This is a genomic window from Microbacterium terrae, assembly GCF_017831975.1.
Lineage (GTDB): Bacteria > Actinomycetota > Actinomycetes > Actinomycetales > Microbacteriaceae > Microbacterium > Microbacterium terrae.
On record NZ_JAFDSS010000001.1, the window covers coordinates 2,619,790 to 2,850,475 of the forward strand.

Consider the following 230,686-nt stretch of genomic DNA (forward strand, 5'->3'; position numbering starts at 1 on the left):
GGCACGAGGGCGAGTCCGCCCGCTCCGGGCTCGGCGGCGAGCGCGAGCCGCGACAGCTCGGCGTGGTCGACGCCGAGGAGGCGGCCGATCGCGTCGAGCACGCGTGCGGCGTTGAGGGTGGCCACCAGAGGCAGGAACCGCCCGGTGCAGTCGGCGAAGCCCGCCACCGTGCCCGTGGGGTCGATCGTGCGCTCCTCGCTCACCGCGAAGACCGTGCCGCTGGTGCCGATCGAGACGACCACGTCGCCCGGCCCGGCGCCGAGGCCGAGCGCCGCGCCCGCGTTGTCGCCGGCTCCTCCGCCGACGCGCCGGCCGTCGGCATCCGTTACCCATTCCTGAGGGCCGAGCACGCGCGGCAGCACCGCGTCGTGGCCGAGGGCTGCGGCGAGCAGCTCGCGGTCGTAACCGGCGGCGTCAGCGGCAGCCTCGGTGCCCATGGTCGCGTCAGGCCGCCAGTAGCCGGTTCCCGAGGCGTCTGAGCGGTCGGTGACGAGCTCGTCGAGCACCGGGCCGAGGGCGGATTCGCCCGCCGGCCCGTAGCCGCGCAGCCGCCAGGTCAGCCAGTCATGCGGAAGGGCGACGGCGGCGACGCGCGCCGCGTTGTCAGGCTCCGCATCGCGCAGCCACCGGAGCTTCGTGACTGTGAAGGATGCCACGGGCACGAGCCCGGTGCGCCGGGCGAGCTCGTCTGCCCCGAACTCGGCGATGAGGTCCGCGGCCGCGCCGGCAGAGCGGGTGTCGTTCCACAGCAGCGCGTCGCGGACGACGCGACCGTCGGCGTCGAGCGCGACCATGCCGTGCTGCTGACCGCCGATGGCCCACGCCTGCACGTCGCCGAGGCCACCGGCATCCGCGATCGCCTCCTGCAGGGCCGACCACCAGGCCGCGGGATCGACCGATGTGCCGTCGGGATGCGGTGCACGCCTCTGGCGGACGACCTCACCCGTCGCGGCATCCGTCACGACGACCTTGCACGACTGCGTCGACGAGTCGACTCCCATCACCAGCGTCACGGGAACTCCTTCTGTGTGGCCCATGCCCCCAGTTCATCTCCGTGGAATCGACGGCGCCACGGCGTGGAGCAGCAGTTCCACGGAGATGAACCGCGGAAGGCGAGGGAGGGTGGGGCGGATGCCGGTCAGCGGGCGCCGAGCAGGTGCTCGGTCGCGAGCTGCTGCAGGCGCACGAAGCCGAAGCCCTTGCCGCCGAGGTACGCGTTCGCGTCGAAGTCCTCGTAGGCCGAGCGGTCGGCGAGGAAGTCGTCGTACGTCTCGCCCGGGTTCAGCGTCGGTTCGGCGAGCTCGAACACCTTGGCCGCCTCGAGGGCCTCCTGCACCTCGGGGTCGGCGCGGAAGGCCGCGGCGCGCTCCTTGAGCAGCAGGTAGGTGCGCATGTTGGCCGATGCCGAGTCCCAGACGCCCGTCTCGTCTTCGGTGCGGCTCGGCTTGTAGTCGAAGTGACGCGGCCCGTCGTACGCCGGCACCCCGCCCGGGCCGCCGTTCTCGAGCAGGTCGACGAGCGCGAACGCGTTGTGCAGGTCGCCGTGGCCGAACACCAGGTCCTGGTCGTACTTGATGCCGCGCTGACCGTTGAGGTCGATGTGGAAGAGCTTGCCGTGGTACAGCGCCTGGGCGATGCCGGCGGCGAAGTTCAGGCCCGCCATCTGCTCGTGGCCGACCTCGGGGTTGAGGCCGACGAGCTCGGGGCGCTCGAGCGAGTCGATGAACGCGATCGCGTGGCCGAGCGTGGGGAGCAGGATGTCGCCACGGGGCTCGTTGGGCTTCGGCTCGATCGCGAAGCGGATGTCGTAGCCCTTGTCGGTGACGTAGTCGCCGAGCAGGTTCACGGCCTCGCGGTAGCGCTCGAGCGCCTGACGGATGTCCTTGGCCGAGTCGTACTCGGCGCCCTCGCGGCCGCCCCACATGACGAACGTCTTCGCGCCGAGCTCGGCGCCGAGGTCGAGCTGGCGGAACACCTTGCGCAGCGCGAAGCGGCGCACGTCACGGTCGTTCGACGTGAAGCCGCCGTCCTTGAACACCGGGGCCGAGAACAGGTTGGTGGTGACCATCGGCACGATGAGGCCGGTGTCGGCCAGGGCGCCCTTCAGGCGGTCGATCTGGGTCTGGCGCTCGGCGTCGGTCGAGCCGAACGCGAACAGGTCGTCGTCGTGGAAGGTGAGCCCGTAGGCGCCGAGTTCGGCGAGCTTCTCGACGGCGTGCACGACGTCGAGGTGGTTGCGGGTCGGCCCGCCGAAGGGGTCGGTGCCGTTGTAGCCGATGGTCCAAAGGCCGAACGAGAACTTGTCGGCGCGGGTGGGGGTGGGCATGACGCTCCTTTGCGGGGCCGGGCTGACACGCGGGGCCGGTCGGTAATTGTTGCTGACGACAACCTATACCAGAACGGATGCCTCGTCCAGTCGGGCTCCGGTCGCTCCGCACCGCGGAATCCAGCCTCGAAGATCGAGCGAAACGCGTCCGATAGTTTCGGGCTACCATCGCTCCATGTCGGATGCACCGCGTGTCACCCTGGCGGAGATCGCCGCCGAGGCCGGCGTCTCGCTCGCCACGATGTCGAAGGTGCTGAACGGGCGCCACGACGTCGCGCCCGCGACGCGCGCCCGGCTCGAGGAGCACCTCGCCCGCCACGGCTACACCCGCCGCACCGATCGCCAGCGCAGCGACGTGGTCGAGCTCGTGTTCCACGAACTCGAGGCGAGCTGGTCGATGGAGGTCATCGAGGGCGTCGAGGATGTCGCGCACGCTGCCGGGCTGTCGGTCGTCCTCACCGTGAGCGGCGACCGCCACGCCCCGTCCGCGGATTGGATCGACGGCGTCCTGCGCAGGCGCCCGGTCGGTGTGGTGCTCGTGTTCTCCGACATCGCCGAGCACGTCCGCGACAAGCTGCGCTCACGCGGCATCCCGTTCGTGATCGTCGACCCGGCGGGCGACCCCTCCCCGGACGTGCCCTCGGTCGGTTCGGCGAACTGGTCGGGCGGGCTCATGGCCACCCGGCATCTCATCGAGCTCGGTCACCGCCGCATCGCGGCGATCACCGGCCCCGAAGACATGATGTGCTCGCTCGCGCGGGTCGACGGCTACCGCTCGGCGATGAACGCCGCGGGGCTGCCGATCGATCCCGAGCTCATCCGGTTCGGCGACTTCCACCCGGGCGGCGGCGAGCACCACGCGCGGGAGCTGCTGGCACTCGCAGACCCGCCGACCGCGATCTTCGCGGGGAGCGACCTGCAGGCGCTCGGCGCCATCGCCGCAGGATCAGCAGCCGGGCTGCGTGTTCCCGACGACCTGTCGGTCGTGGGGTACGACGACATCGCGCTGGCCCGGTGGATGAGCCCCCAGCTCACGACGGTGCACCAGCCGCTGCGGCGCATGGGCGAGGAGGCCACCCGGCTCGCCCTCCGGCTCGCCGACGGCAAGACGCCCGAGACCCTCCGCATGGATCTCGCGACGCATCTCGTCGTCCGCGGCAGCACCGCCCCGCCCGCCTGAGCAGGCTAGACGTCGGGCGTGACGGTGACCGTCGCGTGAAGCCCCCTGGTGTGATCGACGACACGCGGCTCGCCCGTGAGCCGCACGGACTGCGCCGCGACGATCTCGGCCGACGACCGCCCGAATCCGAGCACGATCTCACCCGGCTCGACGATGCGCCGCCCGTCGACGCCGGTGAACGAGGCGAGGTCGGCAGGTACGTCGAACGACACGCGCGCCCGCTCCCCTGCGCCGAGCGGAACCCGCGCGTAGGCGATCAGCCGCTGCACCGGCCGCACCGTCGACGCCACCGGATCGTGCAGGTACAGCTGCACCACCTCGACGCCGTCGCGGTCTCCCGCGTTGCCGACGTGGATCGACACCGTCACCGCGCCGTCGACGGCGATCGCGTCGGCCGATGCCGCGGCATCCGACCACACCGCGGGCGCATAGCCGAGCCCGTGACCGAACGCGTAGGCCGCCGTCAGATCGATGTTCGACACCCCGTTGCTGCGGGCGAGGGGTGCTGCGAGATACGTCGAGGGCTGCGCCCCCGAGTCGCGCGGGATGCTCACCGGCAGACGCCCGCTCGGATTGACGCGACCGCTCAGCACCCCGGCGATCGCACCCGTGCCCTCCTCGCCCGCGAAGAAGGCCTGAACGATGGCTGCGGCGCGATCCGGCGCCGAGCCCAGTGCGTAGGGACGACCGGCCAGCAGGGTCGCCACCACCGGCACGCCGGTGTCGAGCACGGCGTCCAGCAGCGCCTGCTGGGCACCGGGCAGCGACAGATCCGCCGCGTCGCAGCCCTCGCCGCTCGTACCGCGGCCGAACAGGCCCGCACGGTCGCCCAGGGCGACGATGACGACGTCTGCCGAGGATGCCGCGGCCACGGCCTCGGCGAACCCGTCGGTCTCGCCCCCGTCGATGCTCGTGCCGGCTGCGACGACGATCTCGGCGCCGGGGAACTCGGCCGCCAGCGCGTCGCGGAGCGTGGGCAGCTCGATGCCGATCGGCACCTCGGGGTGGCGCACGCCCACGTGCGAAGGGAACGAGTAGCACCCGAGCACCGCGTAGGGATCGGTCGCGGTCGGGCCCACCAGCGCGATGCGCGGCGGCGATGCGAGCGGCAGCGTGCCGTCGTTGCTCACCAGCACCACGGCACGCTCGGCGATGCGGCGCGCGAGGTCGCGGTTGCCCGGACTGTCGAGGTCGACCGCGCCCCGCACCGACGCAGCAGCGAGGTCGACTCCGGCGAGCGCGGAAGGCACGGGCGACCAGCCCGGATCGAGCATCCCGAGGTCGACCTTCTGACGCAGCACCCGGCGCAGCGCACGGTCGATGAGCTCTTCGTCGATCTCGCCCGCCTCGACCGCGTGCACGAGGTCGCGCCCGAAGGTCTTCACGGTGGGCAGCTCGACGTCGATGCCGGCCGCGAGCGCGTCGCGGGCGGCATCCGTCCACGTCTCGCTCACGCCGTGCAGCTGCTTGAGGAACGCGACGGAGAAGTAGTCGGCGACCACCGTTCCGTCGAAGCCCCACTCGTCGCGCAACAGTCCGGTCAGGAGCCGCCCGTCGGCGGCGGTCGGCACCCCGTCGAGATCGGTGTACGAGTTCATCACCGACCGCACGCCGCTCTCGCGGACCGCCATCTCGAACGGCGGGAGCAGCACGTCGGCGAGCTCGCGCGGGCCGACCGAGACCGGTGCGAGGTTGCGGCCGCCCTTCGAGGCGGAGTACCCCACGAAGTGCTTCAGCGTCGCGACCACGCCCGCCGACTCGACTCCCTGGATGTACGCGGTCGCGACCGTGCCGACGAGGTAGGGATCCTCGCCGATCGTCTCCTCGACCCGACCCCACCGCGCGTCGCGCACGACGTCGAGCACGGGGGCGAGGCCCTGGTGCACGCCGACCGAGCGCATGTCGTCGCCGATCCGGCGCCCCATCTCGCGCACGATGTCGGGATCGAAGGATGCACCCCAGCTGAGCGGGACCGGGTACGCGGTCGCACCCCAGGTCGCGAAGCCCGCGAGGCACTCCTCATGGGCGAGTGCGGGAATGCCGAACCGGTTCGCATCCGCGATCCGCTGCTGCGAGCGCATCAGCGAGAGCGCACCGACCGCGGGATCGACCGGGGCTGTGCCGAACGGGCGCGTGAGCTGCCCGAGGCCGTCCGGCAGCAGGTCGTCGAGGTCGACGTGGTCGTCCATGTCGTGCTGGTGAGGGGCGACATCCTCGCCGTCATCGGATGCTCCGACCCACACGCCGTACAGCTGGGCGACCTTCTCGGCCACCGTCATCTCCGAGACGAGGGCTTCGACGCGCTCGTCGACCGGGCGTGCGACGTCGCGCCAGGGCGCGGCATCCGTCATCGTGTCGTGGTCCATGGTCATCCCTTCACCGCTCCGGTGAGGCCGCCCACGATGCGCTTCTCGGCAAGGAGGAAGAACACCAGGGCGGGGATCATCGCGAGCGACGTGTAGGCGAGCACCGCGCCGGTGTCCTGCGAGTACTGGGTGGAGAACTGGGTGACGCCGAGCGGCAGCGGCCACAGCTCCTGCGGCAGCGATCCCGTCGAGATCACGAGGAGAGGCAGCAGATAGCCGTTCCAGCTGGCCACGAACGCGAGGATGCCGACAGTGATGAGACCGGGCTTCGCGAGCGGGAGCAGGATGCGCCAGAAGAAGCCGATGCGTGTTGCGCCGTCGATCATCGCCGCCTCTTCGAGTTCGTCGGGGATCGCGCGCAGGAACGGCACGAGGATGATGATCGTCGTCGGCAGCGCGAAGGCGATGCCGGGGATGATCACCCCGAGGTACGTGCCGTGGAGGCCCAGGGTGCGCAGCAGCAGCGTCAGCGGGAGCGCTGCGACGGTGAGCGGGAACATCAGCCCGGCCGCGAACAGCGAGTACAGACCCTGCCGGCCGCGGAAGTCGTAGCGCGCCAGCACGAACGCGGCCATGATGCCGGCGATCACGACACCGACGGTCGTGGCGGTCGCGAGCACAACGCTCGCGAACACGTTGCCCCAGAACCGCGGCGAGGTGAGCACGGTGACGTAGTTCTGCAGCACCCAGGGATCGGGCATCCCGGCGGGGTTCGCGTTCAGATCCGCGGTCGTGCGGAAGCCGCCCGCGATGACGTAGAGCACCGGGCCGACCGCGACCGCCGCGACGACGAGCGCCACGAGGTAGACGAACGGCTGGCCCCAGTCGAACCGGCGGCCGGCGGGAGCGGACTCGACGGGCGCTCCGCCCGTGACGATGGTGGTGGTGGCGGACACGTCAGCGCACCCCTCTGGTGACGGCGCCGGCGAGATCGCGGCGCAGGGCGAAGCGCTGGTAGACCAGGGCGATGACGAGCGAGATGACGAAGAGGATGACGGCGATGGCGCTGCCGTAGCCGGGCTGGCCGGCGAACTGACCCTGCTGCACCATGTACGTCGCCATGGTCTCGGTGGCGATCCGGCGCACGGCCGGGGTCACCGTGATCCACACCATGTCGAACACCTGGAGGGATCCGATGATCGACAGGAAGGCCCAGATCCGCAGGGTGGGGCCGAGCAGCGGCAGGGTGATGTGGCGCTGCACCTGCCACCAGGTCGCGCCGTCGATCTGGGCCGCCTCGGCGAGTTCGTCGGGGATGCCCTGGAGCCCGGCGAGGAAGAGCAGGATCGCGAAGCCGATGTACTTCCACGTCAGGATGAAGAAGATCGTCCACAGCGCGATCGCCGGGTCGGCCAGCCAGTTGCGGGCGAGGTCGCCGAGGCCGATCGCCTCGAGCGTCGCGTTGACAGCGCCGGTCGGCTGCAGGATGAGGCGCCAGGCGAGACCGGCGATGACCTCGGCGAGCACGTAGGGCACGAAGATCAGCAGGCGGAACACCGCGCGGCCGCGCAGGCGCCTGTTCAGCAGCAGCGCCACGCCGATCGCGATGGGTCCCTGCACGAGCAGCGACATGATCAGGATGAAGAAGGTGTTGGCAATCGCCTTCTGGAACTCGGGGGTCGTGAGCGCGCGCACGTAGTTGTCGAACCCGACGAAGCGCTCGGGCTCGGCCAGATCGTCCCACTGGAACGCAGCCGGCAGGTTGTAGAAGCTGTAGACGGCCGCCAGGATCACGGGCACGATGACGAACCCGATGAAGAGGATCAGGGCGGGGGCGACGAAGACCGCGATCTCGACGCGCTTGCGCGTCTGACCGCGTCTGACGCGCGGGGCGGGGGCAGGGCCCGGGCCCGCGGAGACCGCGGGCCCGGGCGTGGTGAGAGTGGCCATCCGGATTACAGCGTCGCCGCCGCGTCCTGCATCTTGGTGACGATGTCCGCGGGCGAGCCGGTGCCGGCGAAGAGGTTCACGATGCCCTCGTTCATGGCGTTTCCGACTGTGGTTCCGAAGGCGGTGTCGAGCCAGAGCTGCACGAACGAGGCCTGCGAGAGGCCCTCGGCGACCATCAGCAGGTTCGGGTCCTCGAGCGATGCCTGCGCAGCGGGCACCGTCGGGATGCCCGAGCCCGAGGCGGCGAACCTGGCCTGCACGTCGTCGCTCATGATGTAGGCGAGCAGGTCCGCGCACTCCGGCGGAGCGTCGGCGGAGCATCCGAATCCGTCGCCGCCGCCGAGGGCTGCGGTCGGGTCGCCGGCCGCGCCGTCGATTCCCGGCACCGGGAACCAGCCGAGGAACGGCGGAACCTGCTGATCGGCGGTGAGGCCACCGATGACACCGGCGTTCCAGTGGCCCATGAGCTCCATCGCCGCCTCGCCGTTCGCGACGAGTCCGGCCGAGCTGCCCGCGCCCTGCTGGGCGGGGGTGCCGAGGAAGCCGTCCTGGAACGGCTCGATGCCGAGGAAGTCCTGCAGCTGCTCGCCGGCCTCCACGAAGCACTCGTCGCTGAAGTCGAAGTCGGTCTCGGCCGCCGCCAGCGCGTCGGGCGAGCAGGACTTCAGTGCGAACTGGTACCACCAGTGGGCGGCGGGCCAGCCGTCGCCCGCGCCGACGGCGATCGGCGTGATCCCCGCCTCGCGCAGGGCTCCGACGACCTCGATGAGCTCGTCGAACGTGGTGGGCACCTCGACGCCGGCCTGGTCGAACAGGTCGGTGTTGTACCAGAACCCCTCGACGCCGAACGTGAACGGCACCGCGTAGGTCTCACCGCCGACCTGCCACGGGTTCACCGTCGCGCCGACGCTCGAGACGGTGTCGGGGATGACGTCGTCGAGCGCCATGAGGTAGCCGTTCTCGACCTGGTCGCGCAGCTCGCCGCCCGGCCAGACCTGGAAGAGGTCCGGCGGGTCTCCTGCCGCGAGGGCGTTGGGGATGAGCGTGCGCTGCAGCTCTTCGTTCTGGTAGCCGGTCTGCTCGACGGTGACGCCGGGGTTCGCCTCCTCGAACTCGGCGGCGACCTCCTCCCAGACGGCGGGGAGAGGACCCGACGTGGCGTTGTGCCACCACGTGAGGGTGACGTCGCCGCCGTCGCTGTCGCCGCCGTCGTCGGTGCCGCCCGCGGAGCACGCGGCGAGCGCACCGACGGCGAGACCTGTCGCGGCGAAAGCCGCGGCGAGCCGCATCGTGCTGCGTGTGTTCATCTTCGAACCTCTCGAAAGTTTCGACTTCAACGTCGAAAGTGGTGTGGACGCGACCTAGGGTACGACGGAACGAGATTTGCGGTCAAGAGCAACAAATACCGATTCGGCAACGCGTCTGCCCGTACAGTGAATCGGGTGAGCGATCCGTCCCCCGCCGAAGGCGTGCGTCAGCGCAACCTCGCGCGATTGCTGCGGCTCGTGCACGTCGACGGGCCCCTCTCGCGCGCCGCGCTCACCGAGGCGACGGGGCTCAACCGCTCGACGATCGCCGACCTCGTCGGCCGCCTCGTCGACGAGGGCCTGGTCGAGGAGCGCGCACCCGACCCGGCGCGCCGCGTCGGACGCCCGTCGCCCGTGGTCGTCGCCGACCCCCGGGTCGTCGCGGTGACGGCCAACCCCGAGGTCGACGCGCTCACCCTCGCCGCCGTCGGCCTCGACAGGACGATCCGGCTGCGCGAGCGCATCGAGGTCGACCACCTCCTCTCCCCCGACGAGACCGCGACCCTCATCGCCGACCGCATCACCGCCTGGCGTGCCGGCGATCTCGCCGACGCCCGCATCATCGGCGTGGGCCTCGCCGTTCCGGGCCTGGTCCGCGCGGCCGACGGGCTCGTGCGCAACGCCCCGCACCTGGGCTGGATCGACACGCCCGTGCGCGACCTGGTGGCGCACGCCACCGGGCTGCCGGTCGCGGTCGACAACGACGCGAGCCTCGGCGCCCTCGCGGAGCACCTGTTCGGAGCGGCGCGCGGAGTCGACGATGTGGTGTATCTCAACGGCGGCGCGAGCGGCATCGGCGGCGGCCTGATCGTGCACGGGATGCCCGTGGCCGGCGCCGCAGGATACGCGGGGGAGTTCGGCCAGAACCGCCCCGGCATCGCCGCGTCCGCCGATCGTCGCGCCGAGGGCGGTGTGCTCGAAGACGAGGTGAGCCGTGCTCACCTGCTCGAGGCCGTGGGGCTGCGCGCAGCCGACGAGCCCACCCTCGCCGCCGCGCTGGCAGCCGCCGGGGCCGACCCGGGTGTCGCCGCCGAACTCGAGCGGCAGCGCCGCATCCTCGCCACCGCGCTCGCGAACGCGGTGAACGTGCTCAACCCGTCGGTCGTCGTCCTGGGCGGGTTCCTCGCGACGATCGCCGCGCACGACCCCGAAGGGCTCCGCGCCGCGGTCGCCGCCCAGGCGATGGACTCGACCGCCGACGACCTCGACATCCGCGTCGCATCGCTCGCCGAGGACCGCCTGCTCATCGGGGCCGCGGAGTCCGCGTTCGCCGACCTGCTGCGCGATCCCACCGCCTGACGCGGAGGCTGGGCGCGGAGGCCCCTTTGCCCTACCCCCGCCCTACGCCGTCCGCCATGCTCCGGCCGCGGTGAGCGGCACGAGCGACGGGCGGTCGCGGGTGGTCGTGAGCGGCTCGCGCACGCCCGACTCGGCGGAGCGCTGCAGCAGCGTCATGATCTCGAGCGCGTGCAGCGCCATCGCACCGTCGGCACGGCCGTGGCCGGCGACGAGGTCGATGAGGCCGACGCCGCGCCCCGCGTCGACGTAGCCGGCCGACGGGCCGAGGCGCCGCCAGTCGCCGCCGCGCGGGTGCAGCAGCACGTCGCCGGCAAAGGTGTTGGGGTCGGGCACCACGAGTGCCCCGTCGACGCCCTGCACCTCGATGGGGTGCGCCGTCGACGCGTCGCCGTCGAAGCTCATGGTCACCGTCGAGATGGCGCCGGAGGCGTGATGAAGGATGCCGGCGAGGTGCGTGTCGACCTCGACGGCGACGCGTTCCCCGGCCCGCGGACCCGATCCGATCTCGCGCTCGGAGCGAGAGCGCGACGCGGCGCCCGACACTGCGACGACCGGTCCGAGCAGCTGCACGAGGGAGGTGATGTAGTACGGCCCCATGTCGAGGAGCGGCCCGCCGCCCGTGCGGTAGTAGAAGTCGGGGTGCGGATGCCACGACTCGTGGCCGCCCGAGATCCAGGTGGCCGCAGCCGACACCGGCGTGCCGATGAGACCCCGGTCGATCGCGGCGCGCGCGGTCTGGACGCCCGTGCCGAGCACCGTGTCGGGCGCGCTTCCGAGTCGCACTCCCGCTGCGGCCGCGGCATCCGTCATCCGCCTGGCGTCGTCGAACGTCGCCGCCAGCGGCTTCTCGCCGTATACGTGCTTGCCGTGCGCGATGGCGGCGAGCGCCACCTCCGCGTGCGCGGCGGGGATGGTGAGGTTGAGCACCGTGGCGACGTCGTCGTCGGCGACGAGCTCGTCGGTGGTGAGCACGCGGCACCCGTCGATGCGCTCGGCCACGCTCGCGGCGCGCGAGCGGTCGAGGTCGGCGACGGCGGTGATGCGCACCGCCGACGAGCCGACGAGGGTGTCGAGGTACTGACCCGAGATGACCCCGAGCCCGACGATGCCTACCGCGTGCGGGCTGCCCACAGCATGCCCCTTTCGATGATGGTGCGCACGTTCGGGTCGACGAGCACCTCGACACGGTGCCCGGGTGTGGCGACGAACACGCGCCCGGCGCCCCATTCGCGCGTCCACACCGCCGGCGAGGTGACCGGTCGATGCCACGGGTGGTAGGGCTGCACCGGATGCGTGGTGGTGGCGAGCACGTCGTTGAGGTCGTCGTGGAGCACCCAGTACTGCTCGGTGGTCAGTGCGAAGTCGTCGAGGCCGCGCATGATCTCGTGCGCCCGTCCCGCGTCGGTGAGCTGAACGGTGTGGTCGAGGTAGTTGTCGGATGCGTCGCCGCACACCTCATCGGGATGCCTCGACGGATGCGTGGCGAACTGTCCGCCGATGAGCTGCAGGTAGTCCGACGACGCGCGATACGAGTCGGCGATGCCGCCGTGCCACCCCGCGAGCCCGGTGCCGGCCGCGACGGCCGAGCGGAGCCCGGTCAGGGCCTCGCCCGAGATCTGCGACATCGTGACGCACTGCACGATGAGATCGGTCGCAGCCATGCGCTCCGGGTCGGCGTAGACCTCGGGCGACTCCTCGATGGTCACGTCGAATCCGCTGCCCTGCAGGTGCGGTACGAACAGGTCGGTCGCCTCGACAGGCTGGTGACCGTCCCACCCGCCGCGGACGATCAGCGCGGTGCGGGTCGATGTCGTCGTCGTCATCCGTGATGCCTTTCCTCGACCGAGGATGCCATCGCCGGTAGCGGCGCACGACGACCTTGCGCAAAACTGTCCGGATGCCACCGCCACCGGATGCCTCGCGTGTGACGCTCACCGATGTCGCCGCTGCGGCCGGTGTCAGCATCGCGACAGCCTCGCGTGCCCTCGCCGGGCGCGGCGATCTGGCGGCGGTCACGCGCCGGCGCGTGCTGGCTGCCGCGCGCGACCTCCGGTACGCCCGCGACCCCGCCGCCGGCGGTCGACCGGCCGGTTCGGCGCGCCTCCTCGACCTGGTGCTCGGGTGGTTCCACAACGCGTACTCCGACGAGGTGACCGCGGGTGCCCGCAGCGCGGCCGCCGCGGCGGGCTACGACCTGGTGCTCACCGAGGAGCGCGACATCCCCTCCGACGACTGGCCGATGCGCATCCGGCGCAGAGGCTCGGCCGGCGTCGTGCTCGGACTCGTCTCGCCCACCAGAGCACAGATCGAGACCCTCACCGAGGCAGGCATCCCCCTGGTGCTGCTCGATCCGCAGGCCGAGCGCACCTCCTCCCTCACCTCGGTGCGCACAACCGACCGCGACGGCGGCGCGGTAGCCGCCGCACACCTCATAGATCGCGGTGCCACCCGGTTCGCGGTCGTCACCGGCACGCCGGCGTACCGCTACGGCCGCGCCCGAGTGGCCGGGTTCACCGCCGAACTCACGCGGCTGGGCCCCGCGGCGACGCCGACGGTCATCGCCGGCGACTGGGGCGGTCCCGCCGCACGCGACGGCGCGCTCCCGCTGCTGAAGGCGCTGCCCGCCGGGGAGCGGCTCGGCGTGTTCGCCTGCACCGACGAGATGGCCGCAGGCGTCTACGCGGCCGCGGCGGCCGTGGGGCGCAGCATCCCCGACGATGTGCTCGTCGTGGGGTTCGACGATCTGCGTGCGGCGCGGTGGCTGACCCCGGCCCTGACCACCGTGCGCCAGCCGATCCGCGAGATGGCGGCCGCCGCGGTCGAGGCCCTGGCTGCGACGGCCGCGGGGGCTGATCTCGCGACGACGCCGATCGTGCTGCCGACCCGTCTCGTCGTGCGCGACTCGACCTGAGCCGATGCTCAACCGTCCGGACGGTCCGCCGGGATGGGCGCGTGAACCGGACGAAGCGTCCCATGGTCGGCCCGGGATCGCGCCGGTATCGTCGGGAGGGACGCGACAGGAGACCCGTATGTCCATCACGACCGCTCGTCCCGCCCGCACCGAAGCCGAACTGCAGCAGATGGCCAAGGACCACCTCTGGATGCATTTCGCCCGGCAGTCCGTGATGACCGAGGGCCCGGGGGTGCCGATCATCACCAAGGGCGAGGGCCACCACATCTGGGACTCGCAGGGCAGGAAGTACATCGACGGCCTCGCCGGCCTGTTCGTCGTGGCGGCCGGCCACGGCCGCAAGCGCCTCGCTCAGGCCGCGGCGAAGCAGGCTGAAGAGCTGGCGTTCTTCCCGATCTGGTCGTACGCGCACCCCGCCGCGATCGAGCTGGCGGACCGCATCGCCGACCACGCCCCCGGCGACCTCAACAAGGTCTTCTTCTCCACCGGCGGCGGCGAAGCGGTCGAGACCGCGTTCAAACTCGCGAAGTACTACTGGAAGCTCCAGGGCAAGCCCACCAAGCACAAGGTGATCTCGCGCGCGGTGGCCTACCACGGCACCCCGCAGGGCGCGCTCGCGATCACCGGCATCCCGGCCATGAAGTCGATGTTCGAGCCGGTCACCCCCGGCGGGTTCCGGGTGCCGAACACCAACTTCTACCGCGCGTCCGACATGGGGGCGCCCACCGGCAGCCTCGAGGAGTTCGGTGTCTGGGCGGCCGACCGCATCGAGGAGATGATCCAGTTCGAGGGACCCGACACGGTCGCCGCGGTGTTCCTCGAGCCGGTTCAGAACTCGGGCGGATGCTTCCCTCCGCCGCCCGGCTACTTCCAGCGGGTACGCGAGATCTGCGACCGCTACGACGTGCTGCTCGTGTCGGACGAGGTCATCTGCGCGTTCGGGCGCATCGGCCACATGTTCGCGTGCGACGCGTACGGCTACCAGCCCGACATGATCACCTTCGCGAAGGCCGTCACGAGCGGGTACTCGCCGCTCGGCGGCACCATCGTCAGCGACCGCATCTACGAGCCCTTCGCCCACGGAGACACCGCGTTCTATCACGGGTACACCTTCGGCGGACACCCGGTGTCGGCGGCGGTCGCCCTCGAGAACCTCGACATCTTCGAGGAGGAGGGCCTGCTCGAGCGGGTGCGCGAGAACTCGCCGATCTTCCGTTCGACGCTCGAGAAGCTCACCGACCTGCCGATCGTCGGCGACGTGCGCGGCGACGGCTACTTCTTCGGCATAGAGCTGGTCAAGGACAAGTCGACCAAGGAGACGTTCGACGACGACGAGTCGGAGCGGCTGCTGCGCGGATTCCTCTCGAAGGCCCTGTTCGACGCCGGCCTCTACTGCCGCGCCGACGACCGCGGTGACCCCGTGATCCAGCTCGCCCCGCCGCTCACGATCGGACCGAGCGAGTTCGACGAGATCGAGCAGATCCTGCGGAGCGTGCTCACCGAGGCCTGGACCAGGCTCTGACGCCGATCCCGCCCCGCCGCTCTACCGGGCGGCGGGGCCGGTGCGCCGCACCGGCGGCACGATGATGGCGACGAGACCGAGCACCGAGCCGACGATCGTGTCGAGGATGCGCTCGAGCGCGACCGCACTCGACCCGATGTCGCCGGTCGCCGCCCCCGTCAGCAGCAGCACCATCGGGGTGATGAGCACCAGCGCCATCGCGTAGTGGCGCACCACCACGATCTCGATCGCGAACTGCAGCGCTCCGAGCAGCGCCGCCAGCCACAGACCCGCCCAGGGCACGAGGACGAGCAGGAAGTACAGTCCTGCTCCGCCCACCGTGCCGATCATGCGATGGATGCCGCGCGAGACGGCGACCCGGCGAGACGCCACCACTCCGACGACGGCGATGCCCGACGCGACGATCCAGTACGCGCGGTCGGGGTCGACGAGGATCCCCGCGACCGAGCCGATGACCGCGACGAGCACCGAGCGCTGGAAGAGGCTCCAGCTGTCGGCATCCCACGGCTGTCGTGCGAGGATCTCGTGCAGCCGACGCCGCGGCTCGCGCCACCGGCGCGGCCGCACCAGCGGCGCGAGGGCGACCAGATACGAGAACACGCAGCCGGCCGACACCGCGGCGAGGTAGGTGACCGGGTGGAAGCCCGGGGCGACCGCGGCGACGTGCGCCGCGATCCCGAAGGTGAGCACGAAGAACAGGGGCCCGGGAGGACCGAGCCGGCACCCGAACATGAACGCGCTCGCGCCGACCGTCACCACCGCCATGCCGACGAGCGTCAGGACCGTGGATGACCCGACGAGCACTCCGAGCGCCGCGCACGCGATGAGGCCGACCACCACGAGCGGCAGCACCGTCGCCCGCTCGCGCGCCCGCAGCTGCGACACGTGCAGCGCGGCGAACGCGCCGGTGGCCGCCTGGTAGCCGAGGTCGGGACGACCGAGCAGCGTCATCACGGCGATGGGTGCGGCGATCGCGAGCGCCGCCTGGAGCGCGAGCGGCCAGCGGGGCCCGGGCGAGGGGCGGATCGTGTACAGGCTCCGCACTGTCGAGATCGTGGCCGTGCGCGACCAGGGGATGCGTCGCCGCTCGTCGGGCGACGACACGTCCGCGCCCACCTCCGGTCGATCCGCTGTCACGACGCTAGTCCGAGGGGTTCCGGGTGTCGGCCGGGGGCTCGGGCGGCGCGAAGGCGGCCCGGAAGAGTGCGCGGGCTCGGGCGGCGGCGGCGGCCCGCGATGCGAGCGGCGTGCGTGAGAGCTCGCCGGCGAGCATCCCGGCGGCCATCGCGACGTCGGCGACCTCGACGTGCGTCCCGATGCGACGACTTTCGCGGTCGCGCTCGACCAGGCGCGCGACGACGCCGGTGAACCGCTCGCCGAGCAGGGCGACCCGCGGGTCCTCGAGGTCGGCGGTCACCAGTTCGATCAGCGCGGTCGAGACCATCGCCTGCGCGGCGACCTCCGCGAGAAGGTCGTCGACCGTGCGGCCGTCGTCGATGGTCTGCGACTCGAGGTCGGCGATGTTGTCTTCGAACACCGCCACGGCGAGCGCCGTGCGGTCGGGGAAGTGCCGGTAGAGGCTTCCCTGTCCGACGCCGGCGCGCTTGGCGACCGCGCTGAATGGTGCGCCGAGCCCCGACTCCGCGTATACCTCGCGAGCTGCCGCGATCAGCGCGCGACGGTTCTCCGGTCCGGCGGCAGGACCGCGGTTCGCGCGCGGGCGCTCGGTGGTCGACACGGGTGTAGCCTAGTACCGGACATAGTTGTCCGGTCGAAAGGAGACCCGAACATGGCAACCACCACCCTCACCGCCGACACCTCCATCGCCGGCTGGCTCGCAGACCCCACAGGCAACGCGATCCTCACCGACATGCTGGCCGACAGCGGTCAGACCCCCGCCGTCTTCAAGCCGGTGAGCCGCCTCGCGATCAAGCGCCTCGTGAAGCTCAGCCGCGGCGCGTTCACGCAGGAGATGCTCGACGACCTCGTGCGCCGGGCTGCCGCAGGCGACGTGCCCGCCGGCGCGCCCATCACCCCCGTGGTGGACGACGAGGTCGAGGCATCCGCCCCCGCCGTCCCGCTGCGCGAGTGGCTCGAGCGCATCGACCAGGGGCGCTTCACCGGACAGACCCTCATCGTCACCGGCGCGGGTTCGGGCATCGGACGCGCCACCGCGTCGCGGGTCGCCCGCGAAGGCGGTCGCGTGATCGCCGTCGACGTCAGCCAGGAGCGCCTCGACGAGTTCGTCGCCGAGCACCCGGGCGCCGACGTCGTCGCGCTCGTCGCCGACATCACCGACGACGCGGGGGTCGCCCGGATCGTCGAGGCTGCAGGCGACACGATCGACGGTCTCGCGAACATCGCCGGGATCATGGACGACATGACCCCGATCGGCGAGGTCACCGACGCCGTGTGGCAGCGCGTCTTCCGCGTGAACGTCGACGGCACGATGAAGCTGATCCGCGCGGTCGTGCCGACCATGCTCGCGCAGGGCGGCGGCTCGATCGTCAACACCGCCTCCGAGGCAGCCCTCCGCGGCTCGGCCGCCGGCGTCGCCTACACGGCGTCGAAGCACGCGGTCGTCGGCATCACCAAGTCGAGCGCGTTCATGTACGGCCCGAGCGGCATCCGCGTGAACGCGGTCGCCCCCGGCCCGACCATCACCAACATCGAGGCCACCTTCGCCTCGCCGCTGGGCGCCGAGCGCGTGCGCGGAGCCATGGCGATCCTGCCCGACGCGGTCGAGGCCGACGCCCTGGCGGCATCCATCACCTTCCTCCTGAGCAACGACGGCGTGAACGTCAACGGCGTGGTGCTCGCGAGCGACGGCGGCTGGTCGGTCGCCTGACCCTCGCAGGCCGGATCAGGCGTGCCCCGGCGGACCCGAACCGCCGGGGCACGCCTGCGTCTGCGGATGCACCGGTCGGCCCCGCCGCTCGCCTCAGAACGGCCAGATGACCGGCACCAGGAGCACCGCGACAGCGAGGAACAGCACCGCGAGCGGCAGCCCGAGCTTCCAGTAGTCGCCGAAGCGATAGCCGCCGGGCTGCATCACCATGAGGTTCGCCGGTGTCGCGATCGGCGTGAAGAACGCCGCCGCACCGGCGACCGTCAGCGCCATCATGAACGGCTGGATCGAGACCTCCATCGTGGTGGCCACCGCGAGCGCGATCGGCGCCACGATGAGCACCGTGGCGGTGTTGCTGATCAGCTGGCCGAGCACGAGGGTGATGAGGCACAGGGCGAGCAGGGCGAGATGCGGACTCGCCGTGCCGAGCAGCGACAGCATGCCGGCGGCGAGCAGATCGGCGGCGCCCGTCTCGGTGAACGCGGTCGACAGCGGGATCATGCCCGCGATGAGCACGATGGTCGTCCACGAGATCGACTGATACGCCTGCGTCCCGCTCACCGTGCGGGTGAGCACGAGCGCGCACGCCGCGAGGAGCGCCGCCGCGGCGGGCGGCACCAGTCCGGTGGCCAGCAGCACGATCATGGCGGCCAGAACGATCAGCGCCCGCTTCGCGCCGGTGCCGAGCGGCACCGAGCGGCGCAGCCGCGCCGGCGGATCGACGGCGAGCACGCCCGGGTCGGTCGAGCGCCGTTCGAGGTCGTCCCACGCCCCCTGGAGCAGCAGCGCGTCGCCCGCCTGCACGGTGAACTCGGCTCCTTTGAGCTCCTCGTCGCCCCGCCGCGCCGCGAGCACGACCACATCCCCCTCGGGCGTGGTCATCCCGGCGCACAGGCGCGCGCCGATCAGCGGCGAGCGGGGGGCGACGACGACCTCGGTGACGCCGTTGGACGGCCCGAGGAGGACCCCCGTGTCGAGGCTGACCGAGTACTCGTTCCGCAGCAGCCGCACGTGCCGAACGAGATCGACGGGCATGACAGCTCCCGCCCGGTCGGGCAGGAGCCTGCCGCCGAGCACCAGGATGATCACCGTGCCGATGACGAGCGGCACGCCCACGATGGCGAACTCGAAGTAGCCGAACGCCCGGCCGCCGTTGTCGGCGGCGAACTGCGACACCACGATGTTGACGGGGGTGCCGGTGAGCAGCAGCAGCGACCCGGCCGACGCCGCGAAGGCGAGCGGGATGAGGAATCGGGATGCCGGCATGCCGGCGCGCGCGGCGACGACCACCACCAGCGGAAGCAGGGCGGCCACGGCCCCGTTGATGCTGATGAGCGCCGACAGCACCGCGACGAGCATGCCGACCACGACGATGAGCCGGGTGCGTCCGGTGCCGGCGCGCCCGATCACCTGCTGCCCCGCCCAGGCGGTGACCCCGGTCGCATCGAGCGACTCGCTCACGACGAACAGGCCCGCGATGAAGAGCACCGTCGGATCGCCGAACCCGGCGAGCGCCTGGTCGAGCGTGAGGACGCCGGTGAAGAAGAGCGCGAGCGCGACCCCGATGGCGACCACGCCGATCGGCACCCGGTTGCTGACGAACGCGACGACCGCCAGCCCGAGGATCGCCAGTGTCGCCACGACGGGGTCCATGCGCTCAGCGTAGCGATGCCCGCCACCCCGCCCCGCCCCGCGCGGCACGCGTGACGCGTCTCTGCTCGTTCAGCTCCGTGGGGGGGGCAGGGCGGGGGCCGGAGCGGCGGCGAGGCGGACGTCCGGTCAGAGCCGCGCCAGGGCCTCCTCGAGGTCGGCGACGAGGTCCGCTGCGGTTTCGATGCCCACCGAGAGCCGCACGACCTCCGGCGGCACGGCGAGCTCCGTCCCCCGCACCGAAGCGTGCGTCATCTCGTCCGGGTGGTTCACGAGCGACTCGACGCCGCCGAGCGACTCCGCGAGCTGGAAGAGGCGCGTCGACTCCGCGAACCGTCGGGCCGATGCCGCGTCCCCGAGCGCGATGGACACGATGCCCCCGAATCCGCTCATCTGGCGCGCGGCGATCGCGTGGCCCGGGTGCGAGGCGAGACCGGGGTGGTACACGCGCTCCACGGCCGGATGCGCATCGAGGAAGGATGCCACGACCTGCGCGTTCTCGCTGTGTCGCTGCATCCGCACGCCGAGCGTCTTGATGCCGCGCGTGGTGAGCCAGGCATCGAGCGGACCCGACACCGCGCCCACTGCGAACTGCAGGAACTTGGCCTTCTCGAACAGCGCGTCGTCGTTGAGCACGAGCGCACCCCCGACGACGTCGGAATGGCCGCCGAGGTATTTGGTCGTGGAGTGGACGACGACGTCGGCCCCGAGCGCCAGCGGCTGCTGCAGGGCGGGCGACGCGAACGTGTTGTCGACCACGACGAGGGCTCCGGCCTCGTGCCCGAGGAGGGCGAGGCCCTGGATGTCGGTGATGCGCAGCAGCGGGTTGCTCGGCGTCTCCACCCACAGGACGCGGGCCGGGCGCTCTTCGAGTGCGGCACCGACGGCCGCGAGGTCGCTCATGTCGACGACGCGGACGCCGATGCCCCATCCTCCGAGGACGCGGGCGATGAGCCGATACGTCCCGCCGTACACGTCGTCACCGAGCAGCACCTCGTCGCCGGGGTGCAGTGCCGCACGCAGCAGAGCATCCTCGGCGGCGAGACCCGAGGCGAACGAGAGCGCGTGCGCCCCGCCTTCGAGCGCTGCGAGCTGCGTCTCCAGGGCGGAGCGGGTCGGGTTTCCGCTGCGGCCGTACTCGTATCCCTGGCGCAGCCCGCCGATGCCGTCCTGCGCGTACGTCGTCGAGAAGTGGACCGGGGGGATCACCGCCCCGGTGACCTGGTCGAACGTCTGCCCGGCGTGGATCGCGCGGGTCTCGAAGCCTCGGCTGTCGATGTCGGTCATGCGGTGTCTCCTTCGGATGTGGTGGCGGATGCCTCGAGCACGGTCACTGCGGGGGCGTCGGCGTCCGGATCGAATCCGTTCGCGCGCATCCAGTCGTCGTCGTAGAAGCGATCGAGATAGCCGCGGCCGTGGTCGGGAAGCAGCACCACCACGACCGCGTCGGCAGGGAGGCCCCGCGCGGTGCGCAGTGCCGCGACGACCGCCATGCCGCTGGATCCGCCGACGAGCAGCCCTTCCTCGCGAGCGAGGCGGCGGGCCATCGCGAATGACTCCGCGTCGGAGATGCGGTGGATGCGGTCAGGGACCGACGGGTCGAAGCTGGCCGGCCAGAAGTCCTCGCCGACGCCCTCCACGAGGTAGCCGTGGACCGGTCCGCCGGAGTAGATCGACCCCTCGGGGTCGGCGCCCACGACCTGCACCGCGCCGCCTGACACCTCGTGCAGGTAGCGGCCGGTGCCGGTGATTGTTCCCCCGGTTCCGATCGCGGCGACGACGTGCGTGACCCGCCCGCCCGTGTCGCGCCAGATCTCGGGGCCGGTCGTCTCGTAGTGGCTGCGAGGACCGTTCGGATTCGCGAACTGGTCGGGCTTGAACGCCCCCGGGATCTCGCGCACGAGCCGGTCCGCGACGCCGTAGTACGACCGCGGGTCGTCGGGGGCCACGGCCGTCTCCGTCACGACGACCTCCGCGCCGTACGCCTTCAGCACGGCGACCTTGGCGCCCGCGAATTTGTCGGGCACCACGAAGATCATGCGGTAGCCGCGGGCGAGGGCGACGAGGGCGAGCCCTACGCCGGTGTTCCCGCTCGTCGGCTCGACGATCGTGCCGCCGGGGCGGAGCAGGCCGTCGCGTTCGGCGGCGTCGATGATGCGGCGCGCGATGCGGTCCTTCGCAGAGCCGCCGGGGTTCAGGTACTCGACCTTCGCCAGCACCGTAGCGGCGATGCCGTCGGTCACGCGGTTCAGCTGGACGAGAGGGGTGTCGCCGACGAGGTCGGCGACGCTGCGGGCGTAGCGCACGGGTGGAGTGTCCTCGGTGTTGCCGCGCCGGGCGCGGAGGGTCGTCAGGGTCGCTGAGGGTGTGAAGCAGAGGGCTTCAGCAACAGGGGCGACAACGACAGGTCAACACGCGGGTCAGCCTAGGCGACCGTGCGCGAGCCGCGCCCACGGGTTCCGACACACGGCGTAATCGAGTGTGTTCCGCCGAAACACGACTACTCCGACCGCAACAGGACCCGTGCCGGCCGGCCGGCAGTCCTACCTTCGGGAATCACACATCGCCCGCCGGAAGCGGCAGTCCTCGAGCAGAAGAGAAGTCCATGTCCGATCTCCCCACCTCCATCGAGCGTGAGAGCCGCTCCCGCAAGAAGTGGCCCTGGCTGGTCGCCGCCGCGATCGTCGTGGTCGTCGCCGTCGTCGTCAGCTGGGTCCTCCTGGGCCGCGGTGCCGACAGTGCACCGGCGTCCGCCGCTGCCGCCGGAGACGGTGAACCCGTCTCGGGCGGGACTCTGCAGTTCGGCATGATCGACTACCAGCGCAGCCCCGACCCGCAGCTCGGCACGAATTACGCCGAGTCGATCATCGGCAACAACGTCACCGACAAGCTCACCTGGCAGGATCCCGACACCGGCGAGATCACGCCCTGGCTCGCCGAGTCGTGGGAGGTGAACGACGACCTCACCGAGTTCACGTTCCACCTGCGCGACGACGTGACCTTCAGCGACGGCACCCCGTTCGACGCCGAGGTGGTCAAGGCGAACTACGACCAGTACGTCCGCGGCGACGACGCGCTCGGCATCAAGCCGAACGGAGCGGTGCTGTTCACCGGCTACATCGAGACGGTCGTCGACGACGAGTTCACCGCGACCATCCGATTCGAGAACCCGATCGCGAGCTTCCTGCAGGCGACCTCGTTCACCGCCAACGCCCAGCCCGGCTTCCTGTCGCTCTCGACCCTCGCCAAGTCCGCCGAGGAGCGGACCGACGCGAAGAACGTGATCGGCACCGGCCCCTTCGTCTACGACGAGTGGGTCGAGCAGGTCCGAACGGTGCTCGTCAAGCGCGAGGGCTACGACTGGGCGCCGCCGGCGCTCGAGCACGACGGCGAGGCGTATCTCGACAAGATCGTGTTCAACGTCATCCCCGAGGCGAGCGTGCGCACCGGGTCGCTCCGCACCGGCGAGATCGACGCGACCCTCGACGTCGGCACGACCGACGAAGGACCGCTGACCGACGAGGGGTTCCAGATCATCTCGCGGCCGGTCTCGGGCACGGCGATCTTCTTCAACTTCAACGCCTCGCTCGCTCCGACGAACGACATCGCCGTGCGCCGTGCCATCCAGCTCGGCTGGAACCGGGATGCTGTCGAGAAGACGGTCCTCACCGACTCGTACACCGTCGCCACCTCGGTGCTCGCCGATTCGGTTCCCGGCTACCGCGACTACTCGGAGAGCCTGCTGCACTACGACCCCGACGAGGCTGAGGCGATCCTCGATGAAGCCGGGTGGGAGGTCGGCGACGACGGCATCCGCGTGAAGGACGGCCAGCGCCTCCAGATCACCCTGCTGGGGATCAGCAACCTCGTGGCCAACAAGCCCGCGTATGAGTCGATCCAGCAGGACCTCCAGTCGATCGGGATCGACCTGCAGCTCGCGGTCCTCCCCCTCGCCGACTACGCCGCCGCCGTCGCGAACGCCGCCACCGACTACAACGTGGTCGCTGCGAATCGCTCGCGCAACGACCCCGCCGTGCTGAACCTGCAGTACAGCCCGCTCATCGGCAACGGCAACTACCTCACCGAGGACTTCGACGGCTACGACGACCTCGTCACCACCCTGGGGAAGCTCGAGCTCACCCTCGACCCCGACGAGCGGGCCGAGTTCGCCGCCGACGCGCAGGATGCGCTCCTCGAGGAGTACGCCCTCGTCAACCCGGTCTACAACCCCTCCCAGGTGATCGCACACGCACCCACGGTGCACGGGATCATCTTCGACGCCCAGTCGCGCAACCACTTCGTGGACACCTGGCTGAGCGAGACCCCGTGACGCGGATGCCTGCCGGGGTTCGCCCCGGCAGGCATCCGCCGCCCGCACGACAAGGAAGCCCGTCATGACCGAGACCCGCCAGCTGCACATCAACGTCAACATCCTCAACGCCGGAGTGTTCGGGGGCTCGTGGCGCGTCCCCGAGAACGACCCCCTGTCGGCCTACACCCTCGAGCACTACGTCGGCATCGCCCGCGCGGCAGAGGCGGCCCGACTGGACGCGGTGTTCCTCGCCGACGGTCCGGGGCTCGACCCCGACCTCACCCACCGGCCGGGCAACAGCTTCGAGCCGAGCGTCCTACTCGCGCGGCTCGCGGCCGAGACACGGTCGATCGGCCTCATCGGCACCTTCTCCTCGAGCTACAACGACGCCGACGAACTGGCCGTGCGGCTGGCCGGGCTCGATGTCGCCTCGGGGGGACGCGTGGGGTGGAACGTGGTGACGACGGCGGGCTCGATCGTCCCGCGGAACTTCGGACGCCCGGGAGAGCCCGACCATGGCGCCCGGTACGAGCGCGCGAGCGCCGTGACCTCCCGCGTGATCGCGACCTGGGCGGGACAGGCCGGCGCCGCTCCGGCGCCGACATCCCCGCAGGGCCGCCCCGTACTCGTTCAGGCCGGGGCCTCGAAGGACGGCATCGCCCTCGCCGGCGAGCATGCCGAGGTCATCTTCACCGCGGCGCAGACGATCGAGGAGGCCCTCGCCAATCGTCGGGCTGTCGACGAGCAGGCCGCGCGATTCGGCCGCCGCCCGGAGCAGGTCGCCATCCTCCCCGGGCTGTCCACCGTCATCGGCAGCACCGAGTCGGAGGCGCTCGCCCGCCGGCAGCTCCTCGCCGAGCTCGTCCCCCTCCCCTACGCCCTCGGCCGCCTCGGCGCCCAGCTCGGCTTCGACCTGACGGCCGTCGATCTCGACTCCCCCGTCCCGCGCGACGCGCTTCCCGCGCCGGAGGACGCCGGGGGATCGCAGACCTTCTACCGCCTGGTGCTCGGGATCATCGACCGCGAGCAGCCGACGTACCGGCAGCTGCTCCGCAAGCTCGGCGGAGGCGCCGGCCACCGCATCGTCGTCGGCACGCCGGAGCAGATCGCCGACGACATCGAGACCTGGCATCGCGCCGGGGCGGCAGACGGGTTCAATGTCATGCCCGACGCGCTGCCGAGCGGATTCGACGACTTCGCCCAGCAGGTCATCCCCGAGCTGCAGCGTCGCGGCCTGTTCCGCACCGAGTACACCGGCTCGACGCTCCGCGAGCATCTCGGCCTCCCCGTTCAGCCTCCCCTTCTGGCCGCACCGCCCGTGCTCGCCGGCACCTGGTGATCGAAAGGACCACCGTGACCGTTCCCCGCCTTCTCATCATCGAGGCACCGTCGAGCGCGGTGTCCGATCCCGCGACCGCCGACGACGTCCTCGCCGCGCTCCGCGCGATCACCGACACGGCCGCGTCGTTCGACGGCGTCGTCGTCGGGCTCCCCGAGATCGCCGTCGACGCCGCAGCCGCGATCGATCCCGCCGTCGCCGCCGGCCTGCTCTCGGCCGGAGGCCCCCGCTCGTTCGTGGTGTCGGCCGACACCGGCCGCCATGCCCCGTTCAACCTGGCGCGGCGCGTGCAGACGCTCGCACGCATCACCGGCGGGCGCATCGGACTCCACGTGCGCTCGACCGGCATCGACCCGCTGACCCGCGCGTCGGGTACCGTGCCCGCCACCGCCGATCCGATCGAGGCCTTCGCCGAGTACCTCGCCGTCCTCTCGCGCCTGTGGCGGAGCTTTCCCGACGACGCGCTCGTCGGGGATCGCGACAGCGGCATCCTCGCGGATCCGTCGCAGCTCGCGCCCGCGGACTTCACGGGCCGGGTGTACGCGGTCGCGGGTGCGCTGAACGTGCCGTTGGATCCAGCACTTCGACCGGTCGTCATCGTGGACCGGGCGGATGCCGTCGCTCTCGCCAGGCGAGACGTCGAGAGCGAGGCGGCGCCGTTCGATGCGGTGCTGACCGACGTCGACGACGAACTCGCGGACGAATTCGGCGTCGCGGTGCTCAAGCGGCTGGTCTGGTCGCCGGCTTCCGCAACGGCGACCGACGCCGCTCAACTCATCGGCGCCGTGGATGCGGACGGGGTCGTGCTGCGCATCGACGCCCCCCTCGCCCAGGTTGCCGGTGCGCTCGAGGATCTCCTGGCGGCGACAGGCCGCGAACCGGCAGACGACGACGATGCGCCGCTGCGCGCACTGCGGGAGGTGGCGGTCCGATGACGACGGCATACACGACGGATCCCACCACCGAGAGCCGCCTCGGGGCCGCCGGACCCGCTGCCGCAGCAGCCGGGTTCGACGGGCTCGAGGACGGGTTCGAGAAGGCGCCGTACGAGTTCGGATTCAGCACTGAGCAGGTGCATGCGGGCAGCGTCGCCGACCGCGGCTACGGGGCGAAGATCACCCCGCTGTACCTCAGCGCGGGGTTCGTGTTCGACGACTTCGCGCACGCCCGGGCGCGGTTCGCAGGCACCGACGCCGGCTATGTGTACTCCCGGATCAACAACCCGACCAACGCCGCCGTCGAGCAGCTGATCGCCGAGATAGAGCACGGTGTGGGAGCGACCCTCGTCGGCAGCGGACAGGCGGCCGTGAGCGTCGGGCTCCTCGGGGTGCTCGCGGCGGGCGACCACTTCCTGACCGCGCCGAGCATCTACGAGGGGACCCGTGCACTGTTCCGCGGCAACTTCCGGCGCCTGGGCATCGAGGTCGAGTTCGTCGAGGACCCGAACGATCCCGAGGACTGGCAGCGCCGGGTCCGTCCCAACACGAAGCTGTTCTACGGCGAGGCCATCCCGAACCCGAAGAACGACCTCATCGACATCGCCGCGATCGCCGACACCGCCCACCGCAACGGCGTGCCGTTCGCGATCGACAGCACGGTGCCGACGCCCTACCTCCTGCGGCCGATCGACTTCGGTGCCGACATCGTGCTGCACTCCACCAGCAAGTTCCTCGCCGGTCATGGGAACTCGATCGGCGGAGTGATCGTCGACGGCGGCCGGTTCGACTGGTCGGCGCATCCGGAGCGATTCCCCCACCTGCACGAGTCGATCCACGGCGATGACGGCCCGAGCTGGGTCGACAAGTTCGGCGCCGCGAAGGCGAACTTCGCCTACACGCGCGCGGTCGTCGCCGGCAGACTGGGCACGAGCCTCTCGCCGTTCAACGCGTTCCTCGTGCAGCAGGGGATCGAGACGCTGTCGCTGCGTCTGGAGCGGCACTCGCGCAACGCCCTGGCGATCGCGACGTGGCTCGAACAGCAGCCCGAGGTGACCAGCGTCGACTACCCCGGCCTTCCCTCGAGCCCGTTCCACGACCTGGCGCTTCGCTACCTCCCCCGCGGGCAGGGCTCGGTCTTCGCGTTCACCCTCGCCGGCGGCGAGCGCGATGCGCAGGTGCTGTACGACGCGGTCGAGGTGTTCTCGCGCATGACCCACATCGGCGACGTGCGCTCGCTCATCCTGCACCCGCCGACCACCACGCACTCCAAGCTGAGCCAGGCCGAGCGGGATGCCGCGGGGATCCATCCGGGTCTCCTCCGTCTCTCGGTCGGGATCGAGAACGTCGAGGATCTCCTCGCCGACCTCGACCGGGCCTTCCGCGTGGTCCGCGGCGAGGATCCGCCGTCGCTGCGCGGCGATGGCGGCGCGCGGGAGCTCACCCCGGCGGACGGCCTATGAGCACGCCGCGGGTCGCCCTCACGGCGGCCGACATCCGCGCCGACATCGCACCCGTGCTCGACGACCTCCGGGCAGCCGCCGCACGACGCGACGCCGAGCGTCGGCATCCGTTCGCCGAGATCCGCCGGCTGGCCGACGCGGGGATCCTGCGATACCGGGTGCCGCGCGAGGACGGCGGCGGCGGGGCGAGCGTGCGCGAGCTCGCCGAGCTGCTGATCGACCTCGGCTCAGCCGACTCCAACGTCCCGCAGGCGCTGCGTTCGGGGTTCCTGGTCGCCGACGGGCTCGCGACCGGCTCGCTGTCGGGCCACAGGCGCGCCACCACGCTCCAGCGCGTGCTCGCCGGGGACCTCTTCGCCGGGTCGGCCAACGAAGTGGGCGGCGATCCGGGCGCCATCGCCACCCGGATCGTGCGCGATGCCACCGGGCTGCGGGTGGAGGGCGCGAAGTACTACAGCACCGGCGGTCTGCACGCCCAGTGGATCTCGGGCTCGGCCATCGACCCCGCCGGCGACGTCGTCACGTTCACCGTTCCCACCGACCGCGACGGGGTCGTGCGCCTGGACGACTTCGACGCCATCGGCCAACGGCTGACCGCGAGCGGCACGACCCGGTACGAAGGCGTGGCCGTCGACCCCGGAGAGCTGAGCGAGCCCGGCGCGCCACGTCGTCACCCGACCGGATCGCTCGCGCACCTGGTCCTGGCGGCCACGCTCGCCGGCATCGCCGAGGCCGCGCGCCGCGACGCGGTCCGCATCGCGCGCGAGGTCGCCCGGCCGATCAAGCACTCGACCGCTGCGCGCAGCGCCGATGATCCGTACGTGCGGCTCGTCGTGGGCCGCATCGCGAACGCCGCATTCACCGCCCGCGCCCAAGTCGTCGCGGCGGCCGAGTCGCTCGACGCGTACTGGGCCGCTCCGGACGAGGCCGCAGGGATAGACGCGGTGCTCGCGGTCGCCTCGGCATACGTCGGCGCAGGCGAGCAGGCGCTGGCCGCCGGCGAGCAGATCTTCGACATCGGCGGCGGCACGATCACCAGCCGCGAGCACAACCTCGACCGCCATTGGCGCAACGCCCGCACCGTGGCGAACCACAACCCGCGGGGGTGGAAGACGGCGGCGATCGGCGGCTTCCTCCTCGCCGACGAGATCCCGCCCGCCAACGGGCTCTTCTGAGCCGCCCCTCACGCGAGCACCGCCGGCTCGACAGTCCGACGGTGCTCGAGATCACGCAGAGACGAAGGAACCACATGACAGCGCCCACCGATGCCGCGACCACGATCCGCACGGGGCGGCTCGGCCGCAGCGGCGTGCCCGTGAGCCGGCTGACCCTCGGCACGATGAACTTCGGCGGACCGACCTCGCGCGAGGACTCGATCGCGATCGTGCACGCCGCGATCGACGCCGGCGTCACGCTGATCGACACGGCCGATGCGTACCTGCAGGGTCTCAGCGAGGAGATCCTCGGCCAGGCGATCGCCGGCCGCCGCGACGAACTCGTGATCGCGACCAAGTTCCACGGCCGGATCGGCGAGAACCCCCTCAACGCCGGCAATTCGCGGCGCTGGATCTCGCAGGCGGTCGAGGGGAGCCTCACGCGCCTCGGCGTCGACCACATCGACATTTATCAGGCCCACCGGCCAGACCCGCACACCGACCTCCTCGAGACGATCACCGCGCTCAGCGACCTCGTCCGCGCCGGCAAGATCCGCTACTACGGCACCAGCACGTTCAGTGCCGAGGATGTGGTCGCCGCGCAGCACCTCGCACGCGAGCACGGCCTCGTCGCCCCGCTGACGGAGCAGGTCCCGTACTCGGCGCTCGTCCGCCTGGCCGAGCGCACCACGCTGCCGATCGCCCGGCGATACGGGCTGGGTGTACTCGCGTACGGCCCCCTCGCCGCGGGATGGCTGAGCGGCGCGTACCGGCGAGGTGCACCGCAGCCGCAGTCCGCCCGAGCCGCCCAGGCGTGGGCGGGGCGCTTCGACGTAGACGACCCGGCGAACGCCGCCAAGCTCACCGCCGCCGAGCGGCTGGCGGTCCTCGCCGACGAAGCAGGACTGACCCTCCCCTCCTTGGCCCTCGCCTTCGCTCTCACCCATCCCGATGTGTCGTCGGTGATCGTCGGCCCGCGCACCCGCGCCCACCTCGACGCGTACGTCGCAGCCTCCGCGGTCGTCCTCGACGACGACCTCCTCGACGAGATCGACCGTGCGATCGCTCCAGGCACGACCTTCCTCGAACGCGACAACGGCCGCATCTCGGCGTCCCTCACTTCTGCCGCGCGCCGGCGCACCCACGACTGACCCCTCCCCTATCTCGAAAGGCACCACGTGACCTACCAGCCCTCCGAAGCCCGCCACGACGCGCTCGCCTGGCGGCGCGCCGGCAGCAGCGGACTGACCCTCCCCGAGTTCTCGTTCGGCCTGTGGCAGAAGTTCGGAGACCGCACACCGTACGAGACGCAGCGCGAGATCCTCCTCGGAGCCTTCGAAGCCGGGATCACCCATTTCGACAACGCCAACCGGTACGGCCCGCCGCACCGCGCCGCCGAGAAGAATCTGGGGCGACTCCTCCGCCAGGACCTGGGCGCCTGGCGCGAGGAGATCCTCATCTCGTCGAAAGCCGGAAACCCGATCGGGAAGAGCCCGTACCTGCGCGGCGGCTCGCGCAAGAGCCTGCTTCAGAGCCTCGACCACAGCCTGCGCGACCTCGGCACCGACTACGTCGACATCTTCTACTTCCACCACCCCGACCCGGCGACGCCCATCGAGGAGACCGTCGGCGCGCTCGTCACCGCCGTCCAGTCCGGCAAGGCTCTCTACGTCGGCATCTCGAACTTCTACTCACGTGCCGCCGCGCACGAGGCGGCGCTGCTCCTGCGGCAGGCAGGCGTGCCGCTGGTCGCACACCAGCCGCGCTACTCCATCTTCGATCGACGCATCGAGATCGAGGGCATCCTGGAACAGTCGGCCGAGGACGGCGTCGGACTGATCACCTACTCGCCGCTCGCCCAGGGCCTGCTCACCGACAAGTACCTCGACAGCGGCATCCCGGCGGAGGCGCGCGCGGCGAGCAGCGACTTCCTCTCGCCGTCCGACATCAGCGAGGATTACCGCGTTCGCGCACGGGCTCTCAACGATCTGGCGCTCGAGCGTGGCCAGTCCCTCGCCCAACTCGCCCTGCAGTGGGTGCTGCGCCGGCCCGAGGTGACCAGCGCCCTCATCGGCGCGAGCTCGGTCGAGCAGCTCCACCACAATCTCCGCGCGCCCGGCTTCACCGCTCTCACCGCTGAGGAGCTCGCCGTCATCGACACCCACGGGGTGCACGGCACGGGACTGCGCCTCTGATGTCGGCGTCGTCCTCGACCGCACCTGTCGCCGGCCCGGCCGGCGCCCCCGCGACCGCATCCGTCGCCCAGCCGGCCGGCGTCCTCGCCGGCCGGCGTCTCGGGTTCCTCCTCCACCTCGACGCCGACGTCGACCCCGCGACCAGCTACGCGCACGCGATCGAGCTCTTCGCGTGGGCGGAGGAGCTCGGATACGACTCCGGGTGGGTGATCCAGCGACACTTCCGCCAGGGCAACGAGCACGTGTCGTCTCCACTGGTGGTCCTCGCGGCGATCGCGCAGCGCACGAGCCGCATCCGGCTCGGCACGGGTGTGCTCGTCCTGCCGCTGGAGGATCCCGTCCGGGTCGCCGAAGACGCCGCGACCCTCGATGCCCTCAGCGGCGGCCGGCTCGAGCTCGGAATCGGCGCCGGCCCGTTCCCGGGAGCATGGGAGGCTTTCGGCCGCGACATCGAAGACCGCCACGAAGTCTGGCGCCGGAGCGTCGAGCGCTTGCACGAGGCTCTCGCGGGCGCCGCCCTCAACAGCGCGGGCGAGGTGCTCCACCCGCCGGGCACGGGCGTGCGCGGACGCCTCTGGCAGGCCACGACGAGCGCGCCCGACCACGCGGTCGCCGAGGCTGTGGCTGCGGCCCGGGCCGGCGACGGGCTGCAGCTCTCACGGGCGACCGACTGGAATCGTCGGCAGAGCGCCGAGAAGCAGGCAGAGCTCATCGCCGCCTACCAGTCGGCCCTCCCCGAGGCCGTATCGCCGCGGGTGCTCGTCTCGCGCGCGGTCTACCCCGATCGCGACCGGGTGTCCGCGCTCGCCAAGCTCGCGCCGGGCGCCCGGCGGTGGCAGAGCTGGTTCGCTGCGCTCGGGCGCGCCGAGGTCGCCGCCGCGACACCGGAGGAGTTCCTCGTGCGCGACCACACGCGCTTCGGGACGCCCGACGAGATCGCCGCCGGGCTCGCGACCGACCCGGCGGTGGCCGCCGCCACCGAGCTGCTCGTCAGCTTCCCTCCGGCCGTCCCCGATCTCGTCGAGCACCGCCGGCTGCTCGAGGCCACCGCCACCGATCTCGCGCCGGCGCTCGGCTGGCGCCCGCCCCTCGGAGTCCGACGATGACGACGTTCCACCTGAACATCTCGCTGCAGACCCCGGGGCACGTTCGAACGGCCTGGCGCCTTCCCGAGCGCGACCCGCGGGCGTGGATCGACGTCGGGCGACTCCGGGAACTCACCCGCGCCGCCGATCGGGCGAAGCTGCACGCCGTGTTCCTCGGAGACGCCCCGGGCCTCGGCACCGGCATCTCCGCGCATCCCGAAGCGGGACTCGACCCGACGATCCTGTTCGCGGACCTCCTCGCCGGCACCAGCGGAATCGGGGCGATCGCGACCTCGAGCAGCACCTACAACAGCCCGTACAACCTGGCACGCCGATACCTCGCGCTCGACCACGTGACCGGCGGGAGGGCTGCGCTCAACATCGTCACCACCTTCGCGCCCCACGCCGCGGCTGCCTACGGTTACTCGACGACGCCCGACAAGGTCGACCGCTATCGGCGGGCCGACGAGTTCCTGCAGGTCGTGCTCGGCCTCTGGGACGGGTGGGATGCCGATGCACTCGTCGCAGACCCCCGTTCCGGGCTGTTCGCCCAGGCGGACGGCATCCATCGCGTCGATCACGACGGCGAGTTCTTCCGGGTGCGCGGTGCGCTCTCCGTCCCGCCGTCTCCGCAGCACCGCCCGGTCCTCGTGCAGGCCGGCGGCTCGCCGGGCGGGCTGCAGCTGGCCGCACGGTGGGCGGAGGTGGTGTTCACCGCCGGTCAGGACATCGAGGAGGCCGCGGCGTTCCGCCGCGGCACGAAGAGCCGCGCGCACGCCGCGGGGCGCGACCCGCGCGGGATCGTCACCTCGCTCGGCGTCGTGGTCCTCGTCGCCGACACCGAGCGCGCGGTGCGCAGCCGCGTCGCCGCGCTCGTCGACACCATCGATCTCGACGCCGCCACGCGCGGCATCGCCGCACAGCTCGGCCTCGACGCGGATCGCGTGACGCCCGACACTGTGCTCACCGCCGATGTCCTGGACGGCGCACCCCTGCCTCCGGCATCGGCGGGCTTCCATCGCAGCACGCGCGCGCTCGTCGCGACGTCGCCGCTGACCGTCCGAGAGCTGGTGACCCGGTCCGCCACCGGGTCGGGTCACCGCCTGCTCGCCGGGACGCCCGAGCAGATCGCCGACGACCTCGAGCGCTGGTACCGCGCGGGCGCCGCAGACGGCTTCACGATCATGCCGGCCGACATCGCCGAGGACTTCCACGGCTTCACCGACGAGGTCGTGCCGATCCTGCAGGCCCGCGGGCTCTTCCAGCGCGACCACCGCGCACCGACCCTCCGCGAGAACCTGGGCCTGGATGCCCTGGCGCCGGGTGCCGATCGCGCGCGGATCGCGGGGGGCCTGCCCGCGACGGCATGACGAACGCCTCGCCGCACGGCCGGGTGACGCGAACATTTCGCCCCGTGACGATGCGTGACCGCATTCGATGCCGGGAGACCCTCGATGACCGTGCCGCCGCCGCCGGGACGCCCCGGCTTCTAGCGTCGGCGTTGTCACCGCTCATCGACCCGGGAAGGGAACCTGTGATCCGCTACATCGCCCTCAAGGTCGGCCGCGCCGCCTTCGTCGTCTGGGCCGCGTTCACCCTCACCTTCGTGCTGCTGTTCGTCCTGCCCGCGGATCCCGTCGACCTCCTCTTCGATCCCGCAGAGCTCAACTCCATCCCCCCGGAGGTGCGCGACCAGGTCGCGGCGAGCTACGGCTTCGACCAGCCGGTGCTCGTGCAGTACCTCGACCGGCTGGCGCACGCCCTCCGAGGCGATTTCGGCACGTCTGTCCAGTCGGGCCGCAACGTCGTCGACGCGATCCTCGAGGTTCTCCCCAGCACCCTGATCCTCGCGGTGGCCGCCCTCGCCGTCGCCGTCGCGATCGGCTTCACGATCGCGCTCGTCGCGACCGCGACCAAGCGGGACTGGCTGCGCAACGTCCTCGAGTCGCTGCCGTCGGCGTCCGTGTCGATCCCCGTGTTCATGTTCGGCATCCTGCTCCTGCAGGTGTTCTCGTTCTGGCTGGGTTGGTTCCCGTCCTTCGGCGATACGGGCTGGCAGAGCCTCGTCCTCCCGGTGATCACCCTGGCCATCCCGGTCTCGGGGCCGATCGCGCAGCTGCTCGTACGCAGCTTCGGCGACGAGTTCCACGCGGGCTACGTCACGACCAGCTGGGCGAAGGGCGCGACCCGCAGCCGCATCATCATCGGCGACGTCTTCCGCAATGCGAGCCTGCCGGCACTCACCATCGCGGGGATCACGTTCGGCAGCCTCATCGCCGGCGCCGTCATCACCGAGACCGTGTTCGCCCGCCCCGGCCTCGGGCGCCTGACGCAGTCCGCGATCAACACGCTCGACGTCCCGCTCGTCCAGGGGATCGTCGTGTTCGTCGCCCTCAGCTTCGCCCTCATCAACCTGATCGTCGACCTGGTGTACCCGCTCCTCGACCCGAGGCTGCGGGCCGCCCTGACCATCCGTCCGCTGCGCGCGGCCGACACCGCGGAGGCTCCGGCATGACCATCGAACTCGATTCCCCCGTCGTCGCCGCACCGACCCCACCGCCGGCGGCGACGCCCGCGGCGCGTCGCGTGCGCGCACCGGGGCTGCGTGCGGTGTTCCGGCAGCCGGTCCTCGTGCTGGCGTGGATCATCGTCATCGTCGTCATCGGCTGGGCGCTCGCGCCATCGCTGTTCACGCCGTACAGCCCGTACGAGGGCGATCCGGCGCTCAGCTTCGCGCCGCCCAGTCTGGAGCATCCCTTGGGCGCCGACCGCCTCGGCCGGGATCAGCTCGCCCGCACCATCTACGGTGCCGGCACGACGCTCACCGCGACGCTCATCGCCGTGGTCATCGCGTTCGGAATCGGCACGGTCGTGGGGCTGATCGCCGGGTTCGCGGGGCGGTTCACCGATACCGCGCTCATGCGCGTCATCGACGTGTTCCTGTCGATCCCGAGCCTGCTGCTCGCGATGGTCATCGTCTCGGTCCTCGGCTACTCCACCCAGAACATCGCGATCGCCGTCGGCATCGGGTCGATCGCGGCGTTCGCCCGCGTCATGCGGTCCGAGGTGATCGGCGTCGTGGGGAAGGACTACGTCCGCGCCGCGTACGGATCCGGAGTGACCCGCCTCGGCGTCGTGCTCCGCCACGTCGTGCCGAACTCCCTCGGATCCGTCATCGCCCTGGCCGCGCTCGAGGTCGGCACGGCGATCCTCGCCGTCGCCTCCCTCGGATTCCTCGGCTACGGAGCCCCGCCGCCCGAGCCGGAGTGGGGTCTCCTCGTAGCCGAGGGACGCGACTACCTCGCGGCCTACCCGTGGGTGTCGATCCTGCCGGGCATCGCCCTCGCGGCCGTGGTCATCGCCACGCACCGCATCAGCACCTCGTTCCGCGGGAAGGACCGTCGATGACCACCGCCGCACCCCCGATCGCCCCGCTCCTGCGCATCACCGATCTCGAGGTCGACTACCGCGGCGAGGGCCGCTCCTGGACGCCGGCGGTGCGCGGCGTCGGACTGCACGTCGAACCCGGCGAGTTCGTCACCCTGGTCGGCGAATCCGGCTCCGGCAAGACCACGGTGATCCACGGTGCGCTCGGGCTCCTCCCCGCCGCGGCCCGCGTCACGGCCGGATCCATCGAATACTCCGGCGTCGACGTCACCCGCTGGCCCGAGCAGCGCATGGCGCGCGTGCGCGGGGCGTACGTCGGCTTCATCCCGCAGGATCCCGGCACCTCGCTGAACCCCGTCAAGCGGATCGGCCAGCAGGTCATCGAGGCCGTGAAGCTGAACGAGCGCGAGCGCGGCGACCGAGCCGGGCACATCGAGCAGGCGCTGACGAGCCTGCGCACCGCCGGCCTCGGCGATGCCGAGCGCGTCTTCCACCAGTACCCGCACGAGCTGAGCGGCGGCATGAAGCAGCGCGCGCTCATCGCCATCGCGCTCGCGGGCAAACCCCGGATCATCGTCGCCGACGAGCCGACCAGCGCGCTCGACGTCACGGTCCAGCGGACCATCCTCGATCACCTCGAGCGTCTGCGCACCGAACTGGGCATCGGCATCCTGCTCGTCACCCATGATCTCGGCGTCGCCCTCGACCGCTCCGACCGCATCCTCGTCATGCAGGACGGGCGCCTCGTCGAGGAGGGCTCGGTGCATCAGCTGCTGGTCCGGCCGCAGAGCGACTACACGCGACGGCTCCTGGATGCTGCACCCGCACGGCACGCGGGCAGGCTGGCGGCGAGCCCGGGCCTCGGCCCGCGCACCGCGCACCTCGACGAGATCGTGGTCGAGGCACGCGGGCTGTCCAAGCACTACGCCCTGCGCCGTCGCGGCCCTGCGGTGCCGGCGCTCGACGGCGTCGACCTGGTGGTGCGCGCTGGAACGACGCACGCGATCGTCGGCGAATCCGGGGCCGGCAAGTCGACGCTGGCCGGTATCCTCGGCGGCTTCACGGCAGCGGATGCCGGGACCGTGCGGATCGCGGGGCGCGACGTCACCGGGGCACGACCCCGGGAGCTGCGGGAGGTGCGCCGCGAGCTGCAGTTCGTGTTCCAGAACCCCTACGCCTCACTCGACCCGCGCTTCACCGTCGAGGAGATCGTCGCGGAGCCGCTGCGCGCCTTCCGGGTGCACAGCGAGCGGCGAGACCTCGACGCCCGGGTGCGTGAGCTTCTCGATGCGGTGGCGCTGGATCCGGCGTTCGCCAAGCGGCGGCCCCGTCAGCTGTCGGGCGGTCAGCGTCAGCGCGTCGCGATCGCACGCGCACTCGCCCTCAACCCGCGCATCCTGGTGCTCGACGAGGCGGTGAGCGCGCTCGACGTGTCGGTGCAGGCGCAGATCCTGCAGCTGCTGGTCGATCTGCAGACCGAGCTCGGGCTGAGCTACGTCTTCGTCACGCACGACCTGGGCGTGGTCCGCCTCATCGCCGACGACGTCACCGTCATGCGAGCCGGCCGCGTGGTCGAATCAGGCAGCGCCGGTGACGTCCTCACCGACCCGCAGCACGAGTACACCCGGACGCTCCTCGAATCGATCCCCGGATCCGGGCTGTTCCCCGCCGAGGTGGGAGCGTGAGCGCCGCGCTGATCGCTCTGGAGGGCACGGTCCTCGCCGACGCCGTCGCGCAGGAGCCGCAGACGACGTCGCTGCTCCGCGAGGGAGTGCGCGACGGGCGCCTGGCCGCCGTGGTGCTCGGCGCCCCGTATGCGCCTCGCGACCACGACCCCGTCGCGGTCGCCACCGCCCTCACCGTCCACCTCCCCGGCATCGGCGTCATCGCCGCCGCCGACAGGGACGGCGACCACCCCTACAACGCCGCGCGGCGTCTGCTCTCGCTCGATCACCTGAGCGGCGGACGCGCGGGCGCGCTCTTCTCCGGGGGCGGGGCCGCCGACGAGGCTTCGCACACCGCCGAGCGGATCGAGGTCGTGCGCAAGCTCTGGAACAGCTGGCCGGTCGAGACGCTCCTGGTGGACCATGCGACGCGGCGCTATGCGCGCACCGACGGGATCCGGGCGATCGCGCACGCAGGCGACCGGTACGAGGTGCGAGGTGCCCTGAACACCCCGACGAGCAGGCAGGGCGAGCCGGTGTCGCTGTGGTGGGTCGACACCCCCGACGAGCTCGAGGCGTCGTTCGGCCTCGTCGACCTCGTCGTCACGGACAGCGAGCACGTCATGACCGCGTGGAGCATCGCGGCGAGCGCGGAGCGCCCGCGCCTCGTCTCGACGGTGCCCGGCGCCGCAGGGATCAGCCTCGTCCGGGTGCGCACGCGCGACGGGCTCGCCCGCGCACTCGACTCCGCCTCCCCCGCCGTGCCTGCTCGCACCCTCCGGAAGCGCCTCGGTCTGCCGGAGCGCCGCTACGACCTCTCCCACGCCCCTCTCGCCTTCGGAGCCGCACATGCCTGAGCGCACCGACCAGCTCACGCTCAACGTCAACCTGCAGTCCTTCGGCCAGCGGCCCGCCGCCTGGCAGTTCGGCCCCACGACGCCCGATACCCTGATCAGCCCGCAGCACTGGATCGAGAGCGCGCGGGCAGCCGAGCGCGGGCTCCTCGACGCGGTGTTCTTCGCCGATCAGCCGGCGCTCCACAATCCCGACCCGCGACCGGGCAATCCTCTCGAGCCCATCACCTTGGCCGCGCTCATCACGGCGGCCACCGAGCACGTCGGGGTGATCGCATCGGCATCCACCACGTACAACGATCCCGTCGAACTCGCCGAGCGCCTGCTCGGCACCGACGTCGTCAGCGGCGGCCGTCTCGGCTGGAACATCGTGACGACCTACAACCAGGCTGTCGCGGGAAACTTCGGACTCGATGCGGGGCCCGACCGCGTGACCCGGTATCGACGCGCCGCCGACTTCGTCGACGCCGTCACGGCCGTCTGGGACGGTGCCGCGTCGGGCGGCGACTACCGGCACTCCGGCGAGTTCTACGACATCGCGGGGACCACTGCTCTAGGCCCCTCGACCCAGGGGCATCCGGTGCTGTTCCAAGCCGGCGGCAGCAGCCAGGGACGGGACCTCGCCGCGCAGCACGCGGATGGCGTCTTCACGGTCGAGCTCACCCTGCCGCGCGCGATCGAGAACTACGCCGACCTCCGCCGTCGCGCCGCCGCGAGCGGGCGGCGCGACGTGCCCAAGATCACGCCGGGGCTCTCGCTCGTGATCGGGAGCACCGTGTCGGAGGCCCGCCGCCGCTTCGACGACTTCGAAGTGCGGGTGCCCGACGGGTACGCTCTGCGCTCGCTGTCGAACGTCCTCGCCCACGATGCGACGACACTCGACGTCGACAGCCCCATCCCGCCCGAGGTGCTCGACAAGCCGTGGGATCCCGATTCGCACCCCGCGTCCGCGGGGTACCGTCTCACGTTCCTCGATTGGATCCAGGAGCGCCGGCATCAGACGATCCGCGAGATCCTCCGAGACTTCGGCGGGTACGGCTCACGCATCATCGTGGGTACGCCGGAGCAGATCGCGGACGACATCGAGCTGTGGTTCCGAAGCGGCGCGGCCGACGGATTCAATCTGATGATCGACCAGTTCCCCCACGGCCTGACCGTGTTCGCCGACGAGGTCGTGCCGCTCCTGCAGGCCAAGGGGATCCACAAGCGCGAATACGACGCTCGGACGCTCCGCGGGGCGATCGGGCTGCCCGAGCGCATCGCCGTGCACTGACCCGCCGGCGAGCACATCGGCACTCGGCGGGTCCGGCTGGCCGGGCGCCTCGGTCGTTCAACCCGCGCCGGCGCGGGTTCAGCGTCCCTGCAGCCGCTCCAGCCACGCGGCGCGAACCGACTCGGTCTGCGCCTGAACGAGGAGGAAGTGCGCGCTGCGCACGCAGTACTGGGCGGAGTCCTCGCGCTCGAGTCCGCGACCGGCACGGACGATCAGCAGCGCCCGCGCGAGCGTGGTCAGCGCCTCTCCGGAGGCGATGCGCACCTCGAGCCGCTCGGCGAAGCGCGCCTCGGCGTCTTCGGCGTCGGCGAGCGCATAGGCGCGCGCGCGCAGGTCGCGCACGCGCGGCGTCCATGCCGCCACCACGTCGCGCGCGGCCTGCGCCGGCTCCTGCGCGAGCTCCGCCAGCACGTGGGCGGCGAAGCCGAACAGGTGCGGCTTCGCATCGACGGCGCTCTCGCGATCGGCGCGCCGCCACCGCTCCAGCGGCTGCACATCGAGCACCAGATCGGAAGGAACGACGACCTCCTCCAGTCGCACGCGTGCCGTACGGCTTCCGGCGACGGCCGTGAGGGCGATCGGCTGCGCCGTGAAGCGGTCGTCGATCGGCACGAGCGCCAGCACGACCCGCTCTCGCTCGGCGTCGACGCCGGCCACCAGCATGGCCTGGTTGAGCCCCCAGCCGCTCACCCACGACACCGTGCCGGTCAGCCGCCACCCCTCGCCGACTGATCGAGCCGCAACGTACCTCTGCGGATAGCGGCGCACGTCGCTCAGCCCGGCGCCCGCCAGGATCCGTCCGCGCAGGAGCGCATCGATGACGCCACCCGGCGGCGGCGGATCGACGAGCGCCGACTCGACGCGGCGGGCGAGCGGGGCGTGCTGAGCCCACACCAGCCACGTGTTGAGGCACGCGCTCGAGACGTGCTCATGGATGCGCCGGTCCTCAGCCCGCCCGAGGGCTGCGCCCCCGTAGCGCTCCCCGGCGAGGTGGTTGAGAAGTCCGAGATCGGCGAGGTCGTCGATCTGCTCGGCGGTGACGCCCACCGCATCCGTCGTCAGCGCCGCCGGACGCAGCCTCTCTGCCGCGTAGGCCGCCGCAGCGGCCACCAGCGGGTGCGCGTCAGCCGCGTCGGCGTCTGCCGCCGGCCCCGCGACCGCGGCACGCAGCGCAGTCGCGGGCACGGGATGCGCGAGCCTCGCCGCCGGCATGACTCAGCGGGCTCCGGAAGCGGACAGAACCGATTCCGCGCCCTCGGCGCCGGCATCGTCGTCGAGAAGGCTCGTGAGGAACCGGGCGACGCGACGCGCCGCCGGGTCAGCGGCCGACGCCTCGACGTCGGGACTGTAGTTGGTGTTCGTGTTGATGTCGTAGGTGACGGTGCGCCCGTCCTCGGTCTCGAGGAACTCGATGCCGGCGATCTCGATGCCGAGGTCGGCGAGCAGCGCCTCATACCGGCGGATGAGCGGATCGTCGGTCGCGATGTCTTCGCGCACGCGGAACAGCGGCTCCGGCTCGACACCCGCCACCGGGACGGCGCAGGCCTCCGCGGGGCAGAGTTCGAACGCGCCGGCCGTCGTGTCGACCCTGACCGCGTAGACGAACCGACCGCCGACGAACTCGGCGCGCGTGACGAACGGCTCGGCGGCGCGCAGGTACTCCTGCAGCAGCGTGATCCCGTCGGCCGGCGCCTCGAACTCGGGGCCGGCGACGTACGCGTCGAACTCCACGTGCGAGTCGAATCTGCGCACGCCGAGGCCCTTTCCGCCCTGGTTGTGCTTCGTGATGAACGGCACGGCGAGTTCGCGGGCGCGCATCGGAAGCTGCTCCCGGTCGAACACGGCGATCGTGCGGGGCACATCGAAGCCTGCTCGGCGCAGGTGGGCATGCTGCACGACCTTGCTCACCTCGATCGAGGCGACCGCCGAGCCGTTGACCACCCGGCTCCCCCACGACTCGAGCCAGGCGAGGACGGACCGCGCGGCATCCTTCGCCCCCTCGGCGCCTCGCGTGTGCGCAGAGGCGCTCAGACGTGACCAGAACACCCCCGGCGGCGGGCTCGCATCGAGGTCGAGCGATCCTTCGCCTAGACGCCATTCGCGCAACTCCACCCCCTCCGCGTCGAACGCGCGCGCGAACGCGGGGATCCACTCGGGGTTGTCGTGCAGCACGTGCACCACACGGTTCTGTGACATCGGTCGCCTCTCTTCGTCTGCCTCCACGCTCGCGGAGCGCCCGTCGACGGGCAACCGCGTGACCTGTCGTGTAGCCCGATGACGCCGCATGACGCGCTCTCTCCTCGTCATCTCCGACCACGCGGATGCCCCCTCTCGCGCGGCGGCGAGAAGGGGCATCCGGAACTGCCTGTCACCAGGTCGAGACGTACTCCGACGACCGCACGCGCTGCGCCTGCTCGACGATGGGGAGCGAGCGGTCGACCGCCTGCTCCACACGGCGCACGACGTCGGGCGACGTGAGCGCGTAGTCCGTGAAGTCGGTGTTCGAGGCGTACACCCCGATGGGGAGTGTCAGCGCCTGGAAGAAGCCGAACAGGGGACGCAGCTGATGCTCGAGGATCAGCGCGTGCCGCTCGCCTCCGCCCGTCGCGGCGACGAGCACCGGGGTGCCGACGAGGTCGTACTGCCCGACGAAGTCGAACAGGTGCTTGAACAGCCCCGTGAACGAGGCTCGGTAGACCGGCGAGCCGACGACGAGGAGGTCTGCCGTCTCGATCGCCTGCAGGGCCTCTTCCACCTCGGGACCGACCTGATCGCGGGTGAGCGCCCCGGCGAAGCCCGGTCCGAGGGCCGCGACCTCGATGAGCGTGGTCTCGGCGGGGGCTCGCTCGGCGATCTTGTCGAGGAGGAGCCGGACGAGCGCGGTCGTCCGGCTGGGCTCGTGGAGCGAACCCGACACCCCGACGACGCGGATGGCACGCGCGGACGCGCCCGATCCGGTCTCCGGCGGAGCCCCGGCGGTGGTCGCTGCCGCGGCGAGGGCGCTCATCGGTCCTCCTCCGGCGGTGCGACGGGCCGCCCGATCGACAGCATGAGCCGATTCGCCCAGTTGAAGAAGGCGGCACCGTGGATGACGTCGGCGATCTCGAGCTCGTCCAGCCCGGCCGCCTGCAAGCGCTCGACATGCGCGACGTCGAAGGTCAGCGGAGTCGCGGTGAGTGCAGCGGCAGCCGCCGTGATGGCGTTCCACCGCTCGCCGAGATCAGCCGAGATGCCCTCCGCGAGCAGGCGGTCGACGAGCTCGGGGGTCTTCGAGTGATGAGCCGCGAAGCGCGCGTGGACCGAGGCGCAGAACACGCATCCGTTGACCCGCGACGCGGCCGTCGCCGCGAGCTCGCGCTCGGCGCGCGGAAGCCCTTCGGAGGTGTTGTAGAAGATGTCCTTGTCCACGAGCGTGCGCGCCCGCAGGATCTCGGGGTCGCGCGCGAGCAGGCGGAAGTAGTCGCTCGACGCGCGCTGGCGGTCGACGAGCCCGTCGTAGTGACGCTCGGTCAGCGCCTCGACCGGGAGCGGCTCGAGCCACGGCACCCAGCCGACCTCGGCGCGGGTGAACGCGTGCGGATGCTCGACCTCATAGGTCAGGACGGTGGTGTCGGTGACGGGCGTGCTCATGCGGATACCTCCGAGGGCGTACGGGTGGACAGGACGCGCAGGCCGGCGGCCACACGCTGCTGGAACGCGAGGAACGACACGAGCTGCGACAGTGTGACGATGCCGTCGGCCGTCCAGCCCGCATCGAGCAGACGGGCCTGTGCCGCCCCGTCCGCCTCGCGCGGACGCGCGGTGAGCAGGTGCGCGTGGGTGATCGCTGCGGTCAGGTGCTCGCCCAGCGCATCCCGCGCGGCGATCCCCGGCTCGTAGCGTCGCCCGTCGGTGCTCTCGGGCTGCAGGCCCGCCTCGGCGTACGTTCCGAACGGACCGGCCGTCGCGGAAGCGGATGCCTCGGCGAGAACGGTCGCCGCACGCTCCGGGTCAGCCGCGGTTGCAGCATCCGCGTAGTACGCCGCGGTCTCATCGTCGGCCGTCGCGCGCGTCGCGAACGCGGCGACCAGCAGCCGCTCGGCGAGCGCGAAGTCGCTGTCGTCGATCGGAGCGAACAGCGCGTCGTGGCTCGCCTGGAGCTGCTCGCGCGTGACGGGGCGCCGACGGCGGAGCAGGTCGAGGGCATCGCCTTCGGAGACGCCGACGAGGACGTCGACGATGTCGGGTGTCGCGGTGGTCATGTGTTTTCCTTTCCGGCGGAGCCGAGGGTCTCGAGCGGCGCGCGGTCGCGCGTCGTCCAGCCGAGAGCGGGCGCGACCTCGGTCGCGAAGAGTTCGATCGAGCGCAGCACGAAATCGTGCGGCGCATCGACCGAGTGCACCTGGAACGCGACCTCGTCGGCCCGTGCCAGCGTCGTGTCGGCCGCGAGCGATGCAGCCACCTCGTCGGGTGTGCCGAGGTGGGTGTCGAGCGCGGCGATCAGTTCGTCGAGGTCGTCGCCGGGGATCGACTGGCCTTGGCGGCGGAACCCCTCGGCCGCGCGGCGGAGGCCGACCTCGGCGAAGCGCAGGGCTTCACGGCGGTCGTCGGCGACGAAGACGGTGCGCGATGCGGTGACGCGCGGACGCGCACCGGCGGGGAGCGCGTCGAGGTAGCGGTCGATGATCGGGTTCTGCAGGTCGGCGATCGTCGCGTGCGGCGCCTCGGCCGGTCGCGGCTGGGTGCGCGAGAGCAGCAGGCCGTGGCCGTGCACCCCGGCGCGCTGTCCGCCCGCGGGCGAGAAGGTGGCCTGCCAGATCCGGTCGCCGAGTCCGGCGGCTCCATCCGCCGACCCCGCCGCGTCCGGATAGAGCGTGTTCCCGCCGCCGATCTCGCGACCGGCGAGCGCGTCGAGCAGCACGGCGAGCTTCTCGTCGTAGACGCGCGCCTTCGCCGCGACATCCTGCCCGAACGGCACGAACGACGACGGCGTGCCGCCGCTGCCGAGACCGAGGTCGATGCGGCCGCCCGAGAGCAGGTCGGCGACGACGGCGTCTTCGGCCACCCGCACGGGGTCTTCGAGCGGCAGTGTCACGACTCCGGTGCCGAGACGGATCTCGCTCGTCGACGCGGCGACGTGCGCGAGGAACACGAGCGGCGCGGGGAGGCCGCCCTCGGCGGCGCGGAAGTGGTGCTGCGCGACCCAGGCGCGCTGGATCCCGAAGCGTTCGGCGTGGCGGATCTGGTCCGTCGCGAGCCGATAGCGCTCGGCAGGCGGCGCGTCGTCGAGCAGGCGCGTGAAGAATGCGAGGGTGGGTGCAGCGGTCATGCCGCGACCTCCGATCGTCCGGGTACGGCGGCGAGCAGTTCGCGCGTGTACTCATGGGTGGGGGTGAGGAAGAGATCCTCGGTGCTGCGCGTCTCGACGATGCGGCCGCGTCGCATGACCGACACCGTGTGGCTGATGCGTCGCACCACGGCGAGGTCGTGCGAGATGAACAGGTACGTCAGCCCGAGCTCCTGCTGCAGCGATTCGAGGAGCTCGAGGATGCGCGCCTGCACGGTGACGTCGAGCGCCGAGACGGCCTCGTCGAGCACCACGATGTCGGGATTGATCGCGAGCGCGCGGGCGATCGCCACGCGCTGCCGCTGACCGCCCGACAGCTCGCGGGGCGATCGCTCGAGCACGTCGGCGGGAAGTGCGACACGGTCGAGCAGCGCGGCGGCTCGCGCGCGACGCGACGCCCGGGTGCCCTCCGCGAAGTTGTGCAGCGGCTCGGCCACGATCTGCGCGATGCTCTGCCGCGGGTCGAGCGACGAGAACGGGTTCTGGTAGACGAGCTGGATGCGACGGCGCAGCTGCCGCAGGCCGTCGCGCTTGAGTCCTGCCACTTCGACGCCGTCCAGCTCGATGCGGCCGGCATCCGGATCGAGGAACCGGGTCACCAGCCGCGCGGTCGTGGTCTTGCCCGATCCGGACTCGCCGACGAGCGCGTGGGTCGTTCCCCGTCGCACCTGGAACGACACGTCGTCCACCGCACGGAAGGGCCCCTGACCCCGCCCCTGCACGGTGAACTCCTTGACCAGGCCCTCGGCGACGATCGCGAAGGGGTTCTCGGCTGCGGCTGCCGCGGCATCGCGCAGGAAGAGCGGCGGTGCCGGACGCCGGAAGTCGCCCGTCGCGAGCGCAGGGGCATCGGCGAGCAGCTGACGCGTGTAGGGATCGGACGGAGACGAGAGGATGCCGGCGGCCGAGCCCTGCTCGACCACCCGACCCTGGTTCAGCACGACGATCCGCTGTGCGCGGTCGGCCGCGACACCGAGATCGTGGGTGACGAGCAGCACCGCGGTGCCCTCCTCGCGGCGGAGGTCGTCGATGAGATCGAGGATGCGCCGCTGCACGGTGGCATCGAGTGCGCTCGTGGGCTCGTCGGCGATGATCAGTCGTGGGCGCAGTGCGATCGCCGTGGCGATGAGCACCCGCTGCCGCATGCCGCCCGACAGCTCGTGCGGGTACTGGCGCGCGCGGAGGCCGGGGTCGTCGAGCCCGACCCGCTCGAGCAGCTCGAGCACGCGCCCGCGCACCTCCGCCCGGTCGCGCACGCCGTGGAGGCGCAGGATCTCGCCGACCTGCACCCCGATCGGCCGCACCGGGTCGAGCGACGACACGGGGTCCTGCGGGATCAGCCCCACCTGTGCTCCGCGGATGCTGCGCAGACGCTTCGGGCCCCAGCCCGAGATGTCGACGCCGCCGAGCGAGATCGAGCCGCCCTCGACGCGTCCACCCTCGGGAAGCAGCCCGATCAGAGCGTGCGCCGTCGTCGACTTGCCCGATCCGGACTCGCCGACGAGCGCCACGACCTCGCCCTCGCCGATCGCGAGGTCCACACCGTGGACGACGTCACGCCGGCCCGACCGGGTCTCGTACGACACGCGCAGGCCCTGCACGTCCAAGACGCTCATCGCGTCCCCTTTCCGATCGACTGGCTGATGCGGTTGGCGCTCAGCACGACCACGAGCACCACGAGGCCGGGGAGGGTGGTGAGCCACCAGGCGGTGGCGACGTAGTTGCGTCCCTCGGCGATGAGGAGCCCCCACTCGGGCGTCGGCGGCGGAGCCCCGTACCCGAGGAATCCGAGGGTCGAGATGGCGAGGATCGCGGCGCCGAACTGCAGGGCCGCGAGGCCGACGACGGCGGTGAGCGAGTTCGGCAGCACGTGGCGACGCAGCACCGAGGCGAACGACCCGCCGCTGCCGAAGGCCGCTTCGACGTAGTCGCTCCGCCGCACCCGCACGACCTCGGAGCGGGAGAGCCGCGCGAACGACGCCACGCTGCCGATGCCGACCGCGATCGCGGCGTTCACCGTTCCGAAGCCCAGCAGGATGATGATCGACAGCGACAGCAGCAGCCCCGGGATCGACAGGAGCACGTCGACCACCCGCATCAGCACGTCGTCGAGGACGCCGCCGACCGATCCCGCCACGACCCCGATCAGTGTGCCGGCGGCGAGACCGACGGTCACCGCGATGAGCGCGCCCGACAGCGAGTGGATCGCGCCGTGGACGACACGGGCGTAGAGGTCGCGACCGATCGCATCGGTGCCGAACCAGTGCGCGGCGCTCGGCGGCAGCAGCTTGTCTGCGGGGACGCCGTCGATCGGGTCGTGCGAGGTGAACAGCCACGGTGCGACGGCCCAGAGCACCGCGATAGCGATGACCACGATCGCGAGCACCAGCGTCCAGGACGGGCGGCGTCCCGCGGCGAACAGCCGCGCGATCGACGAACGGCGGGCGGGCTGTCCCGGGGGTGCGCCGGCATCGCGCGCGAGCGGGTCGACCACGGTTCCGGATGCCTCGTCGCGCGCGATCGCGGCGGTGGAGGCATCCGTCACCGTCTCCTGCTCCCGGGCCCCGCTGTGTGCCTGAGCGTGTCGAAGGGAGGTCATGCGATCGCCTCCTGCGGCGTCGGGGCGGACTCGGCGCGGGCGCGCTGCGAACCGGGGCGGCGACGCAGACGCGGGTCGAGCACCGGGTAGAGAAGGTCGACGACGAGGTTCACGACCACGAAGGTGAGCGCGGCGAGCACGACGATCCCCTGCAGCACCGGGATGTCCTGGTTCGCGACGGCCTGCTCGGTGATCCGCCCGATCCCCGGTCGCCCGAAGACGGTCTCGGTGACGACGGCTCCGCCGATGAGCTCGCCGAACAGCACGCCGGCGATGGTGAGCGTGGGCAGGATCGCGTTGCGCGCCACCGAGCGCCACAGCACCCACGACGGCGACGCCCCCTTGGCGCGGACGACGGTCACGAACGGCTGCAGCTGCACCTCGTCGATGCTGCGGACGAGGATCTGGGCGAGCGGGGCCGAGATCGGCACCGCCAGCGTGATGACGGGCAGGATCAGCCCGGCGACCGGATCGGCGCCCACGATCGGCACCCAGCCGAGCCCGAACGAGAACACCTGGATGAGCAGGATGCCGAGCCAGAACACCGGGACTGCGACGAAGACGCCGGGCAGCGCCCGCAGTCCTTCCCGCAGCCACGCGAACGGGGCCAGCGTCGACAGGAAGGCTATCGAGAAGGCGATCAGCACGGCGAGCGCGAACCCGAGCGTCGCGAGTGCGGCGGTGGCCGGGAGAGCCTCGCCGATGAGCTGGAGCACGCTCGTGCCGTACTGCGTGGAGTACCCGAGGTCGCCCTGCGCGTACCCCGTGAGCGTCGCCCAGTACTGCTCCCACCACGACGAGTCGGCGCCGTACGCGATGCGGATCTGCTCGATCTGATCGGGGGTGAGGCCCAGCTCCGGGTTGTCGTACTTGATCAGGATCGCGTCGCCCGGCAGCAGCTGCAGGAGGATGAAGGTGGCCGAGAAGGCCGCGATCAGTACGATCGCGGCCTGCCCGGCGCGTCTCAGCGCGTAGCTCATCGGCTCGGCCCCGGAGTCCTAGTTCTCGTCCGCGAGCCACACGTCGTAGAACGTGGGGCGTGCGACCGACTCGAACTCGACGCCCTGCACGTAGGGCGCAGCGCCGTAGACCTGCGGCTCCTCGAACAGCGGGATCACGTACGCCTGCTCGGCGAGGTAGTCCTGAACGGCCTGCGATGCGGCGACCCGGGCGTCGGGGTCTGCCGTGGAGGCCACGGCGAGCAGCAGCTCGTCGAGCTTCGCGTCGTCCGACAGCAGGGTGTTGCGGTTCTGCGTGAAGTACTGGCTCTTGATCACGTCGAGGTCCGCGCGTCCGACCATCGAGTGGTAGAGCGGGGTCTTGAGCGGATCCTTGATGTCTTCTGCATAGGTGCCGGCATCCGCCGACTTCACCTCGAGCTCGACGCCGATCTTCTTCAGCTGCTGCGCGACCAGTTCGAGGGTCTGCTTCGACAGCGGCTGCGGCTTGGCCTCGTAGACCGTCAGCGACAGGCGCTCACCGTCCTTCTCGCGGATGCCGTCGGAACCCGGCTCCCACCCGGCCTCGTCGAGCAGCTCCTCGGCACGGTCGGGGTCGTAGGCGTAGTGCTCGGACTCGTCCTTGTACCCGGGCGCCGAGGCGCTGAGCGCGCTGGTGGCTGCGGGGTAGTTGCCGGTGAAGATGGTGTCGACGACCTCCTGGCTGTCGACGCCGGCGACGAGCGCCTGACGGACGCGGATGTCGCTCAGCAGCGGATTGGTGAAGCGCAGGCTCAGCGCGTTGTTGACCCCGCGGGTCTGCGGGGCGTACAGGTCGAACCCGGACGACTCGACCCGGGCCTCGTCGAACGCCTGGACGTAGCGGATGTAGTCGGCCTGGCCCGAGAGCAGCGACCCGATGCGCACGCTGTCTTCGGGGGTGACGATGAGGTGGATCGCATCGAGGTACGCGCGGCCCTGGTGCTCGAAGCTCGGCGGCGCCCAGTCGTAGTCCTCACGCGCCTCGAGGGTGAGCTCGGTGCCGAGCTCCTCCTCCGTGATGACGAACGGGCCGGAGCCGACGATGTCGGTCGCGTTGCCCGCCCCGAGCTCCTCGAGCGACTTGTCGAGCGTCTCGGGCGAGAGGAGGCCGGAGTTGATCGTCGACGTCGCCTGCAGGAAGCCGGGGGCCGGAGCTGAGAAGCGGAAGGTCACGGTGTCGGCGTCGACGACCTCGCTGGCGGCGTAGTTGTTGATCGCCTCCGAGATCGTGAGCCCCAGGTCGGCGTTCCCCAAGCCGTAGGTGTCGAAGTTCTTCGCGACGGCCGCAGCGTCGAGCGGCGTGCCGTCCGAGAACGTCACACCGTCTCGCAGGTCGAACGTGTACTCGGTTGCGTCGTCGTTCACCGTCCACTCGGTCGCGATCCAGGGCTCGATCTCGAGCGTCTCGGGGTTCTGCCAGGTGAGGCGGGCGGCGATGTTGTTGACGATGCCGCCGTTCGGGTAGAAGCCCGCCTGCGGGGGGTAGAGGTTCGTGTACGTCTGGTGCTCGAGGTAGGTGAGCGTGCCGCCGGTGACGGGATCGCCGGCCTGCGCGTTCGCGTCGGTGCTCGTCGCCTGCTGCGTCGCGCAGCCGGCGAGGGATGCCGCGACGGCGAGCGCGAGGGCTCCCGCGACGATCCGCGGTGCGGGAAGGGACATGAGTGCTCCTGGGGTTCGGGTGTGCAGTGAAGGTGAAGGCCACGCTAGGACCGGCGCGCCCGTGGTCGGAGTCGGGATGTCACCGCGGTTCACCGTGTGACCGCGGGGGTCACGGGGTGTCACGAGAGGTAATGAACAGCGCGCTCGGATGCCGCGCGTCGGCCGTCAGCCGGCGAGGGCGCGTGCGTGCACCGGCCGCGGCGCCCCGAGCGACAGCCGCTCGCGCAGCGTCGCCCCGGAGCGGCCGAGCAGCCCCCGCCGCCTCAGTTCGGGAGCCGCGAGCGTGGTGAAGGCCTCGAACTGGGCGGGCTGGAACGCGGAGAGCACGTTGAAGCCGTCGGCGGCTCCGGCGTCACGCCAGAGCTCGAAGTGATCGGCGATCGCACCCGATCCGCCCACGACGAAGTTCGCCGGCACCGCGGCCGCTGCCACCAGGTGCCGCCACGTGACGGGATGCTCGCCGCCGAGGCGGCGTCCGGTGCGGGCGATCACGAGGTCGAGCACCCGCCCGGCCGCCTCCCCGAACCGGCCGGCCGCACCGGCGGGCACGGCATCGTCGATGCCCGCGCGGCGGGAGGCGTCGTCGTCGGGCGCACCCGCGAGGTCGAGGAACGCGCCGAGCGACCGGTTCGCCGGAAAGCCGGCGCGAAGGGCGTGGCCGGAGACGCCGTCGTCGATCGGCACCAGCAGCAGCAGACGATCGACGATCGCGCGGGCCGCGGCATCCGTCTCCGCCACGACCGGCAGAACGGGCACGATCACCTTGAGGTCGTCGGGGTCGCGGCCCGCCGCCTCGGCGAGCGCGCGCAGCTCGGTGCGGGTCGCGGCGGCGGCAGCGGGGTCGCCCGCGGCGATGAGCGCGAGGTCGGCCTCGGCCGCGGCGAGTGCGCGCGAGCGCGGGGAGGTGCCGGCGTGCACGATCGGCGGATGCCCCTGGGGCGGCCGTGCCACGTTGAGCGGCCCCTCCACCCTCACCTCGGTGCCGGCGAAGGCCGCCGTCCGCAGGCGGTCGGGATCGATGAGCACTCCGGCCTCGCGGTCCGCTACCCACGCACCCTCGTCCCACGACTCCCAGAGCAGCCGCAGCGCCCGGACGAACTCGTCTGCGCGGTCGTAGCGCGACGCGTTGTCGGCGTGGACGTCGCGGCCGTGGTTCGCCGCTGCGCGCGGTTCGGCCCCGGTCACGAGGTTCACGCCGCCGCGACCGCCCGTGAGCACGTCGAGCGACGCCGTCGCGCGCGCGGTGGCGTAGGGGTCGGCGTACGTGGTGTTCACCGTCGCGATGAGGCCGATGCGCTCCGTGACGGCGGAGAGGTGAAGCACCGCGCTCAGCGGATCGACGCGTGCCAGCAGGTACGGATCGCGGAACTCCAGGTCGGGTCCCGTCGCGAGCCAGTCGCCGAAGAACAGGTAGTCCAGGTCGGCGTCTTCGGCGAGCCGCGCGACCTGCCGCAGCACGGCGGCGTCGCCTGCGGGGTCGGCGTGCGCCCCCGGATGCCGCCACCCCGACGGGTACGCACCGAGGGTGCGGACCATGGCGCCGACGATGAGCGGTGCGGTCACAGCGGTGCGACTTCGAGCGCGGGCGAGTCGCCGGTCGCGACCTGGCGCCCCCGGCTGCGCGACCACTGGCTCCACGAACCCGGGTAAACCGTCACGTCGATGCCCGCCAGCGCGCCGGCGAGCGCCGTGTGCGTCGCGGCGATGCCCGACCCGCAGTAGGCGGCGACCTGCACGTCGGCGGAGACGCCGGCTGCCGCGAACTGCTGGCGGATCTCATCGGGCGAGCGGAAGCGTCCGGCGTGGAGGTGCACCGCCGTCGGCAGGTTCACCGCACCGGGGATATGCCCGGCGACGGGATCGAGCGGCTCGGCCTCGCCGCGGTAGCGGTCGGCGCCGCGCACGTCGAGGAGGACGCCGCGGTCCCACGCCCAGTCCTCGACCTCGTCGATGCCGACGAAGCCGGTGTCGATCTCGGTGAGCACCACGTCGCCCCGCCGAGGCTGAACGTCGCCGGTCTCGATCGGCAGGCGCTCCGCAAGCCACGCGCGCAGCCCTCCGTCGAGCACCCGCACGTCGGCGATGCCCGAGCGTCCGAGCACCCACCAGGCACGGGCTGCCGCGACGGATTGCAGGTCGTCGTACACCACGACCGGCTGCCCCTGCGAGATCCCCCAGCGCTGCGCGGCGGCCTGCAGCCGCTCGCGAGGCGGCAGCGGGTGACGCCCGCGCCGCGGGTCGGAGCGTTCGGCCAGCTCGCGATCGAGGTCGACGTACACCGCGCCAGGCAGGTGCCCGTCGAGGTAGTCCGGCCTGCCTTCGGGCTGGTCCAGCCGCCAGCGCACATCGAGGAGGCGCACAGGCTCCCCCGAGCGGAGTCGGGCTTCGAGTTCGAGGACGGAGATGATCGGCGACGGCATGCGGGCAATGCTCGTCGCCGCGGGCGCACCACGCACGGATCGCCGACACACACATCAACGGAGCGACACGTTCCGCGATACAGCGAAACGCGCCGTAACACTCCGCCCTCCTTCCCCCCTCCTCCTCCTCGCCTCCCCCTCCCACCACCCCTGGCTTCATCTCCGTGAAATCGACGCAAGCAGCGCGTCGAGCATCGAATCCACGGAGATGAAGCTCCGGTCGAAGGCGCGCGGGGGCGCTGTGGGCGCGGGGGCGCTGTGGGCGCGGGGTGTCAGTCGAGGGCGGCGCGCGCGGCGGCGACGGCCGCGGGAGTGGCCGAGTAGCCGTGCTCGGCCGCGGGGAACGTTCCGGCTCGCACCTCGGCGGCATACGCCGCGACACCGTCGGCCATCACCGTTCCGGCGTCGGCGAAGCGCTTGACGAACACCGCTGTGCGCCCCTCGGTCAGGCCGACGAGGTCGTGCATGACGAGCACCTGCCCATCGGCGCGCCCCGCGCCGATGCCGATCACCGGGATGTGCAGGGCGGGGAGCACCGCGTCGACGACCTCCGCCGGCACGGCCTCGATCACGAGCACGCTCGCTCCCGCGTCCTGCACGGCGAGCGCCTCGCGGGCGAAGCGCTCCGCGCTGTCGGCGGTGCGCCCCTGTGCGCGGAGCCCCCCGAGCGCCACCGCGGTCTGCGGGGTGAGCCCGACGTGGCCGACGACCACGACCCCCGCGTCGGCGATCGCCCGGATGCGCGCGAGCCGCGCCGGGCCGCCGCCCTCGAGTTTCACCGCGTCGGCGCCGGCCTCTTTCACGAAGCGCACCGCGGTCGCGACCGCCTGCTCGTCGGAGACCTCCGTCGAGCCGAACGGCACATCGGCCACGACGAAGGCCGAGCGGATGCCGCGGCGCACGGCCGCCGCGAGCATGAGCATCTCGTCGACGGTCACCGCCGCGGTCGACGCGTGCCCGAGCACGACCTGCGCGCCCGAGTCGCCGACGAGCACCATGTCGACCTCGGCGCGCTCCGCGATGCGGGCGGTCGCGTGATCGTACGCGGTGACCATCACGATGGGCTCGCGCTGCGCCTTCATCTCGGCGAGGCGGTGCAGGGTGACGTGGGCGCGCATCAGGCACCTCCGGGGGTGAGCAGGGCGTTGTCGATGAGGCGGGTGTCGCCGAGGCGCACGGCGAGGGCGACGAGGGCCGGGCCCTCGATCATCGCCACCGACTCGAACGAGTCTGGGTGGACGATCGCGACGTATTCGACCGCCGTGTCGGCTGCCTCGAGCACGTCGCGGGCGATCGCCACGAGCACAGTGGAATCACGGATGCCGCGGGCGACGGCATCCGTCACCGCGTCGAGCGCCCGCGGAACGGCGACGGCGCGTGCGCGCTCCTCGGCGCTGAGGCGCACATTGCGGCTCGAGCGGGCGAGGCCGTCGACGTCGCGCGAGGTCGGGCACACGCGCAGAGCGACCGGTACGCCCAGGTCGGCGACCATCCGCCTCACGACCGCAACCTGCTGGGCGTCCTTCGCCCCGAAGTAGGCGGTGTCGGGGAGAGCGGCCAGGAGCAGCTTCAGCACGACGGTCGCCACGCCGTCGAAGTGGGCTCGCCCGCGCTGCGCGCCCTCGAGCGACTCGGTGAGGACTCCCGACACGCTCACCGTCGAGGCGAACCCGCGCGGATACATCTCGGCGGCCGTCGGCGCGAACACGATGTCGACGCCCGCCTCGGCCGCACGGGCGACATCGGCCTCTTCGGTGCGGGGGTATGCCGCGAGGTCGGTCGGCTCGTCGAACTGGGTCGGATTCACGAAGATCGACATCACGACGGTGCCCGACTCGGCGCGGGCTGCGCGCACGAGCGAGAGGTGCCCTTCGTGGAGTGCGCCCATCGTCGGCACGAGGCCGACGCCGTCGTCGCGGCGCCCGGCCAGGGCGGCGCGCAGTTCAGCGATCGAGCGGACGACCTTCACCGTGCACCTCCCCCGGTCTCCGCTGCATGATCCGCGGCACGACGCCCGGCCGCCGCACGCGTCGCGAGGTCGGTGGTCGCGGCTGTGAGCGCGTCGAACAGACCGAGCCGGTCGGGCATGCGCTCGGCAACGGCGGCGCGCTGACGGCTCACGGTCTCGACATCGCCGCGGGCGACCGGGCCGGTGAGCGCCCGCTCGGCGCCCTCTGACTCCCACGCGTCGACTGCCGCGCGCACGAGCGGCGCGAGCATCGCGCGGTCGACGCCCGCGGTCGACGCGAGGTCGGCCGCGAAGCCCTCGACCGTGACGAGGAAGTTCGCCGCGACCGATGCCGCAGCGTGGTACGCCGCGCGGTCGTGGTCTGCGACTTCGAAGGGCCGCATCCCGAGAGCGGCGACGAGCGCGAGTGCCGTCTCGCGGGCGCGGCGACTCGACGCCGCGATCGCCGCAGGTGCGCCTTCGAACGCAGCACCGCGCTCGGTCACGGTGAGGAGGGGATGGATGCTGAAGGACTCGTGACGACCGAGCGCGTCGAGGCCCGTTGCCCCCGAGAGATGGCCGACGAGCGGTGCGGGCGCGACGGCCTCGGCAGCCGCGGCGATCTCGGAGTCGGGCACCGCCAGCAGCACGACCGCCGCGTCGTCCGCTGCCGCGCCGCGCCCGAGAGGACCGACCACGGCGACTCCCGCAGCGTGCAGCGCAGTGACCAGTGCGCGCCCCATGCGCCCATCGCCGACGACGGCGACCGGGGCGACCAGGGCCTCGACGGCGCGCGCGGGAGCGGCGTCGCGATCGCGCATCGTTGTCGCCTCTCGTCAGCGGCATTGTGAACCGCGCACAAAAATACCCTGTCGCAGGCTCAGAACCCGCATCGAGGGGATCGCCCGACGGGGCGGGGCCCGGTTGTTCCGCCCCGGGCGCATCGCCCACGGCCGAGCGGTGGATCGCGTCAGCCGCGCAGCGGTCCGGTGGATCCGCGCACGCGGAGCGACGGCGTCGAGTCGAGGAAGGCTCCGGGTTCGGCGCCGTCGACCACGGCGAACAGCCGCCGCGCCACATGCGATCCGAAGGCGACCACGTCATGGCTGAGCGCCGTGAGGCTCGGCAGGGTGTGCTCGCACAGCACCGAGTCGTCCCACGCGATCATCGAGAGGTCACCCGGAACATCGAGCCCGAGTTCGTGGGCGACGGTGAGCCCGGCCATCGCCATCACGTCGTTGTCGTAGATGAGCGCCGTCGGCGGCTCAGCCCCGGTGAGGGCCGCTCGGGTGCACTCGGCCCCCTGCTGCGGCGTGTAGTCGGTGCGGACCAGTTCGCCGTGGATGCCCAGCGCCCGGGTCTCGTCGGCGAATGCGGCGTCGCGGATGGACGTGTGCGCGAGCGCAGCCAGCCCGGCGACGCGCGCGATGCGCCGATGCCCCAGGTCGGCGAGGTAGCGCACGGCCGAGCGCATCGACTCGGCGTCGTCGGTCCAGACCGAGGTCAGACCGCCCGCGAGGCTCGGATCTCCGACCACGACGGTCGGCAGCGCACCCGGCTGCGTCGCGAGCGCGACCCGCGGGTCCTCGACGTGCAGGTCGACCAGGATGATCCCGTCGACGCTGCGGGAGTTGCGCCACTTCGCGAGCTTCGCGAGCTCCGCCTCGACCGAGGGCACCACCTGCAGCAGGAGCCCGTAACCCCGGATCGACATCTCGAGTTCGAGCCCCGCGAAGAACCGCATGTAGAACGACTCGACTCCGAGGTTGTGCGGATCGCGTGCGAGAACGAGCCCGAAGGTCTCGGTCTTCGCCTCGGCGAGCGACCGTGCCGCCGATGACGGCGCCCAGCCCATCTCGTCGGCCACTTGCAGCACACGCGCCCGCGTCTGATCCGAGACGCCCTTGCGGCCGTTCAGCGCGAACGACACCGCGCTGATAGATACACCGGCGCGAGCCGCGATGTCGTTGATCGTCACGCGCCCGCTCGGGCGCCGGTGCGCGGTGCTCACCCCTGAACACTAGCCCCGCGACGCAGCGAGGAGGGTCAGGCGGTGGCGATGAACAGGCGGCCCGCGCCACGCACCTCGAGGGTCGCGGCATCCGTCACGAAGACGCTCTCGCCGCGCTCGAGCGAGCGCGTGCCTTCCGGGCCCGTGATCCTGAACTCCCCCTCGACGACGATCCCGATCGCGGGTGAGCCGGTCTCGATGCGGGCGTCGGCGCTGACGTCGAGCAGCTCGAAGGCGACATCGGCACCCGAGGCCAGCGATCGCGGGCGGTACGAGACCACGGAGTCGGCCACAGGAACGGGAGCGAGGTGCGGCGGCTCGCCGCCGGTGAAGTCGAGCACGCGACCGAGCTCACCGGTGTCGACGTGCTTGGGCGTGAGGCCGCCGCGCAGTACGTTGTCGCTCGGCCCCATGAGCTCCATCCCGGTTCCGCGCAGGTACGCATGCACGTTGCCCGCCGGGAGCCACAGCGACTCGCCCGCCGCGAGGGTCACGTGATTGAGCATGAGCGCGGCGGCGACACCGGGGTCACCGGGGTAGCCGGCCGCCAGCCGGCCGGGGAGTTCGAAGCGGTCAGGATGCTGCGCAGCGATCTGGGTCACCGAGGCGATGAGCGCCTCGACATCGGCGCCGCCGTCGAGCAGCCACACGAACGCCGCACGGATCCCGTCATCTCCGGCCAGCAGCGCCCGCCAGCGGGCGAACGGAGCTTCGTCGAGACCGGCGTCCGTCGCCGCGGCGGAGAGCGCGTCGACCTCGGCGATGGTCTCATCGACCGGCCGAAAGCCGCAAAGCGCCTCGAAGCCGTCTTCGAGCGCCACGATCAGCTCGGGCTTGGAATACGGGTCCTTGTAGTTGCGCTCCCGCGCATCGATGGGTATGCCCTCGGCGTTCTCGCGCGCGAACCCCTCGAGCGCCTGCTCCGGCGTCGGGTGCGCCTGCAGCGAAAGCGGCGACACAGCGGAGAGCACCTTCAGGAGGTACGGCACACGGCCGGCGCCCGACCGCTCCCACTCCGCGAGGTCGGTCCATCCCGCGGCACCGGTCACCGCGCGGCTCGGCGCCGACGGGTGAGCACCCAGCCAGAGCTCGGCCTCGGGGGCATCGGGAGCCGGCCGGCCCAGCACACGGGAGATCCCTCCCGGCGTGCCCCAGGCATAGTCACGGATGTCGCCTTCGATCGTCACGAGCGTCGCAGTCATCGCGTCGATCCTCCCATGAACGGATGCCCGGATACCCGCATGCGGGCCCGATGTCATCGAGCGGTCACCGCGCCGCCACGGAGATGAGGCTGTGCAGCGGATGAGCCTCGCCGAGGCGCTGCAGGGCCGCAGCCCCGTCGAGTCCGGTGCCGACCGGCGGTTCGATGTGGGCTCCGGGGACGGCCTCGAGCATCAGCTCGGCGAAGCGATCGCGGATGAGCGCCGAGCGGAATACGCCGCCGATCGCGCTGACGACCGGCGCCTCGCGCTCCTCGTCATCGGGACCGGCGACGCGGTGCAGCGCCGTCGCAGCGGAGTGCGACAGCTCGCGCGCTGCGCGCAGGCAGATGGACGCGGCGACGGTGTCCTCCGCGGCGAGCGCGGCGACGTGCTCGGCGAACGAGGCGATCACCGACACGCGGGCGGGGTCGGACTGCAGCTGCACGTACGCCGTCTCGGGGTCGGGCCAGCGCTCGCGCAGCATGTCGAGCAGTCGCGTCTCGGCTCCACGGCCGTCGTACGCGCGCATCGCGGCATCCAGGCCCTCGCGACCGATCCAGTAGCCGCTTCCGGCGTCGCCCATGAGATTGCCCCAGCCGTCGACGCGCGCGACCGCGGTGCGGCCGACGCCGAGCGTCACCACGCCGGTGCCGGCGGCGACCACCGCGCCACGCGCGTCGCCGAGCGTGCCGAGGAACGACGTGACCGAGTCGTGCGTCAGCAGCACGCGTCGCGCACCCAGATCGGCCAGCATCGACAGCAGCGCGCTGGCATCCGCCTCACGCGAGGTGAGGCCCGACACCCCGGTCGACACGACGTCGAACGCGTCGCCGGTCTCCTGCGCGACGGCGCGCGCCACCGAGGCGAGCTGGGGCAGCAGCGGCTCGTTGGTGCGCACTCCCGGCAGCACCCGCTCCAGCGCTGTCTGCCCACCGCGCTCGATGCGCACCTTCATACCGGTCTGACCGGCATCGATCGCCAGCGCCGCCGCAGCGCCTCGGGGGACTGTCATCGAGCTTCCTCATTCCAAGCGGAGTACTGCTGCGCCATGTAGTGGCCCGCGGGCTTTCCATAGGGACAGTAGTCGTCATTCGCCGTGGCATCCGCGACCGCATACAAGTCTGCGGGCCAATCCCAGAGCATCAGACCACGCACCCAGTCCCGGCTGCGGCACGCCTCGAACATCGTCCGGTAGTAGCGCAGCTGCTCGGCGCCCGACGGGGCGCCCGGCAGGCTCCAGTCGTTCGGCAGGTCGGGCGAGCCCTCGCGCGACGGGCATCCCGCCTCCATGAAGAAGAACGGCTTGCCCGAGGCCCGCACGACAGGCTCTATCCGGTCGAGCTGCTCGTGGAACTGCTCGATCGGGTAGTACCCGCTCGACGAGATGACGTCGACCGCGTCCCACCACGTGACGCGGTCCTCCTGGTACTTGTCGCAGTTGTACGTGATGGGTCCGGAGTACACCTCGCGCACGTCGGCGATCAGACGCCGCCAGTGCGCCTCCTGCGCGTCCGCGCGCACCATCTCGCAGCCGATGCAGAGCATCTCGCAGCCCTCGGCCTCGGCGATGCGCGCGGCGTGCAGGATGAACGCCCGGTAGGCCTCGAACCACTGCGTCCAGCTCGGCTCGTTCGGCACGTCCCAGTCGAAGAAGCCGATGAAGGCGCGCCAGGTTCCGTCGGCGACGTTCACCACCGGCTTCAGGCACACCCTCATGCCGCGGGCGTGCGCGGCGCGGATCGCCCACACGATCTCGTCGTCGGTGACCGTCGGCTCCTGGTCGAACGGGATCTCCGTCGAGAACGCGGTGGCCTGCAGCGCCGAATACGCGAGCGCCGTCCAGGTCACCGCGTGCTCGGCCATGCGATCGAGGGATGCCTCGGCCGCGGGCGTCGCCCACGTGCCGCGGGTGCCGACCCAGCCCCACGTCATGCCGCACACCGGCCGGGCGAGGAGCGTCGCGGCGTCGGCCGCGAGCACGCTCACGCGCTCACCAGCTGGTTGCCCGATCGCAGTACGGTCGGCGCCGCGAAGGCCTCGGCTTCCGCGAGCGCGCCGCGCACGCGGAAGGTGTGCGACTCCCCCGGAAGCAGCGTCACCAGTGCCGAGTCGACGCGGGCGTCGGCGGAGACCTTGTCGACGAGCAGGGTGAGGTCGCGGACGAGCACCGCGGCCGTGACCGTCACGTCGACGCCGTCCTCGGTCGGCGCAGCCGACACCGTCACCTGCTGCGGGGCGAGCGCGCTCTCACGCGGTTCGGCGAAGAACCACACACCGCGCGAGCCGGCGGCGTCGGCGACGACGACCTCGGATGCTGCGTCGTCGGCTCCCGCGACTGCTGCCTCGAGCGCCACGACGGCGCTCCCGAACGGCGCGATCTCGACGGATGCCCGCTGCTCGGCGAGCACCGTGCCGTCGAACCGGCGACGGGTGATGACGAGCTCCGTCGCCCAGCTCTCGCGGGTGTCGTTCGCGACGATCGCCGAGAGCCCCTGCTCGAGCGGCTGCACGGTCACCGCCCGAGGGGCGAAGCTGTTCTTCAGCGCAAAGTAGAGCGGCTTCTCGCGGGCCTCGCCGTCGATCGCCGCCCAGGAGGTGACCGGCCAGCAGTCATTGAGCTGCCACACCACCGCGCCCGCGGTGAACGGGGCGTGAGCGCGGAACCAGTCCAGGGCCGCCGCGACGGCGTTCGCCTGGTTCAGCTGCATCGCCCAGTGCCACGTCTCCATGTCTTCGGGGATGCGGTAGTGCTTCACGAGGCCGCGGCTGAGCTTGACGTTGCCCTCCATCGCCTTCTGGTGCACGACCATTCCGGGCGATTCGGGCGTCAGCGGCGAGTCGCTGATCGACCGCGTGAGGGTGGTCCATGCGGGCGGGCCCTGCCAGCCGAACTCCGCGACGAAGCGCGGGCGGTACGCGCGGTAGGTCGTCCAGTCCTCGCGATTCCACTGCTCCCAGAGGTGCATGGTGCCGTGGGCCTCGTCGTTCGGGTGCGGCCCGGTCTGAGCAGTGCCGTCCCACGAGCCGCCAGGGCTGAATGGGCTCCCCGGCGCGTACGGCACGTGCGACGCGATCTCGCCGACGACGCCCGGCAGCAGGTCGTAGTAGTAGTACGCACCCCAGGTCTTTCCGTCGAGCAGCTCCTGCCAGCCCCAGTCCTCGTAGCCCCACAGGTTCTCGTTGTTGCCCGTGAGCAGTGCGAGCGAGGGGTGGTGCGCGATGCGCGAGACGTTCTCGCGTGCCTCCGCCTCGATCTCGGAGCGCAGCGGCTCCTCTTCGGCGTATGCGGCGCACGCGAAGAGGAAGTCCTGCCAGGTGAGGAGTCCGAGCTCGTCGCACAGGTCGTAGAAGTCATCGCTCTCGTAGATGCCGCCGCCCCAGACGCGGATGAGATTGAGGTTCGCGTCGCGAGCCTGGGTGAGCCGGTCGGCGTAGCGCGCGCGGTCGACCCGCACCGGCAGCGCGTCGTCGGGGATCCAGTTGACGCCCTTGACGAAGACGGGCTCGCCGTTGACCACGAGCTGGAACGGACGCGACGCGTCGCCCTCGGCGCCGGTGTTCCACACGAGCTCGCGGAAGCCGACGCGGCGGGCGGCGGTGTCGATGCACTCATCGTCGACGTGGAGCGCGATCGCGACGTCGTACAGCGGCTGTGCGCCGTATCCCACCGGCCACCAGCGGTCCACCGCAGGCGCGTCGACGACGACGGATGCCGCGACCTCGTCGGCAGGGATGACGACTGCGGCGCGGACTCCCGCGACCTCGACGGAGACGTCGAGGTCGGCATCCGACGCTCGCTCGACGCGCACCTCGGTGCGCACGCGACCGCCGTCGTCGACCGGCTCCGCGACCACCCGCACCTCGGCGAGCCGGGCGAGCGACCACGACTCGAGCCGCACCGGCTTCCACAGGCCGCTCGTGAATGTCGCGATCCCCCAGTCCCACCCGAAGTTGCAGGCGGACTTGCGGATCGCCTCATACGGCAGCGGATACGGACGCTGGCGCACACCGAGCGCGACCGACTGCTCGTTCGCCGCGCGCACGGGGCTCCGGAACGCGACAGTGAGGCGGTTCTCGCCGGCGACGAGATGCGCACCCACGTCGAACCGGTACGAGCGGTGCTGGTTGGCGACCTCGGCGAGCAGCGCACCGTTCAGCGAGATCGCGGCGACGGTGTCGACGCCGTCGAAGACGAGGTCGTGGCGGGCAGCGCCGGCCAGTTCGTCTGCAGCGACCTCGAACGTCGTCTCATACGTCCAGTCGACGAGCCCGATCCACGCGAGCGCCGCCTCGTTGTCGTCGAGGTACGGGTCGGGGATGAGGCCGGCGGCCAGCAGGTCGGTGTGGACGACACCCGGGACGACGGCGGGCACGGTGAGCCCGGCGATGTCATCGGGAGCCGGGCCGGATGCCGCCGACAGCGTCCACCCTTCGCTGAGCGCGCGACGGGTGATCGGACCGGCGAGGGTCTGGGGGTGGCTCACTTGACTGCTCCTGCGACGAGGCCCTTGTAGATCCAGCGCTGCAGAAGCAGGAATGCGATCACGGTGGGGATGATGACGACGATCGTTCCGGCGGCGATGACCTCCCACTGCGCACCGAACGGTCCCTTGAACCGGAAGAGCGCGGTCGAGATCATCCCCTCGGAGGGAAGGTAGAGGAAGGGTGCGTAGAACTCGTTGTACACGGCGATGCCCTTGATGATCACGACGGTCGCGATCGCGGGCTTGAGCAGCGGCAGGATGATCCGCCAGTAGATCGTCCACCGGTTGGCGCCGTCGATCATCGCGGCCTCGTCGAGCGAGACCGGGATCGACTGCATGAACTGGATGAACAGGTAGATCGCGATGATGTCCGTGCCCATGAAGAGCAGGATCAGTGCCGCCTTGGTGTCGTAGAGCCCGAGTCCGTTGATGATCTGGAACGTCGCGACCTGGCTCGTGACGCTGGGGATCAGCGTCGCGACGAGGAACAGTCCGACGACGAGCTTCTTGCCGCGGAAAGTGAATCTGTCGATCGCGTAGGCGGCCATCGTGCCCAGCGCGATCGTTCCGACGAGCGAGATCACCAGCACGACCGTGGTGTTGACGAAGCCCTCGAGCATGTCGCCCTGCGTGAACGCCGTGACGAAGTTGTCGAAGTTGAACCAGTTCTCGGGCGGGGCGAACGGCCCCGTCTGCCCGTACTCCTGCGATGTCTTGAGGCTCGCGAACAGCACGACCGACAGCGGCAGCAGTGTCAGGATGGCACCCAGGATCAGGCTGACGTACTTGGCGGTGGATGCGCTCATGCTGCGCACGCGCATCATCGGAGTGCGAGCGGAACGGTGCCGGGGCGCAGAGCTGCGCGGTCCAGCGGTCTGAAGCGGCGCGGTGGTCATGTCAGGTCCACTTTCTCGTCGGGGAAGACTCTCCGCTGGATCCAGGTCACGACCAGCACGATCACCAGCAGCACGACCGCCATCGCCGAGGCGAGGCCGACCTGCCGGAAGTTGAACGCGGTCTGGAGCGTCTGGATCACGAAGGTCGCGCTGCCGTTCGCGCCGCCGGTCATGATGAACGGGATCTCGAACACGTTGAGGCTTCCCGCGATGGCGAGGATGAACGAGAGACCCACCACCCTCCGGATGCCGGGGAAGATGATCGCCCGGAACTGCTGGAAGCGATTGGCGCCGTCGAGGTCTGCAGCCTCGTAGAGCTCCGAGGGGATGGACTGGATCGCGCCGAGGAACAGCACGAAGTTCAGGCCCGTGTACCGCCAGACCGATGTCGCGGCCAGGCTCCAGTTGACGACGTCCGGGTCACCGAGCCAGTGGGGCGTGTCGGCGACCCCGAACCACCCCAGCACCGTGTCGAGGGTGCCGCCGGGCTGGAACAGGTAGAGGAACACGAACCCGATCGCCACGCCGTTGATCAGGTAGGGGAAGAACAGCACGCCGCGGAAGAAGTTCGAGAACCGCGTGCTGAAGCTGAGGATCGTCGCGAAGTAGAGCGCTATGGCCATCTGCACGAACGACGCCGCGAAGTAGTAGAGGCTGACGAAGAACACGCCGAAGACGCGCGGGTTCGTGAACACCTCGACGTAGTTGGCGACCCCGACGTACTCCTTGGTGAGGTCGAGCCCGTCCCAGTCGGTGAAGCTGTACCACATGAGGTTCACCGCCGGCCAGTAGGTGAACACGAGGAGCAGCCCGACCGAGCCGATCAGGAACAGCCAGGGCGTGAGCCGGCGGCGCAGCGCCGACCCCGGGGCGGATGCCCGCGGCCCGCCGGAGGTCCCGCGGGAGAACCCGCGGAACCTCCGGGAGCGCACGGTGCTCGAGAGAACGGCGGGAGCGCCCGCAGGCGCGGTTCCCGGTGCCGTGAGTGCCATGCTTCCGTCGTCCTCTCGCCGTCAACCGGCCAGCTGCTCGCTGGATGCACCCCAGCGTTCGTTGAGCTCGTCGAAGTACGACTGCTTGTCGCCGTCAGCCGCGCCGCGGGCGATGTCGATCATCGCCTGCCGGTACAGCGGGCCCCACAGATCGATCTGCGAGTCGTTGGAGATATCGCTGAGCAGGCTCTCCTTGCCGGCGGGTGCCGGGTTCGTCTCCATCAGTTCGACGCCCTCCTCGGTGAAACCGGCCAGGTTGTCGGGCAGCGGCTTCGCCGACACCGTCGAGACCATTCCCTGCGTCTCGGTGAAGCCCGAATCCTCCAGCAGCCACTGGATGAAGGCCCAGGCCGCGGCCTTGTGCTCGGAGTGCTTGCTGACGCCGAGGTTGTAGTCGCCGCCGATGATCGCGTACTGCTTCCCGTCGAGGTTCGACGGGAACGCCATGTACCCGATGTCGTCTGCGGATGCGCCGTTGTCCTCGGCCGCCGCCTGCATCTGCGAGATCGCCCACGACCCGAGGATCATGGTGCCGATCTTGCCGGTGCCGAGGTCGACCTTCGACTGCTCCCAGTTCGTCGTCAGCGGGTCCTCTTCGGTGAGGCCGGCCTCGACGGCGTCATAGAACACCGAGTCGATCGCGTAGATGTCGGTGCCCTCCGTCCACGGCGCCGTGTTCTCGGCCATGTTGATGCCGGCATCGGGGTCGTTCGTGATGGCGCCGAGGCTGCCCATGCCCTGCGTGAGCGGCCACCCGTCCTTGTAGTTCGTGTAGAGGGGGATGGCGTCGGTGTTGTCGCGGATCTGCTCGAGCGCGGCGAGGAACTCCTCCTCGTTCTTGGGCAGCTCGGTGATGCCGGCCTCCTCGAACACCGCCTTGTTGTACAGCACGCCGTTGGCGTTCCCGCCGATGGCCAGACCGTACTGCGTGCCGTCGTAGGTGTGGGTGGTGAGGAACCGGTAGGTGTCCTGGAAGTCCGCCGTCTCGCCGAGCGGCTCGAGGAACTGCTCGAACTGGCTGGGCTGCATCGTCGGGATTCCGATGACGTCGCCGTAGTTCGTGGTGCTCAGGCGGGTCTTCATCTCGCCCTCGTAGTCGGTGATCCCCTCGAACGTCACCGTGACGTCGGGGTAGACCGACTGGAACTCCTTCGCGTACTCGTCGAATGTCCCGTCCGCGATCAGATCGGTCCGCCAGGTGATGACTTTGATGTCGCCGCTCGGCTCGCCGTCGATCGCATTGGCGCTGTCGTCGCCGGTCGACGAGCCGCCGCCTGCGCAGGACGTCAGCACGATCGTCGCCGCAGCGAGTCCGACAAGGCCGACCATTGCCTTGCGAGTGCTCATGTGATTACTCCCTTGTATCCCAGGTGCCCGACTTCGCCGGCGGGATCCGTCCCACCCTCGGGCGATGACAGCGTAGGACAAAAGCGCTTGAGTTGTAAAGCGCTTTATGCAATTCTGTCCTTCGTTGTCCTCTCGCAGTCGACTACTCTCTGATCATCCTGATCAGGATTTTCTTCGGCTGCCGCGAACCGGATGACGACGGATGTCGCGCCGAATGTCGCCTGTGCCCACCGATGGCATCGGCGAATCGACGCACGGGAGAGGTGCCATGTCGGTTCAGCAGCGGGCGACGCTCGACGACGTCGCGCGTCTGGCGGGAGTGAGTCCGAAGACGGTCTCGCGGGTGTACGCGCAGCGCGAGAAGGTCTCGCCCGACACCGCCGAGCGCGTGCTCTCCGCCGCCAAGCGGCTGCGCTTCCGTCCGAACTCCCTCGCTCGGAGCCTCCGGCGCGGCGGCGTCTCGACGACCGTCGGGTTCATCATGGGCGAGCTGCGCAACCCGTTCTACTACACCGTCGCCTCCGGCATCGAGAAGGCTCTCGCCGCCCAGGGGTTCACCCTCATCGTCGCCACGACGGACGACTCGGTCGAAGGCGAGGAGCGCGTCGCCGACACGCTCCTCGCACAGCGCGTCGGCGCGCTGCTGCTGATTCCGGTCAGCGACGACCAGTCCTATCTCGACGGCGAGCGGCAGCTCGGCACTCCCGTGATCGCCATCGACCGGCCGGCGCGCAATCTGGTCGCCGATGCGATCGTGCTCGAGAACCGTCGCGGCGCGGTCGAGGCGACGACGGCACTCATCGCCGGCGGTCACCGCCGCATCGCGTACGTGTGCAATCCCGCCTCCGTCTACACGCAGACCGAGCGTGTGCGCGGGTATCGCGAGGCGCTGATCGCGGGCGGGATCGACCCTGATCCGCGGTGGGAACGACTGCTCGATGACCCGACGGCTCCGGCCGATGCCGTCATCCGGGAGCTGCTCGACCAGCCCGACCCGCCGACGGCGATCATCGCTGGCAACAACCGCGTGTGCGTCGGCGCGCTCCGAGCGCTCCGCGACCTCGCGTCCCCGCCCGCGCTCATCGGCTTCGACGACTTCGAGACGGCCGATGTGCTGGGCGTCACCGTCGTCGGCCACGACCCGGCAGAGATGGGGCGTCGCGCCGCGCTCCTCGCCATCGAGCGCATGGCCGACCCCACGGCGTTCACCACCCAGATCGAGCTTCCCACCCGCCTGATCCCGCGTGGATCCGGCGAGCGCCCACCAGCAACGGAGACCGCATGACAACGACCGACGTCATCCAGCTCGAAGCCGACGGCCTCAGTGTCGTCCTCGACCCGCGCGGCGCCGGGCTGCCGACCGTGCTCCACTGGGGTGCATCCGTCGGCCGCCTCGATGCGGCGGCCCTCGGCGCACTCGCCGATGCGGTCGGTCGGCAGTCGGCTCCCGGCACGCTCGACGCCCCCTGGCAGGTGTCGCTCGCCCCCGCCGAGTCCGATGCCTGGAGCGGACGCCCGGGCCTCCAGCTGCGGCGCGCGGGCGTGCAGCTGCATGTGCGGTGGACGCGGGTCGAGATCGAGGCGTCGGATGCCGCATGCACCGTCACCGCGATGGACGAGGCGACCGGACTCGTCGGCACCTGGCGTCTCGCGATCGAACGCGGCGTGCTGTGGGCCGAGGGCTCGCTCTCCCACGGCGGCGCGGCGGGCTCGCCGCCGATCGAGGTCGAGTGGTTCGAGCTGACGATGCCTGTCCCGTCGAGTACCGACCACCTGCTCGCTTTCGACGGACGCTGGACGCGGGAGAAGCGCCCCGTCATCATCGGCATGCCCGCCGGCTCGACCGTGCGCCAGTCGCGCCGGGGCCGCCCGGGGCACGACGCCCCGACGTTCTTCCTCGCCTCGGAGGGTGCGCCGACCTGGCGCGCCGGACGCACCTGGGGCGTGCACGCCGCCTGGCCCTCCGACGTCACCTACCGCGTCGACCGCGTCACCGACTCCGTCACCCTCCTCGGCGCCGGCGAGATGCTGCGCCCGGGCGAAGTCGTCCTGGCTCCGGGAGATGTGTACTCCACGCCGCGCATCGCATTCGTGCACACCGAGGAGGGTCTCGACGGCATCGCCGCCCGCTTCCACACCTGGCTGCGCGGGCGGGCGCAGCATCCGTCGTCTCCTCGTCCTCTCACCCTCAACACCTGGGAGGCGGTCTACTTCGACCACGACCCGGCCCGCGTGACGGCACTCGCCGATCTGGCAGCGGAGCTCGGCATCGAGCGCTTCGTGCTCGACGACGGCTGGTTCGCGGCTCGTCGCGACGACACCACTGGACTCGGCGACTGGACCGTCGACCGCACCGTGTGGCCCGACGGCCTCGCACCGCTCGCCGCCCGCGTTCACGATCTGGGCATGCAGTTCGGTCTGTGGTTCGAGCCCGAGATGATCAGCGTCGACTCCGATCTCTACCGCGCCCACCCCGACTGGCTGCTGCACGATCCACGCCACCTCGAGCACGACGCGGGCCTGTCGTGGCGCACCCAGTACGTGCTCGACCTCGCGCAGCCGGGCGCCTTCGCACACGTGCTCGGCCAGATGGATGCCCTCGTGACCGAGCTCGGCATCGACTACATCAAATGGGACCACAACCGCGATCTCGTCGAGTCGGTCCACGACGGGCGCCCGGGCGTGCACGGCCATACTCTCGCGACACTCGAGCTCATGCGTGCGCTGAAGCTGCGGCATCCGTCGCTCGAGATCGAGTCGTGCTCGAGCGGCGGTGCGCGCACCGATCTCGGCGTTCTCGAGGTGACCGACCGCGTGTGGGCGAGCGACTCCAACGACCCCGTCGAGCGTCAGGACATCCAGAAGTGGACCGGCCTGCTGCTTCCGCCCGAACTGGTCGGCGCCCACGTCGGCCCCGGCGAGTCGCACAGCTCCGGCCGCGTGACGCCGCTGTCGTACCGCATGGCGACGAGCCTGATGGGCTCGGCCGGCTTCGAATGGGACATCCTCACCTGCACCGACGACGAGTCCGCCACGATCAGCGCGTTCGCGCAGCTGTACCGCGAGCTGCGCCCCATCGTCCACCGCGGCGTCACAGTGCATCCCGAGCTGCGCGACCCGTCCTGGCGGGTCACCGGCTTCATCGCGCCAGAGCGCGACGCGGCAGTCGTCGTCGTCGCGACGATCGCCTCACTCGAAGACGCCCGCCCCGAGCGACTGCGCATCCCCGGACTCGACCCGGGCGCCACCTACCGGGTGCGCGTGCGCCGCGAGGTCGGCGAGGCAGCCCACGGCTGGATCACCCCGCCCTGGTTCACCTCCGCGGTCGAGCTCCCCGGCTCGGTGCTCGAGCAGGTGGGGCTGCAGCTGCCGACGCTCTGGCCCGTCCAGGCGTTCGTGCTCCACCTCGAGCGGGTGTGACCCGCGAACTCCGCGGTTCGCCTGATGAGGATCCGACCGCCTGACCGGCTCCGCCCCGATCGCGCCGTCACCGAGCACCACGCCGGGCGGGCGATAGTCTCTTTATCGCCCGCCCGGCGCCGTCGGGCCCCGTCGCTCCGGAGTGTGCGCCATGGACACGCTGCTGTTCACCAATCTGTCGTGGGTCGTCGCGCTCGCGGTGGTCGTGGTGATCGACGTCGTCGCGCTCGTCTACATCCCGCGCGACCGCAAGCCGACCGCCGCGATGGCGTGGCTGCTGCTGATCTTCGCGCTGCCTCTCCTCGGCATTCTCTTCTATCTGCTGATCGGCAATTTCCGTCTTCCCGAGAAGCGCCGCACCGAGCAGGCCCGCATCGACGGGATCATCCGTGACCGCACCGCCGGGGCCACGACAGCGGATGCCGCCGCGTGGCCGCGGTGGTTCCAGCGCGTCGTCGAGCAGAACCGCACCCTCACCGCGCTGCCCGCGGTCGACGGCAACGAGGCATCCCTGATCGGCGACTACCAGGCGTCCATCGACGCCATGGCCGAGGCCATCGGCACCGCCGAGCGCTACGTGCACGTGGAGTTCTACATCGTGTCGTGGGACGACACCACCCGCGGATTCTTCGCCGCGATGGAGGCGGCCGTCGCCCGCGGCGTCAGCGTGCGGCTCCTCGCCGACCACATCGCTTCGCGCAAGGTCACGGACGCCGACAAGACGTTCGCCGAGCTCGACCGCATCGGCGTGAAGTGGGCGTGGATGCTCCCCGTCATGCCGCTCAAGGGCAAGTACCAGCGCCCCGACCTGCGCAACCACCGCAAGCTCGTCGTCGTCGACGACAAGATCGCATTCGTCGGCTCTCAGAACCTCATCGACCGCACCTACAACGCGCCCAAGAACATCAAGCGCGGCCTCATGTGGCAGGAGCTCGTGACGAGCGTGCGCGGTCCGATCGTCGCCGAGGTGAACACCGTCTTCCTCTCGGACTGGCTCATCGAGACCGGTGAGCGGCTGGATGCCCTCGAGCACACACCCGCGAGCGAGATCGCCCCGGTCGCGGAGGCTTCGCTCACCTGCCAGCTCGTGCCGAGTGGACCCGGGTACGACACCGAGAACAACCTGCGGCTGTTCCTCTCGCTCATCCACGGTGCGACCGAGAAGGTCATCCTGACCAGCCCCTACTTCGTGCCCGACGAGGCCATGATCTACGCGATCACCACGGCGTGCCAGCGCGGGCTCGACGTGCAGCTGTTCGTGTCGGAGCTCGGCGACCAGGCGATGGTCTACCACGCCCAGCGGTCGTACTACGGGGTCCTGCTCGAGGCGGGCGTGCGCATCTTCCTCTACCCCGCCCCCTACATCCTGCACTCCAAGCATTTCTCGATCGACGACGACATCGCCGTGATCGGCTCGAGCAACATGGACATCCGCTCGTTCAGCCTGAACATGGAGATGTCGCTGCTCGTGAAGGGCGCCTCGTTCGTCGATCAGATGCGCGCGGTCGAGCAGGACTACCGCGACAAGGGCCGCGAGCTCACCCTCGACGAGTGGCGGCAGGAGCCGGCGAAAGCGACGTTCCTCGACGGGGTCGCCCGGCTCGCCTCGGCGATCAACTGACGATCCGCCCGACCGCGGCGGGCGTCTCGGGCGCACGCTGCGAGACGGCGCAGGTCTCCGCCGGCAGGTTGACCCACCGGCGGAATCAGACGGTGCGCAGTCAGACGGTGCGGCCGCACATGCCGCACACGCCGACCGCCGACACCTCGACGAAGCAGTCCGGGCACATCGCGCGCACGACGTCGAGGTCGGGCTTGCGCACCGGCACGCGGTCGGCGCGGGGAGCGCGGTCGGCGCGCGGCGCGCGGGAGGCCGGGCGGGCTGCCGCGGCCGGTGCTGCCACCGGAGCGGGCGCGGCGGCGGGCGTGTGGAGCAGGCAGTAGAACCGCACGTAGCCACTGTGCTGCTTGGGGTGGCGGTGCTTGACAGCCCAGAGTTCGGTGCGCTCGCGCGGTGCGGAGTCCGGCCCGCAGGTGGCGCAGCGTGCCGGTTCGCCGGGAGCGACCTCTGACACGAGGGTGGGGCTGTCGAATGCGAGTCCGTCTCGCCAGTCCGACGACGCGACGATCTTCATAACAGCCCTCTCCTGCAAGCCCGAACGGTTTCGAGCGCCCTTCCATTGTCCCCCACTGCGGGCGGCTCCAGTACCGCGTCGACGTGAACGCCCGGCGACCAGCCGGTGCCGGGCCGCGTGCTAGCGTGAGGCATCCGTCGACGGCTGAACGGGAAGGATGCCGCCATGGCCGGCCTGCTCCGCAGCCTCCTGCTCTTCGCGGCAGCAGCCCTCGGCATGGCCGCCTCCACCGACACGTCGACCGCTGCCGCCGTCGCCGTCGTGATCGCGGCGATGCTGCTCGCCGCCGTCGTCGTCCACGCGCTCGCACCCGCCTCGACGACCGCAGCCCTCCTGGCCCCACGCCGCGAGATCGACGTCAGCGCTCCGGTGTCGCAGAGCGATCCGGATGCCGCGGGCCACGCACGCCCGCGAGCACCGGGGATCGCGGCCTCGGCCGCGTGATCCCGCCTCACCCCGCACGGGGGTGATCACCGCGCGATGCGCGGCCGTTCCGGTTCCCACACACACCGACGAACGGATCACCCGTGGACATCTTCGCCATCCCTGCACTCGCCGCCCTCCTCGACGGGGCGCAATCGACCTTCCTCGCCCTCTCCGACCTCCTCGCCCCACTCGCCGGCGCATCCGCGACAGCCTGCGCGATCGTGCTGATCACGCTGCTGGTGCGCGCGGTCCTCATCCCGGTGGGCGTCTCGCAGGCTCGCGCCGAGCAGGCGCGCGCCCGCCTCGCCCCTGAGCTGCGGGAGCTTCAGCGCCGCCATCGCCGTGATCCGGAACGGCTTCAGCGCGAGACGATGAGGCTCTACGCAGACCACGGCACGTCGCCGTTCGCCGGCTGCCTGCCGCTGCTGCTGCAAGCACCCGTGGTCGGCCTCATCTATGCGGTCTTCCTGCACACGACGATCGCCGGGAACGCGAACGTGCTCCTCGCCCATGAGCTCGCCGGCGTGCCCCTCGGCACCAGCATCGCCGGCGCGATCGGCGCCGGCGCCCTCGACCCGACCACCGCGCTCGTCTGCGGAGCGGTGGTCGTGCTGATCGCCGTGGTCGGCGAAGCCACCCGCCGGCTGTTGCGACCGCCGGTCGATCCGGCCGCCGAGGCGGGCCCGCTGACCTCACCCGCTGCGGTGCAGATGGTGGGGGCTCTGCAGTTCGCCACGGCCGCCATCGCGCTCTTCGTTCCGCTGGCGGCCGCGCTCTACCTCCTCACGACAGTGGCGTGGACGCTCGGGCAGCGACTCGTGCTGCGGCGCCGGTTCCCGCTGCCGCGGTGATCAGGCGACGATCACGCCTCGAGCAGGACCATCGCCTCCTCGAGCGTGGGGGCGACCTGCTCGACGCGGGCGTCGATGCCCTCGAGCGCCGCGCGAACATCGCCCGTCGACGTGCCCGCGACGCGCACCGTGCGCCCCGAGAGCATCGTCGGCAGCCCGGCTGCGCTCAGGGCGGTGAAGGCCCGTTGCCATTCGGGCGCGGTCACGAGCACTGCCTCGACTCCGGCGGTGAGGTCGTCGACCGCCCCCATGCCCAGCAGCTTGCCCTGCGACATCAGCGCCAGACGCGAGCACTGCTCAGCCTCCTGGAGGTAGTGCGTGGTGACGATCACCCCGCGCCCCGCGTCGGCCTGCGCATGGATGATGTCCCACAGGCGCGCCCGAGAGAGCGGGTCGACGCCCGACGTCGGCTCGTCGAGCACGAGCAGGTCGGGGTCATGGGCCAGGGCGAGCGCGAAGGCGAGTTGGCGCTGTCGCCCGAGGCCGATGGTGTTCACCGGCTTCCGCTCCACCGAGGCGATCGAGTCCGGAAGCGCGACGCGGTCGACGCCGTAGACCTGAGCCGCGAACTCGACGTTCTCGCGCACGCTGAGGGTTCGGTAGAGCCCCAGCCCTTGCGGCACGTAGCCGAGCCGACGACGGGATGCCGCGTCCGGCGTACGACCGAACAGCAGCGCTTCGCCCGAATCTGCCGCATCGAGTCCGATGAGGGCACGGAGGAAGGTCGTCTTCCCGGCCCCGTTCGCGCCGATGAGGCCGACGATCTCGCCGGCGCGCACCTGCAGCGACACGTCGTCGACGGCGACGTGCGCGCCGAACCTGCGGGTGACCGCGCGCCCCTCCGCCAACACGTCGCCGAGGTGCGCTGCGGGTTGCTCGCCGCTGGGGAGCTCCGACGTCTCGCGCTGCGCTCCCGCTTCGCGCTGGGCGCGCGCCTCACGGCGCGGATGGAGTGACTGCGCCTCGACCGGCATGCGCGACGACAGCGTCAGCGCGATGAGGGCGTCCTCGAGGTCGGGCGCGGCGACCGGCGATGCGATCGTGGAGTCCGGCGACCACACGTGGCGCTGCGCGCCGCGCCGCCACGTACGTTCACCGGCAGGGCTGTCTGCGGGCACCACGCCGATCGCACCGGGTATGCCGGCGATGATCGTGTCGGGAGTGCCGGCCACGAGCACGCGCCCGGCATCGAGAGCGGTGACGGACGCCGCGCGCTGCGCCTCGTCGAGATAGGTGGTCGCGAGCAGCACCGCGGTGTCGCCGGTCGCCGCCGCCGAGATCAGCCGCCACAGCTCGACGCGGCTGACCGGGTCGACGCCGGTGCTGGGCTCGTCGAGGAGGATCAGCGCAGGAGCGTGCAGGATCGCGAGCACGAAGCCGAGCTTCTGGCGCATGCCGCCCGACAGGTCGCGCCCGAGCCTGCCGCGCGCCTGGACCAGGCCCGCCCGCTCGAGCAGCTCGTCACCGCGGGAGCGGATCGCCTTCGCCGCCATGCCGTAGGAGCGGCCGACGAAGTCCACGTTCTCGATGACACTGAGGTTGCCCCACACGCCCGATGTCGCCGGCTGATAACCGATGTGCGCGGAATCGACGCTGCGCACCGCTCCCGCGTCGACGGCGACGCGGCCCGCCAGCACGCGGAGCAGCGTGGACTTGCCCGCGCCGTCGCCGCCGACGACGGCGGTGACCTCACCGGCGGGTACCGCAAGGGTCGCGTCGTCGAGCGCGAGCGTCGATCCGAACGAGACGCGGATGCCGGTGACCTCGGCGCCGCTCATCGCCGCGCTCCGTGCAGCCGGGGTTTTGCCGGTGAGATGCTGGCATGCAGTCGCACGACAGCGAGCCCGAAGATGACGACGGCCATCACGGCGAGGATCGTGAGCGGAAGCCACAGCGCATCCCACGATGCACCGCGCAGCATCACTCCCTGCGACACCATCGTGAAGTAGGTGAGCGGCAGCAGATAGCCGATCCAGCGCACCCCCGCGGCCATGGCATCGAGCGGGAAGATCATGCCCGACAGCAGGATCTGCGGGAGCAGGGTCATCATCGCGAGCTGAATGGCCTGACCAGACGTCTGCGACACCGACGATATGAGCACGCCGATACCCAGGACCGCGAACAGGAAGAGCGCTGCGCCGACGATGAACACCCACACGCTGCCGACGAACGGCACGCCGAACAGCCAGATGCCGAGCGTGGCGATCAGCACCATGTCGAACGAGGCGAGCAGGAAGTAGGGCATGATCTTCCCGAGGATCACCGCTGTCGCGCTGAGCGGCATGACGGCGAGCTGCTCGAGGGTTCCCGACTCGCGCTCGCGCACGAGACCGATGCTCGTGATGATCGTGCCGATGAAGGTGAGGATGAGTCCGATGATCGCCGGAATCATCACCCACGACGTCTTCAGATCCGGGTTGAAGAGCACCTCGATGTCGACGGCCGGCGCTTGCGGGTTCTGCACCAGCTGCTGCTGCACTTGGGTGAACAGCACGAGCGACGACTGCGCGGCGAACAGGTTCGACCCGTCGAGGTAGACCGTGATCTGATCCGCGTCGGCGACGATCGCGATGTCGGCGACGTTGTCGACGAGAGCCTGCTGGCCGTCGGCGGCGGTCTCGTCGGCGTCGACGGACACGAGGGTCAGGTGGTCAGCGAGCTCCTCGTTCTCGTCGATCAGATCGGCAGCGGCCTCGGCGTCAGCGCCGACCACGACCACCGAGAACTCGTCGACGGTGAAGTTCGCCGCGTAGCCGAAGATGATCAGCAGCAGCAGCGGAAGGACGACCAGCATGCCCAGGGTCCGACGATCGCGTCGAAGCTCCTGGAACTCCTTGATGAAGACAGCGCGCATGGGGGCATTATTCACCCGCTGCACGGGCGCGCGCCTCACCTCACAACACGGTGGGGCGAATCGCCTCGTTAACGCAGATAGGCCACCCGGCGTTGGGTGGCCTATCTGTCTAAAGGAAGTCCGGCGGTGTCCTACTCTCCCACAGGGTCCCCCCTGCAGTACCATCGGCGCTGAGAGGCTTAGCTTCCGGGTTCGGAATGTGACCGGGCGTTTCCCTCTCGCTATGGCCGCCGAAACACTATTGATGTTTCAATCGTGCACACAACAATCAGTTTGTTGGTGCGGTTCTCGACCGTACATCGAGAACCACTCAGTGGACGCAAGCACCTAGAACGGTGTGTTATCAAGTCATCGGCTTATTAGTACCAGTCAGCTGCACGCATTGCTGCGCTTCCACATCTGGCCTATCAACCCAGTAGTCTGGCTGGGAGCCTCTCACCCGAAGGTATGGAAATCTCATCTTGAGGCCGGCTTCCCGCTTAGATGCTTTCAGCGGTTATCCATCCCGAACGTAGCTAACCAGCGGTGCTCCTGGCGGAACAACTGGCACACCAGAGGTTCGTCCAACCCGGTCCTCTCGTACTAGGGTCAGATCCTCTCAAATTTCCTACGCGCGCAGCGGATAGGGACCGAACTGTCTCACGACGTTCTAAACCCAGCTCGCGTACCGCTTTAATGGGCGAACAGCCCAACCCTTGGGACCTACTCCAGCCCCAGGATGCGACGAGCCGACATCGAGGTGCCAAACCATGCCGTCGATATGGACTCTTGGGCAAGATCAGCCTGTTATCCCCGAGGTACCTTTTATCCGTTGAGCGACAGCGCTTCCACAAGCCACTGCCGGATCACTAGTCCCGACTTTCGTCCCTGCTCGACCTGTCAGTCTCACAGTCAAGCTCCCTTGTGCACTTACACTCGCCACCTGATTGCCAACCAGGTTGAGGGAACCTTTGGGCGCCTCCGTTACTTTTTGGGAGGCAACCGCCCCAGTTAAACTACCCACCAGGCACTGTCCCTGAACCGGATTACGGTTCGAAGTTAGATATCCAGAGTGACCAGAGTGGTATTTCAACAATGACTCCACGGTAACTGGCGTCACCGCTTCAAAGTCTCCCACCTATCCTACACAAGCCACACCGAACACCAATACCAAGCTGTAGTAAAGGTCACGGGGTCTTTCCGTCCTGCTGCGCGTAACGAGCATCTTTACTCGTAATGCAATTTCGCCGAGTTCGCGGTTGAGACAGTTGGGAAGTCGTTACGCCATTCGTGCAGGTCGGAACTTACCCGACAAGGAATTTCGCTACCTTAGGATGGTTATAGTTACCACCGCCGTTTACTGGGGCTTAAATTCTCAGCTTCGCCTTGCGGCTAACCGGTCCTCTTAACCTTCCAGCACCGGGCAGGCGTCAGTCCGTATACATCGTCTTGCGACTTGGCACGGACCTGTGTTTTTAGTAAACAGTCGCTACCCACTAGTCTCTGCGGCCACCAAACGCTTTCGGAGCAAGTCCTAATACGCCGGTGGCCCCCCTTCTCCCGAAGTTACGGGGGCATTTTGCCGAGTTCCTTAACCACGATTCTCTCGATCTCCTTGGTATTCTCTACCTGACCACCTGAGTCGGTTTGGGGTACGGGCGGCTGGAACCTCGCGTCGATGCTTTTCTCGGCAGCATAGGATCACCCACTTTTTATCCGCATCGTGTCTCAGCCTGTATGAGTGACGGATTTGCCTATCACTCGGCCTACGCACTTGCACCAGGACAACCATCGCCTGGCTTGGGCTACCTTCCTGCGTCACACCTGTTAATACGCTAGCCGCACCAGCATGGGGTCGAGCGTTCGCCAAGACGGCTTCACCCCGAAGGGATCCATCCATTCCTGGTTAGGACTCTTAGCACCACTGGATTAGCTTGGGCGGTTCTTCGCCGGTACGGGAATATCAACCCGTTGTCCATCGACTACGCCTGTCGGCCTCGCCTTAGGTCCCGACTTACCCAGGGAAGATTAGCTTGACCCTGGAACCCTTGGTCTTTCGGAGGACGTGTTTCTCACACGTCTTTCGCTACTCATGCCTGCATTCTCACTCGTGTAGCCTCCACGGCTGGTTCACACCGCCGCTTCGCTGGCCACACGACGCTCTCCTACCCATCAACACGGCTGGACCACGAAGGCCTACCAATAATGTCAATGCCACAACTTCGGTGGCGTGCTTGAGCCCCGTTACATTGTCGGCGCGGAATCACTTGACCAGTGAGCTATTACGCACTCTTTCAAGGGTGGCTGCTTCTAAGCCAACCTCCTGGTTGTCAAAGCAACTCCACATCCTTTCCCACTTAGCACGCGCTTAGGGACCTTAGTTGGTGGTCTGGGTTGTTTCCCTCTCGACTATGAAGCTTATCCCCCACAGTCTCACTGCTGCGCTCTCACTTACCGGCATTCGGAGTTTGGCTGACGTCAGTAACCTTGTAGGGCCCATCGGCCATCCAGTAGCTCTACCTCCGGCAAGAAACACGCAACGCTGCACCTAAATGCATTTCGGAGAGAACCAGCTATCACGAAGTTTGATTGGCCTTTCACCCCTATCCACAGCTCATCCCCTCAGTTTTCAACCTAAGTGGGTTCGGTCCTCCACGACGTCTTACCGTCGCTTCAACCTGGCCATGGATAGATCACTTCGCTTCGGGTCTAGGACACGCGACTGAATCGCCCTATTCAGACTCGCTTTCGCTACGGCTACCCCACACGGGTTAACCTCGCCACGTATCGCTAACTCGCAGGCTCATTCTTCAAAAGGCACGCTGTCACACCTACCAGGGGTGCTCCAACGGTTTGTAAGCAAACGGTTTCAGGTACTATTTCACTCCCCTCCCGGGGTACTTTTCACCTTTCCCTCACGGTACTTGTCCGCTATCGGTCATCTGGGAGTATTTAGGCTTATCAGGTGGTCCTGACAGATTCACACGGGATTTCTCGGGCCCCGTGCTACTTGGGATACTCTCCACGCCAGAACACGCATTTCGACTACCGGGCTGGCACCGTCTATGGCCGGCCTTTCAAGACCGTTCGTCTATACGCTTCTGTCACGTCGGCTGCTCGGCAGAACAACCAGGAAAGTCCCACGACCCCTCACATGCAACCCCTGCCGGGTATCACACACATGAGGTTTAGCCTGTTCCGATTTCGCTCGCCACTACTAACGGAATCGCGGTTGCTTTCTCTTCCTGTGGGTACTGAGATGTTTCACTTCCCCACGTTCCCTCTACCCGCCCTATATATTCAGGCGGGAGTCACCAGGTCGCCTTGCAGCGCCCAGCGGGGTTTCCCCATTCGGACACCCTCGGATCAAAACTTGCTTATCAGTTCCCCGAGGCTTATCGCAGATTGCTACGTCCTTCTTCGGCTCCAGATGCCAAGGCATCCACCGTTTGCTCTTAAAGACTTGAAATCACATGAGTTGAATCAAAACTCGACCCAGGCCGAAACCTGGATCAGAAATTGACTAATGATCTTTAAGATCATCAAAACAAGAACAATCCGAAGATCATCCTTGCAAGATGCTCGCGTCCACTGTGTAGTTCTCAAAGTACGGGCGGGATCCTCCCCCACCACCAGCACACAGCCGGCAGCAGACAAGGCCCAGAAGGCCCAACAACACCACGACCCCGAAAGGCCCCGGCATCCGGTCCCTCAGGACCCAACAGCGTGCAGCCACCCCGCTCACCAACCCCCACCTTCCAACCCGACCCCGAAGGACCTGGCGTACTAGTGCGAATCAGCCGCGCTGACAGCATGTCAAATGTTCCACCCATGAGCTCCCTGCAGACACATTCGGTCTGATCAGGGTTCTGGACTCCGAAGAGTCAGATGCTCCTTAGAAAGGAGGTGATCCAGCCGCACCTTCCGGTACGGCTACCTTGTTACGACTTAGTCCTAATTACCGATCCCACCTTCGACGGCTCCCTCCACAAGGGTTGGGCCACCGGCTTCAGGTGTTACCGACTTTCATGACTTGACGGGCGGTGTGTACAAGACCCGGGAACGTATTCACCGCAGCGTTGCTGATCTGCGATTACTAGCGACTCCGACTTCATGAGGTCGAGTTGCAGACCTCAATCCGAACTGGGACCGGCTTTTTGGGATTCGCTCCACCTCACGGTATTGCAGCCCTTTGTACCGGCCATTGTAGCATGCGTGAAGCCCAAGACATAAGGGGCATGATGATTTGACGTCATCCCCACCTTCCTCCGAGTTGACCCCGGCAGTATCCCATGAGTTCCCACCATTACGTGCTGGCAACATAGAACGAGGGTTGCGCTCGTTGCGGGACTTAACCCAACATCTCACGACACGAGCTGACGACAACCATGCACCACCTGTTCACGAGTGTCCAAAGAGTTCTACATTTCTGCAGCGTTCTCGTGTATGTCAAGCCTTGGTAAGGTTCTTCGCGTTGCATCGAATTAATCCGCATGCTCCGCCGCTTGTGCGGGTCCCCGTCAATTCCTTTGAGTTTTAGCCTTGCGGCCGTACTCCCCAGGCGGGGAACTTAATGCGTTAGCTGCGTCACGGAATCCGTGGAAAGGACCCCACAACTAGTTCCCAACGTTTACGGGGTGGACTACCAGGGTATCTAAGCCTGTTTGCTCCCCACCCTTTCGCTCCTCAGCGTCAGTTACGGCCCAGAGATCTGCCTTCGCCATCGGTGTTCCTCCTGATATCTGCGCATTCCACCGCTACACCAGGAATTCCAATCTCCCCTACCGCACTCTAGTCTGCCCGTACCCACTGCAGGCCCGAGGTTGAGCCTCGGGTTTTCACAGCAGACGCGACAAACCGCCTACGAGCTCTTTACGCCCAATAATTCCGGATAACGCTTGCGCCCTACGTATTACCGCGGCTGCTGGCACGTAGTTAGCCGGCGCTTTTTCTGCAGGTACCGTCACTCTCGCTTCTTCCCTGCTAAAAGAGGTTTACAACCCGAAGGCCGTCGTCCCTCACGCGGCGTTGCTGCATCAGGCTTCCGCCCATTGTGCAATATTCCCCACTGCTGCCTCCCGTAGGAGTCTGGGCCGTGTCTCAGTCCCAGTGTGGCCGGTCACCCTCTCAGGCCGGCTACCCGTCGACGCCTTGGTGAGCCATTACCTCACCAACAAGCTGATAGGCCGCGAGCCCATCCCCAACCGAAAAATCTTTCCAACCACTCACCATGCGGTGGTAGCTCATATCCAGTATTAGACACCGTTTCCAGCGCTTATCCCAGAGTCAGGGGCAGGTTGCTCACGTGTTACTCACCCGTTCGCCACTGATCCACCCAGCAAGCTGGGCTTCACCGTTCGACTTGCATGTGTTAAGCACGCCGCCAGCGTTCATCCTGAGCCAGGATCAAACTCTCCGTAAAGAAAAAATGCATACGAACCAGGGAAAAACCGGAACGCAGCGAGTTTGAACTGACCAAAGAGATAAATCATTGCTGACTATCCGTTTGCCAACCCCCGAAAGGGCTGGACTTTGATCCAAAGGAATTCTCAACCAACCCAAAAAAGGTTGGACGAGGATAATTTGGCATTTGACAAGTGCACGCTGTTGAGTTCTCAAGGATCGGACACCCAACCAGACCAACCCACCAAATGGGCGGCCCCAGAAGGGCAACTTCACTATCTTATCTCCTGCGCTCGATCTGTCAAATCGGCTCAGCTGCTCTCACAGCCGCTCCGGGCAGCAGATCAGCCGCACAGGAACAACCACTCCGCGATCAGAAGATCTTCGCCTCTTGCGAGGTGTGGAGTGGAGGTGGTTCAGAACTTGAGGGGTGCGGGGCCTTGGCCTCTCCGCTCTTCCCTTTGGGCCGAACAAGTAAAACTTTACGTGGCTCGGGTGCATCCGTCGAATCGGGGCCGCATCCCGGGCGTGTCGCAGGCCTCCAGCCGCGGAAACACGCGGAAGCGTCGCAGTGCGTCAGCGATTCACCGTGGCCTCTCGCCCCCGTCACGGGGTGGTTGTATCGTGTGCCTCGACCGCCGGGGCCACGTGCGCCCCGGGCAGAGGAAGGATGCGCGGATGACCGATGAACTTCTCATGGGGCCGATCGACTATCTGATCGTCGAGTGGCCCCCCGGCTCTCCGTTGACAGGGGAGGCATTCCCCCACCTCGTCGACCTCGTCGACCGCGGGCTCATCCGCATCCTCGACCTGTCATTCGTGATCAAGGGTGAGGACGGCACCGTCACCGAGGTCGACATCGCCGACTTCGACGGCGACGGCATCCCCGACCTCGCCGTCTTCGAGGGCGTGCACTCCGACCTGATCGGCGACGAGGAGTATGCCGAGGCCGGCGACGCCCTCGCACCGGGCGCGGCCGGCGCGATCATCATCTACGAGAACGCGTGGGCCGCACCGTTCGCCACCGCGCTGCGCCGCAACGGCGCGCAGCTCATCGCCGCCGGGCGCATCCCCGCCGACGCCATCCTCGCGACGCTCGACGCCCTCGACGCCGCAGAAGACTGAGAAAGGACACCTTCAGAATGGGACTCCTCCGCGGCGTAGCCCGCACCGCCGTCATCGCCGGCACCGCCACAGCCGTCTCGAATCGCGTCTCGCGCCGTCAGGCCAATCGTTGGGAGCAGCAGGCCGACGCCCAGGCGTACAACGAGCAGCAGCAGGCTGCCGCCTACGCACCCCCGCCCGCGCCGGCGGCGCCCGCGGCCCCGGCGGCACCCTCGTCGGATGACACCCTCGCGAAGCTGACGCAGCTGGGCCAGCTCAAGGCCGCCGGTGTCCTCACCGAAGCGGAGTTCGAGGCGCAGAAAGCCAAGATCCTCGCGGGTCTGTAAGACACCGAACATCTCCATAGGAACGGCCGGACCGCATGAGCGGTCCGGCCGTTCCGCTGTGCGAGGAGCTGCGGACGCCCTTGACGCGCAGCGTGGAATGCGGTTACCGTCGGAATCGGCGCACCTGAGAAAGCGCTTTCTCGGCTGTTCGACGCGGAACAGCCGACTCTCGACGAGGAGAACGATGTCCCGGATCACGCGCGCCCTCCGCGCCCCTGTCGCCGTCCTGCTGGCAGCCGCCCTGTGCCTCGGCGGCGCCGTATCCGCCGGAGCGGTCGGTCAGCCGTCGGCTCTGGATGCGAGCTCGCTCGCCCCCGGCGACTACGTCGCCTCCACCGACACCGGCACCGACTTCCGCATCGCCGCAGTCGCCGGCAAGGCCGTCACCGTCGACGGCCACGCCCGCGTCTCCGACCGCGGTGGCGAGTTCACCCAGCGCATCAAGCTCAACGGCTCCGGTACGGCCGATGCCCGGTCGCTGCACTTCACCGTCGCCGAGGCAGACGTGCCGACCCAGGTGTTCGTGAACGCGCGCAGCGGAAGCGGCACCGCCGACCGCGCCATCGCGCTGTACAACGCCGGCGGCGAGGTCGCCCGTGTGCCCGCCCTCGCCGACAGCGCCATCACCGCCGTCCGCACCGAGAGCTTCACCGTGACCACGCCGGGCGACTACTGGCTCGCGTCTCCGAGCTCGGGCGTGAACGTCTACTACGCACAGGTCGGCGCGTTCGATCCTGCTGTGCGCACCGCCTGGAGCACCGTCGCGGCTCCGACCGTCGACGCGCTCACCGTCGACCCGGCCGACCCGACCAGCATCCTCGTGGACTACTCCGCCGCGCTCGGCGCGGACGGCGGCGACGTCGTCTATGCGACCCTCTACGACGCCGCGGGCGCGGTTGCCGACCAGACGCTCGCCGCTGCGGGCGCCGCATCCGGCACCCTCGCCCTGACGCCTCCCGCATCCGGCGACTTCAGCGTCGAGGTGCGCATCACCCGCTACCTCGAAGACGCTCCGCTCGTGTCGGCGCGCGCCGCCCTCGCCGGCTTCGCTCTGCCGCTGGCCGCGCCTGAGATCACGGGTGCTCTCACCAGCGAGGTGACCGCAGCCGGTGCGACAGTCGCCCTCACCTGGTCGGCCTCCCCCGAGGCGGAGTCGTACTCGGTCGAGACGAGCAGCGGCGGCGGCGCGTTCACCACCGTGCTCGACGGCCTCACCGACACCTCCGCGAACGTCACCGGGCTCTCCCCGGCGACGACCTATGCGATGCGCGTCGTGGCGCATCGCGGCGACGCCTCCACCGCGGGCACCGCCGTCGACGTCGCCGTCGCGGGTGCGCCGGAGCGCTGGCAGATCGCCGATGTCGGCTCGAATGCCGGCTCGGGCGGAACCGTCGCCCGGAACGACGACGGGTCGATCACCTTCGACGCCCGCGCCAGCTCGACCAAGCTCGCCACCAGCGAGGACGGGTTCCAGTACTACTACACGGAGATCGACCCCCAGACCGAGAACTTCACGCTCTCGGCGACGTTCCGGGTCGACGACGCCGCCCTCAAGGACGCACAGTCAGGCTTCGGCGTCATCGCGATCGACGCACTCGTGCCGGCCGAGTCGCCCGCACGGTACTTCAACTCCGCCGGCGCCATGCTCACCCGGTACAACTGGGGCAGCGGTGCCGGCGAGTGGTACGACGGCACGCCCGGCGCGCGTTTCGTGCACGGCTACACCGGCGCGCCGACCGACAACACCGCGGGCGCCCGCGACATGAGCGACTCCGAGATGTTCGACGCCGACTGGCGCCCCGACACGGCCGGAGTGAAGTTCCAGACCGGCGACGTGTACGAACTCGCCCTGCGCAAGTCCAACACGGGGTTCCACGCCATGTGGACGCGCGGTGACGAGGTGCTCGAGGTCATCCAGTACGACCCCGACATGCTGCTTCAGCAAGACACCGAGAAGCTGTACGTCGGAATGGCTGTGGCGCGCAAGATCATGGTGACCGTCACCGACTGGGAGTTCACGACGATCCACCCCGACGACGACGAGCCCGCCGAGGAGCCGCCCGTCGAGTACGTGACCCCCGAGCTCTCGGTCGACGTCACCCGCACGACACCCGAGTCCGAGCTCGCGATCCCCCTGGTCACGAACGTGTACGGCACCGGACAGATCCTGGATGCCGCGGGCGAGGTCGTCGCCGACGGCATCGTGCTCGAGCCGGGCGAGCAGGGCTTCGGAACAGTGGCGCTCGCTCCGGGGGAGAACGCGTTCACCGCGCGCCTCCTCCCCTCGGCCGAGCAGCCGCAGCTCGGCGAGCGCGAAGAGCTGGCGTCGCTCGACCCGGTCGATGTGCCCCTGACCGTGACCGTCGATTCGTACGGCGGTCCGGGCCAGTCGATCTGGGTCGCCCCCGACGGAACGGCGCACGGCCTCGGCACGCGGGCCGATCCGCTCGACATCCACACCGCGGTCGCGTTCGCGCAGGCCGGGCAGCAGATCGTGCTGGAGGGCGGCACCTATACGCCGACGCGCGCGATCATCGCCCACCGCGGCCGCGACGGCACCGCCGACGAGCCCATCACCCTCATGAGCGAGCCCGGAAGCCGGGCGGTGCTCGACCTGTCGCAGTCGCCGGACGGCGGCCTCATCCTCCGCGGCGACTGGTGGCATGTCTACGACCTCGAGATCACCGGGTCGGCCGACAAGAAGAAGCCGATGCTCGTGCAGGGCGATCACAACGTCGTCGAGCGCGTGGAATCGCACCACAACAAAGACACCGGTATCCAGATCTCGGGATCCGAGAGCGAGCCGCCCGCGCTGTGGCCCGCGCACAACCTCGTCGTCTCGTCGGTGTCGCATCACAACGCCGACGTCGGCGGCAACGACGCCGACGGGTTCGCCGCCAAGCTCACGGTCGGCGACGGCAACGTGTTCCGCAGCAACATCGCGTACAACAACATCGACGACGGCTGGGACCTCTACGCGAAGTCGACGACCGGCCCGATCGGGCGCGTGATCGTGGAGGACTCGGTCGCGTACGACAACGGCTGGCTCAGCGGCGACACGTCGGTCACCGGGGAGGGCAACGGCTTCAAGCTGGGCGGCGAGTCGATGCCCGGCGACCATGTGCTGCGCAACTCGGTCAGCTTCGGCAACCTCGCCACGGGTGTGACGTCGAATTCGGGCCCCGATGTGCAGCTCGAGAACGTCACCTCGGTCGGCAACGACCGCGGTGTGCGGCTCGAGACCAACGCCGCGGCCACCGCCTTCGGCGCGACCGGCGTGCTGTCATGGCAGTCGCCGTCACTCGACGCCCTGTCGCTCAAGCAGGCCGACACGTCGCTGCTGACCGACCCGTCGAACGTGTGGAACCTCGGCGGCGCGTCCCCCGTCACGGCCGACTGGTTCGTCTCGACCGACCTCGACGGCATCCGCCCCACCATCGCCGCCGACGGATCGGTCGACATGCACGGCCTTCTCGAGCTGACGGATGCCGCACCCGCGGCGACCGGCGCACGCCTGGGTGCGATCGAGCAGCCGACCGTCATCGAGGTGCTTCCCGAGGTGACCGTGCCGCTCGAGAACCTCGACGTGCCGACGGTGGTGGGCGAGCCGACCAAGGGTGCGAAGCTCACCGCCGATCCCGGAGAGTGGACCCACGCCGACGCGACGTTCACCTACCAGTGGCTGCGCGACGGCAAGCCGATCCCCGGGGCCGCCGCCGAGCGCGCGACCTACACGGTGCGCGGCATCGACCCCGGCCACACGCTGTCGGTCGAGGTGACTGCCACGGTGGATGGGCAGGAGCCGGTGACGGCCACGTCTGCCGCGGTCTCGGTCGCGCCGACCCGCCTCTCTCAGGCGATCGACCTGCTGCTGGACTGGCTCCGCCGTCTGTTCGGGTGAGCCGAGCGCGGTGCGGTGGGGGTCAGGCCGCCGCCGCACCGCCCGCGCCCGAACGCTCGTCGCGGAGGCGAGGCTCGGTGCGCAGTTCGGGGCGCAGCCCCGCCTTGTCTGCGTAGAAGGCGCGGATGCGATCCATGTCGGCGGCGACGTCGCCGGTGACCTCGATCGTCGGCCCGAGCCCGGTGGTCATGGTGGTGCGGTCGACGAAGCCGAGCGTGAGCGGCATCCCGGTCTCCTGGGCGATGCGGTAGAAGCCTCTCTTCCAGTACGTGTTCGCACCGCGCGTGCCGTCGGGGGTGACGACGAGTCCGAACACCTCTCCCGAGCGCACCCGTTCGACCACTTCGCCGACGACCCTGCCGGGGTCGGCGCGATCGACGGGGATGCCGCCGAGCCGGCGCATGATCGGGCCGCGCCATCCCGAGAAGAGGCTCTTCTTGCCGAGCCACCGCACGTCGATCCCGAGACGCCACGCGATGCCGAGCATGAGCACGAAGTCCCAGTTCGAGGTGTGGGGGGCGCCGATCAGCACGGTCGGGCGGGTGGGAGCGGGCTCGGTGACGAGCGTCCACCGGCTGCAGGCCCAGTACAGGCGGGACAGGGCGCGTCGGAGCATCCGTCAACCGTACGTGAGGGCATATGGCGTCGCGCGCATACTCCCGACGCTCAGGTGACGCCTCCGCGCATGAGAAAATACTCATTCACGGGAATAGATATCTGGATGACGCGTTGTGCCTCATCGTGCGCGAACGCCCCAGCCGTCGCGAGCACCCAGACCCAGACATGAAGGAGTCCCCATGACCACCGCAGCCATCGACGTCCCCGGTTACAAGGCCGGCACCTGGGTCCTCGACCCCGCACACAGCGAGGTGACCTTCAGCGTCCGCCACATGATGATCTCGAAGGTGCGCGGAAAGTTCGGCGTGAAGAGCGCCACCATCGTCGCCCCCGAGAACCCGCTCGAGGCCCGCGTCGAGGCATCCGTCGACGTGACCTCGGTCGACACCAACGACGAGGGTCGCGACAACCACCTGCGCTCGGCCGACTTCTTCGACGTCGAGAACCACCCCACCATGGAGTTCCGCTCGACCGGCGCGCGCATCGAAGACGGCGACTTCCTCGTCGACGGCGACCTGACGATCCGCGGCATCACCAAGCCCGTCAGCTTCGAGCTCGACTTCGGCGGCTTCGGCACCGACCCGTGGGGCAACTACAAGGCGGGCGCGACGGCGAAGACCGTCGTGAACCGCGAGGACTTCGGCCTCACGTGGAACGCCGCGCTCGAGACCGGCGGCGTGCTCGTCGGCAAGGACATCACGATCACGCTCGACCTGCAGGGCGCCCTGCAGGCCTGATCGCCCGCACACCGCGACGCCGATCGGCCCGGGACCTGTTCCCGGTGCCGGTCGGCGTTAGGTTTGTCTGGCCATGACCTCTCTGCTCCCCCTGCTTGAGACGCTTCCCAAGGCCGAGCTGCACCTGCACATCGAGGGCACGCTCGAGCCCGAGCTCGCGTTCGCCCTCGCGGCGCGCAACGGCGTGGCGCTCCCCTTCACGAGCGTCGACGAGCTGCGCGCGGCGTACGACTTCGACGACCTGCAGTCGTTCCTCGACCTCTACTACGCGTGCATGACTGTGCTGCGCACCGAGCAGGACTTCGCCGACCTCGGCCGCGCCTACCTCGAGCGTGCGAACGCCGACGGCGTGCGCCATGCCGAGCTGTTCTTCGACCCCCAGGTGCACGCGGCCAATGGGGTGCCGTTGTCGACCGTGATGGACGGCCTGCTGCGCGCCCTCGCCGACGCGGAGGCGGCCTGGGGCATGTCGGGCGGGCTCATCCTGTGCTTCGTGCGCGACCAGCCGGTCGCCTCGGCTCTCGCGACGCTCGAGGAGGCCGCGCCGCGGGCGGGCGACCTGCTCGGCGTCGGGCTCGACTCGGCCGAGGTCTGCTATCCGCCGTCGCTGTTCGCCGAGGTCTTCGAGCGCGCCCGGGCCCTCGGTCTGCACCGCGTCGCCCACGCCGGTGAGGAGGGCCCGCCCGCATACGTGCGCGAGGCCGTCGATCTGCTGGGCGTGGAGCGCATCGACCACGGGATCCGTGCCGCAGAGGATGCCGCGCTCATCGATCTGCTCGTGGAGCGCCGCATCCCGCTCACGGTCTGCCCGCACTCGAACGTGCGCCTGAAGGCCGTCGCCGGCATGCACGCGCATCCGCTGCGCACCCTGTTCGATCGCGGCGTGCTCGTCACCGTCAACTCCGACGACCCGGCGTACTTCGGCGGCTACGTCGCCTCGAACTACGAGGCCGTCCACGCGGCGGGGTTCACGCTCGACGAGCTCGTCCGCATGGCCGCGAACTCCATCGACGCCTCGTTCGCGAGCGACCCCCGCAAGGCGGAACTGCACGCGATGCTCGAGACCTGGACTGCCGAGCACGTGGATTGACCGGCCGGGGCCCGAACGGCTGATCCGCCGAACGGACCCCGCGGCATCCCTCAGACGGTGAGAGGATGCGCCGCCGCCGTTTCGCCGGCGGCGAGGCGCCGCGCCGGGATGTCGATGAGCGTCAGGGCGATCCCTGCGACGGTCCACCCGGCGAGCACCAGCCACGGGAAGGTGACGTCGGCCCCGGGGAAGTACGACAGGCTGCGGATGAGGGTGGCCGCGGCGCCCGGTGCCAACCACTGCCCGAAGGCGCCCCACGGCGCGGGGATGAACTCCACCGGCACCGTGGCCGCCGACAGCGGATTGGCGACGAGCATCGTGAACGCCGCGCCCAGGCCGACGCCCGCGGGTCCGATCAGCCCGGCGAGTCCCGTGATCGTCGACGAGATCGCCGCGATCGCCAGGGCGATGGCGCTCGCGTTCAGCAGGTAGGTCCCCTGCAGCGCGCCGTACAGACCATGCAGGATGCCGGCGAGCACGAGACCCGCGACCGGGGCGTAGATCGCGACGGCGACCACGCGGCGCAGGCCCCCGCCCTTGACGAGCAGCGTGATCGCGATACCCCCGAGCATGCCGCCGATCACCATCGGGAACATGGCCGCCGACAGCCCGGCGCCGCGCGGATCGGCATCCGCGAACGGCACGACATCGGTGACCGCGACGGAGATCGTGGGGATCGTCACGGGTTCGGCGTCGGCGCCGGGGAGCTCGGGCATCTGTCCGGCGAGCACCGCCTGCACGATCGCCTGCAGCTTCTCGGCGATGCTCTGCTGCAGCGCCGCGAGGTTCTCTTCGACCCCCGCGCGGATCTGCGCGTCGATCTGCGCCTGCTGCTCCTGCGCGATCCCCTGGAGCATCTGCGCGACCAGCGGGCTCGCGGCGGTGGCGGTGAGCACCTCGGGCGCATCGCCCTGTTCCGCCGGGATCACGACGGCGCCGTAGACCAGACGCTGCTCGATCGCGGTGACGGCGGCATCCCGGTCGTCGTACTCGGTGAGTGCGATCGCGCCGTCGGACTGCTCGTCGATCGCGTCGGCCACCTGGTCGATCTGGTCGGCCGAGCCGACGATGCCGATCGGCAGATCCTGCGCTTCGGCGGTGACCGCCGGCCACGAGAAGGCCAGCAGCACGACGCCGACGATCAGCGAGATTCCGACGGCGATGAGCGGCAGGCGCCACCAGGGTGTGCGCTCGAGTTCCGGTGCAGTGGACATGGCTTCTCGATTCCTAAAACGAATGTTCGTTTTGTATTATTGGCCGGACCGATACTGTTGTCAACCGGAGGTGACGATGCCCAAGATCAGCGACGCGAAGCGCGAGTCGCGCCGGCTCGAGATAGCGGATGCCGCGGTGCGGTGCTTCCTGCGCACGGGCTATCAGCGCACGTCGATGGCCGACATCATCGCCGAGTCGGGCCTGTCTGCAGGCGCCATCTACGGCTACTTCCCCGGCAAGCAGGAACTGCTGAGATTCGTCGCCGAGCGCATCCTCGACGACCGCCGCGCCGAACTCGCCGCCGCCGGAGCCGCGCATCCCCTCCCCCCGTCGCAGATCGTCCGCCTCCTCGCCGAGGGCGCGCGCGCGAACGCGCCGGTCGAGGTGCTCATCCAGGTCTGGGGTGAGGCGACCGTCGACCCCGACCTGCGCGGCATGGTGCAGATGGTGCTCGCGCGGATCCGCGAGGGCGTCGTCGCCGCACTCACCCAGTGGGCCGAGCACGCCCGCGCCGACCAGTCCCCGCCGCCGGCGGAGTGGGCCAGGCGCGTGGCGCCGGTCATCATGAGCATGCTGCCGGGGTTCATCCTGCAGTCGACGCTCATCGACGACTTCGACGAGGCGGCCTACCTCGACAGCCTCGCGCTGGCGCTGCCGTGATCCGCCGCGCCGGCGCGTGAGCTGCCCGCGCAGGCTACGACGCGCTCGACTCGCGGGCGATGAGCTCGACCGGTCCGACGAACGTGCGATAGTCGCCCTGGCCCCGCGATCCGTCGATCCGCCCGAGGAGCAGATCGATGGTCGCATCCGCCATCGCGGCATGGTCGGGCGCGATCGAGGTGAGCGAGGGCGTCAGGTGCGACGCGAGCGCCACATCGTCGAACCCCACCACGCGCACATCGCCCGGCACGGTGCGACCGGCATCGCGGACGGCGCGCATCGCGCCCACGGCCGCGACATCCGTCACGCAGAACAGCCCGTCGAGGCCCTCGACATCGGTGAGGAGCCGGGCCGCCGCTTCGCGGCCGCCTTCGTAGGAAAGCTCGGTGAACCGCACGAGATCCTCGTCGAGCGCGATGCCGGCGTCGGCGAGCGCTGCGACGTACCCCCGCGTGCGGGTGGTCGACACGTCGATCTCCTGGGCGAGGCCGAGGCGACCGCCGATGACGCCGATGCGGCGGCTCCCCTGCGCGATGAGGTGCGCCGTCGCGAGGCGCCCCCCGCGCTCGTTGTCCATGACCACCTGATCGAGGGGTTCGCTGAACGAGCGCTCCCCCAGCACGACGAGGGGGAACTCGCCGCGCAGCAGCGTCGCGTCGTGATCGTGGAGCCGGACGGCACTGAGGATCAGACCGTCGTAGCTGCGCAGCCGTGATCGGGTGACCGAGGTCAGCTCGCGATCGCGCTCGGCGGACGTCTGCTCGATGACGAGTTCGTACCCGCGCGCCGCCGCGCGCTCGATGAGCAGCGATGCCAGGAGCCCGTAGTACGGCCGGTCGATCTCCGGCACGGCGAGGCCGATGACGCCCGTGCGTCCCTGCCGCAGGTTCCGCGCGGTGGTGTTGACGTGGTACCCGAGCTCGGCGATCGCGTCGAGCACCTTCTGCCGTGTCGCGGCGCGCACGTGCGGGTGGTCGTTGACGACGTTCGAGACGGTCATCACCGAGACGCCCGCGTGACGCGCCACGTCCTGCATCGTCGTCGTCGCCACCCGCGTCACCGTATCTCAGCGCTGGCCGACGCGCACCGTGGCCACCGACCGGGGCGGCAGCTCGAACCGCAGAGTCCGACCGTCGATGCGGACCGGAAGCTCGACCGGCCGCACAGCGTCGGGGGCGTCGAAGGTGTTGTGCACCGTCGGCGCAGCGCTCGTGAGCACCTCGGCGCGGAGCACCTCGGTCACGTTCGCCGGAAGGTCGAACGCCGCGTCGATGCCGCGCTCGAGGTGCCAGTTCGCCGTGCTGATCGTGAGCGCGCCGTCCTTGCGCGAGACGGTGACGTCGCCGTGCGAGTCGAACGCGCCGGCCCCGCCGCCGGGGAGGCCCACGAAGTCGGCATCCTGGTGATCGCTGTACAGGTCGAAGACGTGATAGGTCGGCGTCTTCACCATGCGCGAACCGTCGGTCAGCAGCATCGCCTGCAGCACGTTCACCATCTGCGCGATGTTCGCCATCCGCACCCGCGCACCGTGTCGGTGGAAGATGTTGAGGTTGAGCGCGGCGACCAGAGCGTCGCGCATGGTGCTCTGCTGGTAGAGGAAGCCCGGGTTGGTCCCCTGCTCGACGTCGTACCAGGTGCCCCACTCGTCGACGATCAGCGAGACGCGCTTGGCGGGGTCGTAGGTGTCCATGATCGCGCTGTGACGCGTGAGCAGCTCGTCCATGCGGCGCGTCTGGCGGATGGTCTCGTACCAGCCGTGCTCGTCGAAGTCGGTCGCCGAGCCCTTCGCGTCCCAGTCACCCGTGGGCAGCGTGTAGTAGTGCAGGCTGAGGCCGTCCATGTGGCCGGCCGCCCGCGCCATCAGCACCTCGGTCCACTCGTAGTCGTCGGAGTTCGCCCCGCACGCGATCTTGCTGATGCGGTTGTCGCCGTAATTGCGCACGTACGTCTGGAACTGGCGGTACTGGTTGGCGTAGTGCAGCGGCAGCATGTTGCCGCCGCATCCCCAGCTCTCGTTGCCGACGCCGAAGAACTCGAGCTTGAACGGCTGCTCGCGCCCATGACGCTTGCGCAGCTCGGCCATCGGCGCGGTGTGGTCGAGGGTCATGTACTCGACCCAGTCCTGCATCTCGGCGACGGTGCCGCTGCCCACGTTGCCGTTGATGTACGCCTCGGCGTCGAGCTGATCGAGCAGCTCGAAGTACTCGTGCGTGCCGAACTCGTTCGACTCCACAACGCCGCCCCAGTGCGTGTTGACCATGGGCTGGCGCTCGTCGCCCACGCCCTTCAGCCAGTGGTACTCGTCGGCGAAGCATCCACCGGGCCACCGCACCAGCGGCACCTTGATGTGGCGCAGCGCGTCGACGACATCGGTGCGGATGCCGTTCTTGTTCGGGATGCCGGAGTCGGCGCCCACCCACACACCCTCGTAGATGCAGCGGCCGAGGTGCTCGGCGAACTGCCCGTACACGCGGCGGTCGATGCGGTGCGTGGATGCGCTGGCGGAGAGGTCGATCATCGGTCGCTTTCTGCGGTTGCGGCCGTCGCACGACGGCGGTTCTGCTCGACGGGCGGAAAGTTGTATCGATAAATACTCACCCGACGCGACACGCTACCGGTCGGCGCGACGGCCCGTCAAGAGTTCTCCGTCGCGACGACCCTGCCTCACGCCGCGGTGAAGACGACCTGCGCGTCCCAGGGCTCAAGGGTGAGGCTCGAGCCGTCGGCGAGGTCCAGCACGACCTCGTCCCAGCTCCAGTTGAACAGGAACCATGCACGGCGGCCGTCGGCGACGACTCCAGAAGACACCGTCACCGGAAGCGGCCGCGTCGGGGCGAGGCCGTCGGCCACGGGTGCGGGCACCGCCCACGCGATGAGCGATGCCGCGAGCGCAGGATCAGGCACGGTGCCGACCGTCGTGACACGACCGGCGCCGTGGACGGCGGTCGTGATCGCGGGGAACTCCGCGAATCGCGGATGCTCGTACCGCGCGAGCACCTCGACGTCGTCCGATGTGGTGACGAGTCCGTCGATCCACGCGGTCGCGGCAGCGCCGTGGGCGGGTGCGAACGACCCGGAGCCGGTCACCGCGATCGCCTCGTCGATGTTGGAGAACTCGTCGTACGAGACCCCCGCCGCCGTGCTCAGCACCGCGGGCGCGACGTCGACGCGCGCCCGCGCCTCGTCGTCGCCGTAGCCGGTGCGGATGCCGACCACGAGGTGACCGCCCGCTGCGGCGTAATCGCGCAGGAGCTCGAGCTCGTCATCGGCGGCCACGTAGAAGCCGGGCACCGCCAGCACGGGGAACTGTGCGGCGAGCTCTTCCGCACCGAGCGCGACGGCCTGCTCGGCGTGCAGCACCCGCGCCTGCGCACCGGATTCGATGACACCGCGGTGGAAGGCGTCGAAGATGCGCTCGTACGACTCGGGGTCGCCATGACCGCCCGAGGCGAGAGGCGGGAAGAACTGGAACGCCCATCGCGACGCGTTCGACCACAGCAGGGCGACGTCGGCGTCGGGCTCGAAGCCGTCGAGCGACGACCCGAGCTCCGCGAAGGCGGCGCCGATCTCGGCGATCTCGCGGTACACGCGCCCCGGCTTCAGCGAGTGCGGGAGCACGCCGCCCCAGTACGTCTCGGTGCCGTAGGGCAGCGTGTGCCAGTGCCAGTACTCGACCATCGCCGCACCGCGGCTGACCAGGGCGAACGCCGCCTGGCGCAGCTGCCCGGGCCACGGCGGCCGGTTGCTCGAACTCACGCCGATCGCCTGCGCGTTGGTCTCGGTGACGAGGAACCGGTCCTGGCGCGACGAGTAGAGCCGGTCCGCCTGGCGGTGGAGCCCCGCGACGCCGCTCGTGGTCCACTCGTTCTCGGCCGCGACAACCCGCGTCGCGTCGAGGGCGTCCTGCATCGAGTAGTACGGGTTGCCGGCGCTGACGTCGAGCGCCCTGCTGACGTCGAAGTCGTCGATCGCCTGGCGCGGATAGGCGATGCAGGTCGTCACGAACTGCTCCGGTCGTGCGTACTCGCGCACGATCCCGGCCTGCCAGGCGATGAACTCGCTCGTCAGATCCGCCTGGTAGCGGCGCCACGCGAGGTCGTACTGCGGCAGGCTGTTGCCCTCGGGCCGCCACAGCTCCGACCAGTCGGAGATGCGGTGCGACCAGTAGGTGAGCCCCCACTCGCGGTTGAGCGTCTCGACGTCGCCGTACTGCTGCTTGAGGCGCCGCACGAACCGTGTGAACGCCCCGTGGTTGTGGAACAGGTGCAGTCCCGGCTCGTTGTCGACCTGGTAGCCGATCACTGCCGGGTGCCCCGCATACCGCTCGATCACCGCGCGGATGACGCGCTCGGCGTGGAACAGGAACGCGGGGTGCGAGTAGTCGACCTCCTGCCGTCCGCCCCACGCGTGCGGCCGACCGTCGGCCTTCTGCGCGGCGATCTCGGGGTGAGCCTGCTGCAGCCACGGCGGCACGGCGTACGTCGGCGTGCCGAGGATCACGCTGATCCCGCGAGCGTGCGCGCCGTCGAGCACCGGCTGCAGCCAGTCGAGCTCGAACCGACCGTCTTCCGGCTCCCACGTCGACCACACCGATTCACCCACCCGGATGACCGTGAAGTTCGCCGCCTTCATCAGGTCGAGGTCTTCGTCGATGCGATCGGTGCGGTGGTACTCCGCGTAGTAGGCGGCGCCGTACAGGATGCCGTCGGCGGGGAAGGGGCGGTGGGTCGTCATGGTCCGCGGAACTCCGTTTATCGGGGCGGATGCGCCGGCCCGGCGCATCCGAGATCTCTGGCGCAGAGCACGCTAGCACGGATTGTTACCGGTAACTATCTCCCGCTCAGCTCCCCGGCGTATACAGGTCGCGGCGGTCGGCGACGACCTGCAGCCGGTCGCCCGCATCCTCCACCTCGAAGATCTCGGCACGCACCCGCGGCGTGTTCATGCCGCGGTGCAGCACCAGGTACGAGCGTCCGTCGAAGCCGTCGAAGACCATGCCGTGGCCGGCGTTCCCGTCGACGAGGATCCCGTTCTGCACCCATGGCCCGAAGAGGCTGCCGCTCGCGGAGGTGGCGGACGTCTCGACGTACTCGCTTCCACCCGGGCCGTGCCGATACGACGCCCACAGCATCGTGAGCGCGCCGCTCGCCAGCCGCCGCAGCTGGCAGCCGTCGCTCACGTACGGCGCGAGGGTCTGCAGACCCGGCACCTGGGTGCTCAGCCACGACCCCTCGGATGCCCGGAACAGGTGCACCGGGTCGCCGATCGCGCGGCTCAGGTCGTCGCTGAGCGGCACCGCCTCGAACGTGCCGTCGAGCAGCTGCACCCACTCATGGGCGTAGACCATCCACGGCTTGTCGTCGTCATCGACGAAGAGCGTGCCGTCGAGGGTCATGAAGTCCGCGGGCGGTACCGGCTTCTGGGCGTCGAGGAGAGTGAACGGGCCGAGCGGCGAGTCGGCCACGGCGGTGACCGAGCCTCGGGCGCTCGGGCGCCGGCCCTCGTCGACGACGCCGCCGCTGCCGAGCAGGAACTGCTGCCCGCCATCGGCCGGCCACGGCAGCGCGGTCGCACCGTTGTGCAGGGTCGTGAAGAGGTAGAAGCGACCGCCGTGCTCATGCACCTCGGGCGCCCACGGCGACTGCGCGGCATCCGCCCACGTGCCCTCGGGAACCTCGAACACGACGGTCGGCCCCGACCAGTCGCGCAGATCCGTGCTCGTGTACGCCAGCACGCCGTGCCCGGGCACCGGCCCGCGATCGCCGTCGAACGCGGTGTAGAGGTAGTACGTCTCGTCGTCGCGGCGGGCCAGGATGAACGGATCGTGCACCGGGATCGCGTCGAGCGTGCGTGGGGCGCCCTGCGGCGCCGGTGCTTCCGGTCGATCTGACGTCTGGTCGTCGGTGTGCATCGATGGGCTCCTCGTCGGTGAGACCTCCATCCTGGCGGCATCCGGCGCACTCGCGCACCGCCGCCCTTCCGACGCACCGCCGCCGATGCTTGGATGGCACGCGAGGAGGCGACATGACCGCGACCTACACGTTCGATGTGTTCTGCACGCTCGACGGCTTCGGCTCGTACGGCCCCGACGGCGACTGGGGCGGGTTCTGGGGCAAGGACGGTCCCGAGTTCCTCGCGCACCGCCTCGCCCAGTACTCCGAGGTCCAGCGCCTCGTGATCGGCGCGAACACGTTCCGCGAGTTCGTGACGTTCCTCGGGCGCACGGGAGAGGAGACGGAGTTCGCCGATCCGATCAACACCCGCATGAAGAACATGCCCACCACCGTCGTCTCGAACACGCTCGAAGCGCCGCTCGACTGGCCCGACACGACCCTTGCCACCGGAGACGCCGTCGACGTCGTCGCCGACCTCAAGGCGGAGTCGCCGGTGCCCCTGCGCTCGCACGGCAGCCTGTCGATGAACCGCGCGCTGATGGCCGCCGGCCTCGTCGACCTCGTGCAGGTCACCGTCTTCCCGGTGATCTCGGGGAGGACGGGGACGGATGCCGTGTTCGCCGGCGCGGCCGATTTCGACCTCGAGCTCGTCTCGAGCAGGACCTTCGACGACAGCATCCTCGAGCTCGTGTACCGGCCCTCGCTCCACGGCTGACCGGTTCGAGTCGCCTGGCTACCGGTCGCCCTGGCCGCTCGCGAGACCGCGGATCGGGTCGAGGATCGACTCGGCCGCCCAGGTCGCCGCGTCGGCGATGTCGCGTCCGCTCATCGCCAGCTCGCGCCGCATGGTCACCCAGGTCGCCGACGAGTCGAGATGCGAAAGCGCCGCCACGATCGTCCTGCGCTCATCGTCGCCCAGCGAGGGGACCTCGGCGCGCAGCATCTCGTCGAAATGCTCGCGATCGGGCGCGGGCTCGGCGCCGTTCACACCGCGCATCGAGGTCTCGGCCACCACGAAGGCCAGCTCGGGCCGGCGGTCGTACGCCTCCATCGCCTCGCGGATCGCGATCGGCACGTCGAAGATGCTCTCGGATGCCTCGCGCGGGAAGATCGTCCGTTCGATCCATGCGGATGTCGCCAGGAGCAGGTCGACGCGTGTCGGGTAGTAGCGGAAGACCGTCCGCTCGCCCACCCCGGCGCGCAGGGCGATCACCCGGAACGACACGTCGTCGGTGCCGACTTCTTCGATCAGCTCGGCGTACGCGGCGAGGATCGCCGTCTGCGTTCCCGAGAGCTCCGGCGCCGAGGGCCCGCCGGCCACTACGCGGCCCGGTTCGCGTTCGTCGCCGCCGGCAGGAAGCCGCGCACGGCGGAGTCGAACGCCGCGGAGATCTCGTCGGCGCTCATGTCGAAGCCTGTCCGCATCCGCGCCCAGAACATCGGCGAAGCGAAGTAGCGCACCGTCGCCGCGGTGCGCCGCGCGTCGCGGCGGTTGAGCGTCGGCGCCGTCGCATCGAGCATCGCGACGATGGCCTGCGTGATCGGGGCGGCCGGTTCGTCTGCGGTCGGCGAGAGCGCTCCGCCGCGTGCCGCGACGAACGCGAAGGCCGGCTCGGCATCGTAGGCGCGGAACCGCATGCGGGCCGCCTCGCGGAACCCGTCAGCATCGTGGAATTCCGCCAGCGGGAAGTGCTCGGCCTCGATCCAGCGGGCGAGGGCCTCGAGGAGGTGCGACCGCGTCGGGAAACGACGGTAGATCGTGCGCTCCGAGACCTCGGAGGCATCGGCGAGGTCGAGGTACGAGATGTCCTCGAAGGTGCGCTGACGCAGGAGCACCGCGGCGCTCGCCAGGATCACCGACGAGGTGTCGGGTGCCGCGTCCATCACAACTTCCTTCCCCACCCGCCGCGACCGGGCGTCGCCTCCTCGGGAGGAAGCACATACCGGTCGGATCCGTCGAGCGTCAGAGCCAGCGACGAGACGAACTGCACCTCGCCCCGCGGCCCTGTTTCGGCCGAGGCCAGCATATCCGGTCGCTCGAACGTGTAGCCGGTGACATGGCAGCGAAGCCGCTCACCCGAGGGGTTGCCGTCGGCGTCGAGGAGGGGCGAGGGGATGCCGTCGGACGTGCGCCGGAGGTAGTACCTGCCGCGCGTGGCGAGGGCCATCAGCGGGGTCACGATGATCGCGACGCCGATGGCGATCATCACGGAGAAGGGACGCGCCTCCGGGCCGAAGGCGCCGGCGAAGCACAGCAGCGAGAGGAGCGACGACAGGCCGACCGACACCAGGCCGACGGGGTTCCAGTCGTGAAGCATCCCGCGGCGGAACTCCGGGTAGCGCGGCGAGATCCCGAGCAGGTGCTTGTTGATGACGATGTCGGCCGAGATGGTGACGAGCCAGGCCATGACGACGTTGGCGTAGAGGCTGAGCACGAACGAGATGAGGCTGAAGACGTCCATCAGCATGAGCGCGAGAGCGATCACCAGGTTGAAGACGACGAAGACGGTGCGACCGGGGTAGCGCTTCTTGACCCGCGTGTACACGTTCGACCACGCGAGCGAGCCGGAGTACGCGTTGGTCACGTTGATCTTCACCTGGGCGATGACGATGAGCACGAGGGCGAGGAGCAGCGCCGCCCAGTCGGGGAGCAGCGACTCGTACATCCCGAGGAACTGCTCGACCGGCTCGACGGCGCGGGCGCCGATCAGCGGATCGACCTTCGTCACGAGGTAGACCGCGAGGAAGAGGCCGATGACCTGCTTCGTGCCGCTGAAGATGACCCAGCCGGGTCCGCTCAGCACGAACGAGGTCCACCACGACTTCGCGTTCGCGTCGGTCCGGGGCGGCATGACCCGGATGTAGTCGATCTGCTCGGCGAGCTGCGGGGTGAGTGCGAAGCACACGGCCGCCGTGCCGACGATCGCGCTGACGCTGATCGTGCCGTCGGAGGCGCCGGTGAACCCGATGAACTCGGTCACGGCATCGGGCTGGGTGAACACCACCCAGGTGAGCGGCAGGAGGGCGAGCGCGAGCCACAGCGGCGTGGTCCAGAACTGCAGCCGCTCGAGCGCGCGCATCCCGTAGATGACGATGGGGATGACGACGATCGTCGAGATCACGTAGCCGATGTGCAGCGGGATGCCGACCACCACGGCCAGCCCCTGCGCCATGATCGCTCCCTCGAGCGCGAAGAAGATGCACGTGAACCCGGCGAAGACGACGGTCGTGATGATCGAGCCGTAGTACCCGAAGCCCGAGCCGCGGGCGATGAGATCGAGATCGAGGTTGTACCGGGCCGCGTAGAAGGCGACCGGGAAGCCGACGAGGAAGATGATGACCGACGCCAGCAGGATGCCGAGCATCGCATTCGCCGTGCCGTGCTGGAGCCCCACGCTCGCCCCGATGGAGAAGTCGGCGAGGAAGGCGATCGATCCGAGCGCCGTTCCCCCGACCGACATCGCACTCCACCGGCGGAACGAGCGGGGCACGTAGCGGAAGGCGTAGTCCTCGAGACTGTCTTCGGCGGCGGCGCGCGCGTCGCCGCCTGCTCGAGTCACGGCGCTCACCTCCAGGGCATCCACGATTCCTGGATTCTGCCGGTGCCGTGTTTCGCCGGCGTTGCCGCGCTGAATCGATCTGGGTCAGATCGCCATCGCGTCGCGGACGCTGTCGATGGCGGCCGCCCCTCCCTCGCCCGTCATCGTGATCCGACCCGACTGCAGGACGTAGTACGTTCCGGTGGAGCGCAGCGCGAAGCCGACATGCTGCTCCACCAGGAGCACCGAGAGGTCGCCGCGACGGGTGAGATCGATGATGACCCGCTCTATGTCGGCCACGATGTTCGGCTGGATGCCCTCGGTCGGCTCGTCGAGCACGAGCAGACGCGGTTTGGTGAGCAGCGTCCGGGCGATGGCGAGCTGCTGGCGCTGTCCGCCCGAAAGGAGCCCGGCGCGGCGGGCCAGCAGGTCCTTGAGCACCGGGAACAGGTCGAACACCTCGTCGATGTCGCTCTGGCGCTTGGCCACGAGCTGCAGGTTCTCGAGCGTCGTCATCTGCGGGAACGACTGCTGGCCCTGCGGCACGTAGCCGAGCCCCCGCTTGACCCGCTTCGACGGTGGGAGCTTCGTGACGTCCTCACCGTCGATGAGCACCTTGCCGCGCATGACCGGGATGAGGCCGGTGGCGACGCGGAGCAGCGTCGTCTTGCCCGCGCCGTTGTGCCCCATGACCGACACCGCGTGCCCGGCGGGAATGCTGACTGTCACGTCGTGGAGCACCTCGGTGCGTCCGTACCCGGCCGTGACCCCTGTGATCTCGAGCATCAGTGACCACCCTCACCCTCGACGGCCGCATCGGCCGCAGTCCCGAGGTAGACCTCCTGGACGCGCTTGTCGGCCTGCACCTGTTCGACGGTCCCCGCGGTGAGGAGCTTGCCGAGGTGCATGACCGTCACCCACTCCGCGTAGCTGCGGACGAAGTCCATGTCGTGCTCGATCACGATGATCGTGCGCTGGTCGCCGATGCGGCGCAGGAGCTGCCCCGTCTCGTCGCGCTCGTCGGCGTTCATGCCCGCCACCGGCTCGTCGAGGAACATCACCTTCGCGTCCTGCACCAGGAGCATGCCGATCTCGAGCCACTGCTTCTGGCCGTGGGCGAGGATGCCGGCCGGCTTGTCACGCAGTGCCGAGAGTCCGATGGTCTCGAGCGCCGACTCGACGTAGTCGGGCACCCCGCGCCGGGTGAAGGGCAGGCCCCACGCCCTGCGGTGCACGCCGCCCGCGATATCGAGGTTCTGGAGAACGGAGAGCTCGTCGAAGACGGTCGCGGTCTGGAACGTGCGCCCGACCCCGGCACGGATGATCTTGTCCGTCTTCATCGAGATCAGGTCCATGCCGTCGTATGTCGCGGTGCCCGTCGCGGGGACGAGCCCGGTGAGCGCGTCGACCAGGGTCGTCTTTCCCGCTCCGTTGGGACCGATCAGGAAGTGCACCTGCCCCTTGAGCATGAGGAGGCTGACGTCGTCGACGGCGGTGAACCCGTCGAAGGTCACGGTGAGGTTCGAGACCTTCACCGACGTCTCCTCGTCGGGCACGAGCGGTGCCGCGGCGCCGGCGACCGGAGCGGTGCCGCTCATGCCACCACCTCTTCCTTCTCGGGCGCCGTCGGCGCCGGGGTCGTGTCCGCCCTGCCCCGCCGGATGAATCCCTTCGCCCTGCTGAACAGCGAGGCGAGGCCGTTGGGCAGGAAGAGCGTCACCACGATGAAGAGCAGGCCGAGGAGGTAGATCCATCCTTCGGGCCAGCTCGACGAGAGGCTCGACTGCCCCCAGCCGATCGCCATCGCCCCGAGGACGGGCCCGAAGAGCGAGGCGCGACCCCCGAGGGCGACGCCGGCGATCATGAGGATCGATGCCGAGGCCCCGATCTCCTGCGGCGTGATGATGCCGACGATCGGCACGAACATCGCCCCGCCGATGCTCGCCATGATCGCGGCGATGACGAAGGCGACGAGCTTGATGTTGGCGGGGTCGTAGCCGAGGAACCGCACGCGCTCCTCGGCGTCGCGGGTGGCCAGCAGCAGTTCGCCGAACCTGCTGCGGTACAGCTGCCACGCCACGACCATGCACACGATCAGCAGGGCGGCGGTGATCATGTAGATCATGATCTTGTTGGTGTCGTCGGTGAGGACGAACCCGAAGAAGTACTTGAACCCGCTGAGGCCGGTGTCGCCGCCGGTCTCGCGGATCGTCGAGCTGACGAACACGGCGAGCGCGACCGCGAGCGCCTGGGTGAGGATGGCGAAGTACGCCCCCTTGACCCGACGCTTGAACAGCGCGTAGCCCAGGATGCCGGCCACGACGAGCGGCAGCACGATGATGGCGGCGATGGTGAACAGAGGGCTGCGGAACGGCTCCCACAGTGCCGGAAGCGGCGCGAGCGGGTCGTACAGCACCATGAAGGTCGGGACCGCTCCGGGCCCGGCGGTCTCGAGGGTCATGTGCATCGCCATCGCGTAGGCGCCGAGTCCGAAGAAGACGCCCTGCCCCATGACGAGCATCCCGCCGCGGCCCCACGCCATTCCGATCCCGACGGCGACGATGGCCCAGCAGCAGTACTTCCCGAGGTTGTTGATCCAGTGCAGCGAAAGCACCGAGGGTGCCACCGCGAGCAGGATCACCGCGAAGACGGCGATGCCGATGAGCGAGTACCACGGCTGGAGCTTTCTCATGGTTTTCATGCCAACCCCCGGGTGCGGACGGTGAACAGGCCCTGCGGACGGAACTGCAGGAAGACGACGACGAGGATGAAGGCGAGCACCTGGGCGAGGCTGCCCGTCGTCCAGTCGGCGAAGAGCGCCATCGAGATGCCCACCGCCCAGGCGGCGATCACGGTGCCCTTGATCTGGCCGATGCCGCCGGCGACCACGACGAGGAACGCAGGGATGATGTACTGCGCCCCCATCTGCGAGTTGGTGCCGCCGATCAGCGAGGCGGCGACGCCGGCGACGCCGGCGAGTCCCGAGCCGACGAAGAAGGTGATGCGGTCGACGTTGCGGGTGCGCACGCCGACGGTCTCCGCGAGATCGCGGTTCTGCACGGTCGCACGGATGCGGCGACCGAACGAGGTGTACTTGAGCCAGGCGGCGAGCGCTGCGACGCAGACGCCGGCGAGCGCGATCGTGAACACCTGGCGCAGCGGCCAGGCGTAGCCGAAGACGTCGATCTGACCCTGGAGCCAAGCGGGGTTCTCGACCGGCACGCCCTGTGCGGGGAAGATCTGGAGCGCGGCCTGCTGGAGGATCAGCGAGACGCCGACCGTCACCAGCAGCGTGTCGAGGGGGCGGCGGTACATCCATTGGATGATGCCGACCTCGAGGAGGAGGCCGAGGAGCCCCGCCACCAGGAACGCGAGGGGCAGCGCCACCGGGATGGAGAGGTTGCTCGACGGGATGACCAGCTGGGTCAGGTAGGCCACGAAGGCGCCGGCCATGATGAATTCCCCGTGCGCCATGTTGATCACCCCCATCTGCCCGAAGGTGAGCGTGAGCCCGAGGGCGGACAGCAGCAGCAGGGCCCCGAGTGCGGTGCCGTTGAGCAGCGGCGGAATGAGCGATTCCACGTCGGTGACTCCCTTCCGAACGGATGCGGGTGTGGCGGGGTGGTGCGGGGTCCCGGGCTGCGCCGCGGGACCCCGCACCGGTGCAGGATCAGCCGGCGGAGGCGACGAGCGAGTCGCGGATGTCGGCGGGGAACCAGTCGTACTCGTAGAGGTACGGGTCGGGCTCGATGAATCCGTCGGACTCCCAGACGATGTCGAACTGGTTGTCGGCGTTGATCCGGCCGATGTGACCCGGCTTGGAGATGTGGTGGTTCTCCCCGTCGAGCGTGACGACGCCCTCGGGTGCGTCGACGGTGATCCCGCCGGCGGCCGCAGCGGCGTTCACGTCGTCGACGTCGAACGAGCCGGCCGTCTCCACCAGCTCCTTGTAGAGGTAGAGCGAGATGTACGCGGCCTCCATCGGGTCGCTCGTCACGCCGCTGCTGCCGGGGTAGGCCTGCCACGCCTCGATGAATGCGGGGTTGCCCGGGGTGTCGAGCGACTGGAAGTAGTTCCACGACGCGTAGTTGCCGGTCACCTCGTGCCCCATGGCCGGCGCCTCCTCCTCGGCGATCGACACCGAGATGATCGGAGTCGTCTCGGGGCTGAGACCGGCGTCGTAGTAGGCCTTCACGAAGCCCACGTTCGACGAGCCGTTGATGGTGTTGAAGATGAAGTCCGGCTTCGCTTCGACGATCTTCGCCACCTGCGTGGTCCAGTCGTCCTTGTCGAGCGGCACGTACTCCTCGCCGACGATCTCGATGCCGAGCTCCTCCGCGTACAGCTTGATGATCGCGTTGGCCGTGCGCGGGAAGACGTAGTCGGAGCCCGCGAGGAACAGGGTCTCCACGCCCTCGGCCGCGAGGAAGTCCATCGCGGGGATGATCTGCTGGTTCGTGGTCGCACCGGTGTAGTAGATGTTCGGCGACGATTCGAGCCCCTCGTACTGCACGGGGTAGAAGAACAGGCCGTTGTGCTCCTCGACCACCGGCTTGACCGCCTTGCGCGACGACGAGGTCCAGCCGCCGAAGATCGCGGCGACGCAGTCCTGCGTGAGCAGCTTCTCGGTCTTCTCGGCGAAGGTCGGCCAGTCCGTCGCGCCGTCTTCCTGCACGTACTCGATCTGCTTGCCGAGGATGCCGCCGTCGGCGTTGATCTCGTCGGCGGCCATGTGCAGCACATTGGAGACCGTCGTCTCGGAGATCGCCATGCCGCCGGTGAGCGAGTTGAGGAAGCCGAGCTTGATCGTGTCTCCCGAGGTGTCGACGCAGCTCGCGGCGGCGGCGGGGGTCTCGCCCGCCGGTGCGTCGCCGGCGCGGGCGCCGCAGCCGGAGAGGACCAGGGCGGCGGTCGTGGCCATCGCGCCCGCGGCGAGGAGCGCCGTCAGGCGCCTCCTGCTCGTGGTGTTCATACTGTGCTCCGTTCGATGTGATGTGTGGTGCGATCGCGGACGCGACGCAGCCGGCGCCAGGACGGCGCACGACAGGTACCGCCCGCGAGGCGATCCGTTGCGGGGATGCGCCGATCGCCGATCGGGGATGACTCGTGATGCTCCGGCGGACCGTGGGTGGTGGCGATCCGGACCGATTCCTGGTCGACGACAGTGAACCGTCGACTGCTGCAGGTGCTCCAACGATGGAGCCGCGGCATTACATTGCCATTGCTCGATCGTGTCGGGTTTGTAAACAGTCCGGCGGTCGATTCGCATGATTTCGCTGATTAGCTGGGAATCGGCCCTCCGGAGCAGAATCGACGCGATGCGCCGGGTCGTGGATCATGACAGCATTCTGACAATCGCTCGCCGATCCATTTCCATCGCGGGCGTCAGTGAACCGGCGGACGGGTCCGTCGGGCGCCGAACGATGACGGAAGGGATCGCGGATGCACCTGTCACCCGCAGACACGGAGAAGCTCCTGCTGGCCGTGGCCGGCATGGTCGCGCGCGATCGACGCGCGCGCGGGGTGAGGCTCAACCACCCGGAGGCGGTCGCGCTCCTGTCGACCTGGGTCATCGAGCGCGCCCGCGACGGCGCCGGTGTCGCACAGCTCATGTCGGAGGGGCGCACGGTGCTCGGACGCGACGACGTGATGGACGGGGTCGCCGACATGCTCGCCGACGTCCAGGTCGAGGCGACGTTCCCCGACGGCCGCAAGCTCGTCACCCTCCACAACCCGATCGACTGAGGAGTCGTCATGGCATCAGGGTCAACAGCAGGTCCGGGAGCGATCCGGGTCCGGTCGGGGTGGATCGAGCTCAACGCCGATCGCGCCGACGACGAGCGCCTCGAGCTCGTCATCCTCAACACCGGTGATCGCCCGGTGCAGATCGGCTCGCACATCCACCTCCCCGACGTGAACGCGGCGCTCGAGTTCGACCGGGCCGCGGCCGCGGGCTTCCGGCTCGACATCCCCTCGGGCACGTCGGAGCGGTTCGAGCCGGGGGTGTCCAAGCGCGTCGCCGCTGTCTCGCTGCGCGGACGTCGCCGCGTCGCCGGTCTGCAGATTCGTCCGATCGCGGAAGGCAGCTGAACGTGCGCATCGACAGGAACAGGTACGCGGCGATCTACGGCCCGACCGCCGGCGACCAGATCCGGCTCGGCGACACCGACCTGTGGATCGAGATCGAGGACGATCTCACCGTCGGCGGCGAGGAGGCGGTGTTCGGCGGCGGCAAGTCGATCCGGGAGTCGATGGCGCAGAGCACGGTGTCGCGCGCCGACGGCGCCCTCGACACGGTGATCACGAACGCCGTCATCCTCGACTGGTGGGGTGTCGTCCGCGCCGACGTCGGCATCCGCGACGGCCGCATCGCCGGGATCGGGCGGGCAGGCAACCCCGACATCGCCGACGGAGTGGACCCGCGGCTCGTGATCGGCCCGTCCACGGACGTGATCTCGGGCGAGGGCAAGATCCTGACCGCCGGCGCCATCGACTCCCACGTGCATCTGCTCTCGCCCTCGCAGATCCACGAGGCCCTCGCTTCGGGCATCACCACCGTGGTCGGGGGCGGAACCGGACCCTCCGAGGGCTCGAAGGCGACGACCGTCACGCCCGGGGCCTGGCACCTCGAGCAGATGCACCGCTCGCTCGACCGCCTGCCCGTCAACGTGCTGCTGCTCGGCAAGGGCAACACCGTCTCGGCTGCAGCCTTCGAGGAGCAGGCGCTGGCGGGGGCCGCTGGGTACAAGGTGCACGAGGACTGGGGCTCGACCCCCGCCGCGATCGACGCCAGCCTGCGCGCCGCCGAGGAGTGGGGACTCCAGGTCGCGCTCCACAGCGACTCGCTCAACGAGACCGGGTTCGTGGAGTCGACGATCGCGGCGATGGCGGGGCGCAGCATCCACGCGTTCCACGTCGAGGGCGCGGGAGGCGGCCACGCCCCCGACATCCTGTCGATCGCGAGCCTGCCCTACGTCATCCCCGGGTCGACCAACCCGACCCTGCCGCACACGGTGAACACGGTGGCCGAGCACCTCGACATGCTGATGGTCTGCCATCACCTGAACCCGGGCGTGCCGGAAGACCTCGCGTTCGCAGAGTCGCGCATCCGTGCCACCACGATCGCGGCCGAAGACATCCTCCACGACATGGGCGCGATCTCGATCACGTCGTCCGACGCGCAGGCGATGGGCCGCATCGGCGAGGTGATCACCCGCACGTGGCAGGTCGCTCACGTGATGAAGGCCCGGCGGGGCCCGCTCGACGGCGGGCTTCCCGCCGACAACGAGCGCGCGCGCCGCTATGTCGCGAAGTACACCGTCAATCCGGCCGTCGCGCACGGGATCGACGGCGAGGTCGGATCGGTCGAGGTGGGCCTGCTCGCCGACCTGGTGCTGTGGGACCCCCGCTTCTTCGGGTTCCGGCCGAACGTGGTGATCAAGGGCGGCGGGATCGTCTGGGGCGCGCTGGGCGACCCGAACGCCTCGATCCCGACGCCGCAGCCCGTGCTGATGCGCCCCGCTTTCGCGGATGCGATCGGCGCACAGCTGTCGGTGTCGTTCGTCGCCCCGGCCGCTCTCGAGGCCGGGATCGAGGAGCGGCTGGGACTGACCCGGCGGCTTCTGCCGCTGCGCTCGACCCGCGAGATCGGCAAGGCCGACATGCGAAACAACGCCACGATGCCGGCGATCGACATCCGCCCTGACACGTTCGACATCTCCATCGACGGCGAACGGGTCGAGCCCGCCCCGGCCGCCTCGCTCCCCCTCGCCCAGCTCTACCAGCTCTTCTGATGTCGCCGCTCCCGCCCTCCACCGCAGCGCTCCTGCTGGCCGACGCGCGGCTGCCGTCGGGCGGCCACGCGCACTCGGCCGGCGTCGAGCCGGCGCTGATGGCAGGCACCGACCCCGACGACCTGGCGGCGCTGCTGCGCGGCCGGGCTTCGACGATCACGCTCGTCGAAGCGGGCACCGCCGTCGCCGCGCGCCACGTCCGCGTCTCGGGCGGCGACCTCGATGCGGTCGAGGCGGCGTGGGCCGCGCGCACGCCGAGCAGGGCGCAGCGCGATGCCGCACGGCTGCTCGCCCGCGGGTACCTGCGCGTGGGCACCGAACTGCTCCCCGGTGACGTGGCGATCGCCCGCTGGCGAGAGAGACGGATGCCGCCGCCCCGCCCCTGCGTGCTCGGCGTCATCGGCGCGGGGTTGGGGATGCAGCCTCGGGAACTCGCACGGCTCGTCGTCTACGAGGACATGCAGGCCGCCGCCGCCGCGATCCTCAAGCTCGAGCCGCGCGACCCGCTGTCGCTCGTGTCGCTGGTGGTCGAGCTGTGCGCCGAGGTCGATCACGAGCTCGACGTCGTCGCCGCCATCACCGACCCCTCCGACATCCCCGCCCGCTCTGCACCGCAATCCGAAGCGTGGGCGGAGGCCCACGCCCGATCCAACAGGAGGCTCTTCCGTGCCTGAATCCACCGCATCCCGCGCCCTGCGTCTCGGCGTCGCCGGCCCCGTCGGCACCGGGAAGTCGTCGCTCATCGCGACGATCTGCCGCGTGCTCGCCGACGAGATCCGCATCGGCGTGATCACCAACGACATCTACACCGATGAGGATGCGCGCTTCCTGCGCTCAGCCGGCGTGCTCGACCCCGAGCGCATCGTCGCGGTCGAGACGGGCGCGTGCCCGCACACGGCGATCCGCGACGACGTCACCGCCAACCTCTTCGCGGCCGAAGACCTCGAGCGGGCGTTCGCGCCGCTCGACATGGTGGTGATCGAGTCCGGCGGCGACAACCTCACCGCCACCTTCTCCCCCGCCCTCGTCGATGCGCAGATCTTCGTGCTCGATGTCGCCGGCGGGGGCGACGTCGCCCGCAAGGGCGGGCCCGGCATCGGCCGTGCCGACCTGCTGGTCGTGAACAAGACCGACCTCGCCCCGTACGTGGGAGTCGACGTGCCGCAGATGGTCGTCGACGCCACGTCCGCACGCGAGGGCCGCCCGGTGCTGGCACTGTCGCGGACCGATGCCGCCTCGGTCGCCGCGCTGCGAGCCTGGGTGCTGTCGATGATCGCGGCGCACCGCTCGGGGTCGCACGTTCCGCAGGACCCGGGCCCGATGGCCCCGCACTTCCACGCCGACGAGGACGGCGGCGGCTACCTCCACACCCACGACGAGGATGCGCACGCGCACGCGCACGAGCACGAGCACGCGCACGAGCACGAGCACGCCGAGGCCCACAGCCACGCCGAGGCCCACAGCCACGCCGGTCACGGGCACCCGTGATCCCGACCGTCGTCGAGATCCGGCCGCGGGGCGAGGGAGTCACGTGCTCCCTCGAGGGCGACCTCGTCGTTCCGCGGCTGATCCGGCGGCGGGGCCGATCGGTCGATGTCGCCCTCGTCGCCGGGCGGGCGATGCTCCTCCCCGGCGACGAGGTGCGCATCCGCATTCTCGTGGGCGCGGGCTGCGCGCTCAGCCTCGTCGACATCGGCGGGCTCGTGGTCTACGGCCGGAGCGACGATGACGCCCACGCGGACCGCGAGTCGCAGTGGCACGCGCACGCCGACCTCGCCGCCGACGCCCGGCTCACCTGGCTGGGCCTGCCCACCGTGATCACCGCGGCGGGCACCCTGGTGCGGTCGCTGACGATCGCGCTCGCACCCGGCGCCACGGCGACGCTGCGCGAGACGCTCGTGCTGGGCCGCAGCGGCGAGCGGGGCGGGCGCCTCCACTCCGACACGGACGTCACGGATGCCGCGGGCCCGATCCTGCGTGAGACCCTCGCCATCCGCGGCGACGAACCCGTCGTCGGCATCCTCGGGTCGGCCCGTGTGATGGACAGCGTCGTCGCCGTCGGCGCCGACGCCGGGCTCGACGCGGTGCCGGGCACCACGCTCCTCGACCTCGACCGCAGTGGTGCCGTGCTCCGGTATCTCGGCGACGCCGCGCACGACAGTCCTCTCAGCGGCAGCATCCTCGCGGACGGTCGCGTCACGCCCGCGGCAGCCGCCCGCCCGGCATCCCCCCAGCCGCACTCGTCGCACGTCGCGACCGAGGCTCTCCCTCTCCCGTCACCCAGCCAGACCCCCTGACCAGCCAGACCCCCTGAAAGGACACATCATGCACGTCGCAGACCACTTCCTCACACCAGAGGCCTCCGTCGTCACGGGCGTCGTCGCCGCCGGTGCCGTCGCGGCGGCGATCACCGTCGGCCGTCCGCGATTCAGCGGCACCCGGATCGCCCTGGCCGGGGCCACGGCAGCCGTGATCTTCGGCGCCCAGATGGTGAACTTCCCGGTGCTCGACGGCACCAGCGGCCATCTCATGGGCGGCGTGCTCGCCACGGCGCTGGTCGGACCCCGGCTCGCGCTGATGGCCATGACCGGGGTGCTCGCACTCCAGTCGATCGTGTTCGGCGACGGCGGCATCACCGCCCTGGGCACGAACATCCTGCTGATGGGCGTGGTGCCCATCGCGGTCGCTGTGGGCATGCGGTCGCTCGCCCGCGCCGCAGGTGCCGACCGATTCGTCCGCACGACGGCGGGCGCCGCCGCTCTGGTCTCCGTCCCGGCCGGGGCCCTGACCCTCGTCGCGCTCTACGCCCTCGGCGGCACGGGAACGGTGGAGCTCGGGGCGATGGCGGTGTCGATGACCGGCGTGCACCTTCTCATCGGCCTCGGTGAGGTGCTGATCACGGTGGGTGTGCTCTCGATCGTGATGCTGGTCGCCCCGGGCGCCGCGGAGTGGGACCCGCGGCCGGCGGCGCGCACCGCACCGCTGCGCGCCGGAGTCGCACTCACCACGAGCGCACTCGTGTTCTCGACTGCGCTCGCCGCCGTCGCGGCATCCACTCCCGACGGTCTCGAGAGCGTCGTCGCCTCGTACAGCCTGCCCGTCGGCGACACGCTCGTCACCGGGGTGCCGCTGCTGAGCGACTACGGCTCGATCGCAGGCACGAGCATCCTCCTCGTCGGCGTCATCGGCGTCCTCGCCGCGGGCGCCCTGACTGCAGCGCTGTCGGCGCCGATGCTCACGTGCCGCGCGCCGATCGGGGCCTGACGTGCGGATGCGGGGCCGCCGCTCCGCCGGCGGCCCCGCACTCCTCGGGCGACTCCGCGCCGCCCTGCCACCCCCGGCACGAGGGTTCGCGCACCGCAGGGCTGTTCGCGCGGCGGTCGCGCCGATACCGTGTAGTCGCGCGGGGTCGGCGCTCGTCAGAGGCGCATTCTCCGCCTCGACGTGAGGGAGTTCCCGATGACCGACGCGACACCCGGATCCGAACTGATCACCCCGGCGCAGTTCCACGCGGCATCCGGTGTCACGGACTGGCGCGTCACGGCGACCGGTCCGCAGGCCGTCTTCCTGGCGGACTCCCTCGCCGAAGCCGCGGCGCTCGTCGCGCCGATCGTCGCGGCCGCCGAGCGTCACGGCATCCTCCCCGACGTCGATCTGCGACCCGAGGCGATCGTCGTGCGCGTCCCGTACCGCGACCCGGAGGGGATTCCGGCTGCTGCGCCGGAGTTCGCGGCATCCGTCTCGCGCACGGCTGCCGAGCTGCGGCTGGCCGCCGATCCCGCACGCGCGCAGGCGATCGGCATCTACGTCGCACAGCACTCGGGCGCCGACGTCCGCCCCTTCTTCACCGCGGCTCTCGGCTACGACGACTTCGGCGACTCGGATGCGATCGATCCCCTGCGGTGCGGACCCCAGCTGGCGTTCAACCCGATCACGGGCGACGCCCCCGCGCGAGGCCGGACGCACTTCGATGTCTTCGTGCCCGCCGATCAGGCGCAGGCGCGGGTGGATGCGGCGCTCGCCGCCGGCGGGCGGCTCGTCGACGACACGCATGCGCCCGCCTGGTGGTCGCTCGCGTCGCCCGACAACCACGGCGTCGACATCGCGTCCTGGACCGACACCTTCGGCTGAGCCGGGCGCCCCCGCTTGCCCGAGCTCAGCGACCCCGATCACCGCCCGATGACGGCGACGATCGGGCGGTGGTCGCTGCCGCGGTCGTCGAATGACGTGACCACGGTGACGTCGTGCACCGTCCACGCCGACCCGACGAGCACGTGGTCGATCGGCGCGGCGAGCCAGGCAGGAACCGACGTCGGCCACGTTCCCGTCGCCGCGGCGCCGGCCTCGTCGGCGGCGTCCCGGCAGTCGCCGATGAGCCCCTCCCGGCCGTACGCGGAGAGGTGGTCGACGGTCGCGTTGAGGTCGCCGGCGACGATCACGTCGGGCCCGTCGCACTGCTCTGCGACCCAGGCCAGGCCCGCCCGCCACCGGTCCATCTCGTCGGGCAGGGGAGGCATCGGATGCGCGGCGACGATCACGGGCCCGCTCCCGTCGACGGGCCGCCACACGCCGCTCGGCACCCCCGGACTCGACCCGGCGGCCGGGTCGACCCGGTATTCGCCGAGGTCGGCGGCGATGAGCACCGACGTCGGCAGAGGCGAGTCGCCCGATTCGCCGTAGGTGGTACCGGCTCGCATCTCGCGCCCGGCGAGCGCGACGATCCGTGCGACCTCCGCCGCAGCGGCCGCCCCGGTCTCGGGGAGGCTGACGACGTCGGCATCCGTCTCGACGACGAGCTCCGCGATGCTCTCCGGCGACGCGGCCCCGCCGAGGGTGTTCCATGCGACGATCACGAGGTCGCCACCGGGCACGGTGTCACCGCTGCCGCGCGCGAGCAGGACGGTGCCGCTGCCGACGGACGTGGCTGCGAGCACGAGCGCGATGCCGGCGGCCACGCCCCATCGCCGCCGGAGCACCGCGACCAACGCGGCGACGCACGCGAGCACGAGGAGTGCGATCGCGACAGGCCCACGGAATGCCAGGACCTGAGCGACGACCGGCGCCAGCTGCGCACCCACGGCCTGCGGCCAGACGATCAGCACGGCCACGGGAGCACCCACGGCAAGAGTCACGAGAAGGGGGATGTGGTGCGGCTGTCGTTTCGGCATCATCTACAGTCAACAGGCCGTGAGGCCGGAGTCACACTCACGACCCGGAATTCATACGCGGCCGGGAGACTTGCACCCCCATGGACCTGATCGGTCCGCCCAGCTCTGAAAGAAGTACTGTCATGCGCGCTCTCACCCACTCCAGCTTCGGCCCGGCAGAAGACGTCCTCACCGTCGACGATCGTCCGCTCCCCGTTCCCGGGCCGGGTGAGGTGCGGGTGCGCACCGTGCTCTCCCCCATCCACAACCACGACATCTGGACCGTCCGCGGCACCTACGGGTACAAGCCGGAGCTCCCCGCGCAGTCCGGCACGGAGGCGTTCGGCGTCGTCGACGCGCTCGGAGAGGGCGTCGACGCGCTCTCCGTCGGCCAGCGGGTGTCGACCGGCGGCACGTTCGGCGTCTGGGCCGAGTACTTCACCGCCCGCGCCGGTGCGCTCATCCCCGTTCCCGACGGAGTGCCCGACGAGGTGGCCGCCCAGCTGGTGTCGATGCCGTTCAGCGCCATCAGCCTGCTCGACTTCCTTGCCCTCAGCGAGGGCGACTGGCTCGTGCAGAACACCGCGAACGGCGCCGTCGGGCGCATGGTCGCGCAGCTCGCGAGGGCGCGCGGCATCAACGTCGTCGGCCTGGTGCGCCGCGCCGCAGGTGTCGACGAGCTGCGCGAACAGGGCATCGACAATGTGGTCGCGACCGACGCCGACGACTGGCGCGACCGGGTCGCCGCGATCACGGGCGGCGCCCCGATCATCGCCGGGGTCGACTCGGTGGGCGGGGCCTCCGCGGGCGAGGTGCTCTCGCTCCTCGCCGAGAACGGCACCCTCGTCGTGTTCGGCGCGATGGCGTCGCCCGTCATGGAGCTCGGCTCGGGCGACGTGATCTTCAAGCAGATCACCGTGAAGGGCTTCTGGGGCAGCAAGGTGAGCAGTGCGATGGATGCCGCGACCCGCGGCCGCCTGTTCGGCGAGCTTCTCACCCGCATCTCGTCGGGCGAGCTCACCCTGCCGGTCTCTGCGATCTACTCGTTCGACGACATCGCCGACGCCGCACGCGCCAGCATGACCGCCGGTCGCGTCGGCAAGGTGCTGCTCCGGCCGTAAGACCGCCGCGAGCCGCGGGCCACCCGCGGTGAGACGCAGCGACCGGGCGTGAGGAGTGCGGGCAGCGACAGGGCCCGCACTCCGGGTGTGCACGTCGTCACAGTCCTGTCAGCTCGCCCCGCACGATCGAGTCTCCGGAGTGGGCCGGGTCGCCGTCGATCGGCTCGACCGACACGTCGACCAGGCTGTACTCGTCGAGGTCTACACCATCCGGGACGGCGAAGGTTCCGGAGTCGCCGTCGAGCACGCCCAGACTGATGAGCGCGCCGGCGTCGTTTCGGATCAGCCACACCTCGCGGTAGGTGTCGGCGACCACACCGCCCTCGACGCTGACCACGAGCGCGCGGGAACCGTCCCTGGCCACCTCGACGTCGGCGACGCCCGCAGCGTCGGGGTGATCGGGGAACGGGTCGAGCGCCGCCTGGGCGACCGTCGTCGGCTGGTTCACGGCGTTGATCACCCACGCGCCGATCCCGACCCCGGCGACGAGCGCGAGCGATGCGGCGAGGGCGAACAGCCCGCGCGCGCGTCGGCCCGTCCGACCGGCTGCGGGCCGGTCGGACACGGCGGCCCCGGTGTCTCGGTAAGCCGAGGGCGCGGGCGCGGCGTCTCGGGGGTCGCCGGGCGCGGCGTCGGTGTCGGTGTCGGCGTCATCCTGCGGCGCGGACCCCGACAGGGACGACGGGGTGCCGTGGGGCGGCGGGAACGCAGCATCCGCCACGGCGGCACCGGCAGCCGACGCGGCCGATCCCAGCCCCACCTCGGCCGCGATCGCGTCCCAGACGCGGTCGGGTGGCGACTCGAGGCCGACGTCGGCGGCCGTGGTGCGGGCGACCTCGACGGTGACTTTCAGCTCGTCGATCTCGGCCGCGCAGATCTCGCATTCGCGAAGATGGGCGCAGTCGGCCAGGGATGCCGCGGCCTCGCCGAGCGCGAGGAGCGCGATCTGCTCCGGATCAAGATGCGACATGGGAGACCTCCAATCTGTCGCGCATTCGGTGAAGACTTCGTCGGATGTGGCTCTTGACGGTGCCGATCGGCATGTCGAGCCGCTGGGATATCTGGGAGTGGGTCAGGTCATCGTAGAAGGCGAGCCTCACGACGGCCTGCGCATCGGGTTCGAGCTGCTCGATCTCGTTGGCCACCAGCAGACTGTCGGCCAGATCGGGCGGCTCGCGCACGAGATCTTCGGGTGACGTGGTGCGCAGCACCTCCTCCTGCACGGCTCGCACGCGGGCTCTCGCCTCGTGCGCGTCGGCGATGCGGCGCCGCGCGATGACGATCAGCCAGGTCGACAGCTTGGCCTTGCCGCGGTCGAACGAGGCGCGCGACGTCCACGCCGACACGAACGTGCGCTGCGTGACGTCTTCGGCGTCGCCCCGGTCGCCGAGCGAGCGCAGGGCCAGCGTGAACACGACGGGCGACCAGCGGCGGTAGATCTCCTCCAGCGCACGCTCGTCACCGTCGCGGAATCGCGACGCGAGGTCGTTCTCGATGTCTTCGTCGTTCATCGACGGTCTTCCTCAGTCTGGGATCGGCAGGGCGACGGCGACCACATTGTCACGGTAGCGCCCCGTCGCGGAATCGAAAGGTCCGCCGCAGGTGATGATGACGAGCGCGGATGCGCCGTCCCGGCGGAAGATCTCATCGGTGGGAAGCTGCGCCTTCTCGTGGTATTCGACGCTCTCGACGCGGTAGGCCCGGGTGGCACCGTGCTCGTCGACGACGACCACCTCGCCGCCCGGCGTCAGATCGCGCAGTCGTGCGAGCGGTCCGATCGGATAGGCCGGCGCGTCGACGTGGGCTGACAGCACCATATGACCCTCCGTCGAGACTGCGTCGGGTCCGAACCGATACCAGCCGGCCACCGCGGGGTCCTCGGGGAGCTCCATCTGCGAGCTGTCATCGACCCCGACCGGCGCGACAGGCATGTGGACCCCGATCGCGTCGATCTCGAGCCGCGTCGGCGCCACCGACGACTCGGCCGGCACGACCGCCGCCGAGGTGACCGGCACGTCGACCGCGGGTGTGGCTGCCGGTCTGGGCGTCGTCGTCGGCGAGGAGGTCGCGGCGGACTCGGCCACGCCCGCCCCCGGCGAGCCGCACGCGACGAGGGATGCCGCGAGCACGGCGGCCACCATCAGGCCCGCAGCGCGGGTCCCGATGACCCCGGCCCGCGGCATCCCTGTGCTCACGCGTCCTGCGAGGCCCGGCGACGGACCACCACGACACCGGCGGTGACCGCGAACGCGATCACGGCAGCCGCTCCGACGATCCACAGGGCCGTCATCTGCGCGTCGCGCTCGGCGAGGTAGCCGGCGGTGCCGGACGGCACGCCGTCGGGGCTGGAGTGCAGACCGGTGATGTTCTGCACGGCGAGGTCGAGGTTGCCCGCCTCGGCGCTGCCCCAGGCGTACACGATCGTCAAGGCTCCCTCGTCGACCGTGACGTCGGCCGGGCCGATGACCGGGTCGGTCGTGCCTTCCAGTGCGACGGCGGCAGAGATGGTGCCGGCGGCGAGGTCGAGGCTCGACTCGTCGGGGTTGACCAGACCGGTGATCACCGCGGTGTCGCCGGCGAGGACGTCGACGGCCGGCGCAGCGGCGACGTGACGCACGGTGAGTCGCCCCTCACCTGCGGCGGTGGCCGAGAGGTCGTTGCTGAACGCCGTGACCGTGGGATCGCCCGCCTCGTCCAGGTGCGCCGCGGCGGTGTAGCTCATGGTCGCCTCGAGGGTCAGAGTGATCGGGCCGAGCACGGGAGAGCTGTCGTCGGCGGCATCGGTCGCCGTCAGGGCCACCTCGTAGTCGCCCGCGGGCAGGTCGAGCGGGCCGGCGAGGTCGCCCGGCTGGAAGTCGTCGATGGTCAGCTCGCCGTTGACGTAGACGTCGACGGGAGTGTCGGGGATGCCGTGCAGCACCGACAGGTCGGCGCTGGTGTCGGAGATCGCCGAGGCGGGCAGGGCGAGGCCGAGGGCCGCGACCAGCCCGGCCGCGATGCCGGCTGCAGTGGTCTTGCGCATGATGTGCTCCAGTTCGGGCGGAGGTCTCCGCATCGATCGGGCTCCTGGTGGTGCCGTCGCCTGGTGTCTTCCGGCGCAGGGGACGAAACGGATGCAGCCCCACTGGGAATCGTCGAATCCGCGGCTGGGTGCATCCGCAGCATCCGATCCTCCGGAATACCCCTTCGCGAGCCGTCCGGCCCGCAGGCATCGAAGGAGCTGACCATGAAGAAGCGCACTCGCATCGCCCTCGCCGCAGCAGCAGCTGTGGGGCTGGTGCTCTCCGCCGCGCCCGCGCAGGCCCACGGCGGGTCGACACCGGCGGGAACGATCGTCGACGTCGCGGTCGCCGCGTCGGGCGGCGGCACGCCCGACAGGAACCCGCGCGACTACGACATCCTCGTGCAGGCGATCCTGGCGACCGGCCTGGACGGCGCGCTCGCCGACACATCGAAGACCTACACCGTGTTCGCGCCGAACGACCGCGCCTTCCTGCGCCTCGTCGGCGACCTGACCGGCTCCGTGCCGGCGTCGGAGGCCGACGCCCTCGCGGCGATCACCGCGACATTCAGCACTGATGAGATCGCGAACGTGCTGCTCTACCACGTGGTCGCGGGCAAGAAGCTCGGCCCGGTGAAGGTGATCACCTCGAAGTCGCTCACCATGGCCAACGGCGGCACCGTCGCGCCGCGCGGGATCACCCTGCGCGACGAGACGCCCGCACTGGCGGATCCGCGGCTGGTGCTGTGGAAGATCAACATCCCGGCCACCAACGGCGTGATCCACACGATCGATCGCGTCCTCGTTCCCGCGAGCTGATCAGCCGCGGATGAGGCCCGCCCCTCCGCCCCCAGCCGGTGGGGCGGGCCGCCCCCGGCTCGGACTCGCGACTCCGGACTCGCAGCGTCACGAAGGAGCCTGACATGAAGACCAAGACCATCGAGGCGACCGCGTACCGCTACACGCGGTACGGCGACGCCGATGTGCTGAAGGCACACGTCTTCCCGCTCGACCCGCCCCTGCCGGGGGAGGTGACGGTCGAGGTCATCGCGACCGGCATCAACCACATGGAGGCGTTCCTGCGCAACGGCCGGGAGCAGACCTGGATGGACGACGGCTGGCCGCGCTCGTCCGGGAGCGACTTCACCGGCGTCGTGCGCGCCGTGGGCCCGGGAGGACGACTGTCGCGCGGCGACGAGGTGATCGGCCATGTGCGCACCGGCGCGCACGCCACCCATCTGAATGTCGCCGAGTCGCGCCTGGTCGCCAAGCCGCGCACGCTCACGTGGGAAGCCGCGGGCGGGCTCTTCCTCGCCGGCGCCACGGCGACGACGGTGCTCGACGACCTCTCGATCGGCCCCGACGACACCGTCGTGGTCTCGGCCGCGGCGGGCGGTGTCGGAAGCATCGAGACGCAACTGGCCAAGTCCCGGGGAGCCCGGGTGATCGGCACCTGCGGCGACCGGAACTTCGACTATCTGCGCCAGCTGGGCATTCATCCGGTGCGCTACGGCGACGGGATGGTCGACCGCATCCGCCAGGCGGCGCGGGGGCCGGTGACGGCGTGCATCGACAACTTCGGCAAGGACGGCGCCGAGATCGCCGCAGCGCTCGACGTGCCGGCGGAGCGCCATCTGTCCAGCGCCGACCGGCGCCAGGTCGAGCTCGATCTGCTGAGCGACGGCCCCGAGGCGGTCGCGCGCGCGACCGAGATCCTGCGCACGGTGGCCGGCCTTGCGGCGTCCGGCGCGTTCCGCACCCTCGTCTCGGGGCTGTACCCCCTCGACGAGATCACCGCCGCCTACGAAGACCTCGAGCGCCTTCACTCGCGCGGCAAGATCGTGCTCGCCACCCACCCTGTGACTCCGTTCAGCATGCTGCGCGCACGCGAGCTGTTCGAAACGATGCCCTGAGCGGCGCGCGCGACCCCCACCCCCGACCGCCCACCCAGAGGAGAGAGAGAACATGTCCGCATCCGCCTCGGCGTCCCCCGTCGCCGGCACCGCCTCCCGCGACCTCGTCCGCCAGGTCGTCGTGCTCGTCAGCTCGGTCATCGCGATCGTCGGAGCCTTCATCGGATCGGGGGTGTTCCTCGGCACGCCGGTGCAGGAGGCCTCCGGCGGCTACCTCGCGGCCGACGCGACGCTCATCGCGCCCGGCACCGGGGCATTCCGCATCTGGAGCGTCATCTACGCCGGCATGCTCGCCTACGCCGTGTGGCAGGCACTCCCCGCTCAGCGGCACGACGAGCGTCAGCGCCGGATCGGCTGGTGGGTCGTCGCGTCACTGGTGCTCAACGCCGTATGGATCGGGGTCGTGCAGGTGGGGCAGCTCGCGCTGAGCCTGCTGGTGATCGTCGCGCTCCTCGCGGTGTTGTGCCGCCTGTTCGCGCTGCTGCGGGACTCGGCGCCGAAGAACCGGTTCGAAGCAGTCGTGGCCGACGGGTCGATCGGCCTCTACCTGGGCTGGGTGATCATCGCGACCGCCGCGAACACCACGGCGGTGCTCGTCGCCGGCGGATTCGAGGGTTTCGGCCTCGCGCCCGAGGCATGGGCCGTCGTCGTGCTCGCTGCCGCCGCGGCAGTCGGAGTCGCCCTCGCGTTGTGGGACCGCGGGCGCATCGCCCCGACCCTCTCGCTGTCGTGGGGCATCTGCTGGGTGGCCGTGGCACGCCTGACCGACGAGCCGTACTCGCCGGTCACCGCCTACGCCGCCATCGGCGCCGCCGCCCTGGTCATCGCCGCGACGGCATTCGCACGAGTGCGCCACGAGCGACGCGTCGCCTGAGGTGACGGATGCCGCGAAGTCGGATGCCGCGGTGCAGCGCGCGTCGGGCTGAGGCGTCGGGCTGAGTGTCACACCGCGGCGCGTGCCTCCGTCGCTGCGGGTTCGCGGCGCGCCGGCGCGAGGGCGAGCGTGGCACCGAGCCCGACCACGAGGAACCCGGCCGCACTCCAGGCGGCCAGCCGGGTGGCCTGCGAGAACGCCGCTGCCGCGTCGTCGGCGATGTCCGCCGTCTGGGGGTCGGCGGCGAGCTCGGGGATCGCTGCGCCCGCGCTGTCGACGACAGCCGAGGTGATCTGCTCGCGCTGATCGGCAGGCACGCCGTCGTCGGCGAGACTCGCGTCGAGCAGAGCGGCCGTGCTGCCGAAGAGGATCGTGCCGAGCACCGCGATCCCGAGCGCCGAGCCCACCTGGCGCGACGTGGACTGCGTTCCCGATCCCTGGCCGCTCTCAGCGACCGGCACGTCGACGAGGATCACGCCGGTGAGCTGGGCTGTGGCCAGACCCACGCCGAACCCGTAGACGAGCAGGCACGGGATGAGCCACCCCCACGCGCCGTCGGGGGTGATCGCGAACCCGAGAGCGACGATGCCGATGATCTCGGCCGCGAGCCCGGCGCGCACCACGAGCACGGGCGACACCCGCCCGCTGAGGGCGCCGGCGATGCCGCTCGCGGCGAAGGATCCGACGGCGAGCGCGACGAGCATGAAGCCGGTCTGCAGCGCATCGAATCCCACCACGAACTGCAGCCAGAGCGGAAGCGAGAGGATCACACCGAACTCCCCGAGCGACACCAGAAGCGCGGCGATGTTGCCGTTGCGGAAAGAGCGCAGCGAGAACAGCGAGAACGCGATGAGGGTGGGCTTGCCGACGCGCTGACGGTGCAGCCCCCACATGACGAATGCCGACGCGGCGACCACGGCGAGCGCGAGAGCGATCGGCACCGGCGAGAGCGCCCACGGCCAGGTCCAGTCCCCGATCGTGAGCTCTTCGTCGGTGAACCACCACCCGTAGGAACGTCCTTCGATGAGCGCGAAGACGAGTGCCGAGAACGTGACGACCGACAGCGCGGCGCCGACGACGTCTATCTTCTGCACGCGATCGGCACGCGACTCTCGCACTGCGAAGAACGCGCCGATCACGATCGCGATGCCGAGCGGCACGTTGATCCCGAACGCCCAGCGCCACGAGAACTCGGTCGTGAGCCATCCGCCCAGGAGGGGCCCCAGCGCCGCCATACCGCCGATGGTCGAGCCCCACACCGCGAAGGCGATGCCCCGCTCGCGCCCCTGGAAAGTGGCGTTGATGAGCGACAGAGTGGTCGGAAGCACCATCGCTCCCCCGACGCCCTGGACCAGCCGCGCCAGGATGAGGAGACCACCGGTGGGTGCCAGAGCGGCGCCGACCGAAGCCAGCGCGAACAGCGCGACGCCGATGAGCATGACGCGTCGGCGCCCGAACCGGTCGGCGAGAGCCCCGAAGACGAGCAGCAGCGAGGCGAACACCAGGGTGTAGGCCTCTTGGATCCACTGCACCTCGGTGGATGTGACACCCAGGTCGTCGACGATCGCGGGGATCGCGACGTTCACGATCGTCGAGTCGACGATGATCAGCGACACCGCGACGCTGATGACGACGAGGCCGAGCCAGCGGCGCGAGTCGGGAATAGTCATTTAGCTAGTTTATCTAGCTAGTGTGCCAGCGACGCCTTTCGCGACAACGTCATCCGCCCGCATCGACACGATCGGCACGGGTCGATGGGAGAGGCGATCAGGCGACACGCACACCTCGGTCGAGCCGGATCATCCGATCGGCCGCGGCGGCCTCTGCCTCGTCGTGCGTGATGCACGCCACCGCGGCGCCGCGCCCGGCCTCGGCCGAGAGGATCAGCCGCGCACGCTCGACGCTGCGGCGGTCGAGTCCTGCCGCGGGCTCGTCGAGCAGCAGCACGTCGGGCCTGCGCACGAGCCCCTGCGCGATGAACACCCGCTGACGCTGACCGCCTGAGAGCGCCGCCAGCGGCCGGTCGGCTAGGTCGGCCATCCCGACTCGGTCGAGCGCGTCGAAGACAGCACTGCGGGCGTCGCGCCGGCGCATCCGCCGCCCGCGCTTCCACGTGCCCATGGCGACGACGTCGGCCGCGGACACGGGCAGAGCTTCCGGTGCGGCCGGCCGCTGAACGACGAGGGCGACGTCGCCTCGTCGATCGACGGCGCCCGCGCGAGGACGGATCACGCCGGCGAGCAGCTCTATGAGCGTCGACTTGCCCGAGCCGTTCGGTCCGACGATCGCCGTCACCTCGCCGGGCCGGAGTTCGAGCGAGACGTCGTGCAGGACGTCGTCGCCCGAGTATGCGAAGCACACGCCTCGAGCGATCACGGCCGGTTCGGGTGGGGTCATGCGGGCAATCCTACCGAATTGAGAATGATTCTCATTTGCATGTAGAGTCACCGATCGTGTCCTTCTTCACCGATCCGTTCAGCACCGAGTTCTTCGCCCGAGGCCTTATCGGTGGCTCGATCGTCGCGGTGATCTGCGCGGTGGTGGGCACCTGGGTCGTCATCCGCGGCATGGCCTTCCTGGGGGAGGCGATCGGGCACGGGATGCTCCCCGGCGTCGCGCTGGCGACGGTCCTCGGGCTGCCGGTCCTCATCGGCGGCGCCGTCAGCGCCGTGGCGATGAGCGTAGCAATCGGGGTGCTGCAGCGGCGCGGCAGGCTGTCGTACGACACCAGCATCGGGATGCTGTTCGTCGCGATGCTGTCGCTCGGAGTCATCATCGTGTCGCACTCGCGAAGCTTCGCGACCGACGCCACGGCGATGCTCTTCGGCGACATCCTCGCGGTCCGGCCCGTCGACGTCGTGGTGCTCGCCGGGGCGCTCGCGCTCACCCTCACGATCGCCGTCGTGTTCCACCGGTCCTTCGTGGCCGCCACGTTCGACACGCGGATCGCGCACACGCTCGGACTCGACCCGCGGCGGGCGCACATCGCGCTGGTCGGCCTCGTCACGCTCGCCGTCGTCGCGTCGTATCAGGCGGTCGGGACCCTTCTCGTGGTCGGCCTGCTCCTCGCGCCGGCCGTGGCCGCACGCGCCTGGACGACCCGCATCCCCACGACGATGGGGGTCGCCGCAGGGGTGGGGATCCTCGCTGTCGTGCTCGGCCTCCTCGCATCCTGGCATCTCGGCACCGCCGCGGGAGCCTCCATCGCGATCACGGCCATCGCACTCGCGGCCGCATCCTCCGGCGCACGGGCACTCGGTCGGCGCACGCTGCGCCGGCGGGCGACGCACGCCACTCCTTCCGTCACCCCGCAGCTCACCGCTGTCCGCTGACGCTCACCCGACCGGCATCCGAAATGGAACCCATGATCTTCCGTCGTCTCACACTCGCCCTGCCTGCTCTGCTCACCGCCGCAGCGCTGACGGCGTGCGCAGGCACAGCCGCGCCGGCCACCACCTCGGCCACCTCAGACGGAAGCGGCAACGGCGCGGAGTCGAGCGGGCACGGGGAGATGGCGGGCGCGGCGGAGCTGAACGAGCCGCCGCTCGCCCTGATGTCGATCGACTCCGCCGGCGAGGTCGCCCTGCTCGACCTCCTCACGGGCGAGTCGAGCCCGATCGGCGCGGTCGCCTCTCCGGCGGCACTGGCGACCGACGGTCGCTACGGCTTCGTCACCACCGCCGACGGACTGGAGATCGTCGACTCCGGCCGGTGGAGCTGGGACCACGGAGATCACTTCCACTACTACTCGGCCGCCCCGCGGATCGTCGGCACGGTTCCCGGCGGCGGTGAGGCCGTCGCGACGACGGGGATGCTCTCCACAGCGGGCGCGACGGGCGTTTTCTTCGGTGGCACGGGCGAAGCGGTGCTGCTCGACAACGCGTCGCTGGCGGACGGCGAGATCACCGAGCTGTTCCGGATCGCGACCGGAGCCGAGACCGGCGTCGTCGCTCCGCTCGGAGACGGCGCCCTGCTCGCCGACCGCGACACCCTCGTGTTCCACCACGCTTCGGGCGCGGCGACCGACGCGACGGCTGCGTGCGTCGGAGCCGCCGGCGCGATCACCACGCGCGTCGGGCTGGTCGTCGGATGCGTGGACGGCGCGGTGCTCTCCACCTGGGAGGACTCGGCGCCGGTGTTCGAGCGCATCCCGTACCCGGTCGGAGCCGATGCCGTTCGGGCCACGGCGTTCGACGGCCGAAAGGGCCGCCCGACCGTCGCCGCACTCGCGGGCGACGCCGGATTCTGGCTGCTCGACACGCGGGAGCTCGCCTGGCGGCTCGTACCGACAGACATGCCCCTTGCACGGGTGAGCGCGGTCGACGATGCGGACGGGAACGTCGTCGCCCTCAGCGCCGACGGCCGCGTCCTCGTGTACTCGGCGCAGTCGGGCGAGCAGCTGGCGGCCACGGGGCCGCTGGTCGGCGACGTCGGGGCCTCGGCGTCGCTGACCGTCGACGATCAGCGCGCCTACGTCAACGATCCGGCCACGGGCGTCGTGTTCGAGATCGACTACGGCGATGGCGCGCGGGTCGCCCGCACGCTCACCACCCCCACTGCCGCGCACTTCGTCGCGGAGGTCGGCCGATGAGCCGCCGCCGTGTCGCGGCATCCGTCGCCCTCGCGGCATCCGTCGCCATCACCGGCTGCGCCGCCGGTGCCGCCGACGACCGACCGCAGATCGTCGTGACCACGAACATCCTCGGCGACGTCGTCGAGCGCATCGCGGGCGACGAAGCCGTCGTGACGACGCTGATGAGGCCGAACGCCGACCCGCACTCGTTCGAGATCTCGGCGCAGGAGGCCGCCCTCATGGACTCGGCCGACCTGCTCGTGTCGAACGGTCTCGCTCTCGAAGAGGGCTTGCAGCAGCACCTCGATCGCGCGATCGACGGTGGTGTCGCGTCGGTCGTCGCGGGCGATCACATCGACGTGCTCGACTACACCGCCGACGATGCGGCGGGCGCACCCGACCCCCACTTCTGGACCGACCCGGCGCGGATGGCCGATGTCGTCGACGCCGTCGAAGCCGCGCTCGAAGACGTCCCCGGGGTGGAGGATGCCGCGATCCGCGCCGGCGCGGACGCGTACCGGAGCGAGCTCGCGGAGCTCGATGCCGAGATGACGGATGCCTTCGCCGCGATCCCGGCGGAGAGTCGTGCGCTCGTCACCAACCACCACGTCTTCGGGTACCTCGCCGACCGGTACGGCTTCCGCATCGTGGGCGCGGTGATCCCCGGCGGCACCACGCTGGCGGCTCCGAGCGCCGCCGACCTCCGAGGCCTCGTCGAGGCGATCGACGAGGCCGGTGTGCCGACCATCTTCGCCGAGTCGTCGCAGCCCGACCGACTGATGCAGGTGCTCGCGAGCGAGGCCGGCATCGAGGTCGAGGTGGTGGAGCTCTACACCGAATCACTCACCGAGCCCGGCGACGGCGCCGACACCTACCTGGCGATGATGCGCGCCAACACCGAACGCATCGCCGAGGGCCTCACCCGCTGAGGCGCACACGAAAGGGAAATGATGAAACGACACACGCGACTGACCGCGGCAGCAGCGGTCTTCGCGGGCATCTCGCTGATCGCGACGGCCTGCGCCACTCCGGCGGATCCCGCGGGCGGGTCCGGCGCAACACCGACCGACGAGGGATCGTCGGCGAGCGCGCAGGGACGCGTCGCCGTCTCGTATCCCGGCGGCATCGCCGTGCTCGACCCCGAGACCCTCGAGGTCGTGGCCGAGCTGGATTCCGATGAGTTCACGCGTCTGAACACCTTCGGAGACGGGCGCACGATCGCCGTGACGACCTCCGAGGGATTCCAGATGCTCGACACCGTGGAGCCGGCCCTGACCGACGTGGTCTTCGACGCGTCGGCGCCCGGTCACGTCGTCGTCCACCACGGCAAGACCGTGCTCTTCGACGACGGCACCGGAACGACGACCATCCTCGACACCGACGCGTTCGCCGACGGATACGACGGCCTCCCCGAGACGACGACCTACACCGCCGACGCACCGCACCACGGGGTGTCGATCGTGCTCGAGGACGGCACGCTCGTCACGACCGTCGGCACCGCCGAATCGCGCTCGGGCGCCGTCGCGCTCCACCCGCACGACGATCACTTCGACGAGGCGGCATCGAGCGATCAGTGCCCCGGCATCCACGGCGAGGGCACGGCCGCCGACGAGGCAGTGATCTTCGGCTGCGAAGACGGCGCACTGCTGTTCCAGGGCGACGAGTTCGTGAAGTTCGACGCGCCCGACGAGTTCGGGCGCATGGGCAACGCGTTCGTCTCGGAGTCGAGCCCCATCGTCGTCGGCGACTACAAGAACGACCCCGACGCCGAGGGATACCTGCTGGGCGCCGTCACCCTCATCGACACCGCCGAGCAGACCTTCGAGGTCGTCGACCTCCCCGACGAGGTGCAGTACACCTTCCGCGACATCGCCCGCGGCCCGGGGGATCTCGCCTACATCCTCTCGACCGACGGGCAGATCCACGTCCTCGACCCCGAGAGCGGCGCGCTCACCGGCGCCTACCCGGTGGTCGAGCCGTGGGAGGGACCCGCCCAGTGGCAGGACGCCCACCCGGCGATCAAGGTGAACGGCGACATCGCGTACGTCACCGAGCCCGCGGCGAACGCGGTCCACGCCGTGGATCTGACCAGCGGCGAGGTCATCGCGACCGTGGAGCTCGACCACACGCCGAATGAGCTGGCGGTCGCGATCGGCTGATCGAGATCGTCGAGCGGGGACGGATGCCGCTGATGCGAGCATCCGTCCTCGTCGTCCCACGTCACCGTTCCCCGAACATACGCTTGGTTAGGTTAGGCACACCTTAGTAAGGTCTACTCATGGCTTCCGACTCCCGGCGATCCGATCCCGCCGTGCCCGCCCACTTCCTCATCGCCGGAGACCTCAGCGATCTGCCGCTTCTGCGGCGGCTGCTCGAACGCCTGCCCGTCGACGCCTACGGGCAGGTCTTCATCGAAGTGTCTGCCGCCTTCCAGGTGATCGATCTCCCCTCCCCGCCCGAGATGACGGTGACCTGGCTGGTCGGCGACACGTCTCCCCTCTCGCCCCCGCGCGGCGAACTGGCAGCGCGCGCGGTCGTCGCCTGGGTGTCGGAGTGGATGCCGGAAGAACGGGATGCCCACACCGCGCCCTACGTCATGTGGATCGGCTGTTCCACGAGCACCGTCATGGATCGGCTCTACGACCGCCTCGGCGACCGGCTCGACCATCTGCACCTCCACCACCGCCACCACGACTGAGTGCGCGATCGAGGGGGTGAGTGCGGTGGCCTTCAGGGCGCCACCCACCTGGCCCACGACGAAACCGGGCAAGAAAAAACCCCCGTTAAACGGGGGTTTCTCTGGCGGTGACGGTGGGATTTGAACCCACGGTAGGGGGTTACCCTACACAACTTTTCGAGAGTTGCACCTTCGGCCGCTCGGACACGTCACCGTCGTCCAGTTTACGACACGACGGCGGAGGAGCGAAATCGACGCAACTGAACGCATCCCGCCCACATGTCGGCAGCCGGGTCTAGCGTTGCAGGCGTGACCGATCCGTCGCCCTCGACCGCCGCCGCGCCGATGCCCGCGAAGCAGCGCGTGGTGCTCTGGATCGCGGTGCTCGCATCGTTCGTGGCGTTCCTCGACGGCACGGTCGTCAACGTCGCCCTGCCGGCGATCAGCGACGAGCTCGGCGGCGGCCTCACCACGCAGCAGTGGGTGGTCGACGCCTACCTCATCACGCTCGGCGCGCTGATCCTCGTGGCCGGGTCGGTCAGCGACGCCTACGGGCGGGTGCTGGTGATGCGGATCGGACTCGTCGGCTTCGGCATCGCATCGGTCGCGATCGCGGCGGCGCCGACGGCCGAGTTCCTGATCGTCGCACGGGCGGTCCAGGGTGCGGCGGGGGCTTTCCTCGTGCCCAGCTCGCTCGCGCTCATCACCTCCACCTTCCGCGGTGCGGCGCAGGGCCGCGCCATCGGCATCTGGACGGCCGGCACGACCGGCGCCATGATCGCCGGCCCGCTCATCGGCGGCCTGTTCGTCGATCTGCTGTCGTGGCGGCTCGTCTTCCTCATCAACGTCGTGCCGATCGCCGTGACGCTGTGGCTGCTCGCGCGCGCCCACCTGCGAGACGAACGGCGGACGGATGCCGCGATCGACTGGCTCGGCGCCGTGCTGTGCACCCTCGGGCTCGGCGGCATCGTCTTCGCGCTCATCGAGCAGCCGCGGCTGGGCTGGGGCTCGCCGATCATCTGGGGCACGTTCGCCGGCGGCAGCATCCTCTTCGCCCTCTTCCTGCTGCGGCAGCGGACGGTGACCTCCCCGATCCTGCCGCTCGAACTGTTCCGCGTGCGCAACTTCTGGACCGGCAACGTCGCCACGGCCTTCATCTACGGCGCGCTCGCCCTGAACGGACTCGTGGTCGTCGTCTACCTGCAGCAGGGCGCAGGGCTGCCCGCAACCCTGGCCGGACTCGCCAGCCTGCCGGTCACCCTGCTGCTCATCCTCCTGAGCACGCGCGTCGGTGCGCTGTCGGGCCGGTGGGGCCCCCGCCTGTTCATGACGCTGGGGCCGATCGTCATGGGCGTCGGCGCCCTGCTCCTGCTCACGGTCTCGACCGCGTTCTCGTACTGGTGGCAGGTGCTCCCGAGCATGATCGTGATGGGACTCGGGCTCGCCCTCACCGTCTCGCCGCTGACCTCGACGATCCTCGGCGCGATCGAGTCGGAGCGGTCGGGCATCGCGTCGGCGGTGAACAACGCGGTCGCCCGTGTCGCCGGCCTCATCGCGGTCGCCCTGCTCGCCGTCATCGTGGGCGGATCCCTCGATCTCGAGGGGTTCCACCGCGCGGCGATCGTCACCGGCGTGCTGATGTTCGCCGGCGGACTCGTCTCGCTCGCGGGCATCCGCAACCCTCCGAAAGTCGATGAGCCTCCACCCACGACGTGATGACGAACGGATGCCGGGATCGTTAAGCCCGGCGGCGACGCTGGCCCGCGGCATCCGGGCCCTGCCAGACTGACGATATGGCCGTCATCGAGAACTCGAAAGTCACCGTCGTCGGAGCAGGCAGCGTCGGATCCAGCGTCGCGTACGCCGCCCTCATCCGCGGTTCCGCCCGCCACGTCGCCCTCTACGACATCGCCACCGCCAAGGTCGAGGCCGAGGTGCTCGACCTCGCCCACGGCACCCAGTTCACCGGGTCGAGCGACATCGTCGGCGGCAGCGACATCTCGGTGGTCGAAGGTTCGCACGTCGTCGTGATCACCGCCGGCGCGAAGCAGAACCCCGGGCAGACCCGCATCGAGCTCGCGGGCGTCAACGCCGGCATCATGCGCAAGATGATGCCGCAGCTGCTCGAAGCCGCCCCGAACGCCGTGTACGTGATCGTCACCAACCCCTGCGACGTGCTCACCGTGCTCGCACAGGAGGAGACCGGGCTGCCTCCGGAGCGCATCTTCGCCTCGGGCACCGTGCTCGACACGTCGCGCCTGCGGTGGAAGCTCGCCGAGCGCGCGGGCGTCGCGACCTCGAGCGTCCACGCCTACATCGTCGGCGAGCACGGCGACACCGAGTTCCCGCTGTGGTCGAAGGCGACCATCGGCACCGTGCCGATCCTCGACTGGGTCACCCCAGCGGGCGACCGCATGACGGTGGAAGAACTCGACCAGATCGCCGTCGACGTGCGGGATGCCGCCTACAAGGTCATCCAGGGCAAGGGTGCGACCAACTACGCGATCGGACTGTCGAGCGCCCGCATCGTCGAGGCGATCCTCGGCGACGAGCACGCGGTCATGCCCGTCTCGGCGGTGCTCCGCGACTTCCACGGGGTCGACGGCGTCGCCCTGTCGGTGCCGTCGGTGGTCTCGGCGGCGGGAGCCTCGCCGATCCGCGAGACGCAGTTCGACCCGAAGGAGCTCGAGCTCTTCCGCCGGTCTTCCGACGCGCTCGCCCAGGTGGCGTCGACCCTGCGCGGCTGACGCGCGTCCTCCGGCGGGGATGTCGCGGGCCGGGCCTACGCTGGGGGAATGGCCCGACGCCCCACCCAGACCGCGCCCTATCGGTGCACAGAGTGCGGGTGGACGACCCTCAAATGGGTCGGGCGCTGCGGTGAGTGCCAGCAGTGGGGCACCGTCGTCGAGGCGGCCGAGCAGACCGGCATCACGCGATCGGTGACGCCCGTCGTGCCGGGCGCCGGGCGGCAGGCGCGGCCGATCACCAGCATCGACACCTCCGACGTGCCGCGCCGCACAACGGGCGTCGGCGAGTTCGACCGCGTGCTCGGCGGCGGCGTCGTGCCGGGGGCGGCGATCCTCCTCAGCGGCGAGCCGGGCGTCGGCAAGTCCACGCTCCTCCTCGAGGTCGCGGTGCAGGCAGCACGCAACGGGCGCCGCGTGCTCTACGCCAGCGCCGAAGAGTCGGCGGCGCAGGTGCGTCTGCGCGCGGAGCGCACCGGTGCGCTGCACGACGAGCTGTACCTCGCCAGCGAGACCGACCTCGCGACCATCCTCGGCCACGTCGACGACGTCGAGCCCGACCTGCTCATCGTCGACTCCGTGCAGACCGTCTCCTCTGCCATGTCAGAGGGAATGGCCGGGCATCCGTCGCAGGTGCGCGAGGTCGCGTCCACGCTCATCCGGGTCGCCAAGGAGCGGGCCCTGCCCACGATCATCGTCGGCCACGTGACCAAAGACGGCTCGATCGCCGGTCCCCGCATCCTCGAGCACCTCGTCGACGTCGTCTGCCACTTCGAGGGCGACCGGCAGACCTCGCTGCGATTCGTGCGTGCACTCAAGAACCGCTTCGGCCCGACGGACGAGGTCGGATGCTTCGACATGACCGGTGCCGGCATCGCCGAAGTGGCCGATCCGTCGGCGCTGTTCCTCGGGCACGGCGCCCCGCAGCCCGGCACCTGCGTCACGATCGCGCTCGAAGGCCGGCGCGCATTGCCCGTCGAGGTTCAGGCCCTCACCATCAAGACCGCAGCCCCGAACCCGCGCCGCGTGGTCAACGGGGTCGACGGTCCCCGCGTCGCCATGGTGCTCGCCGTGCTCGAACGCCGCGGCCTCATCACCGTCTCCGACCAGGACGTCTACGTCTCTACGGTCGGGGGCGTGCGGCTTACCGAACCGGCGGCCGACCTCGCGATCGCGATCGCCGTCGCGAACTCGCTCCGTGACGTGGCGCTCCCCCGCGGTGTCGCGGCGATCGGCGAACTCACCCTCACCGGCGAGATCCGTCCGGTCACCCAGGCGGCGCAGCGCCGGTCCGAGGCATCCCGGCTCGGGTACTCGACGCTGATCGACGAGGGATCGAAGACGCTCCGCGGGGCCCTCGACGATCTCTCGACGCGCTCGAGTGCGCGGCCGGGAGACGAGGCGCCGAAGTTCTGAGCCGAGCCTGCAGTCACCGCCCGCGGGGACGGTGGCGTCGACCTCGCTCGACGAACGCGAGGGCGATCGGCAGGATGAGCCCGATCGCGCAGACTGCGGCGACGATGAAGAAGTCCACCCGGTGAGCATGCCAGCCAACCCGACCCGCTCGGTGTGCCGGGTCGGCGTGTCGGAAGGACGGTTCGGGCCCGTTCCGGCGCTCTGCGCGGCCGCGCTCGACGTCAGGCTTCGAGGGCGGCGATGAGGTCGGCGGGCGTCGCCTGCAGCGGGTGCGGGCCTGCGATATCGAAGAAGACGGTGGTGATCTCGGCCTCGTAGGTGCCGAGAAACGCCCGCAGCCACGCGGGCGACTGCAGCGCCACGCCCGGCGGCAGGGCAGCCGGCTTGTGGGCCGCGTCGCTGAAGAGCAGCAGCGCGACGTCGCCCGTGTTCGGATCGCGGTACGTCCACACCTCGCCGGCGTCGAGCGGATTGTCGCGCTGGCCGGGGCGCATGAGCGGCACGACTGTCGGGCCGTGACGCAGCGCGAAGGCGACCGCCGCCATGTCCTGCGTCTGCAGTGCGTCACCGAGCTGCGTGTTGCGGAACTCGAGCGGCTCCTTCTTCTGCGCGCGCTTCTTGGCCATCCGTCCAGCGTACGCGGGCGCACGCCCCGTTTCGTCTCGTCGCTGCGCTCCTCGCTCAACGACCGAGAGATGGACTCGAGCACGTTTCGTCTCGTCGCTGCGCTCCTCGCTCAGCGTCCGGGATCAGCCTTCACCCGGAACACCCACCGGTCGTTGAGCGAGCGAAGCGAGACGAAACGCCCCCGCGCTCCCGCTCAGGTGAGGAACCCGCGCAGCAGCGCCTCGGACCCGGCCAGGTGCTCGAGCACCGCCGCTTCGGCGGCATCCGTCCTCCCGGCCAGGATCGCGTTCACGATCTTCTCGTGCTGCGCATTCGAGTGCTCGATGTTGCGCGGCAGCAGCGGAAAGGTGTCGAGCCAGACGTTCACCCGCGCGCGGTTCTCGGCGGCGAGCGCGACGAGCGAGGGGATGCCGGCTATCTCGGCGATCGTCAGGTGCAGCAGGGTGTCGAGCCGGCGGTAGTCGGCCTCGGATGCCGCGGCGGCGGCCTCGTGCCGAGCCCACAGCTCCTCGCGGATGTCGGCGTCGAGCGTGCGCCCCGCCGCCGCCCGGGCGGCTCCCGCCTCGAGCACGCGGCGCAGGCCCAGCACGTCATCGAGTTCGGCCGGATCGACCTCGCCCGGGTGCGGCGGCTGCGGCAGCGGGTCGGCGACGAAGGTGCCGCCGTACCGGCCGCGGCGGCGCACCAGGTATCCAGTGTCGGCGAGCTCGCGGATCGCTTCGCGCACCGTGTCGCGGCTCACCGCGTAGCGGGCGGCGAGGTCGCGCTCCGACGGCAGCGACTCGCCCGGTGCGACGACCCCGAGTCGGACCGTCTGCACGAGCCGCGCCACCGTGTCTTCGAGCGCGTTGCCCCCGCGCACGGGCCGGTATACGGCCCGGCGCACCTCGTGGAGCTTCGCGTCACTCATGGTCGCATCCACTCTCGCGTGCCGAACGCAGGATGGATGAGCGATGGATGCCGCGACACGCCGTGCGCGGCATCCATCTCACTCGCTCATCCTGCATACGGCACATGTGGCTCCTGGGCGGGGCAAAGCCGCGGCTCAACCCCGGGGACGGTGAACGGGGGTCAGAGCGGCGTCACGTACGCGGCGGTGATGCCGCCGTCGACGCTGAACGTCGACGCGGTGATGAACGAGGCGTCGTCGGAGGCGAGGAAGGCGACGGCCGCGGCGAGTTCTTCGGGCTCGGCGAACCGGCCGACGGGCACGTGCACCAGGCGGCGCTGCGCGCGCTCGGGGTCTTTCGCGAACAGCTCCTGCAGCAGCGGGGTGTTCACCGGGCCGGGGCACAGGGCGTTCACGCGGATGCCCTGGCGGGCGAACTGCACGCCGAGCTCGCGGGTCATGGCGAGAACGCCGCCCTTCGAGGCGGTGTACGAGATCTGCGACGTCGCCGAGCCGAGGAGGGCGACGAACGAGGCCGTGTTGATGATCGACCCCTTGCCCGCCGGCACCATGTGACGAAGCGCGGCCCGCGAGCAGAGGTACACGCTCTTGAGGTTCACGTCCTGCACGCGGTCCCACGCCGGCAGCTCGGTCGTCTCGATCGAGTCGTCGTCGGCCGGCGAGATTCCCGCGTTGTTGAAGGCGATGTCGACCGAGCCGAGGTCTGCGGCGACGCCGTCGAAGAGCTCGTCGACGGATGCCTCGTCGGCGACGTCGACGTGACGGAACACTCCCCCCACCTCGGCCGCCGCGGCCTCGCCGCTCACCGGGTCGAGGTCGGCGATCACCACCTTCGCCCCCTCGGCGGCGAAGCGGCGCGCGGTCGCCAGGCCGATGCCCGACGCACCGCCGGTGATGATGGCGACGCGGTCCTTCAGTCGCTGCGTCAGATCCATGGGTGGGTCCCCCTTCGGGTGGTGGTGCTGAGACGGATGCCGGTCACGAGGCACCCGTCGCGTAGAAGACGTTCTTCGTCTCGGTGAAGTGCTCGGCCGCGTCGGGTCCGAGCTCGCGCCCGAGGCCCGAGGCCTTCATGCCCCCGAAGGGAGTCCAATACCGCACCGAGGAGTGCGAGTTCACCGACAGCACGCCGCTCTTCACCCCCCGCGACACGCGCACGGCGCGGCCGAGGTTCTCGGTCCAGATCGACCCGGCGAGGCCGTAGGCGGTGTCGTTGGCGAGGCGCACGGCATCCGCTTCGTCGTCGAACGGGATCACCGCGACGACGGGGCCGAACACCTCCTCCTGCGCGAGGCGGTCGCCCGGGGCGGCGAGCACGACAGTCGGCGCGAACCAGAACCCGTCGCCGTCCGGCGCCGTGCCGCGGAAAGCGACATCGGCCCCGTCGAGATACCCGGCGACGGTCGAGCGGTGCGCGGCGGAGATGAGGGGACCCATCTCCGTCCGCTCATCGGCGGGGTCGCCCACCCGCCACGCGGCGACGGCGGGCTCGAGCAGCTCGAGGAACCGGTCGTAGACCGAGCGCTCGACGAGGATGCGGCTGCGCGCGCAGCAGTCCTGCCCGGCGTTGTCGAAGACCGCTCCGGGTGCCGCCGCTGCGGCCTTCTCGATGTCGGCGTCGGCGAAGACGATGTTGGCGCTCTTCCCGCCGAGCTCGAGGGTGACGGGCTTCAGGGCGCGCGCACAGCCCGCCGCGACCTCGACTCCCACCTCCGTCGAGCCGGTGAACACGACTTTGCGCACGTCGGGGTGCGACACGAAGCGCTGGCCGACGACCGATCCCGATCCGGTGACGACCTCGAACAGCCCGGGCGGCAGCCCGGCCTCGAGCGCCAGGTCGCCGAGCCGCATCGCGGTGAGCGGGGTGAGCTCGGCCGGCTTCAGCACGACCGCGTTGCCCGCGGCGAGCGCGGGCGCGAACGCCCACGACGCGATCGTCATCGGGAAGTTCCACGGCACGATCACCCCGACCACGCCGTACGGCTCGTGGAAGGTGACGTCGAGTCCGCCGGCGACCGGGATCTGACGGCCGCTCAGCCGCTCGGGTGCGCCGGCGTAGAAGTTCAGCACCTGGGCGACGTGCGACGCCTCCCACCGTGCCGAGCCGATCGGATGCCCCGAATTGAGAACCTCGAGCTGTGCGAGCTCCTCGACGTGAGCCTCGACCACGCGGGCGAACGAGCGCAGGGCGTCGGCTCGGGCGAGGGGCGGCAGAGCCGACCACGCCCGCTGCGCGACCACGGCGCGGGCGACAGCGGCGTCCACCTCGTCGATCGAGGCACGAGCCACGTCGCGGATCGGCTGCGCCGTCGTCGGGTTGATCACGGTGAAGGTCATGCGCGCACCTGTCTCGCGGGCTGGGGGCGTTTCGTCTCGCTCCGCTCGCTCGACGACCGCGCAGGCGACGGCTGTTCGCTCGACGACGAGGATCGTCGCCGTTCGGCGAAGACGGATGCCTCGGCCACGAGTCCGGCGAAGAGGCGCCGGTCTTCGACGTTCTCCTCCGGGTGCCACTGCACCCCGACCACGTACCCGTCACCGTCGGACTCGAAGGCCTGAACCAGGCCGTCGTCGGTGCGGGCGGTCGCGATGAGGCCCGAGCCGAGCCGATCGATGCCCTGGTGGTGGTAGCTGTGCACGTCGAGCGACTGCTCGCCGACCAGCTGCGCCAGCCGGGTCCCGGGGTCGACGGTCACCGCGTTCGTCGCGAAGACGCCCCCGCCGATTCGGTACCGCTCGGTGCCGAGGGCCTCGGGGAGATGCTGGTGCAGCGTGCCGCCGCGAGCGACATTGATCAGCTGCAGGCCGCGGCAGATGGCGAGCACCGGCACACGTCGCGCCTCGGCGCCGCGGAAGAGTGCAAGCTCCCACGAGTCGCGGTCGGTGCGTGCCGGGTCGGTCGTCGGGTGACGCTCGGCGCCGTACAGGGCCGGATCGACGTCGAGTCCGCCGGTCAGGATCAGTCCGTCGAGGCCGTCGAGCACGACATCCGCCGCCGCATCGGGCGACGGCTGCGGCGGGAGCAGCACAGCGATCCCGCCCGAGGCCGTCACCGCGTCGAAGTACTGCTGGGGCAGGAACGCGGCACGCACGTCCCAGACCCCCTGCTTCGCCTGCTCGAGATAGGTCGTCAGCCCGATCACCGGGCGCCGGGGTTCAGAGCCGCTCAAAGCCACGCACCCGCTCCCAGTCGGTCACCGCCGCGTCGTAGGCCTCCACCTCGACGCGCGCCTGGTTCAGATAGTGCTCGACGACCTCGTCGCCGAAGGCCGCGCGGGCGATCGCCGAGCCGTCGAACAGCTCGGCGGCCTCTCGCAGCGTGGTCGGCAGGTGGTCGACGCCCGCGGTGTACGCGTTGCCCGTCAGGGCCTCGGGCAGGGGCAGTTCGTGCTCGATGCCGTGCAGGCCGCCGGCGATGATCGCCGCGGTCGCCAGGTACGGGTTCACGTCGCCGCCGGGCACCCGGTTCTCGACGCGCAGCGAGTGCCCGCGGCCGATCACGCGCAGCGCGCAGGTGCGGTTGTCGATGCCCCACGCGACTCCGGTCGGGGCGAACGTGCCCTTCGCGTACCGCTTGTACGAGTTGATCGTCGGCGCGTAGAGCAGGGTGAACTCGCGGAGGGTGGCCAGGATGCCGGCGATCCAGTGCTCCATCAGCGGACTGAACCCGTGCGCCCCGTCCCCCGCCATGACAGCCTCCCCACTGTCGGAGCGCACCGACAGATGGATGTGGCAGCTGTTGCCCTCGCGCTCGTCGAACTTCGCCATGAAGGTGAGCGACTTGCCGTGGCTGTCGGCGATCGCCTTGGCGCCGTTCTTGTAGATCGTGTGCTGGTCGGCCGTCTCGAGCGCCTCGGCATAGCGGAACGCGATCTCCTGCTGACCGAGGTTGCACTCCCCCTTCACCCCTTCGGTGTAGAGCCCCGCGCCGTCCATCGACAGTCGGATGTCGCGCAGCAGCGGCTCGAGTCTGCCCGAGGCGAGCAGGTCGTAGTCGACGTTGTAGTCGGTCGACGCCGTCAGCCCGCGGTAGCCCTTCGCCCAGGCATCACGATAGGTGTCGTCGAAGACGATGAACTCGAGCTCGGTGCCCGAGTACGCGACGAGGGATCGTTCGGCGAGGCGCGCGCGCTGGCGGTGGAGGATGTCGCGCGGCGACTGCACCACCGGCTCCCCCTCCTCCCATACGAGGTCGGCCATCACGAGCGCGCTGCCGGGCAGCCACGGGATGCGGCGCAGCGTGGCGATGTCGGGACGCAGCACCATGTCGCCGTAGCCGGTCTCCCAGCTGGCCATCGCGTAGCCGTCGACGGTGTTCATGTCGACGTCGACCGAGAGCAGGTAGTTGCAGGCCTCCGCGCCGTGGGCGAGCACCTCCTCCTGGAAGAGGCGCGACGACACCCGCTTGCCGACGAGGCGCCCCTGTGCGTCGGGGAACGCGACGACCACGGTGTCGATGGCGCCCTCGGCGATCGCCGCATCCAGTTCGGCGACGGTCAGGTTTCCCGGCATCCGCGTTCCCTCCAGCCAGATCATCGCGCCGAGGTCACGGTGCGGATCCCCACTGTAACGAGATTTTCACGATCAAAGGTAGACAGCACGACCATTAGCCACCACAATCATGCCCAGGCTCACCAGCAGGCCCCTACCCGACGCACGGAGGACAGATGTCCCAAGCACGTGACAGCTCCGCGAAGGTCGCCGGTGCGACCTATACGCGCGCAGGCCAGGAGTATTTCGAGAAGCGCACCCTGAAGCGCTCCGCCGGCATCTGGGGGCTGTGGGGCCTCGCCGTCGCGGCCGTCATCTCGGGTGACTTCTCGGGGTGGAACTTCGGCATCGCCTTCGCCGGCTTCGGCGGGATGCTGATCGCCTTCGTCATCCTCGTGGCGATGTACTACGGCATGATCTTCTCGATCGGCGAGATGGCCTCGGCGATGCCGCACACCGGCGGGGCGTACTCGTTCGCACGCTCGGCCATGGGTCCGTGGGGCGGTCTCGTCACCGGTGCCGCCGAGACGATCGAGTACGTGGCGACCACCGCGGTGATCGTCTACTTCTCAGCGGGCTACGCCGACCAGATCACCGCCGAGCTGCTGGGCTTCTCCATGCCGACGTGGGTGTGGTGGATCGTCCTCTACCTCGTGTTCATCGCGCTGAACGCCGCGGGTGCGGCGATCTCGTTCCGCTTCGCGATCGTCGTCTCGATCATCTCGATCGGCATCATCCTGGTCTTCTCGGCCATGGCGGTCTTCTCGGGCGCGTTCGACTGGGCGAACCTGTGGGACATGGCCCCCGATCCCGGCCAGACCGAGTTCCTCCCCCACGGCGTGCTGCCGATCCTGTTCGCACTCCCCTTCGCGATGTGGTTCTTCCTCGGCATCGAGGAGCTCCCGCTCGCCGCCGAGGAATCGCACAACCCGGTCCGTGACATCCCGAAAGCCGGATTCTGGGCCCGTGGAACGCTGATCGTCACGGGTCTCCTCGTGCTGTTCCTCAATACCGGCGTCATCGGCGCGGAGGCGACCGGCGAGGCCGGCGAGCCTCTGCTCGACGGCTTCCGCGCGATCGTGGGCGACCAGCTCGCCGCCGTGCTCGCCCTGTTCGCCCTCGTCGGACTGCTCGCGTCGCTGCAGGGGATCATGTTCGCCTACGGACGCAACATGTACTCGCTCTCCCGCGCCGGCTACTACCCGCGGTTCCTGTCGCTCACGGGGAAGCGCCAGACCCCGTGGGTCGCACTCGCGGTCGGCGCCGTCATCGGGTTCGTCGCCCTCGTCGTGCTCGACACAGTGGCGGCGCTCAACGAGGGCGCTGGAGCGGTCGCGGGCGCGATCGTGCTCAACATCGCGGTGTGGGGCGCGGTGCTCGCCTACCTGCTGCAGATGATCTCGTTCGTCATCCTGCGCCGGAAGTTCCCGAACGCGGAGCGCCCGTACAAGAGCCCGTGGGGCATCACCGGCGCGGTCGTCGCGGGCCTCATCGCCGCACTCGTGTTCGTCGGCTTCCTGCTCAATCCGACGTTCGTTCCGGCGATCATCGCGATCGCGATCGTCTACGTGGTGATCCTGATCGGCTTCGCCCTGTTCTTCCGGCACCGCCTCGTGCTCTCGCCGGAAGAGGAATACGCGCTGTCAGGCGGAACGCACGGCGACCCGCAGGCGGAGGGGTACGACGCCATGGAGTCCGAGGTGTTCGACAACAGGTCCTGACACGCGGCCGGGGGTGGGGTCGGAACGGTCCGGGGGGACGTTCCGACCCCGTTTTCTGTGCGGATGCCGCGGCATCGGCTCGCCGCAAGGTCGTCCCGACCGCCTCAGAGCGAGGCGCAGGGGCGGGCATGATGTCGGCAGGGGCCGACCGCGAATGTAGCGGCCCTCTCGGCGCCGGTGGCATTCCGAGAGGGCTCGCGCATCCCGGCCGCCGAAATCCGCTCGCTGGGGTACGAACTCGCTGCTGGGGGACAGCTGCGGCGGCGCATAGGAGCTGATTCCAGGGTACGCCGGGCGGGCATCCGTCTCTGTCCCCCTTTCGGAGGACACGTGCGGCTGGCTCGATCGCCGCGACCGGTCCGCTCAGTAGAGCAGGAAGAGCTTCGCCTGCGTCGACGAGATGCCGCCGATCTCGACCGACAGGTTGTACGACGACCCGCCGCCCGGCGCCCGCGGGCGGTCGTCGGCGTCGCAGGTGCCGACCGCCGAGCGTGTGCGATCCCACTCGATCGGCGAGGCGCTCTCGACCGTCTGGCCGGCCTCGATGAGCACGACCATGTCGCTGGGCTCGGCCTGGCAGTCGGTCGAACGCCACCAGGTGTCCGAGCCGCTCGTGATGGTGAAGGCCTGGGCCGCCGTGCCCACGTTCATCGTGCAGTCCTCACCGGTGTTCGTGAGGCGGATCGACAGCTGCGGGCTCTGACCCGAACCGTAGCTGTCCTTGTCGGTCACCGGTTCGACGGTGATGTCGCGGGCGACGCACGGTTCGGCGATCGACGTGCTCGACGGCGTCGGAGCGGGCTCGGTCGACTCCGGCGTCGCCCCCGGAGTCGCAGCCCCCTCTTCGGGAGACGGAAGGTCGGTCGTCGTCGCCTGCTCGCTCGTCTGCTGCGTCGAGCCCCCGTCGTCGCCGTCGGCGCTGCTCCACGGCTGGGCGATGAACAGCCAGACCAGGCCGCCGATCACCACGAGGGCGAGCAGGAGCACCAGCCGACGCCGGCGGTACACGGCCGGAGAGTGCCTCTTGCGCGTGGTGCCGCTCATGGCTTCCAGGGTAGGCCGCGGCCCCGGGGCATCCGAACCGGCGCGCGGGTCAGAGCGTCTTCAGCATCCGGGTGTTGCCGAGCGTGTTCGGCTTGACGTGCGCGAGGTCGAGGAACTCGGCGACGCCTTCGTCGGGCGAGCGGACGAGCTGCGAGTACACGTCGGGGTCGACGACGGCCTCCCCGATCGGAGCGAAACCGCGCCGCGTGAAGAAGTCCACCTCGAACGTGAGGCAGAACAGGCGCGACAGCCCCAGCGTGCGGGCATTGCCCTCGAGCGCCTCGACGATCTCGCGGCCGACGCCGTGGTGCAGCCACTCGTCGACCACGATCAGGGTGCGGATCTCGCCGAGGTCCTCCCACATCACGTGCAGCGCGCCGCAGCCGATGATGGTGCCGTCGGCTGCCTCGGCGACCACGAACTGCTGCGTGGCCTCGTACAGCACCACCAGGTCCTTGCCGAGGAGGATGCGTCGCTGCACGAACGGCTCCAGCATGTTCTGGATGCCGCGCACATCGCGCGTCGTCGCCGGCCGGACCCTGAACTCGCTCACCGCTCCAGCGTAGAGCCCCGAACCGCTCCGACCGCGAACGACGGGAGGGCGGATGCCGAAGCATCCGCCCTCCCGTGACGTGTCGCTCGTCGCCTACGCGTTGGCTGCGAGGTCGGGCGTCGCCGAGATCTCGCCGTTGTGGACGACGCCGACGGCGACCTTCTCGCCGCGCGGGCCGTGCTCGAACGCGAACTCGCCGTTCTCGACGTCGACCTTCACGTGGTCGCCGGGGTTGAGCTCGCCGTGCAGGATCTTCTCCGACAGGCGGTCCTCGACCTCGCGCTGCATCGCACGACGCAGCGGCCGAGCGCCGAGGGCCGGGTCGAAGCCGATCTCGATCAGCTTGTCCTTCGCGGCATCCGTCAGTTCCACCGTCATGTCACGGTCGAGCAGACGCTCGCCGAGGCGCTTGGTGAACAGGCCCACGATCTGACGCAGCTCGGGCTTGGACAGCTGCGGGAAGACGATGATGTCGTCGACGCGGTTGAGGAACTCGGGCTTGAAGTTGCGCTTGAGCTCCTCGTTGACCTTGCCCTTCATCCGCTCGTAGGTGGTGCCCTGGTCGCCCTCCACCTGGAAGCCGACGGGTCCGCCCGCGATCGCCGACGAACCGAGGTTCGTCGTCATGATGATGACCGTGTTCTTGAAGTCGATGACGCGTCCCTGACCATCGGTCAGGCGACCCTCTTCGAGGATCTGCAGCAGCGAGTTGAAGATGTCGGGGTGGGCCTTCTCGATCTCGTCGAAGAGCACGACCGAGAACGGCTTGCGACGCACCTTCTCGGTGAGCTGGCCGCCCTCTTCGAATCCGACGAATCCGGGAGGGGCACCGAACAGACGGCTGACCGTGTGCTTCTCGCCGAACTCGCTCATGTCGAGCGAGATGAGCGCGTGCTCGTCGTCGAAGAGGAACTCGGCGAGCGCCTTGGCGAGCTCGGTCTTTCCGACGCCCGTGGGGCCGGCGAAGATGAACGAGCCCGAGGGACGCTTCGGGTCCTTGAGACCGGCGCGCTGACGACGGATCGTCTTCGACAGTGCGGCGATCGCCTCCTCCTGGCCGATGACGCGCTGGTGCAGCGCCTTCTCCATGAAGACGAGGCGGCTCGACTCCTCCTCGGTCAGCTTGAAGACCGGGATGCCGGTGGCCTGGGCGAGCACCTCGGCGATCAGGCCCTCGTCGACGACCGCGTGCGACGCGACGTCGCCCGAGCGCCACTGCTTCTCGAGGCGCAGACGCTCGGCGAGGAGCGACTTCTCCTCGTCGCGCAGCGACGCGGCCTTCTCGAAGTCCTGGTCCTCCGACGCCTTCTCCTTGTCCTCGCGGACCTTGGCGATCTTCTCGTCGAACTCGCGCAACTCCGGCGGGCTCGAGAGGATGCTCAGCCGCAGACGCGCACCGGCCTCGTCGATCAGGTCGATCGCCTTGTCGGGCAGGAACCGGTCGGAGATGTAGCGGTCGGCGAGGTTCGCCGCGGCGACGATGGCGCCGTCGGTGATCTGCACCTTGTGGTGCGCCTCGTAGCGGTCGCGCAGGCCCTTCAGGATGTTGATCGCGTGGGGCAGGCTCGGCTCGGCGACCTGGATCGGCTGGAAGCGGCGCTCGAGCGCGGCATCCTTCTCGAAGTGCTTGCGGTACTCGTCGAGCGTGGTCGCGCCGATCGTCTGCAGCTCGCCGCGCGCGAGGAGGGGCTTCAGGATGCTGGCGGCGTCGATCGCGCCCTCGGCTGCACCGGCACCGACGAGCGTGTGGATCTCGTCGATGAAGACGATGATGTCGCCGCGGGTGCGGATCTCCTTGGTGACCTTCTTCAGGCGCTCCTCGAAGTCGCCGCGGTAGCGGGAGCCCGCGATGAGCGAGCCGAGGTCGAGCGAGTACAGCTGCTTGTCCTTGAGCGTCTCGGGCACATCGCCCTTGACGATCGCCTGCGCGAGGCCCTCGACGACGGCGGTCTTGCCGACGCCGGGCTCGCCGATGAGGACGGGGTTGTTCTTGGAGCGGCGCGAGAGGATCTGCATGACCCGCTCGATCTCCTTCTCGCGACCGATCACCGGGTCGAGCTTGTTGTCGCGGGCAGCCTGGGTGAGGTTGCGACCGAACTGGTCGAGCACCTGCGAACCGCCCTGCGCGGTGGTCTGCGACTCGCTCGCGGCGCCCGAGACGGCGGCGGGCTCCTTGCCCTGGTAGCCGCTCAGCAGCTGGATCACCTGCTGGCGCACCTTGTTCAGGTCTGCGCCGAGCTTGACCAGCACCTGGGCGGCGACGCCCTCGCCCTCGCGGATGAGGCCGAGGAGGATGTGCTCGGTGCCGATGTAGTTGTGGCCGAGCTGCAGCGCTTCGCGCAGCGACAGCTCGAGCACCTTCTTGGCGCGCGGGGTGAAGGGGATGTGCCCGGTCGGCTGCTGCTGACCCTGGCCGATGATGTCCTGCACCTGCTCGCGCACTGCGTCGAGCGAGATGCCGAGACTCTCGAGCGCCTTGGCGGCGACGCCCTCGCCCTCGTGGATGAGCCCGAGCAGGATGTGCTCGGTGCCGATGTAGTTGTGGTTGAGCATCTTCGCCTCTTCTTGGGCGAGGACGACCACACGACGGGCACGGTCGGTGAATCTCTCGAACATCGTTCACTCCTCCGGGCGCTCGGGGTGCGGTGATGCACCTCTGGCGCCTTACAACGAGGGTAACGAGGCACACGGGAGCGCATGGCGATGTTCGCCGTGGGCATATCGGAGAGGTCTGTAGATGACGGATGCCGCCGGCCCGCAGCATCCGTCGCATCTCGGGTCTTGACGAGTCGGCCGTCGAGTCATATCGTTTTTCGATAACAACGACAATCGATATGGAGTTGATGATGACTGCGGAGAGAACGTCGGGCAAGACCTGGTCCCGTGCGGACATGTGGGTGATGTCGTTCTACTTCTTCCTCGGTGCGGCGCTCGTGATCGGGACGATCGTCACCGCCGTGCTGCGGGTGATCGAGGTGGTCGGCAACGACGGGGTGCGCGTGTACGCCGAGTTCGCGGGCACTCCGGCCGAGGCGCCGATCGGTCCGGACGGCGCCGCGACGACCGTGGAGCTCGAGAGCGCCTACCTGCTGCCGCCGGAGCTTCCGGTCGCGTCGGTCGGGGCTCTCGTGATCGAGCAGATCGTGGTGGTGCTGACGGTCGTCATCGTGGTGACGTGCCTGCTGCTGCTGATGTGGAACGTCATGCGGGGGCGCATGTTCAGCCGTCGCAACACCGCCTTCGTCGCGACGGCGTTCCTCACCGGTCTCGTCGGCGTGATGCTCGCGCCGTTCTTCGCGAACATGGGCGCGAACGGCGCCTTCGCGTGGATCTCGGAGCGCACGTTCGACAACGTCATCCTCTCGGTCGACCCGGTGCAGCTGTTCGGCGTCGCCTTCATCGGATCGATCGCCACGACCGCGTTCTCGGTCGGCGACCGCCTGCGCCGCGACACGGAAGGGCTGGTCTGATGAGCGCACCCGCGACTCCCCCGGTCGCCGAGACGCCGGTGCGCGGCATCCTCGATGTGATCGTGTTCTCGTCGATCGCAGCACTCGCCGTGATCCTCGCCGCGGTCAAGGGCGTGGTCGACGTGTTCCGTGAGGAGGGACCGGCGGTGCCGTTCCCGATGCAGCCGCAGCCGGTGACCGCGACCCTCGGGAGCGCCGGCGCGGCCGACACCTACATTGCGACCGGCGCGACGGTGCTGGCGCCCGGTCTCGACACGGCGACTCTGCTGTGGTTCGCGGCGTCGATCGTGACCGCAGCCGTCGCGGTGCTGATCGTGCTCGCGGCGCTCGTCCGGCTGGCTCTCGCATTCCGCGCCGGCCGGCTGTTCACGCCGGTGACCGCGCGCTCGCTGACGATCATCGGCGGCACGATGTTCCTCGGCGCGTGCCTCGTGCTCATCACCGAGGCGCTGGGCCGCAGCGGCACGTACGCGATGCTCGGCATCCCGTGGGAGCCGCTGCACATGATCCAGTTCGTGCCGTATCTGCCGATCTGGGTGGCCTCGATCGCCATCTCCATGCTCGCGGGAGTGTTCGAACGAGGGCGAAGGATGCAGCGCGACAGCGAGGGTCTGGTCTGATGGCGCACGGGCACGGAGTGCACGGCGTGCGTGGGTTGCACTGCGCCGGGCGGGGTTCGGTGCATGGCACGCTCGGGGCTCAACCCGGGGGCGCGGCTGCAACGCGGCCGCCCCGAATGGTGCCGGCGAAGGCGGGCAGTGCGGCCGGCGCGGCGCGCGGCGTTGCGGCGCGCGGCTGTGCGGCGCGCGGCGTTGCGGCGCGCGGTGCATCCTGCGGTACGACATCCGGTGCGGCCGGCTTTGCGGCCGGCGTTGCGGCGCGCGGTGCAGCCGGCGGTGCGACATCCGGTGCGGCCGGCGCGGCTGTCGTTGCGGGATTAGGTGCGGCCGGCGCGACGTCCGGAGTCGCGCGATGACGCCCGCGACGGCCGAAGACGAGGGCCCCTCGGGCGTGCACTGCCGGCTCGACGAGCTTCTGGAAGCGCGCGGGATGACCCTGACCCGGCTGTCGGAGCTCGTCGGGGTCTCGGTGGTGAACCTCTCTGTGCTCAAGAACGACCGTGCCCGCGCGATCCGCTATTCGACCCTCTCGGCGATCTGCCGGGCGCTCGACTGCGAGATCGGCGAGCTGCTGGTCCGCGCCGACTGAGCTCCTCTGGCCAGCCGCCGTCCTCCGGCTGCTGCGGCTGCTTGCCGACTACGGCTGCCTGCCGGCTTGCCCCCGCGTCATGTTCCACCCCCAAGACCTGGGCGCCCGCATCCCAATCCCTGGGGGTGGAGCAGCACCCCCTTCGCTCCACCCCCAGGAACTGGGGTCAGCGGCAACGAGTTCTGGGGGCGGAGCGCCGAGCTGGATCGACCAAGCAGCGGACCGGGTCACGACCGGGAGTGGATCGCGGCACGGATGCGCTCGAGCAGCTTTCGATTGTCACCGAAGACTTCCGACTTCGTCACACGCAGCACGTGCCACCCGGCTGCCGCGAGCCGCTCATATCGCTCGATGTCCTGCGCCCACTGCGCGGGATCCGTGAGGTGGTGCTCGCCCTCGTATTCGATCGCGATCTGCAGATCCGGGTATGCAAGATCCACGCACGCGACCTTCTCGCCACGCACGAGTACATCGAAGTTGAGATGGGGTTCTGGCAGCATCCCGTCGACGATCGCCAGTCGAAGGTGAGTCTCCGGGCGCGAGCCGGAGCGCAGTCGCACGTGCGGCAGCGCTTCGCGTAGTCGTCCCACGCCAACTCGGCGCCCCGCCGCGACGGCGGAGCTCAGTTCGACCGTCGTCGCGAGAGGCTCATCAACCCGCCACGTGCGCACGATCGCGTCGGCCGCGGCGACGAGATCTCGCGGGTCTCGAAGCGCGCCGGCGAGCATCGCCCAGGTGGTCGCCGGCGTTGCAACAGGCACGCGGAACTGCGGATGCTCACGAAACCGGGCGGTCTTCGGCCGCGTCTCATGACCGACGACCCCTCGCCGACGCACATACTTCGTAGGCGGATGCATCGACACGTCGACATCTGCCTCCGCGACGACATGGGGCGGCAAGGGGATGTCCCACAGGATCGCTGCCGTGATGTGGCTGAAGAAGTCGCCCTCCCGCATGCAGCCCGCGTATGCGAGTGCGGTGCTGATGTGCCGACGCTCGAGCTCTCCACGGGGTCTACCGTGGCGGTCGAACCAGATGGGGGAGTCGTCGCGGTCCGCGCGGATGCGCACCCCCTGAAACGGACGCTCGAGATCGGCGGAGCGGAGCCGTTCGTATGAGACGCCCGATTCGCGAGCGGTGCGTACCGTGAACCGGTCACCGAGCCGTTCAGGAAGCAGTCGAGGCATCCACTGATCGTGGTCGCGGTCGCGCGTTCTCGAGCCGAGGTTCCCGTTCTCGTGGATGCGCGCCTTCCGCCCCGGTCATGTGGAGGAGCCCCGCCGACACCACCTGGCCCAACGCTCCACCCCCACGCTTTGGGCCACCCAACCCCAGATCCTGGGGGTGGAACTCATCGGGCCTACACTCCACCCCCACGCTTTGGGCTAATCCACTCCAAGTTCTGGGGGTGGAATTGAGCGTGGGACCGCTCCACCCCCAGAGGATGGGGCTGGGCTCCCCTGAACTGAGAGGTGGAACTCAGGGCGAGCGGCGAGACCCGGCCGCGAACGGCGGGGAGGTCCGGATTGCCCCGGCGCGAAGACGACCTGGCCACGGGCTCCGCTAAGACTGTGCGGGCCATGTTCCGTCGACAGAACCGCGCCCCAGGCACCGCACCGCACCAAAGGCGCCGCACCGCGAGGCAGCAGCCGAAGGAGGGCGCCCGTGGTCAGTTCGGGAGGATCGTGACCCGCTGGCCGGTGAACTCGCCGCCGGTGAGCACGAGCTCCACCAGAGCGTCCTCGTCCTCGACGCCCGCTACGGCGGCGACGAGGGCGCGCGGGGCCATGTCCATCGTGCAGACCTGATCGGCCGGCGGGTCGACGAACGTCGCCGTCACCTCGGTCGCCCCGGTGGCTTCGACCGACGCGATCTCGGGCGGGCATCCCGACGAGCCCCAGGTGAGGATGACGAACTGGCCGTCTTCATCGGTCCACCCCGCGCTCGGCAGGTAGTCGGTCTCGGCGCCGCCGACGAGGTCGGCGGGCAGTGCGTCGAGGTCGGCGTCTCCGGCGTAGGCGTCGCCGATGACACGCACCTCCAGCTCCTGGTTCGGGTCGATGTCCGCTGCGCCGACCACGTTCACGCGGGGCACGAAGTCCCGCGTGCAGGCGGCCTCGGCGTCGTCGATGAGCTCGACGGTGAGCACGGCTCCGTCAAGGGTGACCTCGCCCACCTCCGGCACGCAGGTGGAGCTGCCGTAGGTGACGACGCCGATCAGCCGTCCGGCGTCGAGCCACGCGGCATCCACGTCTGCGTCGTCTCCACCGGTCGCATCGTCACTCCCACCGGTGGCGGCGGGCGCGGATGACGACCCCGAGGGCGAAACCCCCGAGCCCGATCCCGATCCCGATCCCGCCGGCGTCGCACAGGCGGTGAGCATCCCGCCGAGCAGCAGCACCAGGCCCGCCGCGGCGGCGAGTGGAGACAGGCGTCGAGTCATGGCCGGAGCCCCTTCCAGGCATGCGGTCGCCGCGGTGCGCGGCATCCGTCACCCCTATGGTGTCGCAGATGCAGGTGGCATCTCAGGATCAGTCGCACGGAATCTCACTGCAACGCCGATGTGAGGCGGGCGAGGTTGTCGAGAACGGTCGACCGCAGCGGCTGCTGCTTCCACTCGTCGGACGTGAGTTCGCGCGACAGCGACCGATAGGTGTCTTCGACCCCGCGCAGCTCGGTGACGAACTCTTCGCCGCGCACGAGCATCGAGATCTCCATGTTCAGACCGAAGGAGCGCATGTCCATGTTGCTCGAGCCGATGATGGCGACCTCGTCGTCGATCGTCATCGACTTGGAGTGCAGGATGTACGGCCGCTGGTACATCCAGATCTTCACGCCGGCGCGCAGCAGCGCCTCGTAATAGCTGCGCTGAGCGTGATAGACGAGCGCCTGGTCACCTTCCTCTGACACGAAGAGTTCGACGTGGATCCCGCGCTGGCACGCCGTCGTGATGGCGAGCAACAGCGCCTCGTCGGGCACGAAGTAGGGACTGACGATGATGATCTTGCGCTCGGCCGCATAGAGGAGGCCGGCGAACAGCTTGAGGTTGTTCTGGAACTCGAACCCCGGCCCCGACGGAACGATCTGGCAGTCGAGGTCGCCCGTTCCCGGTGCGACCTGGAAGAGGTCGATCTCGTCGGTGAGGATCTCGTCGGTCTCGCTGTACCAGTCGCTCAGGAAGACGGCGTTGACGGATGCCACGACCGGCCCGTCGATGCGCGCCATGAGGTCGACCCAGTGGAGTCCGCGCCGGATGTTCTTCTTGAGGTTGTACGTCGAGTCGGTGACGTTCTGCGACCCGGTGAACGCGACCCTGCCGTCGACGACCAGGAGCTTGCGGTGGTTGCGCAGATCGGGCCGCTGATACTTGCCCTTGAGCGGCTGCACCGGGAGCATCAGCCGCCAGTGCGCGCCCATCGCGTCGAGCCGCTTGAGCGTGCGCCGGTAATACGGCTTGCCGCGGTTCGCCCAGTGATCGAGCAGCACCCGCACCGTGACGCCGCGGGCTGCGACCTCTTCGAGTGCGCGGAACAGGTTGTCGGTCGAGGCATCGGACTGGAAGATGTAGAACTCGATGTGCACGTACCGCTCGGCGGTGCGGATCGCGGATGCCATCTCGTCGAGGCTCTCCTGATAGCCCGAGATGAGGTGCGCGCCGTTGTCGCCCGAGAGAGGCATCGCGCCGAGGTTGCGGTTGAGGGTGACCAGCGATGTGAACCAGTGCGGCGCATGCGGCCGCAGCGTGCCGAAGTCGAGTGCAGCACTCGTCTCGTGGATGTACTCGTTGATCGCCTGCTGCTGACGACGGCGCTTGCGCGGCAGGCGCGGGTTGCCGATGAGCAGGAAGAGGAAGACGCCGACGATCGGGATGAAGTAGATCGCGAGGAGCCAGGCCATCGCCGCGGTCGGGCGGCGATTGCGGGGGACGACGATGATCGCGGTGATACGGATCGCAAGGTCGACGACCAGAACGACCACGGCCCACCACGTCGCATCGAACGTGATGCTGATCACTGCGCCTCCCTGCCCCGCCCCGAGGGTGTGAGCCCCAGCGTAGTGGGGGCCGGGGTCAGCGGCCGGTTGCGCCGGAGCCGGCGTCGGCAGCAACCTCGGCGGCTGCACCTGTGGAGGATGCGGTGACGGACGCCGCGACCGGCGGCAGTCCGCGCTTCGCGCGCTCTTCGGCCTCGATCTTCGAGTACGCCCGACGCTCGTTGCGGTCGGCGCGGATGACCCCGCGAAGCACGAAGAAGAAGATGGCGCTCACCACCACGGTCGGCAGAAGCGACCACAGCACGGCGACCCAGTAGTTCTCCACCCGTCCAGGATACGCGGCTCAGCCGGCGCCCTTCCCGCGCCGGTTCCTCCACAGCAGCAGCCCTACCTGCACAGTCCACAGGCATCCCCTCCTTGGCGTGGCAGAATTCCTGCGATCGCAGTCGATTGGACCGCCCGCGGGGTTCACCCAGCTCTAAACACCGGGCCCCGCGAACGGGTTGCTCCGCCCGCGCCGGCATCCCCGTTCTGCGCTTCCCCACCCCGCGAGGATCGGGCGATGACCATTGTGAAGGCCGCGAACGCCGCCGAATTCCTCGCCCTCCTCCCCCGCATGCTCGGGTTCCGCCCGGCTCGGAGCCTGGTGCTCGTGCCCTTCGCGGGCACCCGAAGTCTCGGGGCGATGAGGTTCGATCTGCCCGACTCCGGCTCCGACGGCCACGACAGCGCTGCCGCGACGATCGTCGGGCTCGCCTGTCGGGTGTCCGACGTCGACGCCATCGCGATCGCCGTCTACACCGACGCCGCCTTCGCCGGCTCGACGGCGCCCCCGCATCGAGACCTCGTCGACGCGCTGGAGCGGCGAGCAGACGCGTGCGGGCTCCGCGTGACCGACGCGCTCGTGGTGGCGACCGACGGCTGGTGCTCGTACTTCGACGACGAGGCCCCGGCCGGAGGCCGCAGACTCACCGAACTCGCGGACGCCGATGACGGTGCGGCGGCGGAGCAGCCCGATCCCGATCAGGACGCCGGTGCGGCACTCCCCGTCGTCGACGCCGCCGACGCGGCGCTGGTCGAGACCGCGCTGGCCGACCTCGACAGAGCGGTGGAGGCGATGTGCGGTCGCCTCGACGACGAGCGGGGCGCCAGCCGGCCACCGAAGCGCACCACCGCCCGATCCGACCGGATCGACCCGCGGGGTCTCGCTGCTGTGCTGGCGCTCGACGACCTGCCCGCCACGTTCGAGAGCGCCCTCGCCGTGGGACACGCCGAGCTCGACGCCTACGAGACGGCACTGCTCATCTGGTGTCTCGAGCGCCCGGCCGTGCGCGACATCGCCCTGGCGCAGTGGGCGCTGGGTGCCGGCGCGGGCGATCGCGCACTGGAAGCGCAGCTGCGGTGGGAAGAGGGCGAGGCCTACCCCGCCCACCTCGCCAGATTCATGTGGGGCGAGGGCGACCAACCCGATGCCGCACGGCTCGATGTCGCTCTCCGCCTCACGCGGCGTCTCGCCGCCGCCGCGCCCAGCGCGCATCGCCCCGGAGCCCTGGGAGCAGCAGCGTGGCTGGCCTGGGCTCTCGGGCGTTCGACGCACGCTGCGATCCACGCGCGCACCGCGCTCGAGATCGACCCCGATCACGGCCTGTCCGGCATCGTGACGGCGTTCGTCGAGGCCGGTCACCTGCCCGACTGGGCGTTCCGGCGTCGCGGGGAGTGACGCACGGATGCGCCACCCTTTCGCGACCGGACTACTTGACGAGCGGGAAGAGGATCGTCTCGCGGATGCCGAGGCCGGTGATGGCCATCAGCAGACGGTCGATCCCCATGCCCATGCCACCGGTGGGCGGCATGCCGTGCTCGAGCGCACGCAGGAACTCCTCGTCGATGCGCATGGCCTCGACGTCGCCGCGCGCGGCGAGCTTCGCCTGCTCCACGAAGCGCTCGCGCTGGATCACGGGATCGACGAGCTCCGAGTACCCCGTGGCGAGCTCGAAGCCGCGCGTGTACAGGTCCCACTTCTCGACGACGCCGGGGATCGAGCGGTGCTCGCGCACGAGCGGGCTCGTGTCGATCGGGAAGTCCATCACGAAGGTCGGGCGGGTGAGGCCGGGCTTGACGAAGTGCTCCCACAGCTCTTCGACGAGCTTGCCGTGCGTGGGATGCGGCGGCAGGTCGACTCCCGCCTCGTTCGCGAACGCGACGAGCTCGTCGAGCGGGGTCTCGGGCGTGACGGTGCGCCCGGATGCCTCCGACAGCGAGCCGTACATCGGCAGACGGTCCCACTGACCGCCGAGGTCGTACTCGGTGCCGTCGGCCCAGGTGACGGTGGTCGACCCGGCGACCGCGATCGCGGCGTTCTGGATCAGCTCCTGGGTGAGGTCGGCGATGCCGTTGTAGTCCGAGTAGGCCTGGTAGGCCTCGATCATCACGAACTCGGGGCTGTGCGTGGAGTCGGCACCCTCGTTGCGGAAGTTGCGGTTGATCTCGAACACGCGATCGATGCCGCCGACGACGGCGCGCTTGAGGAACAGCTCGGGCGCGATGCGCAGGTACAGGTCGGCGTCGAACGCATTCGAGTTCGTGATGAAGGGACGAGCGGATGCTCCGCCGTGCTGCACCTGCAGCATCGGGGTCTCCACCTCGAGGAAGCCGTGCGAGGCGAACGTCTGCCGCACGCTGGCGTTGGTCTTGGCCCGGGCGATGACCGTCTCGCGGGCGCGGTCGCGCACGATCAGGTCGAGGAAGCGGCTGCGGACGCGGCTCTCCTCCGACAGCTCGGAGTGGAGGTTCGGCAGGGGCAGGATCGCCTTCGACGCGATCTGCCACTCCGACACCATGATCGACAGCTCGCCGCGGCGGCTCGAGATGACCTCGCCCGAGACGAAGACGTGGTCGCCGAGGTCGACGAGCTCCTTCCACGCCGCGAGCGACTCGTCGCCCACGTTCGCGAGGGACACCATCGCCTGGATGCGACTGCCGTCGCCGGCCTGCAGCGACGCGAAGCAGAGCTTGCCGGTGTTGCGGCTGAAGACGATGCGGCCCGCGACGCCGACGGTGACGCCGGTCTCGGCACCGGCTTCGAGCTCGCCGTACTCGGCGCGCAGCGCCGGGATGGTCGTGGTGATCGGCACCGCCACCGGATAGGCGCCGCCCGCGGCATCCGTCCGGGCATCGATGAGTCGCTCGCGCTTCGCCAGGCGCACGGCCTTCTGCTCGAAGACGTCGTCTTCGGTCGGCTCGGGGGCGTCAGCGGGGGTGTTCGCGGGGGTGTCGGTCATCGCGGCAGGGCTCCTTGCACAAAGTCGCGCCAATTCTATCGGCGCCGTCTCGGCGCGCGCTGCGACGGCCGGTCAACCCACCTCGAGGGGTTCGCCGAGCGTCGCCCATCGCACACGGTCCCGCACCGTGCTCGCCGCCAGGACGACGGCCGCCGCCTCTTCCTGCTGCGAGAAATGGCTCCAGCCTTCGACGTGCACGGGCACGACGGTCCCCGGATCGACGGCCTCGATCAGCTCGACGGCATCGGCCGCGTCCATCGTGTACGCGAGCGGCCCCGTCAGCGGGAACTTCACAGCACCCATGTGCACGAGCGCGACGTCGGGCCGAAGGCCCGTCATCGCCCGGAGCAGGGCACCGTAGAGCACCGTGTCGCCGGTCATCCACAGGCCGGGGCGAGCACTGTCAGCGAGCGAGAGCGCGAATCCCACCACGGGTCCGACGATCGGGCGCGTGAGCGGTGCGCCGTGCCGACAGGGTGTGCCGGTCACGGTCAGCGGCGGCTTGCCGTCGGCAGTCACCACGGTGCTGTCCCCCGCGCGCAGGCCGCGCACGTCGGCGAGAGCATCCGGCTTCGTCCGCGTGAGCGATGCGGCCCCGGCGGTCGTGGTCAATACGGTGCGTGCCGACGCGAGCGCCGCTCGTCCGGCGTCGTCGAGGTTGTCGGCGTGGTGGTGATGACTGAGCAGCACGAGGTCGATGTCGCCGAGGTCGGCGAGGTCGACAGCCGGCCCCACCGTCTTGACCGAGTTGGTTCCGAATCCGAAGTCGTACCGGCGACCGGGAGGATCGAACGTCGGATCGGTGAGGATGCGCCACCCCTCCCACTCCACGAGCGCGGTGGGTCCGCCGATACGGGTGATGCGCATCTCAGCCTCCGGATCAGCCGATGTCGAGGTACTGCGGGGGGGCGACTGCGACGCGGGCGCGAGGGGCCTCACCCGGCGAAGCTCGGGGCGTGCTCTGCGCCCGCTTGCTGCAGCGCGTCGATCCCCGCGGTCAGCGCACTCGGCAGGTCGACGACCCGAGGAGCGCCCCGATCACTCGTCGATCGTAGTGGTGCCGAGGTCTCCGGCTCCAGACCCCGTCGCCGCGCCGGCGCCGGCCTCGGCGAGCGCATGATCGATCGTGGAGTGCATGAGCGAGAAGAGGTAGGCGCCGGGGTTGTCGACCCCGGCACGCGCCAGGAGCGAGGTCGACTGCGCGACGATCGAGCGCGAGAACTCCGTGGCGGTCGCGATCGCCTCGGCGTACGCGGCGCGATCCTCCTCGGCGACGACGACCGGCTCGCACCCGAGCTCGACGGCGAGCGCCTGTGCGATCGGCAGCACCGGTGCCGGTGCGGTCACCGCCGCGAAGGCGCCGTTCAGAGTCCGAAGATCGATCGAGGTTCCCGTGAACGCGATCGCCGGATGCACCGCGAGCGGGATCGCCCCCTGCGCGGCGGCCGGAGCGAGGATGCCGACGCCCTGAGCCGGATCGGTGTGGAGCACGAGCTGGCCCATCTGCCACGCATCCATCTCGGCGAGGCCGGCCACGAGCCCCGCGAGCTGATCGGCGGGCACCGCGATCACCACGAGCTGGCTGCGACGTGCGATCTCGGCGGGCTCGAGCACCGGGACTCCGGGCAGTACGGCCTCGACGCGGTCGCTGTCCGCCCCGGCCGTGACACCCACGAGGGCGTGCCCGGCTCCGGCGAGTGCTGCGCCGATCACCGGCCCCACGCGGCCTGCGCCGATGATGCCGATCCCGAGGCGAGAGGTGCCGAGCATCCGACGATGCTAACCGACGGGCGGGGGTGCCGCGGGCGCGGCTGGGGGCGTCGCGCGTGCGGCCGGGGGCGTCGCGGGTGCGGGCGCGGGCGCGGCCACCGACGCTTCCGCCGCGGGTACCGCATCCGTCGCCTCGCCCCAGCGGTGGGTGCGATCACCCGAGGCCGCGAGCACCGTGGCGCGGGCGATGCCTGCGAACAGCGCCAAGGCACCGTCCCGGTCGATCGCGGCGAGCATCGGGTAGACCGGACCGCTCACCACGTTGCCGCGGAGGCCGGCGACGCCGAGCATCCGATCGACGGGTCCCTGGTGCAGCGCGATGCTCTGCAGACGGGCGAGGGGCAGCACCGAGAGCTTGCGCCAGATGAACCCCCGACGCAGCAGCAGCACATCGCCGGTCAGGCGGTAGCCGTTGCGCTTCCACGACAGGGGTCGGATCCAGCGGGCGCGACGCGGGGTGTTCACGAGCGTGTCGCCATCGTGCGGACCCAGCATCCCCTCCCGCACGATCAGCGGCCACTCCGCCTCGGGCACCGAAGGCAGGATCAGGCGGAGCACCCGCTCGACGTCGGCGGCGGTGCCGACCGGCAGCACGGTGGTGAACTGGTCGACGCTGCCGTCGGCGGCGTTGCGCCCGGTGAGCCGGTTGATGCGCACCATCCACCATCCGGCGGGCCGCCACAGGATGGGCTGGGTGACCTCGACCGCGTGCACGCGGCCGGGCGGAACCGTCTCGGTGACCGTCGTGAGCAGCCCGAAGGTGATGCGCACCCCGTCGGACGTCGGCGCGATCGAGTAGCGCAGCGACCGCACGATCGACCGCACCCAGTAGGCGCCGAAGCCGATGAGCGCGGGAACGAACCCGAACAGCAGCCAGGTGACGCCCTGCGACACCCCGACGATGATCGCGACGATCGCGACGATCAGACCGAGCGTCGACATGCTGATCACGTGCGACGCGATGAGGCGTCCGACCGGGATGTCGACGACCGACTCGGGCTCGTCGACGGGTGCTTCGTCGCCCTCGATGATGCCGGTGAGCCCGCGCGAGACGGTGTTGCCGAGCTGCGCGACGCGGGAGCCCGCAGCCACCGTCCCGGCAGCCGATCCCCCGCCCGCCGCGGCGAGGCGCCGCCCCGACGCCAGGCGGAGGATGTCGGCCCGCACCGCCTCGGCGTTCGTCGTCGACAGGTATTCGAGCTTCACGTTCGAGTCGGCGCCGGCGCCGACCACCTCGAGCTTGCCCATACCCAGCACGCGCGCGACCATCGGCCGGGTGAGGTTCACGCCCTGCACGCGGTCGAGCGGCGCACGCCGGTGCGTGCGGAACAGCACTCCGCTGCGCACCTCGACGTCGTCGTCGGTGATGCGGAAGGTGTGGAACCGCCACGACAGGTAGAAGAAGGCCACGACGACGATCAGCACGGCCAGCACGGCGAGGGCTGCGACCACGTACAGGTTGTTCACGACGATGAAGTCGATCGGGTCGCCCGAGCTCTCCCACTGCTCGTAGTCGCCGAACTCGTCGGAGGAGTCGGGCACCAGCCACGGCAGGAAGACGTACACGAGACGGTCGCGCAGGTTCGACACGATGATGCCGACCACGACGATCAGCACGAGGCCGCCGCGCATGAGCGGCGTCAGCGGGTGCAGTCGGTGCCACTCGCCGTCGCTGAGCGGCGATCGCACCAGCGACGCCGGAGGAGCCGACGGATGCTGCACGCTGGACGGCACGGCAGGCTCGGGTGCCGACCCACCGGCGCTCGGCGGCGGGGCGGGCTCAGACGCGGACCCACCAGGGCTCGACGGCGCGGCAGGCTCGGGTGCCGACCCACCGGCACTCGACGGCGCGGCGGCCTCAGACGCGGACTCCCCCGCGCCCGGCGGGAACGGATCGGTCATAGCCCGGTGCGCCGGCTCTCGGCGACGGCGACGAGGTGGTCGCGCAGTGTCTCGGCGGTCGATTGGGCGAGCCCCGGGATCACGACGTTCGTCGATGCCGCGGCGGTCACGAGCTTCAGCTGCGCGATGCCGAAGCCGCGGTCCAGCGGCCCATGCGTGATGTCGACGAGCTGCATCCGCCCGTACGGCACGGCGACGAACCGCTGCCACAGGATGCCCTTGCGGAACACCAGGTCGTCGTCGCGCAGCTGGTAGCCGATCGCACGCGCCTGGCGAGGCATGATCGCGAGCGTCCACCCCAGGATCACCGAGAGGATGCCGCCCGGGATCCAGGCCCACGCCTGGCCGAACACGAGGGCGACGACGAGAGTGGCGGCGACCACGATCGCGAGCATCGAGCCCCCGGAGATGAACTGGACGCGCACGTACTTCGGCGAGATCTGATGCCACACGCCCGCTTCGAGCACCAGACGGTTCTCGGATCGCGGCTCGATGATCTTCGCGAACTCCTCACCCGCATCGACGACCGGGGCATCCGCACCCTGCGCACGATCGGCGGATGCCGCCGCCACGGCCGGCTCCTCGGTGGCCGGCTCCCCGACGGCCGGCTCCCCGACGGCCGACTCCTCGACGGCCGGCACCTCGACCCGCGCCGGTCCCGCGACCGCGTCAGTGGTCGTGGAGTCGAGGGGTGAGTCCGGGGTCGTCGCCTCCGGGATGTTCGTCATCGTCGTCCTTCCCGATGGTGCACAGGTGCTCTGCGACGAGCCCTGCCGCGATGAGCGCAGCGCCGCACACCGCGGTGGCGATGGTCGTCGCCATCGAGCCTAGCGAGGGTGTGACGGGTCGGGTCACGAGGAAGAGGATCAGGCCGAGGGCCATCCCTCCGACGGCGGCGCCCACAATGCTCGACGCCTTCGCCAGCATCGCGATGCGGACCGCCCGGAACGGATCGACGCGCCCGCCGGCCGAGCTCCGCGTCGCGCGACGGATCGGCAGCGCGAGCACCACGACGATCACGCCGAGCGCGAAGAGGAGGATCGGCAGCGTGACCGCGGGCGTGAACGTCGCCCGCCCGTTCGCGGTGAGCAGCTGATCGAGCAGGAACCCACCGCCCGCACCGAGGACGGCGGCGATCACGAGGATGCCGGCACCGGTGCGCTTCATGCGTCGCTCCGCAGCCGCGCCAGCGCCTCGTCGACGCGACCGACGCCCGAGAGCACGGCATCGGGGTCGACGCTCAGCCACGGCGCGAGCACGAACTCGCGCTCGGCGGCCCGCGGGTGCGGCAGCTGCAGGGTGGGGGTGTCACTCCGGACGTCGCCGAAGGCGATGAGGTCGAGGTCGAGGGTGCGCGACCCCCACCGCTCGCGCCGCTCGCGTCCGTGTCTCGCCTCGATCGCGTGGAGGTAGGCGAGGAGCACAGTGGGCGCCAGGCGCGTCGTCACGATGGCCACACCGTTCAGGTAGGCCGGAGCCGAGGCATCCTCGCCCTCCAGCGTCACCGCGACGGACTCGACGGGCTGCGACGCGAGCACCGCTTCGACCAGCGGCACCCGGGTGAGCTCCTCGAGCGCGGCGGCGATGGTCGCTGCGCGGTCGCCGAGGTTCGCCCCGTATGCAACGACGGCGTCGGTCGCGGCCGGGTGCGGCTTCGGCTCATCGAGGCTGATGCCTTCGGCCAGTCGCCGGCTCACGGTCGACTCCGCTCGATCGACACCGAGACGTCACCGAATGCGAGCGGGATCGGCGCGTGCGGCTTGTGCACCGTCACTCGGGTGCGCTCCACCCTCCCGTCGGCGAGCACGACGTCGGCGAGCCGCTGCGCGAGCGTCTCGAGCAGGTCCACCGGGTCGCCGGCGACGACCGCGGCGAGCTTCTCGGCCAATTCGCCGTAGTGCACCGTGTCGGCGACATCGTCGCTCGTCGCTGCGGGGCGGGTGTCGACGTGCAGGGTGACGTCGACGACGAAGTCCTGCCCGTCGCGGCGCTCGTCGGGATACACGCCGTGGCGTCCGAACACCCGGAGTCCGCTCAGAGTGATCTCATCGGTCACGGCCTGCCTCCTCGTTCGCCCACGGCCAATGCCAGACGGGTCACCGCGACGTCGTGCACACGCACGCCCCAGACGCCGGCCTGCTGGGCGAGCAGGCTCGTCATCGCGGTCGCGAGATCGCGGCCCTCCTGGGTGGGCTCGACGCCCGTCTCCTCGAGCATCTCGGCGAGGAACTTCTTGCGGCTCGTGCCGACGAGCACGCGCGGCCCCATCGCCACGAGCTTCGGGAGCCCCCGCAGCACCGCCCAGTTCTGCTCGCCCTTCTTGCCGAAGCCGAAGTTGGGGTCGACGATCACCCGGGAGGGCGCGATGCCCGCTGCCGCGGCCGCCGCGACGCGCTCCGCGAGTTCGGTGCGCACGTCGGCGACGACATCGTCGTAGCGAGCGCGCGCGTACATGTCGGCGGAGTGCCCGCGCCAGTGGCACAGCACGATGTCGGCACGGGTCTCGGCGACCGCCGCGAGCATGTCGGGGTCGGCGAGTCCTCCCGAGACATCGTTGACGATCACCGCTCCGGCGTCGACCGCCGCGCGCGCCGTCGACGCGTGCATTGTGTCGATGCTGACGGATGCGCCGGCCTCGGCGAGTGCGCGCACGACGGGGAGCACGCGCTCCTGCTCCAGCTCGGGCGCCACGCGCTGCGCGCCGGGCCGGGTGGACTCGCCGCCGACGTCGAGCAGGTGCGCCCCCGCTGCGCGCAGGCTCAGCCCGTGGGTGATGGCCGCCTCGGGGTCGAGGTAGCGCCCGCCGTCGCTGAACGAATCGGGGGTCACGTTGACGACCCCCATGATGAGCGTGGTCACGGTCGCACCCCGGTGAGGAGTGCGATGATCTCGGCGCGGGCCGCGGGCTCCGCAAGCTCCCCCCGGGCTGCGACGGTCACCGTGGTCGCGTCGGGCTGTCGTCCGCCGCGCATCGTGAGGCACTCGTGCGCGGCATCCAGCACCACGAGCACTCCCCGCGTGTCGAGGGCGCCGGCGATCGCGTCGGCGATCTGCTCGCCGAGCCGCTCCTGCACCTGCGGGCGCGCCGCCAGCACGTCGACCACCTTGGGGAGCGCGCCGAGGCCGACCACCTGCTCGCCCGGAAGGTACGCGATGTGCGCGAGACCGCGGAACGGCAGCAGGTGGTGCTCGCACACCGAGCGGAACCGGATGTCGCGGAGCATCACCGCGCCGCTCGGCAGCGTCTCGGGGGCCGGGCCGCGCGAGACCGAGATGGTCTGCGCGAGCGGTGCCGCGGCATCCTCGCCCACTCCTGCGAAGAACTCGGCGTAGGCGTCGGCTACGCGGGTGGGCGTCTGCCGCAGCCCCGGGCGATCCGGATCCTCGCCGATCGCCTCGAGAAGCTCGCGCACGAGCTCGGCCACACGCTCACGGTTCACCGCCACAGGCCGAGCCTACGCGGTCGCGGGGCGCGCCTGTCCGGTCGGGCGGCGCTTCGGTGCGGTCTCGGCGACGGTCTCCTCGGCCTCGACGGAAGCCGCGACGGGCTGCTGCTCCACACGGGCGGGCACGTCGACCGGAGGCAGCTGCGAGACGGGGCGCTGCTCGCTCGAGAGCCACTGCGGACGCGGCGGCAGCTTCTTGACGTCGCTGAAGATGTCGGCGAGCTCGAGGTGGTCGAGCGTCTCCTTCTCGAGGAGCGCGAGCGCCAGGCGGTCGAGCACGTCGCGGTTGGCGTTGATCACCTCGTACGCCTCGTTGTGCGCCTGCTCGATGAGTCCGCGCACCTGCACGTCGACGCGCTCCGCGACGCGCTCCGAGAAGTCGCGGCCGTGGCCCATGTCGCGTCCCATGAAGACCTCGCCCGACGACGAGCCGAGCTTCACCGGACCGACGTCCATCGTCATGCCGTACTCGGTGACCATCTTGCGCGCGATGCTCGTCGCCTTCTCGATGTCGTTCGACGCGCCGGTGGTGGGGTCGTGGAAGACGATCTCCTCGGCGACACGACCGCCCATGGCGTAGGCGAGCTGGTCCTGCAGCTCGTTGCGGGTGATCGAGTACTTGTCGTCGAGGGGGAGCACCATCGTGTAGCCGAGGGCCTTGCCGCGGGGCAGGATCGTCACCTTGGTGACCGGGTCGGTGTGGTTCATCGCCGCGGCGGCGAGGGCGTGACCGCCCTCGTGGTACGCGGTGATGAGCTTCTCCTTGTCCTTCATCACCCGGGTGCGGCGCTGCGGACCGGCGAGCACGCGGTCGATCGCCTCGTCGAGCGCGCGGTTGTCGATGAGCTGCGCGTTCGATCGTGCGGTGAGCAGCGCGGCCTCGTTGAGGACGTTCGCGAGGTCGGCACCGGTGAACCCGGGGGTCTTGCGGGCGACGACCTCGAGGTCGACGCCATCGGCGAGGGGCTTGCCCCGGCCGTGCACCTCGAGGATCTTCTGACGGCCCTTGAGGTCGGGGGCGTCCACGCCGATCTGACGGTCGAAGCGCCCCGGGCGCAGAAGCGCGGGGTCGAGGATGTCGGGACGGTTGGTCGCCGCGATGACGATCACGTTCGCCTTGGGGTCGAAGCCGTCCATCTCGACGAGCATCTGGTTGAGCGTCTGCTCGCGCTCGTCGTGACCGCCGCCCATGCCGGCGCCGCGGTGACGGCCGACGGCGTCGATCTCGTCGATGAAGATGATCGCCGGAGCGCTCTCCTTGGCCTGGTTGAACAGGTCGCGCACGCGGCTGGCGCCGACGCCCACGAACATCTCGACGAAGTCCGAGCCCGAGATCGAGTAGAACGGCACGCCGGCCTCACCGGCGACGGCGCGCGCGAGGAGGGTCTTGCCCGTTCCGGGAGGGCCGTACAGCAGCACGCCCTTCGGGATGCGGGCGCCGACGGCCTGGAAGCGCGTCGGGTCCTTCAGGAAGTCCTTGATCTCCTCGAGCTCTTCGATCGCCTCGTCGGAGCCGGCGACATCCTGGAACGTCACCTGCGGCATCTCCTTGGTGACGAGCTTCGCGCGCGACTTGCCGAACTGCATCACCTTGCCGCCGCCGCCCTGGGCGCTCGAAAGCAGCCACCAGAACAGCAGACCGAGGAGCAGGATCGGAAGCAGCAGCGAGATGAAGCCGTCGAACCAGGTCGCGCGCGGAACCACGTCGTTGAAGCCGTCGGACGGGTCTGCCGCGTTGATCGCGTCGACGACCTCGTCGGCACGCGCCGAGACGTAGTAGAACTGCACGTCGGTCGCACCGTCGTAGTCGCTCGACAGCTTCATGTCGACGCGCTGGTCGCCGTCGGTGTTGACCACCTCGGTGACCGTCTCTCCCGCGAGCAGCTCCAGACCCTCCTGGGTCGAGATCTGCTTGGCCCCTCCGAGGCTGGTGATGAGCGAGAAGCCCACGATGAGGAGCAGCCCGATCATCAGCACATAGAAGAGCGGATTGCGGGTGATCTTCTTGAAGTCCATGGTGCGGGCGCCGGCCCGATCCCTTCGTCGACGAGCTGCCCGAAGCGGACGGATGCCGCCACGGCAGTGGCCTTCAGGGTATCGCGGGCTTCTTGTGGGTCACCTGCGGATTCACCGAGGGCGTAATCAGCTGTAGACGTGCGGCGCGAGCACGGCGACGTCGCGCAGGTTGCGGTACTTCTCGGCGTAGTCGAGGCCGTAGCCGACCACGAAGTCGTTCGGGATGTCGAAGCCGACGTACTTGCAGTCGATGACGACCTTGGCCGCCTCGGGCTTGCGCAGCAGCGCGAACACCTCGATCGAGGCGGCACCGCGCGAGGCGAAGTTCTCGAGCAGCCAGCTGAGGGTCAGGCCCGAGTCGATGATGTCCTCGACGATGAGCACGTGCTTGCCGTGGAGGTCGGTGTCGAGGTCCTTGCGGATCTGCACGACGCCGCTCGACTTGGTGCTCGCGCCGTACGACGACACCGCCATCCAGTCCATGGGCACGAGGGTCGGGAGGGCCCGCGCGAAATCGGCCATCACCATGACCGCGCCCTTCAGCACACCCACGAGCACGAGGTCCTTGCCGTCGTAGTCGGCCGCGACCTGCGCGGCGACCTCGTCGAGTCGGGTGTGGATCTGCTCCTCGGTGACGAGGACGTCGGTCAGGTCTGAAGCGATGTCGGCCGCGCGCATGCGTACGAGTCTAGGCAGGCGAGTCTGTCAGCGCGCGGTGAATGCGAGGCGCCCGCCGATGCGCCGGGCCGAGCATCCGGGCAGGTCGATCGGGCCCTGTCCTGCCCAGTCGGTGACGAGCCGCGCGACCTCGATCGTCTGGGAGCGGGTGAGGCTCTGGTGGAACTCGCTCGCGACGACATGACGGATGATGCGGTGCCGGAGCGCCGCGGGGTTCGCTGCGAGCGCGGCGACCGACACCGAGATGCCCGCCTCGGCGTGCTCGACGATGTCTTCGATCGTCTCGTCGATCATCTCGTCGAAGGCCTCGGCGTCTTCGCGGAGCTGAGCCGCCGTGCGGGCGAGGGCCTCGGCGATGCCGGGGCCGATCTCGGCTTCGAGGACCGGCAGCACCGTCTCGCGCACGCGCACGCGCGCGAAGCGGGGATCGGTGTTGTGCGGGTCGTCCCACGGCTCGAGGCCCGCCGCGGCGCAGGCCGCCCGGGTCGTCGCGCGACGCACGTCGAGGAGGGGCCGCAGGAGTGCGATCCCGTCGAGATCGGATGCCTCGGCCATGCCCTGCAGGCTCGCGGCACCGCTCCCCCGTGCAAGACCCAGCAGCACCGTCTCGGCCTGATCGTCGAGGGTGTGCGCGGTGAGCACGGCGGTGGCTCCGGCGTCGCGCGCGGCCTGCGCGAGGGCGCGGTAGCGGGCGTCGCGGGCTGCCGCCTCCGGTCCCCCGCCGGCCGTCACCTCGGCGGCGACGACGGATGCCTCGAGCCCCAGCGCGCGCGCCGCCGCGGCAGCGGCATCCCCCACCGCATCGGATCCGGGCTGCAGTGCGTGATCGACGGTGACCGACGCCGCGCGCAGACCGAGCTTGGGAGCTTCGAAGGCGACAGCCGCCGCCAGTGCGAGCGAGTCCGCACCGCCCGACAGCGCGACGACCACGGTCGAGCCGGGCTCGAGGGCCGCGAGCGCGCGGCGCACCGCCAGGCGCACCTCGGCGACGGCGGGGGGCAGCGCGGGGCGGTGCGAGTCCATGCGCCCACGGTACCCGCGCCCCGCTCGCGGTCGATTCCCGCGTGCCCCGGTCGATGCCCGGTGCGTCCTGCGGCCGACGCCCGCGCCGCCCAGCGCACGGTGCCTGCGAGCCCGCGCATCCGGGCCGTATGCAGGATGAATGCTCGCACGGCCCCGGAACTCGGCGCCCGAGGCCGAACGATCCGGAGTTACGACCGGTGAAACGCCGCGGCTAGGCTTGTCGCGGCATCCCACAGACTTTCGAAGGAGCACCAGCATGGGCGCATACGACGCCGTCATCGAGATCCCGCGCGGCAGCCGGGTGAAGTACGAGGTCGACCACGGCACCGGCCGCGTCTTCCTCGACCGCATCCTGTACACGCCGATGGGCTACCCCACCAACTACGGCTTCTTCGAGAACACCCTCGGCGAAGACGGCGACCCGCTCGACGTGCTCGTGATCCTCGACGTCGACCTGGCCCCCGGCATCCTCGCCTCGGTCCGCCCCGTCGGCGTGCTGAAGATGAGCGACGAGGCCGGCGGCGACGACAAGGTCGTGGCTGTGCTCGCGAAGGACCCGCGCTGGGCCCACATCCAGGATGTCGGCGACATCTCGGAGTACCTCCAGAAGGAGATCACCCACTTCTTCGAGCACTACAAGGACCTGGAGCCCGGCAAGTGGGTCAAGGTCGACGACTGGGCGGATGCCGCCGAGGCCGAGCGCCTGGTCGCCGAGGCGTTCGTGCGCTTCGAGGAGCACGAGGGCGAGACCCGCACCCAGGGTGAGGGCGAAGCCCCGAACACGCTCTGACCGGAGCCTTCATACGAAGAGCGGATGCCGTCGGCATCCGCTCTTCGTGTTTCGGACCGTCTCGTGGGCCGATCCGCAGACGGGAACGGTCAGACCGAGACTCCGCGAGCGGCCATGAAGTCGATCGGGTTGACGGGGTAGCCGTTGACGTAGGTCTCGAAGTGCAGGTGGCAGCCGAACGAGTTGCCGGTGTTGCCCTCGCTGGCGATCAGGTCCCCGGGGCCGACGCGCTGGCCGTAGCGCACGAAGATCCCGCCCGGGCGGATGTGCCCGTACCCGGTGCCGAGGCCACCGCCGTGGTCGATCTTGATGTAGTTGCCGTAGCCGCCGTTGTACCCGGCGTAGACGACGATGCCGGAGTGCGCCGCGTAGATCGCCGAGCTGCAGCCGGCAGCGAGGTCGACGCCGTAGTGGAATCCGCTCGAGCAGTACGCGTTGCCGCACTGCACCGTCCGGGGTCCGTATCCCGACGACCGCCACCCCGACGAGGGGCGCGCCCATCCCGAGCCGACGACCCCGCCGCCGTTGCCACCGCCGCCTCCGCCGCCGCCGCCCGATCCGCCGCCACCGCCTGCTGCGGCCGCGGCCTGCTCGCGGGCGATGCGCTCGGCTTCGGCCTTCGCACGGGCCGCGGCTTCGGCGGCGGCCTTGCGGGCTGCCTCCTCGCGAACGCGGACGCCCTCCTTGTACTGGGCGACCGTCTTCGCGGTGGTGTCCTGCAGGGCGGCGAGCTGAGCGTCGAGCTCGGACTTGCGAGCCTCCTGCTCGTCGAGCGCCGCCTGCGCCGCGTCGGCTGCCGCCTGCGCGGCCATCATCTTGTCTTCGGCGACCTTCTGGAGGCGGTCGCGCTCGTCACGGGCGACGACGGCCTGGTCGCTCAGGCTCTGGGCAGAGTCGCGCGCGGTGATCGCGTCGGCGTAGACGGCCTGGTTGCGCTCGATGAGCTTGTCCATGGTGCCGAGACGGGCGAGGAGATCCTCGGCCGAGGCGGCGGATCCGGCGAAGAAGAGCTCGAGCGAGGTGTCGTCGCCGCCGTTGCGGTACAGCTGCGCGGCGACGCGGCCGGCCTTGTTGGCGGCATCCACGGCCTTGCCGGCCTCGTCGTCTGCCTGCTGCTGAAGCTGCTCGGCCTGCTGAGCTGCGTCGAAATACGCCTGCTGGGCGACATAGAACTCGTCTGCGGCGGTCTCGGCGGCCTCGCGTTTGGCCGCGACGTCGTCGGCGAGGGCCTGGATGAGCCCCTTGATGCGCTGGATCTCGGCGCCCTTGGCAGACTCGTTCTTCCGCGCGGCCTCGACGTCGTCCCACGAGGGGTAGTCGACGGCGAACGCCGCCGGGATGAACGGTGCACCGAGCGCTCCGATGGCGACGACCCCGAGGGCGCCGAAGCCGAGCGCCGAGCGTCGCGAGACCATACGCGGAAAAAGGCGCCGTCGTTCGCTCTCGGACGGTGCGCAGCCGCACTCATCGAGGGTGTCCTCGGTCTTCACCGGAACCTCCCCTCGCGAAGCCGAACGGTTTTCACAGTAGCAACATGAGTCACATGCGCAACCACCACGTCGGTTCGGCGCCACATCTCCGATGCGGCACGCACACCGCCAGTCTCACCCCGCGATACCGCGATGACAAGGCTGTTGCGGCCTCGATTGGCGTTCTCGCGCAGGATTGTTTATGCTTGACCGTCGGCAGGTGAGACCAGCGGGATCATCTCGGCCCCATCGTTTAGCGGCCTAGGACGCCGCCCTTTCACGGCGGTAGCACGGGTTCGAATCCCGTTGGGGTCACCACAACCGATACAACTTAACAAGCATGGCCCTGTAGCGCAGTTGGTTAGCGTGCCGCCCTGTCACGGCGGAGGTCGCGGGTTCAAGTCCCGTCAGGGTCGCTCCGAGCGACAGCCCCTTCTCATGAGGAACCCGAGAGGGTTTCCCCAATCAGCAGAGGGGCTTTCGTCTAGGATGCGGCGACTTCGGTCGAAGCATGGCTCTGTAGCTCAGTTGGTAGAGCGCACGACTGAAAATCGTGAGGTCACGGGATCGACGCCCGTCGGAGCCACAAGGACCGTCGTTACAACGGTCCCAGAAACCCTCGCCTAGCTTCTACATGGCGGGGGTTTTGCTTTGCCCTGGCGAGGCAGGTTTTCGGCTCGCACGCGACGCTCCGATCCCCGGTCGTCGAGCGGTCAGTCCGCCACGCGGCGCTCCGCCTCCGCGAGCACGTCGAGGAGCGGGCTGAGCTGCTTCAGAGCCTCGCCCGGCACCCGCATCTCGGTCTGCAGCGGCACGCTCTCCCCGAGGCCCTGGGTCCCGGCATCCGGAACAGTCGGATCGATGACGGGAACGACCACACGCCGCACGGCATCGCCTGCGCGGACCGTGATGATGCCCACGAGCGTGTCGGGCGGGATGAGCTCGTCGGCCAGCAGCACCGGCGCATCCTCGGCGAGGAGTCCCGCCGCCTCGGCAGCGGCGAACACGCGTGCCGCCAGCTCGGCGTCGACACGACTCTCGATGACGGGCCGGTCGACGCCCGCGAGCTCATCACGGGTGTGCGCCTCGGTCGCGCCGTCACCGCGGACGGCCACGCGGTACTCGTACCGCTCCCCCGGCGCGCCGCCGGTCACCTCGAACGAGACCTCGGTCTCGCCGTCGCTCTCCGACAGCGGCTCGACCTGTGCGCGCAGCCGCTCGAGCGCGGCGCCGCGCGCCCGCGGGGTGAGTTGATCGATCGAACGCATCCTCAGACTCCTCACGTCGGTGACGACGAGGTCGTCGAACGGGTTGCGCGCCCGCGGGGCGTGTCCGCAGTTGAACGCGGCGAGGCCGTCGTAGTGGCGCTGGAAGGTCTCGGTGTTGTCGTCCATGACGCTACCCGTGTTGACCGGGTTGCGCGCCGGGCAGGCGGCGTCGGTGTACTCGTCGGGATGCCCGATCATGTGGCCGAACTCGTGCGAGGCGACGTCGGCCGTGTCGGACGTGTCCCAGGTGGTCACGTTGCTGCGTGCCGGCCCCTGCTGCACCCGAACCACCTGGTGCGCGTTCGAGGTCACCCACTGCACGTCGAAGGTGATGCGCTTGCGCGTGCCGTTCTGGCCGACGCAGTCGAACCTGTTCGACCACTTGTCGATGATGCCGTTGCGCCACCGAGCGCGCAGCGTCGCCATGGTGGCTTCGGTGATGCCAGCGTCGGGGGTGAGCTGGATGCGCACCGTGACGTGCGTGTCGGCCTGGTGGAAAGCGACGGCTGATCCGTAGACGCATTCGCGCAGGTCCCACCGGCGCTCGTTGCCGATGCGGCCCGGACCCGACCAGGTCCACGGCGCGCGATCCATCCTCCAGAAGAAGTCCACGTTGCCGGCAGTGTCGATCGCGGCGACCTCGAGGTTGCCCGGGTTGCCGTAGTTGCCCTGGAACACCGTGGCGGCGACGTACTGCGCACCGCCGCCGAACCGCTGGGGTGCGCTCCACGTCATGCCCGCGTCGTTGTTGCGCCAAAGGTGCGCGAGGCCGCCCCCGGCGTGCGGCACGACGACCTCGAAGTTTCCCTTCGTGCCGTGCTTCGACTGGATGAGGCTCGGCGCTCCGCGCAGCCCTGCCGCGACGCGGTACGGCCCCGACCAGGTCCACGGCGCCCGATCCAGGCGCCAGAAGAAGTCGAGGTTGCCTGCTTCGTCGACCGCGACGACCTCGAGGTTGCCCGGGCTGCCGTAGTTGCCCTGGATGACGGATGCGCCGGCGTAGCGGGCCGAGCCGCCGAAGCGGAGCGGCGCACTCCACGTCATGCCCGCGTCGTTGTTGCGCCAGAGATGCGCGAGGCCGCCCGCAGCATGCGGCACGACGACTTCGAAGTTGCCCTTCGTACCGTGCTTCGACTGGATGAGCCCTGGGACGCCGCGCAGGCCCGAGGCGATGCGCCCCGGCGCCGACCAGGTCCACGGCGACCGGTCCATGCGCCAGAAGAAGTCCAGGTTGCCCGCCTCATCGACGGCGACGCACTCGAGGTTGCCCGGGCTGCCGTAGTTGCCCTGGATGATCGCGGAGCCTTGATACCGCGGATGCGCGGCCACCCGGGTGGGCCCGCTCCACCCGGAGCGGTCGTTGTCGCGCCAGGCGTGGAACAGCCCGCCGCCGTGCGACATCGGGGGGACGAGTTCGAAGTTGCCCTTCGCCCCGTGCTGCGACTGGATCATGAATCCGCCCATGATGAACATCTCCTCAGGTCAGCGGTGGCCTGCCCGGAGAGAGGGACGATGCGCGACGGATGATACCCGGGGCGGGTCGTCGGGCGAGAGCGGCCGCGCGATCGCCCGGCGACTAGAGCGATTCGGCGATCTGCTTGATCGCGGCGAGCCGGCGGTCCCACTGCACGCCGATCGCGTCGAGCCGACGCGCGGTCGCCTCGAGCTGCGCGCCGACCACGCGGAAGCGCACCTCGCGGCCCACGCGGACCGGCTCGACGAGCCCGACCTCCTGCAGCACCGCGAGATGCTTCGCGATCGCCTGGCGGGTGACCGGGAGACGCCCGGCGAGGGCGGACGCCGAGGCATCCCCCTCGCCGAGCGCCTCGAGGATGCTCCAGCGGGTGTCGTCGCCGAGGGCGGCGAACACGGCGGTGAGAGCTTCCGGCATCAGGCCTCCTGCTCGACGAGCGCGACGAGCTTGTCGAGCTCGTCGTTCCAGCCGCCGCGGTGAGCCTCGAGGTTGCGTGCGGGGTCGCTCGTGGCCTCGAAGCCGGTCTCGACGACGGTGAGCTCGGTGCCCTCGTCGGTCTCGACCAGGGTGAAGGTGAAGACGGTGGAGCGCTCGTCGTCGACGACGCCGGGGAGGACCCCGCTCGCGTCGTCGTTGCTCCACCGGTACGACACCCGCACCTCGGGCTCGAACTCCTCGACGCGGATCGGCACGGCGCCGTACCCCTCGAAGGTCATCGTGCCGTGGGCTCCGACGCCGGCGCCGCTCAGCTTCGTCGCGCCGAACCAGCGCGACATGTGGGCGGGATCGGTGACGGCGCTCCACACCTTCTCGAGCGGTGCGGCGATGCGGATGGTGCGCCTGACGGTGAAGGCGTCCAGGTCGACGGATGCCTCGTTCGCGGTCATGCTCATGATCATGCTCCTTCCGGGAACTGACTGCAACACAAGAGTTGCACTAGTCCTCCGGTTAAGCAACCCTCGGGTTGCACATGGAGCGGGGAGTCTCACTCCACGAGCACGATCTCGGCGTCGGGGAGCGTGATCGTGAGCGGCTCGGTGGTGGTCACGTCTGCGGGTGTCGCGAACGCCGACGTGTGCGGCGCGAGATCGTCGGTGCACGCCCCGCTCGGTGGCGACTCGAGCGCCACCTCCACGCGGTTGCCCGACGACGCATCCTCGACGACCGTCATGCTCGCCGCGATCGGCGGGCACGCGCTGCTGCCCCAGAGCACGATCGCGATGGCGCCGCCGTCGTCGAGGTAGAAGGCCTGGGGCTCGCCTGTCACCTCGGTGACGTCGGGCACTCCTTCGGGGAGGCCCGCATACGTCTCGGTCGGCGACTGCCCGCCCGAGCATCCGGTCAGTCCCGCGAGCGCGAGCGCGACCGCGCCTGCCGCCACACCGAATCGAACCCATCCGCTTCGAGCCATGTCGCCCCCTCGCCGAGTACCCGCCCCCGGCCGCGAATCTAGCGCAGCGAGCGGCTCGCGAACAGGGGCCCGAGCGCCCGAGGAGTTCAGCACCGGAAGAGCTCATCGCCCACGGGGAACGGCAGCCGGTACGTGTCGAGCGGCGCCCCGACGACCGACGCGGCGCCGAAGTCGTCCGAGACGACCGTCACGCCCCGCGGGTTCGCCTCGGCGATGCGCACCGGACGCTCGGCACCGCCGGGAAGACGCAGCATCCACTTCTCGGCGAGGTAGCCGATGCCGAGATCGTCGAGCAGTTCCTCGGCGGCGAGCCAGTCGATCGCCGAGTCCGTGACCTCGCGGCCGAGCAGGTCGTGCACGCGGAAGCCGTCGGCATCGGGCACCATCCACCCGAGCACTTCGCCGTCGCCACGGCGGTGTTCGATCCAGTTCTCCGGAACCATCCGGCGACGTTAGCACCGCGGCGGGTATCAGACGACAGGGATCCACGCTCCCTCCCCTCGAGCCGGCCGGAGACACGAAGCCTCAGGGTTTCGTAAATGTGACCGTCTCGGCTTTCCCTCCGTCCTCCAGAGGGATACATTGAGAGAGTTCCGATTCGCCACGAGCGAAGGGGATCCTGCGCTTGGGCGCGGGATGCGCCGTCGTGATGAGGAACCGACCGTGCGGATGGTGACCGCGGTCGAACTGGGGATCGATAATTGGGGACCTTCGCATGTGGGGTGCGTACTGCGCTGCGGCGCCTGTTGAGCGGTGCTCGCTGTGACCGCGTTCGCGGATCCGACGCCGCTGTCCGCGCCGATCGCCGCGCCGCAGCTGGCCGACGTGCTGCCGCGCACGCTGATCAAGCCGCGCGTCTCAGATGCGATCGAGCAGCGCAACGCCTGGCAGCGGCGCTACCGCCACCGTGTCGCGATCAGCGACACCGCGGTCATCCTCGCCTCTGCCGGTCTCGCCGCGTGGGTGCAGATCGACTTCGTCGCCGAGGTCTCGCTGGCCGAGGCGCCGTGGCAGTACGGTCGCGTCTTCATTCTGACGGTCTCGATCTGGCTCATCATGATGGCCGCATTCCAGACCCGCTCGAGGCAGCTCATCGGCTCGGGCGCGAAGGAGTACCGCCGCGTCGTCCACGCGACGGGCATGGCCTTCGGCGCCCTGGCGATCGGCTTCGTCGTGCTGCAGTCGCAGGGCATGCGCACGCAGCTGCTCATCGCGCTCCCGCTCGGGACCGCACTGCTGGTGATCGGGCGGTGGCACGCCCGCCGCTGGCTGGTGCGGCAGCGGATGGTCGGCGAGTCCATCTCACGGGCACTCGTCGTCGGCCGTCGCGAGGACGTCGAGTACGTGGTGCAGTCCGTGCACGGCAAGGGCATGCTGGGCTATCACGTCGTCGGCGTCAGCCTCGACGACGACGACGTGTCGTCGCTCACCATCGGCGGCGATGTGTTCCGCGCCATCGGCAAGCCGGGTCAGGCGCACGTCACCGCCGCCCGACTCTCCGCCGACGCCGTCATCATCGCCAGCACGCCCGAGGGCGACCGCGACTACCTGAAGCGCATGAGCTGGCAGCTCGAGGGCACCGCCGCCGAGCTCGTCATCTCGAGCCCCATCGCCGACGTCGCCGGCCCTCGCATGTCGCTGAACCCCATCGAGGGGCTCCCCCTGGTGCACGTCGAGATCCCGACGTTCGAAGGCGGGCGCTACCTCCTCAAGCGCGCCATGGACGTCGTGCTCGCCTCGCTCGCGCTCGTCGTCATCGCCCTGATGACGCCGGTCATCGCCCTCGCGATCCGCATGGAGGGCCCGGGCAGCGTCTTCTTCCACCAGGAGCGCGTCGGCCGCGACGGGCACGTGTTCCGGATGCTGAAGTTCCGCTCGATGCGGACGGATGCCGAGCGCACGAAGCACCACATCGCGCACCAGAACGAGCTCGACGGCCCGATGTTCAAGATGAGGGAAGACCCCCGCGTCACCCGCGTCGGAGCGATCCTGCGCAAGTACTCGATCGATGAGCTGCCGCAGTTCTGGAACGTGCTGATCGGAGACATGAGCATCGTGGGCCCCCGCCCGCCGCTGCCCACCGAGGTGACGAGCTACGACGGCACGGTCTACCGCCGCCTGTACATCAAGCCCGGCATCACGGGCCTCTGGCAGATCAGCGGCCGCAGCGACCTCGACTGGGAGGAGACGGTGCGCCTCGATCTGCGCTACGTCGAGAACTGGTCGGTCATCGGCGACCTCACGATCCTGTGGCGCACCGTCGGCACCGTACTGAAGGCCGACGGAGCCTACTGATTCCTTCGGGGTCTCATGCCCGGCGTGAGACCCCGAAGAGGGGCTCGAGAACCGACTGGAACGCCTCGACACGCATGCTCCAGTCCGGCACGTCGGCGACGACGACGGATGCCGGGTCCCGGCGCACGGCGTCGGCGACGGCATCCGGGAACCCGTCGCGCGGCACCGCGGTCACCAGCCCGTCTACGGCGTCGCGGAATCCGGCCACGCGCGTGGCGACGACGGGCCTGCCGACCGCCTGGTACTCGTAGAGCTTGATCGGGTCGAGGCTGTCGGTGAACGCGTCGACCACGTGCGGCACGATGAGCGCGGTGGCGTGCTGGAGGTAGCTCGGCACGGCCCGCGACGGGCGCGGCCCGAGGAGGTCGACGGACGGATGCTCCGCCAGCCGTCGCGCGTTGCCGGCGGCGAGAGCAGAGGGCCCGACGAGCGCGACGCGGGCGCCGAGAGGCGCGAGGGCGTCTGCGGTGGCGACCACGAGGTCGACGTCTAGCCGGTCCTCGTGGAGCGTCCCCATGTAGACGACGCTGCGCTCCGCGAGGTCTGCGGGGCGTGCGGCCGGGAGGCGATAGCGGGCGACATCGACGCCATTGGGGATCAGCACGACCTCTCGCTCCGCACTGCGGGTGGCGCGCAGCCCCTCGGAGCACACGACCACCGCCGCGCACTGCGCCATCAGCACCCGCTCGTTCGCCGCGATGCGCGCGAGCTCGCGATCGGGTCGCTGCGCTGCGAGCCAGTCGTCGGTCATGTCGTACAGACTCGGCAGGCCGGTGGCCTGCACGAGCCCGGCCCAGCTCGGATCGTTCACCCAGAGCACCGCGTCGGCGAAGCCGAGCCGGCGCATGGCCCGGCGCACCGTGCGGCGCAGGAGCGCGTCGGCGGCGGGCCCGGCGACGCGCGGGAGGAGCTTGTCGGGCTGGAGGAGGTGCAGCCGGCCCTCGTACCCCTCGGCGGTCCGCAGACCACGCCCTCGGCGCACCCGGCGCGAGGTCACCGCGGAGTGGAGCAGGTCGTTCGACGGCTCGACGAACAGCACCTGAAGGCCCGGGTCGGCGCGGAGCATCCCGTCCACCACGTACTGGTTGCGGCGCCAGACGTCGTCCCACGGCTCGAGCGACAACACCACGAGGCGCGTCATCGGGCCTCCAGCACGCGCTCGTAGACGGCGCGCGTCTCGGCGACCTGCCGGTCGACGGTGAACACGTCGCGCTGCAGGCGGCGCAGCCGCGTGCCGACGTCGGCGCGCAGCGCGGGGTCGGCGAAGAGCCGGTCGAGCACCTGCGCGGCGGCGGAAGGGGAACGCGGCTCGAACAGCAGCTCGGGAGCGGCGGCCCCCACCGTCTCGAGGTGCCCGCCGCCCGCAGAGGCGACGACGGGCGCACCGTGGGCCATGGCCTCGAGCACGAAGATGCCGAGCCCCTCGCGCGGCGTGGGCGCGATCACCACCCCCGCCGCGTCGAGCAGGGCGGGAATGTCGTCACGGTGGCCGAGGAACTCGACAGATCCCGCCACCCCGCGCTCGCGCGCGAGCGCCTCGAGTGCGGCGCGCTCCGACCCGTCGCCGGCGATGCGCAGCGTCCATCCGGCAGCGGGTCCGCGCGATGCCGCCCACGCCTCGACGATGTCGGATGTGCACTTCTCGGACTCGAGGCGCTGCGCGGCGAAGACGTAGGGCTCTCGCGAGGCGGTCGACTCCGGGGCATCGGGAACGCCCGTGTAGACGACGTCGACGGGTGCCTCGACGTACTGGGCGACGTAGCGCGAGATCGCGATCTGGGCGGCGAGAGCCGGTTCGAGGCGCTTCAGCATCGTGCGCACGACGGGTCGCCCGCCGCGCGGCCCCGCGAAGTGACGCGTGCTCACCTGCAGCGCCCGCCGCCTCCCGGGGCGGCGGGCGAGCCAGCCGACGAGGTCGCCCTGCGTCATGTGGGTGTGGACGACGTCGGGCGACTCGACCGACCGCAGCGACGCGAGCGCGCCGCGCATGCTGTCGCCCGGGAGCCATCGAGCGCCTGAGCCGGCGAGTGCCTGCGGCATCCGATCGGCGGCGCCGCCGATGACGATCACGTCGTCGCCGCCGCGGGCCAGACCGCTCGCGACGTTGACCAGGTAGCGCTCCACGCCGGCGAAACCGGTCGAGCACACCACGTGCACCACCCGCATGCTGTGCCCCCTCCGGCTCCCCGAGTGAAGTCTATGAGCTTCGGCCCGCGTCCGAGTCGGCTCCCCGATCCGGAAGCATCACTAGCATTGCTGTGTGCGCGTGGCGATGTCGTCGTTTCGATTCAACTATGAGGGCGGTATCGAGCGCGCGTCGTACGAGCTCGCACTGCGCATGAGCGACCGGATCGACCTCACGCTCGTCGCGACCCATGTCGACCCCCGACCCGGGCCACCGCTGCAGTGGCTCGCCGTGAAAGCGCGGAGCAGCCCGGGATTCATCGTGCCCGTGACCTATTCCGCTGCGGCGACGCGCGCCCTGCGCGGCGAGAGCTTCGACATCGTGCACAACCAGGGCGGCTGCGCCACCCGGCAGCAGGACGTCATCACCGCGCACAGCTGCCACCGCGCCTGGTGGGAGATGAAGTTCCGCAACGGCGAGGCGCTGCGCGCGATCGCGAACCCGTTCCACCACGCGGTGCTGCAGGTGGAGCAGCGCAACTACCGCCCCGACCGGTTCCATCGTGCGACCGCGGTATCGCCGACGGTGGCTCGGGAGCTGACCGAGTTCTACGGCGTCGACCCCGAACGCATCACCGTCATCCCGAACGCGGTGGACGTGACGAGGTTCCACCCCACCGACGCCGCGGCCCGGCGCGCGCGCATCCGTTCGCTGCACGGATTCCGCGACGACGACGTCGTGCTGCTCTTCGTGGGCAAGGAGTTCCGGCGCAAAGGCCTGCGCTTCATCGTCGACGCGCTCGCAGGCCTGCCGCCCGCCGTCAAGCTGCTGGTGGTCGGCGGTGATGACGCCGAGCCGTTCCGCGCCCAGGCCGCCCGCCTCGGGGTCGGCGATCGCGTCGTGTTCGCCGGTCATTCTCCGGCGGTCGAGGACTACTTCCAGGCGGGCGACATCTTCGTATTCCCCACCGCGTATGAACCGTTCGGGCTCGTGCTGCTCGAGGCCGCGGCATCCGGCCTGCCGCTCGTGACGACGAATCTGGGCGTCGCGGAGGAGTTCATCGTCGAAGGCGAGAACGGCGCGATCATCGAGCGCGACGGCGCGTCGATCGCGCGCGTCGTGCGCCCCCTGGCAGACGATCGCGACCTGCGGCGCCGCATGGGCGAGCGCGCTAAGCAGGATGCCGCCGGCTACACTTCGTGGGAGTCGGTGGCCGACCAGACGATCGCCCTGTACGAGCGCGTCGTCGAGGAGAAGCGAGCGGGGCACCTGCTCCACTGAGCACGGCCGAAACGTCAGCTGATGCGGCGCAGATACGCGATCGGGCCCTCTCGGAAGATCGCGAATCGGCGCCGCGCCTCGGCGCCGCGATCGCCGGGGAGCAGGATGCCGCGCATCCCGGCGCCCAGCAGGACAGCAATCCGGAACGCCTGCCACCCGGCCGCTCCGAAGTGCTTGCGCTGGTATTCCTCGTTGCTGGCGAAGAACAGCGCCTCGCGCCGCGTGCCGTCGCCGCCGGTGCCCGCGCCGATGTGGGTGGCGTCGACGCGTGCGATCGCGATGGTCCACCCGGCGTCCACGGCGCGCTTCTGCCAGTCGACCTCTTCTGCGTAGAGGAAGAACCGCTCGTCGAACCGCCCGATCGCCGCGATCGCCTCAGACCGCAGCAGGAGCATCGACCCGATCGCGAAGTCCTTGCGCCGATCGAAGCGTCCGAGCCCGAGCGCGTCGATCCACGCCCGCAGCGGACTCGGGAACGGCCAGGCCTCGCGCACCGCCGCACCGGTGGCGGGATCGGTCTGCGTCGCCCCCACTGCTGCGACCGAGCGACGGGCGTGGAGCACGCGATGCATGCTGCTCACGGCATCCCCGCTGATGCGCGCGTCGGGGTTGAGCAGCAGCACGTCGTCGGAGTCGAGTCCGCGCTCTCGGAGCGAGTCGAGCGCAACGTTGACGCCCGCACCGAAACCGAGGTTTCGACCCGGGTCGAGGTAGTGGGCGCCGCGGCGCTCGGCCATCGCGCGGGTCTCCCCCGATGACGAGTTGTCGACGATCGTGACGGCGAAACCCGGGCCGAGGGTCTCGAGGGCGCCGTCGAGCAGCTCGGGGTCGCCGTAGGCCACCGCGACGACGTGAGGAGTGCGAACGGCTCCCGACGAACGGCTCGGCGCGACCTCGCGATAGAGCGCGAGCTGCTCCTCGGCCACGTGCTCCCAGGTGAAGTCCTGCGCGTGTTCGAGTCCGCGTGCGCGAAGCGCAGCCCGGCGCGCAGGCTCGAGCGCCTCGTCGAGGCCGGCGCGGAGCGCCTCCGGGTCGCTCGGCGCGACGAGGATGCCGGCATCCGCCACGACATCCGGAATCGCGCCCGATCTGCTCGCCACGACGGGGACGCCCGAGGCCATCGCCTCGACGGCCACACGGCAGAACTGCTCGAGCCAGCCCGGCCACGGGATCGACGGCACCGCGATCGCATCGAGCCGGCGGTAGCGCTCGGCGAGCGCGTCGCCCTGCGCGAAGCCCAGGAACGCGACGCGGTCGGCGATGCCGAGCTCGACCGAGAGCAGCTCGAGCTCGTCGCGCTGCGGCCCGTCGCCGGTGATCTCGAGCCGCCAGTCGGGGCGCTCCGCCGCCGCGTGCAAGAGGACGTCGACTCCTTTGTACGGCTCCAGCCGCCCGACGTATCCGATGACCGGCCGGGGCGAGGCATCCGTCTTCGCCGCCGGCGCGAACACGCTGGTGTCGACGCCCAGCGGGATCAGCCGCGCAGGACCGGCGAGTCCTTTGCGCACGAGGATCTCGCCCGCCTCGCGGTTGCAGACGTACGCCGCCGCCGCGCCTCGCAGCGCGTGGCGCTCGAACCAGCGGAACGGGATCGAATAGCGCTTGTCGATGTTCTGCGCCGAGTACAGCACGTACGGTGTGCGGTCACGCCGCAGCGCCCGGAGGAGGAGCAGCTGAGCCGTCGCCAGCGAGAACGGTTCCTCGTGCAGGTCGATGACATCGGGCCGCTCAGCGAGGGCCCGGACGAACGGCCTCGGGTCGTAGACGAACGCGTTCGGATGCGTGCCGACCGTCGCCGCACCGGTCACGAACCCGTCGCCGTCGGCCTCGAGGGCGACGTCGCGGCCGCCCTCGTTCCAGCGCTTCGCCGAGATGAGCCGCACGTCGGCGCCGAGCGCACGCAGCCGCCGCTCGCGCTCACGCCACGCCGACACGACGCCGTGATGCGCGACCCGCAGAACCCTCATGCGCGACCTCCCCGCGGGTCAGCCTACCGAGCGGGGTCGCCGGGATCAGTCGCGGATGCCGCGTGCCCTGCGCGCGAGCCCGTCGAACAGGCCGGCCGGGGCGAACCGCAGGGCCCACCAGATCTCGGATGCGGCCACCGCGGGGGCGCGCTCCCGCACCGCCGTCTTGGCTGCGCGCAGCGCCGACCACCATGCGAAGCGGTCGTTGCGTCGAAGGCTCTCGCGGAAGGCCTGCTCCAGTTCGGCGCCGAGCGGCGCAGACTGCTCGCGATGCCGACGGAGGATGCGGTCGATGGAAGCCGCGAGCTCACGGTGTCGCCCGGTGGTATTGCTCCCGTGGGAGCGGTAGTCGACGAGCCCATCCGGAGCGAAGACGAACCGGCCCTGTGCCGAGAGGCGGAGGATCAGGTCGAGGTCCTCCGCCTGACGCAGCGACGCATCGAATCCGCCGACGGCTTCGAAGGCATCTCGTCGCACGATGATGTTCCCGGCGAAGATTCCGGTGCGTCGGGCCACGATGTCGGCGCGAGAGCATCGGTCATCCTGATCGCCGGCGGCGAGGACGCTCTCCCCCGCCTCGTCGACGGTCTGGATGCGGCAGTACGAGACGATGGCATCCGGTGCCTCGATGAACGCCGCCACCCCCGCAGCGAGCCTGTCGCGGTGCCACCGATCGTCGTCGTCGAGGAAGGCGACGAGCGTCCCCGTCGCCTCCGCGACGCCCGCGTCGCGGGCCGCTGCGACGCCGCCGGCGGGTCGGTGGATGACGCGCGCGCCGTGCCGCTCGGCGACCGCCGCGACAGCATCCGGATCGGGTGCTCCGTCATCGACGACGACCACCTCGTGGCGGGAATACGTCTGCGCAGCCACCGAAGCGAGGGCTTCATCGATGAACACCGATGCCCGGTTGGTCGCGACGACGACGCTCACCAATGGTGTCTCCTCGCGCATGCTGCGAGGGTATCCGCCCATCATCCGGCGACGGGGCGTGCTCGATAGGCCGCTTCGACCTTCACCGGCCCCCGCGCGAAGAGCGCCCCGCGTGCACGTGCCGCCGCACGTCGCTCCCCTCGGAGGAACACCGATCGCGGAAGCGAGCCGACGACGACCGACCACCTGGCGAGCTGCCATCCGACCACGCCGTGATGCTTGCGCAGGTACCGCTCCATGCCCGCCTGCAGGAACACCTCACGGCGAACGGGATCGGAACTGGTCCCCGCGCCGACGTGCAGCGCGGCGGCATCCTGCGCGACGACGTTGCGCCAGCCGGCTCGATGCGCGCGATACTCCCAGTCGGCCTCCTCGGCGTAGAGGAAGAAGTCGTCGTCGAACAGCCCGACCTCGGCGAGCGCATCCGCACGGATCATGAGGACCGAGCCGATGACATAGGTCGGTCCGGTCGGAACGAGGCGACCGAGCTTGACCGCGTCGGCGACGAAGTGCGCCGGACGCGGATACGGCCACTCCACCTGTGCGGGGTGACCGTCGGGGTCGGCCTGACGCGGACCGACGGTCGCGATGCGAGGTCCGGCGTGCAGCGCCCGCTGCATTCGCGCTATGGTCTCGGGTTCGACGACGGCGTCCGGGTTGAGCAGGAGGACGTCCGAGCCCGGCGTTCTGCGTCGCGCGAGTGCGTGGTTGACTCCCCCGCCAAACCCCAGGTTGTCACCCGGATCCCAGTACGTCGCACCGGCCTCGTCGGCGATGGCTGCGATGTCGGGTGACGACGAGTTGTCGACGATCGTGACGGCGAAGTCCCCGAGCGGACCGAGCGCCTCGCGCAGCAGAGCCGGCGCGCCGTACGCGACGATGACGACCTCGGGGCGGCTGCGCTGGACTCCCGCGGCGTCAGCCCAGACCGGTGCAGCTCCCCCCATGGTCGCCAGCATACCCAGAGCCGATACCGACGCTATGGCGATCAGTCGCCGAGACGTACGATGAGCGCGTGGCATCTGGGGAGCCGCCGCAGACACCGGCGCGCATCGCGTCGCTTGACGGCATGCGCGCGCTCGCGCTCCTCGCAGTCTTCGCGTTCCACACGTGGGAGTTCGCGGGGCACCCCGACATCCCCATCGTCTCGGAGGTCGTGTCGCAGAACATCCGGCCGGACTTCTTCGTCGTGCTCACAGGGTTCTTCCTCTACCTGCCGTTCGCCCGCGATGCTGCACGCCACGCGACATTCCACGCTCCGTCGTATCTCGCGCGACGACTGCGGCGCATCGTGCTGCCGTACTGGGCGGCGCTCGTCTACGCCGTGCTGCTCCCCGAGGTGCTGGTCGTCGTGACCCGTCTGGCCGGGCAGGATGCGTCGTGGCAGCTCGTGCCGACGTTCTGGGACCTCTTCACCCACTTCACCTTCACTCACCTCTTCTTCGAGGAGTACTGGTCGGGCGTGAACGGGAGCCTGTGGACGATGTCGCTCGAGATGCAGCTCTATCTGCTGTTCCCGCTGGTGATGATCGTCGCCGCGCGGTGGCGCCTGCCCGGACTGTTCGCCCTGATCGGATTGTCTACGGCGTTCCGGATCGCCGTCGCGGCGTTCGTGCCCGAGAACACCCAGTTCATGTGGTCGGCATCCGGTGCCGGGCGGCTGATGGAGTTCGTCGCCGGGATGCTCGCCGCGGTGCTGGTCTTCGCGATACCTCGCTTCGCGATGCGGCACACTTATCTCGCGCTGCTCGCAATGGGTGTGATCGGCGGGTACGCCATCGCCACCCTCCCCGCGCTCCAGCACACCGTGCTGCCTCTGCGTGAACTCGGACTTTCGGTCATGTTCGCAGGCTTCGTCGTGCTCGTACTCACGTTCCCACCGCTCGATCGTGCACTCGCGTTGAGGCCGCTCGGCTTCGTGGGGTATCGCGCCTACAGCATCTTCCTCATCCACCAGCCGACGATGTGGTACTTCTCAGAGTTCCTGAGGAAGGATGCGGGAGTTCCTCAGGGTATCGGCATGCTCGCGATCCTCTGGACGGTCGGATTCGCGCTCACCGTGCTCGTCGGCGGTCTCCTGTTCGTGACCGTGGAGCGGCCGTGCATCCTGTGGTCCCGCCGCGCCGGGACCGCCCGAGAGCGAGTGCTGCCCACCACCTGACCCTCGTCACGCAGCCGATCAGAGAAGGTGGCGCTCGGCGACGTAGGCGGCGATCGCCATCGACGAGGTCGCCGCGGGCGACGGGGCGTTGCGCAGCAGCGTGACCGCGCCGACCTGGTCGACGGCGAAGTCGTCGAGGAGTTCGCCGGAGCGCCCCCACGCCTGCGCACGGACGCCGGCTCCGTGCTTGTGCGCCATGTCCGCCATCGTGAGCTCCGGGAGGAAGCGGCGCGCCCTGCGGGCATACAGCGGCTTGAGCAGCGAGCCCGCCACCTCGTCGACGCCCATCCGCCAGTGCTGTCGGGCAAGCGGCAGAGCGCCGGGCCAGCGGAGTGACTCCCACGTGTCCTTCGCCGAGAACCTCGACCAGCCGTAGCCCTCACGCGCGAGTGCGGGCACCGCGTTGGGCCCGATGTGCACCGCGTCGTACACGCCGCGGGTGAAGTGGACGCCGAGGAACGGAAATCGCGGATCGGGCACCGGATAGATCATTCCTCGGACCAGCCGAGCACTCTGAGGAGTCATCTCCCAGTACTCACCACGAAACGGCAGGATCTTCGGCGCGGCATCCGCACCGACGAACCGGGCGACCACGTCCGACTGCAGCCCCGCACACACAACCACGCGGTCGAACACGTCCTCGGAGGCAGAGGTGATGACGCGCACGCGACCGTTCTCGGCGATCATCTGCGTGACCTCATGCCCGAGCAGGATACGCCCACCCGCCGCGCGCACATCGTGCGCCATCGCCTCGGTGATCGCAACGTAGTCGACCGCCGCTGTCCGCGGCGAGTGGATGCCGGCGATCCCCGCCACGTGCGGTTCGATCTCGTGAAGTCGCGATGCCCCGATGAGGCGCGACACACCGGGGACCCCGTTTGCGATCGCTCGCCGCTCGATCTCGGCGAGCGCCTCGAGCTCCGTCTCGTCGACCGCGACGACCAGCTTTCCGAGTTCTCGGTAGGGAAGGCCCTTGTCGTGGCAGAACTCACGGATCGACTCTCGTCCGGCAGCGCACAGCGTCGCCTTCAAAGTGCCCGGCTTGTAATAGAGCCCTGCGTGCACGACACCGGAGTTGTGGCCGGTCTGGTGGCGGGCGAGTCGCGATTCCTTCTCGATCACTGTCACGACGCGTCCACCGGCGCTGAGGTGACGCGCTATCGCGACGCCGACGATGCCGCCTCCGACGATTCCGATGCGGTCCGTCATCCCGAGCCCTTCGCGTCCGCGGCGTGCCACGCTGCGTGCCCCAGCATAGGGGAGTGCCGTCGGCCCGATCCGATCGTCCATGATGGACTCAGCGGGGTCTTCCGCAGGGAGTGAGGGACGCGTGGCCTCCGATCGACAACCGGCCGTGAGCGTGATCATTCCCGCGTACAATGCGGCCGAGTTCCTCGGTGCGCAACTCACCGCACTCGATCGGCAGGACGACGCTCCCCACTTCGAGATCCTCGTCTGCGACAACGGATCGACGGACGACACGGCGGCGATCGTCCGGGCGTTCCAGGAGCAGAACCCCCGCCTTCGCCTCATCGATGCGTCGCGCCGTCGGGGCGCGTCCGCCGCCCGTAACATCGGGGCGGAGCACGCCACAGCGCCGCTCCTCCTTTTCTGCGACGCGGACGACGTGGTCGACAACGGCTGGGTCGGAGCGCTTCGCCGCGCACTCGACGACTGCGCATTCGTCGCCGGCGGGGTCGAGCACAGGATGCTCAATCCTGGCCGCGAGTGGGACTTCGGGTGGGACCGGCCGACGTTCCACGATCCCGCACTGCCGCAGTTCCCCGCATGCGGATCGGGCAACATGGGGATCCGGGCCGAGGTGTTCGCAGCGGTGTCGGGCTTCGACGAGTCGCTTGACGCCGGCGAGGACATCGACTTCGCCTGGCGGGTTCAGCTCGCGGGGAGTGCGCTGGCCGACGTACCGTCGGCGATCCTCCATTACCGGAAGCGCGGCGGGATCGCCGCAGCAGTCCGGCAGGGCCGCGCCAAGGGAGCCGGCACACGCGTGCTCGCGCACCGCTTCGCGCTTCTGCGCGCCGCCTACGCAGATGCGGCGCAGGCGCAGCGACCGCCCATGGTCGAGCAGGCCGCGCCGACGAAGCATCGCGCCGGTGCCGGGAAACTCGACCGGTTGCGCAGGCTCCCCCGCAAGGTGAGCGAGATCGCCCGGAACCCGGCTGCGATCACCCCCTACATCGCCGCCATCGCCTTCCGATGGGGGTTTCAGACCGCATCGCTGGCCGACATCGCGCAGATACCTGTGCCCGACCCGCTCCCACCCGCACCGCGGTAGAACAAGGGGCCGCGTCTCCGCGTTACGATCACCGGGTGGAAGCCGACACCTCACTCGACACGGCAGCCACGCCGGTCGTGAGCGTCATCATTCCGGCGTTCAACGCCTCAGCGACCATCGCCCGGCAGTTGGAGGCGCTGTCCCGCCAGAAGGTCGCCGCCGTCTGGGAGGTCATCGTCTGTGACAACGGATCCACCGACGACACCGCGCGGGTCGCGCGCGCGTGGGAGAACCGCCTGCCGCTGCGAGTGATCGATGCTTCCGCGCGTCGCGGTCCCGCCGCGGCGCGCAACGCCGGGGCGGCCGCTGCTCGCTCCCCGCTGCTCGTCTTCTGCGACGCCGACGACGCGGTCGCCGAGGAGTGGCTGGCCGAACTCCTCCCCGTCCTCGCCCGGAACCACGTCGTCGTGACCAGCGCCCGAGTTGCGTCGACCTTCTCGACTCGCGCGCGACCCCTGTACGACATCGTCACGACGCTGCGCATGCCTTTTCTGCCCGAACTCCCATTCGGCAGCAGCTCCCGTCTCGCGGTGAGCGCCGAGGCATTCCACGCCGTCGGCGGTTTCGACGAGTCCCTGCGCACCGGCGAAGACGTCGATCTCTCCTGGCGGCTGCAGCTCACCGGCTATCCGCTCTCCGAGTGCACCCGAGCGCTCATCGACCACCATCAGCGCAACGGATTCGCTGCGACGGTGCGACAGTTTGCGGGGTATCAGGCGGGCAGGCAGCGCATCCAGCACCGCTACGCCCAGGTCATCGCCGAATTCACGAAGGCACGTGGGGGCCCGCCTGGGGCGGACGCGGACTGGGAGTCTGGCGTCGTTAGTTCATCCGAACCTGCTCCGACGACGCATCCGTCGTCACGACTCGGCCGTATCGCGTCGTACGCCCGAGATGCGACGGAACGGCGGGAGTACATCCGCCGAGCCCTTCGATCGGCACGCCTGCGCACCGCGCGGTCGCTCGGGCTTGCCCTCGGTCGACTCTCGACGCGAGTCGATGAGTCGCAGCCTCAGATTCCCGGCGCGCTCGCGCGCGACTACCTCGACCGAGAGCGCCCCTTCGACGCCCGCTCGGTCTAGCTCCAGACCCACTCTTCCCAACGGTCGTACCGTCCGCGAAGGAGCGCATCGAACACCCGCGGCGAATCCGCGCGTGTCACGAAGGTGCGGGCGACCGTGTCGACTGCGCGCGTCTGCTCCGCCTGCGCGTAGATCACGTCGTACCCGAGTCCGCGCGCTGCCTCGTGAGCGTGACGTGGCCAGTTGCCCGACTGGCCGAAGGGGATGGCGAACGCGGTCGTGCTGATTCCGGTCCGCTTCTCGATGAGTTCCCGAGCTTCGGCGATCTCGCGCACCGCCCGATCGCGATCGATGCGGGAGAAATCCGGATGCGTCGCCGAGTGGTTGCCGATCTCGGCTCCGAGCCCAGCCAGTGCAGTCACCTCGTCCCAGCCGAGTGCGCTCCCCCCGAGTCCGTCCTCAGCCCAGCCCGAGACGACGAACACGGAGAACGGGATGTCGTACTCAGCCAGCACCGGTGCAGCCGTGGTGAGGACGCTGCGAAGTCCGTCGTCGAACGTGATGCTGAGGTCGCGGTCACCGCCGCCGGTGCGCGCCAGGTGGTCAGCGGGGACGAAGCGGTAACCCGCGTCGAGCGCCGCCTCGATGTGCATGCGGAACCTCTGCGGGGCGATGTCGTTGACTCCCCACGACGGCTGACCGACGGAGTGGTAGCACAGCACGCGTCCGCCCGAGCGCTCGGCATCCGTGCCGAACATGGCCAGCGCGTGGCGGTCGAAGCCGAGGCGGGCGGCACCGGCACGACTCCGGACCCCCGCGCCCGCGGCCGCCAGCCGCTCGCGAATCCTGAGCCCGAAGCGGATCTGCACCGTGGCACTCTATCGCTCCCCACCGCAAGACCATCCGCGATCGACCCCCTACGATGGACCTGTTCGTCGCGGCTCGACGAACGACGGGGACGATCGGCCGACGTCCGGAGACCCGTGCGTCTCGTCAGCGGAGGGACCGCCACACGATGAGGAAAGCGACCCCTGTCGCGCTCGCGGACACGCCCCGCGTGAGCGTGGTCATCCCGTGCTACAACTACGGGCACTTCCTGCCGACTGCCGTCGAGAGCGTCGTCACGCAGGAGGGCGTCGATGTCGACGTGCTGATCATCGACGACTGCTCCACCGACGACAGCCTGCAGGTCGCCGAACGACTCGCCGAGCGTCACCCGTCGGTGCGGGTCCACCGGAACGAGAAGAACCTCGGCCTGATTGGCACCGCGAACACCGGACTGGCCGGGGTCACCGGCACGTACGCGCTCCTGATCTCGGCCGACGACGCCCTCGCCCCGGGTGCACTCGCCCGTGCGGCGGCCCTGATGGACGCGAATCCCGACGTCGGGCTCACCTACGGACCGGTCACCTACTCCACCGGTGACGAACTGCCTCAGGATGTGCCCGACCCCGCATCCCACTGGGTCATCTGGGACGGCACGGACTGGGCCGCGCGCCTGTTCGAGAACGGGGAGAACCAGATCTACTCCCCCGAAGCGATCGTGCGGACGTCGACGATGCGGGAAGTCGGCGACTACGACCCGACCGTGCCGTACACGTCCGATCTGCAGATGTGGCTGCGGTTCGCCGCGCAGGGCAACGTCGGCTTCATCGCGGGGACGGTGCAGGCGTACTACCGCGTCCACGGCGGGAACATGTCGCTGACCCAGGGGGGCATGACGGGGGACCGGAGGGAACTCAGCGAACTCCGCCACCGCATGGACGCGTTCGAATCAGCGGCGCCGAGCTTCGCCCACGGCGACGACTACCTCTCGCACGCACGCCGCGCTGTGGCGAGGTACGCACTCCTCCTGGCGCGCATCGAACGCGATGCAGATCCGGCGTCTGACTACATCGATGAGCTCGTGACTTTCGCGACCACACTCGATCCCTCCTCCCGCCGCCGTGCGGCATGGGCCGCATCGCGGACGCGCAGGGTTCTCGCGAGCGCCCTCACTCGCACCGGGGTGCGCCGCCTGGTGATCCTGCCCAAGATCCGGGCGACGAGCAGGCGCCGGGCGAGCAACGACGACACCGGGGTGCATTGAGCTCGTGGGCAACCCGGTCGTTCGTCGCCATCGCAGGCACCCTCGACTGCTAGCTTGTTGTTCGAACTCTGATGCTGCCAGGTGGAAGCGGGGACCCCGGTGAGTGCGCTCGAGCGAGTCAGCATCCTGTCCGAATCGGTGCGCTCCCGTCTTCGCGGCCTCCAGGTCGTCGTCGACGAGACCCCGAGCGCCGAGTTCCGTCAGGCCATCGACCACCTCGTCCCCGCAGAACAGGACGTCGCCCGCTTCGTGCATCACGCGCTCGCGGAGCAGACGAGCATTCCCAAGCGCAACGTCGTCGTGCTCCGCCACGGGGAGCCGGTGCTCGCGACTACCCTCCGAGCGCGACAGGAGCACTGGGAGATCGCGACGGCCACCGTCGCACCGAGTCTGCCGATTCCGTGCCGCGAGGGGATGCTCGAATCCGCGCTCTCCGCGATCGGACTCCACATCCTCATCATCGATCACGTCGGTGATGCGAAGGCCGACTTCCCGAGGCAGAAGCTCATCCCGTTCGACTCGTATGTCGCCCCCCTGGACGGCTTCGACTTCGACGCGTACTGGCGATCCACACGACTGCGCGAGGACATCCGCCGAGCCCAGCGGAAGACCGCCGACCTGCGGGTCGTGCACGACGAGCTCGCGACGGTCGACTGGTCGATCGACACGTGGGAAGGACGCTGGACGGACCACCCGAACGACGAGGCCGGCGCCGCGGACGACCTCCGGACGATCTGGCCCGAGCTGCTCCGACGGGGAAAGCTGAAGGCGACGGCGCTCGTCGACCCCGACGGAACCCCGGCGGCATCCAATGTGAACCTGGTCGACGGCGACACCCTCATCGGGCTCATCACCGCCCGCAACGTGGCGATCCCGGCCTCGGGGGGTTCGATCGGAACGCTCGCGGCGATCGCATGCTTCGACGAGGCGCGTGCGGCGGGGCTCGCCAAGGTGGACATCGGCGGGTACCACGACCACTACAAGCGGCGGCTCGCTCCAGTGGGGCGCACGGCGTACTCGGTCGAGATCGAGCCCCGGCTCGTCGGCGCCGACACGTCCGAGCGCATCGTGCACCTCGCCCGCGGCGTGAAGCGCCGCATCCGCGGCGTCGCGACGTCGATGCGCGGACGACCCGCCGACTGAGGTGCGCGCCGGCGGCTAGAGCAGGGCGTGCAGGGTGTCGGCGACGTACTGCTGATCGTCCTCCGCAAGACCGGGGTACATCGGCAGGCTCAGGATCTCTGCGGCCTGCCGCTCGGCATTCGGGAAGCTGCCCGCCTTCAGACCGAGGAAACCGAATGCCGGCAAGAGGTGCACGGGGGTCGGATAGTGGATCCCCGCACCGATGCCGGCGGCGGTGAGACCCTCGAGCACACGATCCCGCTCCGCCACCTTCACCACGTAGAGGTGGAAGACATGCTCGTTGCCGTTCGCGACGACGGGCAACTGCACGCGGTCGCCGTCGAGCATCTCCCCATACGTCTCGGCGGCGTCGCGTCGCAGCTGGTTCCACTCGTCGAGGTGCGCCAGCTTGGCCGAAAGCACGGCCGCCTGGATGCCGTCGAGACGCGAGTTGCGCCCCACGACGCTGTGCTCGTACTTAGCGATGCCGCCATGATTGCGAAGACGCCGGATCGTCCCCGCCAGCGCGTCGTCCGCGGTGAGGACGGCGCCGGCGTCGCCGAACGCCCCGAGGTTCTTGCCGGGATAGAAGCTGGTCGCCGCGACGTCCCCGAGGCTGCCGGCACGGATGCCGTGCCGCGTCGCGCCCTGCGACTGCGCCGCGTCCTCGAGGATGACCACGTCGGTCCCCACAACCGCCCGCAGCGCCTCGACCGGGGCGGTCTGGCCGTAGAGATGGACCGCGGCGACCGCGCGCGTGCGTGAGGAGACGGCATCCGCGACGCCCTCGACGGAGATCAGGAAGTCATCTGTGCAGTCGACGAGCACGGGAGTCGCCCCCACGCGGACAACGGCCTCCGCTGTCGCCACGAACGTGTTCGCCGGAAGGATCACCTCGTCACCCCTGCCGACGCCGGCCGCCTCGAGGGCGAGCTCGAGAGCGTCCGTGCCGTTCGCGACGCCGAGGCAGTGCGCGACGCCGCAATACCGTGCGAATTCTTCCTCGAAGTCCGCGGCGGCGGCCCCGAGGATGAAGCCCGATGAGTCGATCACCCGTGCGATCGCGGCATCTGCGGCTTCTCGGATGCGCCGCGTCTGCCAACCGAGATCGACGAACGGCACAGTGCGCTGGGCCTGCATACGGGCACTCCTCGAGATGACGACAGGTTGCACTGAGACACTATCGCCGCACCGGCACCCCGCCTCGCGATCGTGACGCCCTTGTACCATGGGCCTCGGGGGTGCGCTGTGGGAAAGCCGTTCGATGGACGTCGTGATCGTGGTCCGATGACGCGCCTGACCGGATGGGCGGCCACTGCCTTCGTGGCGGCACTCGCCCTCGGCGGCTGCTCCGCGATCCCGGTCCCCGAAGTCCCCCCGACAGCCACCGACTCATCGTCGGACGCACCCGCCGACACAGACGCCGCATCGCCGCCTTCTCCGCCGTTCGAGGACGTGGTCGCGGGAACGGGGCTCGTGTGGTCCGATGAGTTCGACAGCGTCTCCGACTCCCGATGGAGCACCTGGAAGCGCATGGAAGGCGCTCGCGGCTGGGGCAACGAGGAGCTCCAGAACTACACGGACGCAGAGGAGAACTCCTTCGTCGCCGATGGAGCGCTGCACATCGTGGCGAAGAGGGAATCCACGGTGGATGCCGACGGACTCGCGTCTGAGTACACCTCGGCCCGGCTCATGACCTATGAGACGTTCCGGTATGGACGGGTGGAAGCACGCATCAAGATCCCGGTGGGCGTGGGGTTGTGGTCGGCATTCTGGTTGCTCGGCACGGAGCACACGCCGACGGCACCCTGGCCGAGCCGGGGCGAGCTCGACGTGATGGAGTACGTCAATCAAGCGCGCGAGCTCAACAGCGGCATCATCGGCGTGAAGACGGACGACTCGCCCTGGAGTTGGGTGAACGCCTATCCGGTGAATGCGGACTGGAGCACAGCCTGGCACGTGTACGCGGTCGACTGGACGGCGGACTCGGTCTCCTACTCGGTCGACGGCCAAGAACTCGGAACGTTCCGCAAAGAAGACCTCGAGCCGGAAAACCTCTGGACCTTCGACAACCCGTCCCACATCATCCTGAACGTCGCTGTCGGAGGGCGCTGGCCGGGCAACGACATCGACGATGCGGCGTTGCCGGCGGAGTATCTCGTCGACTACGTGCGCGTCTACGATTCGGAGATCCGACAGGTGCCCGAATCGTGGATGCCGAAACCTCCGTGGTGACCTGCTGAAGCGACCGGCCGTGACGGGCTGCTACGACTGACCCGCACCATCCGTGACCGCCGCGCCGGCGCGAAGGGCCGCGATGACGCGATCCTGCTCGCCCTCGGTCATCTGATGGAAGATCGGGAGGATGAGGGTGGTGTCGGTCAGCCGGTCGGTGACGGGCAGGTCCGCCTCGACGGAGGCATACGCAGGCTCGCGATGGGCAGCCATGATGCCACGCCGCGCGGAGATCTCTGCTTCACCCAGAGCCCGCAGCAGGCCCTCTCGGTCGAGTGGATACGCGGCTCCGACCTCCACCCAGAACGATTGGAAGTTCGAGGTGCCGTTCGCGGGATCTGAGACAGCACGCAGCCCCTCTATGCCGGAGATCGCCTCGGCGTAACGCGCGGCGATGTCGCGGCGGCGTCTCACGACCTCATCCAGCCTCTCGAGCTGAACCAGGCCGACCGCCGCCTGGAGGTCGGTCATCCGGTAGTTGAACCCGATCTCGTCGTACTCCTCTTGGGGCGATACGACGCTCGCATGCCGATCGGCCGCCGACAGACTCATCGCGTGCTCGCGGAGCCGACGCGCCCGCTCCGCCCATTCGGCGCGAGACGTCGTGATCATGCCGCCCTCGCCGGTCGTCAGGATCTTTCGCGGGTGGAACGACCATGCCGCGATTTCCGCGCCCGCGCCCACGGGGCGACCCTTGTACGTCGAGCCCGCGCCACAGGCGGCATCCTCGATCACGACGATCCCGCGGGGATCGCAGACCGCGCGCACGGCGTCGAGGTCGACGGGGACCCCTCCCTGGTCGACGACGATGACGGCCCGCGTGAGCTCTGTCAGCGCAGCCTCGACCGTTGCGGCAGTGACGTTGCCCGTCACAGGATCGACCTCGCAGAACACCGGCCGCGCTCCGACGTACGTAGGCGCGTTGGCCGTCGCGATGAACGAGAACGACGGGACGACGACATCGTCACCGGGAGCAACCCCCGCGACCTTGAGGGCGAGGTGAAGCGCGGTCGTGCAGTTCGACACCGCCACGGCGTGGTCCGCCTGCTGCTTCGCCGCGAATGCCGCCTCGAACGCGGCGACCTTCGGCCCCTGCGCCACCCATCCGGACTCGATCACCTCGGTCACCGCGGCGACCTCCTCGGGGCCGAGCCACGGCTTCATGACGTTGATCCGTGTCATGCGCGGTCGCCCTGGAGCGCCCGGCCGGCCGCGATCTCCTCACGCAGCGGCCGCCACCACTCGACGAGGCCGCGCAGGCCTTCTTCGAGGCCGATCGTGGCGGTGAACCCGAGGTCCCGCTCCGCCGCCGAGGTGTCCGCCAGGCGGCGCACCACGTCGTTGACTCCGCGCGCGGGACCGAACTCCACGTCGAGATCGGAGTTCATCACTGCGAGCAGCAGCTCCGCCAGCTCGAGCAGGCTCGTCTCGGTGCCGCTGGCGATGTTGTACACGCCCTCGCCGACCCCGCTCTGCGCGGCCAGGATGTTCGCGCGAGCGATGTCGGTGCTCACGACGAAGTCCATCGTCTGCTGACCGTCGCCGAAGATGATCGGCGGCAGGCCGTCGGCGATGCGCTCCATCCAGCGCACGAGCACTTCGGTGTAGAACCCGTGCACGTCCATCCGCGGCCCGTAGACGTTGAAGTACCGCAGGAGCACGTAGTCGAGGCCGTACATCGCCCGGAAGCTCTTCGCCATGCCCTCGTTGAAGGTCTTCGCGGCTCCGTAGAACGTGTCGTTGTTGTACGGATGGTGGCGCTCATCGGTGGGGAACGACTCCGCCATCCCGTAGACGGATGCCGACGACGCCGCCACGAGCTTGGAGACCTTGTGCTCCGCGGAGGCCTCGAGCACGGTGAAGGTGGCATCGACCATCGTCTCCAACGCGAGCCGAGGCTCTTCGGCGCACTGGGTGATGCGGATCGCCGCCTGGTGGAAGACGACGTCCTTCCCCTTGACGACGTCGTGCACGGTGTCGCGGTCGCGTATGTCGCCTTCGATCAGCGTCACGCGCCCGGATTCCAGCGCGCCGTCGAGGTTCGCCCGGCGACCTCGCACGAGGTTGTCGAGCACGTCGATGTGGGCGACCCCGGCATCGAGCAGCTGGTCGACGAGCGTCGATCCGATCGTCCCCGCGCCGCCGGTGACGAGAACATTCGCCCCTGCCAGATCCGTCATGCGACTATCTCCTCCGTATCGCGATCTACCGTCACCAGGCTGCTGCCCGCCTCGAGGCTTCTCGTCGTGGCGTCGAGCACGTTGAGAACGCGCAGGGCGGAGTGACCGTCGGTGCGCGGCGCGCGTCCCTCGCGGATCGCAGCCGCGAACTCGGCCACCATGAGCGACAGCGCTTCCTTCTCGGGGAGCGCCGGTACCAGTGTGTCGCCGTATCGGTACGACACCTGCGCCGCGGCCCGCTCTGCGTCTTCGGTGACGGTGATGAAATCGATGCCGCGGTCATAGACGCTCACGCGCTGGGTGGGGTTGAGATCGTCCCAGACGAGCGTGCGCCGCGTGCCGCCGACGATGAGCTGACGGATCTTCGTCGGGCTGAGCCAGTTCGCGTGGACGTGGGCCACGACTCCGTCTCCGAGCTGCATGACGAGATAGCCGACGCACGCCTTGCCCAGGCGCAGCGGGTCGCCGCCATGGGCGAAGACACCCTCGGGCCGGAGGCCTCCCGGGAGGATGAAGTCCAGGATCGACAGATCGTGCGGGGCGAGGTCCCAGAACACGTCGACATCCGGCTGCACGAGCCCGTGGTTGATGCGCACCGAGTCGACGAACGTGATGTCGCCGAGTTCACCCGCCGCGATGAGATCGGCGATCTTGAGCACGGCAGGCGTGTAGCAGAAGGTGTGGTCGGCCATGAGGACCACACCGGCAGAGGCGGCGGCTGCGACCATCCGCTCGCCGCTGTCGACATTGTCGGCGAGGGGCTTCTCCGTGAGGACGTGCTTGCCCGCGGCGACGGCGGCGAGCGCGATCGATTCATGAGTGCGCGCCGGAGTGGCGATTGCCACCGCGTCCACCCCGTCGATCGCAAGCGCTTCCTCGATCGATGAGACGGCGACCGCAGTGCGGGTCGTCGACGCGAGTCGCTCCGCACGCTCCAGGTCGAGGTCGCACACCGCCGCGACATCCCAGTCGTCACTGAGGTTGAAGTTGCGGACGAGGTTGGGTCCCCAATAGCCCGCGCCCACGACGACCACTCGCAGCCTGCTGTCCCCCACAGAGCCCCCCTGACGTGGGTCCCGTTGACCCCACAGGCGCCCATGGTACGGGATGTCATGTTCCGATAGTGTGCGACGACGACTGCTCATGTCGGCGTCGCAGTTCTGGAGGTGTCGTGTCCACTGAGCCCGTGGCCCGGATCGCGGCATCCGCCGACGTGGATGAGCGTGCGCAGATCGGCGACGGCACAATCGTGTGGCACCTTGCACAGGTGCGGGAGGACGCCGTGATCGGCGACGAGTGCATCATCGGTCGAGGCGTCTACGTCGGCCCCGGTACGCGGATCGGACACCGATGCAAGGTTCAGAATCATGCACTCCTGTATGAGCCCGCGGTCCTCGATGACGGCGTCTTCATCGGCCCCGCCGTGGTGTTCACCAACGACTACTACCCGAGAGCGATCAACCCGGACGGCACGCTCAAAGACGCCCATGACTGGGATGCCGTCGGTGTGCGGGTCCACGAAGGGGCGTCGATCGGCGCACGCGCGGTCGTCGTCGCACCGGCGAAGATCGGTCGGTGGGCACTCGTCGCCGCGGGGGCTGTCGTGACGAAGGATGTGCTCGATTTCGCCCTCGTCGCAGGCGTACCCGCGAAGCGCATCGGCTGGGTCGGTCGCGCCGGCGTTCCGCTAGAACGCGATGGCAGCGAGTGGGTCTGCCCTGCTACCGGCGAGCGGTTCGTCGAAACCGACGGCGTCCTCGAGCGAGCGGGACTCTGACGCGAGTATCCCGCGCAGATCAGCGCGCGTAGAGCGTCAGCGTGCTGAAGGGCAGGTCGACCGTGCGCACCGCTGAGAATCCCCCGGCCTCCAGCGTTGCTTCCCACTCACCGGTGCCCTGCCCCCGCGACACCACCCAGATGCGGCGCACGTCCGCTCCGATCTTCAGGTCTTCCGGGGTGGATCGGTCGCCCCACAGCGCGACTGGGTTGTATCGGCCGGTGAGCGTGATGTCTCGAAGCCCGTCCGTCTCGTCCGGGTACAGGTCGAAAAGAATGTGCGGTTGGTCCCACGGGTCGCTTTCGACGATGACCGCATCGCCATTCGCAGCCTCTTGGCGGAGCACATTCGCGACCTCGTTCCAGTCCGCGCCATGCGAGTTCCCGGTGCGCGCATGGACGTAGGGGAGGACTGCGGTTGCCACGAGGACTGCGACGAGTGTCAGCGCGATCCAACGCCGGCCGATCGAGCTGATGCCCAGCGCCGCGAGCAATGCGACCGCGGGGGCGCACATCGTCAGGTACTGCGGGGAGTACAGCGGTTCTGCGATCAACGAGACCCCGACGAGCAGAACCGGCGGAATGACCATCCACGCGGTGCAGAGGACCGCGAGGCCGCGCATGACTGCACCCTCGCGCACTGCATGGATCACGCCGACCACCACAAGTCCCAGAAACAGCGCTGTAGTCGCGTAGGCGATCCACGAGGGGTACGACGAGTCGACGTACATCACCCCCGAGAACCACTGCCGCACGAGAACGTCCTCGAAGATTCCGAAATCGATCGGCTCGATCCATGAGACCTGACTGCGCTGCTGGTACCCGAGCAGCGCGACGAGGATCGCGGGAAGGACGCCCGCGACGCTTGCGAGGCCGAACGGCACTATCCGTGTCCGCCACGGACGGTGCAGGACGACCGCGGCCGCGAAGGCCGCGACGACCAATGCGGTGAAGAGGAAGACGACCACCGACACCGACACAAGCGCACCGACGACCACCCACCGCCACACGCGCCCGCGCTCGAGAGCCAGCAGGAGCATGAACGCGAGCCAGGTGGTGAGAGCGATCTGGATGGCGTACGAACGTCCGACGGTCGCGACGAGCAGCGCCGCCGGCATCGCCATGAGCAGGATGCCCGCCACAAAGCCGGTCGCACGCGACGCATACCGGGCGCCGATCAGGACGATGCCGCAGACGGCGACGCCCAGCGCGATCGCACTGGGCAGTCGAAGTGTCACCGCACTGACACCGAATGCAGAAAACCACAGATGCATGGCCGCGTAGTACGCGGCGTGGACCGCATCCATGCTCGTCGAGACCACCGCCCAGATCGCGCCGGGCGAGCGGTCAGCGAGGGATACCGTCACCGCCTCGTCGCCCATCAGCGACGGTCCGCCGATGTTCCAGGAGTTCACGACGACAGCAACGAGGCCGAGGGCGACCGCCCACGGCCACGTGCGCGGAGCCGCCGCACGCTTGTCACTCACACTCGCCACGCGAACCAGGGATTCTATGGGTCGCTTGCCTCACCGACACGTGCGGCAACACGGATGCCGTCATACTAGCGATGTGTGCACCGAGAGCCCCTCGGATCGCCGCAGAAGGGGGTCACCGTGCGAGCGAAGTTGGTGCGGCTCGCAGAGGTGACGGACGCCGACTGGATGCGGTGGAGCGCGCTCGCCGAGCGATCGGCCGAGCCCAATCTCGCCTTCGATCCCCGCTTCCTCATGTCCGACCAGGAAGGCGACACCGACGACTACCTGTTCGTCATCGCCGAGGAGGCGGGCGAGTGGTTCGGCCTTCTGCGTGTATTCGCCATGGCACTGTCGCCCAGCGTGGACATCCCCGCATACGGCACCTGGGATCCGCCGCTCTTCGGCGCATCACATCCCCTCCTCGACCGCGCCCGCGCCGCTGAGGCGCTGTCGACGCTCGCGCGCGGACTCCGCCCCCTGCTGCGCACCGGCTACCTGTCGCTGCGCGGCTACCCCGCCACGGGACCGCTCGCCGAGGCACTCGGGGCGGTGCGCAGGCAGCGTGCTATCGGAGCCGTGGTCACGCAGTCCCACGCTTCGGCCTGGGTCGATGTCGCCGCGCAACATGCCTCCGGCTCGCCCGCAGACCGCGTCGGCCCCGCCCAGATCGACATCGACCACCACAACGCCGACACGCGGAAGAAGCTCCGTCGCGCTGCTCGGAGACTGGCCGAGACCGCGGGCGGATCGCTCACCCTCCGCGATGCGAGCGACGACCCGGAAGCAGTCGAGCGCTTCATCGCGATGCAGCGCTCGGGGTGGAAGGGGGACGCGCAGCGCGGAGGAACCGCCGTGGCTCTGGACCACGGCATGGAGGTCAGGTTCCGCCGGAAGCTCGCGGCGTTCCGTGGCACCGACGACCTCATCGTGCTCGAGCTCTGGGCGGGCGACGTGCCCGTGCACTCATCGGTGTACCTGGTGGAGGGGCGCGTCGCCGAGGGGTACCTTGACGCGTATCAGCACGAGTTCGGCGCATTCTCCGCAGGCAAGCTCGGTCGAACCGCGGCGTTCGCGTACTTGCGACGGCTCCCCCGCCTCACTGCGGTGAACCCGGGGATCTACGACTACTACCCCGACGCCGCGAAGGTCTACCCCGATCGCCGGGAGTACATCGACGTCATCATCGGCGTCGGCGTCGTGCCGTCGCTCCTGACGGGCCTGCTTCTTCGAGCCGATGCGTCGTCCCTGCGACGCAGGGCGGTGATCGTCGCCAGCAACGCGGATCGGTTCGCCATGCGTGCCGTCGGCGCCGTGAAGCGCCGCGTGAAGCCGGGAAGCTGAGGGAGGCAGCGATGCGGGCAACACTGCTCCGGCTCTCGGAGGTCACCGACGCGGAGGCGAGCCGCTGGGCTGCACTCGCGAAGCGTGCGGCCGAGCCCAACGCCGCGTTGGATCCCCGGTTCCTCCTCCCGGACCGCGACACAAGCGGCGGCCACCTGCTGGTCGTCGCCGAGGAGGACGGCGAGTGGTTCGGCCTCCTCCGCGTCTTCCCGATCGACACGGCTGCGACCTTCGGGGTCACGACGTTCGGCACGCTCGAACCTTCCGAACTCGGCCCGCCGTTTCCGCTGCTGGATCGAAGCCGCAGCGGCGACGCCCTGACAGCGATCGCGTGGGGGATCCGGCGCCTCCTCCGCGGCGGCTATCTGGCGCTGCGCGGCTATCCCGCAACAGGCCCGCTCGCCGAAGCCCTGGAGGCGGCGCGAAGCCGGACCGGGATGGGTGCACTCGTGGTCGCCACGCGCACCACCCCGTGGGTCGATGTCCATCCGATGCCGGACTCGTCGCCGACGGAACACGTCTACTCCGCGCAGGTCGACCCCGACTACCGCAGTGTCGGTACCCGGAAGGAACTTCGCCGCAATGCGCGGCGCCTGACCGAAGCCACGGGCGGCCCGCTCACCCTGCGTGATGCGAGCGACGACCCGGCGGCCATCGACCGCTTCATCGCGATGCAGGCATCCGGGTGGAAGGGCGACGGTGATCGTGGCGGTTACGCCGTGGCGCTGGACGCCGACCGGGAACGGGCGTTCCGTGACAAGATGCGGGCGTTCGCCGCGACCGGCGACCTCATCTTGCTCGAACTGTGGGGTGGCACCCAGCACGTCTACTCGCATGTGTACGTCGTCTCGGAAGGAGTCGCGGTGGGCGTCCTCGACGCGTATCAGCACGAGTACGCCAGATACTCGACCGGCAAACTCGGCCGCACCGCCGTCACCGCCCACCTTCGGCATTCCGGGCGCCTCCAGGCGATGAACCCGGGCTACTACTACGACGGCGACGAGGAGGCGGTGCGGGCATATCCCGATCGTCGAGACTTCGATGATGTCGTCATCGGAGTCGGCGCGGTGCCGGCGCTCGCGGTTCGGCTCCTTCCGCGCGCTGACGCTTCGAAGACAGCGCAGAGGATGTTCACGCTGCTGAGCCGAGCCGACCGACTCGTGCTGCGCGTCGTCGATCGCGTGAACCGACGCGGGAAGGCGAAGTCATGACGCGATGGCCCGTGGCCGCAGATGCCAGACTATGCCCCGGGGTGCCGTTCCTGACGAGAGGCGTGCCGCCGAAGACGAGGAGGACGAGATGACGACGGATGCGCTCATGGTGCTTGTGGCGGTCATGGTGGGACTGCTGCTGCTCGTGGCCGTCGCCTGCGCAGCGGTCGTCGGCGTCTTCCTGTGGCGGCGCTGGCGACGCAGCCACCCGCCGCGCCGACCGCGGGGCTCGACTGCCGGGTCGACACCATCGATGTCCGCTCCGGCAGCGCCACCGGCCTCTTCGGGCGGACGCAGCGGAGGACGACCGGCGTCCGAGCCCGTCCCGAAGGGTGACGCACCCGCTGACGACCCCCGTATCCTCGCCCTCCAACTCGAGGAGCCGGCGTCCACGGAGGCTGTGTTCCGCAACCTCGAGAAGATCAAGCCGCTTCTACGCGATGAAGCCGCAGAAAGCGACCGCATGGCGAGGACCACACCGCTCGCCGGCCGGGCGATGCGCTCCGCGGGACTCTTCCTGTGGTGCTTTCCCGCCGAACGCGGCGGCATCGATGCGTCGCACGCCGACAGGCTCGAAGCGGCGGCCCAGGTCGCGCGCATCGACGCCGGAATGGCGTGGACGATGGTCATTCTCAGCAGTCACGGAGACTGCGTCGCCTATCTCGACGACGAGGCGTGCGCGTCGCTCTACCCGAATGCCGACATCCCTACGGTCTACTCGGCGGTGCCGTTCGCGCGAGCGATCGAGATCGACGGGGACAAGTACCGAATCGAACCTGCACGCTGGCGCATGGGCAGCGGTGGGTACCACGCGGAGCGCTGGATCGGCGGCGCCAAGGTGTGGGACACGGCAGGCAACCCCGTGCTCGACGAAGCGACGGGCTGGCAGAAGGTCATCGGCGCCTGGCTGCCCGAAGACAAGGTCCGACAGATCGACGACTGGGATCCACTCGGCGTGCGATCGTCGGGAAGCTCCTCGTACGAACTGGTCGAGGCTGTCGAGATCCCCCGCAACTTCGCCTACAACGACACCCAGGACCTGAGGCCGTTCCGCTTTCCGTTCTTCGGGATCGCCATGGGCATCGCGCAGCACCTGATCGACCTCACTGTCGAGACGTTGAGCGGCCCGCGCACCGAACCCATAGACACGTATGCCGCCAACGTTCTGGGCGACGCCCTCGCGTCGCTCGACATGCTCGTGCTCGGCCTACGCGGATACGCCGTGTACATCGACGAGGCCCGCGAGGGACGTTCCTCACGCGCGCTCACCGTCGACGAGTCGAACTGGGTGAACAGTGCCGGCGTCCCCGTACGGGAATTGCTGCTGAAGATCCGCGACATAACCGCCGATCTCACCGGAACGCGCTACGTGCCGGCAGGGTCCGAATTCGCCCGCGCGCTCCGCGACATCGACGTCATTCTCGCGCACGTCCTGTTCCGGCTCACCATCACGCCCGGCAAGCGCGACCGCGTGAGCGCTCTGCTCGCGGGTTCCACCCCTCCCGGCGTGTGGGACTCGGGCTGGCCGCTGAACATCCCCACTGACCACGCCGTCGACGCCGAACCGCGGGACTGACCGTGCGACAATACGATTCGAACGCGGCGCGGCGGCTCGGGGAGTCGCGTCGCTCCGAGTGGAGGGGATGCTCGTGACGACCGACCAGCTCTTGACGGTTCTCGTGACGATGGTCGCGGTGCTGCTCGTCCTCGCGCTCTTCGCCGGGGCCGCGATCGCGTACTTCGTGTTCCGACGGCTCCGCGGTCGCCGGAGGCAGCCCCGCACGGCACCTCCGGTCGCGTCGACGCCGGCGGCTCGGGTCACCTCATCGGCACCGGCGCCTCACCAGAACCGCCCAGTCGACCAGCCCGTCCCCAAGGGCGACGTTCCGCGCGACGACCCGCGCATCGCGGCCCTCGACCTCGAGCCGCCCTCGTCGACCGCCGCGGTCTTCCGCAACCTCGACAAAGTCAAGCCGATCCTTTGGCATGAGGTCGCCGAGAGCGACCGAATCGGGCGGATCACCCCGCTCGCTGGTGGTGCCCTGCGTGCGACGGGTGTTTACCTCTGGTCCTTCCCGACGAACCGCGGTGGTCTCGATGCTTCCTACGCCGATCGTCTGGAGGCGGTCACGCAAGTAGGTCGCATCGACGCCGGGATGGCCTGGGTGGTGCACTGGCTGAGCTCTCACAGCGAGCTCGCCGGGCGACTCGACGACGAGTCGTTCGCCGAGCTGTATCCAAGTCTCGACTTGCCGACCGTGTTCTCTGCCACGCCGCCGGCACGAGCGATTGAGATCGGTGGAGACAAGTACCGCATCGAGCAGGCGCGATGGAGGCTCGGGAGCGGCGGCTACCACGCCGATCGATGGCTCGCAGGCGCAAACGTCTACACCGCGGCGGGCGAGGCGGTGATCGATCAGGCCACAGGCGCACACAAGGCGATCGGGGTCTGGGTGCCCGCCGACAAGCTCCAGCAGATCGACGACTGGAATCCGCTCGGCCTGCGCTCTTCGGGCAGCGCCTCGTATGAACTCACCGGGCCTGTGGAGGTGCCGCGGCGCTGGAGCTTCGAGATCACCGGCGATACCGGAGCCCACTTCTTCCCGTTCATGGGGGTGATGGTGGGCGCTGCCCAGCATCTCGTCGATCTGACGCTCCAGTTCGTGAGGGCGAAGCGGAAGGCCGGTGTCACGACGGGCTCCCACGACGTCACGGCCCTCGCCGATGCGATGAGCTCCCTCGACATGCTCGCCCTCGGCCTTCGCGGCTATGCCGACTACATCGACCGCGTGCGCGTCGAGCGGGCCGGGGTGTTCACGGTCGAGGAGGCAGCATGGATCCACACTGTGGGCATGCCCGTGCGCGAGACCTTGATGAAGGTGCGAGACATCACGTCCGATATCGTCGGGACCGGCTACGTCCCGGCTGGCTCGGAGTTCGGACGCGTGCTGCGCGACATCCAGGTGGGGCTCGCGCACGCGTGGTTCCGACGCTCCGACGCCCTCGACCTCCGCACGCGCCACATGTCGGTCGTCCTCGACAGCCCGCGATTCACCCCGATCTGGGATGCAGGGTGGCCGGTGCAGCTCCCCGCGGAGAACGTGTCCGCGTCCTGACCAGTCGGATCAGTCCGCGGCGAAGAAGAGTTCGCTCGCAGCCGTGCGTTCGTTCAGCCACCACTCGTACGACTTGGCGATGTGGCCGAGATCGAGGGCCTGATATCCGGCGCGGTGGAGATCGTAGGCGAGCACGGTCGCGGTCGGGCCGAGGATCGCGATCATCAGACTGTCCTTCGGTGCCAGCAGCGCCCGGCGCAGGATATCGTCGTACTCCTCGAACGCATCCTGCTTCGGGGCCAGGATGTGCTCGACGGACGCGGCGTTGTCGAAGATGTCGTGGGTGAAGCCGTCGAAGATGCCGTCGCCGTGGATAAGGACTACGCGTGCGTCCTGCCAGATCTGCCGGCACTTGTCGAAGTAGCCGTGACGATCGAATCGCGGACCGAAGGTGCTGTGACCCATCGACACCTCGGTCGCCCCGTAACGCGCGCCGAAGTCGATGTGCGGATCCAGGATGCGGCGCAGGTGCGGCGCCCAGTGCAGGTAATAGTCCCGCATGCCATCGGCGAGTTCTGCGCTCAGGTCGTAGGTGAAGCTCGGGATCGCGACGAGCAGGTCGGGCTCGTGGGAGTCGAGCACCTCTCGCAGACGTCGTGAGAGGTCGTCGCCGGGAGTCTGGAACATGTCGAACCAGCCCTCCATCGTCGACAGATCGCCCGCGCCGAAGCGGGCGATCGACTTTCCGGCGATCAACGCGTCCAGGGTCTGATCGACAGTCATGACCACCGGCGCATCGGCGGTTCGCGTCCGATAGATCACCGCCTCGAGCGCCAGCAGCTCCTCGGCTATGGCCGCGTCGACGATGGCCTTCACGCTGAATCGCGGACGCATCCAATCGATGAACCGCTGCCGACGCGCGCGCCCCGGAATCAGCTTCGCCAGGAACAGAAGAACGTAGTACGCCACAGACTCTCCCTCGCCTCTCCCCAGAAAGACAACAACACCGTAGTGGACGAAACCTCGGGAAGGTAGAGAGTCATTTCAGCGCCGGTAGGCCGCCATGTACATGTCCACGACCGACGAGAGCGCGAACTCCTGAGAGCGGGCGCGACTGCGATCCTCGAGACCGGTGCGCACTCCGTCATCGGTCAGCACACGGAGCAGTTCACCTCCGATCGAACCGAGTTCGCTGAGCACGCCGGCTCTGCCCTCATCGGTCACATAGCGCGCCCCGATGTTCGGGGTCGCGACGATCGGGAGCCCGGAGGCCATCGCCTCCGCGTACGGGATTCCGAACCCTTCGTAGTCCGAGGGGAGGCAGAACACCCATGCCCGCTGATACGCCGCGACGAGCTCCGCGTCGGTCAACTCGCCGAGCACGACGACACCAGGACCGGGGTCGTCTGGAGCGTCGCGGCACACCATCTCGAGCCGGGCCGACGGCAGGACCGGAAGGATGTCACGCTGAAAGGCCGCCGCGAGGTCTCGGCCACGCTTGCGGTTGCGCCACGTGCCGACGAACAGCACCGTCGGCGCATCCGCACGCTTCGACGCGTCGGGTCGGAAGCGCGAGGTGTCGACCCCGTTGGGGATCACGTGCCGCACCCACGGCGTCCACCGGCGGGTCGCGGGAGAAACCGCGACGGTGCGATCCGCGACGATCGTCGCCAGGATCTCGCTGAAACCGAGGAGCAGCATCCGCAGCTTCTCCCACAGGCCCGGAACACGCCCGGCCTCCTCGAAGGACGACCCGTGCATCGTGCGGATGTGCATGGGGGTTCGGCGGCGCCATAGCCAGTAATCGTCGCCGTGCGCGTGGATGACGTCGTATGAGCTGAAGTCCACGCGGCGCAGCGCCCACGCGAAACGGAACGTGCGCAGCGATCCCGGCAGATGCACCTGGCGATGCTCGTACTCGGCACCGTCGACCGGCGGGCACTCCGAGAAGAGACTGACGTGATGCCCGCGCCGGACGAGCTCGTTCGCGAGTTCGTGCGCCTGGTAGCCGACCCCGATCTTGCTGCCACTGGGCAGGTAGTACGAGATCATCGCGATGCGGAGCGAGGGCTCGGCGGGGGTGGCCATGCGACTAGATGACGTCGGCGAAGAGCCGCTCGTTGCGCTGGAACGACAGCACGCCCAGCGTGATCGAGACGATGGCGGCGATCGCGAGAGCAAGCACCTGCCACAGGGCCGGTGCACTCTGTCCGAGCAGCGACCAGCGGTACGCCTCCATGAGCCAGGTGATCGGGTTGAGATTGAAGAGCCAGGCGAGACCCCGCTCTTCGACGGCCTCCATCGAGTACGCGATCGGGGACGCGTACATGAGGATCTGCAGGAACCACGGAAGGAAGTACTGCACATCGCGGTATTTCACCATCCACGATGATGCGGCAAGCCCCACGCCCATCGCGAGGAGAATCGTCACGAGAACCCAGAAGGGAAGCAGCAGGATCGGCCAGCCCGGATTGATGCCGAAGACGAAGAGCAGCACCACGAACAGGCCGAGGCTCACGGTGAAGTCGAGAAGGATCGACGTCACCACCGACAGGGGCACGATGATGCGCGGGAAGAAGACCTTCTGCACGAGGGCGAGGTTCGCGACCAGCGAGTTGGACGCCCGACTGACGATGTTGCTGAAGAGCGACCACGCCATCTGCCCGGCGAAGGCGAAGATGAAGTAAGGCACTCCGCCGCTCGGCAGCTGCGCGATCCCGCCGAAGACGATCGTGAACACACCCGCCGCGACGAGGGGCTGGACGAATACCCAGGCAACACCCACGGCCGTCTGGCGATACCGGAGCAGGATCTCCTTCTGCCCGAATCGCACGAAGATCTCGCGCGCGGCCCACACCTCGCGCCAGTTCGGCATGTTGAACCGTCCGGGCGGCGTGACGATGGTGCGGGTCATCGGGTCGCCTCGTAATCGAAGTCGGCGAGGATCATGCCGCGGGAGAGCGCTTCTTCGCTCGCGAGCTCGGGATACGGACTGTGCTCGACGACCTCGATGACGTCGGCTCCTTCCCACGCGTCGTGGACTCCCGACTGACACACGAACATGTCGACGGTGTAGCGACCGGGCTTGAGCCAGAGGTTCTTGATCCGGAGGGTGCCGGCCTGGTCCTCCTCCGGATCGAACCAGTGACCGGTGAGTCGAGAATCGCACTGCACCACGACAGCTCCGTTGACGTCGGTGATATGCGCCGAGACGAAGTACTTTCCGACGAGAGTCGGGTTCTTGCCGACGTTGAACTCGATGACCTTCTCGTCGGCGGGCTCCTGCGTCTGCTCGGTCACGGCCACGCGCGTGAGTCGCAGCCACCCCGTGCCGGGCCGCGCCGCGGCATCCTGCTGCTCAGACTGGAACTTCTCGAACGTGTCGCGGTAGTGCGAGATGGCGCCGTCCACCGACCCGTGATAGCCGAGGCGTCCCTTGTCGAGGAACAGCGCCGACGTGCACAGCGCGGTGACGGTGTTCATCTGGTGGCTGACGTACAGCACGGTCCGACCGTCGCGCGCGACGTCGCGCATCTTCGCGAGCGACTTGCGCTGGAACTCTGCGTCACCGACGGCCAGCACTTCGTCGATGGCGAGGATCTCGGTGTCGAGGTGCGCCGCGACCGAGAAGGCGAGGCGCACGTACATGCCCGACGAGTATCGCTTCACCGGCACGTCGAGGAACTTCTCGACCCCGGAGAAATCGACGATCTCATCGAAGCGACGCTTGATCTCCTGGCGGCTCATGCCGAGGAGGGCGCCGTTCTGGTAGATGTTCTCTCGGCCGGTGAGTTCGCCCGAGAATCCGGTGCCGACTTCGAGGAGTGACCCCACACGTCCGCCGAGGTCGATCACGCCCGTGGTCGGCGCAGTGATGCGCGTCAGAATCTTGAGGAGCGTGCTCTTGCCCGCACCGTTGCGCCCGACGATGCCGACTGCCTCTCCCCACGGGATCTCGAACGAGACGTCCTTCAGGGCGTCGAAGTCCTCGTAGTGAGTACGGGTCAGGGGGTGCCGGATCCGGTTGAACACGGCTGTCGTGATCCGATCGACGCGCTCGCCGGCCATCTGGATCCGGTAAGACTTCGACAGATCCGATACGTTGATCGCAGAGTCAACCATGCGGCTCCTATCCCCCAGGCTTCGCGCCTCGAGGAGGGCGCACACGCCCGGTCAGCCTACCATCGGCGCGAGCCGCCGCCACGCGTGAGCCGTCCGATGATCGCGCCGAAGTACGCGGTCGCACTGTGGGACGTCCCCCAGCGCGCTTCGCGCGCGGCATCGGCGATTCGTCGCCGCCGCAGAGCGGCGAGCGTCGCGAGGCCCGCATCATGCGACGCACGCGCCCGCTCGCGCTCCCGGTGCTCACGCAGCAGGGCGGCGGTGCGCTCGTCGCCGCGCGCGCCGGCGGCCCAGGCGTGCCGGGTGAGGATTCCGTCGAGGGCTGACCGACGCACGCGCACGTTGTCGATGCCGGTGCCGGTCACGTTGCCGTCATGGCGGCGGTACCCGACGAGTTCCTCGGGCGCGCAGGCGAACGTGCCGCGGCCCAGGAGTCGCAACGCGAGTTCGAAGTCCTCCATCATCGACAGCTCGGGACTGAACCCTCCGACCTCGGCGAACGCGTGCCGACGGATCAGCATCGCTCCGCAGATGTGCGGCAGACGTGCGGTACCCGACAGCATCTCGGTCGCGTTCGCAGGAACGGCGGGCCACGACGGGGCGAACGGCCGACCATTCGCATCCATGTGCCACCCGCCGCAGTAAGAGGCGGGGGCGGACGGCTCGGCGCGCAGGAGGGCGACCTGCCTCTCCAGGCGCTCCGGATGCCACACGTCATCGTCGTCGAGGAACACGAGCAGGTCTCCGCCAGACGCCGTCACGCCGGCGTTCCGCGCGAGCGAGACGGTGACGGGGGGCGGGACGCGCACGATCGAGGTGCGGGGGATGCCCGCGACCACGGCGGACAGCGCGACCGGGTCGGGCGCGCCGTTGTCGACGATGACAAGCTCCCACCCTGGGTAGGTCTGCGCGACGACGGACGAGACCGCCGCAGCCAGAAACGGCGAAGAGCGATTCGTCGCGAGGATGACGCTCACGAGCGGACTGGTCGACGTCATCCGCCCTCCCTCAGGCTCGCAACGACAGTACCTGATCCACCCCAGATAGGATCGGAGTGCCTGAATGCCGCCGTCGACGAGATCTGTGGGAGATGCGACTCAACGCCTACATCATGCTCGGAGACCCTGCCTTCCTCGGGCCGAGCGTGCGCTCCTACTATGCGATGGTCGATCGCATCGTCGTGTCATACGACGAGAACGCGACCTCGTGGACGGGTACGCCCCTCCCGATCGAACGTTGCCTCGAGATCATGCGAGAACTCGACACCGAGGGCAAATGCGATTACCGCCCCGGGCACTTCGGCCGATCCGGCTTCGACCCGCTCGCGAACGACACCCACCAGCGCAGCATTGCGCTGGCCCAGGCCGGAGACGGCGCGGATTGGGTTCTGCAGCTCGACACCGATGAGGTCGTGCCCCGCCCCGACGTGTTCCTCAGCGTGCTGGCGAACGCCGACGCGTCGGCTGCGTGGGCGCTCGACTACCCGGCACGCTGGCTCTACACGCGTGTGAGTCCAGGACGCTTCCTTGAGGCGAGCACCCGCTCATGGCGCACGGCGTGCTCCTACCCCGGCCCGCTCGCGGTCAGGGCCGGCACGCTGCTCGAACTGGCGCGGCAGACCGAGTTCCCGAAGTACCGTGCCGATGTGCGTCCGTGGAACACCGATCCCGCCGCGCCCCCGCATACGGTCGTGCACGAGGTCGTACCGGCGGAGGCCGCTGTGCTCCACTACAGCTGGGTACGATCGTCGGCGGACATCGCCAGAAAGGTGGGCTGGTCGGGGCACTCAGAGGAGTGGCGGACCAGTGGCAAGTACGGACAGTGGCTGCACTCGACCCGCCACCCCTGGTCGACAGCACTCAAGACGCCCTTCGCGCCGAAATGGCGCCAGTACCGGTTGAGCAGGGTCGCGGACTTCCCGGATCAGGGCGTCTGATGCGTATCGCCCTCGCTGCGAGCTCCTACCTTCCGCGACTCGGCGGTGTGGAGGAGCATGTCTTCCACCTGTCACGCCGGCTGCGTGCCCGTGGCAACGACGTCGTCGTCTGGTCGGTCGACCAAGGCGACGACGTCCCGGCGGACGATGACGGGCACCGGCTTCGCTATCTGCCGACGCCGATGCCGAGCAGATCCGTCGGCGGCCTGGTTCGCTGGATGAGGGAGCTGCCCGGCGCCCGCTCCGCGTGGAGAAGTGCGCTCGCCGACGACGCCCCGGACGTCGTCGTCATCCAGTGCTTCGGCCCCAATGGACGGTGGGCGCATGCGACGGCCAAGCACGCCGGCATCCCACTCGTATATGCGAATCACGGCGAGACCTTCATGGATGCCCACGACGCATTCGCCTCGTCGCGGCTTCTGCGGCGTTCACTCGCCGCCGCCATGCGGGACGCGGCTGCCGTCACTTCGTGCTCTGCGTACGCAGCCGCGGACCTCGATCGATTCGGCGAGCACCGGCCGGCGGCCATCGTCGCGAACGGGATAGATCTCGGGGCGGAGGCGCAGGAGCTGCCCGCCCCGGTTCCGCCGCGCTACATCGCCGGCGTGGGCCGCCTCGTGGAGAACAAGGGATTCGATGTGCTGATAGACGCCTTCGCCGAGGCGCGCAGCACCCTCGACGGCATCGATCTCGTCATCGCCGGAGACGGGCCCGAGCGGGGTCGACTGGAGATGCGGGCGATCGAGCGGGAGATCGCGACGCGCGTCCACTTCACCGGCGCCCTCACCCGCACGCAGGTGCGCACCGTCCTCGACGGCGCGCTCGCGCAGGTCGTCCCCAGCAGGGTGGAGGCGTTCGGCATCGTGATCCTCGAGGGGTGGCGTTCCGGTATCCCGGTGCTCGCGACGCGTCGCGGCGGCCCGGCGGAGTTCATGACCGATGGCGTGGACGGGTTGCTGTTCGATCCTGGGGACGCGACGGAGCTCGCTGAACTGCTCACGCGCGTGGCTGTCGATGCGGAGCTGCGCGGGGCGCTCGTTTCGCACGGGCGCCACTCCGTGCTGCGGTACACGTGGGACCACGTCGCCGCAGCATACGAAGATGTCCTTCGTCCCGTCGTCGCGGCAGTCGCGGCAGAGTCCAGGAGCTGACATGCCGACTCCCCCCACCTCCCCGGTGACGGTCTCCGTCGTGATCATCACGTATGCGCGGCCGCAGTACCTCAGCGAGTGTCTGCGCCACCTCCGCGAGATGCCCGAGCAGCCCCATCAGATCATCGTCGTGGACGGTTCTCCCGACGACCGCTCTCGCGACCTACTCTCGAGCGGGTTCGCCGGTGTCGAGTACATCCGACACAGTCTCGGAAAAGGCACCATGCCCGAGTCGCGTCAGCTCGGTCTCGCCGCAGCGACCGGCGATGTGGTGGCGTTCATCGACGACGACGCATACGCCGACCGCGACTGGCTCGCACATCTCACGAGGGCGTACGAAGACCCGACCGTCGCAGGCGTGGGCGGCCGCGCCGACAACGGACGACCCCACGAAGGCAATGAGGGGATCGGGAGCATCGGGCGTCTCCTGCCCAACGGCGATCTCACCGGGTTCTTCGCGGCCGATCCGCAGCGGCTCGTGCTCGTCCATCACCTCCTCGGAGCGAACCAGTCGTACCGGCGCGAGGTCCTCGCTGCCATCGGCGGTATCCGCGGCAACTATCCGGGCACGTGTCTGCGCGAGGAATCCGACATCTGCCTCCGGCTCATCGCGGCGGGCCACAAGCTGGTGTTCGACCCGCGGGTGCTCGTGCGACACGTCGCCGCGCCGTACCAGATCGGCGGACAGCGATTCGACCGGCGCTATCTCTACTATTCTCGCCGCAACCATGTGATGCTGCTCGCCCGCGTATACGGATGGCGAACCCGGCTCCTCCCCCGCTACTTCGTCACGGCGCTGCGTGCGCAGGGTGACTACTTCGCCCTGGTGAGCCGACTGCTCGTCAAGGGCACCGGTTCCGATGGCGCACCGGCGTCGGTCTCCCGCAGGATGACCTCGCCCATCATCCTCACGCGATCGGCAGTCGAGGTCGCCGGTCTCGTCGCGGGCATCTGGGCAGGCATCGACGGACGACGCCGGGACCGGCGCGCAGGCGTCGCCACGCCGTAAGCCCGCGTGCCCCGCCTCAACGCGAGCACCTCGGTATCCGTCCCTAGGCCTACCATTGGCCGTGTGAGTGTGATTGCCTCCCGCGGATCCCTTCGGGGAGTCGGCGTCACGATCGTGGGCGTCGTCGTCCTCGCGGCGCTCGGCATCGCCACGGGACTCGCGAGCGTCTGGCTTCCGGACTACGCCCTGCTCCTCGCCCTCGCCGTGCTTCTGATCGCCGTCGCGGCGATCGACATGTCGCTCGTACCCGTGCTGGCCGTTCCCGGGGTGTTCCTCGTCCAGCGCATCGGCCCGATGAGCGGCTCGGATCTCCTCCTCGGGCTATCGGTGCTCATCGCACTTCTGCTCATCCGCGGTCGAGGGATCATCACCATGCAGCCTCTGCTGTGGTCGGGAGCCTTCTACCTCGCGCTCACCATGCCGCAGCTCATCCTCAATCGGTACGCCGAGAACTACATCGAGTGGCTGCACGAGGTTGCGCTCGTCCTCGGCGCCATGGTCGTCGGGTTCGTCATCGGCCGTGAGGGCCACGCCCGTCTCGCGTTGGGCCTGTACGTCGCCATCTGCGTTGGAATCGGCATCACGGCGGGTGTGACTGCGCTCGGCAACGGATTCCAGCCGGTGTATCTCGGGGTCTGGCACAAGAACGCCATCGGCGCCTTCCTCATGATCGGCTTCGTGATCGCGCTGGCCAATCCGCCGTGGCTCGGGTGGCCGCGGTGGTTCGCCTGGACTGCCGTGCTCGTGTGCGCCGCCGGAATGGCGGCGTCGCAATCCCGCCAGGCGATCGTCGGCGCACTCGTCGGCGCACTCATCATCGGCCTGCGCCCCCGCTTCCACAATGGCAAGCGTTCGCGATGGATGTGGATTGTCCTCATCCCCGCCGGCTGGTTCGTCTATCAGGAGGTCGCCGAACAGCTGACCTCCGACAACGACTTCAGCTCCGCCGCGCAGCGGCTGACGTGGTACGCGTCGTCGATCGAGGTCTGGCTGCAATCGCCTCTGTTCGGGGTCGGCCACCGCTGGTGGACGACGTGGCACACCGGCTACGGCGGGTTCCAGCCGCCGAACGCCGAACTCGAGGTGCTCACGACCGTCGGCATCCTCGGGCTCGTCGGCTTCCTCGGCATGTTCGCCGGGGGGCTGTGGGCGCTCGCACGGATGAACCCCGTGTACGGCACCCTCGGCCTCGCCGTCGTGGCAGCGAAGTTCGCGCAGGGACAGTTCGACCTCTACTGGGTCGCCGGACACGCCTCGCTCCTGTGGATCATCGCTGGCATCTGCTACGGGATCCAGGAGCGAGACAGAGCGAGCGGGGTCGAGCGGATCCCGCACGAGGTCCAGACCGTGTGGCGACGAACACGCGGCGTGCGCATCTGATGCGTCGTGTCATCCATGCGCTGACCCCCGGGGATCATTTCTCACCTCGGACCGGCTCGGCAATCCCCACGGTCGTCCACGGCATCGCCTCCGCCTCCGCCGACGACCCGGACTACGCCCACTCCGTTCTTGTCGAGTCCTCGACCTACCGCCCCCGCTACACCAGCGCCGCGTCGATCGAGTATGCGGGCCGGGGCTACCCCGCGTCGTGGGAACGGGCCGTCGACCTCGGTCTGTCCCGCCTCGGCCTGCCGCGCGTGAGATCGCGCCGTTCGTACGGCCCGCTCGTGGACGCGATCGACGCGCGGGAGCCAGGCATTGTCATCGCGCACAACGCGCCGGTGCTTCCCGAGATGATCGCAGCGACACCGCACGCTGTCATCTACTACGCGCACAACGACCTCCCCCGCGGGATGTCCCGTCACGAGGCCACCCGCATGCTGGGCGCCGCCGTCGCCGTCGTCGTCGTCAGCGACGATCTGGCCGATCGCATCGCCGCGCGGGTGTCGCCATCGGTCTCCCAGCAGATCAGAGTCGTCGAGAACGGCGTCGACACCGACGCGTTCCAGCCGCCCGTGCGGACCGAGAGCGGCGACCGGACGCGCGTCATGTTCGTCGGGCGCGTCGTCGCGGAGAAGGGCCCCGACGTGCTGCTGCGCGCCGTGGCGGCTCTCGGCCGAGATGACGTCGACGTCGTCATCGTCGGAAGTCAGGGATTCGACCCGAAAGCAGCGCTCTCGCCTTACGAGCAGGAACTGCGCGCGCTGGCCGACGCCGTGCCCGGCACCGTCTCGTTCCGTCCGTTCGTCGACCGAGCGGCCCTCCCCGGGCAGCTCCAGTCGGCGGACGTCTTCGTCGCGCCGTCCCGGTGGGCGGAGCCCAGTGGGCTCACCATCGGCGAGGCCATGGCGACCGGTCTGCCGGTGATCGCGAGTGACATCGGTGGGATCCCGAGCGTGATCGGCGACGCCGGACTTCTCGTTGAGCCCGGCGACGCCCCAGCCCTCGCCGCGGGCCTCGGCGCACTCCTCGACGATGACTCCCGCCGTGCGGCCCTCGGCGCGCGTGCCCGCGAGCGGGCGCAAGCACGTTCGTGGGCGCACACCTGGACACAGCTGCGCGGCGTTCTCGACGAGTCCGCCGACTGATCAGGATCGCGTTGCGCCGAGCTCGCCCACGATGCGGCCGATCAGCCCCGTCAGCTCTCTCGCCATGCCGATCCAGTCCTCCACGGGCGAGTTGATCGGATCGGCGACGTCGTCGCGCGCATCATCACCGAGCAGGTCGGTCGGGGGCCGGTCCATACCGGCAACGTCCAGCCATCGACCGAGCGCCGCGCGGCGGGGCTTCGGGTGCGTCGTGATCCATCGGTCGAACTGCTTGACAGTGAAGATGCGGCCGCGCAGGTGCGGGTTGTCGGCGACGAGCTCCCGCGCTTGCGCCTTCGCCAGAGTGAGGATGACGTCGAAGCCGTCGAGATCCGTCCTGTCGAGCTCGCGACTGCGGTGCGAGGTGAAGTCGATCCCCAACATCGCGCCCGTCTCGATGCCGGCGCGCGGCATGGAAGCGCCGCCCGTCATGAGGCCGCCGGAGTACACCTCCCAGGATCGGTCGGCGAGGCGCCGCGCGATCGCTGCGGCGAACGGCGAACGGCACCGATTCGCCTGGCACACGAAGAGCACCTGGGCCACGCCCGGCACGGGGTCAGGTGACCGGACCGGAAACGCGATGTCGTGAGACGACGTCATGAGGCGTCGCTGGCGGTCTTTCGATCGGCGTCCGTGGTGTCGGGGCCGTCGGCTGCCTCGTCGCTGTCGGCGGCACGCGGGTCTTCACGATCCGCGCTCTCGGTTCCCGAGGCCCGGGTCCGGCTGCGCGGTGCAGGATCGGACGGGGCATCGAGCAATCGGCGGAGTTCTGCCACCGTGGCCGACGCCGCGGGGTCTTGTATCGCCGGCACCTGCGGCACAGGTGCGTGGGCACCGCGATTCACATAGTACGAGGCATACGTCTTCGGAAGTTTGCGGCGACTGCGGTTCGCCACGACGCCGATCACCTCTGCACCCGCGGCGTGAAGCGCCGCAATCGTGTCCGCGAGGAGAACACGGTCGGTCTTGCGTACCGACGAGATCACTACTGCGCCATCCGACTGGAGGGCCAGCAGCGCGGCGTCGGCCATTCCGATCGCGGGCGGCGAGTCGATGATCACCACGTCGGCGAGGCTGCGCAGATGGGCAACGATGTCGCCGAGTACGGGACGGGCCAGCAGATCCGCGGGGTCGGGCGGCTCGGCTCCGGCCGGCAGCACACGCAGCCGGCGGTAGCTGGTGGTGTTCAGTCGGCTCTCCACCGAGGAACGAGCGAGAGTTTCGCCGATTTCGTGCTCTTGCAGGATTTCGGAGAGACCTTCGCCGTCGGCAGCGTCGTAGAAGTAACGACCCAGGTCGGGACGGCGCAAGTCACCGCCGACCAGGATCACGGTCTTGCCTGCGCGCGCCCACGCCATGGCGAGGTTCGCAGACACGAACGACTTTCCGTCACCGGGTTCCACGCTCGTGACAACGGCGACAGCCTGACGATCCGGGAGGAAGACCTGCAGGGTGGACCGCAGCGTGCGAAGACGCTCGCTCAGATCGGTCCGGTCATTGTGCGCGACAGGGAGGGGAGGATGAGTACTCGCCACACCGCGATCCCAGCTCAGCTCACCGAGCGAGCGGGCGCCGGAGGTCGACTCGATCTCCTCCTCACCGCGCAGCCGGTTGTCGAACTGATCACGGATGAGGGCCGCGGCGATCCCGACGATGAGGCCGGTCGCCAGCGCCAGGAGCAGGACGATGAGAGCCGAAGGAACCGTCGGTTCTCCCGGCGCGGGGTTGGAGACGACGGCGGTCGCCGCGCCCGCATCGTTGACGCTCTCGATGGCGAGGTTGATAGTGGTCATCTTCGACAGCGCGGTGGCGAGATTTGTCGCGGCAATCGCGTCGCCTGGATCGTCGGCGACGGCCTGCTGAAGGTCCCGCGCCTCGGTGATCGCTTCGGCCTGGCGCTGTTGGAGGGTGACGAGCGCGGTGGCGAGCTGCTGGTCGACGTACGCCGTGTATGCCGACGCCACGGCAGCCGCGCGGCTCTGCGACTGGGTCGGCGACAAGCCCGTAGCGATGATCGCGACCCGAGCGAGCGGTGTGGTGCCGTCGATGACCACCTGAACAGAACCGGCCAGAGCACCCGGGTCCTCACCCAGCTGCTCTGCAGCCACATCCATCACCGCAGGCGACGTGACCGCCTCCTGACTCACATCGACCGAGACGCCGCCGATCTCGCCTGTGACAGCACCCTGGGTCACGACGCTGTTGAGGCGGACGACCTCTTGGCTCGAGTACGTGACGGTCCGCAGCTGCAGATACGCGAAGGCTGTGACGAGCGCCGCAAGCATGACGGCGACGATGATCCACCTGCGCTTCCACAGCACATCCAGAATCTGTCGGAGCGTCAAGACGAGTCCCCCAAAAGGCCATTGTGTCCCCGTGGACGTCAGGGCACCTGCTCTAGGTTACAGCGCCTCGTTCGGTGCATCTGCGCTGGAGCCGATCGCCTTCACCTGTGGCTGGACGCCGAGGGGGCGGTGCACGGCGAGGACCGACCCGAGGAGCCCCAGCACGCCGAGCACGATCGCGACGCCGAGTTGGGTCATGTGATCGCCGCCCCCGAATAGTCCGATCGCCTCCAGGAGATACAGGGATGCGACGACGATGGCCAGCGCGGACCCGATGGCGACGCCCCTCCGCAGGCGTGAGACCGGGGCGACGTCCGTGCGGACGAACGCCGCCAGAGCGCACGACACCGCGCCGGTCAAGACGATTCCGCCGAACGTGTCGCTCGCCCGGTGCGCGAACGACAGGACCGAGCCGAGCGAGACGTAGGCGACGAGGGCGGCGAGTACGAAGACCAGCACGCGCGACATCCAAGGCGGGCGGCACCAGATCACGGCGACCGACGCTGCGAGGGCGATCGCCGCATGGGAGCTCGGGAATGTGTTGTGCGCGTATGCGAAGTCGCCGAGGTCCGGACGCGGCAGGACCGCCTTCATGCCGACCGATGCGACGGCGACGACCGCCACCAGGATGATCGACAGCAAGACAGGCGTCCATCGACGCTCGAGTGCCGCGGTCAAGGCAGCGACCGCGGCGACGGCGAGGAGTCCGTAGAGCACCACGCTGCGACCCTCGTAGAACGCGAGCCAGGCTTCGCCGCGCAACCACCCCAAGACGCCGAGGGAGCCCGCATCGATTCGCTGGCCCTCCGCGGTGCGGACTGCGACGACGTAGAAGATGACGAACCCTATGGCGTAGGCCAGGCTCAGGGATGCGAACCGCCAGGCTCTCCTCACGGTCTCCGACGATCCACCCCGCTCAGACACGAGTCGGCCGCCTCAGCACCGCGCAGGACACCCGGGTCGCAGTCGCGACCTGCCGACGCGCCGGCGGAACGGCCGCAGCGAGCCCCTTCAGCACAGAGTCATCCCCCTTGCGACGCATGCCTCCGCTGGACGACGAGTCACCCAGCGACCCCCGTGCGCCAGAATGCGTCCCGACGGCCACGCACGGAGTCTCTCATCCCCGGTCGTTGCGACGATAGCGAATCCCGCCTGGTCTGTGCGAGGAAATCTCTCGTGACCATTTCCCGCGGTCCTGCTAGCGTCTATCCATGGGCAGCTCTGGGGGCACGCCTGATTTCGCTGAGCCGACGGTGGAATCGGATGGAATGACGCATCGTCGGCTGGGTCCGTCGTTGTCCGCCGACGACTTCAAGGGGCTGTTCCGGTGCCATCCGGGAGGGGTCGCCGTCGTCACGGCGGAGGGCGAACACGGACCGGTCGCACTGACGGCGACGTCGGTCTCATCGGTCAGCGCCGATCCGCCGCTCCTCGTCTTCTCGCTGTCGGCGCTGTCATCGGCGACCCCGACGATCGTGAGCGCCGAGACGGTGGTCGTCCACCTGCTCGACGCGAATGACCTCGGCCTCGCCCGCCTCTGCGCAGCCAAGGGCGCCGACCGCTTCGCCGACCAGGACAGCTGGACGCGTCTGGTGACCGGTGAGCACGTCTTCCACGGCGTGCGCGCGTGGGTGCGTTGCGCGGTCGTCAGTCGTATGGAAGCGGGCGGCTCCACGGTGATCGCCGCACACGCGCTGCAGTCCACGATCTCTCGTGACGTGGAGTCGGGCGAGGCGGGCGAGGCGCTCGTGTACTACAACCGGGCATGGCATCGCCTCGGCGAGCATTCGCTCATCTCGGACTGACGCTTCACCGTCGGATGGCTCGCCGGGTGGCCGCACGGCCGTCCGTTCTTCCGTCCGACCAGGACTTCCCAGGAGTGCCGCGATGAACAGCACTGCAAAGCGCGTCTTCGCCGTCGTGCTGTGGCTGGCGGTGATCGCCGTCGGTCTCTACCTGAGCATGCAGCGCTACCGCGATGCCGTGAGCAGCGACATCGGCACCGACCTGCGCATCTTCGTCGATGCCGCCGACCGGATCCGAGACGGCGGGAGTCCCTACGACGCCCCCGGGTACGTCTACTCGCCGTTCGTCGCGTGGCTGCTCCTGCCATTCCCCGACTTCGCCGCCGCCGTCGGCCCGTGGACCGCGGCCTCGATCGCGGCTCTGTGGGGAGCGATCGCGTTCGTCGCTGCGACGTTCTGGCGGCAACTTTCGTGGTGGCAGCGGCCGGCGCTCGCCGGCATTTCGCTGGTCTCGGTCCTGTACAGCCCGCTCCTCTCGCTCGACCTGTGGTTCGGGCAGACCGATCCGTTCCTCCCGCTCGTCTCTGCGGCAGCGGTGTTCTTCGCATCGCGCAACCGTCAGGTGGCGAGCGGCGTCTCCTTGGCGTTCGGCGCGATCATCAAGAGCTGGCCGGTCGGACTCGGCCTGTGGATGTTCCGGCGCGGCGTGCGCCACCGTGGCCGGCTCATCGCCGCGACGATCGGCACCGGGGCGGCGTTCCTCGCTCTCGCCGTCATCCTCCACGGGCCCGATCTGTTCGGTGAATGGATCGAGCGCACGGTCGAGCTGAGCGCGCAACCCCTCATCGCGTTCTCCGTGTGGGGGGCGGGGCGGCACCTGTTCACCCAGACCCCCGCCCTCGAACCGCTGTTCATCGCACCGGCACTCGCGGCAGTCGTCTCCTGGGGCCTGGCCGCCGTGGTCGTCGGCCTGATCGTGTGGACGCTGCTGCGCCCAGGCGACGATGCACTGTCGATGTGGAACATCGCCGCCGGGGTCGTGCTCCTGCTGCCGGTGTCGCACCTCTGGTACCAGCTGCTCATCATCCCACTGCTGTGGACCTGGATCGCCCACGCTTTCACGACTCGGAGGCGACTCGAGCCGCTGATCGGGGTCGCCGCGCTGACCCTCTGGTGGGTGATCGTGTTCCGGCTCCCACCACTCGACAACCGCTTTGCGGAGAGCACGCCGCAGTACATCGGCGTCGTCGGCTCAACGCTGCTCGCACTCGCGGTGTCGGTCTTCCTCGCGGCGCGTCTCGATGCGCGCCGGCGTGCTGATCAGCTGGAGCCGACGGTGAGCCCCACGGCGCAGAGCGCGACGATGACGAGCATCCCGCCCGCGGCGAACGCGTAGGTGCGCCCGAGCGGCTTCCAGAACTCCGACGTGCGGAACGGATCCTCGACATACCGCTTCGAGAGCCAGCCCAGCAGGATCGACACCGCGACGATGGCCAGCGCCCCGACCGATCGCGCATTCTCCCCCGTCGCGAGCAGCACGAGCACGTAGATCGGCTGGTGCCACAGGTAGACGCCGTACGAGACATCGCCCAGGAACTGCACCGGCGCGAGGGCGCCGTACTTCGTGGGGCTGAGCCACGATGTGCGCGTCTCGCCCCAGATCACCAGCATGGCGCCGATGACCGGCGCGAGTGCGGCGGGCGCGGGATGCGCGTCGGTGTGAGGCTGCACGGCTGCGACGAGTATCAGCGCGAGCCCGGTCCACGAGCACACGTAGTGCATGGCGGCGGCGGTGCGCGACCCGAGCCGCATGTGAGGCAGCCGGGGCACGAGAGCGAGCAGGCCACCGGCGGCGAACTCCCACGCGACCGACGGTGTCGAGCGCGCGGCATGCAGCGGATGCTGACCGGTCAGCCAGAGCGAGTAGATGAACGACACGGCGAACGCCACGACGAGCATGACTCCGATCGCCCGGAGGCGACGCGCGCGCGTGATGCCGCCCGATGACGGCAGCAGGCCGACGATCGCCAGGGCTGCCAGCATCAGCAGCGGCCAGGCGAGATAGAACTGCTCCTCGACCGACAGGGTCCAGAAGTGCTCGACCGGAAGCGCGTAGTCGACCCATGGCAGGAACCCGAGGTGTCGTGCGATCGACGCCCAGTTCTCGACGTAGAGCGCGCTGGCCGCCGACTCGATCAGGCTCGGCGCCCACGAGGAGGACGGCAGCAGCAGCATCACGCCGACGATCGTCACGACGATCACCACGAAAGCCGCAGGAAGAAGGCGACGGATGCGGCGTGCCCAGAACTCCAGCAGACGGATCGAGCCGGTCCGCTCGACCTCCTTCAGCAGCTGGGCCGTGATGAGGAATCCGGAGATCACGAAGAAGACGTCGACGCCGATGTAGCCGCTCGGGACGCGGGACTCCCACAGGTGGAACAGCAGCACGAGGGTGACCGCGACGGCGCGCAGCGCCTGGATCTCCGGGCGCACCGCGTGGCGTGCGCCCTGTGCGAGCAGCGATTCTTTCGACTCCGGTGTCGCGCTCATGCCGCTACAGCTCTCCGGGCTGCATCGCCTGCTCGTCGATGTCTTCCAGCACTTCTCGGAGATGGGAGGGGGTGCCCGGCTTCTTCGGTGCGTAGACCACCAGCGAGTGGAAGACGAAACGCACGATGAAGGCGATGACCAGGGTGAGAGCGGTCGCGATGACCGCTGAGAAGTGCCAGGTCTCGACCATCAGAGCCATCACCGGGATGCGGATGAGGGCTTCGGCGTTGTTGAAGCCGAAGGACTTCGCGAACCGCGACCACACGCCCGACGCCGCCTCGCGCATGTCCTGGAACACCACGCGCTCGAACAGCAGGAAGTTTCCGACGATCGTCACCTCGGCACCCACGACAGCGGCGACGACGTAGTTCACGCCCATCTCGGTGAGGGCCCACACGATCAGAAGATTCGCCACGGCTCCGAGCCCGCCGACGACCGCGAACATCGACATCTTGCCGAAGCGGAGCAGCGCGAGCTGGATGATGAAGTGGAACCCCTGCGCCAGCGACGCCTTCGACTCGCCGGCGTACCTGTCGCCGAAGTCGAACGGCACCTCGGCGACGCGGAAGGATCGACGCGCGAGGATCTCGAGCAGGATCTTGAAGCCGCGGGGCTTGAGCGTGGCGAGGTCGATGCGCCGCCGGTCGACCAGGAAGAATCCCGTCATCGGGTCGGTGACGTCGTGGAGCTTGACGGGGAACATCGCACGGGTGACGGCGGTCGAGACCTTCGACACCGCGACGCGGGTGCGATCGGCCAGACCGTGCGCTGTGCCGCCGCCGACATAGCGTGACGCGACGACGATGTCGACGTCGCCCTGCCGGAATCGGTCGACGAGCTCGAGGATCTTCTCGGGAGGATGCTGCAGGTCGCCGTCCATCACGATGCAGATGTCGGACTCCGCAGCACGGAACCCCTCGACGACGGCGCCTCCCAGACCGCCGGACTTCTCATCGCGGTGGATGAGGCGCACCGGGATCGGCGCCGACGCCGCCACTTCGCGGATGACCGCAGGCGTCTCATCGGTGCTGTCGTCGACGAAGATGATCTCGGCGCGCACGCCCTCGACCGCGGCGACCGTACGACGCACGAGTTCGGCGACGTTCGCCGCCTCATTGAACGTCGGTACGACGATCGAGATGTCGATGCTGTCCCCCCTCGGACTTCCGCTCCCCAGCGCAGACCAATATCGTGACACATCCTCTGCGGTGCGGGAAACATGTGTGGAACGCCGTCCGGCCCTCGTCCAGCTTGCATCCCGCAGAATGGAACGATGACCTCCCCCTCGACGATCACGATGTTCGGCGCAGACTGGTGCCGCGACTGCGTCCGCACCAAGCGTCAGCTCGACAGCCTCGGCATCCAGTACACCTACGTCGACCTGGTGGCAGATCCCGCGGCTGCGGATGTCGCCCGCGACATCTCTGGGCGCACCAACATCCCCGTCGTGGTCTACCCCGACGCGTCGCACCAGGTCGAGCCGTCCAACGCCGACGTCGAGACCAAGCTCCGCGAGCTCTCGCTCATCTGAGCGCGGCGCCCGCGGGCCGGACCGCGGGCAGCACCCCCGGCCTCACGCCCGGGCGAGCTCTTCCTTGACGATCTCGCGCATGCGCGCGATGAACCGGCGCTCCGAGAACGATTCGGCGTGGTCGGTGATGACCTCTTCCGACCAGGTGCTCGCGATCATGGTGTCGACGGCGCCGGCGATGTGGTCGACCTCGGGCCGTTCGAAGAAGATGCCCGTCGTGCCGTGCTTGACGGTGTCGAGGTATCCGCCGTCCTGCAGCGCGGCGGTCGGCTTGCCGAACGCAGCGGCCTCGAGCGGAGACAGGCCGAAGTCCTCGAACGACGCGGCGACGAGTCCTTCGGTGTTGGCGTACAGCCAGCGCAGCTCGGCGTCGTCGACCCGGCCGACGAGACGTGTTCCGCCCACCTTCTCGGCGAGCGCCTCGAGACGGCGCTGCTCCGGACCGGTTCCGACGACGACGAGGTCGAGCCCGGGAATCGAGGCGACGGCCTCGATGACGAGGTCGACGTTCTTGTACGGCAGCAGGCGCGCGACGCAGAGCACGAACGGGCGCCCGACGCCGATGATCTCGGTCATGGCGCCGTGACGCCCGACGAGAGCCGGCGGCGGAGCGAGCACCTCGGCCTCGATGCCGTACACCTCCTCGACGGCGCGCTTGACGACCGTCGAGTTGACCAGGTAGCGGTCGGCGGTCTTCGCGACCCGCTGATCCCACTCGCGCAGGTGCGACCCGAGCACATTGGTCGCGAGCTTCACCGCCGTGCCGCGGAGGCTCCGGCGCTCGGCGCCACCGCCCGCGTAGCGCTCGGTCTGGTAGAGCCACCGCGCCGGAGCATGGCAGTAGACGACCTTGCGGCCATCGGTCGGGATGCCGTGCGCCCAGCCGCTCGAGCTCGCCACGAGCACGTCGGCGTCGACGTGGTGGTGTGACACAGCTTCGGCGAGGAAGGGCAGGGCGAGGCGGTGGTGACGCCGCAGCATCCCCCAGTGGTTGATGCGCATCGGGCGCACGTCGACGTCGTCGAACTCCGGGAAGGACCCGGCCGGATCGTAGAGCGTCGTGTGAAGGGGCGACCCTTCGAACGCGCGTGTCATCGACAGCGCCACGCGTTCCGCGCCACCGCGCTGCGTCACGTAATCGTGTGCGAGCGCGATCGTCGCGTCGACCTTGTCGGCAGACGACCCCATGGCGTCGCCAGACCACACCGTCTTCGGCATAGAAAATCCCCAGTTGTACAGCCCCAGTGCGGCATCATCGCCGCGTCGCGTCGAGTTTCAACGCCATGTCGACGGCCCCCCGCCGACTGGCCGATTCTACCGCGCTATCGCCGAGACCGCACAGCCGATCCGACGACACCCACGAATCGCTCAGCCTGACGCGACAGCATCCGCTCATTAGTCTTGAGTCGTGAGCGAAGGCGTCGAGCGGAACACCCGGACGATCGAGGGTTCGGTCGTCACCGACTTCGCCCACCGCATGAGCTACGGCGGCTATCTCGACCTCGACACGCTGCTGTCGGCGCAGCGGCCGCTGAGCGGCGAGAGCGGCGGCGAGGAGCATCACGACGAGCTGCTCTTCATCATCCAGCACCAGACGACGGAGCTGTGGCTGAAGCTGGTGCTCCACGAGCTGTCGGCGGCGTGCAGGATGCTGCGCGAAGACCGCCTCGCCCCCGCGCTCAAATGCATCGCGCGGGTCAAGCACATCCAGAAGACGCTGACCGAGCAGTGGTCGGTGCTCGCGACGCTGACCCCTGCGGAGTACGCGGAGTTCCGCGGCGTCCTCGGCAACGCGAGCGGGTTCCAGTCGGCGCAGTACCGCGCGATCGAGTTCACCCTGGGCAACAAGAACGCCGGGATGCTGCGCGTCTTCGAGTCCGACCCGGCCGCGCACGCCCTCGTGAAGGCCGCCCTCGACGCGCCGAGCCTGTACGACGAGTTCCTGCGGATGCTCGCTCGGTCGGGCTACGACATCCCGACAGCGGTGCTCGAGCGCGACGTCACACAGGCGTGGCAGTTCACCCCCGAGCTCGTTCCCGTCTTCACCGCGATCTACGACGACCCGCAGCAGAACTGGGCGGCGTACGAGACCTGCGAAGAGCTCGTCGATCTGGAGGACAACTTCCAGCTGTGGCGGTTCCGGCACCTGAAGACGGTGGAGCGCATCATCGGCATGAAGTCGGGCACCGGAGGGTCGAGCGGAGCATCGTTCCTGCAGCGGGCGCTCGAGCTCACCTTCTTCCCCGAGCTGTTCGCGGTGCGGACGGAGATCGGCCGATGAGCATCGACCTCGACGCCCTGCAGGCCCGCCTCGGCGCGCATGCGCTCCCGGCGCGATCGGCCTCGACCGGCGAGGCGGGCGTCTCACTCCCCCCGTTCCATGACCACCACGTGCACCTGCACCTGATCGACTCCTCCGGGCTCGCGGCGCACGGCATCGCCGCCGTGGTCGACCTCGGCGGCGACCCGGTCGCCCTGGCTCGGATCGACGGCGGCGGATTCCCACGGGTGAGCTTCGCCGGCGCGTTCCTGACGGCGGCTGGCGGGTACCCGATCGGGCGTCCGTGGGCGCCGGATCGGATCTCACATGTCGTGACGGATGCCTCGACCCACCCCGGCGTCGCCGGCGGCGCCCGCACCGCGGTCGACGCGCAGGCCGACGCCGGGGCATCCGTCGTCAAGCTCTCGCTCAACGCCGCCGCGGGCCCCATCCCCGAGCGCGCCGTGCTCGAGGCGATCGTCTCTGCGGCGGGCGAGCGCCGGCTGCCCGTCGTCGCGCACTGCCAGGGTGTGGGCATGGCTGCCCTCGCCCTGGAGATCGGCGTCGACGTGGTCGCGCACACCCCCTTCGACGAGCGGCTCGACGCCGATGCGATCACGGATGCCGCGACCTCGGGCCAGGCGTGGATCTCGACGCTCGGCATCCATTCACCGTCTTCGCGCGAAATGGCGGTCGCGAACCTCGCCGCGTTCGCCGCCGCCGGCGGCCGCGTGCTCTACGGCACCGACCTCGGCAACGGCGACCAGCCCGTCGGCGTGAACGCGGAGGAACTGCGGCTGCTGCTGACTGCAGGGCTCGACCCGGCCGCCGTCGTCGCCGCGCTCGCCGACCCGTGGCCCGCCGCCGCTGCCCCGAGCGGCGTGTGCACGTTCGTGCCGGGCGCGGTGCCCTCCGACGACGCCGACCTGCCGGCATGGCTCGCCGGCGCACGCGTCGTGCCGTCCGAGGAGCTGATCCACGATGCACGCTGACCCGGCGGCGGATCCAGGCGCCGTCGACCCCGCCACCACGAACCCCGAGCCGACCGGCCCCGCGACGACCGACCCCGAGCCGATCGACCTCGAGCCGATCGACCTCGAGGCCGAGGCATCCGTCCTCGACACCGCCGATCCGCTGCGCGGACTGCGCGACCGCTTCGTCGGATCGGAGTCGTCGCTCGTCTACTTCGACGGCAACTCGCTGGGGAGGCCGCCGCGCGCGGCGGTGGAGCGCCTCGCGACGTTCGCGACCGAGGAGTGGGGCGGGCGCCTCATCCGCGGGTGGGACGAATCGTGGATGCAGCTGCCCTTCGTGATCGGCGACCGCATCGGCGCCGCGGCGATCGGCGCAGCCGCCGGCCAGACGGTCGTCGGCGACTCCACGACGGTGCTGCTGTACAAGGTGCTCCGCGCGGCCTTCGACGCCCAGCACGCCGCCGACCCCGAGCGGGTCGAGATCGTCGTCGACCGCGACAACTTCCCCACCGACCGCTATCTCGTCGAGGGCATCGCCGCCGAGCGCGGCGGCGCGGTGCGGTGGATCGACGTCGACACCGCTTCGGGCGTGACTGCCGAGGCACTCGCCGCCGCCGTCGGCCCGCGCACCGCCGTGGTGCTGCTCTCGCACGTCGCCTACCGTTCGGGCTACCTCGCTGACGCCGCAGCCTTCACCCGCATCGCCCACGACGTCGGCGCGCTCATCGTGTGGGACCTGTGCCACTCCGCCGGATCGGTGCCGGTGCGGGCAGACGAGTGGGGGTTCGACCTGGCCGTCGGGTGCACGTACAAGTACCTCAACGGCGGGCCGGGATCGCCCGCGTTCGCGTACGTGGCCGCGGGGCTGCAGGGGAGGCTCGCGCAGCCGATCCAGGGCTGGATGGGCACCGCCGACGTCTTCGCGATGGGCCCGCAGTACCGCCCCGCCGACGGACTGCGACGGTTCCTGTCGGGCACGCCGCCGATCGTCGGGATGCTGGCGATGCAGGACACCCTCGACCTGATCGACGAGGCCGGCATCGAGGCGATCCGCTCGAAGTCGATCGCCCTCACCGAGTTCGCGGTGCGGGTCGCCGACGCGCTGCTCGCTCCGCTCGGCGTGACGGTCGCGTCACCGCGGGACTCGACCGCCCGCGGCGGGCACGTGACACTGTCGCACCCGGCGATGCGCGCGGTCACGGCGCGACTGTGGACGCAGGACGTGATCCCCGACTACCGCGACCCCGACGGCCTGCGCATCGGGCTGTCGCCCCTGTCGACCTCGTTCGCCGAGGTGCTCACCGGTCTGCGCGCCGTCGAGGAGGCGGTGCGCGCCGAGGTGTGACCGCGCCGGCATGGTCCGCCGCATCCACGCCGCCCCACGCGGTCCGGCGTGATCGAGCAGGTGCGATCCGCTGGCTGACTGCGCGCAGCGGTCGGGCGCAGTCAGCGCGGCGCGATCGGGCGTAGTCAGCGCGGCGATCCCACGCGGTCCGACGTCGTCAGCTCCGCACGGCCGCGAACCACGCCGCGCGCACGGCGGCGACCGTGCTCTCGATGCGGAAGCGATCGGATGCCGCCTCCCGCGCGACCGCGGTGCGCTGAGCCGCGGCATCCGGATCGTCGAGAACGCGCGCGATGCCCTCGGCGAGCGCGGCGGAGTCGGCCGGCGGCACGAGGATGCCGAGACGGGTGACCTGCACTTCGCTCCCCGCCTCGGCGGCGGCATCGGGATCGAGCATCTCGCGCACGCCGCCGGCGTCGGTGGCGACCACCGGGATACCCGCAGCCATCGCCTCGGCAACGACCTGGCCGAACGGCTCGGGCACCGGCGACGCGTGCACGAGAACGGCTGCCGAGCGCAGGAGCGCCGACGGGTCGGACACCCAGCCGGTGAGCTCGAGGCGACCGCCGAGGTCGAGTGATTCCGCGTGCCGGGTGATCTGCGCCGCGTAGTCCTCCTCGGCGAAGAGGGCCGCGCCGACGATGCGGAACCGCACGTCGGGGCGGTCGCGGGCGAGGATGGCCGCCGCCTCGAGGAACTCGCGCTGGCCTTTCGTGGGGCTGATGCGGCCGATCATCGTGACGGTCGGCGCGGAAAGGGGCGGCTCGACGGGCTCGCCGACCGCGGCGGGAAGCGGCTCGACCGGCTCGCCGACCGCGGGTGCGGGGGGCGGCTCGACGGGCTCGCCGACCGAGGCGGCAGTCTGAGATGGGGCGGCATCCAGGAACGCTTCGGGCGACAGCCCGGGGTAGGCGAGGTGCGCCTTCCGGCGGGCCCGCTCGGGCAGGAGCAGCAGGGTGGCCTCGGAGTTGACGACGATCCGTCGCGGGCCGATGAGCGCCAGCATCCGCATCGCCCGAACGAGCACGTTGGGGAGGTAGTCGGGGGCGAGCCGGTCGTGCAGGTGCCACACCCACCGGCGCCCGGCGAGCGGGGCGGCGAGGGCGACGAGCACCGCCGATTTGAGGGAGTTGGCGACCACCAGGTCGCACTGCGCGCCGCGGATGGCACGCGCGAGGCGTGGCACGAATCCGAGCGTGGTGAACGCCGTGCGCGCCGCGGCAGCGGGTGCCATCACCCGGTCGCGCGAGGCGCGGTTCGTGCGTGCGTCGGCTGCGAGGACCGCGGTCTCGATCCCGGCACCGGTGAGTCGGCCGTGGAACGGTCCGTCTTCGAGCAGCAGCGCGCGGACGGTGATGTCGGCGCCGCCGATGCGCTCGACGACGCGCAGCAGCGCGAGTTCCGCGCCACCCTCCTGGCCGGTGTGGTCCACGACGAGCACGCGCACGGTCACGGCATCCCCTCTGCGCGCCCCGCGCGCGCCCCTCGCTCCGAGCCTAGGGCGTCGCCTCCGCGACCGCCCCAGGAACGGGACGCTCGCCTGTCGCACATCACCGGTCCGACCGTCGAATGCGACAGCGGAACCATCCCACGAGCGGACCCCGGACGCTCACCTGCCCCGAACCACGGCTCCTCCCGCCGAACGCGACAGCGGAACCATCCCACGAGCGGACCCCGGACGCTCACCTGCCCCGAGCCACAGGTCCCCCCGCCGAACGCGACAGCGGAACCATCCCACGAGCGGACCCCCGACGCTCACCTGCCCCAAACCACAGGTCCCACCGCCGAATGCGACAGCGGAACCCAGCACGAGCACCAGCACGAGCACCCGCACCCGGGCCTTCTCCACAGCGGGCCGGCGAGCGCGCGGCGCGGCCGCGGCCGGCGCTTACACTTGCGCGATGGGCACCGACGCTCCCGACGCCGGCGCGACCGCAGCCTCCGCTGCGCCCGACGCCGCCCCCGCTGCATCCACCGCACCCGCCACGGGTCGGCTCTCCGCTGCGACGATTTCGCGCTACGCGATCGGCTCGCTCGGCACGGGCGGCTTCGCCACCCTTCCGGGCCTCGTGCTCACGTACTACCTGACCGACTCGCTGGGCGTCGCGGCCATCGTCGCCGGGCTCGTGATCACCCTCGCGAAGGTGTGGGACGTCGTCATCGACCCCGTGATCGGCGCGCTCACCGACCGGGACCTCGCCCGCCACGGCACCCGCCGTCGCCTCATGGTGATCGGCGGCGCGAGCATCCCGGTGCTGTTCGCCCTCACCTTCGCCGTGCCGCCCGCCCTCGGTCCCGCGATCGGGGCCGCCTGGGTGTTCGTCGCGTTCCTCCTCACCGCCACCGCGTTCAGCCTGTTCCAGGTGCCGTACATCGCCCTCCCGGCCGAGCTCACCCCGCGCTACGACGAGCGCACGCGCCTGCTGACCTGGCGCGTCGTGGTGCTGACCCTGGCGATCCTGCTCTTCGGCGCGGGCGGCCCGGCGCTGCGCAGCCGCGTGAGCGACGACCCGGTCATCGGCTACCTCGTCATGGGCGTCGTGGCCGGTCTCACGATCGGGATCGGGATGCTGGTCGCCACGACTGTCGCACGCCGCCCTGTCACTGCGGGCCCGAGCGGCAACGTCGTTCCGGTGCGCACCGATGCGCTCCGCGCCTCGGGAACCGGCATCCGTCACCACTACGCCGCGGGGATCAACGCGCTGCGGCGCAGCCGTCCGTTCCGGATGCTGCTCGGCACGTTCGTGCTTCAAGCGCTGGCGACGGGCCTCATGCTCGCCGGCGCCCAGTACGTCGCGACGTGGGTGCTGCGCTCCGAGACCGCGGTCGAACTGCTCTTCGTCGCCCTCATCGCGCCCGCTCTGCTCGCCGCGCCGGCGTGGGGTGTGACTGCGCGACGCTTCGGCAAGGAGCGCATCTTCGCGATCGCGAGCACGGTGTTCGCGATCGCCGCGGTGTCGATCGTCGGGGTGCTCTGGGCGCCCGGCGAATGGATCTACGTGCCCGTGGGCATCGCCGGCATCGCGTACGCCGGTATGCAGTCGCTGCCGATGGCCATGCTCCCCGACGTGATCTCGCACGACGAGCACGCCAACGGCCCGGGGCATGCGGGCGCGTTCAGCGGCGTGTGGACCGCGGGTGAGACGGTCGGCTTCGCGCTCGGGGCGACGACGCTGTCGATCATCCTCGCCGTCACGGGGTACGTCTCGTCGACCGCAGCCGAGTCGGTGACGCAGCCGGATGCCGCGGTCACCGGCATCGCGCTCAGCTTCAGCGTCGTGCCGGCGGTGCTGATCGTGCTCAGCCTCCTCACCCTCTCGCGCTATACCCTGCGTCGCAGCGACATCGAGTCGCTCGGGGTCTGAGACCGCGTTGCAGTCGCTGTCATAGGATGCCGACGAATCGTCCGAAGGAGCACCACATGGCCCCCACTCCCGCGAACAGCGCGACACCCGAGTCCGGCGAGCCGGGCGGAACCGACACCACGACGGGGTCGGGCGCGACCAAGCCTGCGCCGGGATCCACCGCGAAGCCCGCGGCGAAGCGGACCGCTGCGAACAGCGCCGCGGCAGCGGGTGCGAAGACGACGGCCGGGGCATCCGTGACGAAGCGGACTCCGAAGACGGGTGCCGCTTCGACGGCGCCTGCGGCGACGAAGTCGGGTGCGACCGCGAAGGCGGGTGCCGCACGGAAGGCCGCGGCCACAACCCCCGCGCCCGCTCTCCCGGCCGATGAGCGCGCGGCGCTCGACGCCGCGATCGGCGACCTCGCCGGCGGATCGCACGTCTGGGCTGCGCTCACCGTGAGCCAGCGTGCGCGCCTGGTGCGCAGCATCCGTCGTTCGATCGGCACCGTCGCGCAGGAATGGGTCGACATCGCGTGCGCGTCGAAGGGGCTCGCACCGGGCCATGTGCTCTCGGGCGAGGAATGGCTGGGCGGCCCGTACGCCGTGATCACCCTCCTCGACGCGCTCGCGAGCTCGCTCGACGCGATCGCGACGGGCGCGAGCCCGCTCGACGGCGTCACCGTGGCGCCCGCCCCGGGTGGGCGTATTCGCGTGAAGTCGTTCCCGGCGAACGGTCGCGACAAGCTGCTGCTGTCGGGATTCACCGGCGAGGTGTGGCTCGAACCGGGCGTCACGGCGGCCGAGGCGCGGAACACCGCGGGGCTCGCGCAGCTCACGCCGGGCGACAACGGCGGCGTCGGGCTCGTACTCGGCGCCGGTAACGTCACCTCGATCCCCGTGTCCGACGTGCTGTACGAGCTGTTCGCCCACAACCGCGTCGCGCTCCTCAAGGTGAACCCCACGCAGGATGCCCTGGTGCCGGTGTTCGAGCGGGCGCTCGCTCCGCTGATCGAGCCGGGGTTCCTCCGCATCGTGCGCGGCGGACCCGCCGCGGGCGCCTACCTCACGGGCCACTCGGGTCTCGCCCACGTGCACATCACCGGTTCGGCTGCCACGTTCGACGCGATCGTCTGGGGCACGGGCGCCGAGGGCGCGGCGAACCGCGCGGCGGACGCACCGCAGCTGCAGGTGCCGATCACCGCCGAGCTCGGCGGCGTCTCGCCCATCATCGTGGTGCCGGGCGTGTGGACCGACGCCGACCTGAAGTATCAGGCCGAGCACGTCGCGACGATGCGGCTGGTCAACTCCGGGCACAACTGCATCGCCGGTCAGGTGGTGATCGTGAGCGCCGACTGGCCGCAGCGCGAGCAGTTCCTCCGGGAGCTGCACTCGGTCTACGCCACTGCGCCGCGGCGTCCGGTCTGGTATCCGCGCAGCGATGAGCGGCTCGGCGCCGTCGCCGAGGCGTATCCCGACGCGGTGTGGTCGGCCGACCGCACCCGTGCGATCGTCTCGGTCGGTTCCGGCACCGGCACCGGCACCGGCACCGGCACATCCGATCCGGTCGAGAGCATCGAGTACTTCGCCCCCGTGCTCGGCATCGTGGAGGTGCCCGGCACTGGCCAGGAGTTCCTCGACGCCGCCGTCGCCCACGCGAACGACAAGCTCACCGGCACCCTGGGCGCGAACGTGCTCATCGACCCGGTCACCGAATCCGCGCTCGGCGACGGCTTCGAGCGGGCGATCGCCGATCTGCGCTACGGCGCCGTCGCGATCAACACCTGGACGGCGTTCGTGTTCCTCTCGGCGACCCTGACGTGGGGCGGCTTCCCCGGTGCCACGACCGCCGACGTGTCGAGCGGCATCGGCGTGGTCCACAACGCCCTGCTGCTCGACCGCGTCGAGCGCTCGATCGGCCGAGGACCGTTCCGTCCGTTCCCCCGCGCCTTCGGCCGAGGCGTGTTCACCGTGCTGCCGACGCCCCCGTGGTTCGTCACGGCGCGCACCGGAGCCGAGGTGTGCGCCGGACTCACGCGGTACCTCATCGACGGCTCGCTCCCCGGACTCGTGAGCACCTTCGCGAAGGCGATGCGGGCATGAGCCCGGTGCGCCGTGCGCCCGCGGGCGCGCTGTTCGGCGCCGACGGCCTCGAGGCCGACTACGTCGTCGTCGGCGCCGGATCCGCTGGAGCGGTCGTCGCGGCGCGCCTCAGCGAAGACCCCGCGGTGTCGGTGCTGCTGCTCGAGGCGGGCGGGCCGGACAAAGCGCTCGAGCTGCACGTCCCTGCGGCGTTCTCGAAGCTCTTCCGCGGCGAGAACGACTGGGGCTACGACACGGTCCCGCAGACCGAGCTCGAGGACCGCACCGTGTTCTGGCCACGCGGCAAGACGCTCGGCGGCTCGTCATCGCTGAACGCCATGATGTGGGTGCGCGGGTTCGCCGCCGACTACGACGAGTGGGCCGAGACCGCGGGCGACGGCTGGTCGTGGGATGCCCTGGTGCCGTACTTCGTGCGCGCCGAGCACACCGCCGACGCGACGCATCCGACGCAGGGAACTGACGGTCCGCAGTCCATCGAGCACCAGCGCGACCCGCGCCCGCACACCGCCGCGTTCCTGCGGGCCGTGCGCGAAGCGGGGTATCCGGTGACGGCGCCGAACCTGCCGTCGGGCCAGGGGTTCTCGCAGACCATGGTCACCCAGCACCGCGGCGCCCGCGCGTCCACGGCCGACACGTACCTGAAGCCCGCGCGCGGCCGCGCGAACCTGCGCATCGTCACCGGCGCGCACGTGCGGAAGGTCACGTTCGAGCCCGCCGGAACCGGCGGGACGGATGCTGCGACCGGCGCCCCCGCGAGCGCAGAGCCGCAGGCGTCGGGAGTGTACGTCGAGATCGACGGCATCACCCGGCACGTGCGTGCCCGCCGCGAGGTCGTGCTCGCTGGCGGAGCGGTGAACACTCCGCAGCTGCTCATGCTGAGCGGCATCGGACCGGCGGGGCATCTCGCTGACCACGGCATCCGTGTGCTCGTCGACGCACCCGACGTCGGCGCGAACCTGCAGGACCACCTGGTCGCCGGCCTCGCCCCCGCGGCGCCCGGCGGCACGCTCTACGACGCCGAGAAACCCGGCGAGCTGGTCTCGTACCTCGCGCGACGGCGCGGCATGCTCACCTCGAATGTCGCCGAGGCCTACGGCTTCGTGCGCACCGAGGTCGCAGGCCGCACCGGTGCGCCCGCCGAGCTGCCCGACATCGAGATCATCTTCGCGCCCGTGCCGTACGTCGGCGAAGGCCTCGTGCCGACCCCGGCCCACGGCGTGACGGTCGGCGCGATCCTGCTGAAGCCCCGCAGCCGCGGCACGATCCGGCTGGCGTCGGGCGATCCGCACCAGGGGCCTGTCATCGACCCCGCGTACCTATCCGACCCCGACGGCGTCGACGCCGCGACCCTGCTCGCCGGCCTCGCCGCGTGCGAGCGGCTCATCGACACCGACGCGCTGCGCACGGTGACCACCAGCGAATGGGTGCAGCCCGCCGGCGGCGAGCAGATGTCACCGGCCGAGCGCGCCGAGCTGTCGATGCGCCGCTACTCGCACACGCTCTACCACCCCGTGGGCACGGCGCGGATGGGGACGGATGCCGCCTCCGTCGTCGACCCCGAACTGCGGGTGCGCGGAGTCGGGCGCCTGCGCGTGGTCGACGCATCCGTCATGCCGACGGTGATCCGCGGCCACACCCACGCTCCCGCGATCGTGATCGGCGAGCGCGGCGCCGACCTCATCCGCGGGCGCTGAGCGCGGCCGCAGGCCCCGACGCAGCCCGGCGCCTGCCCGCATCTGTGTGACCGCGGCGCTTCACCGACGCCCAGCACGCAGGTGCGTGCACCAACTCAGGATGAACACCCGCGACAAGCGCAGGCGGGCGCCCAGCGCCGTCTCATCCTGAGTCAGTGCACACGCAGCGGTGCGGCCGACGGCTTCACGGCGCGGGCCCGGCGCCGAGGAACCGATGCCCAGCACGCTGGTGCGTGCACCAACTCAGGATGAACACCCGCGACAAGCCAGGTCTGGGCGCTCAGCGCCGTCTCGTCCTGAGTCAGTGCACACGCAGCGGCGAGGCCGACGGCTTCACGGCGCGAGCCCGGCGCCGAGGAACCGACGCCCAGCACGCTGGCGCGTGCACCAACTCAGGATGAACACCCGCGACAAGCGCAGACGGGCGCCCAGCGCCGTCTCATCCTGAGTCAGTGCACACGCAGCGGCGAGGCCGGGAGCCGGGCCCGGCGCCCGAGCACAGAGAACGCCCCCGGCCTCAGGCCGGGGGCGTTCGACGTTTCTGCGGGTCAGCGACCGCCGCGGCGGTTGCCGCCGTTCTGACGGACGACCGAGCCGACCATCAGCTTGCCGGTGCCCGAGCTCGAAGCGCGGCGGCCGGGCGTGCGCGGGTTGCCTGCGGGCTGCGCCGAACGGCCGGCACCACC

At 70.0% G+C, this 230,686-nt stretch carries 201 protein-coding genes, 4 tRNA genes and 3 rRNA genes (2 of these 208 running past the window's edge); 87 read left to right on the forward strand and 121 right to left on the reverse strand.

What is annotated here, in order from left to right; translation table 11 throughout:
- Together JOD63_RS12010 and xylA are read right to left on the reverse strand one after the other, a co-directional pair.
- Positions 1-1,013, reverse strand: partial view of a xylulokinase gene (locus JOD63_RS12010; RefSeq protein ID WP_052682293.1) — the 5' portion only. The gene continues 322 nt to the left of window position 1, outside the view; the window shows 1,013 of its 1,335 coding nt (coding positions 1-1,013); its start codon is at positions 1,011-1,013; its stop codon lies beyond the left edge, outside the window.
- Between the two features lie 125 nt (positions 1,014-1,138).
- A complete protein-coding gene (xylA, locus tag JOD63_RS12015; RefSeq protein ID WP_045274296.1) occupies positions 1,139-2,326 on the reverse strand; it encodes a xylose isomerase in 1,188 nt (395 codons plus the stop codon).
- A gap of 175 nt (positions 2,327-2,501) precedes the next feature.
- Here xylA and JOD63_RS12020 point away from each other — a divergent pair, with 175 nt between their 5' ends.
- On the forward strand, positions 2,502-3,506 hold the full coding sequence (locus tag JOD63_RS12020) for a LacI family DNA-binding transcriptional regulator (protein WP_045274295.1): 1,005 nt from the start codon (positions 2,502-2,504) through the stop codon (positions 3,504-3,506).
- Positions 3,507-3,511: 5 nt separating this feature from the next.
- Here JOD63_RS12020 and JOD63_RS12025 read toward each other — a convergent pair whose 3' ends face one another.
- From JOD63_RS12025 to JOD63_RS12040, 4 genes are read right to left on the reverse strand one after another with little or no spacing between them, the layout of a single operon-like run.
- Positions 3,512-5,878 (reverse strand): beta-xylosidase/alpha-l-arabinosidase, encoded by a 2,367-nt coding sequence (locus tag JOD63_RS12025; protein WP_045274294.1) that lies wholly within the window; start codon positions 5,876-5,878, stop codon positions 3,512-3,514.
- Entirely contained in the window at positions 5,875-6,768 is an 894-nt protein-coding gene (locus tag JOD63_RS12030; protein ID WP_045274293.1) for a carbohydrate ABC transporter permease, read from the reverse strand. Before JOD63_RS12030 ends, JOD63_RS12025 begins: the two co-directional genes overlap by 4 nt.
- 1 nt (position 6,769) lies before the next feature.
- On the reverse strand, positions 6,770-7,762 hold the full coding sequence (locus JOD63_RS12035) for a carbohydrate ABC transporter permease (RefSeq protein WP_045274292.1): 993 nt from the start codon (positions 7,760-7,762) through the stop codon (positions 6,770-6,772).
- A 5-nt stretch (positions 7,763-7,767) separates the two neighbouring features.
- Positions 7,768-9,069: an ABC transporter substrate-binding protein gene (locus JOD63_RS12040; protein WP_245243927.1), complete on the reverse strand. Its 1,302-nt coding sequence runs from the start codon at positions 9,067-9,069 to the stop codon at positions 7,768-7,770.
- A gap of 135 nt (positions 9,070-9,204) precedes the next feature.
- Between JOD63_RS12040 and JOD63_RS12045 the strand changes: the two genes are divergently transcribed.
- Positions 9,205-10,368, forward strand: a complete 1,164-nt coding sequence (locus tag JOD63_RS12045) for an ROK family transcriptional regulator (protein ID WP_084613319.1) — start codon at positions 9,205-9,207, stop codon at positions 10,366-10,368.
- A 42-nt stretch (positions 10,369-10,410) separates the two neighbouring features.
- Here JOD63_RS12045 and JOD63_RS12050 read toward each other — a convergent pair whose 3' ends face one another.
- Entirely contained in the window at positions 10,411-11,499 is a 1,089-nt protein-coding gene (locus tag JOD63_RS12050; RefSeq protein WP_045274290.1) for a Gfo/Idh/MocA family protein, read from the reverse strand.
- Complete coding sequence (locus tag JOD63_RS12055; RefSeq protein WP_045274289.1) at positions 11,478-12,191, reverse strand: ThuA domain-containing protein; 714 nt, start codon at positions 12,189-12,191, stop codon at positions 11,478-11,480. The genes JOD63_RS12050 and JOD63_RS12055 overlap by 22 nt, the downstream gene beginning before the upstream one ends.
- A 74-nt stretch (positions 12,192-12,265) precedes the next feature.
- Between JOD63_RS12055 and JOD63_RS12060 the strand changes: the two genes are divergently transcribed.
- The gene (locus JOD63_RS12060; protein ID WP_045274288.1) at positions 12,266-13,279 is read left to right on the forward strand and encodes a LacI family DNA-binding transcriptional regulator; all 1,014 of its coding nucleotides are present in this window, start codon (positions 12,266-12,268) and stop codon (positions 13,277-13,279) included.
- Positions 13,280-13,397: 118 nt separating this feature from the next.
- Positions 13,398-14,801: an aspartate aminotransferase family protein gene (locus JOD63_RS12065; protein WP_045274287.1), complete on the forward strand. Its 1,404-nt coding sequence runs from the start codon at positions 13,398-13,400 to the stop codon at positions 14,799-14,801.
- A 21-nt stretch (positions 14,802-14,822) separates the two neighbouring features.
- On the opposite strand, the gene JOD63_RS18255 is transcribed toward JOD63_RS12065, so the two are convergent.
- Both JOD63_RS18255 and JOD63_RS12075 read right to left on the reverse strand, forming a co-directional pair.
- Positions 14,823-15,938 carry an FUSC family protein gene (locus tag JOD63_RS18255; protein WP_211088106.1) on the reverse strand — a complete coding sequence of 372 codons (1,116 nt, stop codon included), beginning with the start codon at positions 15,936-15,938 and terminating at the stop codon, positions 14,823-14,825.
- A 4-nt stretch (positions 15,939-15,942) separates the two neighbouring features.
- On the reverse strand, positions 15,943-16,539 hold the full coding sequence (locus JOD63_RS12075; RefSeq protein ID WP_045274286.1) for a TetR/AcrR family transcriptional regulator: 597 nt from the start codon (positions 16,537-16,539) through the stop codon (positions 15,943-15,945).
- A gap of 51 nt (positions 16,540-16,590) precedes the next feature.
- On the opposite strand from JOD63_RS12075, the gene JOD63_RS12080 reads away from it, so the two are divergent.
- Positions 16,591-17,649: an SDR family NAD(P)-dependent oxidoreductase gene (locus JOD63_RS12080; protein WP_045274285.1), complete on the forward strand. Its 1,059-nt coding sequence runs from the start codon at positions 16,591-16,593 to the stop codon at positions 17,647-17,649.
- 93 nt (positions 17,650-17,742) lie between these two features.
- Here the strand turns inward: JOD63_RS12080 and JOD63_RS12085 are convergent, their stop codons facing one another.
- The 3 genes from JOD63_RS12085 to JOD63_RS12095 all read right to left on the reverse strand — a co-directional run bounded on the left by JOD63_RS12085 (position 17,743) and on the right by JOD63_RS12095 (position 21,605).
- Positions 17,743-19,302, reverse strand: coding sequence for an SLC13 family permease (locus tag JOD63_RS12085; RefSeq protein ID WP_045274284.1), 1,560 nt, complete (start codon positions 19,300-19,302; stop codon positions 17,743-17,745).
- A 126-nt stretch (positions 19,303-19,428) separates the two neighbouring features.
- Complete coding sequence (locus tag JOD63_RS12090; RefSeq protein WP_045274274.1) at positions 19,429-20,586, reverse strand: cystathionine gamma-synthase; 1,158 nt, start codon at positions 20,584-20,586, stop codon at positions 19,429-19,431.
- On the reverse strand, positions 20,583-21,605 hold the full coding sequence (locus tag JOD63_RS12095; protein ID WP_084613317.1) for a pyridoxal-phosphate dependent enzyme: 1,023 nt from the start codon (positions 21,603-21,605) through the stop codon (positions 20,583-20,585). Before JOD63_RS12095 ends, JOD63_RS12090 begins: the two co-directional genes overlap by 4 nt.
- Before the next feature lie 299 nt (positions 21,606-21,904).
- Here JOD63_RS12095 and JOD63_RS12100 point away from each other — a divergent pair, with 299 nt between their 5' ends.
- The 14 genes from JOD63_RS12100 (at position 21,905) to JOD63_RS12165 (ending at position 38,960) form a co-directional block, all read left to right on the forward strand.
- A complete protein-coding gene (locus JOD63_RS12100) occupies positions 21,905-23,629 on the forward strand; it encodes an ABC transporter substrate-binding protein (RefSeq protein ID WP_052682290.1) in 1,725 nt (574 codons plus the stop codon).
- 64 nt (positions 23,630-23,693) lie between these two features.
- Positions 23,694-24,950 carry an LLM class flavin-dependent oxidoreductase gene (locus JOD63_RS12105; RefSeq protein ID WP_045274273.1) on the forward strand — a complete coding sequence of 419 codons (1,257 nt, stop codon included), beginning with the start codon at positions 23,694-23,696 and terminating at the stop codon, positions 24,948-24,950.
- A gap of 14 nt (positions 24,951-24,964) precedes the next feature.
- Complete coding sequence (locus tag JOD63_RS12110) at positions 24,965-25,885, forward strand: LLM class flavin-dependent oxidoreductase (protein ID WP_052682288.1); 921 nt, start codon at positions 24,965-24,967, stop codon at positions 25,883-25,885.
- Positions 25,882-27,348, forward strand: a complete 1,467-nt coding sequence (locus JOD63_RS12115; protein ID WP_084613316.1) for an O-acetylhomoserine aminocarboxypropyltransferase/cysteine synthase family protein — start codon at positions 25,882-25,884, stop codon at positions 27,346-27,348. Before JOD63_RS12110 ends, JOD63_RS12115 begins: the two co-directional genes overlap by 4 nt.
- On the forward strand, positions 27,345-28,523 hold the full coding sequence (locus JOD63_RS12120) for an acyl-CoA dehydrogenase family protein (RefSeq protein WP_045274272.1): 1,179 nt from the start codon (positions 27,345-27,347) through the stop codon (positions 28,521-28,523). The genes JOD63_RS12115 and JOD63_RS12120 overlap by 4 nt, the downstream gene beginning before the upstream one ends.
- 74 nt (positions 28,524-28,597) lie before the next feature.
- Positions 28,598-29,653: an aldo/keto reductase gene (locus tag JOD63_RS12125; protein WP_045274271.1), complete on the forward strand. Its 1,056-nt coding sequence runs from the start codon at positions 28,598-28,600 to the stop codon at positions 29,651-29,653.
- A gap of 27 nt (positions 29,654-29,680) precedes the next feature.
- Complete coding sequence (locus tag JOD63_RS12130; protein WP_045274270.1) at positions 29,681-30,697, forward strand: aldo/keto reductase; 1,017 nt, start codon at positions 29,681-29,683, stop codon at positions 30,695-30,697.
- On the forward strand, positions 30,697-31,803 hold the full coding sequence (locus JOD63_RS12135; RefSeq protein ID WP_084613315.1) for an LLM class flavin-dependent oxidoreductase: 1,107 nt from the start codon (positions 30,697-30,699) through the stop codon (positions 31,801-31,803). Before JOD63_RS12130 ends, JOD63_RS12135 begins: the two co-directional genes overlap by 1 nt.
- Positions 31,800-33,152 (forward strand): NtaA/DmoA family FMN-dependent monooxygenase, encoded by a 1,353-nt coding sequence (locus JOD63_RS12140; protein ID WP_045274269.1) that lies wholly within the window; start codon positions 31,800-31,802, stop codon positions 33,150-33,152. The genes JOD63_RS12135 and JOD63_RS12140 overlap by 4 nt, the downstream gene beginning before the upstream one ends.
- A 164-nt stretch (positions 33,153-33,316) precedes the next feature.
- Positions 33,317-34,297, forward strand: a complete 981-nt coding sequence (locus JOD63_RS12145; protein ID WP_045274268.1) for an ABC transporter permease — start codon at positions 33,317-33,319, stop codon at positions 34,295-34,297.
- Positions 34,294-35,190, forward strand: a complete 897-nt coding sequence (locus tag JOD63_RS12150; RefSeq protein ID WP_084613314.1) for an ABC transporter permease — start codon at positions 34,294-34,296, stop codon at positions 35,188-35,190. Before JOD63_RS12145 ends, JOD63_RS12150 begins: the two co-directional genes overlap by 4 nt.
- Positions 35,187-36,854 carry a dipeptide ABC transporter ATP-binding protein gene (locus JOD63_RS12155; RefSeq protein ID WP_045274267.1) on the forward strand — a complete coding sequence of 556 codons (1,668 nt, stop codon included), beginning with the start codon at positions 35,187-35,189 and terminating at the stop codon, positions 36,852-36,854. Before JOD63_RS12150 ends, JOD63_RS12155 begins: the two co-directional genes overlap by 4 nt.
- A complete protein-coding gene (locus tag JOD63_RS12160; RefSeq protein ID WP_045274266.1) occupies positions 36,851-37,690 on the forward strand; it encodes an LLM class oxidoreductase in 840 nt (279 codons plus the stop codon). The genes JOD63_RS12155 and JOD63_RS12160 overlap by 4 nt, the downstream gene beginning before the upstream one ends.
- On the forward strand, positions 37,683-38,960 hold the full coding sequence (locus JOD63_RS12165) for an NtaA/DmoA family FMN-dependent monooxygenase (RefSeq protein ID WP_045274265.1): 1,278 nt from the start codon (positions 37,683-37,685) through the stop codon (positions 38,958-38,960). Before JOD63_RS12160 ends, JOD63_RS12165 begins: the two co-directional genes overlap by 8 nt.
- A gap of 78 nt (positions 38,961-39,038) precedes the next feature.
- On the opposite strand, the gene JOD63_RS12170 is transcribed toward JOD63_RS12165, so the two are convergent.
- The 23 genes from JOD63_RS12170 to JOD63_RS12280 all read right to left on the reverse strand — a co-directional run bounded on the left by JOD63_RS12170 (position 39,039) and on the right by JOD63_RS12280 (position 64,824).
- Positions 39,039-40,145, reverse strand: coding sequence for an acyl-CoA dehydrogenase family protein (locus tag JOD63_RS12170; RefSeq protein ID WP_045274277.1), 1,107 nt, complete (start codon positions 40,143-40,145; stop codon positions 39,039-39,041).
- 30 nt (positions 40,146-40,175) lie between these two features.
- Complete coding sequence (locus JOD63_RS12175; protein WP_045274264.1) at positions 40,176-41,156, reverse strand: ATP-grasp domain-containing protein; 981 nt, start codon at positions 41,154-41,156, stop codon at positions 40,176-40,178.
- Positions 41,157-41,328: 172 nt separating this feature from the next.
- On the reverse strand, positions 41,329-41,967 hold the full coding sequence (gene msuE, locus JOD63_RS12180; protein ID WP_084613313.1) for an FMN reductase: 639 nt from the start codon (positions 41,965-41,967) through the stop codon (positions 41,329-41,331).
- The gene (locus JOD63_RS12185) at positions 41,964-42,590 is read right to left on the reverse strand and encodes an alkylhydroperoxidase domain protein (RefSeq protein WP_211088107.1); all 627 of its coding nucleotides are present in this window, start codon (positions 42,588-42,590) and stop codon (positions 41,964-41,966) included. Before JOD63_RS12185 ends, msuE begins: the two co-directional genes overlap by 4 nt.
- Positions 42,587-43,201, reverse strand: a complete 615-nt coding sequence (locus tag JOD63_RS12190) for a CMD domain protein (RefSeq protein WP_045274262.1) — start codon at positions 43,199-43,201, stop codon at positions 42,587-42,589. The genes JOD63_RS12185 and JOD63_RS12190 overlap by 4 nt, the downstream gene beginning before the upstream one ends.
- Entirely contained in the window at positions 43,198-44,268 is a 1,071-nt protein-coding gene (locus JOD63_RS12195) for a putative FMN-dependent luciferase-like monooxygenase (RefSeq protein ID WP_045274261.1), read from the reverse strand. Before JOD63_RS12195 ends, JOD63_RS12190 begins: the two co-directional genes overlap by 4 nt.
- Positions 44,265-45,902: a dipeptide ABC transporter ATP-binding protein gene (locus tag JOD63_RS12200; protein WP_045274260.1), complete on the reverse strand. Its 1,638-nt coding sequence runs from the start codon at positions 45,900-45,902 to the stop codon at positions 44,265-44,267. The genes JOD63_RS12195 and JOD63_RS12200 overlap by 4 nt, the downstream gene beginning before the upstream one ends.
- The gene (locus JOD63_RS12205) at positions 45,899-46,885 is read right to left on the reverse strand and encodes an ABC transporter permease (protein WP_211088108.1); all 987 of its coding nucleotides are present in this window, start codon (positions 46,883-46,885) and stop codon (positions 45,899-45,901) included. The genes JOD63_RS12200 and JOD63_RS12205 overlap by 4 nt, the downstream gene beginning before the upstream one ends.
- Entirely contained in the window at positions 46,882-47,865 is a 984-nt protein-coding gene (locus JOD63_RS12210; protein ID WP_045274259.1) for an ABC transporter permease, read from the reverse strand. Before JOD63_RS12210 ends, JOD63_RS12205 begins: the two co-directional genes overlap by 4 nt.
- Positions 47,866-47,883: 18 nt before the next feature.
- Positions 47,884-49,524 (reverse strand): TIGR04028 family ABC transporter substrate-binding protein, encoded by a 1,641-nt coding sequence (locus JOD63_RS12215; protein WP_045274258.1) that lies wholly within the window; start codon positions 49,522-49,524, stop codon positions 47,884-47,886.
- Positions 49,525-49,689: 165 nt separating this feature from the next.
- Positions 49,690-51,087, reverse strand: coding sequence for an NtaA/DmoA family FMN-dependent monooxygenase (locus JOD63_RS12220; protein WP_045274257.1), 1,398 nt, complete (start codon positions 51,085-51,087; stop codon positions 49,690-49,692).
- On the reverse strand, positions 51,084-51,944 hold the full coding sequence (locus JOD63_RS12225; protein ID WP_045274256.1) for a sulfurtransferase: 861 nt from the start codon (positions 51,942-51,944) through the stop codon (positions 51,084-51,086). Before JOD63_RS12225 ends, JOD63_RS12220 begins: the two co-directional genes overlap by 4 nt.
- Before the next feature lie 272 nt (positions 51,945-52,216).
- Positions 52,217-53,062 carry a 3-methyl-2-oxobutanoate hydroxymethyltransferase gene (gene panB, locus JOD63_RS12230; RefSeq protein ID WP_045274210.1) on the reverse strand — a complete coding sequence of 282 codons (846 nt, stop codon included), beginning with the start codon at positions 53,060-53,062 and terminating at the stop codon, positions 52,217-52,219.
- On the reverse strand, positions 53,062-53,913 hold the full coding sequence (gene panC / locus JOD63_RS12235; RefSeq protein WP_045274209.1) for a pantoate--beta-alanine ligase: 852 nt from the start codon (positions 53,911-53,913) through the stop codon (positions 53,062-53,064). Before panC ends, panB begins: the two co-directional genes overlap by 1 nt.
- The gene (locus JOD63_RS12240) at positions 53,910-54,713 is read right to left on the reverse strand and encodes a DUF2520 domain-containing protein (RefSeq protein WP_045274208.1); all 804 of its coding nucleotides are present in this window, start codon (positions 54,711-54,713) and stop codon (positions 53,910-53,912) included. The genes panC and JOD63_RS12240 overlap by 4 nt, the downstream gene beginning before the upstream one ends.
- 149 nt (positions 54,714-54,862) lie before the next feature.
- Positions 54,863-55,903 carry a LacI family DNA-binding transcriptional regulator gene (locus JOD63_RS12245; protein ID WP_245617922.1) on the reverse strand — a complete coding sequence of 347 codons (1,041 nt, stop codon included), beginning with the start codon at positions 55,901-55,903 and terminating at the stop codon, positions 54,863-54,865.
- A 35-nt stretch (positions 55,904-55,938) separates the two neighbouring features.
- Complete coding sequence (gene manA, locus JOD63_RS12250; RefSeq protein ID WP_045274206.1) at positions 55,939-57,105, reverse strand: mannose-6-phosphate isomerase, class I; 1,167 nt, start codon at positions 57,103-57,105, stop codon at positions 55,939-55,941.
- Positions 57,106-57,169: 64 nt separating this feature from the next.
- A complete protein-coding gene (locus tag JOD63_RS12255) occupies positions 57,170-58,117 on the reverse strand; it encodes an N-acetylglucosamine kinase (RefSeq protein ID WP_045274205.1) in 948 nt (315 codons plus the stop codon).
- The gene (locus JOD63_RS12260; protein WP_407665001.1) at positions 58,114-59,091 is read right to left on the reverse strand and encodes a glycoside hydrolase family 113; all 978 of its coding nucleotides are present in this window, start codon (positions 59,089-59,091) and stop codon (positions 58,114-58,116) included. The genes JOD63_RS12255 and JOD63_RS12260 overlap by 4 nt, the downstream gene beginning before the upstream one ends.
- Positions 59,088-61,589, reverse strand: coding sequence for a glycoside hydrolase family 2 protein (locus JOD63_RS12265; protein WP_245617921.1), 2,502 nt, complete (start codon positions 61,587-61,589; stop codon positions 59,088-59,090). The genes JOD63_RS12260 and JOD63_RS12265 overlap by 4 nt, the downstream gene beginning before the upstream one ends.
- Entirely contained in the window at positions 61,586-62,395 is an 810-nt protein-coding gene (locus tag JOD63_RS12270) for a carbohydrate ABC transporter permease (RefSeq protein WP_245243929.1), read from the reverse strand. The genes JOD63_RS12265 and JOD63_RS12270 overlap by 4 nt, the downstream gene beginning before the upstream one ends.
- A gap of 86 nt (positions 62,396-62,481) precedes the next feature.
- Positions 62,482-63,477 carry a carbohydrate ABC transporter permease gene (locus JOD63_RS12275; RefSeq protein WP_045274203.1) on the reverse strand — a complete coding sequence of 332 codons (996 nt, stop codon included), beginning with the start codon at positions 63,475-63,477 and terminating at the stop codon, positions 62,482-62,484.
- 21 nt (positions 63,478-63,498) lie between these two features.
- Positions 63,499-64,824: an ABC transporter substrate-binding protein gene (locus JOD63_RS12280; protein ID WP_045274202.1), complete on the reverse strand. Its 1,326-nt coding sequence runs from the start codon at positions 64,822-64,824 to the stop codon at positions 63,499-63,501.
- Between the two features lie 268 nt (positions 64,825-65,092).
- Here JOD63_RS12280 and JOD63_RS12285 point away from each other — a divergent pair, with 268 nt between their 5' ends.
- From JOD63_RS12285 to cls (JOD63_RS12295), 3 genes are all read left to right on the forward strand, one after another.
- The gene (locus JOD63_RS12285; protein WP_045274212.1) at positions 65,093-66,109 is read left to right on the forward strand and encodes a LacI family DNA-binding transcriptional regulator; all 1,017 of its coding nucleotides are present in this window, start codon (positions 65,093-65,095) and stop codon (positions 66,107-66,109) included.
- On the forward strand, positions 66,106-68,244 hold the full coding sequence (locus JOD63_RS12290) for an alpha-galactosidase (RefSeq protein ID WP_045274201.1): 2,139 nt from the start codon (positions 66,106-66,108) through the stop codon (positions 68,242-68,244). The genes JOD63_RS12285 and JOD63_RS12290 overlap by 4 nt, the downstream gene beginning before the upstream one ends.
- A 151-nt stretch (positions 68,245-68,395) precedes the next feature.
- A complete protein-coding gene (cls, locus tag JOD63_RS12295) occupies positions 68,396-69,865 on the forward strand; it encodes a cardiolipin synthase (protein ID WP_045274200.1) in 1,470 nt (489 codons plus the stop codon).
- Positions 69,866-69,965: 100 nt separating this feature from the next.
- Here the strand turns inward: cls (JOD63_RS12295) and JOD63_RS12300 are convergent, their stop codons facing one another.
- Positions 69,966-70,379, reverse strand: a complete 414-nt coding sequence (locus JOD63_RS12300) for a hypothetical protein (protein ID WP_045274199.1) — start codon at positions 70,377-70,379, stop codon at positions 69,966-69,968.
- A 165-nt stretch (positions 70,380-70,544) separates the two neighbouring features.
- On the opposite strand from JOD63_RS12300, the gene JOD63_RS12305 reads away from it, so the two are divergent.
- Positions 70,545-70,823, forward strand: coding sequence for a DUF6412 domain-containing protein (locus tag JOD63_RS12305; RefSeq protein ID WP_045274198.1), 279 nt, complete (start codon positions 70,545-70,547; stop codon positions 70,821-70,823).
- A gap of 83 nt (positions 70,824-70,906) precedes the next feature.
- Positions 70,907-71,656 carry a YidC/Oxa1 family membrane protein insertase gene (locus JOD63_RS12310; RefSeq protein WP_045274197.1) on the forward strand — a complete coding sequence of 250 codons (750 nt, stop codon included), beginning with the start codon at positions 70,907-70,909 and terminating at the stop codon, positions 71,654-71,656.
- Positions 71,657-71,667: 11 nt separating this feature from the next.
- Here JOD63_RS12310 and JOD63_RS17840 read toward each other — a convergent pair whose 3' ends face one another.
- From JOD63_RS17840 to JOD63_RS12340, 5 genes are all read right to left on the reverse strand, one after another.
- Positions 71,668-73,434, reverse strand: a complete 1,767-nt coding sequence (locus JOD63_RS17840) for an ATP-binding cassette domain-containing protein (protein WP_084613304.1) — start codon at positions 73,432-73,434, stop codon at positions 71,668-71,670.
- The gene (locus tag JOD63_RS12325; RefSeq protein WP_045274196.1) at positions 73,431-74,510 is read right to left on the reverse strand and encodes an ABC transporter permease; all 1,080 of its coding nucleotides are present in this window, start codon (positions 74,508-74,510) and stop codon (positions 73,431-73,433) included. The genes JOD63_RS17840 and JOD63_RS12325 overlap by 4 nt, the downstream gene beginning before the upstream one ends.
- Before the next feature lie 118 nt (positions 74,511-74,628).
- Positions 74,629-74,745: ribosomal RNA gene (gene rrf, locus JOD63_RS12330) — 5S ribosomal RNA — on the reverse strand.
- Positions 74,746-74,849: 104 nt separating this feature from the next.
- Positions 74,850-77,958: ribosomal RNA gene (locus JOD63_RS12335) — 23S ribosomal RNA — on the reverse strand.
- A gap of 430 nt (positions 77,959-78,388) precedes the next feature.
- Positions 78,389-79,911: ribosomal RNA gene (locus tag JOD63_RS12340) — 16S ribosomal RNA — on the reverse strand.
- Together the 16S, 23S and 5S rRNA genes form the textbook arrangement of a ribosomal RNA operon.
- A gap of 659 nt (positions 79,912-80,570) precedes the next feature.
- On the opposite strand from JOD63_RS12340, the gene JOD63_RS12345 reads away from it, so the two are divergent.
- The 3 genes from JOD63_RS12345 (at position 80,571) to JOD63_RS12355 (ending at position 85,244) form a co-directional block, all read left to right on the forward strand.
- Complete coding sequence (locus JOD63_RS12345) at positions 80,571-81,017, forward strand: DUF6325 family protein (protein ID WP_211088109.1); 447 nt, start codon at positions 80,571-80,573, stop codon at positions 81,015-81,017.
- A 17-nt stretch (positions 81,018-81,034) separates the two neighbouring features.
- Entirely contained in the window at positions 81,035-81,343 is a 309-nt protein-coding gene (locus JOD63_RS12350; protein WP_045274896.1) for an SHOCT domain-containing protein, read from the forward strand.
- Positions 81,344-81,527: 184 nt separating this feature from the next.
- Positions 81,528-85,244 (forward strand): right-handed parallel beta-helix repeat-containing protein, encoded by a 3,717-nt coding sequence (locus JOD63_RS12355; protein ID WP_045274895.1) that lies wholly within the window; start codon positions 81,528-81,530, stop codon positions 85,242-85,244.
- A gap of 22 nt (positions 85,245-85,266) precedes the next feature.
- Here JOD63_RS12355 and JOD63_RS12360 read toward each other — a convergent pair whose 3' ends face one another.
- On the reverse strand, positions 85,267-85,860 hold the full coding sequence (locus JOD63_RS12360) for a 1-acyl-sn-glycerol-3-phosphate acyltransferase (RefSeq protein ID WP_045274894.1): 594 nt from the start codon (positions 85,858-85,860) through the stop codon (positions 85,267-85,269).
- A gap of 181 nt (positions 85,861-86,041) precedes the next feature.
- On the opposite strand from JOD63_RS12360, the gene JOD63_RS12365 reads away from it, so the two are divergent.
- A complete protein-coding gene (locus tag JOD63_RS12365; protein WP_045274893.1) occupies positions 86,042-86,599 on the forward strand; it encodes a YceI family protein in 558 nt (185 codons plus the stop codon).
- Positions 86,600-86,672: 73 nt separating this feature from the next.
- On the forward strand, positions 86,673-87,689 hold the full coding sequence (locus JOD63_RS12370) for an adenosine deaminase (RefSeq protein WP_045274892.1): 1,017 nt from the start codon (positions 86,673-86,675) through the stop codon (positions 87,687-87,689).
- 50 nt (positions 87,690-87,739) lie between these two features.
- Here the strand turns inward: JOD63_RS12370 and JOD63_RS12375 are convergent, their stop codons facing one another.
- Positions 87,740-88,903 carry a hypothetical protein gene (locus JOD63_RS12375; RefSeq protein ID WP_211088110.1) on the reverse strand — a complete coding sequence of 388 codons (1,164 nt, stop codon included), beginning with the start codon at positions 88,901-88,903 and terminating at the stop codon, positions 87,740-87,742.
- A gap of 76 nt (positions 88,904-88,979) precedes the next feature.
- Between JOD63_RS12375 and JOD63_RS12380 the strand changes: the two genes are divergently transcribed.
- Positions 88,980-89,564 carry a TetR/AcrR family transcriptional regulator gene (locus tag JOD63_RS12380; protein ID WP_045274891.1) on the forward strand — a complete coding sequence of 195 codons (585 nt, stop codon included), beginning with the start codon at positions 88,980-88,982 and terminating at the stop codon, positions 89,562-89,564.
- 34 nt (positions 89,565-89,598) lie between these two features.
- Here JOD63_RS12380 and JOD63_RS12385 read toward each other — a convergent pair whose 3' ends face one another.
- From JOD63_RS12385 to JOD63_RS12400, 4 genes are all read right to left on the reverse strand, one after another.
- Positions 89,599-90,615 carry a LacI family DNA-binding transcriptional regulator gene (locus tag JOD63_RS12385; RefSeq protein WP_211088111.1) on the reverse strand — a complete coding sequence of 339 codons (1,017 nt, stop codon included), beginning with the start codon at positions 90,613-90,615 and terminating at the stop codon, positions 89,599-89,601.
- A 15-nt stretch (positions 90,616-90,630) separates the two neighbouring features.
- Positions 90,631-92,082 (reverse strand): alpha-N-arabinofuranosidase, encoded by a 1,452-nt coding sequence (locus JOD63_RS12390; RefSeq protein ID WP_045274890.1) that lies wholly within the window; start codon positions 92,080-92,082, stop codon positions 90,631-90,633.
- Between the two features lie 146 nt (positions 92,083-92,228).
- Complete coding sequence (locus JOD63_RS12395; RefSeq protein ID WP_045274889.1) at positions 92,229-94,298, reverse strand: beta-galactosidase; 2,070 nt, start codon at positions 94,296-94,298, stop codon at positions 92,229-92,231.
- A gap of 106 nt (positions 94,299-94,404) precedes the next feature.
- Positions 94,405-95,475, reverse strand: coding sequence for a glycoside hydrolase family 43 protein (locus JOD63_RS12400; protein WP_045274888.1), 1,071 nt, complete (start codon positions 95,473-95,475; stop codon positions 94,405-94,407).
- Between the two features lie 113 nt (positions 95,476-95,588).
- Here JOD63_RS12400 and JOD63_RS12405 point away from each other — a divergent pair, with 113 nt between their 5' ends.
- Positions 95,589-96,173 (forward strand): dihydrofolate reductase family protein, encoded by a 585-nt coding sequence (locus JOD63_RS12405; protein WP_045274887.1) that lies wholly within the window; start codon positions 95,589-95,591, stop codon positions 96,171-96,173.
- Between the two features lie 18 nt (positions 96,174-96,191).
- Here the strand turns inward: JOD63_RS12405 and JOD63_RS12410 are convergent, their stop codons facing one another.
- From JOD63_RS12410 to urtA, 8 genes are all read right to left on the reverse strand, one after another.
- Positions 96,192-96,779: a TetR/AcrR family transcriptional regulator gene (locus JOD63_RS12410; RefSeq protein ID WP_045274886.1), complete on the reverse strand. Its 588-nt coding sequence runs from the start codon at positions 96,777-96,779 to the stop codon at positions 96,192-96,194.
- Complete coding sequence (locus JOD63_RS12415; RefSeq protein ID WP_045274885.1) at positions 96,779-97,342, reverse strand: TetR/AcrR family transcriptional regulator; 564 nt, start codon at positions 97,340-97,342, stop codon at positions 96,779-96,781. Before JOD63_RS12415 ends, JOD63_RS12410 begins: the two co-directional genes overlap by 1 nt.
- A complete protein-coding gene (locus tag JOD63_RS12420) occupies positions 97,342-99,018 on the reverse strand; it encodes a purine-cytosine permease family protein (protein ID WP_245617948.1) in 1,677 nt (558 codons plus the stop codon). Before JOD63_RS12420 ends, JOD63_RS12415 begins: the two co-directional genes overlap by 1 nt.
- Positions 99,019-99,102: 84 nt before the next feature.
- Positions 99,103-99,783, reverse strand: a complete 681-nt coding sequence (gene urtE / locus JOD63_RS12425) for an urea ABC transporter ATP-binding subunit UrtE (protein ID WP_045274883.1) — start codon at positions 99,781-99,783, stop codon at positions 99,103-99,105.
- Positions 99,783-100,595 carry an ABC transporter ATP-binding protein gene (locus JOD63_RS12430; RefSeq protein ID WP_084613399.1) on the reverse strand — a complete coding sequence of 271 codons (813 nt, stop codon included), beginning with the start codon at positions 100,593-100,595 and terminating at the stop codon, positions 99,783-99,785. Before JOD63_RS12430 ends, urtE begins: the two co-directional genes overlap by 1 nt.
- The gene (gene urtC, locus JOD63_RS12435; protein WP_052682421.1) at positions 100,592-101,689 is read right to left on the reverse strand and encodes an urea ABC transporter permease subunit UrtC; all 1,098 of its coding nucleotides are present in this window, start codon (positions 101,687-101,689) and stop codon (positions 100,592-100,594) included. Before urtC ends, JOD63_RS12430 begins: the two co-directional genes overlap by 4 nt.
- A 5-nt stretch (positions 101,690-101,694) precedes the next feature.
- Positions 101,695-102,579 carry an urea ABC transporter permease subunit UrtB gene (urtB, locus tag JOD63_RS12440; RefSeq protein ID WP_045274881.1) on the reverse strand — a complete coding sequence of 295 codons (885 nt, stop codon included), beginning with the start codon at positions 102,577-102,579 and terminating at the stop codon, positions 101,695-101,697.
- 88 nt (positions 102,580-102,667) lie between these two features.
- Positions 102,668-103,969, reverse strand: coding sequence for an urea ABC transporter substrate-binding protein (gene urtA, locus JOD63_RS12445; protein WP_045274880.1), 1,302 nt, complete (start codon positions 103,967-103,969; stop codon positions 102,668-102,670).
- A gap of 470 nt (positions 103,970-104,439) precedes the next feature.
- Between urtA and JOD63_RS12450 the strand changes: the two genes are divergently transcribed.
- The 8 genes from JOD63_RS12450 (at position 104,440) to JOD63_RS12485 (ending at position 110,921) form a co-directional block, all read left to right on the forward strand.
- Positions 104,440-104,742, forward strand: coding sequence for an urease subunit gamma (locus JOD63_RS12450; protein WP_045274879.1), 303 nt, complete (start codon positions 104,440-104,442; stop codon positions 104,740-104,742).
- A 9-nt stretch (positions 104,743-104,751) separates the two neighbouring features.
- Positions 104,752-105,087 (forward strand): urease subunit beta, encoded by a 336-nt coding sequence (gene ureB, locus JOD63_RS12455; RefSeq protein ID WP_045274878.1) that lies wholly within the window; start codon positions 104,752-104,754, stop codon positions 105,085-105,087.
- 2 nt (positions 105,088-105,089) lie between these two features.
- Positions 105,090-106,790 (forward strand): urease subunit alpha, encoded by a 1,701-nt coding sequence (locus JOD63_RS12460; protein ID WP_045274877.1) that lies wholly within the window; start codon positions 105,090-105,092, stop codon positions 106,788-106,790.
- Positions 106,790-107,464 carry an urease accessory protein UreF gene (locus tag JOD63_RS12465; protein WP_045274876.1) on the forward strand — a complete coding sequence of 225 codons (675 nt, stop codon included), beginning with the start codon at positions 106,790-106,792 and terminating at the stop codon, positions 107,462-107,464. The genes JOD63_RS12460 and JOD63_RS12465 overlap by 1 nt, the downstream gene beginning before the upstream one ends.
- Positions 107,457-108,278, forward strand: a complete 822-nt coding sequence (gene ureG, locus JOD63_RS12470) for an urease accessory protein UreG (RefSeq protein WP_045274875.1) — start codon at positions 107,457-107,459, stop codon at positions 108,276-108,278. The genes JOD63_RS12465 and ureG overlap by 8 nt, the downstream gene beginning before the upstream one ends.
- Positions 108,275-109,087, forward strand: coding sequence for an urease accessory protein UreD (locus JOD63_RS12475; RefSeq protein ID WP_157003947.1), 813 nt, complete (start codon positions 108,275-108,277; stop codon positions 109,085-109,087). Before ureG ends, JOD63_RS12475 begins: the two co-directional genes overlap by 4 nt.
- A gap of 28 nt (positions 109,088-109,115) precedes the next feature.
- Positions 109,116-110,054, forward strand: coding sequence for an energy-coupling factor ABC transporter permease (locus tag JOD63_RS12480; RefSeq protein ID WP_045274874.1), 939 nt, complete (start codon positions 109,116-109,118; stop codon positions 110,052-110,054).
- A gap of 195 nt (positions 110,055-110,249) precedes the next feature.
- Positions 110,250-110,921 (forward strand): VOC family protein, encoded by a 672-nt coding sequence (locus JOD63_RS12485; protein ID WP_045274873.1) that lies wholly within the window; start codon positions 110,250-110,252, stop codon positions 110,919-110,921.
- Between the two features lie 38 nt (positions 110,922-110,959).
- Here the strand turns inward: JOD63_RS12485 and JOD63_RS12490 are convergent, their stop codons facing one another.
- Positions 110,960-111,958 (reverse strand): endonuclease/exonuclease/phosphatase family protein, encoded by a 999-nt coding sequence (locus JOD63_RS12490; protein WP_045274905.1) that lies wholly within the window; start codon positions 111,956-111,958, stop codon positions 110,960-110,962.
- Positions 111,959-112,080: 122 nt separating this feature from the next.
- Here JOD63_RS12490 and JOD63_RS12495 point away from each other — a divergent pair, with 122 nt between their 5' ends.
- Positions 112,081-113,058, forward strand: coding sequence for a zinc-binding dehydrogenase (locus JOD63_RS12495; RefSeq protein ID WP_045274872.1), 978 nt, complete (start codon positions 112,081-112,083; stop codon positions 113,056-113,058).
- A gap of 97 nt (positions 113,059-113,155) precedes the next feature.
- On the opposite strand, the gene JOD63_RS12500 is transcribed toward JOD63_RS12495, so the two are convergent.
- The 4 genes from JOD63_RS12500 to JOD63_RS12515 are packed head-to-tail and all read right to left on the reverse strand — an operon-like array spanning position 113,156 to position 116,080.
- Complete coding sequence (locus tag JOD63_RS12500; protein ID WP_045274871.1) at positions 113,156-114,028, reverse strand: anti-sigma factor; 873 nt, start codon at positions 114,026-114,028, stop codon at positions 113,156-113,158.
- Positions 114,015-114,569: an RNA polymerase sigma factor gene (locus tag JOD63_RS12505; protein ID WP_045274870.1), complete on the reverse strand. Its 555-nt coding sequence runs from the start codon at positions 114,567-114,569 to the stop codon at positions 114,015-114,017. The genes JOD63_RS12500 and JOD63_RS12505 overlap by 14 nt, the downstream gene beginning before the upstream one ends.
- Positions 114,570-114,581: 12 nt before the next feature.
- Entirely contained in the window at positions 114,582-115,253 is a 672-nt protein-coding gene (locus JOD63_RS12510) for a class F sortase (protein ID WP_245617947.1), read from the reverse strand.
- Positions 115,250-116,080 (reverse strand): DUF4397 domain-containing protein, encoded by an 831-nt coding sequence (locus JOD63_RS12515; RefSeq protein ID WP_045274869.1) that lies wholly within the window; start codon positions 116,078-116,080, stop codon positions 115,250-115,252. The genes JOD63_RS12510 and JOD63_RS12515 overlap by 4 nt, the downstream gene beginning before the upstream one ends.
- Before the next feature lie 204 nt (positions 116,081-116,284).
- Between JOD63_RS12515 and JOD63_RS12520 the strand changes: the two genes are divergently transcribed.
- The 3 genes from JOD63_RS12520 (at position 116,285) to JOD63_RS12530 (ending at position 118,846) form a co-directional block, all read left to right on the forward strand.
- Positions 116,285-116,878, forward strand: a complete 594-nt coding sequence (locus tag JOD63_RS12520; protein ID WP_045274868.1) for a fasciclin domain-containing protein — start codon at positions 116,285-116,287, stop codon at positions 116,876-116,878.
- A gap of 104 nt (positions 116,879-116,982) precedes the next feature.
- On the forward strand, positions 116,983-117,972 hold the full coding sequence (locus JOD63_RS12525) for an NADP-dependent oxidoreductase (RefSeq protein ID WP_045274867.1): 990 nt from the start codon (positions 116,983-116,985) through the stop codon (positions 117,970-117,972).
- 52 nt (positions 117,973-118,024) lie between these two features.
- On the forward strand, positions 118,025-118,846 hold the full coding sequence (locus tag JOD63_RS12530) for a TspO/MBR family protein (RefSeq protein ID WP_045274866.1): 822 nt from the start codon (positions 118,025-118,027) through the stop codon (positions 118,844-118,846).
- Between the two features lie 68 nt (positions 118,847-118,914).
- Here the strand turns inward: JOD63_RS12530 and JOD63_RS12535 are convergent, their stop codons facing one another.
- Positions 118,915-120,516 (reverse strand): DHA2 family efflux MFS transporter permease subunit, encoded by a 1,602-nt coding sequence (locus JOD63_RS12535; protein WP_045274865.1) that lies wholly within the window; start codon positions 120,514-120,516, stop codon positions 118,915-118,917.
- Between the two features lie 97 nt (positions 120,517-120,613).
- Positions 120,614-121,243 carry a zinc ABC transporter ATP-binding protein AztA gene (gene aztA, locus JOD63_RS12540; RefSeq protein ID WP_045274864.1) on the reverse strand — a complete coding sequence of 210 codons (630 nt, stop codon included), beginning with the start codon at positions 121,241-121,243 and terminating at the stop codon, positions 120,614-120,616.
- Between the two features lie 56 nt (positions 121,244-121,299).
- Here aztA and aztB point away from each other — a divergent pair, with 56 nt between their 5' ends.
- The 5 genes from aztB (at position 121,300) to JOD63_RS12565 (ending at position 126,117) form a co-directional block, all read left to right on the forward strand.
- Complete coding sequence (gene aztB / locus JOD63_RS12545) at positions 121,300-122,178, forward strand: zinc ABC transporter permease AztB (RefSeq protein ID WP_045274863.1); 879 nt, start codon at positions 121,300-121,302, stop codon at positions 122,176-122,178.
- Between the two features lie 32 nt (positions 122,179-122,210).
- Positions 122,211-123,437 carry a hypothetical protein gene (locus JOD63_RS12550; RefSeq protein ID WP_045274862.1) on the forward strand — a complete coding sequence of 409 codons (1,227 nt, stop codon included), beginning with the start codon at positions 122,211-122,213 and terminating at the stop codon, positions 123,435-123,437.
- Positions 123,434-124,348 (forward strand): zinc ABC transporter substrate-binding protein AztC, encoded by a 915-nt coding sequence (gene aztC / locus JOD63_RS12555; RefSeq protein ID WP_045274861.1) that lies wholly within the window; start codon positions 123,434-123,436, stop codon positions 124,346-124,348. Before JOD63_RS12550 ends, aztC begins: the two co-directional genes overlap by 4 nt.
- Positions 124,349-124,366: 18 nt before the next feature.
- Positions 124,367-125,578 (forward strand): zinc metallochaperone AztD, encoded by a 1,212-nt coding sequence (gene aztD, locus JOD63_RS12560; RefSeq protein WP_157003945.1) that lies wholly within the window; start codon positions 124,367-124,369, stop codon positions 125,576-125,578.
- A 119-nt stretch (positions 125,579-125,697) separates the two neighbouring features.
- The gene (locus tag JOD63_RS12565; protein WP_052682418.1) at positions 125,698-126,117 is read left to right on the forward strand and encodes an SIP domain-containing protein; all 420 of its coding nucleotides are present in this window, start codon (positions 125,698-125,700) and stop codon (positions 126,115-126,117) included.
- A gap of 102 nt (positions 126,118-126,219) precedes the next feature.
- Here JOD63_RS12565 and JOD63_RS12570 read toward each other — a convergent pair.
- Positions 126,220-126,310, reverse strand: a tRNA-Ser gene (locus tag JOD63_RS12570).
- A 131-nt stretch (positions 126,311-126,441) separates the two neighbouring features.
- On the opposite strand from JOD63_RS12570, the gene JOD63_RS12575 reads away from it, so the two are divergent.
- From JOD63_RS12575 to radA, 3 genes are all read left to right on the forward strand, one after another.
- Positions 126,442-127,812 carry an MFS transporter gene (locus tag JOD63_RS12575; protein WP_045274901.1) on the forward strand — a complete coding sequence of 457 codons (1,371 nt, stop codon included), beginning with the start codon at positions 126,442-126,444 and terminating at the stop codon, positions 127,810-127,812.
- Positions 127,813-127,889: 77 nt separating this feature from the next.
- A complete protein-coding gene (locus tag JOD63_RS12580) occupies positions 127,890-128,843 on the forward strand; it encodes an L-lactate dehydrogenase (protein ID WP_045274860.1) in 954 nt (317 codons plus the stop codon).
- 48 nt (positions 128,844-128,891) lie between these two features.
- Positions 128,892-130,256 (forward strand): DNA repair protein RadA, encoded by a 1,365-nt coding sequence (radA, locus tag JOD63_RS12585; protein WP_045274859.1) that lies wholly within the window; start codon positions 128,892-128,894, stop codon positions 130,254-130,256.
- Positions 130,257-130,477: 221 nt separating this feature from the next.
- Here radA and JOD63_RS12590 read toward each other — a convergent pair whose 3' ends face one another.
- From JOD63_RS12590 to JOD63_RS12615, 6 genes are all read right to left on the reverse strand, one after another.
- Positions 130,478-130,882 (reverse strand): hypothetical protein, encoded by a 405-nt coding sequence (locus tag JOD63_RS12590; RefSeq protein ID WP_045274858.1) that lies wholly within the window; start codon positions 130,880-130,882, stop codon positions 130,478-130,480.
- Positions 130,883-131,076: 194 nt separating this feature from the next.
- A complete protein-coding gene (locus JOD63_RS12595) occupies positions 131,077-131,793 on the reverse strand; it encodes a FadR/GntR family transcriptional regulator (RefSeq protein ID WP_045274857.1) in 717 nt (238 codons plus the stop codon).
- A 161-nt stretch (positions 131,794-131,954) separates the two neighbouring features.
- Positions 131,955-132,728 (reverse strand): 3-oxoacyl-ACP reductase, encoded by a 774-nt coding sequence (locus tag JOD63_RS12600; RefSeq protein ID WP_045274856.1) that lies wholly within the window; start codon positions 132,726-132,728, stop codon positions 131,955-131,957.
- Positions 132,729-132,771: 43 nt separating this feature from the next.
- Positions 132,772-134,130, reverse strand: a complete 1,359-nt coding sequence (locus JOD63_RS12605) for an aldehyde dehydrogenase family protein (protein WP_045274855.1) — start codon at positions 134,128-134,130, stop codon at positions 132,772-132,774.
- A complete protein-coding gene (locus tag JOD63_RS12610; RefSeq protein ID WP_084613404.1) occupies positions 134,127-134,969 on the reverse strand; it encodes a gamma-glutamyl-gamma-aminobutyrate hydrolase family protein in 843 nt (280 codons plus the stop codon). The genes JOD63_RS12605 and JOD63_RS12610 overlap by 4 nt, the downstream gene beginning before the upstream one ends.
- Positions 134,950-136,305, reverse strand: coding sequence for a glutamine synthetase family protein (locus JOD63_RS12615; RefSeq protein WP_045274899.1), 1,356 nt, complete (start codon positions 136,303-136,305; stop codon positions 134,950-134,952). The genes JOD63_RS12610 and JOD63_RS12615 overlap by 20 nt, the downstream gene beginning before the upstream one ends.
- 155 nt (positions 136,306-136,460) lie before the next feature.
- Here JOD63_RS12615 and JOD63_RS12620 point away from each other — a divergent pair, with 155 nt between their 5' ends.
- Positions 136,461-138,005: an amino acid permease gene (locus JOD63_RS12620; protein ID WP_045274854.1), complete on the forward strand. Its 1,545-nt coding sequence runs from the start codon at positions 136,461-136,463 to the stop codon at positions 138,003-138,005.
- 363 nt (positions 138,006-138,368) lie between these two features.
- On the opposite strand, the gene JOD63_RS12625 is transcribed toward JOD63_RS12620, so the two are convergent.
- From JOD63_RS12625 to JOD63_RS12635, 3 genes are all read right to left on the reverse strand, one after another.
- Entirely contained in the window at positions 138,369-139,049 is a 681-nt protein-coding gene (locus tag JOD63_RS12625; protein ID WP_045274853.1) for a hypothetical protein, read from the reverse strand.
- A gap of 49 nt (positions 139,050-139,098) precedes the next feature.
- The gene (locus tag JOD63_RS12630) at positions 139,099-139,602 is read right to left on the reverse strand and encodes an amino-acid N-acetyltransferase (RefSeq protein WP_045274852.1); all 504 of its coding nucleotides are present in this window, start codon (positions 139,600-139,602) and stop codon (positions 139,099-139,101) included.
- Between the two features lie 93 nt (positions 139,603-139,695).
- Positions 139,696-142,218, reverse strand: a complete 2,523-nt coding sequence (locus tag JOD63_RS12635; RefSeq protein WP_045274851.1) for an ATP-dependent Clp protease ATP-binding subunit — start codon at positions 142,216-142,218, stop codon at positions 139,696-139,698.
- A gap of 230 nt (positions 142,219-142,448) precedes the next feature.
- Between JOD63_RS12635 and JOD63_RS12640 the strand changes: the two genes are divergently transcribed.
- The 3 genes from JOD63_RS12640 (at position 142,449) to JOD63_RS12650 (ending at position 144,281) form a co-directional block, all read left to right on the forward strand.
- A complete protein-coding gene (locus JOD63_RS12640) occupies positions 142,449-143,072 on the forward strand; it encodes a hypothetical protein (RefSeq protein ID WP_052682417.1) in 624 nt (207 codons plus the stop codon).
- A complete protein-coding gene (locus JOD63_RS12645) occupies positions 143,072-143,692 on the forward strand; it encodes a hypothetical protein (protein ID WP_045274850.1) in 621 nt (206 codons plus the stop codon). Before JOD63_RS12640 ends, JOD63_RS12645 begins: the two co-directional genes overlap by 1 nt.
- A 352-nt stretch (positions 143,693-144,044) precedes the next feature.
- Positions 144,045-144,281: a helix-turn-helix domain-containing protein gene (locus JOD63_RS12650; protein WP_045274849.1), complete on the forward strand. Its 237-nt coding sequence runs from the start codon at positions 144,045-144,047 to the stop codon at positions 144,279-144,281.
- A 227-nt stretch (positions 144,282-144,508) separates the two neighbouring features.
- Here JOD63_RS12650 and JOD63_RS12655 read toward each other — a convergent pair whose 3' ends face one another.
- The 4 genes from JOD63_RS12655 to JOD63_RS12670 form a co-directional block, all read right to left on the reverse strand.
- Complete coding sequence (locus tag JOD63_RS12655; protein ID WP_045274848.1) at positions 144,509-145,468, reverse strand: endonuclease domain-containing protein; 960 nt, start codon at positions 145,466-145,468, stop codon at positions 144,509-144,511.
- 482 nt (positions 145,469-145,950) lie between these two features.
- Positions 145,951-146,724 (reverse strand): hypothetical protein, encoded by a 774-nt coding sequence (locus JOD63_RS12660; protein WP_045274847.1) that lies wholly within the window; start codon positions 146,722-146,724, stop codon positions 145,951-145,953.
- A 104-nt stretch (positions 146,725-146,828) separates the two neighbouring features.
- Positions 146,829-148,295, reverse strand: coding sequence for a cardiolipin synthase (cls, locus tag JOD63_RS12665; protein ID WP_157003944.1), 1,467 nt, complete (start codon positions 148,293-148,295; stop codon positions 146,829-146,831).
- A gap of 55 nt (positions 148,296-148,350) precedes the next feature.
- The gene (locus tag JOD63_RS12670) at positions 148,351-148,599 is read right to left on the reverse strand and encodes a hypothetical protein (protein WP_045274846.1); all 249 of its coding nucleotides are present in this window, start codon (positions 148,597-148,599) and stop codon (positions 148,351-148,353) included.
- Positions 148,600-148,836: 237 nt separating this feature from the next.
- On the opposite strand from JOD63_RS12670, the gene JOD63_RS12675 reads away from it, so the two are divergent.
- On the forward strand, positions 148,837-149,994 hold the full coding sequence (locus tag JOD63_RS12675) for a DUF4192 family protein (RefSeq protein ID WP_045274845.1): 1,158 nt from the start codon (positions 148,837-148,839) through the stop codon (positions 149,992-149,994).
- A gap of 31 nt (positions 149,995-150,025) precedes the next feature.
- Here the strand turns inward: JOD63_RS12675 and lysS are convergent, their stop codons facing one another.
- From lysS to tilS, 13 genes are all read right to left on the reverse strand, one after another.
- Positions 150,026-151,555 (reverse strand): lysine--tRNA ligase, encoded by a 1,530-nt coding sequence (gene lysS / locus JOD63_RS12680; protein WP_045274844.1) that lies wholly within the window; start codon positions 151,553-151,555, stop codon positions 150,026-150,028.
- Positions 151,556-151,627: 72 nt separating this feature from the next.
- Complete coding sequence (locus JOD63_RS12685; protein ID WP_045274843.1) at positions 151,628-152,422, reverse strand: MBL fold metallo-hydrolase; 795 nt, start codon at positions 152,420-152,422, stop codon at positions 151,628-151,630.
- A gap of 171 nt (positions 152,423-152,593) precedes the next feature.
- Positions 152,594-153,325, reverse strand: coding sequence for a DUF2520 domain-containing protein (locus tag JOD63_RS12690; RefSeq protein WP_045274842.1), 732 nt, complete (start codon positions 153,323-153,325; stop codon positions 152,594-152,596).
- A 9-nt stretch (positions 153,326-153,334) separates the two neighbouring features.
- A complete protein-coding gene (locus JOD63_RS12695; protein WP_245244739.1) occupies positions 153,335-154,957 on the reverse strand; it encodes a PH domain-containing protein in 1,623 nt (540 codons plus the stop codon).
- 266 nt (positions 154,958-155,223) lie between these two features.
- Positions 155,224-155,799, reverse strand: coding sequence for a PH domain-containing protein (locus JOD63_RS12700; protein ID WP_045275066.1), 576 nt, complete (start codon positions 155,797-155,799; stop codon positions 155,224-155,226).
- Positions 155,800-155,896: 97 nt separating this feature from the next.
- Positions 155,897-156,394: a DUF3180 domain-containing protein gene (locus JOD63_RS12705; RefSeq protein ID WP_045275038.1), complete on the reverse strand. Its 498-nt coding sequence runs from the start codon at positions 156,392-156,394 to the stop codon at positions 155,897-155,899.
- Positions 156,391-156,924, reverse strand: a complete 534-nt coding sequence (folK, locus tag JOD63_RS12710) for a 2-amino-4-hydroxy-6-hydroxymethyldihydropteridine diphosphokinase (protein WP_045275037.1) — start codon at positions 156,922-156,924, stop codon at positions 156,391-156,393. The genes JOD63_RS12705 and folK overlap by 4 nt, the downstream gene beginning before the upstream one ends.
- Positions 156,921-157,283: a dihydroneopterin aldolase gene (folB, locus tag JOD63_RS12715; protein ID WP_045275036.1), complete on the reverse strand. Its 363-nt coding sequence runs from the start codon at positions 157,281-157,283 to the stop codon at positions 156,921-156,923. Before folB ends, folK begins: the two co-directional genes overlap by 4 nt.
- Positions 157,280-158,071, reverse strand: coding sequence for a dihydropteroate synthase (folP, locus tag JOD63_RS12720; protein WP_045275065.1), 792 nt, complete (start codon positions 158,069-158,071; stop codon positions 157,280-157,282). The genes folB and folP overlap by 4 nt, the downstream gene beginning before the upstream one ends.
- A gap of 11 nt (positions 158,072-158,082) precedes the next feature.
- Complete coding sequence (gene folE / locus JOD63_RS12725) at positions 158,083-158,673, reverse strand: GTP cyclohydrolase I (RefSeq protein ID WP_045275035.1); 591 nt, start codon at positions 158,671-158,673, stop codon at positions 158,083-158,085.
- A gap of 9 nt (positions 158,674-158,682) precedes the next feature.
- Positions 158,683-160,689 carry an ATP-dependent zinc metalloprotease FtsH gene (gene ftsH, locus JOD63_RS12730; RefSeq protein ID WP_045275034.1) on the reverse strand — a complete coding sequence of 669 codons (2,007 nt, stop codon included), beginning with the start codon at positions 160,687-160,689 and terminating at the stop codon, positions 158,683-158,685.
- A 126-nt stretch (positions 160,690-160,815) separates the two neighbouring features.
- On the reverse strand, positions 160,816-161,367 hold the full coding sequence (gene hpt / locus JOD63_RS12735) for a hypoxanthine phosphoribosyltransferase (RefSeq protein ID WP_045275033.1): 552 nt from the start codon (positions 161,365-161,367) through the stop codon (positions 160,816-160,818).
- A 27-nt stretch (positions 161,368-161,394) separates the two neighbouring features.
- On the reverse strand, positions 161,395-162,390 hold the full coding sequence (gene tilS, locus JOD63_RS12740; RefSeq protein ID WP_045275032.1) for a tRNA lysidine(34) synthetase TilS: 996 nt from the start codon (positions 162,388-162,390) through the stop codon (positions 161,395-161,397).
- A gap of 256 nt (positions 162,391-162,646) precedes the next feature.
- Between tilS and ppa the strand changes: the two genes are divergently transcribed.
- A complete protein-coding gene (ppa, locus tag JOD63_RS12745) occupies positions 162,647-163,180 on the forward strand; it encodes an inorganic diphosphatase (RefSeq protein ID WP_045275031.1) in 534 nt (177 codons plus the stop codon).
- Between the two features lie 89 nt (positions 163,181-163,269).
- Here ppa and JOD63_RS12750 read toward each other — a convergent pair whose 3' ends face one another.
- A complete protein-coding gene (locus JOD63_RS12750) occupies positions 163,270-164,670 on the reverse strand; it encodes a peptidoglycan DD-metalloendopeptidase family protein (RefSeq protein ID WP_045275030.1) in 1,401 nt (466 codons plus the stop codon).
- Between the two features lie 221 nt (positions 164,671-164,891).
- On the opposite strand from JOD63_RS12750, the gene JOD63_RS12755 reads away from it, so the two are divergent.
- The 3 genes from JOD63_RS12755 (at position 164,892) to JOD63_RS12765 (ending at position 165,235) form a co-directional block, all read left to right on the forward strand.
- Positions 164,892-164,967, forward strand: a tRNA-Glu gene (locus JOD63_RS12755).
- Between the two features lie 24 nt (positions 164,968-164,991).
- Positions 164,992-165,065 (forward strand) — tRNA-Asp (locus tag JOD63_RS12760).
- 97 nt (positions 165,066-165,162) lie between these two features.
- Positions 165,163-165,235 (forward strand) — tRNA-Phe (locus JOD63_RS12765).
- A 127-nt stretch (positions 165,236-165,362) separates the two neighbouring features.
- On the opposite strand, the gene JOD63_RS12770 is transcribed toward JOD63_RS12765, so the two are convergent.
- The 5 genes from JOD63_RS12770 to JOD63_RS12790 all read right to left on the reverse strand — a co-directional run bounded on the left by JOD63_RS12770 (position 165,363) and on the right by JOD63_RS12790 (position 169,245).
- Positions 165,363-167,381: a hypothetical protein gene (locus JOD63_RS12770; protein ID WP_157003958.1), complete on the reverse strand. Its 2,019-nt coding sequence runs from the start codon at positions 167,379-167,381 to the stop codon at positions 165,363-165,365.
- 112 nt (positions 167,382-167,493) lie between these two features.
- Entirely contained in the window at positions 167,494-167,808 is a 315-nt protein-coding gene (locus JOD63_RS12775; protein WP_045275029.1) for an ArsR/SmtB family transcription factor, read from the reverse strand.
- Positions 167,808-168,284 (reverse strand): SRPBCC domain-containing protein, encoded by a 477-nt coding sequence (locus tag JOD63_RS12780; RefSeq protein ID WP_045275063.1) that lies wholly within the window; start codon positions 168,282-168,284, stop codon positions 167,808-167,810. Before JOD63_RS12780 ends, JOD63_RS12775 begins: the two co-directional genes overlap by 1 nt.
- Positions 168,285-168,376: 92 nt before the next feature.
- A complete protein-coding gene (locus tag JOD63_RS12785; protein WP_045275028.1) occupies positions 168,377-168,802 on the reverse strand; it encodes a hypothetical protein in 426 nt (141 codons plus the stop codon).
- A gap of 86 nt (positions 168,803-168,888) precedes the next feature.
- On the reverse strand, positions 168,889-169,245 hold the full coding sequence (locus tag JOD63_RS12790; RefSeq protein ID WP_045275027.1) for a hypothetical protein: 357 nt from the start codon (positions 169,243-169,245) through the stop codon (positions 168,889-168,891).
- A 319-nt stretch (positions 169,246-169,564) separates the two neighbouring features.
- On the opposite strand from JOD63_RS12790, the gene JOD63_RS12795 reads away from it, so the two are divergent.
- The gene (locus tag JOD63_RS12795; RefSeq protein WP_045275062.1) at positions 169,565-171,097 is read left to right on the forward strand and encodes a sugar transferase; all 1,533 of its coding nucleotides are present in this window, start codon (positions 169,565-169,567) and stop codon (positions 171,095-171,097) included.
- Between the two features lie 13 nt (positions 171,098-171,110).
- On the opposite strand, the gene JOD63_RS12800 is transcribed toward JOD63_RS12795, so the two are convergent.
- Both JOD63_RS12800 and JOD63_RS12805 read right to left on the reverse strand, forming a co-directional pair.
- On the reverse strand, positions 171,111-172,238 hold the full coding sequence (locus tag JOD63_RS12800) for a glycosyltransferase (RefSeq protein ID WP_045275026.1): 1,128 nt from the start codon (positions 172,236-172,238) through the stop codon (positions 171,111-171,113).
- Positions 172,235-173,263, reverse strand: coding sequence for a glycosyltransferase family 4 protein (locus JOD63_RS12805; RefSeq protein WP_052682454.1), 1,029 nt, complete (start codon positions 173,261-173,263; stop codon positions 172,235-172,237). The genes JOD63_RS12800 and JOD63_RS12805 overlap by 4 nt, the downstream gene beginning before the upstream one ends.
- Positions 173,264-173,357: 94 nt before the next feature.
- Here JOD63_RS12805 and JOD63_RS12810 point away from each other — a divergent pair, with 94 nt between their 5' ends.
- The gene (locus JOD63_RS12810) at positions 173,358-174,503 is read left to right on the forward strand and encodes a glycosyltransferase family 4 protein (RefSeq protein ID WP_052682453.1); all 1,146 of its coding nucleotides are present in this window, start codon (positions 173,358-173,360) and stop codon (positions 174,501-174,503) included.
- Positions 174,504-174,517: 14 nt separating this feature from the next.
- Here the strand turns inward: JOD63_RS12810 and JOD63_RS12815 are convergent, their stop codons facing one another.
- Genes JOD63_RS12815 through JOD63_RS12825 form a run of 3 tightly spaced genes read right to left on the reverse strand, consistent with a single transcriptional unit; the run spans position 174,518 to position 178,347 of the window.
- Positions 174,518-176,470, reverse strand: a complete 1,953-nt coding sequence (locus JOD63_RS12815) for a glycosyltransferase (RefSeq protein ID WP_045275025.1) — start codon at positions 176,468-176,470, stop codon at positions 174,518-174,520.
- A 45-nt stretch (positions 176,471-176,515) separates the two neighbouring features.
- On the reverse strand, positions 176,516-177,421 hold the full coding sequence (locus JOD63_RS12820) for a glycosyltransferase family 2 protein (protein ID WP_169748393.1): 906 nt from the start codon (positions 177,419-177,421) through the stop codon (positions 176,516-176,518).
- 20 nt (positions 177,422-177,441) lie between these two features.
- Complete coding sequence (locus JOD63_RS12825) at positions 177,442-178,347, reverse strand: glycosyltransferase (RefSeq protein WP_169748392.1); 906 nt, start codon at positions 178,345-178,347, stop codon at positions 177,442-177,444.
- A gap of 68 nt (positions 178,348-178,415) precedes the next feature.
- Between JOD63_RS12825 and JOD63_RS12830 the strand changes: the two genes are divergently transcribed.
- Positions 178,416-179,561, forward strand: coding sequence for an acyltransferase family protein (locus JOD63_RS12830; protein ID WP_045275024.1), 1,146 nt, complete (start codon positions 178,416-178,418; stop codon positions 179,559-179,561).
- An 18-nt stretch (positions 179,562-179,579) separates the two neighbouring features.
- On the opposite strand, the gene lhgO is transcribed toward JOD63_RS12830, so the two are convergent.
- Positions 179,580-180,770 carry an L-2-hydroxyglutarate oxidase gene (gene lhgO / locus JOD63_RS12835; RefSeq protein ID WP_045275023.1) on the reverse strand — a complete coding sequence of 397 codons (1,191 nt, stop codon included), beginning with the start codon at positions 180,768-180,770 and terminating at the stop codon, positions 179,580-179,582.
- 145 nt (positions 180,771-180,915) lie between these two features.
- On the opposite strand from lhgO, the gene JOD63_RS12840 reads away from it, so the two are divergent.
- The gene (locus tag JOD63_RS12840; RefSeq protein WP_052682450.1) at positions 180,916-181,857 is read left to right on the forward strand and encodes a glycosyltransferase; all 942 of its coding nucleotides are present in this window, start codon (positions 180,916-180,918) and stop codon (positions 181,855-181,857) included.
- A 35-nt stretch (positions 181,858-181,892) separates the two neighbouring features.
- Positions 181,893-182,939 (forward strand): glycosyltransferase, encoded by a 1,047-nt coding sequence (locus tag JOD63_RS12845; RefSeq protein WP_052682449.1) that lies wholly within the window; start codon positions 181,893-181,895, stop codon positions 182,937-182,939.
- On the opposite strand, the gene JOD63_RS12850 is transcribed toward JOD63_RS12845, so the two are convergent.
- Complete coding sequence (locus JOD63_RS12850) at positions 182,936-183,748, reverse strand: polysaccharide deacetylase family protein (RefSeq protein ID WP_211088113.1); 813 nt, start codon at positions 183,746-183,748, stop codon at positions 182,936-182,938. The genes JOD63_RS12845 and JOD63_RS12850 overlap by 4 nt on opposite strands.
- Before the next feature lie 188 nt (positions 183,749-183,936).
- Here JOD63_RS12850 and JOD63_RS12855 point away from each other — a divergent pair, with 188 nt between their 5' ends.
- Both JOD63_RS12855 and JOD63_RS12860 read left to right on the forward strand, forming a co-directional pair.
- Entirely contained in the window at positions 183,937-184,968 is a 1,032-nt protein-coding gene (locus tag JOD63_RS12855) for a glycosyltransferase family 2 protein (protein ID WP_052682448.1), read from the forward strand.
- 99 nt (positions 184,969-185,067) lie between these two features.
- Positions 185,068-186,111 carry a GNAT family N-acetyltransferase gene (locus JOD63_RS12860; protein WP_045275022.1) on the forward strand — a complete coding sequence of 348 codons (1,044 nt, stop codon included), beginning with the start codon at positions 185,068-185,070 and terminating at the stop codon, positions 186,109-186,111.
- Between the two features lie 15 nt (positions 186,112-186,126).
- On the opposite strand, the gene JOD63_RS12865 is transcribed toward JOD63_RS12860, so the two are convergent.
- Entirely contained in the window at positions 186,127-187,230 is a 1,104-nt protein-coding gene (locus tag JOD63_RS12865; protein ID WP_045275021.1) for a DegT/DnrJ/EryC1/StrS family aminotransferase, read from the reverse strand.
- Positions 187,231-187,377: 147 nt separating this feature from the next.
- Between JOD63_RS12865 and JOD63_RS12870 the strand changes: the two genes are divergently transcribed.
- Positions 187,378-188,325 carry a glycoside hydrolase family 16 protein gene (locus JOD63_RS12870; protein WP_052682447.1) on the forward strand — a complete coding sequence of 316 codons (948 nt, stop codon included), beginning with the start codon at positions 187,378-187,380 and terminating at the stop codon, positions 188,323-188,325.
- A 30-nt stretch (positions 188,326-188,355) separates the two neighbouring features.
- Here JOD63_RS12870 and JOD63_RS12875 read toward each other — a convergent pair whose 3' ends face one another.
- From JOD63_RS12875 to JOD63_RS12885, 3 genes are read right to left on the reverse strand one after another with little or no spacing between them, the layout of a single operon-like run.
- Positions 188,356-189,507, reverse strand: coding sequence for a DegT/DnrJ/EryC1/StrS family aminotransferase (locus tag JOD63_RS12875; protein ID WP_045275020.1), 1,152 nt, complete (start codon positions 189,505-189,507; stop codon positions 188,356-188,358).
- Positions 189,504-190,505 carry an NAD-dependent epimerase/dehydratase family protein gene (locus tag JOD63_RS12880; RefSeq protein ID WP_045275019.1) on the reverse strand — a complete coding sequence of 334 codons (1,002 nt, stop codon included), beginning with the start codon at positions 190,503-190,505 and terminating at the stop codon, positions 189,504-189,506. Before JOD63_RS12880 ends, JOD63_RS12875 begins: the two co-directional genes overlap by 4 nt.
- Positions 190,502-191,560, reverse strand: coding sequence for a Gfo/Idh/MocA family protein (locus JOD63_RS12885; protein WP_045275018.1), 1,059 nt, complete (start codon positions 191,558-191,560; stop codon positions 190,502-190,504). The genes JOD63_RS12880 and JOD63_RS12885 overlap by 4 nt, the downstream gene beginning before the upstream one ends.
- 131 nt (positions 191,561-191,691) lie before the next feature.
- Here JOD63_RS12885 and JOD63_RS12890 point away from each other — a divergent pair, with 131 nt between their 5' ends.
- Entirely contained in the window at positions 191,692-192,282 is a 591-nt protein-coding gene (locus JOD63_RS12890; RefSeq protein ID WP_045275017.1) for an acyltransferase, read from the forward strand.
- A gap of 19 nt (positions 192,283-192,301) precedes the next feature.
- Here JOD63_RS12890 and JOD63_RS12895 read toward each other — a convergent pair whose 3' ends face one another.
- Positions 192,302-193,777 (reverse strand): glycosyltransferase family 39 protein, encoded by a 1,476-nt coding sequence (locus JOD63_RS12895; protein ID WP_045275016.1) that lies wholly within the window; start codon positions 193,775-193,777, stop codon positions 192,302-192,304.
- A gap of 117 nt (positions 193,778-193,894) precedes the next feature.
- Between JOD63_RS12895 and JOD63_RS12900 the strand changes: the two genes are divergently transcribed.
- From JOD63_RS12900 to JOD63_RS12915, 4 genes are all read left to right on the forward strand, one after another.
- Complete coding sequence (locus tag JOD63_RS12900; protein ID WP_157003957.1) at positions 193,895-195,097, forward strand: GNAT family N-acetyltransferase; 1,203 nt, start codon at positions 193,895-193,897, stop codon at positions 195,095-195,097.
- 11 nt (positions 195,098-195,108) lie between these two features.
- Positions 195,109-196,308, forward strand: coding sequence for a GNAT family N-acetyltransferase (locus JOD63_RS12905; RefSeq protein WP_045275014.1), 1,200 nt, complete (start codon positions 195,109-195,111; stop codon positions 196,306-196,308).
- Positions 196,309-196,396: 88 nt separating this feature from the next.
- Positions 196,397-197,884 carry an acyl-CoA dehydrogenase family protein gene (locus JOD63_RS12910; protein WP_045275013.1) on the forward strand — a complete coding sequence of 496 codons (1,488 nt, stop codon included), beginning with the start codon at positions 196,397-196,399 and terminating at the stop codon, positions 197,882-197,884.
- A 73-nt stretch (positions 197,885-197,957) separates the two neighbouring features.
- The gene (locus JOD63_RS12915; protein ID WP_157003956.1) at positions 197,958-199,424 is read left to right on the forward strand and encodes an acyl-CoA dehydrogenase family protein; all 1,467 of its coding nucleotides are present in this window, start codon (positions 197,958-197,960) and stop codon (positions 199,422-199,424) included.
- Positions 199,425-199,433: 9 nt separating this feature from the next.
- Here the strand turns inward: JOD63_RS12915 and JOD63_RS12920 are convergent, their stop codons facing one another.
- From JOD63_RS12920 to JOD63_RS12940, 5 genes are all read right to left on the reverse strand, one after another.
- Positions 199,434-200,333: a GT-D fold domain-containing glycosyltransferase gene (locus JOD63_RS12920; RefSeq protein WP_045275011.1), complete on the reverse strand. Its 900-nt coding sequence runs from the start codon at positions 200,331-200,333 to the stop codon at positions 199,434-199,436.
- A gap of 75 nt (positions 200,334-200,408) precedes the next feature.
- Positions 200,409-201,452 carry a glycosyltransferase family 4 protein gene (locus JOD63_RS12925; protein ID WP_045275010.1) on the reverse strand — a complete coding sequence of 348 codons (1,044 nt, stop codon included), beginning with the start codon at positions 201,450-201,452 and terminating at the stop codon, positions 200,409-200,411.
- Positions 201,453-201,456: 4 nt separating this feature from the next.
- Positions 201,457-202,278 (reverse strand): ABC transporter permease, encoded by an 822-nt coding sequence (locus JOD63_RS12930; protein WP_045275009.1) that lies wholly within the window; start codon positions 202,276-202,278, stop codon positions 201,457-201,459.
- Positions 202,275-203,486: an ABC transporter ATP-binding protein gene (locus JOD63_RS12935; RefSeq protein WP_052682446.1), complete on the reverse strand. Its 1,212-nt coding sequence runs from the start codon at positions 203,484-203,486 to the stop codon at positions 202,275-202,277. Before JOD63_RS12935 ends, JOD63_RS12930 begins: the two co-directional genes overlap by 4 nt.
- Positions 203,487-203,542: 56 nt before the next feature.
- A complete protein-coding gene (locus tag JOD63_RS12940; RefSeq protein ID WP_045275008.1) occupies positions 203,543-204,484 on the reverse strand; it encodes a glycosyltransferase family 2 protein in 942 nt (313 codons plus the stop codon).
- Positions 204,485-204,540: 56 nt separating this feature from the next.
- Between JOD63_RS12940 and JOD63_RS12945 the strand changes: the two genes are divergently transcribed.
- The 5 genes from JOD63_RS12945 (at position 204,541) to JOD63_RS12965 (ending at position 210,110) form a co-directional block, all read left to right on the forward strand.
- The gene (locus JOD63_RS12945; RefSeq protein ID WP_169748391.1) at positions 204,541-205,422 is read left to right on the forward strand and encodes a hypothetical protein; all 882 of its coding nucleotides are present in this window, start codon (positions 204,541-204,543) and stop codon (positions 205,420-205,422) included.
- Positions 205,422-206,573, forward strand: coding sequence for a glycosyltransferase family 4 protein (locus JOD63_RS12950; protein ID WP_052682445.1), 1,152 nt, complete (start codon positions 205,422-205,424; stop codon positions 206,571-206,573). Before JOD63_RS12945 ends, JOD63_RS12950 begins: the two co-directional genes overlap by 1 nt.
- 1 nt (position 206,574) lies before the next feature.
- On the forward strand, positions 206,575-207,582 hold the full coding sequence (locus JOD63_RS12955) for a glycosyltransferase family 2 protein (RefSeq protein WP_045275006.1): 1,008 nt from the start codon (positions 206,575-206,577) through the stop codon (positions 207,580-207,582).
- A 63-nt stretch (positions 207,583-207,645) separates the two neighbouring features.
- Entirely contained in the window at positions 207,646-208,962 is a 1,317-nt protein-coding gene (locus JOD63_RS18260) for an O-antigen ligase family protein (protein ID WP_157003955.1), read from the forward strand.
- Positions 208,962-210,110, forward strand: coding sequence for a glycosyltransferase family 4 protein (locus JOD63_RS12965; protein WP_169748390.1), 1,149 nt, complete (start codon positions 208,962-208,964; stop codon positions 210,108-210,110). The genes JOD63_RS18260 and JOD63_RS12965 overlap by 1 nt, the downstream gene beginning before the upstream one ends.
- Here the strand turns inward: JOD63_RS12965 and JOD63_RS12970 are convergent, their stop codons facing one another.
- Genes JOD63_RS12970 through JOD63_RS12980 form a run of 3 tightly spaced genes read right to left on the reverse strand, consistent with a single transcriptional unit; the run spans position 210,111 to position 213,349 of the window.
- Positions 210,111-210,662 carry an arsenate-mycothiol transferase ArsC gene (locus tag JOD63_RS12970; protein ID WP_211088114.1) on the reverse strand — a complete coding sequence of 184 codons (552 nt, stop codon included), beginning with the start codon at positions 210,660-210,662 and terminating at the stop codon, positions 210,111-210,113. It lies immediately after the preceding gene.
- A gap of 44 nt (positions 210,663-210,706) precedes the next feature.
- Entirely contained in the window at positions 210,707-212,455 is a 1,749-nt protein-coding gene (locus tag JOD63_RS12975) for a polysaccharide biosynthesis tyrosine autokinase (RefSeq protein WP_084613421.1), read from the reverse strand.
- Between the two features lie 57 nt (positions 212,456-212,512).
- Positions 212,513-213,349 (reverse strand): phosphatase PAP2 family protein, encoded by an 837-nt coding sequence (locus tag JOD63_RS12980; protein ID WP_045275003.1) that lies wholly within the window; start codon positions 213,347-213,349, stop codon positions 212,513-212,515.
- Positions 213,350-213,723: 374 nt separating this feature from the next.
- On the opposite strand from JOD63_RS12980, the gene JOD63_RS12985 reads away from it, so the two are divergent.
- Positions 213,724-214,260, forward strand: a complete 537-nt coding sequence (locus JOD63_RS12985) for a flavin reductase family protein (protein WP_045275002.1) — start codon at positions 213,724-213,726, stop codon at positions 214,258-214,260.
- Positions 214,261-214,342: 82 nt separating this feature from the next.
- Positions 214,343-215,596, forward strand: coding sequence for a glycosyltransferase family 87 protein (locus JOD63_RS12990; RefSeq protein ID WP_045275001.1), 1,254 nt, complete (start codon positions 214,343-214,345; stop codon positions 215,594-215,596).
- On the opposite strand, the gene JOD63_RS12995 is transcribed toward JOD63_RS12990, so the two are convergent.
- Both JOD63_RS12995 and JOD63_RS13000 read right to left on the reverse strand, forming a co-directional pair.
- Positions 215,521-216,750, reverse strand: coding sequence for an acyltransferase family protein (locus tag JOD63_RS12995; protein WP_052682442.1), 1,230 nt, complete (start codon positions 216,748-216,750; stop codon positions 215,521-215,523). The genes JOD63_RS12990 and JOD63_RS12995 overlap by 76 nt on opposite strands.
- A 4-nt stretch (positions 216,751-216,754) precedes the next feature.
- The gene (locus tag JOD63_RS13000) at positions 216,755-217,897 is read right to left on the reverse strand and encodes a glycosyltransferase (RefSeq protein ID WP_045275047.1); all 1,143 of its coding nucleotides are present in this window, start codon (positions 217,895-217,897) and stop codon (positions 216,755-216,757) included.
- A 126-nt stretch (positions 217,898-218,023) separates the two neighbouring features.
- Between JOD63_RS13000 and JOD63_RS13005 the strand changes: the two genes are divergently transcribed.
- Positions 218,024-218,281 (forward strand): glutaredoxin domain-containing protein, encoded by a 258-nt coding sequence (locus JOD63_RS13005; protein ID WP_045275000.1) that lies wholly within the window; start codon positions 218,024-218,026, stop codon positions 218,279-218,281.
- Between the two features lie 42 nt (positions 218,282-218,323).
- Here the strand turns inward: JOD63_RS13005 and JOD63_RS13010 are convergent, their stop codons facing one another.
- The gene (locus JOD63_RS13010; RefSeq protein ID WP_245243934.1) at positions 218,324-219,499 is read right to left on the reverse strand and encodes a glycosyltransferase; all 1,176 of its coding nucleotides are present in this window, start codon (positions 219,497-219,499) and stop codon (positions 218,324-218,326) included.
- A 190-nt stretch (positions 219,500-219,689) separates the two neighbouring features.
- Between JOD63_RS13010 and kynA the strand changes: the two genes are divergently transcribed.
- Genes kynA through JOD63_RS13025 form a run of 3 tightly spaced genes read left to right on the forward strand, consistent with a single transcriptional unit; the run spans position 219,690 to position 222,860 of the window.
- Positions 219,690-220,562 (forward strand): tryptophan 2,3-dioxygenase, encoded by an 873-nt coding sequence (gene kynA / locus JOD63_RS13015; RefSeq protein WP_045274999.1) that lies wholly within the window; start codon positions 219,690-219,692, stop codon positions 220,560-220,562.
- Complete coding sequence (locus tag JOD63_RS13020) at positions 220,559-221,533, forward strand: amidohydrolase family protein (RefSeq protein WP_045274998.1); 975 nt, start codon at positions 220,559-220,561, stop codon at positions 221,531-221,533. The genes kynA and JOD63_RS13020 overlap by 4 nt, the downstream gene beginning before the upstream one ends.
- On the forward strand, positions 221,523-222,860 hold the full coding sequence (locus tag JOD63_RS13025) for a kynureninase (protein WP_084613420.1): 1,338 nt from the start codon (positions 221,523-221,525) through the stop codon (positions 222,858-222,860). The genes JOD63_RS13020 and JOD63_RS13025 overlap by 11 nt, the downstream gene beginning before the upstream one ends.
- Positions 222,861-223,017: 157 nt before the next feature.
- On the opposite strand, the gene JOD63_RS13030 is transcribed toward JOD63_RS13025, so the two are convergent.
- The gene (locus JOD63_RS13030) at positions 223,018-224,313 is read right to left on the reverse strand and encodes a glycosyltransferase (RefSeq protein ID WP_045274997.1); all 1,296 of its coding nucleotides are present in this window, start codon (positions 224,311-224,313) and stop codon (positions 223,018-223,020) included.
- Between the two features lie 448 nt (positions 224,314-224,761).
- On the opposite strand from JOD63_RS13030, the gene JOD63_RS13035 reads away from it, so the two are divergent.
- Genes JOD63_RS13035 through JOD63_RS13045 form a run of 3 tightly spaced genes read left to right on the forward strand, consistent with a single transcriptional unit; the run spans position 224,762 to position 230,000 of the window.
- Complete coding sequence (locus tag JOD63_RS13035) at positions 224,762-226,225, forward strand: MFS transporter (protein ID WP_084613419.1); 1,464 nt, start codon at positions 224,762-224,764, stop codon at positions 226,223-226,225.
- A 56-nt stretch (positions 226,226-226,281) separates the two neighbouring features.
- A complete protein-coding gene (locus JOD63_RS13040; RefSeq protein ID WP_084613418.1) occupies positions 226,282-228,306 on the forward strand; it encodes an aldehyde dehydrogenase family protein in 2,025 nt (674 codons plus the stop codon).
- Positions 228,303-230,000, forward strand: coding sequence for a GMC family oxidoreductase (locus JOD63_RS13045; protein WP_045274996.1), 1,698 nt, complete (start codon positions 228,303-228,305; stop codon positions 229,998-230,000). Before JOD63_RS13040 ends, JOD63_RS13045 begins: the two co-directional genes overlap by 4 nt.
- A gap of 548 nt (positions 230,001-230,548) precedes the next feature.
- Here JOD63_RS13045 and JOD63_RS13050 read toward each other — a convergent pair.
- Positions 230,549-230,686 carry the 3' portion of a DEAD/DEAH box helicase gene (locus JOD63_RS13050; RefSeq protein WP_045274995.1) on the reverse strand. The gene runs 1,464 nt beyond the window's last position, so the window shows 138 of its 1,602 coding nt (coding positions 1,465-1,602); the start codon falls outside the window, past its right edge — the gene reads right to left on this strand; it ends in the stop codon at positions 230,549-230,551.

Excerpts from the sequence above, each read along its gene's own strand:
- JOD63_RS13035 (WP_084613419.1), top strand. The coding sequence starts at position 224,762 with ATGGGCACCGACGCTCCCGACGCCGGCGCGACCGCAGCCTCCGCTGCG.
- JOD63_RS12625 (WP_045274853.1), bottom strand. The coding sequence starts at position 139,049 with ATGAGCGGCACCACGCGCAAGAGGCACTCTCCGGCCGTGTACCGCCGG.
- JOD63_RS12635 (WP_045274851.1), bottom strand. The coding sequence starts at position 142,218 with ATGTTCGAGAGATTCACCGACCGTGCCCGTCGTGTGGTCGTCCTCGCC.
- JOD63_RS12255 (WP_045274205.1), bottom strand. The coding sequence starts at position 58,117 with ATGACAGTCCCCCGAGGCGCTGCGGCGGCGCTGGCGATCGATGCCGGT.
- JOD63_RS12450 (WP_045274879.1), top strand. The coding sequence starts at position 104,440 with ATGCACCTGTCACCCGCAGACACGGAGAAGCTCCTGCTGGCCGTGGCC.
- JOD63_RS12125 (WP_045274271.1), top strand. The coding sequence starts at position 28,598 with ATGACAGCGCCCACCGATGCCGCGACCACGATCCGCACGGGGCGGCTC.
- JOD63_RS12940 (WP_045275008.1), bottom strand. The coding sequence starts at position 204,484 with ATGACGTCGACCAGTCCGCTCGTGAGCGTCATCCTCGCGACGAATCGC.
- JOD63_RS12210 (WP_045274259.1), bottom strand. The coding sequence starts at position 47,865 with ATGAGCTACGCGCTGAGACGCGCCGGGCAGGCCGCGATCGTACTGATC.
- JOD63_RS12345 (WP_211088109.1), top strand. The coding sequence starts at position 80,571 with ATGACCGATGAACTTCTCATGGGGCCGATCGACTATCTGATCGTCGAG.
- JOD63_RS12780 (WP_045275063.1), bottom strand. The coding sequence starts at position 168,284 with ATGAGCATGACCGCGAACGAGGCATCCGTCGACCTGGACGCCTTCACC.
- JOD63_RS12040 (WP_245243927.1), bottom strand. The coding sequence starts at position 9,069 with ATGAACACACGCAGCACGATGCGGCTCGCCGCGGCTTTCGCCGCGACA.
- JOD63_RS12495 (WP_045274872.1), top strand. The coding sequence starts at position 112,081 with ATGCGCGCTCTCACCCACTCCAGCTTCGGCCCGGCAGAAGACGTCCTC.
- JOD63_RS12595 (WP_045274857.1), bottom strand. The coding sequence starts at position 131,793 with ATGAGTGACGCGAAGCTCCACGAGGTGCGCCGGGCCGTATACCGGCCC.
- xylA (WP_045274296.1), bottom strand. The coding sequence starts at position 2,326 with ATGCCCACCCCCACCCGCGCCGACAAGTTCTCGTTCGGCCTTTGGACC.
- JOD63_RS13045 (WP_045274996.1), top strand. The coding sequence starts at position 228,303 with ATGAGCCCGGTGCGCCGTGCGCCCGCGGGCGCGCTGTTCGGCGCCGAC.
- JOD63_RS12430 (WP_084613399.1), bottom strand. The coding sequence starts at position 100,595 with ATGAGCGGCACCGCTCCGGTCGCCGGCGCCGCGGCACCGCTCGTGCCC.
- JOD63_RS12805 (WP_052682454.1), bottom strand. The coding sequence starts at position 173,263 with ATGCGGGTGGTGCACGTGGTGTGCTCGACCGGTTTCGCCGGCGTGGAG.
- JOD63_RS12305 (WP_045274198.1), top strand. The coding sequence starts at position 70,545 with ATGGCCGGCCTGCTCCGCAGCCTCCTGCTCTTCGCGGCAGCAGCCCTC.
- JOD63_RS12590 (WP_045274858.1), bottom strand. The coding sequence starts at position 130,882 with ATGGCCAAGAAGCGCGCGCAGAAGAAGGAGCCGCTCGAGTTCCGCAAC.
- JOD63_RS12140 (WP_045274269.1), top strand. The coding sequence starts at position 31,800 with ATGACGACGTTCCACCTGAACATCTCGCTGCAGACCCCGGGGCACGTT.
- JOD63_RS12770 (WP_157003958.1), bottom strand. The coding sequence starts at position 167,381 with ATGGGCGGATTCATGATCCAGTCGCAGCACGGGGCGAAGGGCAACTTC.
- JOD63_RS13025 (WP_084613420.1), top strand. The coding sequence starts at position 221,523 with ATGCACGCTGACCCGGCGGCGGATCCAGGCGCCGTCGACCCCGCCACC.
- JOD63_RS12155 (WP_045274267.1), top strand. The coding sequence starts at position 35,187 with ATGACCACCGCCGCACCCCCGATCGCCCCGCTCCTGCGCATCACCGAT.
- JOD63_RS12575 (WP_045274901.1), top strand. The coding sequence starts at position 126,442 with ATGCCCGCGAAGCAGCGCGTGGTGCTCTGGATCGCGGTGCTCGCATCG.
- JOD63_RS12580 (WP_045274860.1), top strand. The coding sequence starts at position 127,890 with ATGGCCGTCATCGAGAACTCGAAAGTCACCGTCGTCGGAGCAGGCAGC.
- JOD63_RS12240 (WP_045274208.1), bottom strand. The coding sequence starts at position 54,713 with ATGCGCGATCGCGACGCCGCTCCCGCGCGCGCCGTCGAGGCCCTGGTC.
- JOD63_RS12290 (WP_045274201.1), top strand. The coding sequence starts at position 66,106 with ATGACAACGACCGACGTCATCCAGCTCGAAGCCGACGGCCTCAGTGTC.
- JOD63_RS12525 (WP_045274867.1), top strand. The coding sequence starts at position 116,983 with ATGAAGACCAAGACCATCGAGGCGACCGCGTACCGCTACACGCGGTAC.
- JOD63_RS12090 (WP_045274274.1), bottom strand. The coding sequence starts at position 20,586 with ATGACCGACATCGACAGCCGAGGCTTCGAGACCCGCGCGATCCACGCC.
- JOD63_RS12995 (WP_052682442.1), bottom strand. The coding sequence starts at position 216,750 with ATGAGCGCGACACCGGAGTCGAAAGAATCGCTGCTCGCACAGGGCGCA.
- JOD63_RS12360 (WP_045274894.1), bottom strand. The coding sequence starts at position 85,860 with ATGCTCCGACGCGCCCTGTCCCGCCTGTACTGGGCCTGCAGCCGGTGG.
- urtA (WP_045274880.1), bottom strand. The coding sequence starts at position 103,969 with ATGAACACCACGAGCAGGAGGCGCCTGACGGCGCTCCTCGCCGCGGGC.
- JOD63_RS12865 (WP_045275021.1), bottom strand. The coding sequence starts at position 187,230 with ATGCAGGCCCAGCGCACTGTGCCGTTCGTCGATCTCGGTTGGCAGACG.
- JOD63_RS12415 (WP_045274885.1), bottom strand. The coding sequence starts at position 97,342 with ATGGACGCGGCACCCGACACCTCGTCGGTGATCCTGGCGAGCGCCGCG.
- aztA (WP_045274864.1), bottom strand. The coding sequence starts at position 121,243 with ATGACCCCACCCGAACCGGCCGTGATCGCTCGAGGCGTGTGCTTCGCA.
- lhgO (WP_045275023.1), bottom strand. The coding sequence starts at position 180,770 with ATGACGGACCGCATCGGAATCGTCGGAGGCGGCATCGTCGGCGTCGCG.
- JOD63_RS12150 (WP_084613314.1), top strand. The coding sequence starts at position 34,294 with ATGACCATCGAACTCGATTCCCCCGTCGTCGCCGCACCGACCCCACCG.
- JOD63_RS12520 (WP_045274868.1), top strand. The coding sequence starts at position 116,285 with ATGAAGAAGCGCACTCGCATCGCCCTCGCCGCAGCAGCAGCTGTGGGG.
- aztC (WP_045274861.1), top strand. The coding sequence starts at position 123,434 with ATGAGCCGCCGCCGTGTCGCGGCATCCGTCGCCCTCGCGGCATCCGTC.
- JOD63_RS12870 (WP_052682447.1), top strand. The coding sequence starts at position 187,378 with ATGACGCGCCTGACCGGATGGGCGGCCACTGCCTTCGTGGCGGCACTC.
- JOD63_RS12535 (WP_045274865.1), bottom strand. The coding sequence starts at position 120,516 with ATGACTATTCCCGACTCGCGCCGCTGGCTCGGCCTCGTCGTCATCAGC.
- JOD63_RS12285 (WP_045274212.1), top strand. The coding sequence starts at position 65,093 with ATGTCGGTTCAGCAGCGGGCGACGCTCGACGACGTCGCGCGTCTGGCG.
- JOD63_RS12605 (WP_045274855.1), bottom strand. The coding sequence starts at position 134,130 with ATGACCTTCACCGTGATCAACCCGACGACGGCGCAGCCGATCCGCGAC.
- JOD63_RS12025 (WP_045274294.1), bottom strand. The coding sequence starts at position 5,878 with ATGACCATGGACCACGACACGATGACGGATGCCGCGCCCTGGCGCGAC.
- JOD63_RS12275 (WP_045274203.1), bottom strand. The coding sequence starts at position 63,477 with ATGGCACTCACGGCACCGGGAACCGCGCCTGCGGGCGCTCCCGCCGTT.
- JOD63_RS17840 (WP_084613304.1), bottom strand. The coding sequence starts at position 73,434 with ATGAGCGGCGCCGAGGTCACCGGCATCCGCGTCTCGTTCGGATCGACG.
- JOD63_RS12365 (WP_045274893.1), top strand. The coding sequence starts at position 86,042 with ATGACCACCGCAGCCATCGACGTCCCCGGTTACAAGGCCGGCACCTGG.
- JOD63_RS12565 (WP_052682418.1), top strand. The coding sequence starts at position 125,698 with ATGGCTTCCGACTCCCGGCGATCCGATCCCGCCGTGCCCGCCCACTTC.
- cls (WP_045274200.1), top strand. The coding sequence starts at position 68,396 with ATGGACACGCTGCTGTTCACCAATCTGTCGTGGGTCGTCGCGCTCGCG.
- JOD63_RS12655 (WP_045274848.1), bottom strand. The coding sequence starts at position 145,468 with ATGCCTCGACTGCTTCCTGAACGGCTCGGTGACCGGTTCACGGTACGC.
- JOD63_RS12620 (WP_045274854.1), top strand. The coding sequence starts at position 136,461 with ATGTCCCAAGCACGTGACAGCTCCGCGAAGGTCGCCGGTGCGACCTAT.
- JOD63_RS12905 (WP_045275014.1), top strand. The coding sequence starts at position 195,109 with ATGCGGGCAACACTGCTCCGGCTCTCGGAGGTCACCGACGCGGAGGCG.
- JOD63_RS12370 (WP_045274892.1), top strand. The coding sequence starts at position 86,673 with ATGACCTCTCTGCTCCCCCTGCTTGAGACGCTTCCCAAGGCCGAGCTG.
- JOD63_RS12190 (WP_045274262.1), bottom strand. The coding sequence starts at position 43,201 with ATGACCACCGCGACACCCGACATCGTCGACGTCCTCGTCGGCGTCTCC.
- ppa (WP_045275031.1), top strand. The coding sequence starts at position 162,647 with ATGGGCGCATACGACGCCGTCATCGAGATCCCGCGCGGCAGCCGGGTG.
- aztD (WP_157003945.1), top strand. The coding sequence starts at position 124,367 with ATGATGAAACGACACACGCGACTGACCGCGGCAGCAGCGGTCTTCGCG.
- ureB (WP_045274878.1), top strand. The coding sequence starts at position 104,752 with ATGGCATCAGGGTCAACAGCAGGTCCGGGAGCGATCCGGGTCCGGTCG.
- JOD63_RS12930 (WP_045275009.1), bottom strand. The coding sequence starts at position 202,278 with ATGACCCGCACCATCGTCACGCCGCCCGGACGGTTCAACATGCCGAAC.
- JOD63_RS12120 (WP_045274272.1), top strand. The coding sequence starts at position 27,345 with ATGAGCACGCCGCGGGTCGCCCTCACGGCGGCCGACATCCGCGCCGAC.
- JOD63_RS12515 (WP_045274869.1), bottom strand. The coding sequence starts at position 116,080 with ATGCGCAAGACCACTGCAGCCGGCATCGCGGCCGGGCTGGTCGCGGCC.
- JOD63_RS12355 (WP_045274895.1), top strand. The coding sequence starts at position 81,528 with ATGTCCCGGATCACGCGCGCCCTCCGCGCCCCTGTCGCCGTCCTGCTG.
- JOD63_RS12675 (WP_045274845.1), top strand. The coding sequence starts at position 148,837 with ATGACCATTGTGAAGGCCGCGAACGCCGCCGAATTCCTCGCCCTCCTC.
- JOD63_RS12530 (WP_045274866.1), top strand. The coding sequence starts at position 118,025 with ATGTCCGCATCCGCCTCGGCGTCCCCCGTCGCCGGCACCGCCTCCCGC.
- JOD63_RS12500 (WP_045274871.1), bottom strand. The coding sequence starts at position 114,028 with ATGTCGCATCTTGATCCGGAGCAGATCGCGCTCCTCGCGCTCGGCGAG.
- JOD63_RS12380 (WP_045274891.1), top strand. The coding sequence starts at position 88,980 with ATGCCCAAGATCAGCGACGCGAAGCGCGAGTCGCGCCGGCTCGAGATA.
- JOD63_RS13040 (WP_084613418.1), top strand. The coding sequence starts at position 226,282 with ATGGCCCCCACTCCCGCGAACAGCGCGACACCCGAGTCCGGCGAGCCG.
- JOD63_RS12105 (WP_045274273.1), top strand. The coding sequence starts at position 23,694 with ATGACCGAGACCCGCCAGCTGCACATCAACGTCAACATCCTCAACGCC.
- JOD63_RS13005 (WP_045275000.1), top strand. The coding sequence starts at position 218,024 with ATGACCTCCCCCTCGACGATCACGATGTTCGGCGCAGACTGGTGCCGC.
- JOD63_RS12820 (WP_169748393.1), bottom strand. The coding sequence starts at position 177,421 with ATGCGCGAGGAGACACCATTGGTGAGCGTCGTCGTCGCGACCAACCGG.
- JOD63_RS12060 (WP_045274288.1), top strand. The coding sequence starts at position 12,266 with ATGCCACCGCCACCGGATGCCTCGCGTGTGACGCTCACCGATGTCGCC.
- JOD63_RS12055 (WP_045274289.1), bottom strand. The coding sequence starts at position 12,191 with ATGACGACGACGACATCGACCCGCACCGCGCTGATCGTCCGCGGCGGG.
- JOD63_RS12955 (WP_045275006.1), top strand. The coding sequence starts at position 206,575 with ATGCCGACTCCCCCCACCTCCCCGGTGACGGTCTCCGTCGTGATCATC.
- JOD63_RS12280 (WP_045274202.1), bottom strand. The coding sequence starts at position 64,824 with ATGAGCACTCGCAAGGCAATGGTCGGCCTTGTCGGACTCGCTGCGGCG.
- JOD63_RS12485 (WP_045274873.1), top strand. The coding sequence starts at position 110,250 with ATGACCGACGCGACACCCGGATCCGAACTGATCACCCCGGCGCAGTTC.
- JOD63_RS12165 (WP_045274265.1), top strand. The coding sequence starts at position 37,683 with ATGCCTGAGCGCACCGACCAGCTCACGCTCAACGTCAACCTGCAGTCC.
- JOD63_RS12100 (WP_052682290.1), top strand. The coding sequence starts at position 21,905 with ATGTCCGATCTCCCCACCTCCATCGAGCGTGAGAGCCGCTCCCGCAAG.
- JOD63_RS12065 (WP_045274287.1), top strand. The coding sequence starts at position 13,398 with ATGTCCATCACGACCGCTCGTCCCGCCCGCACCGAAGCCGAACTGCAG.
- JOD63_RS12990 (WP_045275001.1), top strand. The coding sequence starts at position 214,343 with ATGAACAGCACTGCAAAGCGCGTCTTCGCCGTCGTGCTGTGGCTGGCG.
- JOD63_RS12215 (WP_045274258.1), bottom strand. The coding sequence starts at position 49,524 with ATGTCCCTTCCCGCACCGCGGATCGTCGCGGGAGCCCTCGCGCTCGCC.
- panB (WP_045274210.1), bottom strand. The coding sequence starts at position 53,062 with ATGCGCGCCCACGTCACCCTGCACCGCCTCGCCGAGATGAAGGCGCAG.
- JOD63_RS13020 (WP_045274998.1), top strand. The coding sequence starts at position 220,559 with ATGAGCATCGACCTCGACGCCCTGCAGGCCCGCCTCGGCGCGCATGCG.
- JOD63_RS12935 (WP_052682446.1), bottom strand. The coding sequence starts at position 203,486 with ATGGTTGACTCTGCGATCAACGTATCGGATCTGTCGAAGTCTTACCGG.
- JOD63_RS12395 (WP_045274889.1), bottom strand. The coding sequence starts at position 94,298 with ATGACGACCCACCGCCCCTTCCCCGCCGACGGCATCCTGTACGGCGCC.
- JOD63_RS12600 (WP_045274856.1), bottom strand. The coding sequence starts at position 132,728 with ATGGATCTGACGCAGCGACTGAAGGACCGCGTCGCCATCATCACCGGC.
- JOD63_RS12390 (WP_045274890.1), bottom strand. The coding sequence starts at position 92,082 with ATGATCGACCTCTCCGCCAGCGCATCCACGCACCGCATCGACCGCCGC.
- JOD63_RS12185 (WP_211088107.1), bottom strand. The coding sequence starts at position 42,590 with ATGAGCACGCCCGTCACCGACACCACCGTCCTGACCTATGAGGTCGAG.
- JOD63_RS12800 (WP_045275026.1), bottom strand. The coding sequence starts at position 172,238 with ATGACGCGCCTCGTGGTGTTGTCGCTCGAGCCGTGGGACGACGTCTGG.
- folP (WP_045275065.1), bottom strand. The coding sequence starts at position 158,071 with ATGGGGGTCGTCAACGTGACCCCCGATTCGTTCAGCGACGGCGGGCGC.
- urtC (WP_052682421.1), bottom strand. The coding sequence starts at position 101,689 with ATGAGAAAGCTCCAGCCGTGGTACTCGCTCATCGGCATCGCCGTCTTC.
- JOD63_RS12550 (WP_045274862.1), top strand. The coding sequence starts at position 122,211 with ATGATCTTCCGTCGTCTCACACTCGCCCTGCCTGCTCTGCTCACCGCC.
- JOD63_RS12705 (WP_045275038.1), bottom strand. The coding sequence starts at position 156,394 with ATGAAGCGCACCGGTGCCGGCATCCTCGTGATCGCCGCCGTCCTCGGT.
- JOD63_RS12910 (WP_045275013.1), top strand. The coding sequence starts at position 196,397 with ATGACGACGGATGCGCTCATGGTGCTTGTGGCGGTCATGGTGGGACTG.
- JOD63_RS12375 (WP_211088110.1), bottom strand. The coding sequence starts at position 88,903 with ATGTCCACTGCACCGGAACTCGAGCGCACACCCTGGTGGCGCCTGCCG.
- radA (WP_045274859.1), top strand. The coding sequence starts at position 128,892 with ATGGCCCGACGCCCCACCCAGACCGCGCCCTATCGGTGCACAGAGTGC.
- JOD63_RS12775 (WP_045275029.1), bottom strand. The coding sequence starts at position 167,808 with ATGCCGGAAGCTCTCACCGCCGTGTTCGCCGCCCTCGGCGACGACACC.
- JOD63_RS12790 (WP_045275027.1), bottom strand. The coding sequence starts at position 169,245 with ATGGTTCCGGAGAACTGGATCGAACACCGCCGTGGCGACGGCGAAGTG.
- JOD63_RS12195 (WP_045274261.1), bottom strand. The coding sequence starts at position 44,268 with ATGACCGCTGCACCCACCCTCGCATTCTTCACGCGCCTGCTCGACGAC.
- JOD63_RS13010 (WP_245243934.1), bottom strand. The coding sequence starts at position 219,499 with ATGCCGAAGACGGTGTGGTCTGGCGACGCCATGGGGTCGTCTGCCGAC.
- JOD63_RS12350 (WP_045274896.1), top strand. The coding sequence starts at position 81,035 with ATGGGACTCCTCCGCGGCGTAGCCCGCACCGCCGTCATCGCCGGCACC.
- JOD63_RS12650 (WP_045274849.1), top strand. The coding sequence starts at position 144,045 with ATGACGCCCGCGACGGCCGAAGACGAGGGCCCCTCGGGCGTGCACTGC.
- JOD63_RS12965 (WP_169748390.1), top strand. The coding sequence starts at position 208,962 with ATGCGTCGTGTCATCCATGCGCTGACCCCCGGGGATCATTTCTCACCT.
- JOD63_RS12825 (WP_169748392.1), bottom strand. The coding sequence starts at position 178,347 with ATGGGGGGAGCTGCACCGGTCTGGGCTGACGCCGCGGGAGTCCAGCGC.
- JOD63_RS12685 (WP_045274843.1), bottom strand. The coding sequence starts at position 152,422 with ATGCGCATCACCCGTATCGGCGGACCCACCGCGCTCGTGGAGTGGGAG.
- JOD63_RS12815 (WP_045275025.1), bottom strand. The coding sequence starts at position 176,470 with ATGAGGGTTCTGCGGGTCGCGCATCACGGCGTCGTGTCGGCGTGGCGT.
- JOD63_RS12690 (WP_045274842.1), bottom strand. The coding sequence starts at position 153,325 with ATGCTCGGCACCTCTCGCCTCGGGATCGGCATCATCGGCGCAGGCCGC.
- tilS (WP_045275032.1), bottom strand. The coding sequence starts at position 162,390 with ATGGACTCGCACCGCCCCGCGCTGCCCCCCGCCGTCGCCGAGGTGCGC.
- JOD63_RS12085 (WP_045274284.1), bottom strand. The coding sequence starts at position 19,302 with ATGGACCCCGTCGTGGCGACACTGGCGATCCTCGGGCTGGCGGTCGTC.
- lysS (WP_045274844.1), bottom strand. The coding sequence starts at position 151,555 with ATGACCGACACCCCCGCGAACACCCCCGCTGACGCCCCCGAGCCGACC.
- JOD63_RS12505 (WP_045274870.1), bottom strand. The coding sequence starts at position 114,569 with ATGAACGACGAAGACATCGAGAACGACCTCGCGTCGCGATTCCGCGAC.
- JOD63_RS12270 (WP_245243929.1), bottom strand. The coding sequence starts at position 62,395 with ATGAGCGCATCCACCGCCAAGTACGTCAGCCTGATCCTGGGTGCCATC.
- JOD63_RS12405 (WP_045274887.1), top strand. The coding sequence starts at position 95,589 with ATGACCGCGACCTACACGTTCGATGTGTTCTGCACGCTCGACGGCTTC.
- JOD63_RS12020 (WP_045274295.1), top strand. The coding sequence starts at position 2,502 with ATGTCGGATGCACCGCGTGTCACCCTGGCGGAGATCGCCGCCGAGGCC.
- JOD63_RS12875 (WP_045275020.1), bottom strand. The coding sequence starts at position 189,507 with ATGACACGGATCAACGTCATGAAGCCGTGGCTCGGCCCCGAGGAGGTC.
- JOD63_RS12695 (WP_245244739.1), bottom strand. The coding sequence starts at position 154,957 with ATGCGCGGCGGCCTCGTGCTGATCGTCGTGGTCGGCATCATCGTGTCG.
- JOD63_RS12645 (WP_045274850.1), top strand. The coding sequence starts at position 143,072 with ATGAGCGCACCCGCGACTCCCCCGGTCGCCGAGACGCCGGTGCGCGGC.
- JOD63_RS12480 (WP_045274874.1), top strand. The coding sequence starts at position 109,116 with ATGCACGTCGCAGACCACTTCCTCACACCAGAGGCCTCCGTCGTCACG.
- JOD63_RS12785 (WP_045275028.1), bottom strand. The coding sequence starts at position 168,802 with ATGGCTCGAAGCGGATGGGTTCGATTCGGTGTGGCGGCAGGCGCGGTC.
- JOD63_RS12080 (WP_045274285.1), top strand. The coding sequence starts at position 16,591 with ATGGCAACCACCACCCTCACCGCCGACACCTCCATCGCCGGCTGGCTC.
- JOD63_RS12175 (WP_045274264.1), bottom strand. The coding sequence starts at position 41,156 with ATGTCACAGAACCGTGTGGTGCACGTGCTGCACGACAACCCCGAGTGG.
- JOD63_RS12985 (WP_045275002.1), top strand. The coding sequence starts at position 213,724 with ATGACGCATCGTCGGCTGGGTCCGTCGTTGTCCGCCGACGACTTCAAG.
- JOD63_RS12950 (WP_052682445.1), top strand. The coding sequence starts at position 205,422 with ATGCGTATCGCCCTCGCTGCGAGCTCCTACCTTCCGCGACTCGGCGGT.
- ftsH (WP_045275034.1), bottom strand. The coding sequence starts at position 160,689 with ATGGACTTCAAGAAGATCACCCGCAATCCGCTCTTCTATGTGCTGATG.
- JOD63_RS12400 (WP_045274888.1), bottom strand. The coding sequence starts at position 95,475 with ATGCACACCGACGACCAGACGTCAGATCGACCGGAAGCACCGGCGCCG.
- JOD63_RS12615 (WP_045274899.1), bottom strand. The coding sequence starts at position 136,305 with ATGCCGGGAAACCTGACCGTCGCCGAACTGGATGCGGCGATCGCCGAG.
- JOD63_RS12325 (WP_045274196.1), bottom strand. The coding sequence starts at position 74,510 with ATGCGCGCTGTCTTCATCAAGGAGTTCCAGGAGCTTCGACGCGATCGT.
- JOD63_RS12300 (WP_045274199.1), bottom strand. The coding sequence starts at position 70,379 with ATGAAGATCGTCGCGTCGTCGGACTGGCGAGACGGACTCGCATTCGAC.
- msuE (WP_084613313.1), bottom strand. The coding sequence starts at position 41,967 with ATGAGCGCCCTCGCCGCGGCAGCGACCACCGCCGGGGCTCCGCCGGAG.
- JOD63_RS12115 (WP_084613316.1), top strand. The coding sequence starts at position 25,882 with ATGACGACGGCATACACGACGGATCCCACCACCGAGAGCCGCCTCGGG.
- JOD63_RS12465 (WP_045274876.1), top strand. The coding sequence starts at position 106,790 with ATGTCGCCGCTCCCGCCCTCCACCGCAGCGCTCCTGCTGGCCGACGCG.
- JOD63_RS12640 (WP_052682417.1), top strand. The coding sequence starts at position 142,449 with ATGACTGCGGAGAGAACGTCGGGCAAGACCTGGTCCCGTGCGGACATG.
- manA (WP_045274206.1), bottom strand. The coding sequence starts at position 57,105 with ATGACTGCGACGCTCGTGACGATCGAAGGCGACATCCGTGACTATGCC.
- JOD63_RS12925 (WP_045275010.1), bottom strand. The coding sequence starts at position 201,452 with ATGGCCACCCCCGCCGAGCCCTCGCTCCGCATCGCGATGATCTCGTAC.
- JOD63_RS12660 (WP_045274847.1), bottom strand. The coding sequence starts at position 146,724 with ATGACTCGACGCCTGTCTCCACTCGCCGCCGCGGCGGGCCTGGTGCTG.
- urtE (WP_045274883.1), bottom strand. The coding sequence starts at position 99,783 with ATGCTCGAGATCACAGGGGTCACGGCCGGGTACGGACGCACCGAGGTG.
- hpt (WP_045275033.1), bottom strand. The coding sequence starts at position 161,367 with ATGCGCGCGGCCGACATCGCTTCAGACCTGACCGACGTCCTCGTCACC.
- JOD63_RS12490 (WP_045274905.1), bottom strand. The coding sequence starts at position 111,958 with ATGCCGAAACGACAGCCGCACCACATCCCCCTTCTCGTGACTCTTGCC.
- JOD63_RS12200 (WP_045274260.1), bottom strand. The coding sequence starts at position 45,902 with ATGAGCGTCTTGGACGTGCAGGGCCTGCGCGTGTCGTACGAGACCCGG.
- JOD63_RS12205 (WP_211088108.1), bottom strand. The coding sequence starts at position 46,885 with ATGACCTCCCTTCGACACGCTCAGGCACACAGCGGGGCCCGGGAGCAG.
- JOD63_RS12225 (WP_045274256.1), bottom strand. The coding sequence starts at position 51,944 with ATGCCGTCGCCGATCATCTCCGTCCTCGAACTCGAAGCCCGACTCCGC.
- JOD63_RS12880 (WP_045275019.1), bottom strand. The coding sequence starts at position 190,505 with ATGACGGATCTGGCAGGGGCGAATGTTCTCGTCACCGGCGGCGCGGGG.
- JOD63_RS12035 (WP_045274292.1), bottom strand. The coding sequence starts at position 7,762 with ATGGCCACTCTCACCACGCCCGGGCCCGCGGTCTCCGCGGGCCCGGGC.
- JOD63_RS12135 (WP_084613315.1), top strand. The coding sequence starts at position 30,697 with ATGTCGGCGTCGTCCTCGACCGCACCTGTCGCCGGCCCGGCCGGCGCC.